This window comes from Aeromicrobium erythreum (assembly GCF_001509405.1).
GTDB lineage: Bacteria > Actinomycetota > Actinomycetes > Propionibacteriales > Nocardioidaceae > Aeromicrobium > Aeromicrobium erythreum.
In genome coordinates this window covers 280474-504897 of record NZ_CP011502.1, presented here as the reverse complement: position 1 = coordinate 504897, position 224424 = coordinate 280474, and the positions used below count along the sequence as shown (strand labels likewise).

221 protein-coding genes, 3 tRNA genes, 1 other RNA gene and 1 riboswitch (1 of these 226 only partly in view) are annotated in these 224424 nt (G+C 71.8%); of the genes, 90 read left to right on the top strand and 135 right to left on the bottom strand.

All coding sequences use genetic code 11. From position 1 onward, the window contains the following. Positions 1-138 carry the 5' end (the start) of a GuaB3 family IMP dehydrogenase-related protein gene (locus Aeryth_RS02450; protein ID WP_067854215.1) on the bottom strand. It extends 969 nt beyond the left edge of the window, so only the first 138 of its 1107 coding nucleotides appear in the window; the start codon lies at positions 136-138; its stop codon lies beyond the left edge, outside the window. 113 nt (positions 139-251) lie between these two features. Between Aeryth_RS02450 and Aeryth_RS02445 the strand changes: the two genes are divergently transcribed. Next, positions 252-536 carry a hypothetical protein gene (locus tag Aeryth_RS02445; RefSeq protein ID WP_067854212.1) on the top strand — a complete coding sequence of 95 codons (285 nt, stop codon included), beginning with the start codon at positions 252-254 and terminating at the stop codon, positions 534-536. Positions 537-551: 15 nt separating this feature from the next. On the opposite strand, the gene Aeryth_RS02440 is transcribed toward Aeryth_RS02445, so the two are convergent. Next, the gene (locus Aeryth_RS02440; RefSeq protein WP_067854209.1) at positions 552-1058 is read right to left on the bottom strand and encodes an SRPBCC family protein; all 507 of its coding nucleotides are present in this window, start codon (positions 1056-1058) and stop codon (positions 552-554) included. 23 nt (positions 1059-1081) lie between these two features. Then, positions 1082-2590 carry an IMP dehydrogenase gene (guaB, locus tag Aeryth_RS02435; protein WP_067854206.1) on the bottom strand — a complete coding sequence of 503 codons (1509 nt, stop codon included), beginning with the start codon at positions 2588-2590 and terminating at the stop codon, positions 1082-1084. 148 nt (positions 2591-2738) lie between these two features. Here guaB and Aeryth_RS02430 point away from each other — a divergent pair, with 148 nt between their 5' ends. The 3 genes from Aeryth_RS02430 to Aeryth_RS02420 all read left to right on the top strand — a co-directional run bounded on the left by Aeryth_RS02430 (position 2739) and on the right by Aeryth_RS02420 (position 4855). Next, a complete protein-coding gene (locus Aeryth_RS02430; protein ID WP_067854203.1) occupies positions 2739-3209 on the top strand; it encodes a nucleotidyltransferase domain-containing protein in 471 nt (156 codons plus the stop codon). Then, positions 3209-3562 (top strand): HepT-like ribonuclease domain-containing protein, encoded by a 354-nt coding sequence (locus Aeryth_RS02425; protein ID WP_067854200.1) that lies wholly within the window; start codon positions 3209-3211, stop codon positions 3560-3562. Before Aeryth_RS02430 ends, Aeryth_RS02425 begins: the two co-directional genes overlap by 1 nt. Positions 3563-3682: 120 nt before the next feature. After that, positions 3683-4855 (top strand): low temperature requirement protein A, encoded by a 1173-nt coding sequence (locus Aeryth_RS02420; RefSeq protein WP_202967700.1) that lies wholly within the window; start codon positions 3683-3685, stop codon positions 4853-4855. A gap of 11 nt (positions 4856-4866) precedes the next feature. Here the strand turns inward: Aeryth_RS02420 and Aeryth_RS02415 are convergent, their stop codons facing one another. From Aeryth_RS02415 to Aeryth_RS02405, 3 genes are read right to left on the bottom strand one after another with little or no spacing between them, the layout of a single operon-like run. After that, positions 4867-5595 (bottom strand): SIP domain-containing protein, encoded by a 729-nt coding sequence (locus tag Aeryth_RS02415; protein ID WP_067854197.1) that lies wholly within the window; start codon positions 5593-5595, stop codon positions 4867-4869. Between the two features lie 3 nt (positions 5596-5598). After that, complete coding sequence (locus Aeryth_RS02410) at positions 5599-6582, bottom strand: ABC transporter substrate-binding protein (protein ID WP_067854195.1); 984 nt, start codon at positions 6580-6582, stop codon at positions 5599-5601. Continuing rightward, complete coding sequence (locus tag Aeryth_RS02405) at positions 6579-7577, bottom strand: ABC transporter substrate-binding protein (protein WP_067854193.1); 999 nt, start codon at positions 7575-7577, stop codon at positions 6579-6581. Before Aeryth_RS02405 ends, Aeryth_RS02410 begins: the two co-directional genes overlap by 4 nt. A gap of 146 nt (positions 7578-7723) precedes the next feature. Here Aeryth_RS02405 and Aeryth_RS02400 point away from each other — a divergent pair, with 146 nt between their 5' ends. Further along, on the top strand, positions 7724-8179 hold the full coding sequence (locus Aeryth_RS02400) for an SRPBCC family protein (RefSeq protein WP_144433640.1): 456 nt from the start codon (positions 7724-7726) through the stop codon (positions 8177-8179). Positions 8180-8209: 30 nt separating this feature from the next. Here the strand turns inward: Aeryth_RS02400 and Aeryth_RS02395 are convergent, their stop codons facing one another. The 5 genes from Aeryth_RS02395 to groES all read right to left on the bottom strand — a co-directional run bounded on the left by Aeryth_RS02395 (position 8210) and on the right by groES (position 13606). Beyond that, the gene (locus tag Aeryth_RS02395) at positions 8210-9823 is read right to left on the bottom strand and encodes an FAD-dependent oxidoreductase (protein WP_067854187.1); all 1614 of its coding nucleotides are present in this window, start codon (positions 9821-9823) and stop codon (positions 8210-8212) included. 7 nt (positions 9824-9830) lie between these two features. After that, positions 9831-10760 (bottom strand): AurF N-oxygenase family protein, encoded by a 930-nt coding sequence (locus tag Aeryth_RS02390; RefSeq protein ID WP_067854184.1) that lies wholly within the window; start codon positions 10758-10760, stop codon positions 9831-9833. A gap of 247 nt (positions 10761-11007) precedes the next feature. Beyond that, on the bottom strand, positions 11008-11400 hold the full coding sequence (locus Aeryth_RS02385; RefSeq protein ID WP_067854181.1) for an MmcQ/YjbR family DNA-binding protein: 393 nt from the start codon (positions 11398-11400) through the stop codon (positions 11008-11010). A 134-nt stretch (positions 11401-11534) separates the two neighbouring features. Beyond that, positions 11535-13139, bottom strand: coding sequence for a chaperonin GroEL (groL, locus tag Aeryth_RS02380; RefSeq protein ID WP_067854178.1), 1605 nt, complete (start codon positions 13137-13139; stop codon positions 11535-11537). A gap of 173 nt (positions 13140-13312) precedes the next feature. Next, positions 13313-13606: a co-chaperone GroES gene (gene groES / locus Aeryth_RS02375; RefSeq protein WP_067854175.1), complete on the bottom strand. Its 294-nt coding sequence runs from the start codon at positions 13604-13606 to the stop codon at positions 13313-13315. 236 nt (positions 13607-13842) lie between these two features. On the opposite strand from groES, the gene Aeryth_RS02370 reads away from it, so the two are divergent. The 5 genes from Aeryth_RS02370 (at position 13843) to Aeryth_RS02350 (ending at position 18256) form a co-directional block, all read left to right on the top strand. Further along, positions 13843-15012 carry a THUMP-like domain-containing protein gene (locus tag Aeryth_RS02370; protein WP_067854172.1) on the top strand — a complete coding sequence of 390 codons (1170 nt, stop codon included), beginning with the start codon at positions 13843-13845 and terminating at the stop codon, positions 15010-15012. Positions 15013-15185: 173 nt separating this feature from the next. After that, positions 15186-15875: a 5-oxoprolinase subunit PxpA gene (locus Aeryth_RS02365; RefSeq protein ID WP_067854170.1), complete on the top strand. Its 690-nt coding sequence runs from the start codon at positions 15186-15188 to the stop codon at positions 15873-15875. After that, positions 15872-16537, top strand: a complete 666-nt coding sequence (locus tag Aeryth_RS02360; protein ID WP_067854167.1) for a 5-oxoprolinase subunit B family protein — start codon at positions 15872-15874, stop codon at positions 16535-16537. The genes Aeryth_RS02365 and Aeryth_RS02360 overlap by 4 nt, the downstream gene beginning before the upstream one ends. Further along, a complete protein-coding gene (locus Aeryth_RS02355; protein ID WP_083516191.1) occupies positions 16534-17394 on the top strand; it encodes a 5-oxoprolinase subunit C family protein in 861 nt (286 codons plus the stop codon). The genes Aeryth_RS02360 and Aeryth_RS02355 overlap by 4 nt, the downstream gene beginning before the upstream one ends. 25 nt (positions 17395-17419) lie before the next feature. Further along, positions 17420-18256, top strand: a complete 837-nt coding sequence (locus Aeryth_RS02350; RefSeq protein ID WP_067854161.1) for a tryptophan 2,3-dioxygenase — start codon at positions 17420-17422, stop codon at positions 18254-18256. A 39-nt stretch (positions 18257-18295) separates the two neighbouring features. Here Aeryth_RS02350 and Aeryth_RS02345 read toward each other — a convergent pair whose 3' ends face one another. The 12 genes from Aeryth_RS02345 to Aeryth_RS02290 form a co-directional block, all read right to left on the bottom strand. Next, positions 18296-18955 (bottom strand): methionine ABC transporter permease, encoded by a 660-nt coding sequence (locus Aeryth_RS02345; RefSeq protein WP_067854158.1) that lies wholly within the window; start codon positions 18953-18955, stop codon positions 18296-18298. Continuing rightward, positions 18955-19983, bottom strand: a complete 1029-nt coding sequence (locus Aeryth_RS02340; RefSeq protein ID WP_067861230.1) for a methionine ABC transporter ATP-binding protein — start codon at positions 19981-19983, stop codon at positions 18955-18957. The genes Aeryth_RS02345 and Aeryth_RS02340 overlap by 1 nt, the downstream gene beginning before the upstream one ends. Positions 19984-20041: 58 nt before the next feature. Further along, positions 20042-20974, bottom strand: coding sequence for a MetQ/NlpA family ABC transporter substrate-binding protein (locus tag Aeryth_RS02335; protein WP_067854156.1), 933 nt, complete (start codon positions 20972-20974; stop codon positions 20042-20044). Between the two features lie 159 nt (positions 20975-21133). After that, positions 21134-21853, bottom strand: coding sequence for an acyltransferase (locus tag Aeryth_RS02330; RefSeq protein WP_067854154.1), 720 nt, complete (start codon positions 21851-21853; stop codon positions 21134-21136). A 28-nt stretch (positions 21854-21881) separates the two neighbouring features. Beyond that, positions 21882-22259, bottom strand: coding sequence for an MmcQ/YjbR family DNA-binding protein (locus Aeryth_RS02325; protein WP_236749801.1), 378 nt, complete (start codon positions 22257-22259; stop codon positions 21882-21884). A gap of 110 nt (positions 22260-22369) precedes the next feature. Beyond that, the gene (gene groL, locus Aeryth_RS02320) at positions 22370-24001 is read right to left on the bottom strand and encodes a chaperonin GroEL (RefSeq protein ID WP_067854150.1); all 1632 of its coding nucleotides are present in this window, start codon (positions 23999-24001) and stop codon (positions 22370-22372) included. Between the two features lie 201 nt (positions 24002-24202). Then, positions 24203-24472 (bottom strand): hypothetical protein, encoded by a 270-nt coding sequence (locus Aeryth_RS02315; protein ID WP_067854147.1) that lies wholly within the window; start codon positions 24470-24472, stop codon positions 24203-24205. A gap of 35 nt (positions 24473-24507) precedes the next feature. Continuing rightward, complete coding sequence (locus Aeryth_RS02310; RefSeq protein ID WP_144433639.1) at positions 24508-25767, bottom strand: hypothetical protein; 1260 nt, start codon at positions 25765-25767, stop codon at positions 24508-24510. A 2-nt stretch (positions 25768-25769) separates the two neighbouring features. Next, entirely contained in the window at positions 25770-26198 is a 429-nt protein-coding gene (locus Aeryth_RS17800) for a cupredoxin domain-containing protein (protein WP_067854141.1), read from the bottom strand. Beyond that, positions 26195-26404: a hypothetical protein gene (locus tag Aeryth_RS02300; protein WP_067854138.1), complete on the bottom strand. Its 210-nt coding sequence runs from the start codon at positions 26402-26404 to the stop codon at positions 26195-26197. The genes Aeryth_RS17800 and Aeryth_RS02300 overlap by 4 nt, the downstream gene beginning before the upstream one ends. Continuing rightward, complete coding sequence (locus tag Aeryth_RS02295) at positions 26401-28281, bottom strand: hypothetical protein (protein WP_067854135.1); 1881 nt, start codon at positions 28279-28281, stop codon at positions 26401-26403. The genes Aeryth_RS02300 and Aeryth_RS02295 overlap by 4 nt, the downstream gene beginning before the upstream one ends. Positions 28282-28383: 102 nt before the next feature. Continuing rightward, positions 28384-28584 carry a cold shock domain-containing protein gene (locus tag Aeryth_RS02290; protein WP_067854132.1) on the bottom strand — a complete coding sequence of 67 codons (201 nt, stop codon included), beginning with the start codon at positions 28582-28584 and terminating at the stop codon, positions 28384-28386. A gap of 235 nt (positions 28585-28819) precedes the next feature. Here Aeryth_RS02290 and Aeryth_RS02285 point away from each other — a divergent pair, with 235 nt between their 5' ends. Next, complete coding sequence (locus Aeryth_RS02285; RefSeq protein WP_067854128.1) at positions 28820-29233, top strand: DUF4870 domain-containing protein; 414 nt, start codon at positions 28820-28822, stop codon at positions 29231-29233. A gap of 421 nt (positions 29234-29654) precedes the next feature. On the opposite strand, the gene Aeryth_RS02280 is transcribed toward Aeryth_RS02285, so the two are convergent. Together Aeryth_RS02280 and thrC are read right to left on the bottom strand one after the other, a co-directional pair. Next, complete coding sequence (locus Aeryth_RS02280) at positions 29655-29933, bottom strand: ubiquitin-like small modifier protein 1 (RefSeq protein ID WP_067854124.1); 279 nt, start codon at positions 29931-29933, stop codon at positions 29655-29657. Between the two features lie 40 nt (positions 29934-29973). Next, positions 29974-31227 carry a threonine synthase gene (gene thrC / locus Aeryth_RS02275; protein ID WP_067861222.1) on the bottom strand — a complete coding sequence of 418 codons (1254 nt, stop codon included), beginning with the start codon at positions 31225-31227 and terminating at the stop codon, positions 29974-29976. Between the two features lie 73 nt (positions 31228-31300). Then, positions 31301-31427: riboswitch (SAM riboswitch) on the bottom strand. 226 nt (positions 31428-31653) lie between these two features. Between thrC and Aeryth_RS02270 the strand changes: the two genes are divergently transcribed. After that, on the top strand, positions 31654-32025 hold the full coding sequence (locus Aeryth_RS02270) for a hypothetical protein (protein WP_067854121.1): 372 nt from the start codon (positions 31654-31656) through the stop codon (positions 32023-32025). 9 nt (positions 32026-32034) lie between these two features. Here Aeryth_RS02270 and Aeryth_RS02265 read toward each other — a convergent pair whose 3' ends face one another. The 4 genes from Aeryth_RS02265 to Aeryth_RS02250 are packed head-to-tail and all read right to left on the bottom strand — an operon-like array spanning position 32035 to position 34270. Then, positions 32035-32523 carry a hypothetical protein gene (locus Aeryth_RS02265; protein ID WP_236749800.1) on the bottom strand — a complete coding sequence of 163 codons (489 nt, stop codon included), beginning with the start codon at positions 32521-32523 and terminating at the stop codon, positions 32035-32037. Further along, positions 32520-33338, bottom strand: a complete 819-nt coding sequence (gene otsB, locus Aeryth_RS02260) for a trehalose-phosphatase (protein ID WP_067854117.1) — start codon at positions 33336-33338, stop codon at positions 32520-32522. Before otsB ends, Aeryth_RS02265 begins: the two co-directional genes overlap by 4 nt. 48 nt (positions 33339-33386) lie before the next feature. Continuing rightward, entirely contained in the window at positions 33387-33959 is a 573-nt protein-coding gene (locus tag Aeryth_RS02255) for a LytR C-terminal domain-containing protein (RefSeq protein WP_067854114.1), read from the bottom strand. A gap of 14 nt (positions 33960-33973) precedes the next feature. Next, positions 33974-34270, bottom strand: coding sequence for a DUF3263 domain-containing protein (locus Aeryth_RS02250; RefSeq protein ID WP_067854109.1), 297 nt, complete (start codon positions 34268-34270; stop codon positions 33974-33976). A gap of 73 nt (positions 34271-34343) precedes the next feature. Here Aeryth_RS02250 and Aeryth_RS02245 point away from each other — a divergent pair, with 73 nt between their 5' ends. Beyond that, positions 34344-35387, top strand: coding sequence for a Gfo/Idh/MocA family protein (locus Aeryth_RS02245; protein WP_067854106.1), 1044 nt, complete (start codon positions 34344-34346; stop codon positions 35385-35387). 74 nt (positions 35388-35461) lie between these two features. Then, entirely contained in the window at positions 35462-36919 is a 1458-nt protein-coding gene (locus Aeryth_RS02240) for an alpha,alpha-trehalose-phosphate synthase (UDP-forming) (protein WP_067854103.1), read from the top strand. Between the two features lie 25 nt (positions 36920-36944). Here the strand turns inward: Aeryth_RS02240 and Aeryth_RS02235 are convergent, their stop codons facing one another. Together Aeryth_RS02235 and Aeryth_RS02230 are read right to left on the bottom strand one after the other, a co-directional pair. Then, complete coding sequence (locus Aeryth_RS02235) at positions 36945-37652, bottom strand: GAP family protein (protein WP_067854100.1); 708 nt, start codon at positions 37650-37652, stop codon at positions 36945-36947. Positions 37653-37729: 77 nt separating this feature from the next. Beyond that, complete coding sequence (locus tag Aeryth_RS02230; protein WP_067854097.1) at positions 37730-38953, bottom strand: MFS transporter; 1224 nt, start codon at positions 38951-38953, stop codon at positions 37730-37732. Positions 38954-39054: 101 nt separating this feature from the next. On the opposite strand from Aeryth_RS02230, the gene Aeryth_RS02225 reads away from it, so the two are divergent. Continuing rightward, a complete protein-coding gene (locus Aeryth_RS02225) occupies positions 39055-39750 on the top strand; it encodes a uracil-DNA glycosylase (RefSeq protein WP_067861218.1) in 696 nt (231 codons plus the stop codon). A 10-nt stretch (positions 39751-39760) separates the two neighbouring features. Beyond that, positions 39761-40912 carry an AI-2E family transporter gene (locus Aeryth_RS02220; protein ID WP_067854094.1) on the top strand — a complete coding sequence of 384 codons (1152 nt, stop codon included), beginning with the start codon at positions 39761-39763 and terminating at the stop codon, positions 40910-40912. 10 nt (positions 40913-40922) lie between these two features. On the opposite strand, the gene Aeryth_RS02215 is transcribed toward Aeryth_RS02220, so the two are convergent. Beyond that, a complete protein-coding gene (locus Aeryth_RS02215; protein WP_067854091.1) occupies positions 40923-41216 on the bottom strand; it encodes a WhiB family transcriptional regulator in 294 nt (97 codons plus the stop codon). Positions 41217-41335: 119 nt separating this feature from the next. On the opposite strand from Aeryth_RS02215, the gene Aeryth_RS02210 reads away from it, so the two are divergent. Genes Aeryth_RS02210 through Aeryth_RS02200 form a run of 3 tightly spaced genes read left to right on the top strand, consistent with a single transcriptional unit; the run spans position 41336 to position 44045 of the window. After that, positions 41336-42232, top strand: a complete 897-nt coding sequence (locus Aeryth_RS02210; protein WP_067854089.1) for a MerR family transcriptional regulator — start codon at positions 41336-41338, stop codon at positions 42230-42232. 54 nt (positions 42233-42286) lie between these two features. Further along, on the top strand, positions 42287-43153 hold the full coding sequence (folP, locus tag Aeryth_RS02205; protein WP_067854086.1) for a dihydropteroate synthase: 867 nt from the start codon (positions 42287-42289) through the stop codon (positions 43151-43153). Continuing rightward, positions 43146-44045 (top strand): glucosyl-3-phosphoglycerate synthase, encoded by a 900-nt coding sequence (locus Aeryth_RS02200; RefSeq protein ID WP_067854083.1) that lies wholly within the window; start codon positions 43146-43148, stop codon positions 44043-44045. The genes folP and Aeryth_RS02200 overlap by 8 nt, the downstream gene beginning before the upstream one ends. Here Aeryth_RS02200 and rpsN read toward each other — a convergent pair whose 3' ends face one another. Genes rpsN through rpmB form a run of 3 tightly spaced genes read right to left on the bottom strand, consistent with a single transcriptional unit; the run spans position 44046 to position 44757 of the window. Continuing rightward, a complete protein-coding gene (rpsN, locus tag Aeryth_RS02195; protein WP_067854080.1) occupies positions 44046-44351 on the bottom strand; it encodes a 30S ribosomal protein S14 in 306 nt (101 codons plus the stop codon). After that, positions 44351-44521 carry a 50S ribosomal protein L33 gene (gene rpmG / locus Aeryth_RS02190; protein WP_067854075.1) on the bottom strand — a complete coding sequence of 57 codons (171 nt, stop codon included), beginning with the start codon at positions 44519-44521 and terminating at the stop codon, positions 44351-44353. Before rpmG ends, rpsN begins: the two co-directional genes overlap by 1 nt. Continuing rightward, the gene (rpmB, locus tag Aeryth_RS02185) at positions 44521-44757 is read right to left on the bottom strand and encodes a 50S ribosomal protein L28 (protein ID WP_067854070.1); all 237 of its coding nucleotides are present in this window, start codon (positions 44755-44757) and stop codon (positions 44521-44523) included. Before rpmB ends, rpmG begins: the two co-directional genes overlap by 1 nt. 55 nt (positions 44758-44812) lie before the next feature. Here rpmB and Aeryth_RS02180 point away from each other — a divergent pair, with 55 nt between their 5' ends. From Aeryth_RS02180 to ykgO, 4 genes are read left to right on the top strand one after another with little or no spacing between them, the layout of a single operon-like run. Then, positions 44813-45076 carry a type B 50S ribosomal protein L31 gene (locus Aeryth_RS02180; protein WP_067854067.1) on the top strand — a complete coding sequence of 88 codons (264 nt, stop codon included), beginning with the start codon at positions 44813-44815 and terminating at the stop codon, positions 45074-45076. Next, complete coding sequence (locus Aeryth_RS02175) at positions 45073-46206, top strand: GTP-binding protein (RefSeq protein WP_067854062.1); 1134 nt, start codon at positions 45073-45075, stop codon at positions 46204-46206. The genes Aeryth_RS02180 and Aeryth_RS02175 overlap by 4 nt, the downstream gene beginning before the upstream one ends. A gap of 9 nt (positions 46207-46215) precedes the next feature. Further along, positions 46216-46380, top strand: coding sequence for a 50S ribosomal protein L32 (rpmF, locus tag Aeryth_RS02170; RefSeq protein WP_067854059.1), 165 nt, complete (start codon positions 46216-46218; stop codon positions 46378-46380). 46 nt (positions 46381-46426) lie between these two features. Continuing rightward, positions 46427-46549 carry a type B 50S ribosomal protein L36 gene (gene ykgO / locus Aeryth_RS02165; protein ID WP_023645249.1) on the top strand — a complete coding sequence of 41 codons (123 nt, stop codon included), beginning with the start codon at positions 46427-46429 and terminating at the stop codon, positions 46547-46549. 303 nt (positions 46550-46852) lie between these two features. On the opposite strand, the gene Aeryth_RS02160 is transcribed toward ykgO, so the two are convergent. Then, entirely contained in the window at positions 46853-47638 is a 786-nt protein-coding gene (locus Aeryth_RS02160; protein ID WP_067854056.1) for a TSUP family transporter, read from the bottom strand. Positions 47639-47743: 105 nt separating this feature from the next. Here Aeryth_RS02160 and Aeryth_RS02155 point away from each other — a divergent pair, with 105 nt between their 5' ends. Further along, a complete protein-coding gene (locus Aeryth_RS02155) occupies positions 47744-49480 on the top strand; it encodes an ATP-dependent nuclease (protein ID WP_067854053.1) in 1737 nt (578 codons plus the stop codon). A 73-nt stretch (positions 49481-49553) separates the two neighbouring features. Here Aeryth_RS02155 and Aeryth_RS02150 read toward each other — a convergent pair whose 3' ends face one another. From Aeryth_RS02150 to Aeryth_RS02105, 10 genes are all read right to left on the bottom strand, one after another. Beyond that, the gene (locus tag Aeryth_RS02150) at positions 49554-50180 is read right to left on the bottom strand and encodes a class I SAM-dependent methyltransferase (RefSeq protein ID WP_236749799.1); all 627 of its coding nucleotides are present in this window, start codon (positions 50178-50180) and stop codon (positions 49554-49556) included. Then, the gene (locus Aeryth_RS02145; protein WP_083516187.1) at positions 50177-51262 is read right to left on the bottom strand and encodes a prenyltransferase/squalene oxidase repeat-containing protein; all 1086 of its coding nucleotides are present in this window, start codon (positions 51260-51262) and stop codon (positions 50177-50179) included. Before Aeryth_RS02145 ends, Aeryth_RS02150 begins: the two co-directional genes overlap by 4 nt. A 1-nt stretch (position 51263) precedes the next feature. After that, positions 51264-51980, bottom strand: coding sequence for a class I SAM-dependent methyltransferase (locus tag Aeryth_RS02140; RefSeq protein WP_067854050.1), 717 nt, complete (start codon positions 51978-51980; stop codon positions 51264-51266). A 1-nt stretch (position 51981) separates the two neighbouring features. Next, positions 51982-53238 (bottom strand): glycosyltransferase family 4 protein, encoded by a 1257-nt coding sequence (locus Aeryth_RS02135; protein ID WP_067854046.1) that lies wholly within the window; start codon positions 53236-53238, stop codon positions 51982-51984. A 76-nt stretch (positions 53239-53314) separates the two neighbouring features. Beyond that, the gene (locus Aeryth_RS02130; protein ID WP_067854043.1) at positions 53315-53860 is read right to left on the bottom strand and encodes a hypothetical protein; all 546 of its coding nucleotides are present in this window, start codon (positions 53858-53860) and stop codon (positions 53315-53317) included. Beyond that, entirely contained in the window at positions 53857-54639 is a 783-nt protein-coding gene (locus Aeryth_RS02125; protein ID WP_067854040.1) for a hypothetical protein, read from the bottom strand. The genes Aeryth_RS02130 and Aeryth_RS02125 overlap by 4 nt, the downstream gene beginning before the upstream one ends. After that, on the bottom strand, positions 54636-55685 hold the full coding sequence (locus Aeryth_RS02120; protein ID WP_067854037.1) for an HTTM domain-containing protein: 1050 nt from the start codon (positions 55683-55685) through the stop codon (positions 54636-54638). The genes Aeryth_RS02125 and Aeryth_RS02120 overlap by 4 nt, the downstream gene beginning before the upstream one ends. Then, positions 55682-56425 carry a DUF5819 family protein gene (locus Aeryth_RS02115; protein WP_067854032.1) on the bottom strand — a complete coding sequence of 248 codons (744 nt, stop codon included), beginning with the start codon at positions 56423-56425 and terminating at the stop codon, positions 55682-55684. The genes Aeryth_RS02120 and Aeryth_RS02115 overlap by 4 nt, the downstream gene beginning before the upstream one ends. Before the next feature lie 103 nt (positions 56426-56528). Continuing rightward, positions 56529-58724, bottom strand: a complete 2196-nt coding sequence (locus Aeryth_RS02110; protein WP_144433638.1) for a beta strand repeat-containing protein — start codon at positions 58722-58724, stop codon at positions 56529-56531. A 139-nt stretch (positions 58725-58863) separates the two neighbouring features. Further along, positions 58864-59892, bottom strand: a complete 1029-nt coding sequence (locus Aeryth_RS02105) for an alpha/beta fold hydrolase (RefSeq protein ID WP_067854026.1) — start codon at positions 59890-59892, stop codon at positions 58864-58866. Between the two features lie 273 nt (positions 59893-60165). Here Aeryth_RS02105 and Aeryth_RS02100 point away from each other — a divergent pair, with 273 nt between their 5' ends. Beyond that, positions 60166-62556: a helix-turn-helix transcriptional regulator gene (locus Aeryth_RS02100; RefSeq protein WP_067854023.1), complete on the top strand. Its 2391-nt coding sequence runs from the start codon at positions 60166-60168 to the stop codon at positions 62554-62556. 16 nt (positions 62557-62572) lie between these two features. Here Aeryth_RS02100 and Aeryth_RS02095 read toward each other — a convergent pair whose 3' ends face one another. From Aeryth_RS02095 to Aeryth_RS02085, 3 genes are all read right to left on the bottom strand, one after another. Beyond that, positions 62573-63928 carry a hemolysin family protein gene (locus Aeryth_RS02095; RefSeq protein WP_067854020.1) on the bottom strand — a complete coding sequence of 452 codons (1356 nt, stop codon included), beginning with the start codon at positions 63926-63928 and terminating at the stop codon, positions 62573-62575. 107 nt (positions 63929-64035) lie between these two features. Continuing rightward, positions 64036-64374 carry a DUF1801 domain-containing protein gene (locus tag Aeryth_RS02090; protein WP_067854017.1) on the bottom strand — a complete coding sequence of 113 codons (339 nt, stop codon included), beginning with the start codon at positions 64372-64374 and terminating at the stop codon, positions 64036-64038. After that, on the bottom strand, positions 64371-65585 hold the full coding sequence (locus tag Aeryth_RS02085; protein WP_083516186.1) for a GGDEF domain-containing protein: 1215 nt from the start codon (positions 65583-65585) through the stop codon (positions 64371-64373). The genes Aeryth_RS02090 and Aeryth_RS02085 overlap by 4 nt, the downstream gene beginning before the upstream one ends. Positions 65586-66040: 455 nt before the next feature. On the opposite strand from Aeryth_RS02085, the gene Aeryth_RS02080 reads away from it, so the two are divergent. Then, positions 66041-66493, top strand: coding sequence for a C40 family peptidase (locus tag Aeryth_RS02080; RefSeq protein ID WP_067854014.1), 453 nt, complete (start codon positions 66041-66043; stop codon positions 66491-66493). Between the two features lie 181 nt (positions 66494-66674). Here the strand turns inward: Aeryth_RS02080 and Aeryth_RS02075 are convergent, their stop codons facing one another. After that, positions 66675-67634, bottom strand: coding sequence for a phosphotriesterase family protein (locus Aeryth_RS02075; RefSeq protein WP_067854011.1), 960 nt, complete (start codon positions 67632-67634; stop codon positions 66675-66677). Positions 67635-67794: 160 nt separating this feature from the next. Here Aeryth_RS02075 and Aeryth_RS02070 point away from each other — a divergent pair, with 160 nt between their 5' ends. Beyond that, positions 67795-68289: a MaoC family dehydratase gene (locus Aeryth_RS02070; protein ID WP_067854008.1), complete on the top strand. Its 495-nt coding sequence runs from the start codon at positions 67795-67797 to the stop codon at positions 68287-68289. Continuing rightward, positions 68286-69287 (top strand): NADP-dependent oxidoreductase, encoded by a 1002-nt coding sequence (locus Aeryth_RS02065; protein ID WP_067854005.1) that lies wholly within the window; start codon positions 68286-68288, stop codon positions 69285-69287. Before Aeryth_RS02070 ends, Aeryth_RS02065 begins: the two co-directional genes overlap by 4 nt. Position 69288: 1 nt before the next feature. Here Aeryth_RS02065 and Aeryth_RS02060 read toward each other — a convergent pair whose 3' ends face one another. The 12 genes from Aeryth_RS02060 to Aeryth_RS02005 all read right to left on the bottom strand — a co-directional run bounded on the left by Aeryth_RS02060 (position 69289) and on the right by Aeryth_RS02005 (position 81983). After that, positions 69289-69960 carry a TetR/AcrR family transcriptional regulator gene (locus Aeryth_RS02060; protein WP_083516185.1) on the bottom strand — a complete coding sequence of 224 codons (672 nt, stop codon included), beginning with the start codon at positions 69958-69960 and terminating at the stop codon, positions 69289-69291. 67 nt (positions 69961-70027) lie between these two features. Beyond that, positions 70028-70336, bottom strand: a complete 309-nt coding sequence (locus Aeryth_RS02055) for a putative quinol monooxygenase (RefSeq protein WP_067854002.1) — start codon at positions 70334-70336, stop codon at positions 70028-70030. Then, on the bottom strand, positions 70333-72420 hold the full coding sequence (locus Aeryth_RS18165; protein ID WP_202967698.1) for a phosphotransferase: 2088 nt from the start codon (positions 72418-72420) through the stop codon (positions 70333-70335). Before Aeryth_RS18165 ends, Aeryth_RS02055 begins: the two co-directional genes overlap by 4 nt. A gap of 1 nt (position 72421) precedes the next feature. Next, the gene (locus tag Aeryth_RS02045) at positions 72422-73201 is read right to left on the bottom strand and encodes an SDR family oxidoreductase (protein WP_067853999.1); all 780 of its coding nucleotides are present in this window, start codon (positions 73199-73201) and stop codon (positions 72422-72424) included. Further along, positions 73198-74433: an acyl-CoA dehydrogenase family protein gene (locus Aeryth_RS02040; RefSeq protein ID WP_067853996.1), complete on the bottom strand. Its 1236-nt coding sequence runs from the start codon at positions 74431-74433 to the stop codon at positions 73198-73200. Before Aeryth_RS02040 ends, Aeryth_RS02045 begins: the two co-directional genes overlap by 4 nt. Beyond that, on the bottom strand, positions 74433-75242 hold the full coding sequence (locus tag Aeryth_RS02035; protein WP_067853993.1) for an enoyl-CoA hydratase-related protein: 810 nt from the start codon (positions 75240-75242) through the stop codon (positions 74433-74435). Before Aeryth_RS02035 ends, Aeryth_RS02040 begins: the two co-directional genes overlap by 1 nt. Before the next feature lie 48 nt (positions 75243-75290). Beyond that, positions 75291-76295 carry an ABC transporter permease gene (locus tag Aeryth_RS02030; protein ID WP_067853988.1) on the bottom strand — a complete coding sequence of 335 codons (1005 nt, stop codon included), beginning with the start codon at positions 76293-76295 and terminating at the stop codon, positions 75291-75293. After that, positions 76292-77938, bottom strand: coding sequence for a sugar ABC transporter ATP-binding protein (locus tag Aeryth_RS02025; RefSeq protein WP_067853985.1), 1647 nt, complete (start codon positions 77936-77938; stop codon positions 76292-76294). Before Aeryth_RS02025 ends, Aeryth_RS02030 begins: the two co-directional genes overlap by 4 nt. 4 nt (positions 77939-77942) lie before the next feature. Beyond that, a complete protein-coding gene (locus tag Aeryth_RS02020) occupies positions 77943-78920 on the bottom strand; it encodes a sugar ABC transporter substrate-binding protein (RefSeq protein ID WP_067853982.1) in 978 nt (325 codons plus the stop codon). A 92-nt stretch (positions 78921-79012) separates the two neighbouring features. Further along, a complete protein-coding gene (locus Aeryth_RS02015; protein ID WP_067853977.1) occupies positions 79013-79675 on the bottom strand; it encodes an HAD family hydrolase in 663 nt (220 codons plus the stop codon). Then, positions 79672-80481, bottom strand: coding sequence for an SDR family oxidoreductase (locus tag Aeryth_RS02010; RefSeq protein ID WP_067853974.1), 810 nt, complete (start codon positions 80479-80481; stop codon positions 79672-79674). The genes Aeryth_RS02015 and Aeryth_RS02010 overlap by 4 nt, the downstream gene beginning before the upstream one ends. After that, entirely contained in the window at positions 80478-81983 is a 1506-nt protein-coding gene (locus tag Aeryth_RS02005) for an AMP-binding protein (protein WP_067853969.1), read from the bottom strand. Before Aeryth_RS02005 ends, Aeryth_RS02010 begins: the two co-directional genes overlap by 4 nt. A 135-nt stretch (positions 81984-82118) precedes the next feature. On the opposite strand from Aeryth_RS02005, the gene Aeryth_RS02000 reads away from it, so the two are divergent. Then, complete coding sequence (locus Aeryth_RS02000) at positions 82119-83321, top strand: acetyl-CoA C-acyltransferase (protein WP_067853965.1); 1203 nt, start codon at positions 82119-82121, stop codon at positions 83319-83321. A gap of 184 nt (positions 83322-83505) precedes the next feature. On the opposite strand, the gene Aeryth_RS01995 is transcribed toward Aeryth_RS02000, so the two are convergent. Genes Aeryth_RS01995 through glnT form a run of 7 tightly spaced genes read right to left on the bottom strand, consistent with a single transcriptional unit; the run spans position 83506 to position 90944 of the window. After that, the gene (locus Aeryth_RS01995; protein WP_067853961.1) at positions 83506-84156 is read right to left on the bottom strand and encodes a helix-turn-helix domain-containing protein; all 651 of its coding nucleotides are present in this window, start codon (positions 84154-84156) and stop codon (positions 83506-83508) included. A 10-nt stretch (positions 84157-84166) separates the two neighbouring features. Next, on the bottom strand, positions 84167-85432 hold the full coding sequence (locus Aeryth_RS01990; RefSeq protein WP_067853957.1) for an allantoate amidohydrolase: 1266 nt from the start codon (positions 85430-85432) through the stop codon (positions 84167-84169). Continuing rightward, positions 85429-86610, bottom strand: coding sequence for an NAD(P)/FAD-dependent oxidoreductase (locus Aeryth_RS01985; protein WP_067861208.1), 1182 nt, complete (start codon positions 86608-86610; stop codon positions 85429-85431). Before Aeryth_RS01985 ends, Aeryth_RS01990 begins: the two co-directional genes overlap by 4 nt. Next, complete coding sequence (locus Aeryth_RS01980) at positions 86607-87938, bottom strand: FMN-binding glutamate synthase family protein (protein ID WP_067853954.1); 1332 nt, start codon at positions 87936-87938, stop codon at positions 86607-86609. Before Aeryth_RS01980 ends, Aeryth_RS01985 begins: the two co-directional genes overlap by 4 nt. A gap of 17 nt (positions 87939-87955) precedes the next feature. Further along, positions 87956-88699, bottom strand: a complete 744-nt coding sequence (locus tag Aeryth_RS01975) for a protein glxC (RefSeq protein ID WP_083516184.1) — start codon at positions 88697-88699, stop codon at positions 87956-87958. Next, positions 88687-89583: a class II glutamine amidotransferase domain-containing protein gene (locus Aeryth_RS01970; protein ID WP_067853951.1), complete on the bottom strand. Its 897-nt coding sequence runs from the start codon at positions 89581-89583 to the stop codon at positions 88687-88689. The genes Aeryth_RS01975 and Aeryth_RS01970 overlap by 13 nt, the downstream gene beginning before the upstream one ends. Positions 89584-89621: 38 nt before the next feature. Continuing rightward, positions 89622-90944 carry a type III glutamate--ammonia ligase gene (glnT, locus tag Aeryth_RS01965; protein ID WP_067853949.1) on the bottom strand — a complete coding sequence of 441 codons (1323 nt, stop codon included), beginning with the start codon at positions 90942-90944 and terminating at the stop codon, positions 89622-89624. 322 nt (positions 90945-91266) lie between these two features. On the opposite strand from glnT, the gene Aeryth_RS01960 reads away from it, so the two are divergent. After that, on the top strand, positions 91267-92511 hold the full coding sequence (locus Aeryth_RS01960) for an ammonium transporter (RefSeq protein WP_067861203.1): 1245 nt from the start codon (positions 91267-91269) through the stop codon (positions 92509-92511). A 432-nt stretch (positions 92512-92943) separates the two neighbouring features. Here Aeryth_RS01960 and Aeryth_RS01955 read toward each other — a convergent pair. After that, positions 92944-93016: transfer RNA gene (locus tag Aeryth_RS01955), tRNA-Thr, on the bottom strand. A gap of 87 nt (positions 93017-93103) precedes the next feature. Between Aeryth_RS01955 and Aeryth_RS01950 the strand changes: the two genes are divergently transcribed. Further along, the gene (locus Aeryth_RS01950; RefSeq protein ID WP_067853947.1) at positions 93104-93574 is read left to right on the top strand and encodes a hypothetical protein; all 471 of its coding nucleotides are present in this window, start codon (positions 93104-93106) and stop codon (positions 93572-93574) included. A 3-nt stretch (positions 93575-93577) separates the two neighbouring features. Here Aeryth_RS01950 and Aeryth_RS01945 read toward each other — a convergent pair whose 3' ends face one another. Then, the gene (locus Aeryth_RS01945; protein ID WP_067853944.1) at positions 93578-94267 is read right to left on the bottom strand and encodes a helix-turn-helix domain-containing protein; all 690 of its coding nucleotides are present in this window, start codon (positions 94265-94267) and stop codon (positions 93578-93580) included. 65 nt (positions 94268-94332) lie between these two features. Here Aeryth_RS01945 and Aeryth_RS01940 point away from each other — a divergent pair, with 65 nt between their 5' ends. The 6 genes from Aeryth_RS01940 to bioD all read left to right on the top strand — a co-directional run bounded on the left by Aeryth_RS01940 (position 94333) and on the right by bioD (position 101365). Beyond that, a complete protein-coding gene (locus tag Aeryth_RS01940; RefSeq protein ID WP_067853941.1) occupies positions 94333-95730 on the top strand; it encodes a CoA transferase in 1398 nt (465 codons plus the stop codon). After that, positions 95727-96995, top strand: coding sequence for an alpha/beta hydrolase (locus tag Aeryth_RS01935; protein WP_083516182.1), 1269 nt, complete (start codon positions 95727-95729; stop codon positions 96993-96995). Before Aeryth_RS01940 ends, Aeryth_RS01935 begins: the two co-directional genes overlap by 4 nt. A gap of 85 nt (positions 96996-97080) precedes the next feature. Continuing rightward, positions 97081-98238 (top strand): biotin synthase BioB, encoded by a 1158-nt coding sequence (gene bioB / locus Aeryth_RS01930; protein ID WP_067853935.1) that lies wholly within the window; start codon positions 97081-97083, stop codon positions 98236-98238. Between the two features lie 14 nt (positions 98239-98252). Then, the gene (locus tag Aeryth_RS01925; RefSeq protein WP_083516554.1) at positions 98253-99533 is read left to right on the top strand and encodes an adenosylmethionine--8-amino-7-oxononanoate transaminase; all 1281 of its coding nucleotides are present in this window, start codon (positions 98253-98255) and stop codon (positions 99531-99533) included. Beyond that, entirely contained in the window at positions 99530-100657 is a 1128-nt protein-coding gene (locus tag Aeryth_RS01920) for an 8-amino-7-oxononanoate synthase (RefSeq protein ID WP_067853932.1), read from the top strand. The genes Aeryth_RS01925 and Aeryth_RS01920 overlap by 4 nt, the downstream gene beginning before the upstream one ends. Before the next feature lie 93 nt (positions 100658-100750). Then, complete coding sequence (bioD, locus tag Aeryth_RS01915) at positions 100751-101365, top strand: ATP-dependent dethiobiotin synthetase BioD (protein WP_236749798.1); 615 nt, start codon at positions 100751-100753, stop codon at positions 101363-101365. Positions 101366-101432: 67 nt separating this feature from the next. Here the strand turns inward: bioD and Aeryth_RS01910 are convergent, their stop codons facing one another. Further along, entirely contained in the window at positions 101433-102953 is a 1521-nt protein-coding gene (locus Aeryth_RS01910) for a carboxypeptidase-like regulatory domain-containing protein (RefSeq protein ID WP_144433636.1), read from the bottom strand. Positions 102954-103043: 90 nt separating this feature from the next. Here Aeryth_RS01910 and Aeryth_RS01905 point away from each other — a divergent pair, with 90 nt between their 5' ends. Together Aeryth_RS01905 and Aeryth_RS01900 are read left to right on the top strand one after the other, a co-directional pair. Continuing rightward, positions 103044-104237: a type III PLP-dependent enzyme domain-containing protein gene (locus Aeryth_RS01905; protein ID WP_067861199.1), complete on the top strand. Its 1194-nt coding sequence runs from the start codon at positions 103044-103046 to the stop codon at positions 104235-104237. Positions 104238-104250: 13 nt separating this feature from the next. Then, the gene (locus tag Aeryth_RS01900; protein ID WP_067853926.1) at positions 104251-105546 is read left to right on the top strand and encodes a D-arabinono-1,4-lactone oxidase; all 1296 of its coding nucleotides are present in this window, start codon (positions 104251-104253) and stop codon (positions 105544-105546) included. Positions 105547-105549: 3 nt separating this feature from the next. Here the strand turns inward: Aeryth_RS01900 and Aeryth_RS01895 are convergent, their stop codons facing one another. Continuing rightward, positions 105550-105804, bottom strand: a complete 255-nt coding sequence (locus Aeryth_RS01895; protein WP_067853923.1) for a metal-sensitive transcriptional regulator — start codon at positions 105802-105804, stop codon at positions 105550-105552. A gap of 75 nt (positions 105805-105879) precedes the next feature. On the opposite strand from Aeryth_RS01895, the gene Aeryth_RS01890 reads away from it, so the two are divergent. After that, positions 105880-106245 carry a carboxymuconolactone decarboxylase family protein gene (locus Aeryth_RS01890; RefSeq protein WP_067853920.1) on the top strand — a complete coding sequence of 122 codons (366 nt, stop codon included), beginning with the start codon at positions 105880-105882 and terminating at the stop codon, positions 106243-106245. Positions 106246-106480: 235 nt separating this feature from the next. Next, positions 106481-107014, top strand: a complete 534-nt coding sequence (locus Aeryth_RS01885) for a DinB family protein (RefSeq protein ID WP_067861197.1) — start codon at positions 106481-106483, stop codon at positions 107012-107014. A gap of 750 nt (positions 107015-107764) precedes the next feature. Here the strand turns inward: Aeryth_RS01885 and Aeryth_RS01880 are convergent. The 3 genes from Aeryth_RS01880 to Aeryth_RS17795 form a co-directional block, all read right to left on the bottom strand. Then, positions 107765-107944: a hypothetical protein gene (locus Aeryth_RS01880; protein ID WP_144433635.1), complete on the bottom strand. Its 180-nt coding sequence runs from the start codon at positions 107942-107944 to the stop codon at positions 107765-107767. Positions 107945-108412: 468 nt separating this feature from the next. Beyond that, entirely contained in the window at positions 108413-108607 is a 195-nt protein-coding gene (locus Aeryth_RS01875) for a hypothetical protein (RefSeq protein ID WP_067853913.1), read from the bottom strand. Between the two features lie 630 nt (positions 108608-109237). Further along, positions 109238-109384, bottom strand: coding sequence for a hypothetical protein (locus Aeryth_RS17795; RefSeq protein WP_158509164.1), 147 nt, complete (start codon positions 109382-109384; stop codon positions 109238-109240). Positions 109385-110245: 861 nt separating this feature from the next. Here Aeryth_RS17795 and Aeryth_RS01870 point away from each other — a divergent pair. After that, on the top strand, positions 110246-111133 hold the full coding sequence (locus tag Aeryth_RS01870) for a phenylalanine 4-monooxygenase (protein WP_067853910.1): 888 nt from the start codon (positions 110246-110248) through the stop codon (positions 111131-111133). On the opposite strand, the gene Aeryth_RS01865 is transcribed toward Aeryth_RS01870, so the two are convergent. From Aeryth_RS01865 to Aeryth_RS01850, 5 genes are all read right to left on the bottom strand, one after another. Further along, positions 111114-111857, bottom strand: coding sequence for an aspartate/glutamate racemase family protein (locus Aeryth_RS01865; protein WP_067853907.1), 744 nt, complete (start codon positions 111855-111857; stop codon positions 111114-111116). The genes Aeryth_RS01870 and Aeryth_RS01865 overlap by 20 nt on opposite strands. 2 nt (positions 111858-111859) lie before the next feature. Then, a complete protein-coding gene (locus tag Aeryth_RS18245) occupies positions 111860-112054 on the bottom strand; it encodes a hypothetical protein (RefSeq protein WP_236749797.1) in 195 nt (64 codons plus the stop codon). A 45-nt stretch (positions 112055-112099) separates the two neighbouring features. After that, entirely contained in the window at positions 112100-113404 is a 1305-nt protein-coding gene (locus Aeryth_RS01860; RefSeq protein WP_236749796.1) for an NCS1 family nucleobase:cation symporter-1, read from the bottom strand. Between the two features lie 113 nt (positions 113405-113517). Continuing rightward, on the bottom strand, positions 113518-114243 hold the full coding sequence (locus Aeryth_RS01855; RefSeq protein WP_067853904.1) for a GntR family transcriptional regulator: 726 nt from the start codon (positions 114241-114243) through the stop codon (positions 113518-113520). 202 nt (positions 114244-114445) lie between these two features. Then, positions 114446-115192: a dienelactone hydrolase family protein gene (locus tag Aeryth_RS01850; RefSeq protein ID WP_067853901.1), complete on the bottom strand. Its 747-nt coding sequence runs from the start codon at positions 115190-115192 to the stop codon at positions 114446-114448. Positions 115193-115360: 168 nt separating this feature from the next. Between Aeryth_RS01850 and Aeryth_RS01845 the strand changes: the two genes are divergently transcribed. The 6 genes from Aeryth_RS01845 to Aeryth_RS01820 all read left to right on the top strand — a co-directional run bounded on the left by Aeryth_RS01845 (position 115361) and on the right by Aeryth_RS01820 (position 121609). After that, positions 115361-115849, top strand: coding sequence for a flavin reductase family protein (locus Aeryth_RS01845; protein ID WP_083516181.1), 489 nt, complete (start codon positions 115361-115363; stop codon positions 115847-115849). Between the two features lie 115 nt (positions 115850-115964). Further along, positions 115965-117101, top strand: a complete 1137-nt coding sequence (gene sfnG, locus Aeryth_RS01840) for a dimethylsulfone monooxygenase SfnG (RefSeq protein ID WP_067853897.1) — start codon at positions 115965-115967, stop codon at positions 117099-117101. Between the two features lie 112 nt (positions 117102-117213). Continuing rightward, on the top strand, positions 117214-118467 hold the full coding sequence (locus Aeryth_RS01835; RefSeq protein ID WP_083516180.1) for an acyl-CoA dehydrogenase family protein: 1254 nt from the start codon (positions 117214-117216) through the stop codon (positions 118465-118467). A gap of 208 nt (positions 118468-118675) precedes the next feature. Further along, on the top strand, positions 118676-119143 hold the full coding sequence (locus Aeryth_RS01830; RefSeq protein WP_067853894.1) for an OsmC family protein: 468 nt from the start codon (positions 118676-118678) through the stop codon (positions 119141-119143). Beyond that, positions 119140-120324: an SfnB family sulfur acquisition oxidoreductase gene (locus Aeryth_RS01825; protein ID WP_202967697.1), complete on the top strand. Its 1185-nt coding sequence runs from the start codon at positions 119140-119142 to the stop codon at positions 120322-120324. The genes Aeryth_RS01830 and Aeryth_RS01825 overlap by 4 nt, the downstream gene beginning before the upstream one ends. 157 nt (positions 120325-120481) lie before the next feature. Then, entirely contained in the window at positions 120482-121609 is a 1128-nt protein-coding gene (locus tag Aeryth_RS01820; RefSeq protein WP_067853889.1) for an LLM class flavin-dependent oxidoreductase, read from the top strand. Between the two features lie 1205 nt (positions 121610-122814). On the opposite strand, the gene Aeryth_RS01815 is transcribed toward Aeryth_RS01820, so the two are convergent. After that, on the bottom strand, positions 122815-123297 hold the full coding sequence (locus tag Aeryth_RS01815; RefSeq protein WP_067853886.1) for a CoxG family protein: 483 nt from the start codon (positions 123295-123297) through the stop codon (positions 122815-122817). Positions 123298-123352: 55 nt separating this feature from the next. On the opposite strand from Aeryth_RS01815, the gene Aeryth_RS01810 reads away from it, so the two are divergent. Beyond that, positions 123353-124021 carry a YoaK family protein gene (locus tag Aeryth_RS01810; RefSeq protein ID WP_236749795.1) on the top strand — a complete coding sequence of 223 codons (669 nt, stop codon included), beginning with the start codon at positions 123353-123355 and terminating at the stop codon, positions 124019-124021. A gap of 10 nt (positions 124022-124031) precedes the next feature. Continuing rightward, positions 124032-125048: a UDP-glucose 4-epimerase GalE gene (galE, locus tag Aeryth_RS01805; protein WP_067861187.1), complete on the top strand. Its 1017-nt coding sequence runs from the start codon at positions 124032-124034 to the stop codon at positions 125046-125048. Between the two features lie 367 nt (positions 125049-125415). On the opposite strand, the gene rlmB is transcribed toward galE, so the two are convergent. Together rlmB and cysS are read right to left on the bottom strand one after the other, a co-directional pair. Beyond that, on the bottom strand, positions 125416-126363 hold the full coding sequence (gene rlmB, locus Aeryth_RS01800; protein ID WP_067853883.1) for a 23S rRNA (guanosine(2251)-2'-O)-methyltransferase RlmB: 948 nt from the start codon (positions 126361-126363) through the stop codon (positions 125416-125418). Between the two features lies 1 nt (position 126364). Then, positions 126365-127783, bottom strand: a complete 1419-nt coding sequence (gene cysS / locus Aeryth_RS01795) for a cysteine--tRNA ligase (RefSeq protein WP_067853880.1) — start codon at positions 127781-127783, stop codon at positions 126365-126367. Positions 127784-127875: 92 nt separating this feature from the next. Here cysS and Aeryth_RS01790 point away from each other — a divergent pair, with 92 nt between their 5' ends. Together Aeryth_RS01790 and ispF are read left to right on the top strand one after the other, a co-directional pair. Then, a complete protein-coding gene (locus tag Aeryth_RS01790; protein WP_067853877.1) occupies positions 127876-129135 on the top strand; it encodes a C39 family peptidase in 1260 nt (419 codons plus the stop codon). 17 nt (positions 129136-129152) lie between these two features. Then, a complete protein-coding gene (gene ispF, locus Aeryth_RS01785; RefSeq protein WP_083516179.1) occupies positions 129153-129635 on the top strand; it encodes a 2-C-methyl-D-erythritol 2,4-cyclodiphosphate synthase in 483 nt (160 codons plus the stop codon). Positions 129636-129732: 97 nt separating this feature from the next. Here ispF and Aeryth_RS01780 read toward each other — a convergent pair whose 3' ends face one another. Further along, entirely contained in the window at positions 129733-130218 is a 486-nt protein-coding gene (locus Aeryth_RS01780; RefSeq protein WP_067853874.1) for a CarD family transcriptional regulator, read from the bottom strand. Positions 130219-130400: 182 nt separating this feature from the next. Here Aeryth_RS01780 and Aeryth_RS01775 point away from each other — a divergent pair, with 182 nt between their 5' ends. Then, positions 130401-130961, top strand: a complete 561-nt coding sequence (locus tag Aeryth_RS01775) for a hypothetical protein (protein WP_067853871.1) — start codon at positions 130401-130403, stop codon at positions 130959-130961. A 109-nt stretch (positions 130962-131070) separates the two neighbouring features. Here the strand turns inward: Aeryth_RS01775 and phoU are convergent, their stop codons facing one another. Next, a complete protein-coding gene (gene phoU, locus Aeryth_RS01770; RefSeq protein WP_067853868.1) occupies positions 131071-131721 on the bottom strand; it encodes a phosphate signaling complex protein PhoU in 651 nt (216 codons plus the stop codon). A gap of 133 nt (positions 131722-131854) precedes the next feature. Here phoU and Aeryth_RS01765 point away from each other — a divergent pair, with 133 nt between their 5' ends. From Aeryth_RS01765 to Aeryth_RS01755, 3 genes are read left to right on the top strand one after another with little or no spacing between them, the layout of a single operon-like run. Further along, positions 131855-132994, top strand: a complete 1140-nt coding sequence (locus Aeryth_RS01765) for a sensor histidine kinase (protein ID WP_067853865.1) — start codon at positions 131855-131857, stop codon at positions 132992-132994. Then, positions 132991-133671: a response regulator transcription factor gene (locus tag Aeryth_RS01760; protein ID WP_067853862.1), complete on the top strand. Its 681-nt coding sequence runs from the start codon at positions 132991-132993 to the stop codon at positions 133669-133671. The genes Aeryth_RS01765 and Aeryth_RS01760 overlap by 4 nt, the downstream gene beginning before the upstream one ends. 37 nt (positions 133672-133708) lie before the next feature. After that, positions 133709-134053: a hypothetical protein gene (locus Aeryth_RS01755; RefSeq protein ID WP_067853859.1), complete on the top strand. Its 345-nt coding sequence runs from the start codon at positions 133709-133711 to the stop codon at positions 134051-134053. Between the two features lie 91 nt (positions 134054-134144). Here the strand turns inward: Aeryth_RS01755 and Aeryth_RS01750 are convergent, their stop codons facing one another. Next, positions 134145-134891, bottom strand: a complete 747-nt coding sequence (locus Aeryth_RS01750; RefSeq protein ID WP_067853856.1) for a phosphoglyceromutase — start codon at positions 134889-134891, stop codon at positions 134145-134147. Between the two features lie 136 nt (positions 134892-135027). After that, positions 135028-135687, bottom strand: coding sequence for a DsbA family oxidoreductase (locus Aeryth_RS01745; RefSeq protein WP_067853853.1), 660 nt, complete (start codon positions 135685-135687; stop codon positions 135028-135030). Between the two features lie 127 nt (positions 135688-135814). Between Aeryth_RS01745 and Aeryth_RS01740 the strand changes: the two genes are divergently transcribed. Genes Aeryth_RS01740 through Aeryth_RS01730 form a run of 3 tightly spaced genes read left to right on the top strand, consistent with a single transcriptional unit; the run spans position 135815 to position 138480 of the window. Then, positions 135815-136633 carry an ABC transporter permease gene (locus Aeryth_RS01740; protein ID WP_236749794.1) on the top strand — a complete coding sequence of 273 codons (819 nt, stop codon included), beginning with the start codon at positions 135815-135817 and terminating at the stop codon, positions 136631-136633. A gap of 1 nt (position 136634) precedes the next feature. After that, entirely contained in the window at positions 136635-137705 is a 1071-nt protein-coding gene (locus Aeryth_RS01735; protein ID WP_067853850.1) for a taurine ABC transporter substrate-binding protein, read from the top strand. Then, positions 137698-138480 carry an ABC transporter ATP-binding protein gene (locus Aeryth_RS01730; protein WP_067853847.1) on the top strand — a complete coding sequence of 261 codons (783 nt, stop codon included), beginning with the start codon at positions 137698-137700 and terminating at the stop codon, positions 138478-138480. Before Aeryth_RS01735 ends, Aeryth_RS01730 begins: the two co-directional genes overlap by 8 nt. 182 nt (positions 138481-138662) lie before the next feature. Here Aeryth_RS01730 and Aeryth_RS01725 read toward each other — a convergent pair whose 3' ends face one another. Both Aeryth_RS01725 and mshA read right to left on the bottom strand, forming a co-directional pair. Then, positions 138663-139172: a type III secretion system chaperone family protein gene (locus Aeryth_RS01725; RefSeq protein WP_202967696.1), complete on the bottom strand. Its 510-nt coding sequence runs from the start codon at positions 139170-139172 to the stop codon at positions 138663-138665. Between the two features lie 6 nt (positions 139173-139178). Further along, complete coding sequence (mshA, locus tag Aeryth_RS01720; protein WP_417864034.1) at positions 139179-140450, bottom strand: D-inositol-3-phosphate glycosyltransferase; 1272 nt, start codon at positions 140448-140450, stop codon at positions 139179-139181. Positions 140451-140545: 95 nt separating this feature from the next. Between mshA and Aeryth_RS01715 the strand changes: the two genes are divergently transcribed. Further along, positions 140546-141310 (top strand): SDR family NAD(P)-dependent oxidoreductase, encoded by a 765-nt coding sequence (locus Aeryth_RS01715; RefSeq protein WP_067853842.1) that lies wholly within the window; start codon positions 140546-140548, stop codon positions 141308-141310. A gap of 73 nt (positions 141311-141383) precedes the next feature. On the opposite strand, the gene Aeryth_RS01710 is transcribed toward Aeryth_RS01715, so the two are convergent. Both Aeryth_RS01710 and Aeryth_RS01705 read right to left on the bottom strand, forming a co-directional pair. Continuing rightward, the gene (locus tag Aeryth_RS01710) at positions 141384-142967 is read right to left on the bottom strand and encodes a DHA2 family efflux MFS transporter permease subunit (RefSeq protein ID WP_067853839.1); all 1584 of its coding nucleotides are present in this window, start codon (positions 142965-142967) and stop codon (positions 141384-141386) included. Further along, on the bottom strand, positions 142960-143427 hold the full coding sequence (locus tag Aeryth_RS01705; protein WP_067853836.1) for a MarR family winged helix-turn-helix transcriptional regulator: 468 nt from the start codon (positions 143425-143427) through the stop codon (positions 142960-142962). The genes Aeryth_RS01710 and Aeryth_RS01705 overlap by 8 nt, the downstream gene beginning before the upstream one ends. Before the next feature lie 195 nt (positions 143428-143622). Between Aeryth_RS01705 and typA the strand changes: the two genes are divergently transcribed. Then, the gene (typA, locus tag Aeryth_RS01700) at positions 143623-145494 is read left to right on the top strand and encodes a translational GTPase TypA (RefSeq protein ID WP_067853833.1); all 1872 of its coding nucleotides are present in this window, start codon (positions 143623-143625) and stop codon (positions 145492-145494) included. A 246-nt stretch (positions 145495-145740) separates the two neighbouring features. On the opposite strand, the gene Aeryth_RS01695 is transcribed toward typA, so the two are convergent. The 5 genes from Aeryth_RS01695 to Aeryth_RS17540 form a co-directional block, all read right to left on the bottom strand. Further along, the gene (locus Aeryth_RS01695; protein WP_067853830.1) at positions 145741-145938 is read right to left on the bottom strand and encodes a hypothetical protein; all 198 of its coding nucleotides are present in this window, start codon (positions 145936-145938) and stop codon (positions 145741-145743) included. 114 nt (positions 145939-146052) lie between these two features. Continuing rightward, a complete protein-coding gene (locus Aeryth_RS01690) occupies positions 146053-146823 on the bottom strand; it encodes an MBL fold metallo-hydrolase (RefSeq protein ID WP_067853827.1) in 771 nt (256 codons plus the stop codon). After that, positions 146816-147631 (bottom strand): NUDIX hydrolase, encoded by an 816-nt coding sequence (locus tag Aeryth_RS01685; protein ID WP_144433634.1) that lies wholly within the window; start codon positions 147629-147631, stop codon positions 146816-146818. Before Aeryth_RS01685 ends, Aeryth_RS01690 begins: the two co-directional genes overlap by 8 nt. 8 nt (positions 147632-147639) lie before the next feature. Then, the gene (locus Aeryth_RS01680; protein WP_067853821.1) at positions 147640-148107 is read right to left on the bottom strand and encodes a RidA family protein; all 468 of its coding nucleotides are present in this window, start codon (positions 148105-148107) and stop codon (positions 147640-147642) included. Further along, the gene (locus Aeryth_RS17540; RefSeq protein WP_144433633.1) at positions 148104-148262 is read right to left on the bottom strand and encodes a DUF4177 domain-containing protein; all 159 of its coding nucleotides are present in this window, start codon (positions 148260-148262) and stop codon (positions 148104-148106) included. Before Aeryth_RS17540 ends, Aeryth_RS01680 begins: the two co-directional genes overlap by 4 nt. Before the next feature lie 103 nt (positions 148263-148365). Between Aeryth_RS17540 and Aeryth_RS01675 the strand changes: the two genes are divergently transcribed. The 3 genes from Aeryth_RS01675 (at position 148366) to bagB (ending at position 151167) form a co-directional block, all read left to right on the top strand. Continuing rightward, positions 148366-148911 carry a hypothetical protein gene (locus Aeryth_RS01675; protein WP_067853816.1) on the top strand — a complete coding sequence of 182 codons (546 nt, stop codon included), beginning with the start codon at positions 148366-148368 and terminating at the stop codon, positions 148909-148911. A 73-nt stretch (positions 148912-148984) separates the two neighbouring features. Further along, the gene (gene bagA, locus Aeryth_RS01670; protein WP_067853812.1) at positions 148985-149965 is read left to right on the top strand and encodes an ATPase BagA; all 981 of its coding nucleotides are present in this window, start codon (positions 148985-148987) and stop codon (positions 149963-149965) included. Next, the gene (gene bagB / locus Aeryth_RS01665; RefSeq protein ID WP_083516177.1) at positions 149962-151167 is read left to right on the top strand and encodes an ArsA family ATPase; all 1206 of its coding nucleotides are present in this window, start codon (positions 149962-149964) and stop codon (positions 151165-151167) included. Before bagA ends, bagB begins: the two co-directional genes overlap by 4 nt. An 18-nt stretch (positions 151168-151185) precedes the next feature. Here bagB and Aeryth_RS01660 read toward each other — a convergent pair whose 3' ends face one another. Further along, positions 151186-151443, bottom strand: coding sequence for a WhiB family transcriptional regulator (locus Aeryth_RS01660; RefSeq protein WP_067853809.1), 258 nt, complete (start codon positions 151441-151443; stop codon positions 151186-151188). A 217-nt stretch (positions 151444-151660) separates the two neighbouring features. Between Aeryth_RS01660 and Aeryth_RS01655 the strand changes: the two genes are divergently transcribed. Continuing rightward, the gene (locus tag Aeryth_RS01655) at positions 151661-153889 is read left to right on the top strand and encodes a transglycosylase domain-containing protein (protein ID WP_067853807.1); all 2229 of its coding nucleotides are present in this window, start codon (positions 151661-151663) and stop codon (positions 153887-153889) included. A 63-nt stretch (positions 153890-153952) separates the two neighbouring features. On the opposite strand, the gene Aeryth_RS01650 is transcribed toward Aeryth_RS01655, so the two are convergent. Continuing rightward, positions 153953-154414: a GatB/YqeY domain-containing protein gene (locus Aeryth_RS01650; protein ID WP_067853804.1), complete on the bottom strand. Its 462-nt coding sequence runs from the start codon at positions 154412-154414 to the stop codon at positions 153953-153955. A gap of 57 nt (positions 154415-154471) precedes the next feature. On the opposite strand from Aeryth_RS01650, the gene Aeryth_RS01645 reads away from it, so the two are divergent. Both Aeryth_RS01645 and Aeryth_RS01640 read left to right on the top strand, forming a co-directional pair. Further along, complete coding sequence (locus tag Aeryth_RS01645) at positions 154472-155413, top strand: metallophosphoesterase (protein WP_067853801.1); 942 nt, start codon at positions 154472-154474, stop codon at positions 155411-155413. A 10-nt stretch (positions 155414-155423) separates the two neighbouring features. After that, positions 155424-155500, top strand: a tRNA-Pro gene (locus tag Aeryth_RS01640). A 155-nt stretch (positions 155501-155655) separates the two neighbouring features. On the opposite strand, the gene Aeryth_RS01635 is transcribed toward Aeryth_RS01640, so the two are convergent. From Aeryth_RS01635 to Aeryth_RS01615, 5 genes are all read right to left on the bottom strand, one after another. Further along, on the bottom strand, positions 155656-156156 hold the full coding sequence (locus tag Aeryth_RS01635) for a hypothetical protein (protein WP_067853798.1): 501 nt from the start codon (positions 156154-156156) through the stop codon (positions 155656-155658). 177 nt (positions 156157-156333) lie between these two features. Then, positions 156334-156585, bottom strand: a complete 252-nt coding sequence (locus Aeryth_RS01630) for a hypothetical protein (RefSeq protein ID WP_067853795.1) — start codon at positions 156583-156585, stop codon at positions 156334-156336. A gap of 167 nt (positions 156586-156752) precedes the next feature. Then, positions 156753-157244 (bottom strand): hypothetical protein, encoded by a 492-nt coding sequence (locus tag Aeryth_RS01625; protein ID WP_158509162.1) that lies wholly within the window; start codon positions 157242-157244, stop codon positions 156753-156755. Positions 157245-157288: 44 nt separating this feature from the next. Next, complete coding sequence (locus Aeryth_RS01620; RefSeq protein WP_083516176.1) at positions 157289-164014, bottom strand: polymorphic toxin-type HINT domain-containing protein; 6726 nt, start codon at positions 164012-164014, stop codon at positions 157289-157291. Positions 164015-164047: 33 nt separating this feature from the next. Further along, positions 164048-166858: a DNRLRE domain-containing protein gene (locus Aeryth_RS01615; protein WP_144433631.1), complete on the bottom strand. Its 2811-nt coding sequence runs from the start codon at positions 166856-166858 to the stop codon at positions 164048-164050. A 281-nt stretch (positions 166859-167139) separates the two neighbouring features. On the opposite strand from Aeryth_RS01615, the gene Aeryth_RS01610 reads away from it, so the two are divergent. Together Aeryth_RS01610 and Aeryth_RS01605 are read left to right on the top strand one after the other, a co-directional pair. Then, positions 167140-167739, top strand: a complete 600-nt coding sequence (locus tag Aeryth_RS01610; RefSeq protein WP_067853783.1) for a hypothetical protein — start codon at positions 167140-167142, stop codon at positions 167737-167739. A 105-nt stretch (positions 167740-167844) separates the two neighbouring features. Beyond that, positions 167845-168444, top strand: coding sequence for a hypothetical protein (locus tag Aeryth_RS01605; RefSeq protein ID WP_067853780.1), 600 nt, complete (start codon positions 167845-167847; stop codon positions 168442-168444). 6 nt (positions 168445-168450) lie between these two features. Here the strand turns inward: Aeryth_RS01605 and Aeryth_RS01600 are convergent, their stop codons facing one another. Genes Aeryth_RS01600 through Aeryth_RS01580 form a run of 5 tightly spaced genes read right to left on the bottom strand, consistent with a single transcriptional unit; the run spans position 168451 to position 173594 of the window. After that, positions 168451-169515, bottom strand: a complete 1065-nt coding sequence (locus tag Aeryth_RS01600) for a D-alanine--D-alanine ligase family protein (protein ID WP_193786275.1) — start codon at positions 169513-169515, stop codon at positions 168451-168453. Next, positions 169508-170848 carry an ATP-grasp domain-containing protein gene (locus Aeryth_RS01595; RefSeq protein WP_067853777.1) on the bottom strand — a complete coding sequence of 447 codons (1341 nt, stop codon included), beginning with the start codon at positions 170846-170848 and terminating at the stop codon, positions 169508-169510. Before Aeryth_RS01595 ends, Aeryth_RS01600 begins: the two co-directional genes overlap by 8 nt. Then, the gene (locus Aeryth_RS01590; RefSeq protein WP_067853775.1) at positions 170841-171695 is read right to left on the bottom strand and encodes an O-methyltransferase; all 855 of its coding nucleotides are present in this window, start codon (positions 171693-171695) and stop codon (positions 170841-170843) included. The genes Aeryth_RS01595 and Aeryth_RS01590 overlap by 8 nt, the downstream gene beginning before the upstream one ends. Further along, entirely contained in the window at positions 171692-172918 is a 1227-nt protein-coding gene (locus tag Aeryth_RS01585) for a sedoheptulose 7-phosphate cyclase (protein WP_067853772.1), read from the bottom strand. Before Aeryth_RS01585 ends, Aeryth_RS01590 begins: the two co-directional genes overlap by 4 nt. A 16-nt stretch (positions 172919-172934) precedes the next feature. Continuing rightward, positions 172935-173594 (bottom strand): HAD family hydrolase, encoded by a 660-nt coding sequence (locus tag Aeryth_RS01580; protein WP_067853769.1) that lies wholly within the window; start codon positions 173592-173594, stop codon positions 172935-172937. A 196-nt stretch (positions 173595-173790) separates the two neighbouring features. Between Aeryth_RS01580 and Aeryth_RS01575 the strand changes: the two genes are divergently transcribed. From Aeryth_RS01575 to Aeryth_RS01560, 4 genes are all read left to right on the top strand, one after another. Beyond that, positions 173791-174600, top strand: a complete 810-nt coding sequence (locus Aeryth_RS01575) for a hypothetical protein (RefSeq protein WP_067853766.1) — start codon at positions 173791-173793, stop codon at positions 174598-174600. Between the two features lie 35 nt (positions 174601-174635). Continuing rightward, positions 174636-176603 (top strand): acetoacetate--CoA ligase, encoded by a 1968-nt coding sequence (locus Aeryth_RS01570; protein ID WP_067853763.1) that lies wholly within the window; start codon positions 174636-174638, stop codon positions 176601-176603. A 4-nt stretch (positions 176604-176607) separates the two neighbouring features. After that, positions 176608-177246, top strand: coding sequence for a hypothetical protein (locus Aeryth_RS01565; protein WP_067853760.1), 639 nt, complete (start codon positions 176608-176610; stop codon positions 177244-177246). A gap of 110 nt (positions 177247-177356) precedes the next feature. After that, positions 177357-178139: a hypothetical protein gene (locus tag Aeryth_RS01560; RefSeq protein WP_067853757.1), complete on the top strand. Its 783-nt coding sequence runs from the start codon at positions 177357-177359 to the stop codon at positions 178137-178139. A gap of 49 nt (positions 178140-178188) precedes the next feature. On the opposite strand, the gene Aeryth_RS01555 is transcribed toward Aeryth_RS01560, so the two are convergent. The 6 genes from Aeryth_RS01555 to Aeryth_RS01530 form a co-directional block, all read right to left on the bottom strand. After that, positions 178189-178662, bottom strand: a complete 474-nt coding sequence (locus tag Aeryth_RS01555; protein WP_067853754.1) for a GNAT family N-acetyltransferase — start codon at positions 178660-178662, stop codon at positions 178189-178191. Between the two features lie 76 nt (positions 178663-178738). Then, positions 178739-179785 (bottom strand): aspartate-semialdehyde dehydrogenase, encoded by a 1047-nt coding sequence (locus tag Aeryth_RS01550; RefSeq protein WP_067853751.1) that lies wholly within the window; start codon positions 179783-179785, stop codon positions 178739-178741. Beyond that, a complete protein-coding gene (locus Aeryth_RS01545) occupies positions 179782-181059 on the bottom strand; it encodes an aspartate kinase (protein WP_067853748.1) in 1278 nt (425 codons plus the stop codon). The genes Aeryth_RS01550 and Aeryth_RS01545 overlap by 4 nt, the downstream gene beginning before the upstream one ends. 212 nt (positions 181060-181271) lie before the next feature. Then, positions 181272-182381 carry a S1 family peptidase gene (locus Aeryth_RS01540; RefSeq protein ID WP_067853744.1) on the bottom strand — a complete coding sequence of 370 codons (1110 nt, stop codon included), beginning with the start codon at positions 182379-182381 and terminating at the stop codon, positions 181272-181274. Between the two features lie 180 nt (positions 182382-182561). Continuing rightward, the gene (locus Aeryth_RS01535) at positions 182562-183551 is read right to left on the bottom strand and encodes a LysR family transcriptional regulator (RefSeq protein WP_067853741.1); all 990 of its coding nucleotides are present in this window, start codon (positions 183549-183551) and stop codon (positions 182562-182564) included. A gap of 40 nt (positions 183552-183591) precedes the next feature. Further along, the gene (locus tag Aeryth_RS01530) at positions 183592-185679 is read right to left on the bottom strand and encodes a bifunctional lysylphosphatidylglycerol flippase/synthetase MprF (RefSeq protein ID WP_144433630.1); all 2088 of its coding nucleotides are present in this window, start codon (positions 185677-185679) and stop codon (positions 183592-183594) included. Positions 185680-185834: 155 nt separating this feature from the next. Between Aeryth_RS01530 and Aeryth_RS01525 the strand changes: the two genes are divergently transcribed. Continuing rightward, positions 185835-186584 (top strand): DUF4328 domain-containing protein, encoded by a 750-nt coding sequence (locus Aeryth_RS01525; protein WP_067853735.1) that lies wholly within the window; start codon positions 185835-185837, stop codon positions 186582-186584. A gap of 7 nt (positions 186585-186591) precedes the next feature. On the opposite strand, the gene recR is transcribed toward Aeryth_RS01525, so the two are convergent. From recR to Aeryth_RS01495, 6 genes are all read right to left on the bottom strand, one after another. Next, positions 186592-187191 (bottom strand): recombination mediator RecR, encoded by a 600-nt coding sequence (gene recR / locus Aeryth_RS01520; RefSeq protein ID WP_067853732.1) that lies wholly within the window; start codon positions 187189-187191, stop codon positions 186592-186594. Between the two features lie 60 nt (positions 187192-187251). Next, positions 187252-188403 (bottom strand): acyl-CoA dehydrogenase family protein, encoded by a 1152-nt coding sequence (locus Aeryth_RS01515; RefSeq protein WP_067853729.1) that lies wholly within the window; start codon positions 188401-188403, stop codon positions 187252-187254. Between the two features lie 162 nt (positions 188404-188565). Next, positions 188566-191331, bottom strand: a complete 2766-nt coding sequence (locus Aeryth_RS01510; protein ID WP_067853727.1) for a chorismate-binding protein — start codon at positions 191329-191331, stop codon at positions 188566-188568. 132 nt (positions 191332-191463) lie between these two features. Next, a complete protein-coding gene (locus tag Aeryth_RS01505) occupies positions 191464-193539 on the bottom strand; it encodes a DNA polymerase III subunit gamma and tau (protein ID WP_067853724.1) in 2076 nt (691 codons plus the stop codon). A gap of 46 nt (positions 193540-193585) precedes the next feature. Then, complete coding sequence (locus Aeryth_RS01500) at positions 193586-194173, bottom strand: LON peptidase substrate-binding domain-containing protein (RefSeq protein WP_236749855.1); 588 nt, start codon at positions 194171-194173, stop codon at positions 193586-193588. A gap of 45 nt (positions 194174-194218) precedes the next feature. After that, complete coding sequence (locus Aeryth_RS01495) at positions 194219-195205, bottom strand: alpha/beta hydrolase (protein ID WP_067853718.1); 987 nt, start codon at positions 195203-195205, stop codon at positions 194219-194221. 264 nt (positions 195206-195469) lie between these two features. On the opposite strand from Aeryth_RS01495, the gene Aeryth_RS01490 reads away from it, so the two are divergent. Then, complete coding sequence (locus tag Aeryth_RS01490) at positions 195470-196402, top strand: iron-containing redox enzyme family protein (RefSeq protein ID WP_067853715.1); 933 nt, start codon at positions 195470-195472, stop codon at positions 196400-196402. Further along, positions 196399-196611: a CDGSH iron-sulfur domain-containing protein gene (locus Aeryth_RS01485; protein WP_067853713.1), complete on the top strand. Its 213-nt coding sequence runs from the start codon at positions 196399-196401 to the stop codon at positions 196609-196611. The genes Aeryth_RS01490 and Aeryth_RS01485 overlap by 4 nt, the downstream gene beginning before the upstream one ends. 72 nt (positions 196612-196683) lie before the next feature. Here Aeryth_RS01485 and Aeryth_RS01480 read toward each other — a convergent pair whose 3' ends face one another. Continuing rightward, positions 196684-197862, bottom strand: a complete 1179-nt coding sequence (locus tag Aeryth_RS01480; protein WP_067853709.1) for a zinc-dependent alcohol dehydrogenase — start codon at positions 197860-197862, stop codon at positions 196684-196686. A gap of 130 nt (positions 197863-197992) precedes the next feature. On the opposite strand from Aeryth_RS01480, the gene Aeryth_RS01475 reads away from it, so the two are divergent. Continuing rightward, entirely contained in the window at positions 197993-198484 is a 492-nt protein-coding gene (locus tag Aeryth_RS01475; protein ID WP_067853705.1) for a hypothetical protein, read from the top strand. Positions 198485-198547: 63 nt separating this feature from the next. Here Aeryth_RS01475 and Aeryth_RS01470 read toward each other — a convergent pair whose 3' ends face one another. The 4 genes from Aeryth_RS01470 to Aeryth_RS01460 form a co-directional block, all read right to left on the bottom strand. Further along, positions 198548-198730, bottom strand: coding sequence for a hypothetical protein (locus Aeryth_RS01470; RefSeq protein ID WP_067853702.1), 183 nt, complete (start codon positions 198728-198730; stop codon positions 198548-198550). Between the two features lie 293 nt (positions 198731-199023). Next, on the bottom strand, positions 199024-199191 hold the full coding sequence (locus Aeryth_RS17790; protein ID WP_158509161.1) for a hypothetical protein: 168 nt from the start codon (positions 199189-199191) through the stop codon (positions 199024-199026). Between the two features lie 37 nt (positions 199192-199228). Then, positions 199229-199984, bottom strand: a complete 756-nt coding sequence (locus tag Aeryth_RS01465; RefSeq protein WP_067853700.1) for a sigma-70 family RNA polymerase sigma factor — start codon at positions 199982-199984, stop codon at positions 199229-199231. 75 nt (positions 199985-200059) lie between these two features. Then, a complete protein-coding gene (locus Aeryth_RS01460) occupies positions 200060-200761 on the bottom strand; it encodes a methyltransferase (RefSeq protein ID WP_083516174.1) in 702 nt (233 codons plus the stop codon). Positions 200762-200885: 124 nt separating this feature from the next. On the opposite strand from Aeryth_RS01460, the gene Aeryth_RS01455 reads away from it, so the two are divergent. Both Aeryth_RS01455 and Aeryth_RS17785 read left to right on the top strand, forming a co-directional pair. Continuing rightward, entirely contained in the window at positions 200886-201524 is a 639-nt protein-coding gene (locus Aeryth_RS01455) for a sigma-70 family RNA polymerase sigma factor (protein WP_067853697.1), read from the top strand. A 147-nt stretch (positions 201525-201671) separates the two neighbouring features. After that, positions 201672-201821 (top strand): hypothetical protein, encoded by a 150-nt coding sequence (locus tag Aeryth_RS17785; RefSeq protein ID WP_158509160.1) that lies wholly within the window; start codon positions 201672-201674, stop codon positions 201819-201821. Here the strand turns inward: Aeryth_RS17785 and Aeryth_RS01450 are convergent. The 4 genes from Aeryth_RS01450 to Aeryth_RS01435 are packed head-to-tail and all read right to left on the bottom strand — an operon-like array spanning position 201799 to position 205134. Beyond that, complete coding sequence (locus Aeryth_RS01450; protein ID WP_067853694.1) at positions 201799-203334, bottom strand: fused MFS/spermidine synthase; 1536 nt, start codon at positions 203332-203334, stop codon at positions 201799-201801. The two genes, Aeryth_RS17785 and Aeryth_RS01450, sit on opposite strands and share 23 nt — an antisense overlap. Before the next feature lie 58 nt (positions 203335-203392). Next, on the bottom strand, positions 203393-203671 hold the full coding sequence (locus Aeryth_RS01445) for a DUF7218 family protein (protein WP_067853691.1): 279 nt from the start codon (positions 203669-203671) through the stop codon (positions 203393-203395). A gap of 24 nt (positions 203672-203695) precedes the next feature. Continuing rightward, positions 203696-204553, bottom strand: a complete 858-nt coding sequence (locus tag Aeryth_RS01440; protein WP_067853690.1) for a glucose 1-dehydrogenase — start codon at positions 204551-204553, stop codon at positions 203696-203698. Further along, positions 204550-205134 carry a hypothetical protein gene (locus Aeryth_RS01435; RefSeq protein ID WP_067853687.1) on the bottom strand — a complete coding sequence of 195 codons (585 nt, stop codon included), beginning with the start codon at positions 205132-205134 and terminating at the stop codon, positions 204550-204552. Before Aeryth_RS01435 ends, Aeryth_RS01440 begins: the two co-directional genes overlap by 4 nt. A 75-nt stretch (positions 205135-205209) precedes the next feature. On the opposite strand from Aeryth_RS01435, the gene Aeryth_RS01430 reads away from it, so the two are divergent. Both Aeryth_RS01430 and Aeryth_RS01425 read left to right on the top strand, forming a co-directional pair. Then, positions 205210-205761 carry a hemerythrin domain-containing protein gene (locus Aeryth_RS01430; protein WP_067861172.1) on the top strand — a complete coding sequence of 184 codons (552 nt, stop codon included), beginning with the start codon at positions 205210-205212 and terminating at the stop codon, positions 205759-205761. Between the two features lie 80 nt (positions 205762-205841). After that, on the top strand, positions 205842-206540 hold the full coding sequence (locus Aeryth_RS01425) for a GAF and ANTAR domain-containing protein (protein ID WP_335338726.1): 699 nt from the start codon (positions 205842-205844) through the stop codon (positions 206538-206540). 20 nt (positions 206541-206560) lie between these two features. Here Aeryth_RS01425 and Aeryth_RS01420 read toward each other — a convergent pair whose 3' ends face one another. Beyond that, complete coding sequence (locus Aeryth_RS01420; RefSeq protein WP_067853680.1) at positions 206561-207256, bottom strand: GAF and ANTAR domain-containing protein; 696 nt, start codon at positions 207254-207256, stop codon at positions 206561-206563. A gap of 95 nt (positions 207257-207351) precedes the next feature. On the opposite strand from Aeryth_RS01420, the gene Aeryth_RS01415 reads away from it, so the two are divergent. The 3 genes from Aeryth_RS01415 (at position 207352) to Aeryth_RS01405 (ending at position 211057) form a co-directional block, all read left to right on the top strand. Continuing rightward, on the top strand, positions 207352-208674 hold the full coding sequence (locus Aeryth_RS01415; protein WP_236749792.1) for a threonine/serine exporter family protein: 1323 nt from the start codon (positions 207352-207354) through the stop codon (positions 208672-208674). 102 nt (positions 208675-208776) lie between these two features. Then, entirely contained in the window at positions 208777-209934 is a 1158-nt protein-coding gene (locus Aeryth_RS01410) for an acyl-CoA dehydrogenase family protein (RefSeq protein ID WP_067853677.1), read from the top strand. Positions 209935-209941: 7 nt separating this feature from the next. Further along, positions 209942-211057: an acyl-CoA dehydrogenase family protein gene (locus Aeryth_RS01405; protein WP_067853675.1), complete on the top strand. Its 1116-nt coding sequence runs from the start codon at positions 209942-209944 to the stop codon at positions 211055-211057. A 652-nt stretch (positions 211058-211709) separates the two neighbouring features. On the opposite strand, the gene ffs is transcribed toward Aeryth_RS01405, so the two are convergent. Beyond that, an RNA gene (gene ffs / locus Aeryth_RS01400) (signal recognition particle sRNA small type) lies at positions 211710-211806 on the bottom strand. A 62-nt stretch (positions 211807-211868) separates the two neighbouring features. On the opposite strand from ffs, the gene Aeryth_RS01395 reads away from it, so the two are divergent. The 4 genes from Aeryth_RS01395 (at position 211869) to Aeryth_RS01380 (ending at position 217643) form a co-directional block, all read left to right on the top strand. Further along, positions 211869-211953: transfer RNA gene (locus Aeryth_RS01395), tRNA-Ser, on the top strand. 927 nt (positions 211954-212880) lie between these two features. After that, a complete protein-coding gene (locus Aeryth_RS01390; RefSeq protein ID WP_144433628.1) occupies positions 212881-213465 on the top strand; it encodes a hypothetical protein in 585 nt (194 codons plus the stop codon). Continuing rightward, on the top strand, positions 213462-215510 hold the full coding sequence (locus Aeryth_RS17530; protein WP_067853668.1) for an ATP-binding protein: 2049 nt from the start codon (positions 213462-213464) through the stop codon (positions 215508-215510). The genes Aeryth_RS01390 and Aeryth_RS17530 overlap by 4 nt, the downstream gene beginning before the upstream one ends. Positions 215511-215579: 69 nt before the next feature. After that, entirely contained in the window at positions 215580-217643 is a 2064-nt protein-coding gene (locus Aeryth_RS01380; RefSeq protein ID WP_067853665.1) for a hypothetical protein, read from the top strand. A gap of 209 nt (positions 217644-217852) precedes the next feature. On the opposite strand, the gene Aeryth_RS17525 is transcribed toward Aeryth_RS01380, so the two are convergent. Next, the gene (locus Aeryth_RS17525; protein WP_144433627.1) at positions 217853-219481 is read right to left on the bottom strand and encodes a hypothetical protein; all 1629 of its coding nucleotides are present in this window, start codon (positions 219479-219481) and stop codon (positions 217853-217855) included. 107 nt (positions 219482-219588) lie between these two features. On the opposite strand from Aeryth_RS17525, the gene Aeryth_RS01365 reads away from it, so the two are divergent. Next, the gene (locus tag Aeryth_RS01365; RefSeq protein ID WP_067853656.1) at positions 219589-220773 is read left to right on the top strand and encodes a hypothetical protein; all 1185 of its coding nucleotides are present in this window, start codon (positions 219589-219591) and stop codon (positions 220771-220773) included. A gap of 621 nt (positions 220774-221394) precedes the next feature. Here the strand turns inward: Aeryth_RS01365 and Aeryth_RS01355 are convergent. After that, positions 221395-222300 (bottom strand): LysR family transcriptional regulator, encoded by a 906-nt coding sequence (locus Aeryth_RS01355; protein WP_067853651.1) that lies wholly within the window; start codon positions 222298-222300, stop codon positions 221395-221397. A 94-nt stretch (positions 222301-222394) separates the two neighbouring features. Between Aeryth_RS01355 and Aeryth_RS01350 the strand changes: the two genes are divergently transcribed. Then, positions 222395-223543 (top strand): TDT family transporter, encoded by a 1149-nt coding sequence (locus tag Aeryth_RS01350; RefSeq protein WP_083516171.1) that lies wholly within the window; start codon positions 222395-222397, stop codon positions 223541-223543. Between the two features lie 455 nt (positions 223544-223998). Here the strand turns inward: Aeryth_RS01350 and Aeryth_RS01345 are convergent, their stop codons facing one another. Next, a complete protein-coding gene (locus Aeryth_RS01345) occupies positions 223999-224349 on the bottom strand; it encodes a histone-like nucleoid-structuring protein Lsr2 (RefSeq protein WP_083516170.1) in 351 nt (116 codons plus the stop codon). Between the last annotated feature and the right edge of the window lie 75 nt (positions 224350-224424).

Below are 224424 nucleotides of genomic sequence, written 5' to 3'. Positions count from 1 at the left end.
GAAGCGGTAGGCGTCGATCTGCCAGGCGGTCGAGACCTCCTCGGGGTCGCGCGTGCGCCGGCTGGGCACGATCGCGATGTCGTCGAAGGAGTACGCGCGCCGACCGCGCTTGGCGGCACCGATGTCGAGCTCAGGCATGGGTCCACCCTAGTGCCGCCGGCGATCGCCACGACCCGCCCGGCTGTGGACGCGCGCCTGGACCGACGTCGGCGGCCCTGGGCAGGATCGCTGACGTCGCCGACGATGGAGGGGTGCCGACCATGACCGACGCGCAGAGCTGGACGCTGATCATCGGGTTCCTGACCACGACCGTCGCGGTCCTGGGTGTCGTCATGACCTCCTTCCACCGCACGCTGCAGTCGGGGCTGACGGCGGTGCGGCACGAGCTGCGCGGTGAGATCGGCACCGTCCGCGTCGAGATCGACGGCCTGCGCACCGAGATGCGCACCGAGTTCCGCCGCGTCGACCAGCGGCTCGACCACCTCGACCGCGACGTGCAGGCACTCACGCGTCACGTGTTCGACCGGCCCGAGTAGGTCTCGACGCAGGCCTCAGCCCGAGCGCGACTCGGCCTCGGCGAGGTCGCGCAGGGTGAGGAGCTGCCGGCGTGCCATCGGCAGGTCGCCGAGGCACAGCAGGTCGGTGAGCGGCCGCGGGCCGCGCGAGACGAGTTTGAGGAGCAGGCGGGTGCGCCCGTCGGGCAGCGACGCGACGCGGTAGCTCATCAGCGACGGGCCGATCCGGGCGGTCAGCTCGCGACCCGGGTCGACGGCGACGACGGTGCCGACGTCGCGGCCCATGGCATGCATGAAACGGTCGCCAGGGGCAGGTTCGGGCAGCGCGGAGCGGACGCGGGGCGAGCGTCGCCCGAGGTTGTCGACCCAGTCGTAGGCGTAGGGCGCGAGCCGCAGCTGGCGCACCCAGACCCAGACGACGTCGGACGGGGCATCGACGGTGACGCCCCTCCAGGCCTGCATCGGCGCACCCGGCAGGACGGCGTCGCAGCCGTGGACGAGCCGCGTCTCGGCGTCGGTGACGCCCCAGCGCTCACCCAGCACGGAGCGTCGCCGACCGGCCGTGGTCAGCGTCCGGCGTAGTTCGGGGCCTCGACCGTCATCTGGATGTCGTGCGGGTGGCTCTCCTTGAGACCCGCCGACGTGATCCGCACGAAGCGTCCCCGGTCCTGAAGCTCGGGGATGGTGCGCGACCCGACGTAGAACATCGACTGGTGCAGGCCACCGACGAGCTGGTGCGCGACGGCGCCGAGCGGGCCCCGGTAGGCCACCTGGCCCTCGATGCCCTCGGGGACAATCTTGTCGTCGCTGACCACGTCGGCCTGGAAGTAACGGTCCTTGGAGTAGGACTTCTTCCCGCGGGAGGCCATGGCACCGATGGAGCCCATGCCGCGGTAGGTCTTGTACTGCTTGCCGTTCATGAAGATGAGGTCGCCGGGGCTCTCCTCGCAGCCGGCGAGCAGCGAGCCGACCATGACGGTGTCGGCACCGGCCACGAGGGCCTTGGCGATGTCGCCGGAGTACTGCAGGCCGCCGTCGGCGATGACGGGGATGCCGGCCGGCTTCGCGGCGAGCGAGGCCTCGTAGACGGCGGAGACCTGCGGGACGCCGACACCGGCGACCACCCGGGTGGTGCAGATGGAGCCGGGCCCGACGCCGACCTTGACCGCGTCGACCCCGGCGTCGACGAGTGCCTGCGACCCGGCGCGGGTGGCGACGTTGCCGCCGACGACCTGGATGTCGGCGAAGTTCTTGTCGGCCTTGATGCGGCGGATCATGTCGAGCAGGAGGCGGGCGTGGCCGTGGGCGGTGTCGACGACGAGCACGTCGACCCCGGCCTCGCGCAGCGCGTTGGCGCGGTCCCAGGAGTCGCCGAAGAAGCCGACGGCGGCACCGACGAGCAGACGGCCCTCGCCGTCCTTGCTGGCGAGCGGGAACTGCTCGGACTTCACGAAGTCCTTGACGGTGATGAGCCCGGCGAGCCGTCCCTCGTCGTCGACGATCGGGAGGCGCTCGCGCTTGTGCTGGCGCAGCAGCGCCGAGGCGTCCTCGCGGCTGATGCCGACCGGACCGGTGACGAGGGGCATGGGCGTCATGACGTCGCCGACGAGCGTGCTGGCCCACTCCGCGACGGGCGTGAAGCGCAGGTCGCGGTTGGTGATGATGCCGATGAGCCGGTCGTCGGGGTCGACGACGGGCAGGCCCGAGACGCGGTACTCGCCGCAGAGCTCGTCGAGCTCCTCGAGGGTGGCCTTCGGACCGATGGTGACCGGGTTGGGGATGATGCCGGTCTGGGTGCGCTTGACCAGGTCGACCTGGTAGCTCTGGTCCTCGATCGAGAGGTTGCGGTGCAGGATGCCGATGCCGCCCTCGCGCGCCATCGCGATGGCCATGCGCGACTCCGTGACGGTATCCATGGCGCTCGACAGCAGCGGGATGCGCAGCGTCAGGTCGCGCGTGAGGCGTGCGGTGGTGTCGACCTCGCTGGGCACGACGTCGGTCTCGCCCGGCAGCAGCAGGACGTCGTCGTACGTGAGACCGAGACTGGCGAACTTGTCGGGGATGCCCTGCTCCATGCACCTATCCTACGACCGCCCGCCAGGGGTCCCGACCGCGTGGAGGGTGACGTCCGGCTCCCTCACCACTCCCCGACGGGCGTCGACGGCAGCGGCCGTCGGCTCTCTGACTGGCACGCCGCCAGCACCGCCGCGATAAGATCGACTTATGACTCTTCTCGCGGAGTATCTCGACGCCCGGCGCGACGAGGACGTCGCGCGCCTGCGCCGCAAGGTCGCGCTCCGCGCACTCGCGTCCACCGGAGCGAGCCAGCGCGACATCGCGGCAGCGCTCGGCATCAGTCAGCCCGCCGTCAGCCAGCAGCTCGCTACCACCCGGTCGACGGACGTCGACCCAGCGACTCTGGTGGAGGCGGCGGCGCCGGTCCTCGTCCGGCTGGCCCACGATCGTGGCTTCTCGCGCCTGGCCGTCTTCGGATCCGTCTCCCGCGGCCAGGCGCGGCCGGACTCCGACATCGACCTCCTCGTCGAGGCGCCCACCGACGCCGGGATCCTCGAGGTGGAGAACCTGCGCAGGCTCTATGAGCAGGTGCTCGGCCGCCCCGTGGACCTCGTCACCTACGGCGGTCTCGATCCACTCCGCGATGCAGACGTCCTCGCCGACGCCACGGAGCTGTGATGGATCGACGCGTCGCCAAGGAGCTGCTGCACCTGCGTGACTGGTTCGTGGGCGTCGACGCGGTGACCGGGGCCGGCCGCGCCGCCTACCTCGTCGACCCGCTGCGACAGGAGGCCGGCGACTCGCTCCTCATGAAGATCGGGGAGACCGCCAACCGACTCCGTCGAGCCGACCTGGCCGCACCGGAGGGCGTGCGCTGGGCCGACGCCGTCGCCACGCGCAACTGGCTCATCCACCAGTACGACACGATCGACCGCTCTCTCACCTGGACGACCCTCGTTCGTGACGTCCCTGCCTGGCGCGACGCTCTCGCCGAGCTCGTCGCCGTGCCGGAGGACGCAGCATCGCCCTGACGCGACCCACCACCGGGCGTCGAGGAGCGCCCCACGCTCGGCCACAGGGGCTGACTCACCCACCCCGACGCTGGCAGGATGGCGTCGCGTCCGGACCGTCCCGGACCGTCGGGAGGACCCATGAGCACCGTCCCTGCGTCGTCGCGCCTACGCCTGCTGCCCATGCGGCCGCGCGACCCAGGCGAGGACGGACGCGTCGCCAGCACGCTGGAGCTGTTCTTCGACCTGGTGTTCGTCGTCGCCGTGAGCGTGGCGTCGGTGCAGCTGCACCACCAGCTCACCGAGGACCACGTGGTCGACGGGCTCGTCTCCTACGCCATGGTGTTCTTCGCCATCTGGTGGGCCTGGATGAACTTCACCTGGTTCGCCACGTCCTTCGCGGTCGACGACTGGCTCTACCGGGTGCTCACGTTCGTGCAGATGGCCGGGGTCCTGGTGCTGGCCGCCGGCATCCAGCCCGTCTTCGAGGACGACGACCTGCGCCTGGTCATCGTCGGGTACGTCATCATGCGCGTGGCGATGGTCGCCCAGTGGCTGCGCGCCGCGCGCGCCGACGAGGCCACGCGCCGCACCTGCCTGACCTACGCCGCGGGCATCTCGCTGGTCCAGGTGCTGTGGATCGCGGTGCTGGCGCTGCCCGACGACGTCGTGCCGGTCGCGTTCGTGGTGCTGCTGCTCGCCGAGCTGGCCGTGCCGGTGGTGGCCGAGCGCCGGGAGACGACACCCTGGCACCCGCACCACGTGACGGAGCGCTACGGACTCTTCACCCTGATCCTGCTGGGCGAGAGCCTGCTCGGGTCGGCCAACGCCGTGCTCGAGGCCCTGCACGACGACACCGCGCTCGTGCCGCTGCTCTCGGTGGCGCTGCTCGCCTTCGTGACCACCGCCGCGCTCTGGTGGATCTACTTCTGGCCGCCGCACCACCGCGCGATCACGTCGCTCGCGACCTCGCTGCGCTACGGCTACGTCCACTACCTCGTGTTCGCTGCGGCAGGCGCGCTCTCGGCGGGCATCGAGGTCGAGATCGACGTGCTCACCGACCACTCGGAGCTGACCGACGTCGCGGCAGCGTCCACGGTGACCGTCCCGGTCGCGCTCTTCGTGCTCGGGATCTGGTGGATCACGCTGCGCGCCAACGCCGACGGCGTCGTCAACACCGTCGTCCCGCTCGGGGCGCTGCTGGTCCTGCTCGACCCCGTGCTGCCGGTCCCGTTCGCCCTCACGTCGGTGGTGCTCGTGCTCGTCGTCGCCGTGCTGGTGGTGCGGCCGCCGACGACCCCGGCGCGCGGCTGACGGGCGCCGACCTACAGCCCGACCTTGCCCTCGGCCCAGTAGGGCTGCGTGCGGACGGCCCTGCGGTCCAGGCCCACGACGTCGCGCAGCAGGGTCCGCTGGCGCTGGATCGCCGGGCCGTTCCCGGCCAGGTAGGCGACGGGGGCCTCGAGCAGGCGCAGCGCCTCGACGTTGGCTCGCAGCCAGGCGTCGACCACGGCGCCCGGCACCTCCAGCGCGGGCAGCACGGTGGCGTCGGGCAGGAGCGCCTGGGTCGCGGCGACGTCGGGTGCGGGCACCTCCAGCACGGTCAGCAGCTCGCGTCCCTCGCGGGCCGCGCGGTCGGCCATGCAGAGTGCCAGGCTGATGACGGTCGCGTCACCGAGCAGCACGACGGGTCGGTCCCCGCCGAGCGCCCAGGTGAACGCCCGCGCCGACGACCAGCGGCACACCTTGACCGGGTCGCCCGGCACCCACCCCTCGACGAGGTCGTGGCCGGGCGTCGGGCCGGGGTGGTCGTGCCGCTGCACGACGATCGTCAGCTCGTCGCCGACGACGCGGGCGGGGGTGTAGTGCCGGAACGCGGTGCGGGCGACCCGGAACGCGGTGACGTCGCACGGCTCGATCGTCGCGCCGAGGAAGTCGGTGCTGGCGAGGACGAGACGCCGCAGCCCGGGAGAGAGCACGTCGTTGTGGCGCACCACCGCGTCCTGGGCCTGCGCCTCGACGTAGCTCGCGAGCAGGGTGGGGGTGCGGGCCACGGCTCAGTCCTTCAGTCCCTCGAGGTCGCCCGCGAACAGCTCGAGCATCGTCGCGTAGCCCTGTGCGCTCGGCGCGATCTCGAACCGCCAGGGCAGGTAGGCCCCGTCCTGTGCCGCCCGGACCTTGTTCCACACCGGCTGCTGCTCGAGGGCCTTGAGGTTCTTGTCGCCCCCACGGGTGTCCCACAGGGCGACATCGGCGTCGTAGGCGTCCGCCTTCTCCCAGCTGACGGAGTCCCAGTAGTCGCCTTCGTCGAGATCCTTCGCGGCCGGACGCACGACGTCGAGGCCGATCTCGTCGGACAGGTAGGTCAGGTCCGCGTACGCGGGCGGGTTCGCGACGTAGAGCAGCTCCGGTGTCGTCGACGTGGCGATGATGGTCGGGTCGCCTGCAGCCCTCGCGGCGTCGCGCACGACGTCGCCGGCCTTCGCCAGGGCCGCGTGGCCCGCCTCGAAGTCGGCCTCGTCGGCGCCCAGGGCGAGCGCGAGGCGCTCGCTGTTCTCGATCACCCCGTCGACGGTCTCCTTCTCGAGGTTGATCGCGGCGAGGTCGTAGGTGCCGCCCAGCCGCTTCGCGACGTCGGGCGAGAGGTACCAGTAGTCGCCGGCGCCGTAGGTGGTGGTCACGATCAGGTCGGGCTCGAGGGCGGCCAGCTCCTCGAGCTCGACCGCACCGTACTCGCCGCCCGTGACGTCGGGCAGCGCGTCGACGTCGAGGTCGGGCGACTGCAGCCCGAGGTCGGGGTCGGGGTTGGCCGGCTCCCCGAACACGCCGACCACCCGGTCGCCGAGCCCCATGTCGGCGAGCGCGGCAGCGACGCCCTTGTAGGCGACGATCCGCTCGGGCACCGCCTCGAGGCTGATCTTCGTGCCCATGTCGTCCGTGAAGGTCCAGTCCTCCTCGGACTCGTCGGTCGAGCCGCCGCTGCAGGCCGTCACCAGCAGCAGCGCGACGACCGCCAGTGCGGCCTGCAGCGGGCGCCTCATCGGGTGTACTTCTCCAGGCCGTCGGCGAACCGGTCGAAGATGTCGGCGTAGGCCTGGGCCGACGGCGGCGCCACGGACGTCCACGGGATGTAGGCGTCGTTCTTGGCGGCCGTGGTCTTGCCCCAGACCGGCTCCTTCTTCAGCGCGGCGAGACCGGCGCTGCCGATGCGGTCGTCCCAGTAGGCGATGTCCGCGTCGTACGTGTCGGCCTTCTCCCAGCTCAGGGACTCGAAGTACCCGCCCTCGTCGGGGTTCTTCGGCGTGATGACGTCGAGGCCGATCTCGTCGCGGTAGTACTTCAGGTCGGGGCTGACGTCGGGGTTGGAGACGTAGAACAGGTCCGGCGAGTAGGACACGGCGAGGATGGACGGCTTCGCCCCGTCGGCGACGTCGCTCAGGCGCTGCTTGGCGGCGTCGAACGCCTCCTGGCCCTTCTCGCCGGCGTCGTCGGACGCGCCGAGCGCCTTGGCGGCCTTCTCGGTCGACTCGATGATCTGCGGAAGCGTCTTGCCGTCGAAGCTGATGACGAGCGTCTGGTACTGCTTGTCGAGCTTGGTCTGCGCGTCCTTGTTGATGTACCAGAGGTCGGGCTCGACGTAGGAGCTGGTGACGATGAGGTCGGGCTTGAGGCCGGCCATCTTCTCGAGGTCGATGTCGCCGTACTCGCCCTCGCCGGTCACGTCCTCGACGGAGTCGACGTCGAGGCCGGCGGCCTGGCTGTCGACGTCGCCGTCGGCGTTCTTCACCGGGCCGAAGACGCCGACGATCTTGTCGCCGAGGCCGAGGTCGGTGAGGGCCGCGGCGACCGACGACTGCGCGACGATCCGCTCGGGCGCCTTGTCGAGCTCGAGCTTGGTGCCGAGGTCGTCGGTGTAGGTCCAGGCCTGGTCGGAGGAGGCGTCGTCGGAGGACGAGCCGCAGGCGGCGAGGGGGAGGGCGAGGGCCACGGCGACGGCTGCGGCGAGGCGTCGGGGCGTGAACGTGCGTCGGATCATGGAGGGGAGCCTAACCTAGGTCAGCCTTACCTGAGCAAGGGATGTCCCAGGCGACCGACGTGAGGTGGACCACCCGTGAGGTCGGGGTGTCGGCCGCCGGACGGTCGATGCTCGACAGCGGTCCCCGTCGGGCGCACGATGGGGACGTGGACCGCACCAGCGTCGTCGTCTCGCGCGAGGTCACCGCCTCGCCCTCGGTGGTGTTCGGCCTGCTCGCCGACCCGCGGCGCCACCCCGAGATCGACGGCTCGGACATGGTGCGCGCCGACGACGGCGCCTCCCCCGTCACCGCCGTCGGACAGGTGTTCCGGATGCACGTCCACCACCCGCGCGCCGGCGACTACCGCACCGACAACCTCGTCACACGTTTCCTGCGCGACGTCGAGGTGGCCTGGCGCACCGGACCGGTCGACGGCACCCCGCCGGGCTGGGAGTGGCGGTGGCGCGTCGACGCGACGGCCGCGGGAAGCCTGGTGTCGCTCACCTACGACTGGTCCGACGTCGACGACCCCGAGATCCACCGCAGGGTCGGGGGCTTCCCCGCCGTCCCCGTGACCGCGCTCGAGCGGACGCTCGAGCGTCTCGAGGCGGTCGTCGCATGACCCTCCACCGGCGCTCCAGGCCCGAAGGGATCAGCGTCGGCCAGCCGCGAGGAGCTCCTCGACCGTCACCAGCTTGACCCGCGGGCGTCCGGACGCGCGGCCGGCGTCGACCTCGTGGCGCTCGATGGCGCGCACCCCCGGGGCCTGGACGAGGTCGGGCTGACGCTTGCGCAGGAGCCGGGCGAACGCGCGTCCCGACCGGGCAGGGCGGGGCAGTCGGTGCTCCGCGGCGTCGGCCAGCAGGGTCGTGACGGTCTCTCCGGCGCAGATGCGGTTCGCGCCGATGCCGCCCGTCGACCCGCGCTTCGCCCAGCCGACCACGTAGGCGCCGGGGACGGCCTCGCCCGTGGCCGGGTCGACGACGCGTCCGTCGGCGTTCGGGATGATGCCGCGCTCGGCGTCGAACGGCAGGCCCGGCACGGGGCGGCCGCGGCGCCCGATGGAGCTGACGAGCAGGCGGGTGGGCGCCTCGACCTCGCCGTCGGGTCCGGACACGGTCACCGACGCGAGGGTCGCGTCGCCGTGCGCGGCGACGACGCGTCGACCGAAGGCGAGCACGAGCCGGCGACCGGGGCCCGGCTCGCTCGACCAGTCACTGCGCACTCGGCGACGGTCGGCGAGCAGCGCCGCCTTCGATCCGGGCGCAGCAGCGTCGAGCGTGGCGACGGTGGCGGCGTCGTCCTCGACGACGAGCTCGATGCCGTCGGGCAGGGTGAGCAGCTCCGGACGCGTGAACGCCGACTCCTCCGGTCCACGGCGGCCGAGGAGGACGACCTCGCGCACGTCGCAGCGCCGGATGGCCTCGAGGGCGTGGTCGGCGATCTCCGTGCCGGCGAGCCGCTCGGGGTCGCTCAGCAGGATGCGGGCGATGTCGAGCGCAACGTTGCCGTTGCCGACGACGAACACGCGCGCGCCGTCGACGCGGATCGCGTCGCCGGGGACCTCGGGGTCGCCGTTGTACCAGGAGACGGTCTCGGTGGAGCCGTGCACGCCGTCGAGGTCCTCGCCCTCGATGCCGAGCCGACGGTCCTCGGGCGCGCCGATCCCGTAGACGACGGCGTCGTGGTGCTCGAGCAGCTCGGCGTGGCTGACGTGGCGGCCGACCTCGACGTTCATGAACAGCGAGGTGCGCGGGTGCTCGTACGTCCAGGAGAACGTGTCGCCGACCCGCTTGGTCTCGCCGTGGTCGGGGGCCACGCCCGCGCGGAGCAGACCGCCGGGCACCGGCAGACGGTCGACGAAGGAGACGTCGGCGTCGGTCGCGGCGAGCAGCTCGCGGGCGGTGTAGGTGGCTGCCGGACCTGTGCCGACGACCGCCACGCGCAGGCCGGTGGGGACGCCGGGGCGCACCCGGGCGTGCGTCTGCTCCTTCGCGACCGCTCGGTCGGGGCGCTCGGCGTAGTAGGCGGCGTTGAGCTCGGCGAAGACCTCCTCGCCTCCGCGGAGGATCTCGATCGGCTTGATGGCCGAGGCGGGGCAGGCGTCGGCGCACGCGCCGCAGTCGATGCAGGCGCGCGCGTCGACGTAGAGGATGTCCGTGTGGCCGAAGTCGGGCTCGCCCGGGGTCGGGTGGATGCAGTCGACGGGGCAGACCTCGACGCAGGACGCGTCGGAGCAGCAGCTCTGGGTGATCGCGAAGGGCATGGGCGGATCAGAGCATGTGGACGCGGCGGTAGAGCCGCTTGGCCGCAGGCGTCAGCAGGCCCGCCTCGGACAGGAAGTCCATGAGGTGGACGCACGACAGGCGCATGAGGGCGTGGTGGTGCTCGTTGTTCTTGGCCGCCGCGACGGCCTCCTTCACGTCGAGACCGGCCTCGGCGTACACGTCGGGCTGCACCAGGCTCTTGACGATGAAGTAGCCGACGCTGGCGATCTGCAGCGCGCTGGCCTTGCGCCGCACCTCGGAGATGCCGCGCATCGCCTCGATGGTCTCGTGACGCGCGAACTTCATGTGGCGCGACTCCTCGACCACGTGGATCTTGCAGATCGTCTTGACCTGCGGGGCGACCGACGCACCGCGCATCCAGTCGCGCTGCATGACATCGAGGACCTCCTCGGCGACGAGGATGGAGGTGTAGGCCACCTCGTTGCGCGCGGTCAGCTTGAGCAGCTTGGCCGCCTGGTGCAGACGCGGGTGCGGCAGGTAGGAGCGGCCGGCGATCAGCTGCGCACCCTTGGCGAACATGATCGAGTGGCGGCACTCGTCGGCGATCTCGGTCAGCGCGAACTGGAACTCGCTGCTCGCGTAGTCCTTGTCGTAGATGTCGACGAGGAGCATCTGCTGGAGCAGCATCTCGAACCAGATGCCGATGCTCGCGACGCTGGCGGCCTCGTGACGCGTGAGGGTCGCGCGCTGCTCCGGGCTCATGCGCTCCCAGATGTCGGTGCCGTACAGCGTGCACCACTCCGGGTTCACGCCGTCGTGCAGCGGGTCGAGCGGGGCGTCCCAGTCGACCTCCTTCTCGGGGTCGTACGAGAGCTGGGCCGACGAGGAGAGCAGACGCTCGAGCACACCGTCGCGCTCGACCTCGGCGCGGAAGGCGGCGGCGTCCTGCTCCGGGCTGGGTGCGGTGATCGTCATGGTGGGACTCCTCGACTCGACAGCGATGATGTGACATCGGGAGTGTCACATCCGTACCCACGGTATGCCCGGGGTGGCGGAAGCGCAAGAGACACACGTCACCCGCCGTTCGTCCCCGCGCCTCGTCGAGGATTCCCAGGTGGACCTGGGAATCCGCGATCAGCACGGAGAGCTTTCCGTGCGCCGCTGAGATGTCCGTGCCTCGCGGGAGATTCCCAGGTCGACCCGGGAATCTGCGGACCGCGGGTCAGCGCTGGGCGTCGAGGAAGGTGCGGGCGAGCGGGGCGGGGGCGCGGGCGAGCCAGGCGTCCTCGACGGCCGCCGCGAGCCGTGCGGGGTCGACGACGTCGAGCTCGACGAGGTAGCCGGGGTGGTGGGCCAGGTGCTCGATGGTGAACAGGCCTGGCACGCCCTCGGAGAGGATGGCGTCGCGCTCGGCGAGGTCCTCGGTGCGCAGTCCGACGATGTCGCCCCGAGGCACGCGAGCGTCGCCGAAACGTCGCAGGTCGGCCTGCGTGAAGGGCCGCACCCAGCAGAACACCGCCTTGTCCACGAACCAGGCGCGGTTGCGGAACGTGGTGCCCTCGCTCACCGACGGCAGGGCGGTGCACAGACGCTCGACGTCGGCGAGGGTGGGCACGGGTCCAGCGTCGTGCGGGGCGGTCGGCCCGTCGACCCTCGCCGAGCCTCGTCGACCCCTCTCCCCCACCCCAGGACGCGACGAGGCCCGCCGTCCCGGGTGGGACGACGGGCCTCGGTCGTGGTGCGGCTGACTCAGTGGCTGTGCCCGGCGTGGGCGTCACCCTCGTCGTCGGCGGGCTTGTCGGCCACGAGCGTCTCGGTCGTGAGCAGCATGGCGGTGATCGACGCGGCGTTGGCCAGCGCGGAGCGCGTGACCTTGACCGGGTCGAGGATGCCCTGCGCGAGCAGGTCGCCGTACTCGCCGGTGGCGGCGTTGTAGCCCTCGCCGCTCTCGCGGACCTTGGACACGACGACCTCGCCGGAGACGCCGCCGTTGCGGGCGATCCACTCCAGCGGGGCGTCGGCGCCGATGCGCACGATGCGCACGCCGACACCCTCGTCGCCGGTGAGGCCGAGGTCGTCGTCGAGCACGGACACGGCGTGGACGAGGGCGGAGCCGCCGCCGGCGACGATGCCCTCCTCGATGGCCGCGCGGGTCGCCGAGACGGCGTCCTCGATGCGGTGCTTCTTCTCCTTCAGCTCCACCTCGGTGGCGGCGCCGACCTGGATGACGCACACGCCGCCGGCCAGCTTCGCGAGCCGCTCCTGCAGCTTCTCGCGGTCCCAGTCGGAGTCGGTGAGCTCGATCTCGGCCTTGATCTGGTTGACGCGGCCCTCGACCTCGGCAGCGTCGCCGCCGCCGTCGATGATCGTCGTGTCGTCCTTGGTGACGACCACGCGTCGGGCGGTGCCGAGCACCTCGAGGCCGACCTGGTCGAGCTTGAGGCCGACGTCGGGGGTGACGACGGTCGCGCCGGTGAGGGTCGCGATGTCCTGGAGCATCGCCTTGCGGCGGTCGCCGAACGCGGGCGCCTTGACGGCGACCGAGGTGAACGTGCCGCGGATCTTGTTGACGACCAGGGTCGAGAGCGCCTCGCCCTCGACGTCCTCGGCGATGATGAACAGGCTCTTGTTGGCCGCGATGACCTTCTCCAGCAGCGGGAGCAGCTCGGCGACCGAGCTGATCTTGCCCTGGTTGACGAGCACGTAGGGGTCGTCGAGGACGGACTCCATGCGCTCGGTGTCGGTGACCATGTAGGGCGACAGGTAGCCCTTGTCGAACTGCATGCCCTCGGTGAAGTCGAGCTGCGTGCCGAGGGAGTTGGACTCCTCGACGGTGATGACGCCGTCCTTGCCGACCTTGTCGAACGCCTCGGCGATGAGCTCGCCGATGTGCGCGTCGCGCGAGGAGACGGTGGCGACGTCGGTCATGTCCTTGATGTCGTCGACGTCGCGGGCGACCTCGTGCAGGCGCTCGGAGACGGCCTTGACGGCGGCCTCGATGCCCTTCTTGAGGCCGACCGGGTTGGCGCCGGCGGCGACGGCGCGCAGGCCCTCGTGGACCATCGCCTGGGCGAGCACGGTGGCCGTGGTGGTGCCGTCACCGGCGACGTCGTTCGTCTTGGTGGCGACCTCCTTGGCGAGCTGGGCGCCGAGGTTCTCGAACGGGTCGTCGAGCTCGACCTCACGGGCGACGGTGACGCCGTCGTTCGTGATGGTGGGGGCGCCCCACTTCTTGTCGAGCACGACGTAGCGGCCCTTGGGGCCGAGGGTGACCTTGACGGTGTTCGCGAGGGCGTCGACGCCGCGCTCGAGCGCGCGGCGTGCGTCCTCGTCGAACTCGAGGATCTTGGGCATGGTGATGCCTTCCTACGAAACGACTGAATGGTGGTGTCCGGCGAGAGCCGGAGGTGGCGCGTCAGCACGGTCCTGACGCGCATGGGACCCGACCGGCAAGGCGCGCGAGCGACGGCGACCCGTTCTTGGTCGCCGAGCGAGCAGCAACGCCGCCGGTCGGGAGCCCAGGTGCGTCAGGAGACGACGGCGAGGACGTCGCGGGCAGAGAGGATGAGGAACTCCTCGCCCGAGTACTTGACCTCGGTTCCGCCGTACTTGCTGAAGATGACCTTGTCGCCGACGTTGACGTCGAGCGGGACGCGGTTGCCGGAGTCGTCGATGCGGCCGGGGCCGACGGCGACGACCTCGCCCTCCTGGGGCTTCTCCTTGGCGGTGTCCGGGATGACGAGCCCGGAGGCGGTAGTCTGCTCGGCCTCGACGGCCTTGATGACGAGACGATCCTCGAGCGGCTTGATGGTGACCGACACTGGTCGACCTCCCCTTCAACGATGTGGTGAGTGACGGATGTACGTGATGGGTGTGCACGCCGTCGCGGGGGCCGTGCACGGGTTGGCAGTCTCAGGGTTCGAGTGCCAGTTCAGAATCTAGCACTCACCCCTCTCGAGTGCTAAGGGGTGTTCGCGGGCGGCGGACACGCGTCGTTGGGCCCGGCGGGGGTGCCGGGCCGTGGGCGGCGGGATGCCCGGCCTGCCACGATGGCGTCGTGGACCTGGTGACGTTCGAGCGGCTGCAGACCGACGAGGGCCGGGCCCTGGTGGCGGAGGTGCACGAGCGCGCGGGCCGGGAGTCCGATCTCGCGCTCGGCACGCGGCTGCGCAAGGTGCACGACGTGGAGCTGGTGGCGGCGGCGGTGACGCAGAACCACCTGCGGGGGCTGGCGCGGGCCAAGCTGGGCGACGACGCGGCGGGCATGTTCTTCACGCACGACGCGCTGCAGCAGGCGACGCGTGGCGCGGTCGCGACGCTGCGCGCCGAGCGTCTGGCTGCGTCGGGGGCGTCCGCGGTGCTCGACCTCGGCTGCGGCATCGGCTCCGACCTCGTCGCGTTCGCGCGAGCTGGGCTGCGGGTGCGCGGTGTCGAGCGCGACCCGGTGCGTGCCGCGATCGCGTCGGCGAACCTGCGCGCGCTCGGGCTCGAGGGTGAGGTGGTGTGCGCCGACGCGGCCGACGTCGTGCCGACCGCGTCGGAGGTGGTGTTCCTCGACCCCGCCCGTCGCGACGACCGTGGTCGGGTGTTCGACCCGGAGGCGATGAGTCCGCCGTGGTCGGTGGTCGAGGAGCACCTGGCGGGGCGCGCCGTGGTGAAGACGCTGCCGGGGATCCCGCACGCGCTCGTCCCCGACGGCGTGGAGGCGCAGTGGGTCAGCGACGGGGGCGACCTCGTCGAGGCGTGCCTGTGGGGCGCGGGGCTCGACCTGACCGACCGCGCGCCGCGGCGGGCGTCGGCGCTGCCGGGTCCGCACGTGCTGAGCGGCGACGGGGCGCCCGGTGACGTCGGGGAGCTCGGCGGCTGGCTGCACGAGCCCGACGACGCGGTGATCCGCTCCGGCCTGGTGGGGGCGCTGGCCGAGGAGGTCGACGGGCAGCTGGTCGACCCGCGGATCGCGTGGGTGACGACCGACGTCGAGGTGCGGCACCCGCTGGCCCGATCGTTCCGCGTCGTGGCGGAGCTGCCGTTCCGCGAGAAGCAGCTGAAGGCCGCCTTGGTCGCGCGCGACGTCGGCACCCTGACCGTGAAGAAGCGCGGCGTCGACGTCGTGCCCGAGGTGCTCGTGCGCCGCCTGCGCCTGAAGGGCTCGCAGCGCGCCACGGTCGTGCTGACGCGCGTGGACGACAAGGCCGTCGCCCTCCTCGTCGACCCCCTCCCCCGCTGACCGTCGTCGCGCAGGGCCCGCGCGGACCCCGCAGCACAGGACCGTTTGCGTGGGGCCCCACGTGAACCGGCTCGCCCCACCGCAAACATGCGCCTGATCCGCACGTTTGCGTGGGGCCCCACGCAAACGTGCTCACGGCGTGGGGGTGGGGCGGGCGGGCCTAGGGTGGGGGCGTGCGCATCGACCTGAACGCCGACGTCGCCGAGTCGCCGGACGACCTCGCCCTCCTCGACGTGGTCACGAGCGCGAACGTCTGCTGCGGGGCCTACGCGGGGGGCGAGGAGCTCATGCTCGACGCGTGCGAGCGTGCCGTCGAGCGGGGGGTCGTCGTGGGCGCACAGGTCGGCTACCCCGACCGCGAGGGGTTCGGCCGACGACCGCAGGAGCCGACCGACGACGAGCTCGTCGCGACCCTGCGCGAGCAGCTCGACCTGCTCGCCGAGGTCGCCGACGCCGTGGGCGCGCGCGTGGCCTACGTCAAGCCGCACGGCGCGCTCTACAACACCGTCGTGCACGACGAGCGGCAGGCGGCGGCGGTCGTCGAGGCGGTGGCGCCGTACGGCCTCCCGCTGCTCGGCCTGCCGGGCGCCGCGAGTCTCCGCCTGGCCGCCGCCGACGGGCTGCAGGTCGTCACCGAGGGCTTCGCCGACCGTGCCTACACGCCCGACGGGCTCCTGATGCCGCGCTCCGAGCCGGGCGCCGTGCTCACCGACGTCGACGCGGTCGCCGCCCAGGCGCTGCGCCTCGCCCCGCAGGTCGACTCGCTCTGCGTGCACGGCGACTCCCCCGGCGCCCTCGACCTCGCGCGTGCGGTGCGTGCCGCGCTGGCCGACGCCGGGCACCACGTCACGCCCTTCGCATGAGGGTGCTGGCGTGCGGGGACGACGCGGTCCTGCTCGACTGCGCCGACCTCGACGACGCCCGCCGACGCCACGCGGCGCTCGTCGACCACCCCTACGTGACGGAGGCGGTGCTCGGCGCGCGCACCGTGCTGCTCCGCGGCCACCCCGCGACCCTGCGCACGCTCGCCAGGAGCACCCCGCCGGCGGACGACGTCGCCCCACCCGACGCCCGCGAGCACGTCGTGCCGGTCCGCTACGACGGCCCCGACCTCGCCGACGTCGCGCAGCGCACCGGTCTCGACGAGGACGCGGTGGTGACCGCGCACACCGGCACGCCCTGGACGGTCGCGTTCGGCGGGTTCGCGCCCGGCTTCGCCTACCTGGTGGGCGGCGACCCCCGCCTCGTCGTGCCACGTCGCGCGACGCCCCGCGCCAGCGTCCCGGCGGGCGCCGTCGGTCTCGCCGGGGAGTTCAGCGGCATCTACCCCCGCGCGTCTCCCGGGGGGTGGCAGCTGCTCGGCACCACCGACGTGACTCTCTTCGACCTCGCACGCACGCCCGCCGCCCTCCTCGCGCCGGGCGACACCGTGCGCTTCACCGTCGCTGACCGTGACGTTCCGGCCCCCGACGACACCGATCCGGGGCCACATCGTCACGGTCAGCGGCGTGGGGAGGCGTCGTGAGCCTGACAGTGATCTCGGCGGGCCCGCTCACGCTCGTCGAGGACGACGGCCGACCCAGCCTGGCGAGCCAAGGCGTGGGGCCCTCCGGCGCCTTCGACCGACGCGCGACGCACCAGGCGCGGGCGCTCGTCGGCGACGCCGGGCGTGGCACCGCCGTCCTCGAGGTGCTCGGTGGCGGGCTCGTCCTGCGCGCCGACGCGGCCCATGTCGTCGCGGTGACCGGCGCGGTCGGCGCGGTGCTCGTCGACGCGACCCCGGTCGACCACGGCCGACCGCTGGTCCTGCGCGCGGGGCAGGTGCTGGAGCTCGGCGGGGTCGAGGTCGGCCTGCGGGCCTACGTGGCCGTGGGCGGCGGCCTCGACGTGCCCCCGACACTCGGCTCGCGCAGCGCCGACGTGCTCGCCCGCCTCGGGCCAGCCGCCCTGGCCGACGGCGACGTCCTGGAGGTCGGGAGCCCGCGGGTGCCGCACGGCGGACCGCCCGTCCCGAGCCTCCTCACGCCCGGCACCACGACGGTCGACGTCGTGCTCGGCCCCCGCGACGACTGGTTCACCCGCGATGCGCTGGCCGGCTTCCTGGGCACCGCCTGGACCGTGTCGCCGCGCTCGGACCGCATCGGTGTCCGCCTGGACGGTGCGCCGCTCGAGCGCAGGGTCGACGGCGAGCTGGCGAGCGAGCCCGTCGTGCGCGGCAGCGTGCAGGTGACGTCGGCCGGGCTGCCCGTGGTGCTCGGCCCCGATCACCCGGTCACGGGCGGCTATCCCGTCCTGGGCGTCGTCACCGCCGACGGCGTGGACCGCTTGGCGCAGGTACGACCCGGTGACGCGGTGCGGTTCCGGCGCGCCCCCAGGCCCTGACCGTCGCCTGCGGCACCATCGGAGCATGAGGCCCACCCACCGCCCCGTCGAGGACGAGGTCGCGACCGACCTGGCCGGCGAGTCGACGTACGGCTCCTACCTGCGGCTCGACCTGCTGCTCGCGGCGCAGCAGCCGGTGACCGACCACCACGACGAGATGCTGTTCGTCGTCCAGCACCAGGTGACCGAGCTGTGGCTCAAGCAGCTGGTGCACGAGCTGCGCTCGGCGATCGCGCTGGTCGACGCCGACCAGCTCGCCCCGGCGCTGAAGCGGCTCGCGCGCGTGAAGGCGGTGCAGCGGCAGATGTTCGAGCAGTGGGGGGTGCTCGAGACGCTCACCCCCGTCGAGTACCTGCAGTTCCGCGACGCCCTCGGGCGGGCGTCGGGGTTCCAGTCGGCGCAGTACCGGACCGTGGAGTTCCTGCTGGGCAACAAGAACCCGGCGATGGTGAAGGTCTTCGACCACGAGCCCGTCACGCGCGACCAGCTCGCGGCCGACCTCGCCGCGCCGAGCCTGTACGACACCTTCCTGGCCTACCTCTCGCGCCACGGACACGCCGTGCCGCACGAGGTGCTGGACCGCGACCTCACGCAGCCGTACGTGCCGCACGCGGACGTGGTGGAGGTCTTCCGCCGCGTGTACGCCGACCCCGAGACGCACTGGGAGGTCTACGAGACCTGCGAGGAGCTGGTCGACGTCGAGGAGGGGTTCCACCTCTGGCGCTTCCGCCACCTCAAGACCGTGCAGCGCATCATCGGCCACAAGCGCGGCACCGGCGGCTCCAGCGGCACCACGTTCCTGCAGCGCGCGCTGGAGCTCACGTTCTTCCCCGAGCTCCAGGACGTCCGCACCGCCCTCTGATCGCCCCCGGCGGTCAGAGGGGGGCGGCCGGCAAGGAGCTCAGCGTCGGAGCACCTTCCGCGCGGCTGCGTTGGCCGCGAACTGCCCGAGCTGCACGAGGACGACGACGACGGCGATCGCCGTCCAGGTCACCCACGGGTCGAACTGGCGGTAGCCGTAGGTCAGCGCGAAGTTGCCCAGCCCGCCGCCGCCCACGGTGCCGACGACGGCCGTCATGTCGACGACCGCGACGAAGGCGAACGCGTACCCGAGGATGAGCGGGCCGAACGCCTCGGGCAGCAGGACGGTGAGCACCACGCGCGTGCGGCTGGCGCCCATCGCCCGGGCGGCCTCGAGCACGCCGGGCGGCACGCTGACGAGGTTCTGCTCGACGATGCGGCCGATGCCGAACGCGGCGCCGAAGACGACGGCGATGATGGCCATCGTGTTGCCGATGCCCGTGCCGACCACGGCGCGCGCGATGGGCTGCAGGCCCACCGCGAGCAGGATGAACGGGATCGGTCGGAAGGTGTTGACGACGACGTTGAGCAGCACGTTGACCACGCGGTTCGGGGCGATCCCCCCGGCGCGGGTGACGTACAGCGTCGTGCCGATGACGAGTCCCAGCAGCCCGCCGATCGTCAGGCCTCCAGCCACGAGGTAGAGGGTCTCCCACAGGGCGGTGAGCAGCTCGGAGCGGAGCTCGAGGACGCGGTCCATCACGCCACCTCTCGCGTCTCGACGAGCGCGGAGACCGCGTCCACCGCCTCGTCGACCCGGGCCGGGTCGCCGCGCAGCTCGAGCGTGAGGTGCCCGAACGCCCGACCGCGCACCTGCTCGACGCCGCCGTGGACGAGCTCGAACTCGACGTCGCGCCGTACGAGCTCGGCGAACACCGCGCTCTGGCTGACGCTCTCGTCGCGGAAGGACACCGTCACGAGACGGCCGTCGTGGCGTCGACGGATGGCCTCGACGGTGCGCTCGTCGGGCACGTCCTCGACGAGGGTGCGCACGAACCGCTGCGTTGCCGGGTGCTGCGGCCGCGAGAACACGCCGAACGCGTCGCCCTGCTCGACGACACGACCGGCCTCCATCACCACCACGCGATCGGCGATGGAGCGCACGACGTCCATCTCGTGGGTGATGACGAGGATCGTGACGCCGAGGTCGGCGTTGACGCGGCGCAGCAGGTTGAGCACGTCGACCGTGGTCTCCGGGTCGAGCGCGCTGGTGGCCTCGTCGGCGAGCAGGATGGCGGGTCGGGTGGCGAGCGCACGGGCGATGCCCACACGCTGCTTCTGCCCGCCCGACAGCTGCTCGACGTGGGTGTGCGCCTTGTCGGCGAGCCCGACGAAGGTCAGCAGCTCGACGATCCGCTGGTGTCGTTCCTCGCGCGGCACCCCTGCGACGACGAGCGGGTACTCGACGTTGCCGTAGACGGTGCGCGACGTGAACAGGTTGAACTGCTGGAAGATCATGCCGATGCCGCGGCGCACCTGCTGCAGCCTCCGTTCGGACAACCCGACGATCTCGGTGCCGTCGACGCGGATGGAGCCGGACGTGGCGGGCTCGAGCGCGTTGACGAGGCGCACGAGGGTCGACTTCCCGGCGCCGGAGTAGCCGACGATGCCGACGATCTCGCCGGCCTCGACGGACAGGTCGACCTCGCGCACGGCATGCACCGGCTCGGCGCCCCTGCGGGCCGGCGGGTACGTCTTCGTGACGTCCCGGATCTCGATGAGAGCCATCATTCCTCCTGCACGACGACGGGCCCCACGACGTCGCGTCGCGGGGCCCGGGCGTGGCTCACTTCTGGTCGGCGGTCTGCTGCTCGGTCTTCTTCAGCGCGGCGACGAGCTGGTCGACGGGCGTCTTCAGCAGCACGGCCGTGTCGCCCGAGACCTCCTGCACGCCGTCGGTCACGGCCTTCGTGTCCTGGTAGACCTCGACGAGCTTCTTGACCGACGGGTCGTCGGCCTCGTCCGCCCGTGCGGCGAAGACGTTGACGTAGGGCAGCGCGTTCGGGTCCGACGGGTCGTCCTGGGCGATCGCGTCGGAGAACGTCAGGCCGGCCTTCTCGACGAAGTCGTTGTTGACGATCGCGGCGGCGACGTCGTCGAGCGACGTGGCGGTCACGTTGGCGTCCAGGGCCGTCACCTTCACGCGCGAGGCGCTGGTGTCGACGTCGGCGAGGTCGGAGAAGATCGTGCCGCCGTCCTTGAGCTCGATGAGTCCGGCGGACTGCAGCACGAGCAGGCCGCGGGCCTGGTTGCTGGCGTCGTTCGGGACGGCCACGGTCGCGTCGTCGGGGATGTCGGCGACGTCGGTGTACTTCTTGGAGTACAGGCCGAGCGGGTAGATGGCCGTGGCGCCGACCGGCACGAGGTCCTGGTCGTTGGAGACGTTGTAGTCGGCGAGGTAGACGATGTGCTGGAACTGGTTGAGGTCCAGGTCGCCCTCGGCGACGGCCGGGTTCGGCTGCGCGTAGTCGGTGAAGTCGACGATGTCGACGTCGAGGCCGGCCTTCTTCGCGGCCTTCTCGTACTCGGCCCAGTAGGGGTCGCTGGCGCCGACGACGCCGATCCGCCAGGTCTTGGAGTCGTCGGCGGACTCGTCGGCACCGCCACGGGTGGCGAGGAAGATGACGACGGCGGCGACGACGACCGCGAGCGCGACGATGATGGCGACGAGACGGCCGCGACGCTTCGGGGCCTCGATGACGGGGGTGGGCTCGGACACGACGAGCTCCTTCCTGCGGGGTGACCGCACGGGGTGGGGGACGTGCCGCCGGGGTGGGGCGACCCGTGCACGCTACGGCGGGGTGCTGCACCGTCCGGACGGGTGACCAGCATGCGAGAACGGCACGGCGTCGGCGTCGCCGACTGGTAGCGGGCGGACTCAGGGGCGGTCGTCGTAGCTCCAGGCGACGTCGTCGCGCACCACCCGGGCGGGCGTGCCGGCAACGACGCTGTGGGCCGGCACCTTCTGTCCCCGGACCACCGCGCGCATGCCCACGACGGCACCGTCGCCGACGTCGGCGTGGCCCGTGACGACCGCGTCCTTGCACAGCCACACGTGGCGGCCGAGCCGGATGCTCGCGCCGAAGGGGTTGAGCCGCTCCCCTGTGGCGCGGTCCTCGAGCCGGTGCATGTCGTCGGTGGCCACGTAGACGTCGGCCGCCCACAGCTGCTCGGGCAGGGCCACCACGCTGCCACCGTTGCGCGCGTCAACGACCGCGCAGCGGGTGGCGACGAGGGGCCCGTGCAGCACGATGCTGGACCCGCCGCCGCAGTAGACCTCCCCGGCGGTGAGCTCGCAGCCCGCGTCGACGAAGACGGTGGCACCGTCGCCGCCGACGAGGAGCGACGCGATGCTGCGCAGCGCGGACCCGACGGCCACGACGACGTCGCGCACGGGGAACAGGGTCAGCTGCTCGAGCACCTTCGGGGGCAGCAGGGCACCGTCGGCCAGGTAGAGCGCGTTGTCGCAGTCGTGCCACCACGTCGGGACGCCGTCGCGCACCCGGGTCCAGGTCTGCGCGTCGACGGCGTCGACGTCGGCCCCGGCGGCGCGCAGGCGTTCGCGGTGCTCGGGGGCCAGACCCACGTTCGGTTCCACCCGAGCATCCTGCCAGGGCCTGGGCCCGTCACGGTGCGGGACGCTCCACCCGCTCGATCAGCTCGTGCGGCGCCTGCACGCAGTACGACTCGACGAGCAGCTCGCGCAGCTCGTCGAGGTCGGGCTCGTGCAGGGCGTCGTCGAGCACCAGGCCGACGACGTCGCCGCTGCGCCCGACCCGGAAGTACGGCGGGCCGAGGTGCTCGAACGCGGCCACCTCGTCCATCGGGGCACGGAACGTGATCCGGAGCAGGCCGTCCTCGCCCCCGAAGAGGTGCGCGACGTTGGCGCCACGCACGACCCAGCGGACGCCGGTCCAGGCGCGCTCGCGCCGCGCCTCGGGCAGCGGGTCGAGCACGCGCCCGACGCGCTCGAGCCAGACGTCGGGGACGGGTGCGCGAGCCACGTGCCCCACCCTGGCACGGGCCGCCGACATCCGGTCGCGGCACGAGACGCGAGAGGGCCCCGACCGGCGAACCGGTCGGGGCCCTCGTCGTCAGCGGCGAGGCGCAGGGCTCAGAAGCCCATGCCGCCCATGTCGCCCATGTCGGGGGCGCCACCACCGGCCGGAGCGGGCTCCGGCTTGTCGGCGACGACGGCCTCCGTCGTGAGGAACAGCGCCGCGATCGAGGCGGCGTTCTGCAGGGCGGAGCGCGTGACCTTGGCGGGGTCGATGATGCCCTCGCCGATGAGGTCGACGTACTCGCCCGTGGCGGCGTTGAGGCCGTGGCCCGGCTCGAGACCGGCGACCTTCTCCGCCACGACGCCGCCCTCGAGGCCGGCGTTGACCGCGATCTGCTTCAGCGGGGCCGACGCGGCGGTGCGCACGATGTTCGCGCCCGTCGCCTCGTCACCCTCGAGCTGCAGCTTCTCGAACACGGCCGCGGTGGCCTGGACGAGCGCCACGCCGCCGCCGGCGACGATGCCCTCCTCGACGGCCGCCTTCGCGTTGCGCACGGCGTCCTCGATGCGGTGCTTGCGCTCCTTGAGCTCGACCTCGGTGGCCGCGCCGACCTTGATGACGGCCACGCCGCCGGCCAGCTTGGCGAGGCGCTCCTGCAGCTTCTCGCGGTCGTAGTCGGAGTCGCTGTTCTCGATCTCCGCACGGATCTGGTTGACCCGGCCAGCGATCTGGTCCTGCGAGCCGCCGCCCTCGACGATGGTCGTCTCGTCCTTGGTCGTGACGACCTTGCGCGCGGTGCCGAGCAGCGAGATGTCGGCGTTCTCGAGCTTGAGGCCGACCTCCTCGCTGATGACCTCGCCGCCGGTGAGGATGGCGATGTCGGCCAGCATGGCCTTGCGGCGGTCACCGAAGCCGGGGGCCTTGATGGCGACCGACTTGAAGGTGCCGCGCATCTTGTTGACGATCAGGGTGGCCAGCGCCTCGCCCTCGACGTCCTCGGCGATGATCGCGAGCGGCTTGCCCGACTGCATGACCTTCTCGAGCACCGGGACGAAGTCCTTGACCGAGCTGATCTTGCTGTTGACGATGAGGATGTAGGGGTCCTCGAGGACCGTCTCCATGCGCTCGGGGTCGGTGACGAAGTAGCCCGACAGGTGACCCTTGTCGAAGCGCATGCCCTCGGTGAGCTCGAGGTCGAGGCCGAACGTGTTCGACTCCTCGACCGTGATGACGCCCTCCTTGCCGACCTTGTCCATGGCCTCGGCGATGATCTCGCCGACCGTGGTGTCGGCGGCCGAGATGGACGCGGTGGAGGCGATCTGCTCCTTGGTCTCGACGTCCTTGGCCATGCCGAGCAGCTGGCTGCTGATGGCCTCGACGGCGGTCTCGATGCCCTTCTTCAGGCCCATCGGGTTGGCGCCGGCGGCCACGTTGCGCAGACCCTCGCGCACGAGCGCCTGGGCCAGGACGGTGGCCGTCGTGGTGCCGTCGCCGGCGACGTCGTCGGTCTTCTTGGCGACCTCCTTGACGAGCTCGGCGCCGATCTTCTCGTAGGGGTCCTCGAGCTCGATCTCCTTGGCGATGGACACACCGTCGTTGGTGATCGTGGGGGCGCCCCACTTCTTCTCCAGCACGACGTTGCGGCCCTTGGGGCCGAGCGTCACCTTGACGGCGTCGGCAAGCTGGTTCATGCCGCGCTCGAGGCCGCGGCGGGCCTCCTCGTTGAACGCAATGGACTTGGCCATGTGGAACTCTCCGGTTCGACGTGGTTCGGGTGTGACCGGTCGGTGCCCGCGACGGACGAGCCAGGACGCGCGGCGATCCCTTCCCGCCGCCGTCCCGACCCTCACCGGGCCGGTCGGATGTCTAGCACTCTCACTATAGGAGTGCTAACCCAGGACTGGCAATCGGGTGGGGAGAGTGCCAGTTGCGGCGACGTCGCGACGCTAGTCGTCGTCGCCGATGACGAGGCGGGGGAGGCGGTCGCGCCAAGGGCGGCGGGGCGACGGCGACGCGTCGACGTCGAGCAGGGGCGGCGCGGCCGACGGGTCGGGGCGGGGGTCGGGGTCGGCCTCCTGCGCCGCGGCCCGGCGGTCCTGGCGGGCGATCCAGAGGACGGTCAGGACGATGCCCACCACGGGGACGAACGCCGGGATGGCGAGGACCGCCACGGGGTGCGCCGACAGCTCCCCGACCGCTGCGGCACCCGTTCCCATCGCACCAGTCTACGAGCGGCGGCCCGAGGACGGGCTCAGACCGAGAGCAGCAGGTAGATGCCCGTGAAGGTGTAGCCGACCATGAGCACGAGCATCGCGAGCTGGCCGGTGAGGCGGTGCGCGCGCGGCAGCACCTCGAGGGCCTTGTCGTGCGCCGCGACCACCGCCACCACGTGCCCGGCGACGACGAATCCGACCTTGTAGACCGCGAGGAGGTCGGGGTGCTCGGACAGGACGTACGACACCGTGAGCCCGTCGCCTGCGCCGAGCAGCTGCAGCAGGCCGATCACCACGCCCTGACCGCGCTCGACGAGGTAGGTCAGGTAGTGCGCGAAGACGTAGCCGACGACGATCGGCACCAGCGAGTGCGCCATCAGCCCCGGCAGTGCACGACGCTGCGCCGGCGTCACACCGCCCGTCGCCACGGAGGCGGCCACGAACGCCACCGCCACCACCACGCAGAACAGCAGCAGCACGAGCGACGTGGTGAGCGTGGAGTGCGCCGCCGACTGCCAGGCCTGCGACGCGGAGAAGCTGTCGAACGCCGTCGACCCGAGGAGCACCGACACCGCCGCGACGATCCCGGGCGCCACGGGCAGCAGCGGGAGCGAGCGCAGCGGGTTGTGCGGCGCGAAGCGCCGGTCGCGCACCAGCGGCGCGAGCCGCGCCACCACGGCGCTGTACACGTCGAACGGGTCGGCACGGTCGAACCAGCGCGGCCCGAACACGACGCCACCCGCCACCGTCACGACGACGTAGACCGCCACCCACGTGCGCACCGCGTCGACGGAGCCGGCGTCGGGAGAGGCGAGCTCGAGCCACACGAACGCGAACAGCCCGGCCGCCGCAGGCCAGTAGCCCCACGCCGGGCGGTAGACCACGAACCCGTCGGGACGACCCGTGAGCCGACCCACCAGCCACTGGACCGAGCGCCACGGCGACAGGTCCTTCCACACGTGCCCCGCCAGCAGCGCGAGCGGCACCAGCCCCACCCACACGAGGACGTAGAACGCCCCGATGCCCGGGTTCGACGCGTCGTCGGGTCCCAGGAAGAGCGCGCCCAGGAACCACGCGGCCAGCAGCAGACCCACGACCGCCAACCACGGTCGACGTCGCGGCTCGTCAGCCCCGCCGGGCTGCTCCGCCGCAGGCTGGAGCCGCGGCTCCTTCCAGGCGAACGCGAGCACGGCGAAGGAGATCGTCAGGGCCCAGCTCGCGCCCACGACGGCGTACAGGAACGGCACGGGCAGGTCGGTCGAGCCGCCCACGCCGTGCTGCGGCAGCAGGTCGAGCACGGTCAGGGCCGGACGACGAGCTGGACGATGGTCGCGTGGGTCTCGTGCGACTCCACCGCCACCTGGCCCGGACGATCGAGGGTGAACGTGCGCGACACCGTCTCACCCGGCTGCACGTCGATGCTCACCTCCGGGTCGGAGTGCACGTGCACCTCGTCAGCCACCTCGGCCGTCACGGTCAGCGTGACCGGCTCGCCGACCTTCACCTTCACCCGCTTGCCGCGGGGCTGCGGTCCGTCGGCGGTGAGCCTCACCTCCACCGTCACGCCCTCGGAGTCCGGCGTCGCGCTCGTCGGGGGTGTGCCGGACGCCGTCGCGGTGGCGGTCGCCGACGGGGTCGACGACGTCGACGCGTCGGGGACGTCCTCCCCCGCGCCGCAGCCGGCGAGCAGCAGGGCCCCGAGCACGCACCCGGCCCACGTGGTCCTCATCGATCTCTCCTGTCGTCGTCGGTCTCGTCGGGGGCATCGTCGTCGGGGCGGAACGCACGCTCGATCAGCTCACGCTCCTCGGCCTCGTCCCGACGGTCCTTGCGGGCGATGTGGAGCACGACGGCCACGACCACGATGGCCGGCACGAAGGCCGGGATCGCGACGAGGGCCGCGTGGTGCGCCCACAGCACCTCCCCGGGCGTCACGCCCGGCCGGCCCCGCTGCCCTCGTCGACGCCGTCGCCGCCACCGGGTCCGGACTCGAGCTCCTCGCGGCGCCGCCGACCCTCGCGGGCGATCGCGCCGGAGACCCGGGCCACGGCCACGCTGATGCCCGCCAGGATGGCCAGGCTGCAGACGAGGACCACGAGGTTCGCAGCACCCCAGAGCCAGGGCGACGTGTCGAGCTCGCGCTCACGCTGCAGGATCGTGATCTCCGGGACGAAGTCGCGCGTCATCTCGGCCTCGGCCGGCACCTCCTCCGCACCCAGCGCCTCGTCGGCGGGCAGGAAGATGGGGGCCGCGGTGAGCATGCGTCCGTCCTGGACGCGCAGGAGCGTCTTCCAGCTGCCGCCGATCGGGACCGGGCTCGTGGTCTCCCACGAGTCGGGCCCGGTGCGACGCAGCTGCTGCGTGACCACGCCCGCGCCGCCGCCCTGCCAGGCGGTGATCTGCACCCAGGTCGGGTGCGCGTCGACGAGACCCTCGGTGGTGGTGGCCTGCACCATGACCTCGGGCTCGTCCTCCGTGCCGACCTGCTGCACCGTGAACCGCACCTGCGCGTCGTCGGGGACCGTGGCGTTCAGGCCGTTGGCGACGGCCAACGACGTGACGAGGATCGACCCGACCACGATCGAGCGGCCCACCCAGCGGTTGACGGGGAGCCGACCGTCGAGACCCACGGCGAACAGCGCACCGCACAGTCCCGCCCCGACGGCGACCGGGACGACGGTGACCAGGCTCTCCAGCCAGATGTCCCGGGGCCACGGGAACTGGAAGACGGCGTCGTTCCAGAACTTCTCGATGACGGACCCGACGGTGCCGATGAGGAGGCCACCGACCGCGCCGAAGACGAGCGGCCGCTCCTTGAGCCTGCTGAGCGCCAGCAGCTCGATGAGCAGGGCGCTGCCCAGGTAGAGCGGGAAGACGTGGTTCGCCTGGCCGAACACGTCGCCGACGATGAAGGAGACCACGCCGCGCACGATGACGAAGAAGAACGCGGCGAACAGGGCAGCGCCGGGTCCGGCGTACAGACGGGCGGCCACCAGCGTGAGCGCGGCCGCCGCGGCGATCATCAGCGGCGCGAACACCATGCGGAACTGCGCGATGCCGAAGTCGAACTCGGCCTGGAACACCGACAGGCCGATGAGCAGACCACCGAACGCCATCGAGAGGGTCAGCTTGTGCAGCGTGCGGGCGCTGTGGTTGTCGGCCGAGCGCTTCCACTCCTCGGAGAACTCCGCCTCGCGGTGCAGCAGGATGATGCCCGCCGTGGACAGACCCGCACCGCCGATGAGCATGAGGTGCGTCGGGCCCCAGAGCGTGACGTCCTGGCCGAAGAGCCGGTGCCAGACGTCGTCGAGCGGGAAGCCGATGAGGGCGTAGAAGCCGCAGGCCGCGATGAAGATGCCGGCCACCGGCGCGTACCAGCGGCGGGTGATCCGCACCGACGCGATGCCGGGCTTCTGGCCGTCGCGCGGGAACACGACCGCGCTCATGCCGGCGACGAAGAGGGCGAACAGCCCGTAGAGGATCAGGTAGTGCGCGGGGTTCGCGAGCGGTCCCTCGTCGCGACCTCGCCCGGCGTGCAGGCTGACGTCCCAGAGGAAGCCGAGGAGGGCCACGACGAGCGAGCTGGCGACGAACAGGGCCGGGATCGACGCCCAGCCGGGCTCACCGGTGCGCGCGTGCAGCGCGTCGCCGAGACGCTGGAACCACTCGATGCGGTGGGTGCGGTGGGCCCAGGCGACGTAGACGAGGACCGCGGTGACGACGGCGGCGCCGACGCTGAGGCCGAGCACCTGGTCGAGGGCGGCCCCGCCGACCGAGGAGGGCTCGGCGGCGCGGAGGGATGCGGGGAACATTCCGGGAGTATGTCAGCGGCCATGTGACACCGCAAGTGTCGGATACAGCCGCCCGCGAGGGCCCCGACGGCGCGCCCCACGGTCACGCCGACGTCGTCCGGATCAGTGCCCGACGACCTCGTGCGCCTCGCGGCCCTTCGGCCCGTCGACGACCTCGAGCTCGACGGACTGGCCGTCGTCGAGCGTCTTGTACCCGTCGGACTTGATGCGCGACCAGTGGACGAACACGTCGCCCTGGCCCTCCACCTCGATGAAGCCGTAGCCCTTCGCGGCGTTGAACCACTTGACGGTGCCCTGCACCATGACGCACTCCCACCTGACGGCGATCGACCACCGGACCGGCCCGGTCCGGCACCGAGCCTATACGCGTCGGACGAACGGCAGAAGGGTGCGGTTCACCCGCCGGACATCCCCCGACGCCCCAGGGTTCGGACCCCCGTGCCCCTGGGGGGACCCGGACTCCACCCCGGGAGACGTCGCGCGACCAGGACGGGCGTGCTTGGCTGGACGCAGACCACCCGTCATGAGAAGAGGACCCATGAGCGCGTACCCCGGCTGGCCCGACGACCAGGATAACCTCTGCACCACGTCCGGCAGCGCCGCGACGCCCGACACGACCGAGCGCAACGTCGGCGTCGTCGTCCACGCCATCCCCGCCGCCGCGCTCGTGGTGAGCGCCGGGACGCTGGGCTTCGTCGCCTCGCTCGTCATCTACCTCATGTACAAGGACAAGGGCGAGTTCGCGCGACGTCAGGCCGCCAACTCCCTGAACATCCAGATCACGACGCTGATCTACCTCGTGATCTCGGCCCTGCTGATGCTGGTCCTCATCGGCTTCGTCCTGTACCCGCTGGTGATCGTCGTCGCCGTCGTGCTGCACGTCCTCGGCGCCGTCCGCTCCAGCAACGGCGTCTGGTGGAACCCGCCGCTGACGCCGCGGTTCGTCCGCTGAGCCCGCCGCCGATCCCGATGGTCGAGTAGCCGTCCCGGCGACGAAGGAGCGCGGGAAGGCGTATCGAGACCACCCGGCAACGGCTGGACGCCGACCACGGAGCCATGACGACAAGCGACCACCGCTGGTCGAGTAGCCGGTCCGGCGACGAAGGAGCGCGGACCGGCGTATCGAGACCACCCGGCAACGGCTCGTGCGCGGCTGGGTCTGCACACCCACCAGGTCTCGATCTCCCGCGCGGCCACGCCCTGGGTGCGCGGGCTCCAGGCGGGGCGCCTTCGGCGCGCACTACTCGTCCGTGCTGTGTCAGCCCTCAGGGCAGACCAGGTCTGGACTCCCACCAGGTCTCGATACAGCCAGGCGCCTCCGGCGCGCACCACTCGACCCGCCTGACCCGCTCGGGCGCGGGGCGCCCTCGGGGTCAGGCGCCCCCAGCGACGGCGGGGATGATGCTGACCTGGCTGCCGTCCTTCACGGGCGTGTCCAGACCCTGCGCGAAGCGGACGTCCTCCTCGGCGACGTAGACGTTGACGAAGCGACGCAGCTTGCCGTCCTCGTCGACGATGCGCGCCTTGATGCCGGGGTGGTTCGACTCGAGGGAGTCGAGCACCTCCGTCAGCGTGGCGCCCTCGGCCGAGACCGAGGAGGAGTCGCCGGTGTAGCTGCGCAGGATGGTGGGGATGCGGACGGACACGGACACAGTGGTCTCCTGGATTCGATGAGGGCTGGGCGGACGGGGCTCAGGCGAGGCCGGAGGCCACGAACGCGTCGTAGGTGGGGGCGATGGTCGCGGCCGGTCCGACCGAGCCCGACACCGCGTCGAGGGTCTTCAGGCCGTGACCGGTGTTGATGAAGACCGTCTCGAGGTCCGGGTCGAGCGCGCCCGTGGCCACGAGCTTCTTGAGCGTGGCGAGCGTGGTGCCGCCGGCCGTCTCCGTGAAGATGCCCTCGGTGCGGGCGAGCAGCACGATCGCCTCGCGGATCTCGTCGTCGCTGACCTGCTCGACGGCGCCGCCGGTCGAGCGCGTCACGTCGAGGACGTAGATGCCGTCGGCGGGGTTGCCGATGGCCAGCGACTTCGCGATCGTGTCGGGCTTGACCGGACGGATCGCGTCGTGGCCCTCGGCGAACGCCGTGGCCACCGGGTTGCAGCCCTCGGCCTGGGCGCCGAAGACCTTGTAGGGCTTGTCCTCGACGAGCCCCAGCGTGATCAGCTCCTGGAACGCCTTGTGCACCTTCGTGAGCTGCGAGCCCGACGCCACGGGGATGACGATCTGGTCGGGCAGGCGCCAGCCCAGCTGCTCGGCGATCTCGTAGCCGAGCGTCTTGGAGCCCTCCGCGTAGAACGGACGCACGTTGACGTTGACGAACGCCCAGCCGTCCTCCTCGCCGGCGATCTCGCTGGCGAGCTTGTTGACGTCGTCGTAGTTGCCCTCGACGGCCACCAGGTTGTCGGTGAAGACGGCCGAGTTGACCTGCTTCGGCGTCTCGAGGTTGCTCGGGATGAAGACCACCGTGCGGATGCCGGCGCGGGCACCCGCCGCGGCCACGGCGTTGGCCAGGTTGCCGGTCGAGGGGCAGGCGAAGACCTTGGCGCCGAGCTCGGTGGCGGCGCTCAGCGCACAGGCGACGACGCGGTCCTTGAAGGAGTTGGTGGGGTTCGTGCTGTCGTCCTTCACCCACAGCCGCGCGATGCCGAGCTCGTCGGCGAGGTTGCGGGCCTCGAGCAGGCGCGTGAAGCCGGGCTCGGTGTTGGGGCTGGACTCGATGTCCTCGGGGACCGGCAGCAGGGCCTTGTAGCGCCAGATGTTGCGCGGGCCGGCCTCGATCTGCTCGCGGGTGACCGTGCCGAAGTCGTAGGCGACCTCGAGCGGGCCGAAGCAGTCGTGGCACGCGTAGTGCGGGCCGAGCTCGCGCGTCGCGCCGCACTCGCGACAGACAAGGCCCGTCGCGGAGCCGAAGGCGCCGTCTCGGAGCGAGCCGCGGACGTCCACCTCGGCGTCGTCGGCGGAGCCGGACGTGCCTGCGGCGGTGGGGGTGGGGGCGATGATGCTCACGAGAACCTCCTGGTCATCTTTCCCGACCACGGTGGTCGGGACGGAATGAGCACCTGGCTCCCGCGTCCGGGGCGGACGTGCGGAGCTGGTTGCTGGGGCGTCGTCGGGCCGTGTCCCTGAACCCCTCTGGATGAGCGAGACCAGCCTAGGCAGGCGTCTCACCATGTGTCCACTCGGTCCGGATGACGAGATCGCGCGTCCGCGGGTCGAGCACCGGAGGGCGGGTGTCCACAGCCCGAGCGTGGCACGCCGGGCCCGCGGGCGCGCGTCCACAGCAGCTGGGTCCGCGGACCGCGGACCGCCGCGAGCGGCCATGTCCTGAGCGGCGTCGGACCGACCGGCGTCGTCGATCCGGAGGTCACCGTGCCCGTTCCCCCCGTCCCCGCCCTGCTCGCCGCCCTCGCGGCTCCCTTCCTGTTCAGCCCCGCCCTGCCCGGCGCCCTGTCCAGCCCGGGTGCGCCGTCGGCCGGCGACGCCGCGCCGCCCTGGCCCGGCAGCACGATCGTCGCCGTGGAGGGCGACGCCCGGTACGGGTTCTCGGTCACGCGGCTCGACGGCAGCGTCGAGCACCCGCCGACGCTCTCGGAGGCGACGGCGGAGTGCGAGGAGCACGACGACCCGACGGACGTCGCCGTGTGCGTGGCGCGGGTCGAGACGCGCTACGCCGGCCTCGACGACGTCCGGCTGAGTCTGGAGTGGGCGCAACGGACCGGAGGGAGTGCCACGGTCGGCTGAGACCCACCGTCAGCAGCCGGGCGACCGTCGACGGCGGGACCACCGCGTGCGCGCGGGTCGGTACCCGCCGTCGACGAGCCCGGCCAGCCGCTCGAACGGGTTCCACGACGCGGTGTCGCCGGTGGCGACCCACGAGACCGCGGCGGCGAGCAGGTACAGCGGCAGGAACGCCGGCCCCAGCAGCCACGCGTACTGGGTGACGTGCCGGTCCTCGTGGCGCATCAGCGCCGGTCGCGCCCGCAACCAGGCGACGTCGCGCGGCGTGAGCACGACCGACCCGACGGTCGTCGCGTCGACACCGGCGCGCCGCCAGCGCCACCCGGTGGCGACCAGCACACCCCGACCGATGGGGTGCAGGCTCGCCCCGCCGGCGCGTGCCGCCAGCAGCCCGACCGGCGTGCTGAGGTTCGCCCAGTTCACGACCGTGCGCACGCGTGTCCAGCGCGTGTGCGTGCCACGACCCACCCACGAGCCGTCGGCGGCGCCGTGGATGCTCACGCGTCGAGCGCGTCCGCCCAGGCGGTCAGCCACGCGGCCACCGCGTCGGGGCCGTCGAGCACGACGTCGGACCGGCCGACGAGCGCGTCCTGCTCCCCCGACGCCGACGCGACGAGCACCCCCTCGCCCCCGTCGGTGCGCAGCTGGTCGACGGCGTCGTAGGCGGGCAGGTCGCCCAGGTCGTCGCCGGCGTAGACGACCCGGCGCAGTCCCGTCTCCGCGAGCAGGCCGCGCAGCGCCACGCCCTTGTCGGTCGCGTGCCCGCGCAGCTCGAGCACCTGACGACCTGGCTCGACCTCGAGGTCGAGCTCGTGGGCCAGGGCGCGCAGAGGGGCGTCGAGCGCGTGGATGAGACCGGCGTCGATGCCGCGCGTGTGGACGGCGACGGCGAGCCCCTTGTCCTCGATCCGCACGTGCGCGGCGTCGTGCGCGGCGAGCCAGGCGGGCAGCACCTCCGCGAGCCGGGCCACCGACGCCGGGCGGTCGGGCCGCAGGTGCGTGCCGGTGGCCGCGTCCCACCGCTCGGCGCCGTACTGCCCGCACACGACGAGGTGCTCGAGGCCGCGCATGCCGGAGAAGCCGCTCAGCGCGAGCGCCTGGTCGACCGGGCGACCGGTGATGATCGCGACCTGGCCCAGCACGTGGCCCAGCCGCGCGACCGCCGACACCGCGTCGGGGTGCGCGAACGCCTGCGTCGGGTCGTCGACGACGTGCGCGAGCGTGCCGTCGAAGTCGAGGCCGAGGAGGATGCGCTCGGGCTCGACGAGCAGGGAGGCCGGGACGTCGGACGTCGTCAGGGGATCTGCCGCAGGCACCCCAGCATCATGACACTGCGACGGGGCCGCACGGGGCGTGACCTGGGGTCAGGTGACGGGCGCCACGACGATGAGCGTGAGGCGCTGCTGGTTGATGCCGGCGGGTGCCGGGGCGACCGCCGAGACGCCCAGGTCGGCGGCGAGCTGCCGCGCCTCGGCCTCGCGTCCGGCCGGGTAGTAGACGGTGCTGGCCGGCACGTAGCCGCGCCAGTTGCCGACACCCGCGAGCGTCCAACCACGCGCGGTGACGGTGGCGCCGGCCGACCGGGCCAGGCCGGGCGTCCGGGTGGCGTTCAGCACCGAGACCGGCACGGCGGAACGGTCGACGGGCGGCGTGGTCCGGGTGGGGGTCGGCGTGGGCGACGGGCTGGGGCTCGGCGTCCTGCTCGGCGTCGGGCTCGGCGTGGGGCTGGGCGACGCGCTCGGCGAGGCCGAGGCGGTGGGGCTGGTCGTGCTCGAGGGGCTCGACGTCGGCGCGGCGACGGCTGCGGTGTCATCGCCTTCGACGACGATCCAGCCGAGCCAGCCGGCACCGAGCAGGACGACGACGGCGGACGTGACGAGCGCCCAGGACGGCAGGACGAACGCCCGGCGCGTCACCGTGCGTCGGTGGTCGGACACCAGCCGCCCGCGTCTCAGAGGTCGATGCCGAGGCGTCGCGCCGACCGGCTGCGCTGGCGCTGGGCCCGCAGCCGACGCAGTCGCTTGACCAGCAGCGGGTCGAAGGCGAGGGCGTCGTCGCGGTCGATCAGCGCGTTGAGCAGCTGGTAGTAGCGGGTGGCGGACATGTCGAACTTCTCGCGGATGGCCTGCTCCTTGGCCCCCGCGAACTGCCACCACAGCCGCTCCATCGCGAGCATCTCCAGATCGCGCTCGGTCAGGGTGTCGCCGGGGCGTGCCGTCTCGTGGGTCGGCTGCTCCGCTGCACTCATGGCCCGATCGTAACCCAGGAATCACACGCCTGTCATTCGCTTCGACGACGGGATCGTCTGGTATGCGTGGGACATGTCGCCGACCCCCGCCGCACCCGTACCTGCCGCGCCCGTCCCCGCCGACCGCCCGCTGCGCTGGGGCGTGCTCGCGACCGGCAAGATCGCCGGCAGCTTCGCCCGCGACCTGGCCCTGCTGGACGACCACGAGGTCGTCGCCGCGGGCTCGCGCGACGTGGAGCGGGCGAGGGCCTTCGTGGCCGAGCACGGCTCCGCCGACGCCCGCGGCTACGGCAGCTACGAGGAGCTCGCGGCCGACCCCGAGGTCGACGTCGTCTACGTGGCCAGCCCGCACGGACGCCACCTGGAGGACGCGACGCTGTGCCTCGACGCGGGCAAGGCGGTGCTGTGCGAGAAGGCGCTGACCCTCGACGCCGCGAGCGGCCGACGGCTGGTCGAGCACGCACGCGAGCGCGGTCTGTTCCTCGCGGAGGCGATGTGGATGCGCACCAACCCCGTGATCCGGGAGGTGCAGCGGCTCGTCGGCGACGGCGCGCTGGGAGAGCTGGGCGAGGTGCGAGCCGAGCTGGGCTTCGTCGCGGACCCCGACGTGGCCCGGCTGTGGGAGCCCGAGCTCGGCGCGAGCGCACTGCTCGACATCGGCATCTACCCGCTCACGTTCGCGCACCTGCTGCTCGGCCAGCCGCACACCGTCGCCGCCGCAGGGGCGCTGCACGAGCGCGGCTTCGACGTGGCCGGCGGGGCCACGCTGGTGCACGACGGGTGCGGAGATCGTGGGGTCGAGCCCGTCTCGAGCCTGGCGTGGACGCAGCTCGCGCAGTCCGACAACACGGCCTCCGTGGCCGGCACCGAGGGACGCATCGAGATCGGGCGGCGCTTCCACCACCCCACGTCGTTCACCCTCGTGCGCGGCGACGACGCCGAGACGATCGACGTCCCGGTGATCGGCCGGGGCTACGCCCACGAGGCGGTCGAGGTCGCCGCGTGCCTGCGCGCGGGACGCACCGAGTCCGACCTGCTGCCGCTGGACGCGACCGTGCAGCTGCAGGAGCTGATGGACACGATCCTCGAGCAGGTCGGCGTCCGCACGCGCGCCTGACCCGACGCCGACGCGCGTGACGTCGAGGTGCGTCGTCGAGGGGCGACGTCGGCGCGACCCCCTAGGGTGGGGGCATGGCGGCAACGGCTGACTTCGTGGTGATCGCCAACCGGCTGCCCGTCGATCGTGTGGTCCAGCCCGACGGCAGCACCACCTGGCGCACCTCCCCCGGTGGTCTCGTGACGGCGCTCGAGCCCGTCATGCGACGCAACGGTGGCGCGTGGATCGGCTGGCACGGCGCACCAGATGAGAAGCTGCGCACGTTCGAGCACGACGGCATCACCCTCGTGCCGGTGCACCTGACCGGCCAGGAGTACGAGGAGTACTACGAGGGCTTCTCCAACGCGACGCTCTGGCCGCTGTACCACGACGTCGTCGCCCCGCCGGAGTTCCACCGCGAGTGGTGGGAGTCCTACGTCGAGGTCAACCGTCGCTTCGCCAAGAAGGCGGCGCGGATCGCGCGGCGCAACGCCGTCGTCTGGGTGCAGGACTACCAGCTGCAGCTCGTCCCCCAGATGCTGCGCGAGCTGCGCCCCGACCTGCGCATCGGCTTCTTCCTGCACATCCCCTTCCCGCCCAACGAGCTCTTCCAGCAGCTGCCGTGGCGCCGCTCCATCCTCGAGGGGCTGCTCGGCGCCGACCTCGTCGGCTTCCAGCTCCCGGGGGCGGCGCAGAACTTCGTCCGCCTGGTGCGTCAGCGGGTCGGGCACAAGACGCACCGCGACACGGTCTACCTCGAGGACGGGCGGACGGTCACGGCCCGCGCCTACCCGATCTCGATCGACGCGGCCGGGTTCGAGGAGATGGCGCGCCGACCCGAGGTGGTCGCCCGCGCCGCCGAGATCCGCGAGAGCCTTGGCAATCCGCGGTGCGTGCTGCTCGGCATCGACCGCCTCGACTACACCAAGGGCCTGCGGCAGCGGCTCCGCGCGTTCGGCGAGCTGGTCACCGAGGGTGCGGTCGACGTCGACGACGCCGTCTTCGTGCAGGTGGCCACGCCGTCGCGCGAGCGCGTCGAGCAGTACCGGCTGCTGCGCGACGACATCGACCGCCTCGTCGGTCGCATCAACGGCGACGTCGGGCGGATCGGCGCGCAGCCCATCACCTACCTGCACGCCTCCTACCCGCGCGAGGAGATGGCGGCGCTGTACCGCGCGGCCGACGTCATGGTCGTGACGCCGCTGCGCGACGGGATGAACCTCGTCGCCAAAGAGTACGTGGCGTGCCGCTACGACGACGACGGCGCCCTGGTGCTGAGCGAGTTCGCCGGGGCGGCCGCCGAGCTGCGCCAGGCGTACCGGGTGAATCCCTACGACATCAACGGTCTCAAGGAGGCGCTGCTCGAGGCGATCCGCGCGCCCGAGAAGGAGCGCACCCGCCGCATGAAGGCGATGCGCAAGCAGGTGGTCGAGAACGACATCGAGCTGTGGGCCACGCGCTTCCTCGACGACCTGCGCACCGTGCGCCACACGCACGACAAGACGCCGCGACCCGCGCGCGACAACCCCGAGACGACCACGCGGCGCCGCTGACGAGGACGGCGACGTCCGGGACGGCTCAGGTCGTCAGGCGCGACAGCGCGTCGGCACCGACCAGGAAGCCCACCAGGCCGACGATCCAGCTCATCGCGACGCCGCTGCGGGCCGTCATCCACGCGTCGATGCGCTCGAGCCACGGCTCCACCCGGCGCGCCGCCACCAGACGCAGGGCGAGCAGCACGAGGGCCGGCAGCACCATGACAGCGACGTACCCGAGCAGCACGAGGAGCTGCCAGGGTCGTTCGAGGCCGGACCGCGACAGCAGGCCCATCGCGGCGAGGTAGGGCAGCATCGTCGCCAGCTCGAGGACGGTCGCCACGAGCGCGACGAGCACCGTCGTGCGCGCCGGCACCCCCTCGCCCTGCAGCGCCGCCCGCCACCGCACGGCGCGCGGGCTCGGACCACCGCGCTCCTTGGCACGTCGCTCGAGGGGCCAGCTCCACCAGAACAGCGCCGCGCCGACCAGCAGCTGCACCACGGCCAGCGGACGGTTGCGGGCGAGGGCGTCTCCGGCGCCTGAGACCGCGTCGAGGACGGCATCGACGCCGAGCAGGAGCACCACGCCGACCGCCGCGTAGAACACCGCCACCGTGGCGAGGAACAGCAGCACCCGATTCGGCCGCACCCGTGGGGCGACCAGCATCCAGAGCGGGAGCAGCAACGTGCCGGCGCTCGTGCTGTCGACGAGGGCGAGCAGCACCAGCCCACCGAGCACGGCCCAGGTCACGACGCCTCCCTCTCCTCGACGTCACGACCGTGCCACATCCGGTGGCGGTCGCGGCAGCCGGGCGCGTGCCGGATCGCTCAGGCCGTACGGACGTCCGGACGCGTGCCGCCGCGGCCGCGACGCGCCCGGAACAGGACCGAGACGACGAGGGCGAGCGCGGTCGCGGACACGGTGACCGCGAAGGCCGGGGTGTGGCCGCCGAGGTCGGCAAGCCGGCCGGCGAGCGTCGAGCCCAGGGCGTAGCCGATCCCGGTGGCCCCGGCGAGCAGCGTCATGGCCGTGCCCACCCGCTCGGGCACGACCACCTCACCCGCCATGGCGAAGTTGCTGATCATGTAGGGCGCCACCGCGAAGCCGAGCAGGGCGATGACGGCGACGAGCTGGCCGATCGTCTGCACGAGCAGCAGCGGCGCCGAGAGGACGAGCAGCGCGGCCGCCGACGCGACCATGCGCGTCGGGTACCCGATCCGCTCCGGCAGCGCCGCGATCGCGAGCCCGGCGATGGCGCTCCCGACGCCCAGCGTCGCGTGGATCAGGCCCGCCTGCCCGGGCTCGCCCTGCGCGGTGGCCAGCACCGTGGAGCCCGTCTGGGTCGCGCCGAAGACCATGCCGATGCAGAGCTGCGCGAGCGCCAGCACGCCGAGCACCGCCGTCAGCACCGGCGCCGTCGACCGCGCCGCGCCGGCCTCGGGCCGCGTGAGCGCCGCGGTCGGGTGCAGCGCGAACCAGGAGCCGAAGGCCACCAGCACCCCGCCCGCCACGAGCAGCGCGTCGCCCGGTGCCACGACGACGGCGAGCAGGCCGACGGTGGCCGGACCGAGCACGAACGAGACCTCGTCGGCGGCGCCCTCGTAGGAGAAGGCCGCGTCGACGAGGCGACGCTGGTCGAGCGCGTCCTTCGTGATCGGCTGCCAGCGGACCCGGGCGAGGGGCCCGATCTGCGGCGTCGCGAGACCGGCCAGCGCGGCGACGGCGACGATGACCGCCGGCGACGCACCCGCCTGCGTGGTCCACACGATCGCGGCGAGCCCCGCGCCGCCCGCCCACGACTGCGCCAGGACCACCGGTCGCTGCCCGACCCGGTCGGCGAGCGAGCCGAAGAACGGGGCGCCGACGGCGTTCGCGACGGCCAGGGCTCCCGCCGCGGCACCGCCGAGCGCGTACCGTCCCGTCGCGGCGCTGACCAGCAGCAGCGTGCCCATCTGGCTCATGGCAAGCGGAACTCGCCCGAGGAAGGCTACGACGACGTAGGCGGGCCCGACGATCCGCAGCAGCGTGCGGTACGCGGTGATGGCTGACACTGCGCCGAGCAGTCTAGACGTCGCCGCGACGTCGGCCCTCGGCGGTGGTCAGGGCAACGGCGGCGGGCGACGACACCCCAGCGTCTGGTGGAATGCGGGACATGCCGCACCCTCTCCGCGACGTCGTCGGGCCCGGCTGGGCCGACGCCCTCGCCCCGGTCGAGGACGAGATCCACCGCCTCGGCGACGTGCTGCGCCGCGAGACGGCCGAGGGCCGTCCCTGGCTCCCGGCCGGCGACGCGATCCTGCGCGCCTTCCGCGAGCCGTTCGCCGACGTCAAGGTGCTCGTCGTCGGTCAGGACCCCTACCCCACGCCCGGACACCCCATGGGGCTCTCGTTCTCGGTGCAGCCCGACGTGCGCCCCGTCCCGCGCAGCCTCGCGAACCTCTTCACCGAGCTGGAGGCCGACCTCGGCGTCCCACGGTCGCCGCACGGCGACCTGAGCGCCTGGGCCGCGCAGGGCGTGCTGCTGCTCAACCGCGTGCTCACCGTCGGCGTCGGCGCCCCGGCCAGCCACCGCGGGATGGGGTGGGAGAAGGTCACCGAGCAGGCCATCCGCGCCCTCGTCGCCCGCGACGCACCGCTCGTCGCCGTCCTCTGGGGACGTCAGGCGCAGGACCTGCAGCCGCTGCTCGGCGACGTGCCGGTGGTCGCGAGCCCGCACCCCAGCCCGTTGTCGGCGTCGCGCGGCTTCTTCGGCTCGCGACCGTTCAGCCGGGTCGACGAGCACCTCAGGACGCTCGGCACCGCGCCGGTCGACTGGCGGCTGCCGCCGGTGGCGGAGCCGTCCGCCTAGGCTGAGCCCCATGAGCACCCCCCGCGTCCGCGACCGGGCCGTCGTCATCGACGAGGCCTTCGCCACCATGCAGCGCTGGGGCCTGCGTCTCGTCGTGGTGGCCGCGGCCCTCTTCGTGCTCGGCTGGGTGGTCGGCAGCCTCTGGATGGTCTTCTTCCCGCTGTCGATCGCGCTGCTCGTGGCGACGGTGCTGTCCCCACCCGTCAGCTGGCTGCGTCGGCACAAGGTGCCCAGCACGCTGGCCGCGCTCATCGTCATGCTGACGTTCCTCGGCATCGTCGTGGCCACCATCGCCATCCTCACGCCGCAGGTGGCCGGTCAGGCGCCCGCCATCGCCAAGCAGGCCTCCGGCGGCCTGCAGGAGGTGCGCAACTGGCTCACCGACGGACCGCTCTCGTTGTCCGACGGGCAGATCACGCGCGCGATCGCCGCCGTCCAGGACCGCCTGCAGGACAGCGCCGCGGCCATCAGCTCGGGCATCTTCTCCACGCTGAGCGCCGCGACGAACGCCGTGCTGAACCTGGTGCTCATCCTGATGCTGACGTTCTTCTTCATCAAGGACGGGCACCGGTTCCTGCCGTGGCTCGCGACGCTGGGCGGCCAGCGCGCCGGCATGCACGTGAGCGAGCTGCTCGCTCGCGTGTGGGGCACCATCGGCGGCTTCATCCGCACCCAGAGCCTCGTCGCGTTCATCGACGCGGTCCTCATCGGCATCGGTCTGGCGATCCTCGGCGTGCCGCTGGCGATCCCGCTGGCCGTCATCACGTTCTTCGGCGGGTTCATCCCGATCATCGGCGCGTTCGCCAGCGGGATCCTGGCCGTGCTCGTGACCCTCGTGACCAACAACTTCAAGGCGGCGGTCATCGCCGCGCTCATCGTCATCGCGGTCCAGCAGCTCGAGGGCAACGTGCTGTCGCCGTGGCTGCAGGGCAAGACGATGAACCTGCACGCCGGGGTCGTGCTGATGTCGGTCACGGCCGGCGGCACGCTGTTCGGCGTGACCGGAGCGTTCCTCGCCGTGCCGGTCGCCGCGGCGTCGGCGGAGCTGTTCCGCTACCTCAACGAGCAGATCGACCGGAACGTCGACCCGCAGGCCCCGGCCGAGGACAAGCACGCCGCGGACCTGTTGGCCGAGGGCCGGACGGCCCTCGACCCCGACTGAGCCCGGTCGCTCAGGAGGCGATGTCGCGCTGCGACTGCGCCAGGATCTCCGTGCGCTCGTGCTCGGTCAGACCGCCCCACACGCCGTAGGGCTCGCGGGCGGCCAGCGCGTGCTCGCGGCACTCGTTGATGACGGGGCAGGTCGCGCAGATCGCCTTGGCCGCGGACTCGCGGTCGCGTCGTCGTGAGCCGCGCTCGGCGTCGGGGGAGAAGAAGCGGGCGGACTCCAGGCCTTGGCACGCGCCCTGGTACTGCCACTCGTAGACCTCCTGCAGCGGGAGCGGGAGGTTCTTGAGGTTTGCCATCGTGCACTCCTTCGGGAAGCTGCCTCGGGGGACTCGTGCCGGTGAGGTCGTTGTTGTTCAGACCATAACGACAACTTGTTCAGGTTGGCAAGTGGGTGAACAAGTTCTATGATGGGGGCATGGCTGCCACCGATCCGACCACCCAGGCGCAGCAGGCGACCCTGCTGTCCGTGGGCGAGGTCGCGGAGAAGCTCGGCATCCCCGCCTCCACGTTGCGCACGTGGGAGCGCCGTTACGAGCTCGGTCCGTCCGCCCGCAGTGCCGGCGGACACCGCCGTTACGACGCCGCCGACGTCGAGCGACTGCAGCGCATGCACCTGCTCGTCGACAGTGGCCTCGGTCCCGCAGCCGCCGCCCGCGCCGCCATCAGCGGCGACCCGATGGAGCGCACCGAGGGCGCCGACGCCTTCGCCGACGCCGTCATCGCCGCCACCCGCGCCTACGACGCCGAGGGCCTGCGGACGCTGTTCGTGCGCAAGCTCGAGGACCTCGGCACCATCCGCGCCTGGACCGACCACATCGCGCCGTCGATGCGTCGGGTGGGCGAGGAGTGGTACCGCGGCAGTGTGGGCGTCGACGGCGAGCATCTCGTGAGCGACGCGCTGCACACTGCGCTGCGCGCGCGACTCGCGTCACGCCGCACGAAGGGACAGGACCACCGGCCCGTCCTGCTGGCCTGTGCGGAGGATGAGCACCACGTCCTTCCCCTGCTCGCGCTGCAGTGCGCGCTCGCCGACCAGGAGATCGGCTGCCACATGCTCGGGCAGCGCACGCCGTTCAGCGCGATCGCCGGCATGACGATCCGGCTCGAGCCGGCCGCCGTCTTCCTCTGGGCGTCGATCGTCCACTTCGACGGCAGCGCCCTGGCCTCCGTCCTCGACGCCGCGACCGACCGCACCGACGTGCTGCTCGGCGGCCCCGGCTGGAGCGTCGAGGGCGGCACGCACGTCGCCGACCTGCAGGCTGCGGTCGACGCCGTGCAGCAGGCGATCGCGCGCCACCCCGTTGGGGCGTGAGCGACGCGTCCTGGTCGGGCAGCGTCGCGTGGGACCGTCTGGGAGCATGACGTCGTGGCCGACCTGACCTTCCGCGGACGCCGCGTCGTCCGCGACCGGGCCCTCGTGATGGCGATCATCAACCGCACGCCCGACTCGTTCTACGACCGCGGGGCCACGTTCGACCCGACCACCGCGCTCGACGCCGTCCGCCGGGCCGTGGCCGACGGGGCCGAGGTCGTCGACATCGGTGGCGTCAAGGCCGGTCCGGGCGACGCGGTGGACTCCGCCGAGGAGGTGCGTCGGACCGTGCCGTTCATCGAGGCGGTCCGCGAGGCCGAGCCCGACGTCGTCATCAGCATCGACACCTGGCGCGCCGACGTCGCGCAGGCGGCCGCGGCGGCGGGAGCCGACCTGCTCAACGACACGTGGGCCGGGCACGACCCCGACGTCGTGCACGTGGCCGCCGAGCACGGTCTCGGGTACGTGTGCTCGCACACCGGCGGCGCCCTCCCCCGCACCCGACCGCACCGCGTGCGCTACGACGACGTCGTGGCCGACGTCGTCGCGACCACGACGCGTGCCGCCGAGGCCGCGGTCGGCGCGGGGGTGCCCCGTGAGGGCGTCCTCGTCGACCCCACCCACGACTTCGGCAAGAACACGTTCCACAGCCTCGAGCTCGCCCGGCGCGCCGACACGCTGGTGGCCACCGGCTGGCCCGTGCTCATGGCGCTGTCGCGCAAGGACTTCATCGGCGAGACGCTGGGCCTGCCGCCCGAGGACCGCCTCGAGGGCACGCTGGCCACCACCGCTCTGACAGCAGCGGCCGGCTGCGCGATGTTCCGGACCCACGATGTCGTGGCCACCCGACGCGTCCTGGAGATGACGGCCACCCTGCGCGGCGAGCGCCCCCCTGCTCGGGCGGTGCGCGGCCTTGTCTGAGGCACGACGCTGGTTCGAGACCCGCACGTTCGACGCGTCGCGCCCGCTCGGCGACCTCGTCGACGCCAAGGCGGGACGTCGGGTCACGGTGATCCTCCCCGCCCGCGACGAGGCCGCGACGATCGGTGCGATCGTGCAGCGCGTGCGCACCGCCCTGTGCGACCTCGTCCCCCTGGTCGACGAGGTGCTCGTGGTCGACTCCCGCTCGGGCGACGCGACCGCCCAGGTCGCGCGTGACGCGGGCGCGAGGGTCATCACGGTCGCCGACCCCGACCCCGCGTTCGACGGCGGCAAGGGTGCGGCCATGCGCACGGGCATCGCCCGGATGCAGGGCGACGTCGGCGTGTTCCTCGACGCCGACGTGACCGGCTTCGACCCGGCGTTCGTGGCCCGCCTGGTCGGCCCGCTGCTCCGCGACCCGTCGCTGGTGCTCGTCAAGGCGTTCTACGACCGCCCCACCCACGACGGCGGCGGCGGACGCGTGACCGAGCTCGCCGCACGCCCGGAGATCGCCCGTCGGGCGCCCGAGCTGGGCGGCTTCGTCCAGCCGCTCGCCGGGGAGTGCGCGTTCGTGCGCGACGCCTTCGTCGACCTTCCTGTCGTGAGCGGCTACGGCGTCGACGTCGGCATGCTGCTGCACGCCGTGCGCAAGCACGGTCTCGACGCCACGGCGCAGGCCGACCTGGGCCGCCGCGAGCACCAGCACCAGGGGCTCACCGCCCTCGGGCGGATGGCTCTGCAGGTGCGGGCGGCGTTCGACCTGGTGCTCGAGGGCCGCGACGTCGTGGTCGACGAGCGCTGGGTGCCGACGCGCCGGGCCGACGGCACGCCCGACCTCGTGCCCGAGCGGGTGGAGACGCGGCTGCTCCCCCCGCCCGGCGCCGACGGCTGACTACCAGCTCGACTTCGTGATGCCGGGGAGCTCGCCGCGGTGCGCACCGTCGCGGAAGCGGATGCGCGAGAGCCCCGCGACCCGCAGGTGGCCCCGGGGCCGACCGTCGACCTGGTCGCGGTTGCGCACGCGCGACGGCGAGGAGTCACGCGGCAGACGGGCGAGGGCGCGCGACGCGTCCATCCGCTCGGCCATCGACAGGGTGGTGTCGCGCGACGCCGCGCGCAGCGCGTCACGTCGGTCGCGGTAGCGCTCCACGGTCTCCTTGCGTCGCTCGTTGGCGACGATCTTGCTGCGCTTGGCCATCAGCGCTCCTCCTTGAACTCGACGTGCTTGCGGATCTTCGGGTCGTACTTGCGCAGGACCAGCCGGTCGGGGTCGTTGCGGCGGTTCTTGCGCGTGACGTAGGTCGTGCCCGTGCCGGCGGTCGAGCGCAGCTTCACGATCGGGCGCAGCTCGTTGCCCCTCTTCGCCATCAGAGCCGCTCCCCTCGGGCGAGGATGTCGGCGACGACGGCGTCGATGCCGCGGACGTCGACCGTCTTGATGCCGCGCGCGCTGAGGGTGAGCGTGACGTGGCGGCCGAGGCTCGGCACCCAGTACCGCTTCTTCTGGACGTTGACGTCGAAGCGCCGCTTGGTGCGACGGTGCGAGTGCGAGACGTGGTGGCCGAAGCCGGGGGTGGCCCCCGTGACCTGGCAGGTGCGCGACACGGCGACCTCCTGTGTAGAATGACAATCGTTCGCAACAGACTACCGGAGATCTTTCGTGAAGAAGAACCAGCACCCCCGCTACGAGGAGGTCGCCTTCCGCGACCGCTCCGGCGACCTCCTGCTCGTCACGCGCTCCACGCTCCCCGAGCGGCTCCCGGCCGACCACGAGACCGTCGAGGTCGACGGCCGCACGCTGCCCGTGGTCGACGTCGACGTGTCGAGCGCCAGCCACCCGTTCTGGACGGGCAAGGGTCGCGTCGTCGACACCGAGGGACGCGTCGAGCGCTTCCGCCGCCGCTACGGGCAGGCCGGACGATGAGCCCCGCCCCCCGTCGCAGCCGCCGTCGGATCCTCGAGCGCAGCGTCCCCGCCGTGCTGGTGACCGGCATCGGCGACGCGGCCATGGAGGCGGTCACCGTCGGCCTGCAGTTCGACCTGCCCTCCGCCGTCGTCGTGCGCCACACCCTCGACGTGGAGAACCAGCAGCTCACCCGCGTCGTCAGCGACCTCACCGGTGTCGTCGAGCGGCACGTGCACGAGCTCGAGCACGCCTGCGTGGCCTGCGCGCTGCGCGAGGACGTCGTGCCGACGCTCGAGCGGCTCGCCGCCAGCGGTCGCTGGGGCACCGTCGTCGCGCACCTGCCCGTGGCCGCCGAGGCGCTGCAGGCGTGCCGGGTCATCGAGTCCTACGCCGACGTCGCGCCGCACGTGCACGTCGCCGCCGTGGTCGCGGCCCTCGACGGCGAGACGGTGCTGGGCGACCTGCTCGGCGACGACCTGCTGCACGAGCGGTCGCTGCACACCAGCGACGACGACACGCGGGGCGTGGCCGAGACCGCCGCCGCCATCGTCGAGTACGCCGACGCCGTCGTGCTGGCAGGGGCGTCGTCGCCCGACGCCCGCGACCTGCTCCGAGCGCTCGCCCGCCCCCAGGTGCCCGTCGTCGACGACCCGTCGGCCCTCGACGCCGGCCCGCTGGTCGACGGGGCGCACCTGCACGCCGTGACCGAGGCCTGGGTCGACGTCGTGCGCCGCGGCGAGCTGCCGCGGTACGCGTCCGAGCACGTGTGGACGCTCGACCTGCGCTCGGACCGCCCCTTCCACCCCGACCGCCTGCTCGAGAGCATCGAGCGCATCGGCGGCGGACCCCGACGCTCGCGCGGATCCTTCTGGCTGCCCAGCCGGCCCGCCGACGTGTGCGTGTGGGACGGAGCCGGCGGCCAGCTGAGCATCGGCACGGCGTCGCCGTGGGGCGCGAGCGCGCCGCTCACCCGCATCGTCGTGCACGGACTGGTGTCCGGGCCGCTCGCGAGCACGCCCGACGACGTGCAGGCCGCCTTCGAGCACTGCCTGCTCACCGACACCGAGATGGCCGAGCGCGGCCCCTACTGGGAGGTCGTCGAGGACGGCCTCGAACCCTGGCTCGGCGACGTCCGCCGCGCCGCCTGAGGAGGAACCATGGCAGTCCCGAAGCGCAAGACCTCACGCAGCAACACCCGCCACCGCCGCTCGCAGTGGAAGGCCACCCGGCCCGACCTCGTGCCGGTGACCGTCGACGGCCGCACCGTCCACGTCCCGCGGCGGCTCGTCAAGGCCGTGCACCGCGGCCTCGTCGACGTCTGAGCACCTCGCCGCCCGACCCCACCCACGCCCGATCCCAGGAGGAACCATGAAGGTCCGCAACTCGCTGCGCTCGTTGAAGAACCAGCCCGGCTCGCAGGTCGTCCGCCGTCGCGGCCGCACCTACGTCATCAACAAGCAGAACCCTCGCCTCAAGGCCCGTCAGGGCTGACGCAGCCGCCTGGCGTGTGGGAGGTAGGTGACGCGCGCTTCCTGGGGCGTGGGCGGTAGGTGACGCGCGCATACGAGCTCGCTTTCCGCGCCTCACCTACCTCCCGGTGTGGGGATACGCGCGCCACCTACCGCCCACCCAGGCCGCACCCCGAGATCCGACCCGACGCCCCGCCCGGCCGGGCCCCCTCGAGGGCCACTTCCAGCGCGAGCCGAGGCAGCGCACCAGCAACCGAAGACCCTCGCAGGCAGCGCAGCAGCAGCTCGCGACCGCACCCACGACGTCACACAACGTCAGGCGATGTCACGCGACGAGCTGCTGCCAGGTGTCCCACCCGATGCGCAGCGTGAAGGCGCACACGACCACCACGAACACCGCCCGCACGAAGCGGCTGCCGCGCGCCACCGCCAGTCGGGCACCCAGGTAGCCGCCGGCCACGTTGCTCACCGCCAGCACCGCGGCCACCTGCCACATCACGACACCCTGCGGCACGAACACGACCAGGGCGGCGAGGTTGGTCGCGAAGTTCGCCAGCTTCGCCTTCCCGCTGGCCTCGAGGAACCCGTAGCCCAGCACCCCCACCAGCGCGAACACGAAGAACGAGCCCGTCCCCGGCCCGAGCGCCCCGTCGTAGAAGCCGACCGCGGCACCGATGCACAGCGCTGCCGCGTAGTGGCGACGCCCGTCGAAGCGCAGCGCGGCCACCTGGCCGAGCTCGGGTCGCAGCACGGTGAACAGGCCGACGGCGACGAGCACCACCAGGATCACCGGGTTGAACGCCGCCCGCGGGATCCACGACGCCACGACCGCGCCCAGCAGCGACCCGACGAACGCCGCCGCGGCCAGCGGTGCGGCCGTGCGCAGGTCGAGCCGCACGCGGCGCAGGTAGGTCAGGCTCGACGTCGTGGTGCCGGCGATCGACCCGACCTTGTTCGTCGCGAGCAGCTGCACCGGCGCCGCCTGGGGGAACGCCACGAGCAGCGCGGGGAGCTGCACCAGCCCTCCACCGCCCACGACCGCGTCGACCCACCCCGCGACGAAGGCCGCGGCGGCGAGGAACAGCAGCACCCCTACGGTCACGTCGTCCACCGCGCCAGGCTACGGAGATCGCGTCGACCTCGCGGACACCCCACCCGCACGGGCCCTCGCCCAGTAACCTGTGTCCCGCCGGCACCACCCAGGGAGGTTCGAGGCATGCGACTGGTCGCTGCGCGCGTCCGCAAGGTCATGTCGGTGCAGGACTCGGGCCGGCTGGCGCTCGACGAGGGCCTCACCACGCTCGTCGGCAAGAACGAGTCGGGCAAGACCGCCATGCTGCAGGCCCTGTACCGCGCCAACCCGCTGCCGAGCGGCCACCCGACAGCGTTCGCGGCGCGCCGCGACTACCCGCGCCGAGACCTCGGGCCCGACCGCGACCGGATCGACGACGTCCGGCCGGTGACGCTGGAGGTCGAGCTCGACTACGCCGACCGTCAGCGTCTGGAGCGCAGCGGCGAGCGTCTGCCGACGACACCGCTGTACGTGAGCCGGCGCTACGGCGACGACGCACTGCACTGGGCGGTCGACGAGGACGGCACGCCCCTCAACGTCTCGCCGCGGACGCTCGCCGACCTCACGTCGATGCTGCCGGGCTTCCAGTACTTCGACGACCACAACGTGCTGCCGGGCAGCGTCTCGATCCGTCGCCTGCAGGAGCTCGACGCGGCGGACCTCTACCCGTCGGAGCGCACGGCCCTAGCCCTGCTGCGGCTCGCGGGCATCGCCGACGCGTCGTTCGGCGCCGACGACCACGAGGAGCACGAGGCGGCGCTCGCGGCCGCTGCGACGCGCCTGACCGACCAGCTGCTCGCCTACTGGAGCCAGAACCGCGACCTGTCCGTCGAGCTCGACCTGGAGACGGTCGGCCTGGCGTCGCCGGAGCCGTGGCTGCACGTCCGGGTACGCGACGAGCGCCGGGGCGTGAGCCTCAACGTCGCCGAGCGCTCGAGCGGGTTCCTCTGGTTCTTCTCCTTCCTCGCCGCCTTCTCGGAGTTCGCGGAGCAGGAGCGCCGGGTCGTGCTGCTCGACGAGCCGGGCATGAACCTGCACGCGAATGCCCAGGGCGACCTGCTGCGCTACCTGAAGGAGCAGCTCGAGCCCCACCACCAGGTCGTGTACTCGACGCACTCGCCGTACCTCGTCGACGCGGGGCGACTCTCCCGGTGCCGGGTGCTGGAGAACGTCGGCGACCGCGGCACCACCGTCAGCTCCGAGCTGTGGAGCGCGGGCTCGGAGACGACGGTGCCGCTGCTGGCCGCGCTCGGCGCCGACCTCGCCCGCACGCTGGTCAGCAGCCCGCACCAGCTGCTCGTGTCGTCGCCCTCCGACGTCACCTACCTGACGGTCATGGGCGACCTGCTGCGGTCCGAGGGCGGCCGCGCGCTCGACCCGCGCTGGACGGTGACCCCGATGGGCGGCGCGTCGGGCCTGCCGACGACGCTCGCGCTGCTCGGCACCACCGCGACGTCGGCGACGGTGCTGATGGACGGTCCGGCCGGGTCGCGCGGCGCGGTCGAGGAGCTCGTGAACCGCGGGGCGATCTCGGCCGACCACCTCGTGCCGCTCACCGACCTCACCGGCACGCTCGACGCCGACCTCGAGGACCTGTTCGACGCCGAGTGGTACCTGCGGCTCCTGGCGGAGTCCGGGGGTCCGGTGGTCTCGCACCGCAGGCTCGTCGGGAAGCGGTTCCTGCGCACCCCGCCACGTCGGCGCATCGTCCACCAGGCCGAGACGGTGCTGGGCCACCGCTTCGACCGCTTCCAGCCCGCCGCCCACCTCCTGCGCGAGCGGTCGCGGGTCCTCGAGAGCGTCGACGCCGACACCAAGCAGCGTTTCCAGCAGCTCATCGACCGCCTCAACGCCCTCCTCGAGCCGCCCCTCCCTCGCTGAGTGTGACGTTTGGGGCCCAGATCGCGGTGATCTGGGCCCCAAACGTCACACTCAGCGGGGGTGGGGGACGGGGTCAGCGGCGGAGGACGCGCAGGGAGCCGGTGTGGCCGACCTCGGCGAAGCCGTCCTCGAGCGCGCGCCGGTAGATCCGGTACGGCGCCTGGCCGCCGTCGGCCGGGTCGGGGAAGACGTCGTGGATCACGAGCGCCCCGCCGGGACGCACCCACCGGGCCCACCCGTCGTAGTCGGCCTGCGCGTGCTCGTCGGTGTGGCCGCCGTCGACGAAGACGAGGTCGAGCTCGCGACCCCACCACGACGCGACGTCGGGCGAGCGCGCGACGACGACGTCGACGACGTCCTCCAGCCCCGCCCGCGCGAGCGTCTCGCGCAGGAACGGCAACGTCTCCATGCGTCCGTCGGTCCCCACCAGCGACGTGTCGTGGTACTCCCACCCCGACTGCTGCTCCTCGGAGCCGCGGTGGTGGTCGATGGTCACCAGCCGCGCGCCCCGGAGCCGGGCGACGTGGCCGAGGTGGACGGCCGACTTGCCGCAGTAGCTCCCGATCTCGACGGCCACGCCCCCGGGCCGCAGGTGCTCGCCGGCCGCCTCGCGCAGGGCGTCGGCCTCGTCGTCGGGCAGGAAGCCGCGGACGTCGTCGGCGACACCGCGTAGATCACTGGGCAGGTCGAGCTCGCTCACGGGCGCTCCTCGTCGGTGGTCAGCAGCGGCAGGCCGTCGCCGCGGAACAGGCCGTTCGCGGGCGTGGTGCGGGTGAGGGCGTCGACCGCGAGCAGCACGGTGCCGGCGGTCCAGGTGGTCTGCTCGACCGGCCAGTACGTCTGGTCCGGGTAGACGTAGCCGGTCCAGTAGGTCGCGTCGTCGCGGCGCAGCACCTGGATCTCGCCGAGGATGCGGCGCGCGTCGTCGTCGCGACCGACGGCGTCGAGCGCGAGCACCAGCTCGCAGGTCTCCCCCCCGGTGACCCACGGGCTGTCGTCGACGCAGCGGGCGCCGAAGCCGGGCACGACGAAGTCGTCCCAGCGGGCGTCCAGGCGCGCCGCCGCGACGGCGTCGGGCAGGGCACCGCCGAGCACGGGGTAGTACCAGTCCATCGAGAAGCGGGCCTTGTCGGCGAAGCGGTGCGGCTCGTGGTCGAGCGCCCGACGCAGCCGCACGGCGGCGTCACGCCAGCCCGGCACGTCCTCGCCGACGACCGCGGCCAGCGCGACCCCGCAGCGCAGGCTCAGGTGGATGCTGGCGTTGCCGGTCACGAGCGCCTCGTCGGCGACGTCGCCCTCGGCTCCCCGCGACCAGCGCACCGGACCGGCCGGCTCCTGCAGCTCGAGCACGACGTCGAGTGCGGCGCGCACCGTCGGCCACATCGCCTCGACGAACGCGACGTCGCCGGTGAGGCGCCAGTGGTGCCAGGCCGCGGTGGCGACGTAGGCGGTGAAGTTCGCGTCGGTGGCGGGCACCGTGACCACACCGTCGACGTACTCGGTGGCGAACGACCCGTCGGGTCGCTGCGCGGTGCGGCTCCACGCGTACGCCGCCTCGGCCTCGTCGCGACGTCCGGCGACGGCCAGGCCCATCGCGGCCTGCAGGTGGTCCCACGGGTCGAGGTGGTGGCCCTCGAACCAGGGGATCGACCCGTCCGGCCGCTGCACGGCGACGATGGTGTCGGCGGTGGCCTGCACCTGCGCGGCGTCGAGCACGCCCGGCAGGGCGAGCGCGGTCCCCGCCGGCGGGAGCGGCCCCCAGCGGGTGGTCGGGAGCGTCACGTCAGGCGAGCGGCTTGGTGTAGTACAGCGCGACGCTCTTGCCGAGCAGCGGGTTGAGCGCCTTCTCGGCCACGCGGGTGGTGCGGGGCGCCTTCATCATGTCCCACACCAGCAGCCGGTGGTAGGCGCGGACGGCGGGGTGCTGGTCGCGCTCGACGCCGACGGCGCACTTGATCCACCAGTACGGCGCGTGCAGGCCGTGCGCGTGGTGGGTGTGCGTGTGCACCAGGCCCTCGGCGCGCAGCTTCGCGTCGAGCTCGCTGGCCTTGTAGATGCGGATGTGGCCGCCCTCGTTGGCGTGGTACTCATCCGACAGCATCCAGCAGACCTTCTCGGGCCAGTGCCGCGGCACGGTGACGGCGAGCGTGCCGCCCGGCGCCAGGATCCGCACGAGCTCGCTGATCGCCTGGACGTCCTCGGGGACGTGCTCGAGGATCTCCGAGGCGAGCACGACGTCGAAGCTGCCGTCGGCGTAGGGCATGTCGAGGATGGTGCCGGCCTGCACGGTCCCGCGGCCCGACTCCGGCACCTGGCCCTCGAGGCGCATCGCCTCGAACATCTCGTCGACGCCCTTCAGCTCGACCTCGTCGAGGTCGAAGGCGGTCACGTCGGCGCCGCGGCGCAGGGCCTCGTAGCTGTGGCGGCCGGCACCGGCACCCACGTCGATGAACCGGGTGCGGGCGCCCACGCGGAGGCGGTCGAAGTCGACGGTCAGCACGTCACTGCTCCTTGCCGGCGAACCTGCGGATCGCCTCGTCGTACACGTCAGCGGTGGCGCGCGCCACCGAGGTCCAGCTGTAGCGCTCGAGGGCGCGGGCCCGGCCGGCAGCGCCGAGGGCGGCGCGTCGGTCGGGGTCGTCGAGGAGGGCCGAGATGGCCGCCGCGAGCTGCTCGGCGTCGCCGGGCTCCACGAGCACGGCGCACGGGTCGCCGTCCTCGCCGTCGCCGACGACCTCGGGGATCGCGCCCGCCCGGCTGGCCACGACGGCGGTGCCGCTGGCGAGCGCCTCGACGGTCGGCAGCGAGAACCCCTCGTACAGCGAGGGGACGCACATGACCTCGGCCGAGCGCATCAGGTCGGCGATGTGCTCGGCCTCCACGCCGCTGTGCGTGGTCACGCAGTCACGCAGGCCGAGCGCGTCGATGCGTCGGTCGGTGGCCCCACCGGGCTCCACGGTCGACACCAGCTGGAGCTCGACGTCGGGGTGCTCGACCCGGACCTTCGCCAGCGCGTCGAGCAGGTGGGCCACGCCCTTCAGCGGCTTGTCGGCCGACGCGACGGCGACGACGCGCCCGGGCACGCGGTCGGCTGCCTCGGCGGGGGTGAAGAGATCGGTGTCGACGCCGAGCGGCACCACGCGGATGCGCTCGGGGTCGATGCCGAAGTCGGTGACGGTGTCGTCGGTGGCCACGGTGGACACGCCGACGACGAACGGCAGCCGTCGGGCCACCCGGGCCTGCATGCCGACGAAGGAGTACCAGCGGGCGACCGAGAGCTTGCGCCAGCCGCGGGCGGCCTCGAGCTCGACCTTGCGGTCGCGGCTGATGGGGTGGTGGATCGTGGCCACGAGCGGCAGCCGGCGACGCAGCGCGAGCAGCCCCCACCCGAGGCTCTGGTTGTCGTGCACGACGTCGAACTCGTCCACGCGCTCGCGCAGGTGCCGGTCGGCACGCAGCGTGAACGTGAGCGGCTCGCCGAACGCGCCGGTGACGCTGAGGACCCACTCGACGACGTCGGGGACGCTGCGCAGGGTCCAGGGCGCGGGCGGCTTGAACGGGTCGGGCTCGTCGTAGATGCCGAGGCTGGGCAGCCGCGTGAGCCGGACCCTGGGGTCGAGGCCCACGGGGTAGGGCTGCCCGGAGATCACCTCGACGTCGTGGCCCGCCTCGACGAGGCCGCGGCTGAGGTGCTCGACGTAGACGCCCTGGCCACCCACGTGCTGCTTGCTGCGGTACGACAACAGGGCGACGCGCACGTGACCACCTTCCGCCTCGGCCGCGTGGGAGGCGGCAGTTGAGAGACCCACGGTATCCGAGACGGGGCACGGGGCGTCATGCGCGGCCGGACCCCGGGGTGGTCGGCGGGTCGAGCGGCGTGCCGGCCAGCTCCTCGGCGGTGATCCCGCAGCGTCGACGCAGGCGCGGGTCGAGGGTCGCGAACGACCGCGCGAGGGTGTCCCGCATCTGCGCGAGCGCGAGCAGCACACCTTCGTTCGAGAGGTCGCCTCCTGCGCTCTCGAGGGCCCCGCGCGCGGCGCCCAGGTCGCGCGTGACGGCACGGTAGGCCGCCTCGCTCGTCCGGTCGGTCTCCAGGCGCGCCAGGTGGTCGTACGTGCGCTCGAGCACCTGGAGTCGCTGGCCGAGGGTGCGGGCCACCTCCCGCGCCGGCGGCGGGTGGGCGTTCGCGGCGCGCAGGCTCTCGAGCGTCCCGCAGTAGTCCGTCAGCGCGATGCTCAAGGTCGCCCGTGCCGTGGGCCGCGGAGCAGGCTCGCGGTCACCGCCGCACCCGGCCAAGAGGACCACGACGGCGAGCACGGCGATGACGAGCACGACGGCACGTGCCGCCCGGCCCGGGGCCCCCGCGTCGTCGCGGCTCACGGTCGCACCACCTCGTCGGGTCGGGGCGTCGCCACCACCACCGGCTCGCGGAGGAGCCGCAGGTCGAAGTCGGCGCGGACCCCCTCACCCCTGAGACGCACGGACCGCAGAACGGGGGTCCCCCGGCGCGTCACGACGAACGTCGTGCGGGCGCCGGAGTCGTCGTCGAGGACCACCTCGTACCGGTCCTCGTCCGCGCGGACCCGGGCGACGTCGGCGGGGCGCAGTGCGGCGGCGCGGCCGAGGACCCGGCCCGGGTCGAGCTGGTCGCGGAGCCGGTCCCCGGCCGACCGCTCCATCAGCACCCAGCCACGGGCGCCGGCGCGAGCGGACGCCGGCGTGTACCCGCTGCGCAACCAGAACGTGCGGTCGGCGTGCACCCACGTGGTGTTGTAGCGGCTGCGCACCTCGAGCCGGGTCCGCGGTGCCCGGACGGTCGCCTCCCAGGCGCCGCTGCGCAGGTCACCCGTGGCCCGCACCGTCCCGCGCTCCCCCGCGGTGCTGCTGCTGCCGGTCATCCTCGTCGCACCGGCCACGTGCGCGGCTCGCGACGCCGCGCGGAGCCGCTCGAGCGCGGCACCCACGTGGGGGTCGGTCATGGCGCTCGCCGACGGTGTCGCTTCCCGTGACGCGGTGGACGCGTCGGCCTTCGGTACAGGGTGGCGCTCCCGCGCCGCGTCGTCGTCGCGACCTGAGCAGCCCGTCAGGCACAGGCCGGCGAGGAGGACCAGGGCCGCGGCGGCCAGCACCGACCGCGCGCGGGAGGCGCGACGGGTCATGCGGTCCTCCGCACCCGGCTCTGGACGGCGATGACGAGGTCGTCCCACCGGTCGACCGCGAACGCCTGCACGCGCAGCAGCGTGCGCTCGCTGACGAAGAGGGTGTCGAAGGCGAGCATCGACAGGGAGAACCAGGGCAGGCCCATGAGCAGGGCGATGCCGAGGTGCATGCCCGCGATGCCGACGAGCGCCACGCGCCGCGCCGGGGCCCACGGCAGCGTCAGCGGGAACAGGACCTGCAGCAGCACGACCGACCAGGTCGCGAGGGCGAGGAGCACCGGCTGGGCGACGAGCAGGTCGTTGAGGAACCCGAACGGCCGGAACTCCGGCAGCGACAACGGGTAGTAGAGCGCCGTGCCGAACTGCCACGGCCCGCCGCGCGCCTTGTACAGGCCGGCGGTCACGTAGACCATCACGATCTGCGCCATGAGCAGCCCGAGCGCCACGTTGCTGACGAACGTGCCGACCGCCCGCGCCGCGTCGCGGTCGAGCACCCGCGCGAGACCGAGACGCGTCCACACCAGGTACTGCAGGGTCGAGTCCATCCCACCCCACCGCAGGCGCGCGTCCCACGACCAGACGACCGAGCAGCGCGTCCACAACAGGTAGAACAGGCCGATCCGCGCGATGTTGTCGCCCTGGTCGCCGAGGAACGGGGCGGACTCGACGAGCTGGATCGAGCCGAGCAGGAGCAGCAGCCCCGCCGTGCGGGTGAGGCGGCCGAGCGTGAAGCAGACCGCCGCCGCCAAGACCGCGAGGTAGAACAGGTCGAACCATCCGCCCGACAGGTGCTGCAGGCCCACGAGCCAGCCGTCGAACCCGTAGCCCTCCCGCAGGGGCGTCATCCAGGACGACCCGGGACCCCAGAGGAGCCGTCGGTCGCGCAGGTTCGACAGCAGCACCCCGACGTACATCGTGCCGAGCAGGATCCGGCACGCCGCGAGGCTGTGCAGGCCGTACGGCTGGGTGCACAGCCGGTCGACGACCTCCGCCACCCTCGACGTCTCGCGGCGCTGGTCGATGCGTCGCTGGCCGACCGCCCTCATGGCCGCACCCCGACCCGCGCCAGGTGGTCCTGCAGCACGCCACGGTCGGGCTGCGGCACGGACACCACGTTGCGCCAGCCGTACCGGACCGGACGGAAGGTGACGGTCCGTCGCCCGTCCTGGGCCGTCCCGTACTCGACGACCTGACGTCGGACCGTGCGCAGCTCGACCTGGGTGGCCTTGCCGTCCCACAACGTCTGGGCCGCGACGGACGCGAGCTGCTCCAGCACCCCGTCGGTGCGCAGGTAGCGGCGGGCCGCGGCCGGCTCCCCGTCGGCGGCGAACAGGGCCTTGCGCAGCGTGCGGGCGGTCTCGTGCTGCGAGACGACGTCGCGCTGGTCGTCTGAGAGGGCGCCGTAGGCGCCGTTGAGCGAGCCCGCGAGGGTCTGGGTGAGCAGGGCGGAGCGACTGGGCGCGAGCGAGTAGCGGATCTGGTCGCGCTCGGGTGCCGTGAGGGAGACCCACGGCGAGGTCCAGCCGTCACCGTCGCGACCGCGCACCTCGAGGTCGATGGTCCCGCGCTTCGGGATCGGCGCGAAGACCGACCAGCTCTGCTCGAAGAAGGGCTCGATGTAGGCGTCGAGCCATCGCCCGGAGACCTGCTCGGTGACGAGGTTGTCCGGGAGGATCCATAAGGCCACGACCATCGTGTGCGCCACGGCTGCGACGGCCACGGCCACCAGGACTCGGCGGACGCCGCGCGGTAGCGGTCGGGCGGGCTGCTGCGGGTCGCTCGTCATCTGCACTCCTCGGTCGGAGGCAGGTCGGGGTCGGTGGCGTCCTCACGGACGGCGGCACCGACCCCGACCCGCCTCGATGGGCGGCGGGAGCTCGGCCCGGCGGCTAGGCCCGGGCTCCTCGTCCGCGGCGACCCGCCACGAGGGTGGCTCCACCGAGGGCGGTCAGCGCCAGGCCCCACAGCAGCAGCGGCACGGAGACCGGGCCACCGGTGTTCGGGAGGTAGCCCCCGCGCGGGCCGCCCACGGCGCCGCTGCTGATGCCGGACGCCGAGGCGCTGAACCCGATCCCGTTGGCACCACCGGCGATCTGGTCCTTGCCGGCCGACTGCCCGGCGCCCGACGTGTCGGCGCCGGAGGTGCCGCCCGTGTCGTCGTCGCCCGACGTGCTGGCACCCGAGCTGTCAGCTCCCGAGCTGTCCCGGCCGGAGTTGTCGGTGCCCGAGTTGTCCCGGCCGGAGTTGTCCGTGCCCGAGTTGTCCCGGCCGGAGTTGTCCGTGCCCGAGTTGTCCCGGCCGGAGTTGTCCGTGCCCGAGTTGTCCCGGCCGGAGTTGTCCGTGCCGGAGTTGTCCGTGCCGGAGTTGTCCGTGCCGGAGTTGTCCGTGCCCGAGTTGTCCGTGCCGGAGTTGTCCGTGCCCGAGTTGTCCGTCCCCGAGTTGTCCGTCCCCGAGTTATCAGTGCCGGAGTTGTCCGTGCCCGAGTTGTCCGTCCCCGAGTTGTCCGTCCCCGAGTTATCAGTGCCGGAGTTGTCGGTGCCCGAGTTGTCCGTCCCCGAGTTGTCCGTACCCGAGTTGTCCGTCCCCGAGTTGTCCGTCCCCGAGTTGTCCGTACCCGAGTTGTCCGTCCCCGAGTTGTCCGTCCCCGAGTTGTCCGTACCCGAGTTGTCCGTCCCCGAGTTATCGGTGCCCGAGTTGTCCGTACCCGAGTTGTCCGTACCCGAGTTATCGGTGCCCGAGTTGTCCGTCCCCGAGTTGTCCGTCCCCGAGTTATCGGTGCCCGAGTTGTCCGTCCCCGAGTTGTCCGTCCCCGAGTTATCGGTGCCCGAGTTGTCCGTGCCCGAGTTGTCCGTGCCCGAGTTATCGGTGCCCGAGTTGTCCGTGCCCGAGTTGTCCGTGCCGCCCGTGCAGTTGATGCCGCCCGACGCGGCCTTGGCGTCGACGTCGACCCGCTCGAACCCGAGCTCCGCGGAGCCCAGGCCGTTCGGTGCGACGCCCGGGATCGGCGCGATCGTGAGGTCGGCCGTGAGACCGTTCATGGAGCCCGCGGCGTGCGTGCCGTCGGACGCCTCCACCACGTTCGTGATGCCGCCGTAGTTGAGCTCGCCGTCGACGAGCCGGCTGAGCGACTCGCCCACCGGCGAGCCGTTGAAGACCTGGCTGAGCTCGATCGACAGACCGGGCTCGAGCTTCAGCGCGGCGTCGCCGATCTTGATCTGCATGTCCGGCAGTTCCGGGACCTCCAGCGTGGCGCCCGCCGGCTTGCCGTTCGCCTTCGCGACGATCCGCGCGATGTCGTCGGGTCCACCCGCGTCACCGCCCCACGACACGGCCACCAGCCCGTCGAACAGCTGCACGTCGGCGAAGTTCCACGTCGCCTCGCTCTGGAGCGCCAACCCGTCGGGGCAGACGGCGCTGTCGGGCACGAGGCTGACCTCGCTCGTGTTCTGCCCGAGGTCCGCCTCGCCGACCGGGAAGATCGAGCCCGGCAGCGGGAACCCCAGGGTCGGGTCGATGAGGGTCAGCTTGCCCGTGTTCGTCTCGGCGTAGGAGAGACGACCACCCTGGGCCACGGTCTGCGCGTTCCAGCGCGCCTCCGCGGCGCCGGTCAAGGCCTCGAGCGACCCGAGGGTCGGGATGGTGAGGTTGCCGAAGTCCTGGTCGTCGCGCTGGCCGTCGACGACGGTGGTCGCCGCCGACTCGGCCTTCACGATCTGCAGGTTCAGCCCGACGGCACCGGCGCCGATGGGCGAGGCCCGGGCGTAGGAGCGCGACTCCGGGTCGTTCGCGATCGTCGACGGGACGGCGTAGGAGCCGACGCCGGTGCCCTGGTACGGGCTCAGGCCCGCGCTGTCGGCCACCGCGACGCCCTCCGCGACGTTGGCGCGCAGGTTGATGCGGTTGTCGAGCAGCGACGCGCCCGCGAACACGCCGTAGTTGCGGACCGCCCCGCTGAAGCCGCCGGGCTCGTCGCCGGCCATCGCGGACTGCGCCGCCATCGTCAGGCCCAGGCCCATGAGGGCGGTGCCGGCGATGGTCGTCCGCCTGCGCCGCTGTCGTCGTTGTCGTCTCAGGTCCTGCGTCATCGGTGTCGTCCTTTCAAGACGTCGTGCTCGTGGGCTGGAGGGCGGCGTCTGTCGCACTCCGAGGGCGTCCGGGATCGGCTCCCGTCGGGCGGGTCGGGGTCCGGCGACCTCGCTCGTCCGCGACCGCGGTGCATGTCGGTCACAGCGCGCCTGCCGCGGCGTTGCGACGCACGCGCAGCGGGTTCAGCGGATGGGTGATGAACGTCGTGTCGCGGGCCAGCCGGTAGTCGGGGCCCTCGAAGAACGTGCTCGCCTCCGCGTCACCGGTGCCGCGGTAGAGCAGGTACGCGGTGGTGATGCCGGCGAACTCGTCATCGGCCAGGTTCGTGCGTACCGGGCTGAAGTGGTCGGCGGTCCGTGCGGTCGCGAACCAGCCCGGCACCGACCGCACGAGTCCGCTCTGGGTGAGCAGCGGCCACGAGCCGGCCGGGACGGTCGCGTCCCGGGCGCCGGCGAGGACGAGGACCGGCGTCCGCACGGTCGAGCCGAGGGCGCCGGGACCCGGCTCGACCGCCAGGGTCCCGCTGACCCGCAGCCGCGGGTCGAGCCGCGTCAGCAGGTCGGCCGGCACGCTCGCGGCCTGCAGCGCGGCGGCACCACCCGCGGAGTGACCCGCGAGCACGACCCGGCCGAGGTCGACCCGGTCGTGCAACGGCGACGTCGGGTCGGCGTCGAGCCGCCGGGCGGTCGCCAGCCCCAGCAGGTGCATCTCCGGGCCGGAGTTCACGAAGTCCGACGAGACGGTCACGACGAACCCGTGGCTGGCCCAGTGCCGCGCGAGCGTGTCGTAGTTGCCGACGTCGGAGAAGATCCCGCCGACGAAGTCGACGACAGGCAGCCGACCGTCACCGGGGACGCCGTGCGGGTAGTAGACGACCGAGCTGATCGGCTGGTCGAAGCCGTAGGGGAACGCGTCGCTGCAGCGAGGGTCCGCGTCGCCGATCGCGAGCTGCAGGATCCAGCGCTGGACGAGACGGCAGTCGCCGAGCGCGGCGGTGGACGCCACCTCGTACGGGCCCGGACCGTCGGCGTAGACGCTCGTGGCGTCTCCCCGCTCCGACGCGACGGCACCCGCGACGTCGGCCGACGCAGGTGGCGTCGCGACCCCGACCGCGAGCGCGGCGACGACGGCAACAGAGACCGCCCTGCGCACGATGCGTGCTGTCATTCCCACGGTGACCTCGTTCCGTCCTGCTCCGCCTGTGGGCACCCGTCGCCGGTCCACGACGCGGGTGCCGGTGACGCGGTGCTGCTCTCCCGGGAGACCCTGGTGCGCCCGCGCCGCGCCGGTCCACAGCGAGGCGCGAAGTTGCGTAGGCCGTCCATCCATTTGCGTAGTCGCGCGCTTGGTCCTGCGTCTGCCGGGGGAGCATGCTTGCCGACGAGTCACAGGAGACAGGGGGACTGCGACGTGGACGTGGCAGGGCGACAACAGCAGAGCATGACGACGGCGCTGGAGGAGGGCCGCAGCATCGAGATCCGCGGTCGACGCCTCAGCGGACGGACCACGCTCCTCGACCGTCTGGGCGAGCTCTCGACGTCGCGCCGCGTCCCCCACCGACGGGTCGAGGGCAGCGAGCCGCTGCGCGACCACCCGTTCGGCGCGCTGCTCATCAGCGGTCTGCTCGAGTCCGCCACGCTGGCGGGGCCCAACCCGTTGCGCGCTGCGGTCGAGGCCGTCCGACGCCGGCTGCCGAGCAGCGGGCCTGCGGCGTTGCTGGTCGACGACGCCGACCACCTCGACGCCCAGTCCGTCGCCGTCCTGCGCCACCTGGAGCGACGTGGTCTCGTGGTGGCGGCGGCGTACCGCACCGACCTCGCGGGCAGGGCGGCCCCCCGGGTCGTCAGCGGGGCCCCGGTGGTGGTCGACGCCCCGAGCCTCGCACCCTCCTCCCTGCTGTCGACGCTGCGCGAGCGGCTCGGCGGGGCGGTCAGCGCGAGGCTGCTGAGCGAGGTGTTCGCCCTGTCCGGTGGCGTCGTCGGCGTCGCCGAGCACCTCGTGGACGACGGTGTGTTCGACGGCTCGATCACGCAGGTGGACGGCGCGTGGGACCTGCGTGGCCCCCTCGTCTCGCGCTCGCTCGACGGTCTGTGGCAGGCCTTCCTGCGCGAGCTGCCGCCCGCTGACTGCCACTGGCTCACCACGCTCGCCACCGCCGGACGCTCGACGCTCGGCACGCTGCCCCCCGCGGCGCTGGACGCCGTCGACCGCCTCGAGAGCCTCGGGCACGTGCGGACGGTCCGACGGGGCGACGGCCGTGCCGTCCTCGTGTCGGCCCTGCTCGCCGAGCACGTCCGCCGGACGTCCGACGCCGTCGCCCGCTCCGCGTCGCCGCCGATGTGGGTGCCACCGGTCGAGGTCGACGGACCGGCGCCGGGCTGCGTGGTCGGTCCCGTTCCGCGCGAGCTCGGGTGGCGTGCCCAGCTCGTCCGCCAGGCAGCAGCGCCCGACCCGCACGACCTCTCGACCCAGCTCGTCTCCGGCGGCACGGCGGAGGCGCCGACCCTCGCCCGGGTCCTCGGCCTCGCGGAGCGGTCGACACGACTCACGTCCGACCTGTCCCTGCTCACGTCGGCGCGCGAGCACCTGGCGCGGCTCGACGACGGGTCCGACGACGTGCGGCTGGCCCTGGCCGCAGCCACCACCGTCCTGGAGGTCGTGGCCGGTGTCGCCCACCGCCACGAGCCCCCGGCCGACGACCCGGGCGCCCATGCCCTGGCCCGGGCGAAGGCCTGCGAGGCGCGTCTCTACGACGCCCTCGCCACCGGTCGGTTCACGGCGACCGACGACGACCTCGCCCTCGCGTCGACACTGGCCGACGAGTCCGGCGACGTCGTGCGCCTCGTCCCGCGCCTGCGCGGCCTGCAGAGCCTGGTGACCGCGTTCCGCGGCGACCTGCGGACGACCCGCGCCCTGGTGACGCAGACCGTGGACGACGCGGTCGCCAGCGGCAGGCTCGACCAGGTGGCCTACGTCGGGTCGAGCGTGGGCGTGCTCATGCTCGTCGGCGGACAGCTCGGTCTCGCCCGGCGGTACGTCGAGACGGCGCTGGCGCTCCCCTGGGAGGGCGCGGCCCAGGACAGCGTCTCCACGCCGCAGCTGGCCGCCGTCCTCTCCCTGTGGGACGACGACCCCGCGCTCGCCTCGGCGCTCCACACCTGGGCGCCCGACGGTCCTGAGCTGGGCCCTGATCCGTACGACACTGCCGCCTGGCGGCACACCGCCGTCCTCCGGTCGTCAGGGCGGCCCGAGGCGGCCTCGGAGACACTCCTCGACCACGCCGAGGACGCCCGCCGTCGAGGGTGGCTGAGCACCGCGGCCATCCTGGCGATCCACGCCAGGGACATCTGCTCGACGCCACGCTCACGAGAGCTTGCCGAGACGTGCTCCGGCACGGTGGACAGCCCGCTCACGGCGCTCTACTTCCGCGCCATCGCCGCCCGGGATGCGTGCGACGTCGAGGCGATGACGAGCCTGCGGCACGACATGCTCGAGCACGGCGCCGTCGTCGGCGCCTATCGCCTGACGCTCGCCGCCTCTCGGCTGGCACCGCCCGGCGCTTCAGCCCGCGCGCTCGCGGCGGAGCTCGGCGAGCTCCGTCGCCTCCATCCCGAGGCGGTGTTCGTGGCGGAGCGGACGACGACCGGGCCGTCGCTGACGGCGCGCGAGCGCGAGGTCGTGATGGCGGTGCTGCAGGGACGGTCGAACGCCGAGGTCGCCCGCGAGCAGTTCGTGAGCGTGCGCACCGTCGAGTCGCACCTGCACCGCGCCATGAAGAAGCTGGGCGTGACCCGGCGCTCGGAGCTGCGCGGCCTGGTCGACCTCCTCTGAGGGCGGCGCGGAGCGGTCAGCGTCGCTCGTCGCCGTCCGGCCGCTCCGCCTCGACGTCGGCACCGTCCGCGGACGGCTCGTCGCTCGGGCGCGTCGTCAGCGTGACGCGGTCGATGCGGCGGCCGTCGACCGCGGTCACCGTCAGGCGGTACGGACCGATGTCGACCGTCTCGCCCACCTGCGGGATGTGCCCGAGCCGCTCGAGCACCAGACCCGCGACCGTCGAGTAGTGGCCGGACTCGTGGAGCAGCTCCAGCCCGGTCAGCTCCTCGAGGTCGTCGAGGTGCATGCCGGCGTCGAGGTCGTCGCCCTCCGGGGAGTGCAGCAGCTCGGCCTTCTCGGCCAGGTCGTACTCGTCGCGGATCTCGCCCACGAGCTCCTCGATGATGTCCTCGAGGGTGACGATCCCGTCGGTGCCGCCGTACTCGTCGACCACGAGCGCGATGTGCACGCCCTCGCTGCGCATCTGCGCCATGGCGGGCAGGATCCGGTTCGTGCTCGGCAGCACCGGGATCTCGCGCACGATGTCGGCGACGACCTTCGCGTCGGAGTCGGTCGGCACGGCCAGCAGGTCGCGCACGTGCACGAAGCCGATGACGTCGTCGCTGGAGCGCCGCCGGGTGACCGGGTAGCGCGAGTGCGGCATGGCGAGGGCGGCACCCGCGGCCTCGGCCAGGCTCATGCCGCCGTCGAGGAAGTCGACGGCGCCCCGCGGTCGCATCACCTCGCGCAGCGTCCGGTCGGTCGCCGTGAACACGTCCTGCAGGATCTGGCGCTCGTCGTCCTCGAGGCTCTCGTGCGCACCCACCAGGTCGCGCAGCTCGTCCTCGGTCATCTCCTCGCTCGTCGCGTGCGGGTTGCCGCCGAGCAGCCGCACGAGGACGTTCGTCGACAACGACAGCAGCCAGATGACCGGGCGCATGAGCGTCGCGAAGCGCGACAGCGGCGGCGCCACGAGCAGGGCGATGGTGCCCGACTTCTGCAGCGCGAACCGCTTGGGCACGAGCTCGCCGAAGACGAGCGACAGGTAGGCGATGAGCAGCGTCATGCCGACGAGGGCGAGGCTCGAGGCCGCGCCCGGGCTCAGCCCCAGCGCCTCCAGCGACGGTGCGACGTCGGGGGCGAGGGTCGAGGCGCCGTAGGCGGCGGACAGGAAGCCCGCGACGGTCACCCCGATCTGGACGGCCGCGAGGAAGGTGTTGGGATCACGGGCGAGCTCCGCGACCTTGCGACCGCGCGAGCCGCTGCGCTCCATCTGGCCGAGCTGGCTCTCGCGCAGCGAGACCAAGGCCAGCTCGGTGGCCGCGAACACGCCGCCCACGAGGACGAAGACCATGACGAGCGCCAGGTTGAGCAGGGTGCCGGTGTCCATCACGACCTCCCGTCGACGGACGGGGGGAGGTCGCGGCTGGTACTCGGAGGATGGTCCACGTCGGCCAGTCTAGGGACGAGCGGCGACGGGGCCAGCCCCCGAGCCGGTCAGGCGCGGTTGTGGGCCACGGCCGCGCTCACCAGGGCGGTGAACGCGTCGGCGTCGAGCGTGTCGTCCTCGCGCAGGTCGACCGCCCGGCGGGTGCCCGCGTCGAGGCTGGCGTTGAACACGTGGGCCGGGTCGTCGAGCGACGCCCCGCGCGCGAACGTCACCTTCACCTTGTCCTTGTAGGTCTCCACGGTGCAGAGCAGCCCGTCGCACGAGAATGTCGGCACCCCGTCGGGGTTCGACGGCTTGCGCCACTTGACCTCCTCGACCGCGTCGGGCGCCGCCGCCCGCACGAGGTCGCGCACCTGCTGCACCCGATCGGCACGCCAGTCGCTCATGGCGCGATCGTAGGCGGTCGCGGGGCCGCGGGGGCCTTCTCGTCGCCGTCGGCCACGGCCACCCGGTCCCGGCCCTCGCTCTTGGCGACGTAGAGCGCGCGGTCGGCGCGACCGATCGCCACGTCGGGGTCGTCGCCGCGGCGCGCGACGGTGAGCCCGTAGCTCACCGTCGGCAGGACGGTGCCGTCGGGCAGCGACCCGTGCTGCAGCATCGAGCTGACCTGCTCGACCGCCTGGCGGGCGTCGTCGAGGTCGGCCCGGTCGAGGTAGAGCACGAACTCCTCGCCCCCGACGCGACCGGCGAGGTCCTCCGGCCCGAGCGCCGAGCGACAGGCGGCGGCGAACATCTGCAGCGCGAAGTCGCCGGCCGCGTGCCCGTGCACGTCGTTGACCCGCTTGAAGTGGTCGAGGTCGGCCATCACGACGACGCCGTGCACCGCGCGTCGCCGGTGCGCGTTCCACCGCTGGGCCAGCTGCTGCATCAGCTCGTCGCGGTTGAGCAGGCCGGTCAGACCGTCGCGGGTCGCGCGGGCGCGCAGGTCGATCGTGTCGTCGGCGTAGCTGAGTGCCGTCATGCTGAACGACACGGTCGCCAGCATGACGGTGGTGACGAGGGTGGTGACCTGGCTGCCGAGGAACACGTCGAACAGGCGGCCGTCCTGGCCGACGGCGAGGAAAGCGACGAAGCGCGCCAGGTAGAAGGCCGCGACGCCGGTGCACATGAGCGTGAGCGAGCGCAGGATCGGTCGGTACACGCGGGCGCGTGGCCCCGGGGCGGGCAGCCGTCTCCAGGCGCGGTGCAGCTCCGTCGCCGCGAGCGCCAGGTAGACGGTCATCAGCCCGAGGAAGAACGGGCCGCCGGACCAGTCGTTGCGGCCCGGGTGGTCGAGGGCCGACGCGACCAGCAGCACGACCAGCGACGCTGCGACCGCCAGCCAGCTGACGCGCAGCCCGCTGACCGCCCGTGCACCGGCCCAGACGGAGGCGGCCCCGGCCACGATGCAGACGTTGCCGAGCGGGTTGCCCCACCACTGCTGCGACGTGCCGTCGAGGAGGTAGGCAGCCGAACCCGCGAGGAACGCGCCGAGGGCCACGCACCACCAGCCCGCGTAGGCGGACCGGGTCGAGCGGTAGGCCACGAAGTAGAACAGCGCGAGCAGCGTGACCGCCACGACGGCGAAGGAGACGCGCAACGAGACGACGTCGAGCATGCTGGCCCCTGGACGGTACGACGAAACTGCGTCGATCCTTTCACGGAAGCGGGTCCGAGGGACGGGTATCGCGTCCCCCCGGCCCGTCGCACGCCGTGACCTTCGCCGCACCGGCGCTGCGGGGGCCAGATCGGGGGGAGGGCGTTCTGGGCTGCAAAGCAAGGCGAGAACGGTGTTCCTGGAGGTTCCTCCAGAGACACCGGAACGGCCATTCGGCCCCCGTCCGGCCCGGCGAGCACCTATGCTCGCCGAGGCCTCAGACAAGGGAGGCCCGCGCACGGGTGCGCTGAGTCCACCCTCTCCCGTGCGATCCGCTGAACACATCCAGGGTGGAGCGGGACCGCCGAGCAGTCCGCGCCTCCCCCGAGGCGCTCGGGGCTTACCACCACGTGTGGCGTGCACCTTCCAGCACGAGCCCGACAGGTCACGTTCCGCAAGCGTCGTGAAGGAACCACATGCGTCACGTCACGCGCGCCCTCGGCGTCGCCATGCTCCTGCTGTCCCTCTCCTTCGGCACCACGCTCGCTGCCGGCAGCGCCTCCGCGCTCACGCCGCAGGAGAACAAGAAGGTCATGAAGATCGCGAAGTCCCTGCGGGGCACGCCCTACAAGTGGGGCGGCACGTCGCGCTCGGGCTTCGACTGCACGGGCTACACCCGCTACGTCTTCCGCAAGGCCCACGTCACCACGCTCGGCCGCACCGCGGGCCAGCAGGCGAAGCAGGGCATCAAGATCTCGAAGTACCGCAAGCGTGTCGGCGACCTGATCGTCTTCTACGGCGGCAACGGCGCCTACCACGTCGGCATCTACGCGGGCGACAACACGATCTGGCACTCGCCGCGCACCGGCCAGTCGGTCAAGCGCGAGCGCATCTGGACGAGCTCGTACAAGGTCCGCCGCATGGGCTGACCCGCCCCGCAGCACCCCCACCGGGCCGGCGAGCGTCCTCGACGCCGCCGGCCCGTGGGGTCCCCGCTCCCCCGTGCGCGTTTGCGTGGGGCCCCACGCAAACGCGCAGATCCGGCGCATGGTTGCGTGGGGGCGAGCCCGTTTGCGTGGGGCCCCACGCAAACGGGCCCGCGCTGGCGATCTACTCGAAGTGCCGGCGGGGGTTGTCGACGAGGATCGTCTCGACGTCGGCCTCCGTCAGACCGCCCTCGAGCAGCGCTGGGATGACGTCCTCACTGATGTGCCGGAAGTGCCAGTTCGGCGCGGCGTGGGCCTTGGCGTCGGCGCTGAAGTAGTCGATGAAGCAGTTGGCGTCGTGGGCGAGGGTCACGTGTTCGACGTAGCCTCGCCGGACGAGCTCGATGATCGTGCCGACGCGCTCCTGCATCGGGTTGAACAGGTCCAGACCGAACCGGTCCATGCCGAGCATCGACCCGGCGTCGGCCAGCCGACACAGGTAGTCGACGTCGTTGGTGTCGCCCGAGTGGCCGATGATCACCTTCGACAGGTCGACGCCCTCCTCCTCGAGCACCCGCTGGGCGACGAGCCCCGACTCGTTGGCCGGGTTGGTGTGCACCGTGATCGGGGCGCCCGTCTGCACGTGGGCCTGACCGACGGCGCGCATGACGCGCTCGACGCCCGGCGTGAGGCCGGCGAGCTCGATGGCGCACTTGAGGATGCCCGCGCGCACGCCGGTGCCGGCGATGCCCTCCTGGACGTCCTTCACGAACATCTCGGTGAGCGGCTCGGGCATGTCGACCAGGAGGCCCGGTCCACGGTGCTCGAACTGGTGGGGTACGTCGTTGTAGGTGTAGAGCCCGGTGGCCACGACGATCTGCAGGTCGACCTGGGCGGCGATGCGCTGGATGCGGGGGATGTAGCGACCGAGCCCGAGCACGGTCGGGTCCATGATCGAGTCGATGCCGAGGGCCTTGAGCTCGGTGAGCTTCTCCACCGCGTCGCGGATCCGCTCCTCCTCGTCCCAGTCGTCCTGGTAGTTCTGGTTGTACTCGGTGTTCAGCACGAACACGTGCTCGTGGACGAGCGTCCGGCCCAGCTCGCTGGAGTCGATCGGGCCGGTCACGGTCTGGACGGTGGTCATCGGGATCCCTTCGGAGTTGAACTCAGGTTCAGGTCCAAGCTGGAGTACAGCGTGTCCCAGGTCACAGGTCACCGTCAAGGAGCGATCCCGACGTCGCGTACTTGAATCCGGATTCAGGTTCATCTAGGCTGCGAGCACCCGACCCGAGGAGCACCCGGTCATGACCACGACCCCCGCCGTCCCCCGTCCCACGTCGATCCAGGAGCTGCAGGACCTCGTCGGCTCCGACCTGGGCCCCACCGCGTGGCACGACATCACGCAGGAGCGCATCGACGCGTTCGCGGAGCTGACCGGCGACCACCAGTGGATCCACGTCGACCCGGCGCGCGCCGCCGACAGCGCGTTCGGCGGCACCATCGCCCACGGGCTGTACAGTCTCTCGCTCGGACCGCGGTTCATGGAGGACCTGATGGCCTTCGACGGGTTCGCCCACAGCCTCAACTACGGGTACGAGAAGGTCCGCTTCCCCGCGCCCCTGCCCGTGGGCTCCCGCATCCGGATGCACGCCACGGTCGTCTCGGTCGACGACGTCGGTGGCGGGTCGGCCCACATCGTCACGCGCCAGACGTTCGAGCGCGAGGGGTCGGACAAGCCGATCTGCGTCGCGCACTCGGTCGGTCGCTTCACCGAGTACCCCGAGGGCAGCGGCCGATGACCGTCGCACGGCAGGTCCGCCTGCGCGCCCGTCCCGTCGGGCTGCCCGACGCCGGCACCTGGGACGTGGTCGACACCGAGCTCCCCGCGCTCGGCGACGGCGAGGTCCTGGTCCGCGTGACGCACCTGTCCCTCGACCCCGCCATGCGCGGCTGGCTGAACGACGTCCGCTCCTACGTGCCGCCCGTCGGCGTCGGCGAGGTCATGCGCGCGTTCGGCGTCGGCACGGTCCTTGCGTCCCGCTCGCCCGAGCACGCGGTCGGCGACGCCGTCAGCGGCATCACCGGGGTGGCCGATCATGCCGTGCTGCGTGGCAGCGACCTCTCCCCCGTCGACCTCGCCGTCGCCTCGGCGCCGACGTGGCTCGGCGCGCTCAGCATGCCCGGCCTCACCGCCTGGTTCGGCCTGTTCGACGTCGCCCGCGCGCGGCCCGGGGAGACCGTGCTCGTCTCCGGGGCAGCCGGGGCCGTCGGCAGCGTGGTCGGCCAGCTCGCCACGGCGCACGGCTGCCGCGTGATCGGCATCGCCGGCGGCCCGGAGAAGACGCGCTGGCTCACCGACGAGCTGGGGTTCGACGCCGCGATCGACTACCGCGAGGGCGCCGTGCACCGCGCCGTGCGCGCGATCGCGCCGGAGGGTGTCGACGTGTACTTCGACAACGTCGGCGGCGAGGTGCTCGACAGCGCCCTGCGCACCTTGCGCCGCGGCGCACGCATCGCGCTCTGCGGCGCGATCTCCACCTACAACGCCACGGAGCCGGCGCCCGGCCCGGCGCACTACATGTCGCTGCTCGTCAACCGCGCCTCGATGACCGGCTTCGTGGTCTTCGACTACGAGGACCGCTACCCCGAGGCGATCGCCGACCTCTCGGCACGGCTGCGCGACGGCTCGCTCGTCGCGCGCGAGACCGTGGTGCGCGGCGGCGTGGACGCCTTCGGGGACACGTTGCTGATGCTGTTCGACGGCGGGAACACCGGCAAGCTGGTGCTCGAGCTCTGACTCAGCGGGGAGTCGTGAGTCCGAGGGCGTTGGCCCACAGCCGGGTCGACGTCTCGACGAGGTCGTCGACGGGCCAGTCCTCGCCCAGCGCGAAGCTCGAGTAGGCCAGCCGGCTCACCATGCCCGAGAGGGCGCGCGAGGTCATCATCGGGTCGAGGGTGGCGTCGACGCGGCCGTCCTGCTGGAGCTTCTCGATGCTCTTCGCGTTGCGCCGCGCGAACGCCTCGCCGCGTTCGAGTCGGCGCCGACGGAAGTCCTCGTCGATCGTCGCCACCTGCTCCTGCAGCCGCATCAGCCGACCGTTGCGCTGGTAGGTCTCGAAGTAGGCGCGGTTGCTGGCCTCGATGACGGCGACCGGGTCGTCGGCGTCGTCGACGCGGGGCATCCCCGGGTGCAGCATGTCGTCCTGGGCCGCCTCGAGCACCGCCGTGAACACCTCCTCCTTGGAGGTGAAGTAGGTGTAGAAGGTGCCGATGGAGCACTTCGCCTCGGCGGTGATGTCGGTCAGCCGCGAGGCCAGGAACCCGTCGCGCTCGAAGACGGTGCGCGCCGCGGCCACCAGGGCGGCGCGCGTGCGCACGCCACGCGCCGTGGTGGGTGGCTCCTTCATGCCCGAGGTGTCCGCGAGCGCCGGCACCTCGTCGAGGCGCTCCGTCGCGGATCTGTCGGTCATGGTGCTGTTCTAACGAACGAGGGTCCGAGGTGCAAGGCGGCCCGGCCGGGCCGGGCCGCCTCCACGCTCATGCGGGGTCCGCGACGTCGACCGCCTCGAGCACACGCACCACCGGCGGCGCAGCGAGCAGGTCGGCGAGCTGGGCCGAGGTCCGCTGGAAGTGCTCGGCGGCGCCGTGCGCCTTCAGCGCGTCGACCGAGGCCCACCGCTCGACCATGACGACCTCGTCGGGCCGGCGCCTGACCCGGTGCAGGTCGTAGCGCAGGCACCCGTCCTCGGCCCGGACCGTCGCGAGCGAGGCCTGCAGCACGGCGACGAGCTCGTCGCCGCGGCCCTCCTGCGCCTCGAGGGTCGCGACGACGTCGAGCGCGCTCATCGCACGACCACCGGGTTCACGGGGGCGCCGGTGCCGCTCACGATCTTGAGCGGCGCGGCGGTGTAGAGGAACGTCCAGCGCTCGTCTGCGGCGCAGGCTGCCGCGAGGTCCTCGAGCCAGGCGATCTCGGTGAACGCCACGCCGAGGTTGCGCATGAGCGCGCTGTGCAGCGGCAGGGTCACGCCCGACGACGGCTCCACCGTCACCTCGTTGGCGATGGTGTCGGTGACGAGGTTCGGGATCTCCATGTCCTGGAACCACTGCACGAGCTCGGGGCTGTAGGTGAGGCCGGGCTCGAGGAAGCCGTCGTAGAACTCCTCGGCGGACTGGCGGTAGAAGGAGCCGATGAAGCCGGTCCGGATGACCAGCACGTCGTGCTTCTCGATCGTGCAGCCCTGCGCCCGGGCGACGTCGAGCAGGTCCTCGTGCGTGAACGTCTCCCCCTTGTCGAGCGCCGCCTTGCCGCGGTGCCGGGCGACGTCGAGCAGCACGCCACGCCCGACGACGCCGCGCTCGGCGATCGGCAGCACCGACGCCTTCTGCATCGCGCCGTCCGTCGTGGCCGCGTCGTAGCCGTTCCAGATCTGCCCGTCGTACCAGACGTGGCCGAGGGAGTCGTACTGCGTCGAGGCCTGCAGGTACATCGTCGCGACGTCGTCGGAGTAGTGCGCGCCGCCGGGCGTCTCGACGCCCTCACCACGCTGGAAGAAGCCCTCGTCCATGACGTTGCTGCGCTGGATGCCCTCGCGACCGGGCCACACGGGATCGCCGGACGGGTCACCTATGCGGACCTGGAGCGTGAAGACCTCGCCGGAGCGGACCTCCGCGACGCCGCGGAGCACCTCGGCACTGGTCAGGTAGTTGAGCGAGCCCACCTCGTCGTCCGGGCCCCACTTGCCCCAGTTCCTCGGCGAGTCCTTCAGGAAGTCGCCCACGTACGGCGTCTCGGTCATGTCTGCTCCTTCGGTACGAACGGGTGGGTGCGGGGGTGTGGTCAGTGGTCGAGGCCGGCGGTCTCGACGACCGCCCAGGCGCGCTCGACGAGCTGCTCGACGGCCTGGGGGGTGGGGGGGTCCGCCGTCGGCGGCGTTGCGCGGGTCGTCGAGCGCACGGCGCAGGACGCCCTCGGCGATGACGGCGATCTTCCAGAGCCCGAGGGCGTGCCAGTAGTCGAGGTCGGCGCGGTCACGGCCCGACGCCTCGAGGTAGGTGGTGGCCAGCTGCTCGCGCGTGGCGAAGCCGGGCAGTGCCGACGCCGCGAACATCAGCGTGGGGCCGTCCCCGGCCTCCGGCCAGTAGGCCAGCAGGCTGCCGATGTCGGCGAGCGGGTCGCCCAACGTGCTCAGCTCCCAGTCGAGCACCGCCGCGACGTCACCGAGGTCCGGGTCGAGGATGACGTTGCGCAGGTGGAAGTCGCCGTGCACGAGCGCCACGGTGCGGCCCTCGTGCGCTGACGGCCCCGGCGCGCGACGTCGCAGCAGGTCGGTCATCGCGTCCAGGCGGGGGAGGTCGCGCGTGCGCGAGGCCTCCCACTGGCGCGACCAGCGCTTCAGCTGGCGCTGCGCGTAGGGCGCACGTGACGCGAGGTCACCCAGGCCCACCTCGTCGACGTCGACCTCGTGCACCGCGGCGAGCGTGCGGGCGAGAGAGGGCCCGATCGCCGCCCGCAGCGACATGCCGAGATCGTGCGCGGTCTCCTCGCGATCGACGACGAGGCCGTCGACGTGCTCCATCACGACCACCGGCGTCTCGGCGAGCGCAGCGTCGACGTAGCGGCCGAGCACCTGCGGCACCGGCACCGACGTGGCGCCCAGCGCCGCGAGGATCCGGTGCTCGCGGAGCACGTCGTGGGCCGACGCGAGCAGCTCGCCGCGGGGCGGGCGACGCACGATCCACCGGTGCCCCGCGTCGTCGGACACGAGGTACGTGAGGTTGGACTGCCCGCGACCGACGCGGACGGCGTCGAGCGTGCCGTCCACCTCGAGTCCGTCGGCCCGGAGCAGGCCTGCCAGCACGGCCAGGTCGAGAGCCGGGGCGTCGGTCACCGGGCCCTGCGTGGCCGCGCCCTGCTCGGTCGTGGTCACCTCAGCCGCCCTGGGTCGCGAGCCGGTCGAGCGCCGCGCCGGCGCCGATCATCTGGCCGCCGTCGATCACCAGCGTCTCGCCGGTGATCCATGACGCGGCCGGTGACGCCAGGAACGCGATGGCCGCACCGACGTCGGTGGGCTCGCCGATGCGCCCGAGCGGGGTGCGGTCGTCGACCGCCGCCTCGTGCTCCTTCCAGAGCGCCTCGGCGAGACGGGTGCGCACGACTCCGGGGGCCACGGCGTTGACCCGGATGCCCGGGCCCAGCTCGATCGCGAGCTGCTTGGTCAGGTGGATCAGCGCCGCCTTCGACACGTGGTAGACGCCGAGGTCGGGGCCCACCGACAGCCCTCCGATGGAGGCGGTGTTGACGATCGACCCGCCGTGCTCGCCCATCCAGGCGTCGACCACGAGCCGCGACCAGAGGATCGGGCCCCAGAGGTTGACGTCGAGCGTCTTGGCGAACCGGCCGTGGTCCTGCTGCAGCACCGGCCCGTAGGCCGGGTTCGTGCCCGCGTTGTTGACGAGCACGTCGACGCTGCCGAACCGCTCCATCGTCCGCTCGACGCAGGCCCGCGCGAGGTCCTCGTCGGTCACGTGCGCACCGACGCCCATCGCCCGCGGGCCGACGGAGGCGGCGGCCTCGGCGGCCGCCTCCTCCGTCCGCGCCGTGAGCACGACGTTCGCGCCCGCGTCGTGCAGGGCCGCGGCGGCCGCGAGGCCGATGCCCCGCGACGCCCCCGTGACGATCGCGGTGCGCCCGTCGAGCGACCCGGTCACTTCTTCTTGTTCCAGTCCGCGTCGATGCGGCGCAGCTCGACCTGCGCGAGCGTGCGCTTGTGCACCTCGTCGGGGCCGTCGGCCAGGCGCAGCGTGCGCTGGTGGGCGTAGAAGCTGGCGAGCGGGAAGTCGTCGGTGATGCCGCCGCCGCCGTGCACCTGGATGGCACGGTCGATGATCTTCAGCGCCACCTGCGGCGCCGCCACCTTGATGGCCGCGATCTCCACGCGGGCCTTCTGGTTGCCGACCGTGTCCATCAGCCAGGCCGTCTTGAGCGTCAGCAGACGGATCATCTCGATCTCGATGCGCGCCTCGGCGATCCAGTCCTGGATGTTGGAGCGGTTCGCGACCGGCTCGCCGAACGTGACGCGGCTCTGCGCGCGCTGGATCATGAGGTCGAGCGCACGCTCGGCCATGCCGATCGAGCGCATGCAGTGGTGGATGCGACCTGGTCCGAGACGGGCCTGGCTGATCATGAAGCCGTCGCCCTCGCCGGCCAGCAGTGCCGTCTTGGGCACCCGCACGTCCTCGAACAGGATCTCGGCGTGGCCCTCGCGGTCCATGTAGCCGAAGACCGGCAGGCCGCGGACGATCGTGATGCCGGGGGTGTCGAGCGGGACGACCATCATCGACTGCTGGCGGTGCGTCGCAGCCTCGACGTTCGTCTTGCCCATGACGATGAGCACCTTGCAGTTGGCGTGCAGCGCGTTCGAGGCGAACCACTTGCGGCCGTTCAGCACGTACTCGTCGCCGTCGGCGTCCATCCGCAGCTGCACGTTCGTGGCGTCGGAGCTGGCGACCTCCGGCTCGGTCATGCAGAAGGCCGAGTTGATCTCGCCGGCGAGCAGCGGCTTGAGCCACTTCTCCTTGTGCTCCTCGGTGCCGAAGAGCTCGAGCACCTCCATGTTGCCGGTGTCGGGAGCGTTGCAGTTGATCGCCTCGGGGGCGATGTACGGGCTGCGGCCGGTGATCTCGGCCAGCGGGGCGTAGTCGAGGTTGCTCAGGCCGGGCGAGCCCCAGTCCTCGCGCTCGTGCGGGTGGAAGAGGTTCCAGAGCCCACGCTTGCGCGCCTCGGTCTTGAGCTCCTCGAGGATCGGCGGGTGGAAGTTCGGGTTGCCCGACTCCGCCATCTGCGCCGCGTAGATCGACTCGGCGGGGTAGATGTAGTCGTCCATGAACTCCAGGAGCTTCTCCTGGTACTCCACGGACCTCTGGCTCGGTGCGAACTCCATCAGATCTCCTTCGTCAGCGGTGCGAACACCGGGGGGCGCCGCTCGGTGAAGCTGGCGACGCCCTCGGCGATGTCGGAGCCCCGGAAGGACTCGCGCATCAGGGCGTCGGCCGACCGCACCGACTCGGCGAAGCTGCGCTCGGCGTCGAGCAGCAGCTGGGACTTGATCGTGGCCATCGACCACGGGGAGCAGGACGTCGCGAGGCCTTGGGCGTACGCCACGGCGCGCTCGACGAGCTCGTCGGCGGGCACGAGGTGCTCGACGAGGCCGATGCGGGCGGCCTCCTCGCCGTCGACCCGACGGCCGGAGAGCAGCAGGTCGCTGGCACGGCCGTGCCCGACGAGCCGCGGCAGCAGCCACGCCATGCCGTACTCGGCCACCAGCCCGCGCTGCGCGAAGGCGGTGAGGAAGACGGCACGGGGCGAGGCGAACCGCACGTCGGCGTAGAGCGCCTCGACCATCCCGAGGCCGGCGGCGGCGCCGTTCACCGCGGCGACCAGCGGGGTGTGCAGCGTGAGCGGGAGGTGCCTCGGGTGCGGGCGGTCGATCTGCTCGTCAGTGGCGTCGCCCACCCCGGCGAGGTCCTCCATGTCCGCGCCGGCGCAGAAGCCGCGGCCGGCACCGGTGACCACGATCGCGCGGACGTCGGGGTCGGCGTCGGCCTCCAGCAGGGCGCCGTAGTAGGCGTCCTCGAGCGCGTTCGTCCAGGCGTTGAGCCGCTCGGGGCGGTGCAGCGTCAGCAGCAGCACCCCGCCGAGGCGCTCCGCGAGCACGAGCTCCTCGTGCTGGGCTGCGGGCCGGTCCGTCATGGTCGTCATCCTAACATGAATCCGAGTTCAGGTTCAGAAACTGTGCAGTCAGTGTGCTGCCGCGGCACGGTGCCGGGCGAGCGAGCCGACCCCGACGCCGAGGATGAGCAGCAGGCCCTGGAACAGGTACTGCCAGTACGTCTCCAGGCCGATCAGGGCGATGGCGTTGAAGCCCACCGAGACCGTGATGACGCCGACGAGCGTGCCGATGATGTGGAACTCGCCGTCGCGCAGCACCGCCGAGCCGAAGAAGGCCGCCGCGAAGGCTGCGAGCAGGTAGGTGTCGCCGCCGGAGACCGCCGCGCTGCCGGTGCGCGAGGCGAGCAGCAGACCCGTCAGGGCGGCGCAGATGCCGCAGATGACGAACGCGACGACGCGGACCCGGTCGACGCGGATGCCCGACAGCTGGGCCGCCACCGGGTTGCCGCCGACGGCCTGCATGGACTGGCCCAGCACGGTGCGGTTGAGCACGAACCACAGCGCCGCCGCGAGGCCGAGCATGATGAACACGGGGTACGGGATGCCCAGGAAGCGCCCGAGCGTGATCTGGATGAACGGCCCGGGATCGGTCAGGCTGACCGGCAGGCCGCCGGCCACCGCGTAGTTGATGCCGACGGCGACCGTGCCGATGCCCAACGTCGCGACGAGCGCGTTGACGTTGAGCAGCGTGACCACGAGACCGTTCGCCAGTCCCACCGCGGCACCGATGGCGACGGCCAGCAGGAACGCGACCGGGATCGAGACGTCGTGGCTGACCATCGCGGTGCACGCCAGCACGCCCGACAGGCTCGCGACGTTGCCGATGCTGAGGTCGAACTCCCCCGTCACGAGGGCGAACGTGAGGCCCATCGCGATGATCGCCGAGAGGGCGCTCTGGTTGAGGATGTTGATGAAGTTGTCCCAGGTGGCGAAGGTCTCGGGCTCCAGCGCGCTCGTGCCGACCACGAGCAGCGCGAGCACGAGGAGCGCGCCGTAGCGGCCGAACCAGCGCCACACGCGCGCGCTGCGCGGCGGTGCCTGGAGGACGGGGACGTCGACGAGTGCAGCGGTCATGACGGGTCCTGTTCTGTCGTGCCGAGGTGCTCGGTGGTCCCGAAGCACAGCGAGGTGAGGTGGTCCTTCGTGGCGCGCGAGGCGGGCACCGAGTGGGTCAGCGCCCCTTCGCGCATGACGACGACGCGGTCGCAGATGGCGAGCTCGTCGAAGTCGCTGGAGATCATGAGGATCGACGTCCCGGACGCGGCGAGGTCGCGGATGATGTCGTAGATCTCTCCACGGGCGCCGACGTCGACACCGACGGTGGGCTCGTCGAGGATCAGCAGCCGCGGTCCGGTCAGCACGCACTTGCTGACCACGACCTTCTGCTGGTTGCCGCCGCTGAGGTGGCCCACGGCGTCGTGCACCGACGACGTCTTCACGCCGAAGCGCGTGACCGCGTCGCGCGCCGTCGCGGCCGCCCGGCGGGGGCTGAAGGTGCCGAGCCGGCGGCGAGGATCCCGCATCGAGGCCATGGTGATGTTCGAGGCGACCGAGCTGCGCAGCACGAGCCCCTGGGAGCGTCGCTCCTCCGGCACCAGCGCGACCCCGGCCTTGATGCCGTCGAACGGCGAGCGAGGCCGGTACGGCGTCCCGTCGAGCGTCATGCTGCCCGACTGCGCGGGGTCGGCGCCGATCAGCAGCCGGGCCAGCTCGGTGCGGCCGGCGCCCACGAGGCCGGCGACGCCGAGGATCTCCCCCTCGTGGATCGTCAGGTCGACGTCGCGCACCCGGGGCTCCCGGGTCAGGCCCGACGTCTGCAGGAGCACGGGCGCGGTCGTCGGGTCGGTGTCGGTGACGCGGTGGGTCAGGTCGTCGACGTCGCGGCCGACGATGTGGCGGGTGAGGCTCGCGACGTCGAGGTCGCGAGCCGCGTAGCTGCCCACGAGGCGACCGTTGCGCAGCACCGTCACGTCGTCGCTGACGTGCAGCACCTCCTCGAGCCGGTGCGAGATGTACAGGATCCCGACGCCGTCGGCGGTGAGCTCGTCGACGATGCCGTAGAGCCGGTCGGCCTCCTCCTGCGTGAAGGAGGCAGTCGGCTCGTCCATCGCGACGATGCGCGCGTCGCGCATCAGCGACCGGGCGAGCGAGACCATCCAGCGGTCGGAGACCGAGAGCTGCTCGACCTTGGCGTCGAGGGGCACGGCGTAGCCGATGCGGTCCATGACGGCGAGGGCCTTGCGACGCAGACCGCGCAGGTCGAGCACGCCGGAACGTCGGGTGTGGTCGGCCCCCATCGCGATGTTCTGCAGCGCGGTGAACTTGGGCACCAGGTTGAGCTCCTGGTGGATGAAGCTGAGGCCGAGCCGGGTCGCGTCGCCCGGGGTGGCGATGCTCTCCTCCTGGCCACGGACGCGGATGGTGCCGCTGTCGGCGCTCTCCACCCCCGCGAGGATGCGCACGAGCGTCGACTTGCCCGCGCCGTTGGCGCCGCACAGGGCCAGCACCTGGCCCGGGTGCAGGGCGATGGACACGTCCTCGAGGGCCTGGTGACCGCCGAACTGCTTGGAGATGCCGGACATCTCCAGGCACGGCGGCTCGGTCACCGTCGGCGCCGTCGGACCGTCGAGCGGGGTCGTCTCGACCATGAGGGACTCCTGGGGGTGCTCGGTCGGGGTCGGGCCGGCGGGCCGGACCCTCGAGGACGTGTCGGTCATCGGACTACTTCGTCGCGTCGGGGTTGTCGGCCAGGAACTGCGTGACCGAGTCGGTCGTGACGAGGATGTTCGGCAGCTCGACCTCCTGCGGCTCCGCGTCGACGCCGCCCTTGATAAACTCCGGCACCATGTCGGCGAACTTCGTGCCGGCCTCGGGCACCTGCAGGAAGACGGTGGCGCGCATGTCGCCCGCCTCGACCGCCTTGATGGCGGCCGGGGTGCCGTTGATGCCGTAGATCTTCACGTCGTCGCGCCCGGCGGACTTCGCCGCGGAGACCGCGCCGAGCGCCGGGTCGTCGAAGCAGCCCCAGATCGCGAGCGGCGTCGACCCCTTCGGGTGCTTGGCCAGCCAGGCCTGCGCGAACTGCGTCCCGCCCTCGACCTGGCCGGGGATCGGCACCTCGTTGCGGGTGACCTTGATGTCGGTGCCCTTCAGCGCGTCGTCGAGCGCCTCCTCGCGACCGATGCACGGCAGACCGCTCTTGTAGCCCATCACCAGGAGCTCGCCCTTGCCGCCCATGTCCTCCACGAGCTGCTTCGCGACGGGCGCGCCGACCGCGACGCCGGAGTCGAGGTTCGCGGTGATGCCGTCCGTGGTGCCGCCGGAGATCGAGACGACGGGGATGCCTGCGGCCTTCGCGGCCTGCGCACCGGCCGTCAGCGTCTTGCTGTCGAAGACGGCGGTGACGATGAGGTCGACCTTCTTCTGCACGAAGTCCTGCATGGCGCCGTTGGCCTTCTCGACCGCGCCCTGAGGGTCGACCGCCGTGGTCTTCCAGCCCTTGGCCTCGGCCTCCTCACGGAACGCCGCGATGGCCGCCTCCGAGGTCTCCTCGCTCGAGGCGAACTTGACGATGCCGATCGTGTAGGTGTCGTCCCCTCCGCCACCACCGCTGCCACCGGTGTCCCCGCTGCCGCAGGCGGCGGTGACGACCAGCGCCGCCGTTGCCACCAGGCCGAGGCCGAAGCGTCGAACGTTCATGTGTCCTCCTGAGAGTGGTCGCCCGGGCGGGCGGACCTGTGCTGGGTGGACCGGCCGGGTGGCCGTTCCGGGGTGGTGCTGTTCCCCCTCGATCACCGCAGTGCGGCGGTCCTCCTCACGTCGACCCCGAGCAGCTGCGAGAGCTGCTCCGCGGTCTCCTCCGCCTCGCGGTGCACGACGCCAGCCATCCCGAGACGCTCGGCAGCGACGATGTTCTGGGCGAGGTCGTCGACCATGACGACCTCGTGCGGCGCGACGCCGAGGCGCTCGCAGCCGATCTCGTAGAGCCGCCGCGACGGCTTGCGGACGCCCTCCTGACCGGAGATGGTCACGGCGTCGAAGAGGGCCGGCAGGTCGTACCCGGCGTAGCAGTCGCGGCCGAGCGAGTTCGAGACGAGCCCGACGGGCACGCCCGCGGCCCGCAGGTCGGCGACGACGTCGAGCATGGCCGTGTCGGGCCGCAGGCCCGACTGCAGCCCCGCGACGAGTCCCTCCGCCTCGACCTCGACGCCGTGGGCGCGCAGCCGCTCGGCGAGCCCGGCCTCGAAGCCGTCGTGGTCGAGACGACCCTCCTCGTGGTCGACGAGGAGCTGCTTGGCCTTCGCGTCACCGCCACCGAACAGGCGCAGCAGCAGCCCGCGGTCGCCGCTGATCCGCTCGCTGTGGTCGCCGAACGCGTCGAGCACGCTCGTCGTGAGCACCCCGCCGAAGTCGAACAGGGCCGCCCGGCAGCGCGGCGTCGTCGCGGCGCTCATGCGAGCGTGTCCTGGTAGCGACGCATGCCGGCCAGCCAGCGGTCGTAGTCGGAGGCCTTGCGGCGGTAGAACTCCAGCACCTCCGGGTGCGGGAGCACGAGGAAGCGCTCGTCGTCGATCGCGTCGAGGACGACGTCGGCCACGTCGAGCGGCTCGAGGACGCCGCCCGCCTCGGTGACCGCTCTCGCACCTTGGCGCGCGGTCGGGTCGTCGGAGTCGGCTCCCCCGTTGAGCATGGCGGTGTTGACCCCCATCGGGCACAGGCAGCTGACGGCGATGCCCCGGGTGCCGTAGGTGACCGACAGCCACTCGGCGAAGGCCACCGCGGCGTGCTTGGTGACCGAGTACGTCGGCGAGCCGATCTGCGTCAGGAGACCGGCGGCCGACGCGGTGCTCAGGAAGTAGCCCCGGCCCCGCTCGAGCCAGCCCGGCACCAGGAGACGGGCCGCTCGCACGTGCGCCATCACGTTGACGTCGAGCGAGGTGCTCCAGTCCTCCTCCGAGGACGCCAGACCCTGCCCGAGGCCGACCCCGGCGTTCGCGACGTAGAGGTCGACGGGCCCGAAGCGCTCGACGGCGAGGTCGAGCACGGCCTGCACGTCGGCCTCGAGCGAGCAGTCGCCCGCCAGCCCGGCGACGCGGTCGGCGCCGTGCGGCTCGAGCGACGCGACCGCCGCGCTGGTGCGCGCGGCGTCGAGGTCGGTGACGACCACGTGGGCCCCGTGCTCCAGCAGCCGCTGCGCGACGGCCAGGCCGATGCCGCCTGCCGCGCCGGTGACGACCGCGACGCTCCCCTCGACCTTCATGCGCCGACCTCCGCCGTGCGGATCGCGTCGCGGTCGATCTCGCGCTTCAGGATCTTGCCCGTCGCGCCCTTCGGCAGCGTGGTGACGAACTGGTAGAGCCGGGGCACCTTGTAGGCCGACAGCTGCACCTTGGCCCAGGAGCGCAGCTCCTCACCGGTCAGCTCCGCGCCCTCGCGCAGGGCGACGACCGCGGCGACCTCCTCGCCGAAGTGGGCGTCGGGCACGCCGACCACGGCCACCTCGACGACGTCGGGGTGCTCGTACAGCACCTCCTCGACCTCGCGGGGGTACACGTTGTAGCCGCCGCGGATGATCAGGTCCTTCGCGCGGTCGACGATGCTGAGGTAGCCCTCGGCGTCGAGCCGGCCGAGGTCGCCGGTCTTGAGCCAGCCGTCCTGCAGGTCGGCGGCCGTGGCGTCGGGACGGTTGCGGTAGCCCTTCATGATCGTCGGGCCCTTGAGGAAGACCTCGCCGACGACGTCGGGACCGACGACCGCGCCGAGCGGGTCGCGGACCTCGATCGCGGTGCCCGGCAGCGCCGGTCCGACCGTGCCCGCCTTCTGGGGCCGGTTGATGTCGTTGAAGGTGGCCGCACCGGTCGACTCGGTGAGGCCGTAGCCCTCCAGGATCGTGCAGCCGAACCGATCGCGGAAGGCGCGCATGACCTCCACCGGCAGCGACGCGCCGCCGGACGTGGCCAGTCGGAGCTGCTCGAAGTCCGACGGCCCGAACGCGTCGGTCGCGGCGTGCAGCATCGCGTTCCACATCGTCGGCACGCCGGCGAGGACCGTCAGGCGGTCGCGGCGGACCATCTCCAGCATCGCGGTCGGCTCGAAGGGCGCGAGCAGCGAGAGCGACGCTCCGGTGACCAGCACCGTGTTCATGACGACCGCCTGGCCGTACACGTGGAAGAGCGGGAGGCCGGTGCCGAAGCGGTCCTCCGCCGTCAGGTTGAGCACGGGCAGGAACGAGTCGGTGGTGTCGATCAGGTTGGCCGCGGTGAGCTCGACGCCCTTGGGCCGGCCGGTGGTGCCGGAGGTGTAGAGGATGATCGCGGTGTCGTCGGGGGCGTGGTCGTGCGCGGCCGGCAGCGGATCGGCGTCGAAGCGCGCGCCGTCCTCGACGCGCCAGAAGGTGGTGCCCCGCTCGGCAGCGGCGGCGGACGCAGCAGCGTCGCACTCGTGCCAGGCCAGCACCAGCGACGCCTCCGCGTCGTCGAGCACGTAGCCGATCTCGGCGGCCGTGGCCATCGTGTTCATCGTGATGACGCTGACGCCGACGGCGTGCAGGCCCAGGTAGAGCACGGGGAACTCCACGATGCTGGGCGCGATCAGGACCACGCGGTCCCCGGGGCGCAGACCCGCTGCGGCCACGGCGCCGCCGACGCGGGCGCTCGCCTCCCGGAGCTCGCCGTAGGTCAGGTCGCCCCGCCCGGAGCGCACCGCCATCCGCTGCGGGTCGCGTTCCGCGTTGGACCAGACCGTCGCTGCCACGTTCACCATGCGTCCTCGTCTCCTCACCTTCGATGTGACCGGTCTCACGTGACCTGGCTCACGTCGAGCAACGTACTTGAACCCGGGTTCAGGTTCAAGTACGTTGCCGAGAAAACTTCCGAGAATCCTTCGACAGGAGTCCCCGTGCCCAGAGCAGCGATCGTCGCCACCGCCCGCACCCCGATCGGCAAGGCGTACCGCGGCGCCTTCAACGACACGCCCGCCGTGGAGCTCGCGGGCCACGCCGTCCGCCACGCGGTGGAGCGCGCCGGCGTCGACCCGGCCGAGGTGGAGGACGTGGTCATGGGCTGCGCGATGCCCGAGGGCGCCTCGGGGTTCAACGTCGCCCGGCAGGCCGCACTGCGCGCCGGGCTGCCGGTGTCGGTACCCGGCTCGACCGTCGATCGTCAGTGCTCGTCGGGACTGATGGCCGTCGCGATCGCGGCCAAGCAGATCCTGGTGGACGGGCAGAGGGTCGCGGTCGGGGGCGGGGTCGAGTCGATCTCGTTGGTGCAGAACGAGCACCTGAACACCCACCGCGCCGGCGACCCCTGGCTGCGCGAGCGGGTGCCGGGTCTGTACCTGCCGATGCTGCACACCGCCGAGAACGTGGCCTCGCGCTACGGCGTCAGCCGCGAGCGCCAGGACGAGATGGGGCTGCAGTCGCAGCTGCGCGCGGCAGCCGCCCAGGAGGCCGGCCACCTCGCCGAGGAGATCGCCCCCATCACGGTGCACACGCTCCGCACCGACAGGACCACCGGTGAGACGTCACGGGTCGAGGTGACCGTCTCGGCCGACGAGGGCGTGCGCGCCGGCACGACGGCGGAGGGTCTGGCCGGGCTCCGCACCGTGCTGGAGCCCGGCGACGTGACCGCGCACCCGACGGTCACCGCCGGCAACGCCTCCCAGCTCAGCGACGGCGCGTCGGCCAACGTCCTGATGGACGCCGACCTCGCGGCCTCCCGGGGCATCGACCCGCTCGGCTACTACGTCGGCATCGCGGTCACCGGGTGCGAGCCCGACGAGATGGGCATCGGTCCGGTCGCGGCGATCCCCCGGCTCCTCGACCAGCACGGCCTGACGGTCGGCGACGTCGGCGTGTGGGAGCTCAACGAGGCGTTCGCCTCCCAGGCGGTGCACTGTCGCGACGTGCTCGGCATCGATCCCGAGCGGATGAACGTCGACGGCGGCGCCATCGCCCTGGGACACCCCTACGGCATGACCGGATCGCGCGCCGTCGGCCACGCGCTGCTCGCGGGGCGCCGGCTGGGTGCCCGCTGGGTCGTGGTGACGATGTGCGTCGGAGGTGGGATGGGCGCCGCAGGACTCTTCGAGGTCGCCCTCTGACCCTGCCCTCCGCGCGTCCGAGCCCGACCGCGAACGCAGATCCTTGCGCCCCCCCGCGGCCCGCTCTCCCGTGCGCGTTTGCGTGGGGCCCCACGCAAACGCCCAGATCCGGCGCACGGTTGCGTGGGGGCGAGCCGGTTTGCGTGGGGCCCCACGCAAACCGGCCCCCTCCCGCGACCTGCGCTCAGACGCTGGCGTCGGGGAAGGCGATCACCGAGAGGAAGCGGATGGGCAGCTCCTTGAGCTCGACCGGGCCGTGGGCGCCCTCGCCGTCGAGCTGCAGGGAGTCGCCGGGGCCGAGCTCGTAGGTCTCGCGACCGTGGCCGTAGACCATGCGGCCCTCGAGGACGTGCAGGAACTCGGTGCCCGGGTGCTGGAACAGCGGGTACGTCTGGCTGTCTTCCGTCAGGGTCACCATGAGCGACTCCAGCCGCTTGTGCTGGCCCCGCAGCGCACCGAGCAGCTCGTACTCGTGCCCTTCCTTGGTGCCGTGCCGGGCGATGCGCGGACCCTGGCCCGCCGGCGTGAACACGGCCTGACGCTCCTCGTCGGCGCCGCGCACGAGCGACGTGACCGGCACGTCGAGCCCGGTCGCCAGACGTTGCAGCGTGGCGAGGCTGCACGACGTCTGCGCGTTCTCGATCTTCGACAGCATCGCCTTCGACAGCCCCAGACGCTGCGCCATGTCGGCGACCGACAGCCCGGCCGCCGTGCGGTGGTGCCGGACGTTGACCGCGATGGCCTGCTCCAGCGCCATCGCCTCGACCGGCTCCGCCGGATCGCGGTCGCGGGCACTGCCGGCGGCGTTGCGCAGCAGCGGCGCGTCGTCGGTCATGCGGGCGATCCTAGCGGGGCTCCCGCGGCACGAGCAGGTCCTGCAGCACGTCGGCGAGGGCGGCCGCACCGGCCTCGGCGTCCGCGTCGTCGACGTGCTCCTCCGGGGAGTGGGAGACCCCGGTGGGGTTGCGCGTGAAGAGCATCGCCGACGGCACGTGCGCCGCCAGGACGCCGGCGTCGTGCCCCGCGCCCGTCGCCAGCACCGGCGCGTCGGGCAGCACGCCACGCAGCCGGTCGCGCAGACCCGCGTCGAAGCGGACCTGCCCGCTGTAGGACTCCTCGACCAGCTCCACGGCGCACCCCTCCGCCGCGCACACGGCGTGCGCCGACTCGAGGACCTGCGCGACGAGCGCGCGCGTGACGTCGTCGTCGGGGTGGCGCACGTCGAGCCAGAGGTCGACGCGCGACGCGATGACGTTGGTGCCTCCCGGCACGGGCTGCAGGCGCCCGACGGTCGCGCGCGCGTCGGGCCGGCTGCTCGCGAGGTCACGGACCGCGACGACCACCTGGGCGGCGGCGACCATCGGGTCGCGCCGGTCGGCCATGAGCGTCGCGCCGGCGTGGTTCCCCTCGCCCGTGACGGTGAGCCGCCAGCGTCCGTGCCCGAGGATCGAGGAGGCGACGGCGACCGGCTGGTCGAGGTCGACGAGACCGCGCCCCTGCTCGACGTGCAGCTCGACGAACACGCCGATGCGGCGCAGTGCCTCCTCGTCGCGGCCGAGGTGCACGGGGTCGAGACCGGCGCCGGTGAGCGCGTCCGCGAGCGACGTGCCGTCGGCGTCCAGCAGGCCGAGCACCCGGTCGGGGTCCTGCTCGCCCGTCATCAGCTGCGAGCCGAGGCAGGCGCGCCCGAAGCGGCCGCCCTCCTCCTCCGGGAACGCGACGATCGCCAGCGGGCGCTCGCCGCCGACGTCGCGGGCGTCGAGGAGGTCCAGCGCCGCGAAGGCGGACGCGACGCCGAGCGGCCCGTCGAACTCGCCGCCACCGGGCACCGAGTCGAGGTGGCTGCCGGTCACGACGGCGTCGTCGAGCGACCCGCCCGGCCCGGGCCGCCACGCCCAGAGGATGCCGTTGCGGTCGGTGACGACGTCGAGCGAGCGCCGCGCCGCCTCTGCCTCGAACCACGTGCGCAGCTCGAGCTCGGCGGGCGCGTACGCGAACCTCGAGTAGCCGCCGCGCCGCGGGTCGCGACCGACGTCGCGGACGTCGGCCAGGAGCGACGCGACGCTGGCGGGCCGGCGGGACCGCGTCGGCGACGGCGCGGCGCCGGTCACCGCATCTCCCCCGCCCCGACGTACGGGTGCAGGCTGGTCAGGAGGTCACCCTCGGCGAAGCGCGACAGGCGGAAGTCCGACGCGGGCACGTCGGGGTCGGTGCTGTCGCCCTCGAGCACGAGGTCGGCCACGAGGTCGCCGACGGCCGGGCTGATCTTGAAGCCGTGCCCGGCGAAGCCCGCGGCGAGCACGAGGCCGTCGACGTCGCCGACGGGTCCGATGACCGGGTTCCAGTCGGGCGGGACGTCGTAGACACCCGCGTAGGTGTGCGTGACGGAGGGGTCGGTGAAGCCGGGGAACCGGTGGAGCAGCTTCTCGGCGTACGCCTCGAGGCTCGCGTCGCTCGCGTGGTTGGAGTAGTGGTCGGGGTCGACGAGCTTGCGGCCGAAGTCGGCGTGGTCGCTGTTGCCCACGAGGAACTGCCCGGACCCCTCGAGACGGCAGTACTGCAGGCTCACGAGGTCCGAGACGACGGGCAGGTCGGGCAGCGGCGCACCGGTGTCGACGACGAGCAGCTCCGAACGGTAGGCCTCGACCGGGAAGTCCACGCCCAGGTCGGCGAGGAGCCGGGCGGACCACCATCCCGCGGCGACCACGACCAGGTCGGCCTCCACCACCTCGCCGTCGGCCAGCTCGACCCCCGTCACCCGGCTGCCCGACGTGACGACCCGCGCGACCGGCGCGTTCTGGCGCACCCGCGCACCGTGGGCACGGGCCCGCTGGCCGTAGTGCAGCGCCAGCTGGGTCGCGTCGGCGAACCCGCCACGCGGCTCGTAGGCGCCGAGCGCCACGTCGTCGACGTTCATCATCGGCCACAGCGCCGCGACCTGGTCGGGGTCGACGAGGTCGACCTCGATGCCGAGGCCCTGGTGCATGGCCGTGTTGTCCTTCAGCGGGCCGGCGTTCTCCTCGCCGACGACCACCGTGTAGCCGACCTGGCGGAACCCGACCTCGGCGCCGAGCGCCTCGAAGACGGGCAGGCTGCGCCAGGCCATCGCGGCGATCGACGGCACGCCGTAGTGGGCCCGCACGATCCCGCTGGACTTGCCGGTTCCGCCGCTCGCGAGGAGCCCGCGCTCCAGCACGAGCACGTCGCCGAGCCCGCGCTCCGTGAGCGCCCGCGCGATCGACAGCCCGATCAGCCCGCCGCCGACGACGACGGCCCGCGAGGCGCTCACCACGACCCGCCCGGGGTCTGGCCGGGAATCCACGACGTGCCCGCGAGCGGCACGCGCGCCATCGCGGCGGCCTCGAGGGTGATCGCGACGAGGTCCTCGGGCTCGAGGTGCTGCAGGTGCGCCTTGCCGCACGCCCGCGCGATGGTCTGCGCCTCCATGGTCAGCACGCGCAGGTAGTTCGCGAGCCGCCGGCCACCCTCGACCGGGTCGAGCCGCTGCTGCAGCTCGGGGTCCTGCGTCGTGATGCCGGCCGGGTCCCTGCCCTCCTGGAAGTCGTCGTAGGCCCCGGCGGTGGTGCCGAGCGCCTCGTAGTCGGCCTGCCACCGTGGGTCGTTGTCGCCGAGCGCGACCAGGGCGGCCGTGCCGATCGCGACCGCGTCGGCCCCGAGGGCCATCGCCTTCGCCACGTCGGCGCCGGTGCGGATGCCGCCGGAGACGATCAGTTGGACCTTGCGGTGGACGCCGAGCTCCTGCAGGGCCTGGACGGCCTGCGGGATCGCCGCGAGCGTGGGGATGCCGACGTGCTCGATGAACACCTCCTGCGTGGCGGCCGTCCCGCCCTGCATGCCGTCGACCACGACGACGTCGGCGCCGGCGTGCACCGCCAGCTTCACGTCGTAGTAGGTGCGCGTGGCGCCGACCTTCACGTAGACGGGCTTCTCCCAGTCGGTGATCTCGCGGAGCTCGCCGATCTTGATCGTCAGGTCGTCCGGGCCCGTCCAGTCGGGGTGGCGCGACGCGCTGCGCTGGTCGACGCCCTGCGGCAGCGTGCGCATCTGGGCGACCCGCTCGGTGATCTTCTGCCCGAGCAGCATGCCGCCGCCGCCCGGCTTGGCGCCCTGGCCCAGCACGACCTCGATCGCGTCGGCCTGGCGCAGGTGGTCGGGGTTCATGCCGTAGCGCGACGGCAGGTACTGGTAGACGAGGTGCTTGCTCTGGCTGCGCTCCTCCGGCGTCATGCCGCCGTCGCCGGTCGTCGTCGACGTGCCCACCTCGCTCGCGCCACGGCCCAGCGCCTCCTTGGCCCGGCCCGACAGCGCGCCGAAGCTCATGCCGGCGATCGTCACGGGCGTCTCGAGGTGCAGTGGGTACTTCGCGTGCCGGTCGCCGAGCACGACGTCGGTGCCGCAGCGCTCCCGGTAGCCCTCGAGCGGGTAGCGCGACATGCTCGCGCCCAGGAACAGCAGGTCGTCGAAGTGCGGCAGGGCACGCTTGGCGCCCCAGCCGCGGATGTCGTAGATGCCGGTGTCGGCGGCGCGCTGGATCTCCGCGATGGTGGCGGGGTCGAAGGTCGCCGACGTGCGCGGCTGCGTGCGGTACTGGGTCATGGTGGCTGCCCTCGGTGTCAGTAGGCCGACGTGTTGTCGACGTGGAAGTGGTAGAGGCTGCGCGCGGAGCCGTAGCGCGTGTAGGCGTGGGTGTCGTCGTCCTCGTAGCCGGCGCTCTTGAGCAGCGTCGCGAGCTCCTCGTGGTGCTCGGGTCGCATCTCCTTGGCCACGCAGTCGGCGCCCAGCGACGCGACCGTGCCGCGCACGTAGATGCGGGCCTCGTAGATGGAGTCGCCGAGCGCGTCGCCCGCGTCGCCACGGACGACGAGCCGGCCGGCCTGCGCCATGAAGGCGCTCATGTGGCCGATGCTGCCGCCGACGACGATGTCGACGCCCTTCATCGAGATGCCGCAGCGGGCGGCCGCGTCGCCCTCGACGACCAGCAGCCCGCCGTGCGCGGTGGCGCCCGCCGACTGCGACGCGCTGCCCTTCACCCACACCGAGCCGCTCATCATGTTCTCGGCCACCCCGACGCCCACGTTGCCCTCGACGACGACGTCGGCCGACTGGTTCATGCCCGCCGCGTAGTAGCCGACGTGGCCCTTGACCGTCACGGTCATCGGACGGTTCAGCCCGACCGCGACGCTGTGCCGACCCGCCGGGTGCGTGACGACGACGTCGTCGGCGCCGAGGTCGGGGTCGTGCAGGCGCGCGTTGACCTCGCGGAGGGTGCTGACGGCGAGGTCGAGCTCGAGCGTGGCGGCCATGGTGGGGTCCTTCCGGTGGGAGGTCGGGGTGGGCGTCGCGGTCAGCGGGTCCATGCGTAGATCCGCTCCGGCTCCGGCTCGAACAGGCGGGCCGACTCGATGCCGGGCAGCCCCACGAGCGCGCGGTACTCCGACGCCATCGCGACCCAGTCGTCGGTCTCGGCGACCACGGCCGGCTTGCAGGCGATGGCGTCGCGCACGACGGCGAAGGAGTCGCGGTTCGAGACGAGCAGCGTGTAGAAGCCGTCGAACGTACGGCACAGCTCCTTGAGCGCGGTCTCCACGTCGAGCCCGTCCTCGAGGCACTGGGCGACGAAGCGGGCGCCGACCTCGGTGTCGTTGCCGCTGTCGAACCGGACGCCGCGCGCCTCCAGCTCGCGGCGGATCGTCGGGTAGTTGTGGAACGAGCCGTTGTGCACCATGCACTGGTCGGGCCCGACGGCGTAGGGGTGGCTGCCCGCGGGGGTCACGGCCGACTCGGTGGCCATGCGCGTGTGCCCGACGCCCTGCCAGCCCTGCGCGGACGGGAGCCCGAAGGTCGCGGCGAGGTCGCGCGGACGTCCGACACCCTTGAGCACGGCGAGGTCCTCGCCGAAGCCGATGACCAGCGCGTCCGGCGCCGTCGCGCGCACCGCGGCGGCGAGCGTCGACGCCTCCACCGGCCCGTGCACGAGCAGCGTCGGGCCGGCGGTCGTGACGTCGACGTCGCTGCCCACCGCCGCCGTCAGCTGCTCGGCGAGCGTCGTGGCGTCGACGCCGTCGGCGAGCACCGACACGGTGGCCACGCCGGGCGGGGCCCAGGTGGGGTCGCCGTAGACGGCGACCCCCGCGGAGTCCGCACCACGGTCCTCCATCTCGCAGAGCATGCCGGTGAGCAGCTCACCGAGTCGGGGATACAGGTCGGGATTGCGGAGGTGGAGTCCGACGATGCCGCACATGGGGTGTCTCCTTCGAGGTGCGTCAGGGGTGGGGCGGCTCAGAAGGCCGTCAGGTAGTGGTCGACCTCCCAGGCGCTCACCTGGCTGTGCCAGGTGAAGAACTCCTCGCGCTTGAGGTCGGCGAAGTAGCGGGCCACGTCGGGGCCGACGCTGTCGAGCACGCCCGACACGGCGGGATCGGCCTCGAGGGCCTCCACGGCGTGCAGGAGGGTGAGCGGCAGGGGCGCGCGGTCGGCGTCGTCGCTGCCGCCGGGCGCGCCGGGGTCGAGGCGACGCTCGACGCCGTCGAGCACCGCGCCGATCGCGCCGGCAGCCGCCAGGTACGGGTTGGCGGAGCCATCGCCGCCGCGCAGCTCGATGCGGTTGCCGTCGGGCACGCGCACCAGGTGGGTGCGGTCGTTGCCGCCGTAGGTGGGCACGCGCGGCGCCCACGACGCACCCGAGGTCGTCGCGACCGCGCCGGTGCGCTTGTAGGAGTTCACCGTCGGCGCGACCAGCGCCTGCAGGGCGCTCGCGTGCTCGAGGACGCCGGCGATCGCCTGGTAGGCCAGCTCCGAGAGGCCGAGGCCGCGCGGGTCGTCGGCCGCGGGGAAGAGCGGCTCGTCGTCCTTCCACAGCGACAGGTGCATGTGCAGCCCGCTGCCGGTGCGGTCGCCGAACGGCTTCGGCATGAACGTCGCGGTCATGCCGCGCTGCTCGGCGAGCATCGAGATCAGGTAGCGCGCGGTGATGACGCGGTCGGCGGTGGTGAGGACGTCGGCGTAGTCGAAGTTCTGCTCGAACTGGCCGTTGCCGTCCTCGTGGTCGTTGGCGTAGTTGCCCCAGCCGAGCTGGTTCATCGCCGTCGAGACCGACGCGAGGTGGTCGAACATGCGGGTCACGCCGCGCGCGTCGTAGCAGGGGCGCGCGGCGGAGTCGGAGGGGTCGGCGGTGACGAGCGCACCGCGCTCGTCCTTGGCCACGAGGAAGTACTCGATCTCGGCGCCGAGGTAGACCGACAGGTCGCGCTCGGCGGCACGCTCGATCATGCGGCGCAGGATGACGCGCGGGGCGAAGCGCCACGGCTCGCCCTCCACGTGGGGGTCGCAGTGCACGAGGGCGAGGCCCTCCTTGACGAACGGCACCGGCGTGAACGACGCCGGGTCGGGGATCGCCATGATGTCGGGGTCCTTGGGCTCCTGACCCATCGCTCCCGCCGCGTAGCCGGCGAAGCCGACGCCCTCGCGGGCGAGCTCCTCCACCGCCTCGACGGGCACGAGCTTGGCGCAGGGCTTGCCGGTGAGGTCGACGAACAGGGCCAGGATGAACGTCGTCTCGCTCTCCTTGGCCAGGGTCGCCAGGGGGGATGCGGTGCTGGTCATGCTGCTCCTCGGGGGTGCCGCGCCGGTGCGAGGCCCTCGTCGCGAGCCTATCCACTGGCGTGAATCTTTGTCTACTTTGAGTAGACAGAACGCAGATGACGGTCGTGTTTCCCGAGCGTGAGAAGTCCGTGACGAGCCGCGGCCTCGAAGCGGCCGCCGGGGCGCGCCGGACGAGGGCGCGTCGAGTCGCCGCGGGACCGGGAAGGCGGTCCAGGTGGTGCGACGCAACGTTGTTACGTCGACGTCATGTCAACGCAAAGTAGACAGAGTCCACTGTGCTGAGACGCCCGCGGGAGTGCGGGCCACAGCAGGAGACATGGACATGGACACAGGCACCACCGCCTTCATCCTGAGCTGCATCATCGGTCTGACGATGATGGTGCCGGGACTGGCGCTCTTCTACGGGGGCATGGTCAGCGTCAAGAGCAGCCTCAACATGATGGTGATGACGTTCGGCGCCGTCGCCGTCGTCGGCATCCTCTGGGTGCTCTTCGGCTACTCGATGGTGTTCGGCGACTCGTACGGGGGCGCCGGGCTGCTCGGCAACGTCACCGAGTACGCCGGGCTCGGCGGGGTGCTCACCGAGAAGGACACCGCGCTGCCGCTCGCGCTCTTCGCCGTCTTCCAGGCGCTGTTCGCGGCGATCACGGTCGCGATCATCTCCGGCGCGGCGGCCGACCGCATGAAGTTCAGCAGCTGGATGGTCTTCGCCGCCGTCTGGGCGGTGCTGGTCTACTTCCCCGTCGCGCACTGGGTGTTCGCCTTCGACGCGACGGACGGCTCGACGGTCGGCGGCTGGATCGCGAACAAGCTGAAGGCGGTCGACTACGCCGGTGGCACGGCCGTGCACATCAACTCCGGCGCGGCAGCGCTCGCGATCGCCATCGTCCTCGGCAAGCGGCGCACATGGGGCACCGCGCCGCGTCCGCACAACCTGCCGCTGACCCTGCTGGGCGCCGGTCTGCTGTGGGCCGGCTGGTACGCGTTCAACGGCGGCTCCGCCCTCGCCGCCGGCCACAACGCGTCGGTCGTCATGCTCACGACCTTCGTCGCCACGTGCGCCGCGATGCTCGCCTGGCTCGGCGTCGAGATCGTCCGCGACGGCCACGCCACGACCATGGGTGCGGCGTCGGGCGCGATCGCGGGCCTCGTCGCCATCACCCCGTCGTGCGGCGCGGTGAGCCCCATGGGCGCGATCCTCGTCGGCGTCGCGGGCGGCATCGTGTGCCCGCTCGCCCTCGGCCTCAAGGAGCGCTTCGGCTACGACGACTCCCTCGACGTCGTCGGCGTGCACCTCGTCGGCGGCGTGGTCGGCACGCTCATGGTCGGCCTGATCGCCACCGCCGACGCCCCCAGCGGCCAAGCCGGCCTGCTCCACGGCGGCGGGCTGCGCCTGCTCGGTGTGCAGGCCACCGCCGCCGGCGCGGTGCTGGCCTACTCCTTCGTGCTGACCCTCGTCATCGCGCTGGCGCTGAAGAAGACGATCGGCCTGCGCGTCGACCCCGACCACGAGGAGGGCGGCCTCGACTCCGCCCTCCCCCGCGAGCGCGCCTACGACCTCGCCTGACCCCCACGCGTCGGCCCCGGACCCCGGTCCGGGGCCGACCTGCGTCCCGCCCCACCCCCGCCGCCCGGGCCTGTTTGCGTGGGGCCCCACGTCAACACGCTCTCCCCCACGCAAACTTGCGCCCCCAGCGCACGTTGACGTGGGGCCCCACGTGAACCGACGCCCGCAGCGCACGTTCGGGTGGGGCCCCACGTGAACACGCGCTCCCCCACGCAACGTGACGCCCCCAACGCGCGTTTGCGTGGGGCCCCACGTAAACGTGCACCTGCGACGGGAGCCGTCACGTCCGGCGGCTGCGCCGCGATGGTCCTCCCGATTCCTGTCGGAGTCTCCTCGCTGGCGCTCGGAGCGCAGGACAGGAGCCGTCACGTCCGGCGGCTGCGCCGCGATGGTCCTCCCGATTCCTGTCGGAGTCTCCTCGCTGGCGCTCGGAGCCTCCGACAGGAATCGAACCCGCGACATCCTTATTACAAGTAAGGCGCTCTACCGACTGAGCTACGGAGGCGTGCGGACCCATCGTAGGGCCGCGGACGTCACCGGCGGGCGGTTGCGTCGTTGTCTACCGTGGAAGGTCGTCCACCCGGGAGGTCCCGTGCGCATCCGCACCCTCAGCACGGCCGCCGCCTGCGCCGTCGTGCTCATGCTCGCCGTCGGCGCGGTCGCGCTCACCTCCCTCGGCGACGGAGGCGACCCGTCGGCGGCCGCCGAGCCCCGGCCCTCGACCAGCAGCCCGACCCCCACCCCGCGCAGCACCGACCCTGGCAGCGAGCGCGACGCGAAGGACGACGACTCCCGCGACGAGCGCGAGCCCGACCCCGACTCCGACTCCGACGGCGACTCCGATCGCGACTCCGCCGCGTCGAGCGGACGCACCCCCGACCGAGGTGCCACCACGCCGACGACGCCCCGGCCCACCACGCCCGGGGCCACCCCCACCGGGCCGACGACGCACAGCCCGCGGCCGACGTCCCCGACCCAGCAACCCAGCCCGTCGCCGTCGCCGTCCTCGAGCCCCTCCCCCGGGATGCTCGACGGACTGCTCGACCCGATCATGGGCCGCTGACGCCTAGGACGCCCGCGCGAGGGTGCGCGCGGCAGCGGTGAGACGCGCCGCGTCGACGACCCTCCGACCGAACAGCACGAGCGCCTCGGGGCGGTCACGGTGCGGGAAGACCGCGACCGCGGCGACCTCGTCCTGCGAGAGCCCGTCGCTCCACGCGGTCCGGCGACGCCGGATGAGAGGCAGCTGCGCCTCGTAGTCCGCCACGAGCCCGGGGTCGGTCTCACGGGTCTCGTCCAGCACGCTGGCGAGCACCTGAGCAGGTGCGGCGCTCAACAGCAGGCGTCCGGCCGCGGTCGTCAGGGGGTCGCGCGGCAGGTGCAGGTCGGCCACGTGCGCGTACCGCTCGTCGACCACCTTCTCTGACCGCGCCGTGTACACGACGTGCCGACCGACGAGCACGGCGGCGGCCGCTGCGAGGTCGAACCGCTCGGCGTAGGCGTCCGCGTCGACCGACGTCCACGACACGTGCCGCGCGGCGAGCAGCTCGAGGACCAGCGGAGCGGGTCCGATCCGAAGACCACGCCCGGCGCGCAGCAGCCAGCCCCGCTGCTCCAGGCCGCTCACGAGGTCGTGGACCGACGACCGGGGGACGTCGAGGCGGCGCGCGAGGTCGCTCACCGTCGGCGGCACGTCGGCGCGCGCGACGACGTCGAGCAGGTCGACGATCCGGCCCACGCTGCGGTGGTCGCTCATGGCACGAGGATGCCGCATATCCGACGATCCTGGTCCCCCGGATCCGTGCGTTCGAGACTCGATCCGTGGACGTCTCACCCCTGCAGGACCTCGCGACGCTGCTCTCCCTCGACCTCGGCCGCACGCACGTGGTCGGGAGCGAGCCCCTGACGACGTCGCCGCACCGCCTCGCCGAGTGCATGGCCGCGGCCATGGCGGCGCACGGAGCCGCCGCGTCGGCGTTCGGCACCTCCCGAGGTGCACCTCCCCGGGAGGTGCGGGTCCGCACCGACGACGCCCTGCTGCAGCTCATGGCCGTCTTCGCGACCCGGGTCGGCGACGTCCCCGCCGCTGCGACCATGGAGGACCCGCACCTGCTGGCCGACAGCGACTTCTACACGTGCCGCGACGGACGGCAGGTCTTCGTGCTCCTCTCCTACCCGCACTTGCGCGACCGTGCGCTCCGCGTGCTCGGGTGCGCGCCGGGGGCCGACCGGATCGCGGCGGCGGCCGCTACCTGGGACGCCCTGGCGCTCGAGGAGGCGATCGTCGCGGCCGGCGGGACCGCCACGATGGTCCGGACCCGGGAGGAGTGGGCGGCCTCAGACGTCGGACGGGCCGTCGCGGGCGAGCCGCTGGTGCGCGTCGAACGCACCGGCGACGCCGACCCCGTCACCCGGGCGACGCTCGCGGCGTCCCAACCGCCGCTCACCGGCGTCCGGGTCGTCGACGTCACCCACGTGATCGCGGGACCCGTCGCGACCCGCCTCCTGGCTGAGCTGGGTGCCGACGTGCTCCACGTGTCACGCCCCGACCGGCCCGACCCCAGCGCGATGATCATCGAGACCGGGGCGGGCAAGCGGAACGCGTACTGCGACCTCCGGACCCCGACCGGGAGAGCCGACCTCCACGACGTGCTGCGCGGCGCCGACGTCGTGGTCCACGGGTACCGACACCTCTCGCAGTTCGGGATCGACGCCGCCCAGCTCGCGCGCGACCACCCCGGCATCGTCGTGGGCGACGTGCACGGATGGGGCGACCGAGGACCGTGGTCGGACCGGGGCGGCTTCGACCAGCTCGCCTGCGCGGCCACGGGATTCGCTCTCGAGGAGGGCGGCGGCGACCGGGCTGCGCTCCCACCCACCTACCTGCTCAACGACTACGTCGCGGCGTTCCTCCTCGCCGCGGGCATCGAGACCGCCCTGCACCGGCAGGCGACCGAGGGCGGCTCGTGGCACGTCCACGTCGACCTCGCGAGAGTCTGCACGTGGGTGCAGTCCTTCGGCGACAACCCCCACCAGCTCTCCGCGGGACCCGACCTGCGCGAGCACCTCGACGCGGTGGCGACGGTGGAGACCGACGGTCCCTTCGGCCGGGTGGCGGCGCTGCCCAGCCTCCTCGACGTCACCCCCACGTGGGACCTGCACCGTGGTGTCCCGTGGCCGCTCGGCTCGGCACCGATGGCTTGGGCGGAGCCACGATGACGTCCGCACCGACGCGCGGCCGGCTGCGCGCGGTCGGGCGCGCCGTGCTGTGGACGGTCGCGGTCGTGACCGTCGTGTTCACGGTGCTCGCGCAGCTGCTGGCCGTCGTCCCGGTGTCGTGGACGATGCCGCTGCTGCAGTGGGAGGTGTCGCAGTACCTGGTGATCCTCCTCGGCGTGCTGCGGGACTCGCTCGGGGTGTGGAACGTCGTGGTCGGCGTCGTCGGCGTGGTGAGTGCCGCGACGATCTGGCGACGGCGACCTCGGCCCCGCCGACGCCTCCCGCTCGTGCTCACGGTGGCCGGGTCGGCCGGCGCGGTGTCCGCCGTCGCGACGAGCGTCGCGCTCGCCGTCGCCGTCGCGTCCACGGGCGCCGGAACGAGCCCGCTGCTGCCGACGCTGCCCTTCACCGGCCTCGCCAGCGGCCCCAGCCGGACCGTGACGGTCGGCACCGCCGGGACCACCACGCTGCGCGCCGACCTGTACCTACCGGCCGGACGTGCACCACGAGCGGGATGGCCGGTCGCGGTCTCCGTCCACGGCGGCGGGTTCTCGACCGGGTCGCGTGCCCCGAACGCGTACACCGGGTACCTGCTCGCCCACGGCTACGCGGTGCTCGACGTCGACTACCGGCTGGCCTCCCCCACCTACCACCCGTGGCGGACGCAGGTGGAGGACGTGGGCTGCTCGCTCGCGTGGGTCGCGCGTGCGGGCGAGGCACACCACCTCGACGCCGACCGGATCGCGATGCTCGGCCTCTCCTCCGGAGGGAACCTGGCCGTCAACGCCGCCTACACGTCCGCCGACCAGACCCTCAGGTCCAGCTGCTCGCCGTCGGGCACGCCGCTCCCGGTCGTGCGCGCGGTGATCGCCGGGTACCCGGCCGTCGACCTGAGCGGGATCGGTGACCGCACGGCGATCGCCCGGAAGGTCGAGCAGTGGTACGTCGGCGGGACGCCCGCGGAGTACCCAGAGCGGTACCGCTCCACCGACTCCGCGACGCACGTCAGCGCCGACTCCCCGCCGACGCTCGTCTACCAGGGAGCACGCGACCACCTCGTCCTCGCGGACCGCACTCGCGCGTTCGTCGACGTGCTCGCGCGGCTCGGCGTGCCGCACCGGTACGTGCAGTACCCCGGGATGGAGCACAGCACGGGCGACTCGACCTCGACGTTGACGCCCGCTGCCGCCGCGAACCGTCGCCTCACGCTCGACTGGCTGCAGCGGTACGACGGCGCCCGGCGCTCCTCGCCGACGACCCCGTGACGCGTCCAGCCTGATCGGCTATCGTCACCTGAACACCGTTCACCTGAACGGTGTTCAGGGGCCGCCACCGAAGTCGAGGACCGTCATGACCGCATCGTTCGACCAGCTCGCCACCCGCATCCTCGACGGGGGCAGCGCCACCGAGGCGGACGCGCTCGCGGTGCTGCGCGCCGACGACGCCGCCCTGCTCGACGTCGTCGCGGCCGCCGGACGTCTGCGCCGCGCGCACTTCGGCGCCACGGTCAAGGTCAACTACCTCGTGAACCTGAAGTCCGGGCTGTGCCCCGAGAACTGCAGCTACTGCTCGCAGGCCGTCGGGTCCGAGGCGCCGATCCTGAAGTACTCGTGGCTCTCCACCGACGAGACGCTGCGCCAGGCGGGCGCCGGACTACGAGGCGGCGCGTCGCGCGTGTGCCTGGTCTCGTCGGGACGCGGCCCCTCGAACCGCGACGTCGAGAAGGTCGCCGAGATGACCGAGGCACTGAAGGACAGCTACCCCGACGTCGAGGTGTGCGCCTGCCTGGGGCTGCTCAAGGACGGCCAGGCCGAGCGGCTCAAGCAGGCCGGCGTCGACGCCTACAACCACAACATCAACACCGCGGCGTCGCACCACGACAAGATCGTCACCACCCACACCTACGACGACCGCGTCGACACGATCTCCAAGGCGCGCACCGCCGGCCTGTCGCCCTGCTCGGGGCTCATCGCCGGGCTCGGCGAGACCGACGAGCAGCTCGTGGAGGCGCTCTTCGCGCTGAAGGAGCTCGGCTCCGACTCGATCCCCGTCAACTTCCTCATGCCGTTCGACGGCACGCCGTTCGAGAACACGTGGGAGCTCTCCCCGGCCCGCTGCGTGAAGATCCTGGCGATGGCGCGCTTCGTCTGCCCCGACCGCGAGGTGCGCATCGCCGGCGGACGCGAGATGCACCTGCGCTCGCTGCAGGGCCTCGCGCTGCACGTGGCCAACTCGATCTTCCTCGGCGACTACCTGACGTCGGAGGGCCAGGACGCCAAGGCCGACGTCGAGCTGATCCGCGATCACGGCTTCACCATCCTCGGCGCGGACGACCTCCACGGGCACGAGCCTGCCGAGCCGACGGCAGCGGCGCCCGCGGCCTCGCCGTGCGGCACCGCGTCGACCGGGTGCGGCACCGCCTGCAGCGGCTGCGCGTCGCACGACGGCACGGCCGGTCTCGCGATCCGGCAGCGCGGCGCGGGCACCGACGTCCCCGCCAACGCCTGACCACCGACCCTCCCGTGACCGCGACCCTCGCCGACCTGCGCGACTTCGACCGCGCGCACGTCTGGCATCCCTACGCGTCGATGACGCAGCCCTCGCCCACCAGGGTCGTCACAGGCGCCGACGGGTGCCGGCTGGAGGTCGACGGCGACTGGGTGGTCGACGGGATGTCGTCGTGGTGGGCCGCGGTGCACGGGTACCGCCACCCCGTCCTCGACCGTGCGGTGGCCGATCAGGTCGCGTCGTTCAGCCACGTGATGTTCGGCGGGCTCACGCACGCACCGGCCGTCGAGCTGGCGCGACGGCTCGTCGACCTGACGCCCGCCCCCCTGGAGCGCGTGTTCCTCGCCGACTCCGGCTCGGTGGCCGTGGAGGTGGCGCTCAAGATGGTGCTGCAGCACCAGCGCGGGACGGGGCACCCCGAGCGCACCCGCATGCTCACGGTGCGCGGTGGCTACCACGGCGACACGTTCGACTGCATGAGCGTGACCGACCCGGTCGGCGGCATGCACACCATGTGGCGCGACCTGCTGCCGCAGCAGGTGTTCGCCGACCGGCCGCCGCGCCACGACGCGTCGGACGCCGAGGTGACGGCGTGGGCCGACGGCGTGCGCGACCTCGCCGCCCGGCACGCCCACGAGCTGGCGGGCGTCGTCGTGGAGCCGCTCCTGCAGGGGGCGGGCGGCATGCACTCGTACCCGGTCGCGTGCCTGCGCGTGCTGCGCGAGGTGGCCGACGAGCACGGTCTGCTGCTCGTGCACGACGAGATCGCCACGGGCTTCGGTCGCACCGGCCACCTCTTCGTCAGCGAGCTGGTCGCGCCCGACGTCCTCTGCGTCGGCAAGGCACTCACCGGGGGCTACGTCTCGCTCGCCGCGGTGCTGTGCACCGACGAGGTTGCGCGGGGCGTGTCGGCCAGCGAGTCCGGCGCGCTCATGCACGGCCCGACGTTCATGGGCAACCCGCTGGCGTGCGCCGTCGCGTCGGCCAGCATCGACCTCCTCCTCGAGCGCGGCTGGCAGGCCGACGTGCGACGCGTCGGGGAGGCGCTGGCCCGCGGTCTCGCGCCGCTGCGCGACGTCGAGGGCGTCGTCGACGTCCGCACGCTCGGCGCGGTCGGCGTGGTGCAGCTCGACCACGCCGTCGACGTCGCGGCGGCCACCGACGCCGCCCTCGCGGCGGGCGTGTGGCTGCGACCGTTCCGCGACCTCGTGTACACGATGCCGCCCTACGTCTGCGACGACGCAGCGCTGGCGCAGCTGGTGGCCGGGGTCGGCGAGGCGGTGCGCGCCGCATGAGCGTCTGGACGGACTGGTGGGCGCAGGAGCACGCGTCCCGCGAGGAGGCGGGGCTGGTGCGCACGCTGCGACCGCGCGGCGCCGACGACCCGACGATCGACCTCGCCGGCAACGACTACCTCGGCCTCGCGCGCGACCCTGCCGTCACCCGCGCCGCCGCCACGGCGGCGCTGCAGTGGGGAGCGGGCGCAGGCGCCTCCCGGCTCGTCACGGGCACGCTCGCCGTGCACGAGGAGCTCGAGCAGACCCTCGCGCGCGACCTCGGCCAGCCCGCGGCGCTCGTGACGTCGACGGGCTACCACGCGAACCTGGCCGTCGTCGCCGCCCTCGCCGACCGGGGCACGCGGGTGGTCTCCGACGCCCACGTGCACGCGTCGCTGGTCGACGGCGTGCGGCTGTCGCGCGCTCGGCTGACGATCGTCCCCCACGGCGACGTCGACGCGGTGGCCTGCGCCCTGCGCGACGCCGAGCACGCCGGGGAGCGGGCGCTGGTGCTCGTCGAGTCGGTGTACTCCGTGCTCGGTGACGCGGCGCCCCTGGTCGAGCTGGCCGGCCTGTGCGAGCGGCACGGCGGGCTGCTCGTCGTCGACGAGGCGCACGGGCTCGGGGTGCACGGGCCTGGCCTGGTGGCGCGGCTCGGGCTCGCCGGTCTCGACCACGTGGTGGTCACGGCCACGCTGTCGAAGGCGCTCGGCAGCCAGGGCGGCGCCGTGCTCGGACCCGCGGCTCTGCGCGAGCACCTGGTGAACCGCGGACGGGCCTTCGTGTTCGACACCGGCCTGGCACCCGCGTCGGCAGCCGGGGCACTCGCCGCCCTGCACGAGGTGCGCCGCCGGCCCGACCTGGCCGCGACGGTGCACCGACGCGTCGGCGAGCTCGCCACCGCTCTCGACGTCGCCGCGCCTGCGGGGGCCGTGCTGTCGGTGCCGATGCCGTCGCCGCACGCGGCGGTCGCCGCCCAGGCCGCCGCGCTCGACGCCGGGGTGCGGGTCGGGTGCTTCCGTCCGCCGTCGGTGCCCGACGGCGTCTCGCGTCTGCGGGTGACGGCGAGCGCAGGTGTCGCCGACGACGACTGGTCGCGTGCCCTGGACGTGCTGGTCGGCGTCGTGGGGACGTTCCGATGAGCCGCGTCGTGGTCGTCACCGGTACCGACACCGGGGTCGGCAAGACGGTGGCTGTCGCCGCCCTGGCGGCGACGCACCGCGCACGGTCGCGTGGTGGTGGTCAAGCCCGTGCAGACCGGCATCGGGGGCGCCGACCCGGAGCCGCGCGATGCGCGCACCGTCGAGCGGCTGACCGGGGTCGAGTGTCGCGAGCTGGTGGCGCTCGACGACCCGCTCGCCCCCGACACCGCCGCGCGTCGTCAGGGGGTGGCGCTCCCGCCGGTGTCGGAGCACGTGGGCGCCGTGCTGGAGCTGGCGGCGGACCACGACGTCGTGCTCGTCGAGGGCGCGGGCGGGCTCCTCGTCCGCCTCGACACCGACGGCGGGACGCTGCTCGACCTCGCGGTCGGGCTGACCGAGGCCGCGCCCCCCGACGTCACCGTCGACGTGGTCGTCGTGGCGAGGGCCGGCCTCGGCACGCTGAACCACACGGCGCTCACCGTCGAGGCACTCCGAGACCGTGGCGTGGAGCCGCTGGGCCTGGTCGTCGGCGCGTGGCCGGAGCGCCCTGGCCTCGCCGAGACGTGCAACCGTGACGACCTCCCCCGAGTGACCGGCGTCCCCGTCGTCGCCGTGCTGCCCGCCGGCTCGGGCTCGCTCGCACGGGAGGAGTTCGTCACGACGGCGCCGTCCTGGTTCGTCGGGCAGGCATCCCAGGACGACCGCTGACCTCGGACCGCGTGGGGTTCGCGGAGGAGGACACCAGGCGACAGGCCGACCCTCTTCTCGTCTCGCACTACCGAGGGACGCGGACGGTCCTCGAGACGATCGTCGCCGCAGGGCGGCCCTCGGCTCGAGCCGTGATCGCGAAGCCGATCCTGTGACCGCGGTCGGCCCGGGTGAGCCGATAGGTCGGCCCGGTGGCCCCGGGGATCCGCCGGCCGTCCCGCTGCCACTCCCGACGCGTGGAGACGTTTGGGACCGACCAGGTGCTGGAAGTGGCGCGAAGCGTGCTGCCCACCCGCGCGCGACCGAGCACGCGGGGCGTCGAGGTGGCTCTGAGACCGGTGAGGACCGTGGTGACGGGCAGGGCCACGTCGCCCCCGACCACCGGGCGGAACGCGGCCGCGCTCGACCGGGAGTCAGCGCCACCGAACCAGCGCGGCACGATGCGCCCCTGGGTGTCGCTCACGCGCAGCTGGTAGTCCGCGGGCGGGAGTCCTACGAGGTCGAACTGCCCTGGCAGACCGTTCGGGTCGCTGCCCGTGAGCACACGGGACACCGGGTGCGGATCGCCGGAGCGGAACACCGTGACCAGGACGCCGTCGAGGGGAACTCCCCGGTCGCTCACCACCGTGCCCGTGACGTCCCCCCGGGCAGGTACGTCGTCGACGATGCGCGTCGTCTCACCAGGACGGACGTCGATCACCGATGCGGTCGCGTGACTGTCGCCGCCGACCCAGAGCCCGTCGGTCAGCTGGATCTTGTAACGTCCCGGAGGCACGTAGCGCAGACGCAGGTTCTTCCCGGCGTCGAAGCCCTGGGGGTCGTAGACCTCGTTGGACGCGATGACGCCGGTCGGGAGGTCCGCCCTGACGAGACGAGACACCACCCTGCTTCGATCCCAGTCAGCCACGGACACGGCTCCGACGATCTCACCGCTCCGTCCGGGGCTGGGATCGTAGGCCGGGGCCGGACCCGAGGCGGGCCGCACGGTGACGCTCGTCAGGTGCTGCGCCGGCACCCGCCGGGTGGCGTAGGTGCCCGACAGGTCGACGACCTCGACGACGAAGGACGACGTCGGCCCTCTCGTGGTCCAGTAGACCCGGCCTGTCGTCATGGTGGTGCTGGACACGATCTGGGCGGGGTCGGCCGCGTCGAGCAGGTTCATCCGCAGGAACGGCACCGGGTCCCCTCGCGTGTCGGTCACGTCGAAGGTGAGGTTGTTGCCGTCCCCGCGCTCGATACGGATCTCGGGCCGATCACCACGCTCGAGCTCGAGGACGCGTGCCGTGGCGTGCGATCGACCGCCCCACCACGTCGTCTTGTCGACCCGGATCTTGTACCGCCCCGGTGGAAGCGACGCTCCGGCGCCGCCCTCGATGCCGAAGGAGGTGCTCGCGACCGTCCGCTCAGGGTCGTCCGCCCGCACGACCGTCAACTTCTGGCGGGTGCTGGGTTCGGGGTGCTCGAGCACGACGACCAGCGGTACGCAGCCTCGTGCGCACTCCTCGTTCGCGACGGACGTCCCGACGGACGTGAGGAGCAGCGTCGCCACCAGCAGAAGGACGACAGCCGGACGGGGAGGAAGGTTCACGACGGGCTCCTGTTCGTGTCCCCCCTGGCACCGTAGGGCGTGGGCCGACGGGCCGCCACGCGAACCGCCCCGCGTGCCATCCTGGTCGACGTGACCGGACCCTTCTCGCGTCTGCTCTCCGCCACGGCGGCTCGGTCCGCGCCACTGGCGGTGCTGGACGAGCCTGCACTGTGGGCGAACGCCGACGACCTCGTCCGCCGGGCGGGCGGGGTGCCCGTGCGGGTGGCGAGCAAGTCGGTGCGCGTGCGGTCGGTGCTGGAGCGCACGCTCGCCCGACCCGGGTTCGCCGGCGTCATGACCTACTCGCTCGCGGAGAGCTGCTGGCTCGTCGACGAGGGCGTCACCGACGACGTCCTCCTCGCCTACCCCACCGTCGACCGCGCCGGGCTGCTCGCCCTCACCGAGCCCGGCGAGGCCGGAGAACGCCGCCGGGCGGCCATCACGCTCATGGTCGACTCCGAGGAGGGGCTCGACGCGATCCAGCGCGTCGTAGGCGGGTCGCACCCGACCCTGCGGATCTGCCTCGACGTCGACGCCTCGCTGCGCCCAGGGGCCCTCGGCATCCACCCCGTGCACCTAGGCGTGCGCCGCTCGCCCGTGCACACCGCGCGTCAGGCGGCGGGCGTCGCCCGACGGCTCGCCGCGCGGTCCGGCTTCCAGCTCGTCGGGGTCATGTTCTACGACGCGCAGGTGGCCGGCCTGCCCGACACCTCCGCCGCCGTGCGCGTCGTCAAGCGACTGTCGACGACGGAGCTCGCCCACCGACGTCGCGCCGTGGTCGAGGCGGTGTCGCAGCACGCGGACCTCCAGCTCGTGAACGCCGGTGGCACCGGCAGCCTCGAGGTGACCGGGGCCGACCCGACCGTCACCGAGCTGACCGCCGGCTCGGGCCTGTTCACGCCGACGCTCTTCGACCGCTACGACGCCTTCGAGGCGCGACCCGCCGCATACATCGTCCTCGACGTCGTGCGTCGACCGGCCAAGGACGTGGCCACCTGCTTCGCCGGCGGGTACACCGCGTCGGGGCCCGCGCAGGCCAACCGCATGCCCACGCCGGTCTGGCCGGAGGGTCTGTCGCTGGTCGGCACCGAGGGCGTGGGCGAGGTGCAGACGCCCGTGCGCGGCAAGGCCGCCCGGCACCTGCGCATCGGCGAGCGCGTCGTGTTCCGGCACGCGAAGGCCGGCGAGATGTGCGAGCGGTTCGACACCGTGACGCTCGTCGACGACGCCGGCCGCGCCGAGACCGTGCCGACCTACCGAGGCGAGGGGAAGAACTTCGGATGACGAGGACGACGCGATGAGCGTGCTCTGGCGCAACTGGGCGGGCAACGTGCGCTCGCACCCGCGGCGGGTGCTGCACCCGACGTCGACGGCCGAGGTGGTCGAGGCCGTGCACGCGGCCCGGGCCGAGGGCCTGCCGGTCAAGGCCTACGGCGCCGGTCACTCGTTCACGCCGATCGCGGCCACCGAGGGCGTGCTGCTGCGCCTCGACCGCATGGACACGCTCGTCTGGCACGACGCGGCGACGAGGCGCGTGCGCGTGCAGGCGGGAATGTCGCTGCACCGGCTGAACCCGCTGCTGCAGTCGCTCGGCCTGGCGCTGCCGAACCTGGGCGACGTCGACCCGCAGTCCGTCGCGGGTGCGGTGTCCACCGGCACGCACGGGACCGGCGCGAGGCTGCAGGGCATCGCGGCGGCCGTCGTCGGCGTGCAGCTGGTGACCGCCGACGGCGACGTCGTCGAGATCGACGAGACGCACCCCTGGTTCGGGGCCGCCCGGGTGGGGCTCGGTGCGCTCGGGGTCGTCACGGAGCTGACGCTGCAGTGCGTGCCGGCCTTCCTGCTGCACGCCCGGGAGGAGCCGATACGGCTGCCGGAGGTGCTGGAGCGGCTGCCCGAGCTGGTCGAGGAGAACGACCACTTCGAGTTCTACTGGTTCCCGCACACGGAGAAGGCGCTGGTCAAGCGCAACAACCGCGTGCCGGAGGGGACGGAGCGCGCGCCGGTCGGCCGGCTGCGGCACCTCGTCGACGACGAGCTGCTGAGCAACGGACTGTTCGAGGTCGTCAACCGGGTGGGCGCTCGCTTCCGGTCGGCGGTGCCGCGCGTGAACCAGGTGAGCGGCTCGGCGCTCTCGGCGCGCGAGTACGTGGACCAGTCCCACGAGGTGTTCGTGTCGCCGCGCCGGGTGCGGTTCTGCGAGTCGGAGTTCGCCGTGCCTCGGGGTGCGCTGCACGACGTGATCGCCGGGCTGCAGCGCTGGTTCGCGGCAGGTCACGAGACGGTCGCGTTCCCGATCGAGGTGCGCTTCACCGCGGCCGACGACGTGTGGATGTCGACCGGTCACGAGCGCGACAACTGCTACGTGGCCGTGCACCAGTACCACCGGCTCGACCCGACCGCGTACTTCCGCGCCGCGCAGGACGTGTTCACGGCCCACGAGGGTCGCCCGCACTGGGGCAAGATGCACACGCTCGACGCCGACTACCTCCGCCAGCGGTACAGCCGGTTCGACGACTTCGTGGCGGTGCGCGACGAGCTCGACCCGCAGCGCGTGTTCAGCAACCCCTACCTCGACCGCGTGCTCGGCTGAGGCTCAGGCAAGCGACAGGAAGACCTTCTCCAGCCGGGCGACATCCACGTCCTCGCCCTCGGTGACGCACTTCTGCATGCCGGTGCTCACGAGAGCGAACCCGCTGCGACTGATGGCCTTGCTGACCGCAGCCAGCTGCGTGACGACGTCCTCGCACTCAGCGCCCTCCTCCAGCATGCGGATGACGCTGGCCAGATGGCCGTGCGCGCGCTTCATGCGCAGAGCGACGGCCTTGGTCTCCTCGGGCTTGAGATGCATGTGGACAGCATAACCCCCCAGGGGGATATGCTACGGTTCCATATCCCCCAGGGGGGATAAGATGAGGAGGTTGACATGTCCCACGGAAAGACCGTGCTCGACGAGCTCTCGCCACTGCACCGCGCCCTGAGGCGCGCCGTTCCCGACATCTACGCGGGCTTCGGTGAGCTGCACCGCGCGGCGTTCACCGAGGGAGCACTCGACGTCCGCACCAAGGAGCTCATCGCTCTCGCGATCGGCGTGGTCGAGGGCTGCGACGGTTGCATCGCCTCCCACGCCCAGGCGGCTGCACGTGCCGGCGCCACTCGCCAGCAAGCCGCCGAGGCCATCGGCGTCACGTTCCTCATGCACGGCGGACCCGCCACGATCCACGGCCCTCGCGCGTATGCCGCGTTCTGCGAGTTCGCGCCCGACGACGCCAGCACCGACCCCGCCGTCTGATCCGAAGGAGAACCCTCGATGTGTCGTCCTGTCACCTGCTCCACTTGCTCGAAGACCACCTGGGCGGGCTGCGGCCAGCACGTGGCGCAGGTGCGCGCCATGGTTCCCGCCGACCGGTGGTGCGCCGGCCACGCTGCCCCCTCGGGGACCGACCGGCCTGCTGGGTTGCTGCGACGTCTTCTCCGACGTTGAGGTCGGGTTTGCCCGTTCGCGTGGCGTCGTGCTGGGGTGGGGCATGACGACGGACGAGCACGGCCGCACCGACCCTCCCCTCGCCGGCGACGAGGCCGCCACGCTGCGCGGGTTCCTCGACTTCCACCGACGCACGTTCGCGCTCAAGACGAGCGGCCTCGACCACGCCCAGCTGCACACCCCGCTCCCCCCGTCGACGATGACGCTCGGCGGCATGACCAAGCATCTGGCCTACGTCGAGGACTGGTGGTTCGGCGTGGTCCTCTCCGGCGCGGAGCCCACCGTCCCGTGGGACGACGCGCCCTGGGCCGACGACCCCGACTGGGACTGGCACTCGGCCGTCGACGACGAACCCGCCGACCTCCGCGACCTGTGGGAGTCGGCGGTCGTCCGCTCCGACGCCCTCCTCGACACCGCGCCGGACGGCCTCGACACCCTCGCCGCCCGCCCCGACCGCCGCACCGGCGAGCCCGTCTCGCTGCGCTGGATCGTCGTCCACATGGTCGAGGAGTACTGCCGCCACAACGGCCACGCCGACCTCCTGCGCCAGGCGCTCGACGGGAGCGTCGGGGAGTAGCGGAACACTCTGGACGCGGGGGCATACCCCCTGCACGCTCAGGCGAGCTCGGCGTCGAAGCAGGACACGAGGCCTGCGACACCGACGCAACACCCATCCAGAAGCGCATCGCGACGACGGCCCGTTGGCACCCGATGGGGGCCGCGCAGACACGTGATACCGGCGAGCACTCTCTAGTACCGGCCGAGAAGCCTCACGAACCGACGCATGGGAAGGAAGCAGACACCCATGAAGACAGCCAGCAGGCCGAGCTGCCAGCTGACTCGGTAGACAGCGGCGAGGGCCAGGACGACTGTCACGAAAGCCGCCGAGTACATCCACAGCGTCACGAGTGCTCTGTTCGCCGGATGCATCACGTGCCCTCAGATCTCGATGACTCGGTCGACGCCGGCCTTGTCGGGTCGTGACGTCAGGTCGCCGCCTGCGACCTACGCTCCCGCAGCAATGCCGCCCGCGCCACCCGCGGCGCCGAGGGTCGCGAACCCGCAGATGCTTCCCACCGGGATCACCAGTCAGCGCTTCTTGGCGCGGCGTTCTGCATACCCGAGAAGAACGGCGAAGACGACGAAAAGGCCGATGACGAGGAGGGCGCCGGCACCACGAGGCATACCAAGGAGTCTCACAAGAAGCGGTCCCCCGACGAATGCGAGGAGAAGGCAGATCGTCACCCATAGCGCTTGATTCCTCATCGATTCACCTCGGCGCAAAGGTGACGCGACTGAGCCCATCCCAGATGCCGCACCTTCCTCGTCATGCGCGAAAGTACAGTCGCGCGACCCACAGCGCGCAGGCGACGGTGATGACGAGCCCGACGACAGCACCGCCCGTCTGCCCCGCACCCGCCTTCATGACGATGCCAGCGAGCATCGCAAGAAGTGCGACGACCGCTACCCCGAGCCGAAACTTCATGTCGGGAGGTCGCTCAGCCATGGAGGCCGAGTCTAGGACGGATGTGAGCACAGCAAGAACTTGATCAGCCGAGGACTCGGCGTCTTGTCGACTGCTACTCCTGCGATTCCCGCGGGACGTCGAAGAGTCGCTGCCGTGAGAATTCGATCGGCGCACGGTCCCGACGAGGACCCGCGTATTGCAGGAACCCAAGCAAGAGCAAGCCCGACAGAAAAATGGAAGCCCGAAGAGGACGGCGCCCAGAAATAGTGTCTGCTTCTGTGCTGCCCCGTGCGGAGTGGACGTCATCACTCGCGTCCTCGGCAGCAGCCAACCATTCAGCGCAAGCCAGACAAAAACCGGAGCGCACCGTTGATGATCAAAGCCCGCATCACAGACCTGCCTTCTTCCGCGGCCACCGCCCGGATACGTGGCAATCTAGCCACCGTCGAGGGATCGAGTAAGCCACGGTCCGCGTGCAAGAATCCGCAACTTCCAGGTCGGTGACCTTCAGCGACCTCTGTGACGCGACACGGTGACAGCCACTTCCTGCAGCAGAACGACGACGGCAGCCGCGATCTGCAGTGCGGGGCGCTCAGCAAGAAGGATCGCGACGAGAGTGAGGAGCACCCCCAGCGCGGTGACGGCGAAGTACACGAACCAGACGTTCCAGCGCGCCACCGCCTGGACGATCATGATCAACATTCGTGCGACCTTCCGGTGTTCTGGTACCTCAGTTCTCCTACCACGCCTTGTCATCGTCGACGGCCCGCTGGGCGAGCCCTCCAACCTGTTCCGCTCGCAGCGAGAGTTGTTGCCGATCTCCCCTGCCGCTGAAGCACTCACCGCCGACGCCAGGTGAAGAACCGCGGTCTCTTGGGGATGTCTCGCCGTGTCCTTCCAGATCAGGACCCCCTCCGAGGAGGTATTCCCTGCCCACGACGCGGATTGGCAGACCGCCTACGTCAGTCGGCTGAAGATCAGAACAACGAGTACCGACCAGACGACGACCAGCGCCAGGGTGACTCGCCTTCTCAGTCGCGACTGGGGAACGGCGGAGTCGAGGCCCAGCGGCTGCTTGATGCCAACGCGCTTCATGACACAACCTTCGCGACGTACCCGCTGACCGTGGTTGCGACGCACCATTGGCCACTCTCGAGATTCACTGACTGCAACCCGCCTTGTCGACGACGCGGCAACCGCTGACCTTTCGCTCCAGCCTCGGCGTTGATGAAGATGCCTCCAGCTGCAGAGATCACACCGGCGACAGCGATCCAGACATGCGTGGCGATCGAACGAAGAAGTAGACCACGGCCGCGACTGCGCCGACTCCATTCATCGCATGGACCACTTCAGCACACTCAGAAGGACGAGCAGAACCAGGAAAACAGCGAGGACCAGTGGAACGCGCCACGGCTTCTTCTCGGCCCAGCTGTTGAACGAGTTGTTCAGCCAGTTGTCGGCAGGATCCTTCTTCGCCATGCTCGCGCCTCTCACGGGTCGGCCTTGCGTAGAACGTATTGCGCTCCCGCGGAGGCCGCATATCCGGCGACCGCACACACCCTCTGGCGCGACGTGCATGGGCGAGGGCCGCCGCACAGGAAGAACGTCGCGCTCGACCCGGAACGCTGCGCGGTCACAGCCAGGCGCGACTCGATTGTTGCGCGCCGGCCCGCGATGTCGACGCAGGTCGTTGCCCTCGCGCGCGGCAGCGAGCGTCATCATCCCTACCACGTGGTCGCCACTCGCCACATCTCTACGACGACGCCGATGCTCACAAGAGTCCGGCGCCCACACCATCACGTCCGTCGAGAGACCAGCTTCCACCCGAGCAGGGCTTCCTCCAGGAGCAGGACGACTGCGACAGCCATGAGAAGCCTGAGATCTACGTTGTGCAGGGCAGCCGCCGCCATCGCGAGGAGAACTGCGCCCACGGTCACGACGAAGTAGGCCAGCGACCACTACGGCGAGCACAGGCAGCGACGAGTGCGATCAGCATCGGACCTCCAGAGGGCCGTGTGCCCCGAGGGCTGATGATCCCACCACGCCCGGTCATCAGCGACGGCTGCTCGACTCTGCGACCGCTACTCCCGCCGGCCAAAAAGCACGGAGCCGCACGACGTCCACACGTCCCGGGACCCTTCGACCTCGCGGTGTCGAAAGGGAGCGATCGTCACCACGCGTCGCCCGCAGCCACGTCCTCGCACTGTCGCGCGCGAAGTCTGCGTGGTTGGATGGATGTGACCGACGACACACCATAGCCCGGTCGACCCCGCGCCCCACCCGGCGCGACCCCACCCACGGCGGGCGACCCCACCCGGTCGGCCGCGGACAGGAGGACCCGTGTTCGAGGAAGGCCAGTCCTACGCCCCCGTCACGACGACGGCCGACGGTGCCGTCACCGTCGAGCTGGGCGCCGACCACCCCGGTCTGCACGACCCCGAGTACCGCGCGCGACGCGACCTGCTCGCCACACTGGCGCACCGGTGGGAGCCGGGCGAGCCCGCACCCGAGGCGCCCTACACCGACGCCGAGCACGAGGTCTGGCGCGTCGTCAGCGAGGACCTGCAGACCAAGCACGAGACCTGCGCCTGCCGCGAGTTCCTCGACGGCAAGGCCGCGCTCGACCTCCCCCTCGACCGCGTCCCGCAGCTGGAGGAGCTGTCGGACCGGCTCGAGCCGCTCACCGGCTTCCGCTACCGGCCCGCCGCCGGCCTCGTCCCGCTGCGCGAGTTCTACGGCGCGCTCGCCGACCACGGCTTCTGGGCCACCCAGTACGTGCGCCACCACTCCGTGCCCCTCTACACGCCCGAGCCCGACGTGCTCCACGAGGTCGTCGGCCACGGCAACACGCTCGCCGACCCGCGCTTCACCCGCCTCTACGAGGCCGCCGGCAGGGCCGCGCGCCGGGTCGAGACCACCGAGGCGCTCGAGTTCGTCAGCCGCGTCTTCTGGTTCACCCTCGAGTTCGGCGTCGTGCACGAGCCCGACGGCCTCAAGGCCTACGGCGCGGGCATCCTGTCGAGCCCCGGCGAGATCGAGGAGTTCCGTGCCATGACCATCGAGCCGCTCGACGTCGTCACCATGGGCACCACCGACTACGACATCACCCACTACCAGGACCGACTCTTCGCCGCCGACTCCTTCGCGCACGTCGAGGACGCCGTCGGCGGGTTCTGGGACACCTGCACCGACGACACCGTCGCCGCGCTCAGGGCGCAGGCAGCCTGAGGTCGACGTCGGCCCACGAGCCGCTCACCCGCTTCGCGCGGGGCGCCGCGAACTCGCCCGCCTTGCTCGTGCCGAGGCCCATCGCCACCAGCCCGACCACGGTGGTCGTGGCGGCGGCGACACCGTCGACGACCGGGACGCCCAGCTCGTCGCCCAGCCACGCCGCGAAGTCGGTCATCCCGGCACAGCCGAGGACCAGCACGTCCGAGCCGTCGGCCGTCAGGGCGACGCGGGCGAGCTCGAGCGTCCGCTCGCGGGCGTGCGGGTCGTGCTCGAGGTCGACCACGCCGATCTCGGTGGCGTGCACCCCGCCGCAGTGGTCGGCGAGGCCGTACGACCTGGTCAGCGCCTCGATGCCCGGCACCGTGCGCTGCAGCGTGGTCACGACGCTGAACCGACGTCCGAGGTAGGTCGCGGCGCGCATCCCGGCCTCGGCGATACCGACCACGGGCCCTCGCGCCAGCTCGCGCGCCGCGTGCACGCCCGGGTCGCCGAAGCAGGCGACGACGTAGCCGTCGACGCCGGCCTCCTCGCCCTCGGCCACGCGGGCCAGCACCCCCGGCACGGCCAACGCCTCGTCCACGTGCGACTCGATCGACTCCGGCCCGAAGACCGGGCTCACGGCCTCCACGACGACGTCGGGGCCTGCGACGGCACTGGCGCAGGCCCCGATCGCCGTGGTCATCGACGCGGTGGTGTTCGGGTTGATGACACGGATGTGCATGCTCAGGCGGCCCCCGCACCGATCGGCGTCGACTCCGCCGCGCTCGTGCTCGACCCGATCCCCTGCCGGCGCGCGAGCACCACGTAGAGCGCCGCGGAGAGGATCGCGCCGACGAAGAACGAGTAGTCGGGCAGCGCGGGCAGCACGCCCGACAGCTTCGGGACCACGACGCTCAGCACGGCGACGACACCGGTCACCACCACCGTCTGCACGGCAGCGGGGTTGTAGCCGCGGACGTAGTGTCACGCGCCGTCCTCCTCCATCGTGAACAGGTCGTCGACCACGATCTTCTGCTGGCGCACCACGTAGTAGTCGGCGATGAGGATGCCGTAGAGCGGGCCGATCAGGGCGCCCAGCATGCCCAGCGTCCAGAAGATCGCCTCGGGGTTGTCGTACCAGTTCCAGGGCGTCAGCAGCACCGAGCCGGCCGCGGCGATCATGCCGCCCATGCGCCAGCTGATCCGCTGCGGCGCGACGTTGGAGAAGTCGAACGCCGGGGAGATGAAGTTCGCGACGATGTTGATGCCGACCGTCGCGATCACGAACGTCAGGCCGCCGAGCAGCACCGCCGTCCAGGTGTCGATGCGCTCGACCGTGTGCACCGGGTCGGTGATCAGCTCGCCGAACACGGGCACCGTCGCGGCCGCCGTCAGCACCACCAGCAGCGCGAAGAACGTGAAGTTCACCGGCAGGCCGAGGAAGTTGCCGCGCTTGACGGCCTCGTAGCTGCTGCCGTAGCGCGAGAAGTCGCCGAAGTTCAGCGTCGGTCCGGAGAAGTAGGACACGACGAGCGCGATCGCCGAGCACATCGCCCCGACGGCGGCCCAGCCGGACACCGCGTGGTCGGCGAGGTTGAGGTCGATGTCGAAGCCTGCGCGCCACAGCATGTAGCCGCACAGCACGACCATGACGACGTAGACGGCGGGACCGCAGAAGTCGATGAACTTCCGGATCGACTCCATGCCCCGCCAGAACACGGCGGCCTGCGCGACCCACAGGATCGCGAAGGAGATGTAGCCGAGGTAGCTCAGGCCGAGGAACGACGTGTCGTCGGTCGCGATGTTCGCGAGCCCGGGCCACACCTTCAGCAGCACGATCGACAGCGACCCGGCAGCCAGGAACGTCTGCACGCCGTACCAGGCCACCGCGATGATTCCGCGGATGATCGCGGGGATGTTCGCGCCCAGCACGCCGAACGACGCGCGGCTGATGACCGGGTAGGGCACGCCGGCGATCTGGCTCGGCTTCGCGACCAGGTTCGCGAGCACCTGCACGATGCAGATGCCGACGATGAGCGCCACGAAGACCTGCCACGTCGTCAGGCCGAGCATGAACAGGCTGCCGGCCGTCACGTACCCGCCGACGCTGTGCACGTCGGACATCCAGAAGGCGAAGATGTTGTACGACGTCCAGGTCTGCTTCTCCAGCGGGGCGAGGTCCTCGTTGGTGAGGCGAGGGTCGTACGCGCGGCGCGGTCGACCGGCTCCGGGTGGGTAGCCGGCGGCTTCCACGACGTCGTTCGGCAGGGCGCCGTGGGGCTGTGGCATGGGGGTGTCTCCTCGTCGGGCTCGGACTGCACCCGACGCTATGAACGCGGTGTTTCGACCCCTCGACTCCGCGGGTGAACCTTGCGTCACGGGAGTCCTATAGGACGCGGCGCTCAGGCCTCGCGGAAGACGTCGTGGTCGTCGCTCAGCACCTCGATGCCGTCGAGGAGGTGGTCGTAGTGCTCCACCGAGAGCGCGACGAGGGCGGTGGCGTCACGGGACTCGAACGCCTCGAGCATCGCGTCGTGGTCGTGCGCGAACGCCGAGCGCTGCGCGGGCCCGACGTGCGTCATGGGTCGCACCGGCTCGGTCAGGTTCCACGCGGACTCGTACATCCGCAGCAGGCGCTGCATGCCCGACGGCGCGATCAGGCTGAGGTGGAAACGGCGCGTCGCCTCGTGGTAGCCGCGGTCGTCGCCGGCGTCGAGGGCCGCGCTCGTCTCCTGCAGCGCCGCCCGGGCCGCCTCGACGTCACCGTGGCCGGCCCGGTCGACGGCGGCGACCAGCGCGGCCTTCTCGAGCGCGAGTCGCACCTCGTACAGCTCGCGGAACTCCCGGTAGCTGAGCTTCGCGACGCTGTAGCCGACGTGCGGCACGTGCTCGACGAGCCCCTCGCCCAGCAGGATCTTGAGCGCCTCGCGCACCGGGATCTGGCTGACGCCGAAGAACGCCGCGACCGCGTCGATGGGGATCAGCGTGCCGGGCGGCTCGACACCGGCCAGGATCGCGGCGCGCATGTCGTCGAGGACGCGCGGCTGCGCCCCCTCGACCGACGTGTTCTCGAGCCGTGCCGTGAACGCCGAGCGACGGCGAGGTCCACCGGTGAACGGGCGTGCCACGTCGAACCTCCTCCGTCGGTGCGCCGGCACCGCCGACGTCGGGGCAGACGCTAGTGCGCGCCGATGTCGCGGACGTTACGTCCGCGACCATCCCTCCCCTCCCCCCGCTGAGCGTGACGTTCGCGGGCTGTTCGGGGCCGGGATGGCCCGCAGACGTCACGCTCAGCGGGGAGGGTGGGCGGAAAGAGTGGGCGGAAGGGGATCAGCGGAGGGTGGAGTCGAGCAGCTCGCGCAGCTCGGTCGCGTGCCGCTCGGCGGCCTGCTCGTCGTACATCGACGTGTCGGCCATCGAGTAGCCGTGCGGTGCGCCCGGGTAGACGCCCTGGTCGAGCGCGACGCCATGCTCGGCGGCCGTCTCCGCGATCACCTGCTGGTGCTCCGGCGGCATCGACGCGTCGCCGTCGGCGTGGCGCAGCAGCACCCGCGCGGTCGCCGTCGTCAGGCCGAGGTGCGGGCTGTCGGGCTGGTCGGTCACGAGGCCGCCCCCGTGGAACCCGCCCACCGCGACCACGCGCCCCGGGTGGTCGCCCGCCGCGCGCAGCGCGACCCGCACGCCCATGCAGTAGCCGACCACGCCCACGGGCCCGTCGGCGACGTCGTCGCGCCCCTGCAGCACGTCGAGGTACAGGGCCGTGTCCTGCCGCGACAGCTCGGGCGTCAGGGCAGCCATCCGCGGACCGACCGACTCGAAGAACGCCTCCCGCGCACCGGGCTCGCGCAGGTCGGTGGTCGGCGACGTCTCGGCAGCGGTCCCCGAGCGGTGGAAGACGTTCGGCGCGAGCACCACGTAGCCCCACGACGCGAACCGGTCGGCCATCGCGCGGATCTGCGGGCGCAGCCCGATCGCGTCCATCACGAGGAGGACGCCCGGGGCGGGTCCCCCGTCCGGGGGCGTCGCCACCCATGCCTCGATGGGGCCGTCGGGACCGTCGATCGTCAGCTCAGCCATGCCGTCACGCTAGCCCGACCCCGCAGGCGGCGCCGGTCGTCGAGCGGTGGTCCGTCCTACCACGGGCAGACTTCCGCGCGCTGGTCGTCCCACGTCGTGAGCAGGCCCCGCAAAGGACGCCCTGGGGTCCACCGTGGACTCATCACCACCACCGATCGGGAGGACCAGATGGCCGTGTCCGTCGACGACACCACCCTCGAGGCCGCGCTGCGCGGCGCCATGGCGAACTTCGCCACCGGACTGACGGTGGTGACCACGTCCGACGGCGGCCGACCGCACGGCACGACCCTGAGCGGTGTCATGTCGCTCTCGATGGACCCGCCGATGGTCGCCATCTCGCTGGCACGCACCTCGAGCCTGCTCGCCCGTCTACAGCGCGGCGGCCGGTTCGGCATCAACGTGCTTGCCGCCCACCAGGACCAGGTGGCGCTGCGCTTCTCCACCAAGCTCCACGACCGCTTCGCCGACCTCGGCTGGAGCGACGACGGCGCACCTCGCCTCGACGACGTGCACGCGTGGGTCCTCGCCGACGTCACCAGCACCGTGCCGGCCGGCGACCACGTCCTCGTGCTGGGCACGGTCGTGCGCGCCGAGACGGGCACCCAGCGCCCGCTCGTCTACTGGCAGCGCAGCTTCGGCACCCACCAGGCGTTCTGATGACCACGTCACGCGTCGCCCGCCGATGTCGCGCCTGACGACCACCTGACACCTCCACCCACACCGTCCACCTCCTGACTCCGTCACTCCCACACCAGGAAGGGGCTGCATCGTCATGCCCATCAGCACCGATCCCCTCACGTTCGCCTACTGGGTCCCCAACGTCTCCGGCGGACTCGTCACCAGCACCATCGAGCAGCGCACCGACTGGAGCTACGACTTCAACGTGAAGGTCGCGCAGCTCGCCGAGCAGGTCGGCTTCGAGTACGCGCTCAGCCAGGTCCGCTACACCGCCTCCTACGGCGCCGACCAGCAGCACGAGTCGACGAGCTTCAGCCTCGGCCTGCTCACCCAGACCGAGAAGCTGAAGGTCATCGCCGCCGTCCACCCCGGCCTCTGGCACCCGGCCGTGCTCGCGAAGTGGATCATTACCGCCGATCACATCTCCGGGGGCCGCGCCGCCGTCAACGTCGTGTCGGGCTGGTTCAAGGACGAGTTCACGGGCCTCGGCGAGCCGTGGCTCGAGCACGACGAGCGCTACCGCCGCAGCGAGGAGTTCATCCGCGTGCTCCGCGGCCTCTGGACCGAGGAGGGCTTCGAGCACCGCGGCGACTTCTACCGCATCCACGACTTCACGCTGAAGCCCGGACCGGTCGACGTGCCCGGCCGCCCGCACCCCGAGATCTTCCAGGGCGGCAACTCCACCGCGGCCCGCCGCAACGGCGGCACCGTCGCCGACTGGTACTTCTCCAACGGCAAGGACCTCGACGGCTTCACCGAGCAGTACCTCGAGGTCAACCAGAACGCGGCGCTCGTGGGCCGCGAGGGCCAGGTGCGCTTCGGCCTCAACGGCTTCGTCGTCGCCCGCGACACCGAGTCCGAGGCGCGCGACGTGCTCGAGGAGATCATCGCCAAGGCCAACCCCGAGGCCGTCGAGGGCTTCCGCCAGGCCGTCCAGCAGGCCGGCAGCAGCACCGGCGACGGCAAGGGCATGTGGGCGGACTCGACCTTCCGCGACCTCGTCCAGTACAACGACGGGTTCCGCACCGGCCTCATCGGCACGCCCGAGCAGGTGGCCACCCGCATCGTCGAGTTCAAGAAGCGCGGCGTCGACCTCTTCCTGCTCGGCTTCCTGCACTACCTCGAGGACATCGCGTACTTCGGCGAGAAGGTGCTGCCGATCGTCCGCGAGCTCGAGACGCAGGCGGTCGAGTCCGGCCAGCTCGGCGAGGACGCCCTGACGACCGCCTGACACCAGATCTCCCCGACAGCGCCCACCCGGGGCGCGCGTCGGGAGTGCCCGCCGGGGTGGCGAGACCCCGGCGGGCGGCATTCCCCACTAGCGCAAGGAACGGAGCAACCCTATGTCCATCACCGACCACCTGACCGTCCGGGACGCCGTCCAGTCGTCCCCCTGGGCCGACGAGCCCCGACCGTCCACCCCCGCCGGTTGGCTCGAGCGCGCCTCCGACGTCGCCGGCATCCTGGCCGCGGACGCCGTCGAGCGCGACCGCGCCCAGGCCGTGCCCACCGTCGAGGTCCAGCTGCTGAAGGACGCCGGCCTCGTCACCCTGCTCGGTCCCGTCGAGCACGGCGGCGCCGGCCAGACCTGGGACCTGGCCTACCAGGTCGTGCGCGAGGTCGCGTCCGGCGACGGCTCGATCGGCCAGCTCCTCGCCTACCACTACCTGTGGGCCTGGGCCGTGCGCCTGGTCGGCACGCCCGAGCAGATCGCCGCCGTCGAGGAGCTGTACACGACCGGCAACCTGTTCTTCGGCGGCGCGGTCAACCCCCGCGACAACGACCTCACCATCCGCGACGAGGGCGACGAGATCGTCTTCACCGGTCGCAAGTCGTTCTCGACCGGCTCGAAGGTCAGCGACCTCACCGTCCTCGAGGGCGTGCTGGAGGGCACCGACAAGCACATCTTCGCCATCGTCCCGAGCCAGCAGCCCGGCATCGTGTTCCACGACGACTGGGACAACCTCGGTCAGCGGCTCACCGAGTCCGGCGGCGTCACCATCACCGACGTGCGCGTGCCGTGGTCGGCCGCGGCCGGCTACGTCGACAAGGAGCAGGTGGAGCTCGTCTACGGCACGCTCAACCTGCCGACGATCCAGCTCGTCTTCAGCAACTTCTACCTCGGCATCGCCCGCGGCGGTCTGAAGGCCGGTACCGCCTACACCCGCTCCACCACGCGACCCTGGCCCTACGGCGGCGACGACAAGGCCAGTGCGTCCGAGGAGTGGTACATCCTCGAGGGGTATGGACGGCTGCAGTCGCAGCTGTGGGCGGCCGAGGCGCTCGCCGACGACGTCGGCCGCGAGATCTCGGCGCTGCTCCACGCCCCCCGCGAGGACCTGACGCCCGAGGCGCGCGGCAAGGTCGCCGTGCGGGTGGCGGCCGTCAAGCAGCTCGCCACCGACATCGCCCTCGAGGTCGGCACGAAGATCTACGAGCTGACGGGCGCGCGGGCGTCGAGCAACAAGGTCGGGCTCGACCTGTACTGGCGCAACGCCCGCACCCACACCCTCCACGACCCCGTCGCCTACAAGCGTCGCGAGGTCGGCGAGTACGCGCTGCTCGGCAAGATCCCCGAGCCCAGCTGGTACACGTGAACCGCCCGACGCAGCACGTCGGCGGCCGATGAGCCGAGGGCGGGTGGCCGGTCACGCACCGGCTGCCCGCCCTCTTCACACCTCCTCGGGAACCGGAGCCGGCTAGCACGACTCGCGGCACCCTGCAGACCTGCCCGACCACCGACACGCCCCCCACGGCGGTCCTCCACGGCGCATCGTGGAGGTCCACCCACCGAGAGGACCTCCCATGAGCACCACCACCCTCGTCCCGTTCGTCGTCGACAGCACCGGCACCGGCGTGGCGCAGAAGGTGACCGTCGGCGGAGAGGACGGCCACGTCTTCCACGCCGACACCTACCCGGCGTTCGGCGGCGCCGACGCCGCGCCGAGCCCGCTGGCGTACACGCTCGGCGCCCTGACGTCGTGCAACCAGATCACCGCCACGCTGGTCGCGAAGGACCTCGACATCGCGCTCGGCACGTTCACGTTCCACGCCCAGGGCGACCTCGACCCGTCGGTGCTCGTCGGCGGCGCCGAGGGCGACGCGAACTTCCGCGCCGTGAGCGTCACCGCGACGGTCGAGACCGACGCCGACGAGGCCACGTTCGACCGCTTCGTGAGCGAGCTGGAGCGTCGCTGCCCCGTCACGCAGCTGTTCCAGCGCAGCGGACTGGACTTCCGCTCCAGCTGGACCCGGAAGCCGCTCGCCGCGTGAGCGCCACCCTGCCGTCCGAGCTCGTCGGGTCGGTCGTCGAGCACCTTCCCGCCATCGCCGCGGGCGCGGCCGAGCGTGACCGCGAGCGCACCCTGCCGCGGGCCGAGCTCGACCTGCTGTCGTCGCTCGGCGTCCTCGCGGTCACGGTGCCGACGTCGCACGGCGGGCCGGGCGGCGGGGCGGCCGAGGCGGTCGAGCTGGTGCGTCTGCTGGCGACGGTCGACCCCAACGTCGCCCAGGTGCCGCAGAGCCACTTCGTGTACCTGCGGCTGGCCGAGCTGGCGGGGTCGACCGGTCTGCGCGACCGACTGTTCGCGGACGTCCTCGGGGGCGCCCGCGTGGCCAACGCGCAGTCCGAGCGGGGCGGCGCGACCGTCACCGACATCAGCACGCGGGTCCGCTTCGACGACCACGGCTGGGCGGTGGTCGACGGTGAGAAGTTCTACGCCACGGGCAGCGTGCTGGCCGACTGGCTCGCCGTGCTCGCGCGCGACCGCGACGGCGAGGACCGGATCGCGTTCCTGCCCGCCGACACCCCGGGCGTCGGCGTGATCGACGACTGGGACGCGCTCGGCCAGCGCACGACCGCCAGCGGCACGGTGCGCCTCGACGCGGTCCGCGTGCCGCTGGACCACGTCGCACCACGGGCCACCGCGATCAGCGGGCCGTACGGCTACGGCGCGTTCGCGCAGCTGCTGCACGCGGCGATCGACGTCGGCATCGCCCGGGGCGCCCTCACCGACGCCGCGGCCTTCACCCGTACGTCGTCGCGGCCGTGGTTCGAGGCCGGGGTCGATCGGCCGGAGGACGACCCGCTGCTCGTGCAGCGCTACGGCGAGCTCGAGGTGGCGGTGCGCGCCGCCGAGGCTGCGCTCGAGGTCGCGGCCCGTGCCGTCGACGCCACCTGGCGCGAGCCGTCGGACGACGCTGCCACCGAGGCGTCGCTGGCCACCGCGGCGGCGAAGGTCCTGGCCGACCGAGCCGCGCTCGACGTCACCTCGGCGGCCTTCGATCTGGGCGGCACCCGCTCCGCCGCCCGCGGCACGGCGACCGGCGCGCACGACCGGCACTGGCGCAACGCCCGCACCCACACGCTGCACGACCCCGTGCGCTGGAAGCTGCAGCACCTCGGCCGCTGGGCGGTCGCGGGCACCCCACCGCCCCGCAGCGCCCAGGTCTGACCCCCTTTCCCTCCCCCTTCCCGCTGACCGTGACGTTTGCGGGGCGGATCCCGACGATCTGTCCCGCAAACGTCACGGTCAGCGGGGGAGGGAGGCAGGCGGTGTCCGGCATGTGGGACCGCCTGCCGGGCGGAGGGGGCCGGGTCATTCTCGAGGCATGAGCCTGTCCTTCCACTGGTTCCTGCCCACCACCGGCGACAGCCGCTCCCTGGTCGGCGGCGGCCACTCCCTTCCCGCCGACGTCGCCCGCGGCGGAGGACCGGAGAACACCGCCGGCCGCTACCGCGAGCCCGACCTCGACTACCTCGTCGACGTCGCGCGCACGGCGGAGCGGCTCGGCTTCGAGGGCGTGCTGACGCCCACGGGCACGCCCTGCGAGGACGCGTGGGTGGTGACGTCGGCCCTCCTCGCGCACACCGAGCGACTCAAGTTCATGGTCGCGCTGCGGCCCGGGCTCATCAGCCCGACGTTGCTCGCCCAGATGTCGTCGACCTTCCAGCGCATCTCCGGCGACCGGCTGCTGCTGAACGTCGTCGTCGGTGGCGACCCGTCGGAGCAGCTGCGCTTCGGCGACCAGGTGACGAAGGACGACCGCTACCACCGCGCCGAGGAGTTCCTCGAGGTCTTCCGGGCGGCGTTCACGGACGCGGGCTCGACGTACTCCGGCGACTACTACGACGTGCAGGACGCGCGCACCCGCAAGCCCGGCACGGTCCCGCCCATCTACCTCGGCGGCTCGTCGGCCGCGGCCGGACCGGTGACCGCCCGCCAGGTCGACACCTACCTGACGTGGGGCGAGGCGCCGGAGGCCGTCGCGGAGAAGATCGCCTGGATCCGCAAGCTCGCCGACGACGAGGGCCGACAGGTGCGGTTCGGCATCCGCCTGCACACCATCAGCCGCGACACCAGCGAGGAGGCGTGGGCGGTCGCCGACCGGATGCTCACCGAGCTCGACCCGGCCGACGTCGCGAAGGCGCAGCAGGCCCTGGCCGGCAGCGAGTCGGAGGGCCAGCGTCGGATGCGCGAGCTGCACGGCGGCGTCGCCCCGACCGACGCGCGCAGCCTCGAGGTGCACCCCGGCCTCTGGGCCGGCGTCGGTCTGGTGCGCAGCGGCGCGGGCACTGCTCTCGTGGGCAGCCACGGCGAGGTCGCCGACCTCATCGGCGAGTACGCCGACCTCGGCATCGAGGAGTTCGTCCTCTCCGGCTACCCCCACGTCGAGGAGGCCTACTGGTTCGCCGAGGGCGTCCGCCCCATCCTCGCCGCCCGAGGCCTCGTCGACTGACCAGCTCACCGCTGGTCGAGTAGCGGTACGCGCGACGAAGGAGCGTCGTGCCGCGTATCGAGACCACCCGGCAACGGCCCAGCGCGAACCGACCCCCAGCGACAGCCCAGAGTGGTCTCGATACGCCCGGAGCACGCTCCTTCGTCGCGGCCCCGCGCTACTCGACCAACGGACCCCTCCGCTGGTCGAGTAGTCAGGACGAGCTTGCGAAGTCCTGACGTATCGAGACCACCCGGCAACGGCCCGGCGCGAACCAACCCCCAGCGACAGCCCAGAGTGGTCTCGATACGTCTCCGCCAGCTCCTCCGTCGCAGCGTCGACTACTCGACCACCGATACCTCCCGCTGGTCGAGTAGCGGCACGCGCGACGAAGGAGCGTCGTGCCGCGTATCGAGACCACCCGGCAACGGCCCAGCGCGAACCAACCCCCAGCGACAGCCCAGAGTGGTCTCGATACGCCCGGAGCACGCTCCTTCGTCGCGGCTCCGCGCTACTCGACCAGCGGAACCCTCCGCTGGTCGAGTAGTCAGGACGAGCTTGCGACGTCCTGACGTATCGAGACCACCCCGCAACGGCCCAGCGCGAACCAACCCCCAGCGACAGCCCAGAGTGGTCTCGATACGTCTCCGCCAGCTCCTCCGTCGCAGCGTCGACTACTCGACCAGCGAAACCTCCCGCTGGTCGAGTAGCGGCACGCGCGACGAAGGAGCGCCGTGCCGCGTATCGAGACCACCCGGCAACGGATCAGCGCGAACCAACCCCCAGCGACCGCGCGGAGTGGTCTCGATACGTCTCCGCCAGCTCCTCCGTCGCAGCGTCGACTACTCGACCACCGATACCTCCCGCTGGTCGAGTAGCGGCACGCGCGACGAAGGAGCGTCGTGCCGCGTATCGAGACCTTCCGCTGGTCGAGTAGCAGGGACGAGCTTGCGAAGTCCTTGCGTATCGAGACCACCCCGCAACGGCCCAGCGCGGACCAACCCCCAGCGACCGCGTGGAGTGGTCTCGATACGTCTCCGCCAGCTCCTCCGTCGCAGCGTCGACTACTCGACCAGCGAAACCTCCCGCTGGTCGAGTAGCGGCACGCGCGACGAAGGAGCGTCGTGCCGCGTATCGAGACCTTCCGCTGGTCGAGTAGTCAGGACGAGCTTGCGAAGTCCTGACGCATCGAGACCCCCCGGCAACGGCCCGGCGCGGGCCGGGTGTCAGCCGACGTCGACCTGGTCGGCGTCGAGGCGGTCGAGGAGGTTGCGACCGAAGCCGCGGCCGATGCTGGCGAGCACGCCGTCCATGGCGGCCTTCACGGCGGGCTTGGCGAGCCTGCTGAGGGGAAGGTCGACGCGGACGGTGATCTCGATGTCGAGCCGCGTGCCCTGCTCGTGCGGGCTGAGGCCGTAGGAACCCTCGACGGCGGCCCGTTCCTTGGTGCCGTCGGGCGGGTCGTGCGTGAACGTGATGCAGCTCGGCTCGTCGGTCTCGATCAGCACGGTGAAGGCCGGCGCGAGGCTGATGCCGAGACCAGGGATCTCCTCCATGATCCAGCGCCAGTGGTCGCCGTCGACCTCGATGCGGCGCACGAGCGGGGTGAGCCGGGCGACCTCGGCAGGGTCGTTGAGGACGTCCCACACCTGTTGCTGCTCGGCCGTCACCACTGCCTCGGACGTGCGGGTGGCGGTGAACCAGGTCATGTCCCGATCCTGCCCGCAGATCGGTCGTGGCGCGCGTTGGTGGGAGGATGCCGCCGTGGACCGTGTGCCCGTCGACCGTCGCCAGCTCGCCGCGCTGATGGCTTTGACGTTCTCGACGGGCGTGGTCGACGCGGTCTCCTACCTCGGGCTCGACCGCGTGTTCACGGGCAACATGACGGGCAACGTCGTCCTGCTGGGCCTGGCGCTCACCGGTGCGGCCGGCCTGTCGGTGGTGGGGGCGTCGGCGGCGCTCGTCGGCTTCCTCGCCGGCACGACGCTGGGAGGCCGGGTCGTGCGAGGCTCGACGCCCGGGTGGAACGGGCGCGTCACCGGTCTGCTGGCGGTGGTCGCCCTCGTCCTGGGGGTGCTCGGCGTGCTGCTGCTCGTCGTCGAGCCGGTCGGCCGGGCTTCGCTGACGACGACCACGACGACGCTCGGCGTCGCGATGGGTCTGCAGGCGGCCGCGGCGCGGCACGTGGCAGTGCCGGACGTGTCCACCGTCGCGGTCACGAACACGCTGATCGGCCTGGGCTCGGACTTCGCCCTCGGCACGGGACGGTCTCAGCGCCGGGCGCTGCAGGCGACGGTCGTCGCCCTGATCGTGCTCGGTGCGGTAGTCGGCGCGCTGCTGCTGCGCTGGCACCTGGTGGCGGGGCTGGGTCTTGCGACGCTGGTCGTGGCGTCGGCGGCCGTGCTGGGTCGGCCCGACCGATCCGCTCGGTAGCGTGGGGCCCATGCGTGTCCTCGTCACCGGCGGCGCCGGCTACATCGGCTCCCACACCGTCCTCACCCTCCTCGAGCAGGGCCACGACGTCGAGGTGGTCGACAACCTCGTCAACGGCAAGGCCGAGGCGGTGCGCCGGGTGGGTGAGCTGGCCGGCCGCGACGTGCCCCTGCACGAGGTCGACCTCACCGACGCCGACGCGACCGACGCGGTGCTGGCGCGCGGGTTCGACGCGGTCATCCACTTCGCGGCGCTGAAGGCGGTCGGCGAGAGCACCCAGAAGCCGCTCGAGTACTACGCGAACAACATGGGCTCGACGTTCACGCTCATGGACGCGATGCGCCGCCACGACTGCCGCACGATCGTGTTCTCCTCCTCCGCCACGGTCTACGGCGCGAAGGCGCCCGTGCCGTACGTCGAGGACTACGAGCCGCTCGACTCCTCGAGCACCTACGGGCAGACGAAGGTCATGACGGAGCGCATCCTCACCGACGTCGCCGCGGCGGACCCGGCGTGGCGGGTGGCGCTGCTGCGCTACTTCAACCCGGTCGGCGCGCACCCGTCGGGCCGGATCGGCGAGGACCCGCAGGGCATCCCGAACAACCTCGTGCCGTTCATCGCGCAGGTCGCGGTGGGCCGTCGCGACCGGCTGTCGGTCTTCGGCGGCGACTACCCGACGGCCGACGGCACCGCGGAGCGCGACTACATCCACGTGCAGGACGTCGCGGAGGGTCACGTGGTCGCGCTCGACGCGATCGTCGGCGGCGACGCCGGCGTGCACGTGTGGAACCTCGGCAGCGGTCAGGGCACGTCGGTGCTGGAGATGATCCACGCGTTCGAGCGCGCCAGCGGTCGCGAGATCCCGTACGAGGTCGTCGACCGTCGCCCGGGCGACCTCCCGGCGTTCTGGGCCGACCCTACGAAGGCTGAGCAGGAGCTCGGCTGGCGCACCTCGCGCACCGTCGACGACATGTGCCGCGACACGTGGACCTGGCAGTCGCAGAACCCGCAGGGATACGACGCCTGAACCTGACCGAGCGCAGCTGGGGGCACCTCCCGCTCGCGGGGGCGGGAACGGTTCAGGCGGGTCGAGTGGTGCACGCCGCAGGCGTCCCGCTGTATCGAGACCCAGCAAGCGTCCAGGCCCAGCCGCAACAGCACCAGCGCCCCACCCGAGCCCCCCCGGACCGCATCCGCAGTTTCGGTCACTTCCGGGTGACTCAGCCGCACAAATCGCCCCGGAACCGTCCAAATCCTTCAGCACCGACGATGCGGAGGCCGGGGTGCTCGGGCGAGGTCCGCGACCCTGCCCGTCGAGGCCTCTCGGAGGCCGCCCCCACGAGAGGCCGCGGCAGCGCAGCCGCAGGCCCACGAGGGCCGCAGCCGCGTACGACTCAGACCCGACGCTGCGCGATCTGGTACAGCGCGATGCCCGCGGCGACGCCGGCGTTGAGCGACTCGAGGCTGGAGGCCATGGGGATGGAGACGATCTGGTCGCAGGTCTCGCCGACGAGGCGGGAGATGCCCTTGCCCTCGCTGCCGATGACGACGACGAGCGGTCCGTCGGCGAGGTCGAGGTCGGGCAGGGCGACGTCGCCGTCGGCGGCCAGGCCGACGACCATGAGGCCCGCCTCCTGGTACGCCTTCAGCTGACGGGTCAGGTTCGTGGTCCGCGCGACCGGCACCCGCGCGGCGGCACCCGCCGACGTCTTCCAGGCCGACGCGGTCATCTGCGCCGACCGACGCTCGGGGATCACCACGCCGTGCGCGCCGAAGCCCGACGCCGAGCGCACGACCGCACCGAGGTTCCGCGGGTCGGTCACGCCGTCGAGCATGACGACGAGCGGCGGCACACCCTCCTCCTCGGCCCGCGCGAGCAGGTCGTCGGGGTGGGCGTAGTCGTAGGCGTCGAGCTTGGCTGCGACACCCTGGTGCACGGCGCCGCCGGTGAGCTTGTCCATCTCGACCCGCCCGATCTCGAGCAGCGACACGTGCTGCTCCGCGGAGAGCCGGAAGATCTCACGGATGCGCTCGTCGCGCTCCGCGCCCTCAGCGATGTACAGGCCGGCGACGGGCACGTTCGCGCGCAGCAGCTCGACGACGCTGTTGCGTCCGGCCACCCACTCGGGTCCGCCGTCGCCGCCCTTGCGCTTCGGCCGCGCGGCCTCGCGCTTGTCGGCGGCGCGCGCCATCTTGTACGCCTTGTGGTTGGGGCGCTCTTCCGCGCGGGGCGTCGGGCCCTTGCCCTCGAGCCCCTTGCGGCGACGTCCGCCGGACCCGGCCGTGGGGTTGCCCTTGCCGGTCTTCTTGATCGCGCCGCGGCGCTGGCTGTTGCCGGCCATGTCAGGTTCCCTTCACGGACCAGCGCGGACCTTGCGCCGTGTCCTCGATGTCGATGCCGGCCGCGGCCAGCTGGTCGCGGACGCGGTCCGCGGTGGCGAAGTCCTTTGCGGCGCGCGCCTCCTGGCGCTGCGCGAGCAGTGCCTCCACGAGCGGCGCGAGCGCCTCGTCGGCGGCCGACGTCGACGTCGCCGCCCAGTGGTCGGAGAGCGGGTCGAGCCCGAGCACGTCGAGCTGTGCGCGGACGGTGGCCAGCACCTCGCGCAGCTCCGCCGAGTCGCCCGAGGCGAGCAGCGTGTTGCCGCGCGTCACGTCGCCCTGCAGCACCGCGACCGCCGCCGGGACGCCGAGGTCGTCGTCCATCGCCGCCGCGAAGGCGTCGCCCACGTCGCCCGGCGCGACGTCACCGCCCGCCGCTCGCACCGTCTCGTCGGCGCGCCGCACGAAGCCCTCGATGCGCTCGAACGCGACCGCGGCCTCCTGCAGCGACTCCTCCGTGAACTCGATGATCGAGCGGTAGTGCGCGGCCACGAGGTAGTACCGCAGCGCGATGGCCGGCACCCGCTTGACGACCTCGCTGACCATCAGCGTGTTGCCGACGCTCTTCGACATCTTCGCGCCGCTCAGGTTGAGCATCGCGTTGTGCATCCAGAGCCGCGCGAACGGCTGGCCGGCAGCGCGCGACTGGGCGATCTCGTTCTCGTGGTGCGGGAAGCGCAGGTCGAGGCCGCCACCGTGGATGTCGAACTCGGTGCCGAGGTACTTCGCGGCCATCGCCGAGCACTCGAGGTGCCACCCGGGGCGACCCCGGCCCCACGGCGTCGGCCACGACGCCGACTCCGGGTCGCCTTCCTTGTGGCCCTTCCACAGGGCGAAGTCGCGCGGGTCGCGCTTGCCGTCGGCCGGCGCGTCGGGCGCGGCCTGCATGTCGTCGACGTGCTGGTTGCTGAGCTCGCCGTACGCGGGCCAGGACCGGACGTCGAAGTAGACGTCGCCCGAGCCGTTCTCCGCCGGGTAGGCGTGACCATGCTCGATGAGCGTCTCCATGAGCTCGATCATCTCGGGCACGACGCCCGTCGCACGCGGCTCGTACGTGGGCGGCCGGCAGCCGAGCACCTCGTACGCGGCATGCAGGGCGCGCTCGTTCTCGTAGGCCACCGCGAACCAGGGCCGACCCTGCTCGCGACCCTTGGCGAGGATCTTGTCGTCGATGTCGGTGACGTTCGCGACGATGGTGACCTCGTAGCCGGCGCGCTCGAGCCAGCGTCGCAGGACGTCGAAGACGACCTCCTTGCGGATGTGCCCGACGTGCGGCGGTCCCTGCACGGTGAGCCCGCAGTGGTAGATGCCGACCTTGCCGGGCACGACCGGGTCGAGGTCGCGCTGCTGCCGGGTGGCGGTGTCGTACAGGCGCAGGCTCACCCCGGAATCCTAACGGTCCGCGACCCCGGCCCCGACCAGACCGATTCGTCCCAACCGCCCCACGAGCCCCTGACGTCACCTACCCTCGAAGAATGCCTCTTCCCCGTCGGCATGCACCGCGCCGCACCGTTCCCGCCGTCGCCGCCGTCCTGCTCGCGTCGCTGCTCGTCCCGACCGCGCCCGCGCAGGCCGCGTCGCAGTCGGCGAGCACCGTCCGCTGGGTCAGCGCGGCCCAGCTCCAGAAGGGCTCGTTCGACGGCGTCCGGGTCTCCGGCTCCGCGCTCGTGCTCGACTCGCCGAAGCGCCGCCAGACCTACCGCGACCCGTACAAGGGCCGCACCGCCACATGGGCGTACGGCACCTGGACGTCGCCGTGGTCGTCGACGGGCTACTCCGCGCGCGCCCTGGTGCCGTCGTGGAGCGCTCGCACGCCCGACGACACGTGGCTGCGGGTCAAGGCCCGCGTGCGCCAGGGGTCGAAGGTCGGCAGCTGGGACACCGTCGCCATCTGGGCCAAGGGCGAGAGCGGCGTCTACCGCACGTCGGGCCCGTCGCAGACCGACGACCTCGCCCGGCTCGACACCGACACGGTGCGCGCCAACGGCTCGAGCACGTTCAGCCAGTGGCAGGTGCAGGTCGAGCTGCTGCGCCGCCCGACGTCGCGTGCGACGCCCCGCGTGGAGTCCGTCGGCGGCGCCGCGTCGTCGTACACGACCCGACGCATCGCCACGAGCCGCACGACGATGACGCGCACGACCACGTTGTCGGTGCCGACCTACTCGCAGATGACGCACCGCGGGCACCACCCCGAGTGGGGAGGCGGGGGCGAGGCCTGGTGCTCGCCGACGTCGGTGTCGATGATCCTGCGCTACTTCGGCTCCGGGCCGACGTCGCGCGAGCTGAGCTGGGCGAGGGGCGCCGACCGCCAGGTCGACCACGCCGCGCGCTACTCCTACGACTACCGCTACCAGGGCACCGGCAACTGGCCCATGAGCGCCGCGTACGCGAGCACCTACGGGCTCGACACGTTCGTGACGCGCCTGTACGACCTGCGCGAGGCCGAGCAGTTCATCAAGGCGGGCATCCCGCTCGTCGCCTCGGTCGCCTTCGGCCGCGGAGAGCTGAGCGGCGCCCCGATCTCCTCGACGCCGGGACACCTGATGGTCATCAGCGGCTTCACGCGCGACGGTCGCGTCATCGCCAACGACCCTGCCGGCGCCACGAACGCCGCCGTGCGTCGTACCTACGACCGCGCGCAGTTCGAGCGCGCGTGGCTCGGCGGCAGCGGCGGCATCGTCTACGTCATCCGGCCGGGCAGCAAGGCCCTGCCGAAGGACAGCCCGCGCTGGTAGTCGGGCAGGATGCAGCCATGACCTGGCCCGACCTGCGCACCGGCATCGGCACCGACGTCCACCGCCTCGTGCGCGGACGGCCGATGTGGCTCGCCGGTCTGGAGTGGCCGGGCGAGGACGCGGGCCTGGAGGGTCACTCCGACGGCGACGCCGCGTGCCACGCGATGGTCGACGCTCTGCTCTCCGCAGCCGGCCTCGGCGACATCGGGTCACGCTTCGGCACCGCCGACCCGCGACTCGCCGGCGCCTCCGGCACGACGTTCCTGACCGAGACGGTGCGCCTGCTCGACGAGGCGGGCTTCGGCGTGCTCAACGTGGCGGTGCAGGTGATCGGCAACGCGCCACGCCTCGGCCCCCGTCGCGACGAGGCACAGGAGCTGCTGACGTCCGTCGTCGGCGCCCCCGTGAGCATCTCCGCGACGACCACGGACGGTCTCGGCCTGACCGGCCGCGGCGAGGGCGTGGCGGCGGTGGCCACCGCGCTCGTCGCACGACGCTGACCTGCTGTCCCGCCAGACGGGCCCCGGGAACGACAGGCCCCCAGGAACGACGAGGGCCCCCGCCCGGAGGGGGCGGGGGCCGTCGGACCGGCTCGGGTCAGGAGGCGAGGACCTCGTCGAGCCGCAGCTCGGCCTTGTCCTCGTTGGTCTTCTCCGCGAGGGCGAGCTCGGAGACCAGGATCTGGCGCGCCTTGGCCAGCATCCGCTTCTCGCCGGCGGACAGGCCACGCTCGTGGTCGCGGCGCCAGAGGTCGCGCACGACCTCGGCCACCTTGAGCACGTCACCGGAGTGCAGCTTCTCGAGGTTCGCCTTGTAGCGACGCGACCAGTTGGTCGGCTCCTCGACGTGCTCGGCGCGCAGGACGCTGAACACACGCTCGAGGCCGTCGGCGTCGACGACGTCACGGACGCCGACCAGGTCGACGTTGCAGGCGGGCACACGGACGACCAGGTCGTTCTGGGCGACGATGCGCAGGACCAGGTAGTCGCGCTCTTCCCCCTTGATCGTCCGCTTCTCGATGTCTTCGATGACTGCGGCCCCGTGGTTCGGGTACACAACCGTCTCGCCGACAGTGAAAGTCATAAACGCGGCACCTTTCGTAGGTGACCAGTTTAACACGCGCCACGGACGGCCTTTTCAGCCGTTCCTCGGGGTCGGACGGTAGGTTCCGCCCCTGCCCAGGGGCCCGGCCCGCACCCCGCCGCCGCGACGCCCTCCGATATGCTCCGCACGACGACCCTCCTCGACGTAGAAGCAGGTGCCCGGTGTCCACCGTTCGCACGCGCCGTCTCACGGCCGCCACCCTGATGCTCACCGCCGCCCTCGGGCTCACCGCCTGCGGCACCGGTGGAAGCACCCAGACGAACCAGCAGTACCAGCCCGGCATCGGCGCGAACGTGCGCACGGGCGACGTGCGCCTGTACAACGCGCTCCTGGTGGCCAACACCGACGACACCTACGCGCTGTCCGTCGGTCTGCTGAACACCACCGACGAGGAGCAGACGCTCGAGTCGGTCACCGTCCGCCCACTGGAGGGCTCCGGCTCGGTCACGGCCGAGCCGGCCCTGCCCGTCGAGCTGCAGCCCCGCCAGCTGTACACGCTGGGTCGCCAGGGCGAGGTTGCCGACATCGACGGCTCGTCGGTCGAGCTGGGCCGCTACGCCCGCCTCACGCTCACCTTCTCCGGTGGCGACGAGGTCGAGATCGAGGCGCCGATCGTCGCCCGCACGTCGACCTACTCCGACGTCGCCGAGAAGCCGGTGAGCCCGGAGTCGTCGGCCACCCCGACGCCGAGCGCGAGCCCCAGCCCCACCGCCGGCAGCTGACCCCCGGCGGACCTGGCGGCGACGTCGCCAGGTCCGACACGGACGCACGAAGGGCCGTCCCGATCCTCACGGATCGTGGACGGCCCTTCGTCGTGCGACGAGGCGTGGCTCAGGCGCCGGGAGCGATCTCGCCGGTCACCAGGTAGACGACGCGACGCGCCATGGAGACCGCGTGGTCGCCGATGCGCTCGTAGTAGCGACCGAGGAGCGCCAGGTCGATCGCCGGCTCGATGCCGTGCTCCCAGGTGCCGCCGAGCAGCGCGCGGAAGAGGTCCTTGCGCAGCCGGTCCATCTCGTCGTCGGTGTCCTCGAGGCGGCTGGCCGCGTCGACGTCGCGGTTGGCGACGATCCGCGACGCCGCGTGGATCATCTGGTCGGCGACGGACGCCATGGCCATGATCGTCGGCTGGATGGAGACCGGGACGGCGACGTCGGGCATGCGCAGCCGGGCGACCTTGGCCACGTGCACGGAGAGGTCGCCCATGCGCTGCAGGTCGGTGAGCATGCGCAGCGTCGCGACCAGCTGGCGCAGGTCGGTGGCGACCGGCTGCTGGGTGGCGAGCAGCAGCAGGGCGCGCTCCTCGATCTCCTCCGTCGTCTCGTCGATCTGCTTGTCGCCGTCGATCACCTGCTCGGCGAGCGGGGCGTCGGCGTTGAGGAGGGCGGCGGTGGAGGCAGCGACGGCCTTGCGGACGGTCCCGGTCAGCTGGACCAGGTCGTCGACGATGGTGTCGAGCTGCTCGTAGTACGCATCACGCATGCCCCAGACCCTAGAAGAAACCGGTGAACGATGAGCGACCCCCGGTGAACGAACCGTGAACAGCCGCGGAAAGCCGCACGTCAGAGGCGGTTCGCGCTCGGACCTGGGTGAACGGTGGGCCTAGCATCGCGGTGTGGACATCGACGCGGCCTACCTGATCGCCGGCGCCGTCGGCGCGGCCGTCGGCGCCACGGTGACGTTCGTCTGGCTGTTCAGTGAACGGCGCCAGAACGCGGTGCCCGAGGAGCCCGCGCCGCTCGTGCCGCCCGGTGCTCAGGCGGTGCTCTCGGTGCTGTCGTCGACCACCGTCCTGCTCGACTCCTCCGACACCGTCCTCGAGGCCTCGGCCCAGGCGGTGGCCCTCGGGATCGTGCGCGACCGCCGGATCGAGCCCGACGAGATCCGCGCGATGGTGCAGCAGGTGCGTCGCGACGGCCAGGTGCGCGAGTCGAACCTGACGCTGCAGCGCCGCCGCGGCCTCCCGGCACACGTGTCGGTGCGCGTCGCCCCGCTGACGTCGCGCCTGGTGATCGTGCTGGCCCTCGACCGGACCGACCAGCAGCGCGTCGAGAACATCCGCCGCGACTTCGTCGCCAACGTCAGCCACGAGCTGAAGACGCCGGTGGGCGCCCTGAACCTGCTCGCGGAGGCCGTCGCCGAGGCGAAGGACGACCCCGAGTCGGTCGTGCGGTTCGCCTCGCGCATGCAGACCGAGAGCGAGCGCCTCACCCGGCTTGTGCAGCAGATCATCGACCTGTCCCGGCTGCAGAACGACGTGGCCAGCGACGACGCCACGACGGTCAAGGTCGACGAGCTCGTCGCTGAGGCCTGCGAGCACTCGGCCACGGAGTCCGAGCGCAAGCGCATCGAGATCTCGCGCACGGTCGAGCCCGACCTGCTCGTGCACGGCGACCGCGCCCAGCTGCACGCGGCCGTGAGCAACCTGGTCGAGAACGCCGTGACGTACAGCCCGGAGGGCTCGCGCGTCGTCGTCACGGCCGCGCTCGCCGGCGACGACGTGCGCATCAGCGTGGCCGACAACGGCATCGGCATCGCCGGCCCCGAGCTCGAGCGGATCTTCGAGCGCTTCTACCGGGTCGACCCCGCCCGCGCCCGCGCCACGGGCGGCACGGGGCTCGGCCTGTCCATCGTCAAGCACGTGGCCGCCAGCAACGGCGGCACCGTCGACGTGTGGAGCGAGCCCGGCGCTGGCTCCACCTTCACGCTGGTGCTCCCCCGCTTCCAGCACGACCTCGATGAGGAGATCCTGTGACACGAGTGTTGGTCGTCGAGGACGAGACCAGCTACAGCGAGGCGCTGTCGTACGTCCTGCGCAAGGAGGGCTTCGACGTCGCGATCGCCGAGACCGGGCCCGACGCCTTGACCGAGTTCGAGCGCGGCGGCGCCGACATCGTGCTGCTCGACCTCATGCTGCCCGGGCTGCCGGGGACCGAGGTGTGCCGTCAGCTGCGCCAGACGTCGAGCGTGCCGATCATCATGGTCAGCGCGAAGGACACCGAGGTCGACAAGGTGGTGGGCCTCGAGCTCGGCGCCGACGACTACGTGACGAAGCCGTACTCGCCGCGCGAGCTGGTGGCCCGCATCCGTGCGGTGCTGCGCCGCGGCGCGGTCGAGGAGGTCGACGAGGACGGCGTCCTCGAGGCCGGCCGCGTGCGCATGGACGTCGAGCGCCACCTGGTGTCGGTCGACGGCGACACGGTCAAGCTGCCGCTGAAGGAGTTCGAGCTGCTCGAGTTCTTCCTGCGCAACCCGGGCCGGGTGCTGACCCGCGGCCAGCTCATCGACCGCGTGTGGGGCGCCGACTACGTGGGCGACACGAAGACGCTCGACGTCCACGTGAAGCGGCTGCGCGCGAAGATCGAGCCCGACCCCGGCAACCCGATCACCCTCACGACCGTGCGCGGGCTGGGGTACAAGCTCGACGCCTGAGGCCGTCCGTCCGTCCGGCGGCCGCTAACCTGCCCGTATGTCCGAGACGCGGGACCAGGCCCGGCTGTTCCGACGGGCGATGCGGACGGGGCAGGCGCCGGCCGGGCTCGACCGTCAGCGCTGGCTGCCCGTGGTGCGGCGACGCGCCACGCTGCTGCGGGCGGGGCGGCCTTTCGTCGTCGGCGCCTGGGTGACGATCGGGGTGCTGCTGCTCGCCGTGGCCGCGGTCGGGGTCGTGACGACTCCGTTCCTCGTGTGGTTCGCCGTCCTGCTGGCCCTCGTCACCGCGCCCGTCGCCTACCTCACCGACCGACTCTGGGTGCGCGCCCGAGGCTCGATCGGCGCGCTGCTCGCCGACCTGGAGGGAGCGGACCAGCGCTGAGCTGCGTCTGCACTCCCCCGCGTCGTGACGACGTCGGGTCGATCTGTCGCCGACAGACCGACCCGAAGTCCTCACAACGCGGGAGGGGGCGTCAGCGACCCTGGTTCGCGACCGCGGCGATGGCGTCGGCGGCGGCGTCGGGGTCCAGGTACTGGCCGCCCTTCGTGACGGGCTTGAGGTCGGCGTCGAGCTCGTAGACGAGCGGGATGCCGGTGGGGATGTTGAGGCCGACGACCTCGTCCTCACCGAGGCCGTCGAGGTGCTTGACGAGCGCGCGCAGGGAGTTGCCGTGGGCGGTCACCAGGACCGTGCGGCCGTCGAGCAGGTCGGGGACGATGCTGTCGTACCAGTAGGGCAGCATCCGGTCGAGCACGTCGGCCAGGCACTCGGTGCGCGGCAGCAGCTCGTCGGGTAGCGACGCGTAGCGCGGGTCGCCGGCCTGCGAGAACTCCGCGTCGTCCGCGAGGGCCGGCGGGGGCGTGCTGTAGGAGCGGCGCCAGGTCATGAACTGCTCCTCGCCGAACTCCTCCAGCGTGGCCTTCTTGTCCTTGCCCTGCAGTGCGCCGTAGTGCCGCTCGTTCAGCCGCCACGACCGCTTCACCGGGATCCAGTGCCGGTCGATGCCGTCGAGCACGATCTGCGACGTGCGGATCGCGCGGCGCAGCAGCGACGTGTGCGACACGTCGGGCGCGATCCCAGCCTCGGCGAGCAGCCTGGCCCCGCGACCCGCCTCCTCGACGCCCTGCTCGTTGAGGTCGACGTCGACCCAGCCGGTGAACAGGTTCTTCGCGTTCCACTCGCTGTGGCCGTGACGCAGGAGGACGAGCGTGTAGGTCATGCCGCCAGCCTAGTGGTCGCTCAGGCCGCGCCCGCCGCCACGCCCACGGTTTACCACGGTCCCGTGGTAAAGATCGTCCTCCCGCGGCAAGCTTCCCTCGGGCGGACGAGGTTTACCACGGGACCGTGGTAAACCGTCAGGACGGCGAGTCGGAGCGCCACTCCTGGTGGATCTGGTGCAGCGCCTGGACGTAGTCGTCCTGCGACTGCGGGCCGGCGAGGGTCCAGCGGTGCTCGACCACGACGTAGGGGAGCTGGGTGATCCCCAACGACCGGGCGGTCTCGTCCTGCGTGCGCACGGCGTCGGCGTACTCCTCGCTGGCGAGCAGGGCGTCGGCCGTCTCGAGTTCGAGCCCGACGAGCGCCGCTCGGCTGGCGAGCACCAGCGGGTCGGCGACGTCGGCGCCCTCGAGGAAATGGGCCCGCCAGAGCTGGTGGATGAGCTCGCGCTGCGCGCCCGGCGCGGCCTCGTCGGCCCACGTCAGCAGGCGCCAGGCGTCGAGGCTGTTCGCCTCCACCGCCTCGACGAGGTTCAGCTCGATGCCACTGATCCGCGCGGCCGCCGTCACCTGGGCGTCGACGAGGTCGACCTTGTCCTCGCCGCCGAGCCGCTCGGCCTGCACCTCACGCAGCGGGCGCCCCGAGCTAGGTGCGTCGGGGTCGAGCAGGCGGGCACGGAACGCGACCTCGACGGGCTCGCCGACGAGGATCGTGAACATGCCGGCCGCACGCTCGAAGCGGGTCGCACCCACGTACGACCACGGATCGGTCACGTCGCAGAACACGGTCGCCTTCACCCGACCCACGCTACGGGACCGTCGCGCGGCCGCTCGCCGCCGCCGCAGGCCGGGACGCCGACCCGCACGCCATCCGCATGCTGGGACCGGCTCCACGAGCATCGCCGCTCCCCTACGGTCACACCTCGTGATCCGTCCCCCCGCCCCGTCGCGCTGGCTCCCGCCCGTCGTGACGCTCGTCGTGGTGCTGGCGGCCTGGAGCGCGGTGTCCGCGTCCGGCGTCGTCCAGCCCGCGTACCTCGCGCCCAGCCCGCTCGAGGTGTGGGACGCGTTCCTGCGCGCGAACACGAACCACGCGGTGGGCGGTGGCGTCGACCGGGTGGTGCGCGGCGAGGAGGGCTACTACCTGTGGGAGCACCTGGTGGTGAGCCTGCAGCGCATCGGCGGCGGGCTCGCGCTGGCGGTCATCGTCGCCGTGCCGCTCGGGCTCGCGATGGGCACGGTCGGCTGGTTCGAGCGCGTCGTCGGCCCCTACGTCGACTTCCTGCGCTCCCTGCCGCCGCTCGCCTACCTCGGCTTCCTCGTGGCGTGGTTCGGCATCGGCGACACGTCGAAGGTCGCGCTCCTCTTCCTGGCGGCGTTCCCGCCCATCGCGCTCGCCACCCTCAACGGGGTGCGCGGGATCCGTGAGGACCAGCTGAACGCCGTCCGCTCCCTCGGGGCGTCGCGTCGCCAGACGATCACCACGGTCGTCCTGCCCGCGACGCTGCCCGACATCCTCAGCGGCCTGCGGGTCGCCGTCGGGTTCGCGTGGACCACCGTCGTGGCCGCCGAGCTCGTCAACGGACTGCCGGGCATCGGGGGCCTGGCGTACCTGTCGGGGACGCAGAACAAGCTCGCGCTCTCGGTGGCCTGCATCATCGTCATCGGCCTGACCGCGATCGTCCTCGACCTGATCATCCGCACCCTCGAGAAGAAGCTCGTCCCCTGGCGAGGAAAGGCCTGACATGACCCTCCCCCACCTGACCCGCGCGCGTGCCCTCGCGGCCGTCGTCGCAGCCACCGCCGCCCTCGGGCTCAGCGCCTGCGGCGTCGGCGGCGACACCGAGCAGGCCTCGGCCGACGCGTGCCCGTTCCAGGCCGACGAGTCCGTCGACACGACGGTGCGCATCGGCTACCAGAAGATCCCCAACGGCGACGTCGTCGTCAAGGACCAGAAGATCCTCGAGAACTGCCTGCCCAACGCCACGATCGAGTGGAGCAACTTCGCGTCCGGCGGCGACGTCGTGCAGGCGTTCGGCGGCAAGAGCCTCGACATCGGGCTCGCGGGCTCCTCGCCCAGCACGAAGGCGCTGTCGGCGCCGCTCGACCTGCCCGTGTCGGTCATCTGGATCCACGACGTCATCGGCTCCGCGGAGTCGCTGGTCGTGCGCGACGGCGAGGCCACCGACATCAAGGGACTCAAGGGCAAGACGATCGCCACCCCGTTCGGCTCGACCGCGCACTTCTCGCTGCTGCAGGCCATCGCCGACGCCGGCGAGGACCCGTCGGACTACACGATCGTCAACACCGAGCCGGAGCAGATCGCGCCGGCGTGGTCGCGCGGCGACATCGACGCCGCCTGGATCTGGGACCCGACGCTGAGCACCCTCGTGAAGGACGGCGGCAAGGTCGTGCTGACCAGCGAGGACACCGCCAAGGCCGGCAAGCCGACGTTCGACCTCGCCATCGCCGACCGCACGTTCGTCAAGGACAACCCGAAGGTGCTGGCCGTCTGGGCGAAGGCGCAGGACTACGCGGTCAAGCAGATCAAGGACGACCCGGCCAAGGCCGCGCAGAGCGCGGCCGTCGAGATCGGCGTGAGTGCCGCCGACGCCGAGAAGCAGTTCGCCGGCTTCACCTTCCTCGACGCAAAGCAGCAGGCGGGCGCCGACTGGCTTGGCGGGAAGCTCGGCCAGGACCTCTTCTCGACGGCGCAGTTCCTGCTGACGCAGGACGGCATCGCCAAGGTCGCGCCCGAGTCGACGTACGCCGACGGCGTCGACCCCGGACCGGCGAAGGCCGCCGCGGGTGAGTGAGCGTCACGACCTCGCGGTCACCGTCGCGGGCCTGGAGCAGGAGTTCCGGGCCCGCGACGGGGTCGTGCGCGCCCTCGACGGCATCGACCTGACGATCGAGCCGGGCGAGCTCGTGACGCTGGCCGGCCCGTCGGGGTGCGGGAAGACGACGCTGCTCCGCATCCTGGCCGGCTTCGTGGAGCCGACGCGGGGCACCGTCGAGGTCGGTGGGAGGCCGGTCCGCGGACCGGGTCGCGAGCGGGGCGTCGTGTTCCAGCAGCCGACGCTGTACCCCTGGCTCGACGTCCGCGACAACGTGGCGCTGGGCCCGAAGGTGCGCGGCGTCGCGAAGGCGGAGCGGTACCGCACGGCGGAGCGCTACCTCGAGCTCGTGGGGCTGGCGGACGTCGCGGGGCTGCGGCCGTACGAGCTGTCCGGTGGCATGCAGCAGCGCGCGCAGATCGCGCGGGTGCTGACGAACGACCCCGAGATCGTGCTGATGGACGAGCCGTTCGGGGCGCTGGACGCGCTCACCCGCGAGCGTCTGCAGGAGGAGCTGCTGACCATCTGGCGCGAGACGGGCAAGACGATCCTGTTCATCACGCACGGTGTCGACGAGGCCGTCTTCCTCGGCTCCCGCGTGCTGGTGATGAGTCCCCGACCGGGCCGGATCGTGCTCGACGAGCCGGCCCGCTTCTCCACCGACGGCCACCAGGTGCCTCCCGCCGACCTGCGCGCCCTCCCGGAGTTCACCGCCCTGACGACGAAGGTCCGCGAGGCGATCTCCCACCCCTGACACCGGGTCGCTGTCTGGCGTGTGGGAGGTAGGTGACGCGCGGAAACAGGGCCGCTTTCCGCGCGCTACCTACCGCCCGGGTGGCTTTTTCGGAGGCCCACCCAGCGCGAGCCGAGGCAGCGCACCAGCAAGCACTTGCCCCCTGCGGCAGCGCACCAGCAAGGCGGCGCACCAGCAGGACGTCAGCCCTTCGGCCGCAGGTGCGCGAACGCGGCGAGGTTCGCCGTCGACTCCCCGCGCGACTCGCGCCACTCCCACTCCTTGCGGATGGAGGAGGCGAAGCCGAGCTCGAGGATGGTGTTGAAGGAGTCGTCGGAGGCGGCGAGCACCGACCCGAGGAGCCGGTCGACCTCGTCGTGGGTGACGGAGACGAGCGGGAGGCGGCCGTCGAGGTAGATGTCGCCGGCGGAGTCGATCGCGAACGCGACGCCGTAGAGCTTGAGGTTGCGTTCGAGCAGCCAGCGGTAGACGCCCTCGTGGTTCTCGTCGGGGTTGCGGGCGACGAACGCGTGCACGCCGAGGGAGTGCCGGTTGACCTCGAGGCGGGTGGTGGTCTTCAGCTTCCGCTCGCCCGGCAGGTCGACCTCGACGACGGTGAGCCCGTGGCGCACGTGGTCGAGCCCGGCCTGGGCGACGGCGTCGAGGATCACCTCGAGCGCGTGCCGCTGGTCGGTCGTCAGGTCGTCACTCACGCGGGTTCACCCGTCCTTCCGTCCGGCGCGGGCCGCGACGGCGCGCGCGTACACCTCGAGCACCCGGTCGACCGTGGCGTCCCAGCCGAAGCCCGACGCGTGGGCGACGGCCTTCGCGCCGAGCTCGTCGCGCAGCGCGCGGTCGGTCAGCAACGGGTGCAGCGCGTCGGCGTAGTCGTGCGGGTCGTGCCCGTCGACGAGGACGCCGCTGACACCGTCGGCGACGGCGGTCGACAGCCCTCCGACGCGGGCGGCGACCACGGGCGTCCCGCAGGCCTGCGCCTCGATGGCGACGAGCCCGAACGACTCGTTGTGCGACGGCACGCACACGACGTCGGCCGCGGCGTACCAGGTGGCGAGCACGTCCTGCGTCACCGCCGGCTCGAGGCGCACGACGTCGGTGATGCCCAGCTCGGCGGCGAGGTCGGCAAGCGACGTCGGCCGGTCGAGGCCGCTGCCTGACGCCCCGCCGACCACGACCACCTGGAGCCGCTCGCGCAGCGCGGGGTCGCGGGCGAGGAGGTCGGCCGCGGCCTTGAGCACCACGTCGGGTGCCTTCAGGGGCTGGATGCGACCGGCGAACAGCAGCACGGCCGCGTCGGGGGGCAGGCCGAGGTCAGCGCGCGCGTCGTCGCGGCTGCCGGGACGGAAGCGTTCGAGGTCGACGCCGGGGTGCACGACGTCGACGCGCGACGGGTCGGCGGCGTAGAGGTCGAGCAGCTCGCGACGCTCCTCCTCGGTGTTCGCGACGAGCCGGTCGGCGATGCGCACGATCTCCTCCTCCCCGACGACGCGACCGATCGGCTCGGCACGGTCGCCCTCGGCGAGGTGGGCGTTCTTGACCTTGGCCATGGTGTGCATGGTGTGCACGAGCGGGACCGACCACCGCTCGGCGGCGACGGTGCCGACCTGCCCGGACAACCAGTAGTGGCTGTGCACGAGGTCGAAGTGGTGCGGCCCCTGCTCGACCTCGGCGCGCAGCACGTCGCGCACGAACCCACAGAGCTGGCTGGGGAGGTCGTCCTTGGTGAGCCCCTCGAACGGCCCGGCGGTCACGTGGCGCACGACGACGCCGGGCGACGCCTCGACCGCCGGCGGCAGGTGCCGCGACGTGGCCCGCGTGAACACCTCGACCTCGACCCCGCGCGCCGCCAGCCGCCGAGACAGCTCGAGCACGTACACGTTCATCCCGCCGGCGTCGCCGCTGCCGGGCTGCTCCAGCGGCGACGTGTGCGCCGAGAGCATGGCCACGCGGCGTGGCAGCGGGAGGGAGGTCACCGCACCATCTTGGCCCGGCCCACCCAGCGGCGCAGCGCTCCCCCTCCGCCGACGGGTGTCGCGCCGGGCGTCCGGGCGGGTGCGACGATGGGCGCATGGTCGAGTCGAACGCGAGCACCGCCCGTCCCGTCGCCGTCGTCACCGGTGCCAGCAGCGGCATCGGCGCCGCGTCGGCCCGTCAGCTGGCCCGCGCCGGCTACCGCGTGGTGTGCGCGGCGCGTCGGGTCGAGCGGATCGAGGCGCTGGCCGCCGAGATCGACGGCCTGGCCGTGCCCTGCGACGTCACCGACGCCGAGCAGGTGGCGGCGCTGGCCGAGGCGGCGGGGCCGGCCGTGAGTCTCCTGGTCAACAACGCCGGAGGCGCGATCGGCCTCGATCCCGTCGAGTCGGCCGACCCGGACGACTGGCGCTCCATGTACGAGACGAACGTCATCGGCACGCTGCAGGTCACGCGCGCCCTGCTGCCCGCGCTCGAGGCGAGCGGCGCCGGCACGGTGCTCAACATCGGCTCGACCGCCGGTCGCATCGCCTACGAGGGCGGCGGCGGGTACACGGCCGCGAAGCACGGCGTGGCCGTCATGACCGAGACGCTGCGCCTCGAGCTCCTCGGCCGCCCGGTGCGCGTGTGCGAGGTCGCGCCCGGCATGGTGCGCACGGAGGAGTTCGCGCTGACCCGTTTCAACGGCGACACCGAGCGCGCCGACGCCGTCTACCGGGGCGTCGACGAGCCGCTCACGGCCGACGACGTCGCCGACGTGGTCGCCTGGGTGGCCACCCGCCCGCAGCACGTCAACGTCGACCTCGTGGTGGTCAAGCCGATCGCGCAGGCCTCGCAGCACAAGGTGCACCGCACCTCCTGACCGAGCTCCCAGGGCACGACGCGAGAGGGCCCCGCACCGGTCGGTGCGGGGCCCTCTGCGTACGGCGCTGTGCTCAGTGCACGACGACGGGCGGACGGCCCTCGTCGTCGAGCAGGTGCGACGCCTCGCGCTTGCGAGGCATGAACGCCACGGGCACGAGGGCGATGACGATCAGCGCGAGCGCCACCAGGTAGGTGTGGTGGAAGGCGTCGGCCGTGTCCTGCAGGACCGTCGGCAGGAAGCTGTCACCGAGGCGCTGCGCGGTCTCGGCGGCGTCGGCCGGCGGCTGCTGACCGGCGGCCTGGGCCGTCCCGATCTCCTGGGCGGCGCTGGCGGCGGCCGAGTTCTTGATGCCGTTGGTGAGCAGCACCGTCATGATCGCGACGCCGATGGAGCTGGCCACCTGCTGCACGACGTTGATCAGCGTCGAGCCGCGGGCCACGTCGTGGGCCTTGAGCGTCTTCAGCGCCGACGTGAAGATCGGCATCATCGTGCCGCCCATGCCGAGGCCCATGATGAACAGCCAGGCCATGATGTGCCAGACCGGCGTGCTCGGGTCGGTGCTGAACGCCAGGCCGGTGACGCCGACGATGATGCCGACGAAGCCGAACGGGACGATGCGGCCGACCGGCATGCGGTCGACGAGCGTGCCGGCGATCGGCATGGTCAGCATGGCGCCGATGCCCTGCGGGGCGACGAGCAGGCCGGCCTTCAGGACGCTCTCGCCACGCACCTGCTGGAAGTAGGTGGGGACGAGCAGCAGGGCACCGAAGAACGCGCCGACGAACAGGAACATCGTGATGGTCGCGACGGCGAGGTTGCGGTCCTTGAACAGGCGCAGGTCGAGCAGCGGGTGCTGGGGCTTGAAGGCCCAGAACACGAAGCCGACGATGAGCAGCGCGCCCACGATCGAGGGCAGCAGCACACGCGTCGACTCGACGGTGCCGGTCTCCGGGATGGAGGAGACACCGAACAGGAACAGCGCGAGGCCGGGCGACATGAGCAGCATGCCGACGACGTCGAAGGACTCGCTGGGCTCGGCGTGGTCCTTCGGCAGGATGACCAGCGCGTAGACGAACGCGGCGATGCCGAGCGGCAGGTTGATGAGGAAGATCCAGTGCCACGAGGCGATCTCGATGAGCCAGCCGCCGAGGATCGGGCCCATGATCGGGCCGAGCAGCATCGGGATGCCGAGGATCGCCATGAGGCGGCCCATGCGGTGCGGGCCCGCGGCCCGGGTCATGATCGTCATGCCGAGCGGCATCAGCATGCCGCCGCCGAGCCCCTGCAGCACGCGGAACGCGACGAGCGACTCGATGCTCCAGGCGGAGGCGCAGAGGACCGAGCCGATCGTGAACAGCGCGATCGCGGTCATGTAGAGCCGCTTGGTGCCGAAGCGGTCGGCGGCCCAGCCGGTCAGCGGGATGACGGCCGCGAGCGCGAGCGTGTAGCCGGTGACCGACCACGCGACCGTGGACAGCTCGGTGACGTCGAAGGCCTTCTGGAACGTCGGCAGCGCGACGTTGACGACGGTGATGTCGAGGATCGACATGATGGCGCCGAGCACGACGACACCGGCGACCTTCAGGATCTCGGGCGTGATGCGGTCGTCGTCCGGGACGGACGTCGAGGCATCGACGGTGGTCTGGTCAGACATGGTCTTCCTTCTCCGGTACTCGCAGAGCATCGCTCTCGAGGATCTGGCCGAGGACCCGGTGCAGGTCCTCGGCGTGGTCGGGCTGGAGCTGCTCGGCGACGACCCGCAGGGCGCGCCGCTTGTGCTCCATCTGCTGGTCGACGGCGTCGAAGCCGCGCTTCGTCAGGGCGACGAGCTTGACGCGACGGTCGTCGGGGCTCTCGTGACGCTCCAGGCAGCCGAGCTTCACCAGCTGGTCGACGGTGCGGCCCGCGGCCGCGACCGACAGGCCGATGGACGTCGCGATCTCGTTGATCGCGAGGGGTCGGTCGGCGAGCGCGACGGTGAACATCGTGCGCGCCTGCGACATGGAGAGGTCGAGCTCGACCAGCTGGTCGAGCCCCTCCGCGTGCACGCAGCTCATGAGGCGCTGGACGAACAGCTCGAGCCGCTCGTACACGTCGTTCCGGTCGGTGGTCACCGGTCGATGCTAACGCACACGCAACCATTGCAGCAACGCGATGATTGTGACCTGCATCTAGTTTCGGAGCTGCAGAGCGTCCAGGTGGCAGGAGCACGGCCACGGCACGACTAGACTTCTCGAGGCCGCACTCCGTGCCAGGCCCGTCGCGCTCGGTCCGAGCGCTCCTGATCATCCAGCGCGAGGAAGTTCCGCATGTCCACCCGCCGTCACGATCTGCGCAACGTCGCGATCGTCGCCCACGTCGACCACGGCAAGACCACGCTCGTCGACGCCATGCTCCAGCAGCAGGGCGCCTACGCCGAGCACCAGGAGGTCACCGACCGAGTCATGGACTCCGGCGACCTCGAGCGCGAGAAGGGCATCACCATCCTCGCGAAGAACACGGCCGTCCGCTACGAGGGCCCCGGCGCCCCCGAGGGCGGTGTCGTCATCAACATCATCGACACCCCCGGCCACGCCGACTTCGGTGGCGAGGTCGAGCGCGGCCTGTCCATGGTCGATGCCGTCGTGCTCCTCGTCGACGCGTCCGAGGGCCCCCTGCCGCAGACCCGCTTCGTGCTCCGCAAGGCGCTCGCCGCGAAGATGCCGGTGATCCTGGTCGTCAACAAGGTCGACCGTCCCGACTCGCGCATCGCCGAGGTCGTCGACGAGACCTACGACCTGTTCCTCGACCTCCTGCCCGACGACGCCGGCGACGACGCCCTCGACTTCCCCGTCGTGTACGCGTCGGCGAAGGCCGGCCGCGCCTCCCTCGAGCAGCCCGCCGACGGCGGCCTGCCCGACAACGACAACCTCGTCCCGCTGTTCCAGACGATCCTCGACGCCGTGCCCGCCCCGGAGTACACCGAGGGCGCGCCGCTGCAGGCGCACGTCACGAACCTCGACTCCTCGCCGTTCCTCGGCCGCCTGGCGCTCGTGCGCGTCAAGGAGGGCACCCTGAAGAAGGGCCAGCAGGTCGCGTGGATGAAGCGTGACGGCTCGACCGACCGGGTCAAGATCACCGAGCTGCTCGTCACCGAGGCGCTCGAGCGCAAGCCCGGCGAGTCCGCCGGCCCCGGCGACATCGTCGCGATCGCGGGCATCGCCGACATCAACATCGGCGAGACGCTGGCCGACCCGGAGAACCCGGTCGCCCTGCCGCTCATCCACGTCGACGAGCCGGCCATCTCGATGACGATCGGCACGAACACGTCGCCGCTCGCCGGCCGGGAGAAGGGCACCAAGGTCACCGCCCGTCTCGTGAAGGACCGTCTCGACTCCGAGCTCATCGGCAACGTGTCGATCCGGGTGCTCCCGACCGACCGCCCCGACGCGTGGGAGGTGCAGGGTCGTGGCGAGCTGGCCCTCGCGATCCTCGTCGAGCAGATGCGTCGTGAGGGCTACGAGCTCACGGTCGGCAAGCCGCAGGTGGTCACGAAGGAGATCGACGGCAAGCTGCACGAGCCGGTCGAGCGCCTGACCATCGACGCGCCCGAGGAGTACCTCGGCACGATCACGCAGCTGCTCGCGGTCCGCAAGGGTCGCATGGAGCAGATGATCAACCACGGCACCGGCTGGGTCCGGATGGAGTTCCTGGTCCCGGCGCGCGGGCTCATCGGCTTCCGCACCGAGTTCCTCACCGACACCCGCGGCACGGGCATCGCCCACCACATCTCCGAGGGCTACGAGCCGTGGTTCGGCGACATCTCGACCCGCCCGTCGGGCTCGCTGGTCGCCGACCGCGCCGGCGCGGTCACGTCGTTCGCGATGACCAACCTGCAGGAGCGCGGCGTGCTGTTCGTCGAGCCTGCGACCGAGGTCTACGAGGGCATGATCGTCGGCGAGAACTCCCGTGACGACGACATGGACGTCAACATCACCAAGGAGAAGAAGCAGACCAACATCCGCTCGGCGACGTCGGACAACTTCGAGAAGGTCATCCCCCCGAAGAAGCTGTCGCTCGAGCAGTGCCTGGAGTTCTGCCGCGAGGACGAGTGCGTCGAGGTGACCCCCTCGCACGTGCGTATCCGCAAGGTCATCCTCAACGTCTCCGAGCGCGCCCGAGCCGCGAAGTCGCGCCGCTGACCCACAACCACCCCCGACGGGGCGTCTCCCACCCGGGAGGCGCCCCGTCGGCATACGTGGGCGGCACGACGACGGGTCAGGGGCGTCGGGGCGGTAGGTGAGCCGCGCTACGGCACGGGTCGACGGTGCGGGCGGTAGGTGACCTGCGTCGTTCCGCCCCTGATCCGCCGCCCTCCTACCGTTCGCGTCCACGAGCCGCGGCTCACCTACCGCCCACTCTTCCTGCGCGCGGCGGGAGGCTGCCGTTCAGTGCTGGTACCGGACGACGTACGCCGGGCCGACCTCTTCCTGCACGCGTCGGGCGAGGTCCTCGCCTACCAGGCGGAGCTCCTCGAACTCACGCCGTCGCTGCCGGGCGGCCCCCGTCCGCAGGTCGGAAAGGACGTACTTCCAGCGCACCCACGTCTGCATGAGGAAGACGCCGGTCCAGCGGTCGTCGTACACCTGGGGCGCGACGTTGGCCTCGCATCCGACGCGCCGCTCCGCCCACGGTTTTTTGGACACTTCCGGGGCACTGGACGAGCCTCGAACGCCCCGGAAGTGTCCGAGACGCAGGGACTAGGACTGCTGCAGGTACTCGAGCTGGGCGCGGACGCTGAGCTCGGCGGCGTCCCAGAGGACCGGGTCGACGTCGGCGTAGACGTGCTCGACGACCTCGCGGGGGGTGTCGTGGCCCGCCGCGACCGCGGCGCGCACCTGGTCGAGACGCTCCTCGCGGTGGTCGAGGTAGTGGTCGAGCACCGCGCCCGGGTCGTCGACGACCGGACCGTGGCCGGGGAGGATGCGGTCGCAGCAGCCCTCCTCCACGAGCTGGCGCAGCTGCGCGAGGGAGTCGAGGTAGGGGCCCAGCTGCCCGTCGGGGTGGGCCACCACCGTCGTGCCGCGACCGAGCACGGTGTCGCCGGTGAGCACGGTGGGCTCGTCGGCCAGGCGCAGGCAGGCCGAGTCGCGCGTGTGGCCCGGCGTCAGCAGCACCACCAGCCGCAGCCCGTCGACCTCGAGCTCCTCGCCGTCGGTCAGCGGCATCGCGTCGGCACAGAACCGGTCGGTCACCGCCCGGGCCGGCGCACCCGTGCGCTCGCGCATCGTGTCGAAGGCGTCGGTGTGGTCGCCGTGGTGGTGCGTGTAGAGCACCAGCCCGACCTCGCCCGCCGCGGCCAGGACCGCGTCGAGGTGGGCGGGGTCGTCGGGGCCGGGATCGACCACGACCGACCGCCGCGCCCCGGGCTCCCGCAGGATCCACGTGTTGGTCCCCTCGAGCGTCATGATGCCCGGGTTGTCCGCGCGCACCACGCTGGCGCGCTCCGTGACCTCGACCGGCTCAGCCATGGGCCTCCTCCTCGATGGGGTTGTCCAGGAACCACTCGCCGTCGACCTTGACGAGCCGCGGCTCGATCGGGCGGACCTCGCGGGCCCGTGCGTCGTCGACGAGCGTGGTCGGATCGGCCTGCGCCAGCTCGCGGCAGGTGATCCAGGTGGGCGGCAGCATGGCGGCCTCGCCCGCCTTGACGGCCTCGAGCACCGATGCGATCGACGCCCACGTCGCACGATCGGCCTCGCCGGGCAGCGTGCCGACGCTCTGCCCCCGCGGCACGGCGGCGACGAAGAAGCGCGTGTCGTAGCGGCGCGGCTCGAACGCTGGGGTGATCCAGTGCGACCACGCGCCGAGGAGGTCCGAGCGCAGCACCAGGTCGCGCGCGCCGAGGAAGTCGCCGAAGCTCAGCTCTCCGGCGTCGAGGTCGAGCCGGGCCTTCTGCAGCTCGGGCGAGGAGGTGTCGGCGACGACCGAGTGCTCGTCGGCGCCCGCGAACAGGATCCCGGACTCCTCGAACGTCTCGCGCACCGCCGCGACGACGAGGGCGCGCGCGGTGTCGGGGTCGCAGCCGAGCCGCTCGCCCCACTGGCTCGACGACGGGCCGACCCAGCCGACCACCTCGCGGTCGGACTCCTGCAGGCCTCCACCGGGGAAGACGTACATGCCGGGCGCGAACGCCATCGTCTGCTGACGACGCAGCAGGTAGGTCTCGGGCCCGCCTACGCCGGGTCGCACGAGGGCGATGGTCGCCGCGGCGCGCGTCGGCGCCGGGGTGCCGTCCCAGGTGGCGACGCGGTCGCGGAAGACGTCCGGGATCGGCACCCGCACGGTCAGTCGACCTCGACGACGAGCTCGACCTCGACGGGCGCGTCGATCGGCAGCACGGGCACGCCGACGGCGCTGCGGGCGTGCCGGCCGGCGTCGCCGAACACGTCGCCGAGCAGCTCGCTGGCCCCGTTCGCCACCACGGGCTGGCCGGTGAAGTCGGGGGTGCTGGCCACGAACACGGTGACCTTGACGACCTGGCGCACGGCGTCGAGCGTGCCGACGACCGACTTGACCGCCGCGAGCGCGTTCAGGGCGCACTGGCGCGCGGCAGCCTGGGCCTCCTCGGCGGACACCTCGCCGCCGACCTTGCCGGTCGCGACGAGCTCGCCGGACGACAGCGGCAGCTGGCCGGCCGTGAACACGTGGGCGCCGGAGCGCACCGCGGGCACGTACGACGCGAGCGGTGCCGCCACCTCCGGCAGCGTCAGGCCGAGGTCGGCCAGGCGCTGCTCGACGGTGCCGTCGCTCACGACTGGACCGGCCGCTTGAAGTAGGCCACGAGGTTCTCGGGGTTCATGCCCGGCACGATCTGCACGAGCTCCCAGCCGTCGCGGCCGAAGTTGTCGAGGATCTGCTTGGTCGCGTGCACCAGCACCGGTGCGGTCAGGTACTCCCACTGCGTCATGGACCGACTGTAGCGGCGCGCGGTCCGTACGGGTGTCGGCGAGGGTGGTCACATCCTCGCGGTTCGCGGGACAGGAGGGGCACGGTCGTGGAAGGCTCGCCCCATGTCGATCTTCCCCCCGACACGGATCGGTCGTGCCCTCGTGGTCTCGGCTGCGCTCGTCGGGGTGACGAAGGTGCTGCCGTTCCTCCTGCAGGTCGTCTCCATGACGGGCGACGAGCGCACCGAGCTTCCTCCGCTGACCCCCACCGGGACGACCCGCGACTTCCTGCTGGGCAACCCGGTCACCTGGTTCCTGGGGGTGGCGGCTGCCGCGTACGTCCTGCTCGTCGTGGTCGACGTCGTGGTGTTCCTGGCGCGACCGCGGCCTGCCCGGTCGAGGCAGACCGGGCGGTCGGGACGGTCCGCGACCCGGAAGCCTGCGGCCCGGGCGCCGCGCCGCACGGCGACCGCCTCCGCCGGCCGTCCGCGGTCGACGGGCACGAAGCGCACCGCGCCCGCTCGACGTCCGGCTCCTGCCCAGCGCAGCACCACCGCACGGCCTCGCCCGGCGGCGACGCGCACGTCGGGAGGCCGCGCGCGGCCCGCGGCGCAGCGCACCCCACCGCCCGCACGCGACTCGTCCGCCACGCGACGCCGCGCCAGCTGATCGGCCGGCGGGGCGTGGGCCTCCTCACCGTCGTTCGGCTCGCACCTGCGCGGCGCGTCGATACCCTCGACGTGTGACCCTCTGGACCCCGCTGCACGTCGTGACCGGCAAGGGAGGCACCGGCAAGACCACGGTGGCCGCCGCGCTGGCCACCTCGCTCGCCGCCCGCGGCCGACGGGTGCTGCTGTGCGAGGTCGAGGGTCGACAGGGCATCGCGCAGCTCTTCGACGTGGCGCCGCTGCCCTACGAGGAGCGCCGCATCGCCACCGGCCTGGACGGCGGTGCCGTGCACGCGCTGGCCATCGACCCCGAGGCCGCGCTGCTGGAGTACCTGCAGATGTTCTACCGACTCGGTCGGGCCGGGAAGGCGCTCGACAAGTTCGGCATCATCGACTTCGCCACGACCATCGCCCCGGGCGTGCGCGACGTGCTGCTCACGGGCAAGGTCTACGAGGTGGCGCGCCGTACGGGCGCCGACCGCTACGACGCCATCGTCATGGACGCACCGCCGACGGGCCGCATCACCCGCTTCCTCAACGTGAACCACGAGGTGGCCGGACTCGCGAAGGTCGGTCCGATCAAGCGGCAGGCCGAGTCGATCATGCAGCTCATGCGCGCCCCCAGCACCCAGGTGCACCTGGTCACCGTGCTCGAGGAGATGCCGGTGCAGGAGACCCTCGACGGCATCGCGGAGCTGGAGGCGGCCGAGCTGCCGGTCGGTCGCGTGCTGCTCAACCTCGTGCGGCCCGAGCTCGTGACGGCCCCGACCCGCGACGCCCTCGACGCGGGCAGGCTCGACGAGACGGCGGTGGCCGCGGCGCTGCGGTCGGTCTCGCTGTCCCCCGACGCTGCCGGCCCCCTGCTCGCCCAGGCCCGTGCGCACGTCGAGCGCCAGGTGCTGCAGGAGCAGCAGCGCGAGGTGATCGGCGACTGCGGCCGTCCGGTCGTCGAGCTCCCGCTGCTGGGCGACGGCGTCGACCAGGGGGCGCTGTTCGAGCTGGCGCGCGTGCTGCGCGACACGATCGGCACCTCGACCCAGGAGACGACGCGATGAGCAAGCGTCCCGCCACCGCGGCCACCGGTCGCCGCTCCCGCACGCCCGCCCGTGGCCTGCCCGGGTCGGAGGCCGGACGCGTCGACGTCGACGCGCTGCTGGCCGACCGCGGCACCCAGATCATCGTCTGCTGCGGCTCGGGCGGCGTCGGCAAGACCACGACGTCCGCCGCGCTCGCGCTGCGCGCCGCCGAGCAGGGGCGACGCGTCTGCGTCCTCACCATCGACCCCGCGCGCCGTCTCGCCCAGTCGATGGGCCTGACCGAGCTCGACAACGTGCCGCGTCCGGTGGCCGACGTCGACACGTCGGCCGGTGGGTCGCTCGACGCGATGATGCTCGACATGAAGCGCACCTTCGACGAGGTCGTCGAGGCGCACGCGACGCCCGAGAAGGCGCAGCAGATCCTGCAGAACCCGTTCTACGTCGCGCTGTCGAGCTCCTTCGCCGGGACGCAGGAGTACATGGCGATGGAGAAGCTCGGGCAGCTGCACGCCGCCGCGAGCGACGACCCCGACGTGCCCGACTGGGACCTGATCGTCGTCGACACGCCGCCCTCGCGGTCGGCGCTCGACTTCCTCGACGCGCCCGAGCGGCTGTCGAGCCTGCTCGACGGCCGCTTCATCAAGCTGCTGCTCGCGCCCGCGAAGGGTCCGGCGCGGCTGCTGAGCGCCGGGTTCGGCATCGTCACCAGCGCCCTCAACAAGGTGCTCGGCGCCCAGGTGCTGTCCGACGTGCAGACCTTCGTGGCCGCCTTCGACACGCTCTTCGGCGGGTTCCGCCAGCGCGCCGAGGCCACCTACTCCCTGCTGCAGGCCGACGGCACCGCGTTCCTGGTGGTCGCCGCGCCGGAGGCCGACGCCATGCGCGAGGCCGCCTACTTCGTCGAACGGCTCGCTGAGGAGGACATGCCCCTCGCCGGGCTCGTCGTCAACCGCGTGCACGAGCGGGCCGCCGGCGGGCTCACCGCCGCCGACGCCGAGAGCGGCGCCACGCGACTGCGCACCGCCGGTCAGGAGCCCGTCGCCGAGCTGCTCGACGTGCACGCCGACCGCGAGCGCGTCGCCGCGCGCGAGGAGAAGGTGCAGCGCCGGTTCACCGGCAGCCACCCGACCGTGCCGACCGTGCCCGTCGCGGCGCTGCCGACCGACGTCCACGACCTTGACGGGCTGCGCCGCATCGGCGACCTCATCGCCGGACGCTGAGCGTCCGGCGCCAGGACGTCAGGCGGTCTGCAGGACGCTGCGCCAGGCAGCCACGTTCGGGCGACGACGCAGCAGGGCGCGACGCTCGCGCTCCGTCATGCCGCCCCAGACGCCCCACTCGATGCGGTTGTCGAGCGCCTCGGCCAGGCACTCGGCCCGGACGTTGCACGAACCGCAGACCTGCTTGGCGCGGTTCTGCTCGGCGCCCTTGACGAACAGCGCGTCGGACTTGCCACGGCAGGCGGCTTGACCCGCCCAGTTCTCGTTCCACCCCATGGTGATCAACCTCCCGAGAGCCGACCCCGAGGCCGACAAGGTTTCTCTAACAAAGAGAACGCTAAGGATCCGGCTCCCCGGGCGGCAGACTCCACAGTGCCCAACTTCACATGGCCCGAAGGGACTATGGTCCTGGGCGCCCTCGGGACGCCGGGCCGCCACGGGCACCCGTCCGCGCCTCCGTCGATCCTCAGGATCGGCCCGTATCCTGGGGCGTATGCCTTGGGACGACCTCACCGACAACGTCCGGCGTATCGCCCAGACACCGCCGCGCACGTCCAGCCGTGCCTCGCTGATCGGCACGATGATCGTGCTGGCCGTGGCCGCCGGCGTGCTCTCCGCCGCCGTGGTCATCCCCGGCACCGCCTTCTTCGCGGCCACGGCCAACGACGTCACGCGCGACGTCGTCGACCTGCCGCTCGAGCTCGACGACGCGCCGAACCCGCAGACCACACGGCTGTACGCGGCCGACGGCAGCCTCCTGGCGTACTTCTACGAGGAGAACCGCCAGGACGTGCCCCTCGACAGCATCGCCAAGACGATGCAGGAGGCGATCGTCTCGATCGAGGACAACCGCTTCTACGAGCACGGGGCACTCGACCTCAAGGGCACGCTGCGCGCCCTCGTCAACAACGCCTCCGACGGCCAGACCCAGGGTGGCTCGACCATCACGCAGCAGCTGGTGAAGCTGTCGCTGGTGCAGCAGGCCACCACGCGCGAGCAGATCAAGGCCGCCACCGAGAAGTCGACGGCCCGCAAGGTGCGTGAGCTCAAGCTCGCCATCAAGTACGAGGAGGAGCACTCCAAGAAGGACATCCTGGAGCGCTACCTCAACATCGCCTACTTCGGCGACAGCGCGTACGGCATCAACGCCGCCGCCTACCACTACTTCTCGGTCCCGCCGGAGAAGCTGTCGGTCAAGCAGGCCGCCACGCTGGCCGGCCTCGTGAAGAACCCCGAGCAGTTCAACCCGCGCATCTACCCCGAGCGGGCGCTCCAGCGCCGCAACACGGTCATCCAGGTCATGGCGACGCAGGGCAAGATCAGCCAGGCCGAGGCTGACAAGCTGATCGCCTCGCCGCTCGACCTCAAGCTCACGCGCTTCCCGAACGGCTGCGTCGAGTCCGTCGCCGCGTTCTCGTGCGACTACATCCGTCAGTACCTCCTCGAGGACGAGGCGCTCGGCAAGACCGTCGACGAGCGCCGCACGCTGCTCGAGAAGGGCGGCCTGACCATCAAGTCGACCATCGACGTGCGCATGCAGAAGGCCATCAACGCGGCCGTCACGAAGCGGGTCGGCGCGCGTGACCGCGCGGTCGGCTCGATGGCGCTGGTCGAGCCCGGCACGGGCAACGTCCGCGGCGTCGCGCAGTCGCGACCGATGGGTCGCGACGAGAAGCGCGGACAGACGTTCCTGAACTTCTCGGTGCCGACGGAGTTCGGCCAGTCCAGCGGCTTCCAGGGCGGGTCGACGTTCAAGATGTTCACGACCGTGGCCGCGCTCAAGAGCGGCATCCCGGTCGGGAAGACCTACAACTCGCCGCAGTCGATGACGATGCCCGCCGGCACCTACTTCGACTGCCAGGGTCGCGGCGTCGGCGCCTGGCCGCTCAAGAACTCGACGGGCCAGGGCACGTTCAACATGTACACGGGCCTGCGTCGGTCGGTGAACACCTACTTCTCCCAGCTCGAGCGTGACGCAGGCCTGTGCAACACGGTGAAGGCCGCCCGCGACATGGGCATCAAGGTGCCCGAGCGCGACGTCGTCGGCCCCTTCACCCTCGGCTCGACCTACGTCAGCACCCTGGAGATGGCCGCCGCCTACGCCACCGCGGCGTCCGGCGGCACCTACTGCACGCCGCGCCCGGTCGATGAGATCCTCAGCGCGAACGGCGAGGTGCTGAAGAAGTACCCCGACAGCTGCAAGCGCGTCATGAGCCGCGAGGTCGCGGCCCAGGTCAACGACATCCTCCGGGGTGTGCAGCAGCCGGGCGGCTTCGGCTTCCAGAACGGCACCGCGCTGAACATCGACTCGGCCGCCAAGACCGGTACGACGAACAGCGCGCAGTCCGTCTGGTACGTCGGCTACACCCCGACGCTCTCGGCCGCGGCGATGATCTCCGGCGTCAACAGCGCCGACAACCCGGCCAGCCTGGTGGGCGTGACGCTGAACGGCGTGCCCGTCAACTTCTCGCAGGCCGGCGGTTCGTCGCTGTCGGGCCCGATGTGGAAGGACGCCATGGGCGTCATCCAGACCTACCTGCCGGCGCGCACGTTCGACGCACCGCCGCAGCGCCAGCCCGCAGCCGCCCCGCCAGCGGCCGCGACGGGCGGCACCCAGCGCGGCGGCGACCAGCCCCGCGATGCCCAGCCGCGCGGCGGCAACCGTGGCGGCGGCGACCAGGCCCGCGGCGGCGGCAATGGGGGCGACCGCCCCGGTCGCTGAGCAGACGCACTTCGTCGTCCGGTCGGGCCACCGGGGCCCGACCGGACGACGTGGCCGGACGACTCAGGCGCCGAGCGCCTTCTTCACCTCGGCCGCCACGACGCCACCGTCGGCGCGACCCTTGACCTGCGGCTGCAGCGCGCCCATGACGCGGCCCATCGCCTTCATGCCGTCGCCGGCCACGCCGAGCTGGTCGATGGTGGCCGTCACGAGCTCGCGGACCTCCTCGGCGGTGAGCTGCTCGGGCAGGTACTCGGCGAGGATCGCGGCCTCGTCGCGCTCCTTCTGCGCCAGCTCCGGACGCTGGCCGGCGTCGAACGCCTCAGCGGCCTCGCGACGCTTCTTGGCCTCGGAGGTGAGCACACCGAGGACGTCGTCGTCGCTCAGCTCGCGCGCCTGCTTCCCGGCCACCTCGGCGTTGGTGACGGCCGTGAGCACCATGCGCAGCGTGCCGGCGCGCAGGGAGTCGCGGGCCTTCATCGCGGCGGTGAGGTCGGTTCGGAGTCGGTCCTTGAGCGCTGCCATGGCGCCATCCTCTCACCGACCTCGCCGGGGCTCCCCGTCCCGACCTAGGCTGGTCGCATGAGGGCGACGGTGGCGGTACCGCTGGGGCTGGTCGGTGCGGGCGCAGCCGGTGTGGGCTACGGCTGGCTGGAGGCGCGCTGGTTCGCGCTGCGGCACGTGTCGGTGCCGGTCCTGGCGCCGGGCGCCGACCCGCTGACGATCCTGCACCTGTCCGACGCGCACCTGACGCCGAGCCAGGGACGCAAGCGCGACTGGCTGCGCGGTCTGGCCGACCTCGAGCCCGACCTGGTCGTCAGCACCGGCGACCACCTGGCCCACCACGACGCGGTGCCGCCGCTGCTGGAGTCCTACGGCGAGCTGCTCGAGCGGCCCGGCGTCTTCGTGTTCGGCTCGAACGACTACTTCGCGCCGGTGCCGAAGAACCCGCTGCGCTACCTCGTCGGCGGCACGGGCACCCAGGCGGGCGGTTCGTGGAACCGGGAGCCGACGCTGCCGTTCGAGGAGCTGCGCTCGGGGCTCGTCGGCTCCGGCTGGCTCGACCTGAACAACACCACGGGCCACCTCGACGTCGGCGGACGCACCCTCGCGTTCGCGGGTGTGGACGACCCACACCTCGAGCTCGACGACCTCGACGCGATCCCGCCGGCGGCCGAGCTCGGCCCCGACGCCGAGCTCGCGGTGGCGGTGGCCCACGCGCCGTACCTGCGCGTGCTCGACCGCGCGTCGAGCCAGGGCTACCCGCTCGTGCTGGCCGGCCACACCCACGGCGGTCAGCTGTGCGTCCCGTTCTACGGTGCGCTCGCGACCAACTGCGACCTCGACCGCCGACGCGCGAAGGGCCTCAGCACGCACCAGGCCGTCGGCTCCGAACCCTCCTGGCTGCACGTGTCCGGCGGGCTCGGCACGTCGCCCTTCGCCCCCGTGCGGTTCGCGTGCCGACCCGAGGCCACCCTGCTCACCCTGACTGGGGTAGACTCGTCGAGGTCGTCCTCCCGCTGAGGATGACGGCCGGGGTGTGGCGCAGCTTGGTAGCGCGCGTCGTTCGGGACGACGAGGCCGCAGGTTCAAATCCTGTCACCCCGACCATCAGTTCGACGTGAGAACCTCGGACCTCCTCGTGAGGTTCGAGGTTCTTCGTCTTTCAAGGTATGAGCCCGCCCGGCTCGACGCGGGCCTCGAGCCGTCGCCCTCCGTCCGCGCCGCTGGGTCCGCGCGTTGAGTCGTCGTCGCACGTGCGCCGGTCATGCGTCGTCGTCCTCCCACGAGTTCAGAGGAACGCCTGGCACGAGCCACAGGCCGTCCTCCTCGGCACCGGCAACCGCTCTCTCGCAAGGGATGTCGGCCCCGACGTACATGTACAGATCCCAACCGAAGGCGATCTGCAGCCGACCGTTGACGTCCTCGAGAGTGCAGTCGAGCTCACCTCGCAGGTTGCCCCGGACGATGGGTCCCACGTCGGACCGGACGACAAGTTGGCCAGCAGACAGCGCGAAGTTGGCATCTTGGCTTCCCATGAAGACGACGCGGAACAGCGAGGCCGACGTCGCCACGGCGAAACGCACGACCGCGGCGATGTAGGTGTTCTCGACGCGGAGATACTCCTCATCGGACAGGACGATCCCGTTGAATCTTTCTCCGACATCGGCCATGTCCGTCCAGGACTCCCAGCCCGGCCCCCTGCGCAGCTGTTCTTCGTACCTCGACACCCGCCAGGAATGCGACAACGGACTGAGTGAGGCCATGATGATCCACCCTGGAGGAGGTCGCAGTCCGGGTCAAGGCCGACCGTCCCTGGGCGATTGACTCTCCACTCCGGGCGTTTGACCCGCACTGCACTCTTCAACGCACCTGATCGGGTGAACCGGTCGAGGTCGCTGGCGATGACGCGTTCCTGCCCAGGCGCGGAGCGGGACCGGGGTTCAGTCCTCGACCTCATCGTCGAGCGGCGGCAGCTCGGCCAGCTCGATCACGGCTGCCGTCCACCGGGCGTACACGGCGGCGGGCATCGGGGCCTGACGCAGAGGAGTGATCGTGCCGTTCGCCACGCGCACTTCCGCGAGCAGACCACCGGTCGCCGACATGTCCGTCAGCTCGACTCCGTAACCGTTCTCGCTAGCAAGGGAGATGATCAACAACTCGTAGAGGATTCCCTCGTGCGTGAAGTACTCCACTACAGGAACCTCATGAACTTCCCCTATTCCCCGCTTCGCTGAGCAGCACGCCGATGCCTGGACCGTGATCTTCAGCGACTTGCCCACAGACCTTGCGGCCCCACGATCGCACTTCTCCTGGGAGCGCGGCTGGTCGGGGACTGGCCGGCAGGGACGAGCGCCAGACGCTACGACTGACTCACACCTTCCTCGCCGAACACCATGGACTCCGTGATGATGTTCGCTGGCAACAGCGGGTCGTACACCTCGAGCCACGGCTCGAGACCGTGAAGCGCCTTGAATGCCTTCTCTAGTCTCATGGGCGACACAGTGGTGATGTTGGGCAGGATCTCGGCTTCGTTAGCAGTAGCCGGACGTCGACGAGTTTCGCAATAGTCCGTCACGTAGACAGTTGGGGGCATGCCGATCGCGACCTTGCTCGCTGGCAGATGAAGCGGATCCGGAACGTCCGCAACTCCAAGAATCGTCCAGTAGCCGTGATAGAGGCGCGCATCCAACGAAGAGCCCGCGATCACGATCGGACTCTGGATCGCCGACTGCCAGTCCGTCTCCACCTCGTCATCGGCCACCATCTGCTCGAAAAGCACGAGGTAGAGGATCTTCTTACTTTTCATGGTGGCAATCTGACCGATCGCAGTCCGGCCGTCACCCAGAGGCACAGAGAAGACCGTGCCCTCGACCAATGTCAGTCGCTTTCGCCCAGTCATTCGAGATCACCCCCTGCTGCCTCGTAGTTCTTTTTGCTCATTTGGTTCCGCTTGTTCGCCAGCCCGCCATTCGGATTAGACCGGTTAGTCGGACCACCACGCTTAGCGATATTGAACTGCTCCATACGACTGAGAGGCACTCCCGGATCGGCACGTCCAAGGATCTCGTACGAGAAGTCTGCGTCGGGGTGCGCGCTCGCGTGCTCACCTTGACGAGCTTCAAACCGGACTTCGCTTTTCGATTGTCCCACGTAATCCGCGCTTCCATTCGCATCTTTGCGGAGGTACACGACGCCGAGATCGTCACCACACGAGTTGTGAACAAGGATATCTTCATCGCCCACGTGGTAGGTGTGGATGTCGGCGACCGTCAGGTTGTATGCGGCGCCTTCACGAGCTGTTGACGGCCGCAATCCTTTCACGGTTTTTGTTTGGCCATCAGCGGTCAGAACCTTCTCGCCTCGGGCGAGTTCATCGGCGCGTTCGAACTTGCGATCGGTGACCGACCAGAATGGATGGTCCTCCGTGGTGGTCAACACTCGACCACCCACCACAAGATCAGTCAGCGTGTCCTGATGTTTCCACACCGCCTCGACGGTTTTCGCCGCTTGTTCACCCGTCTCCGGATCGCTCGCGATGACCTTGTCACCGACCTTGACCTTCTTGATGGGTTTCTTCGAGCCGTCACCCATCAACACGGTCGTGGTACCGGAGAACGAGCACATCTTCGCCCCGGTTTCACCGATGTCCACCAGGTGGTTGAGCTTCTTGTTGGCGGCGATCATGTCGCCGATCGCGTCAACGCCCTCATCACCGAGCTTGACCAAGGTCTTGCCGAGGGCATAGCCCTTCTTCCATTTCCACGGCGCGCCATACTTCGCGATCAGCTTGCCCGCCATGCCGGTAGCGGCCGACATCAAGGCGTTGACCGCAGCTTCACCGCAGGCGCCGAGGTCGCCCTTCGTGAGGCAATCAAGTCCCGCCTTGATGCCGAGCTCTTCCATCACGATCTTGCCGAACTTCTTGACGATCTTGATGACCTTCGCCTTGGCCTTCTGATACTGCTGCGTGGCGGTCTGCACCTGGTTCGCGTACGACGTAGCGGTCGCGCCAGACTGCTGTCCCCCCCGGGCGGCCTTGCCTGAACCTCCGGAAGACCTCGAACCTCCACCCGACGCGAGGTCGCCGAGCTCCTTGCCGAGGGAAGCCAGACCCTCCAGGAACTCACCCGACGGGTCGGAAAAGGTCACCGGCGAGTGGTTGCTGTACGCGTACCCGTTCATCTGCGTCGGGTCCGTGAGATCCACGATCGGGTCGACGCTGATGAATCGACCGTTCTGTGGGTCGTACTCGCGAGCACCCATGTGTTGCAGATTCGTCGCCGAGTCACTCACCGACCCGACGAACCCGCGCTCACCCACGTACCCCGCGTTCGAACCGCGCACGTCGCCGAACGGCGCCTGGCGACGTTTGACGATCGACAGATCCGTGCCGTCGATCTGGACCGTGGTCGTGCCCTGCAGATCCGACGCCAGGAACATGACTCTGCCAGCGACACGCATCGCGACGACTTGGCCGGCATGCTCGTAGTAGCGAGTCGAGGTGGCGGTCGTCGAGTCCTTCGGCAGCCGCACCTCCGCACCATCCACGTACAGGGTGGTTGCGTCCGGCTCACGCTTGATCAGCCGTTCACCGTCCGCGTCATACACGTACGTCGACTTCGCTCCACCGATGCTGGTGAACGACTTCAGCTTGCCCTCGACGTCCCACTCGAACTTCTCTGCCGCCGCTGAACCGTCCTTGCGAGTCAGCAGGTTGCCTGAATCGTCGTAGGTGAAGGTCTGCGACTCATCCGCTCCCGCACTGCTTGTCACCGACTCCAGGGCGTGCGGCTTGTTCGTCGCATACGCGTAGGTACGGGTGGTGTCGGTACCCGATGCAGCATGCTGGACATCGGTCTTGCGGTTGCCGTCAGCGTCGTAGGCATAGCTGCTCCAATAGGCCGAGGGATCCGCGCCCATCAAGCTTGCGGAGGGACTCGTGCACGAGGAGCCCGTCGTCGTCCACGCCTCGGTCAACCGACGCTGCCAGTCGTAGTCGAAGCACTGGCGATCGACTGCACTGCCGCCCGCTACATCGGCTATCGATGTGACATTTCCGGCGTCGTCGTAGGAGTAGTTGGCATCGACATCGTCGGTCGTCTGCGACTGACGTCGTACTGTCTGGCGAGTCACTCGTCGCGTGCCGGTCTCGTACTCAGTCGTGCGCCAGACCGTGCTGTTGAGGACGATCGCGCTCGACATCCTCGACACCTCGCCGTACGGCGTGTAGTCGGTCCCGTTGACGTACGAGCCCTGCCCCGCGAGGGTCTTCTCGTTGCCGAAAGCGTCGTACCCGTATCGGAGCGTCTCGGTCGGCAGCCCCGGCACGTCCGGAAGTGCCAGAGTCTTCGGACTTCCATCGATGTTGAACGTCGCGGCGGTCGAGTACGACCCGGCCAAGGCACCTTCCGACGCCGGGATCGTCGTCTTGGTCCCGGTGGGCCGGCCGGCCACGTCGTAACCCGTGATCTCCTGGACGTAGGCGTTGCCGTTGTCGTAACGGGTGGCGGACGTCAGCTGGCCCTTCTGGACCGTGTCGTAGACCCACTTGGCTCGCAGCGCGCCACTCGCATTGGTGTCGCGCAGTTCTGTCTGGCGGCCGAGCACGTCGTAGGCCGAGAAGGTCACCTTGCCGTTGGCGTCGGTCTCGGTCACGGGGTGGCCGAGCTTGTCGTAGGTCGTCTGGCTCGTCCCGGCGTCTGGGTCGATGCTCTTTACCTTGTTCCCCGCCAGGTCGTACTGATAGCTCCAGGTACGGTTGGCCGGGTCGGTTGCGGAGCTCATGTTGCCGCGGCTGTCGTAGCCGTACTTCATCGACTCGAACGCACCCGTCGGTGTCGCGCCCTTGTAGCGGCGCAGCTCGACAACCCGGCCCTTGGCGTCACTGATCTGCGTGGTCGGAATGGCACCCTCGACTGGCGTCACGCTGACCTGTCCAGCTCCGTCGTAGCTCGTCAGCACGGACCATCTCGTGACGTCCTCGACCACGAAGTCAGACCTGGTCTCTCGACCGGCACCGTCGAACGTCGACTTCGTGAGGCCCGGAAGCTCTGTCTCGAGCGGCGTGAACAAGGTTCCGGATACCGCACTGCTGTTGAAGTACGGATCGATCGAGATGGTCGCCAAGCCACGGGAGTCGTACTTGGTCTCGGTGATGACCCGTCCACCGTCGGCTCCCGCGGCGGGGACCTGCGTCTGACGAGGCCGGAGCAGGCCGTCGTAGATCTGGTAGCTGGACAGATAGCTTCCCGTTGCCATCAGCCGCTGTGTTCTTGCGTACGAGGGCTCCGTCTGGGAGACGCTGTAGCTGAACTTCGCGTTGGCACTCTTGCCATCGGCCTTGCTCCGGCCAGGGAACCACGCCTCGCTCAGTCGACCCAACGCGTCGTACGTCAGGTCTGTGCGTCCGCCGGCCGGGTCGACCTCGGCTGTGGCTGTTCCCCAGTACCGATTCAGCGTCGACGTGCTGGCTTGGTCCAGCTGGTTGGTGACAGTGACACTGGTCGGCAGGCCTGTCGTGGGGCTGTAGGCCGTGGTCGAGCTGTGCCCTTCAGCATCGGTGACCTTCGTGACTCGACCGTAGCCGTCGTACGCGTTCTGCTGGGACGCGACGTAACTGATCCCCGTACCGTCAGCGGATTCGACGGCCCGATCGACCTTCGTCAGCGCGCCCTTCGTCGGTGCCGTCGTCGTCGATGTCGCGCCGTCGTAGTACATCCGAGCACCGCTGACGAGATCGGTCGGCAACGTGGCGGACGTGCCACACGGCACCGACACGGTTTGTTCGTCCTTGACAGGATCGAGGATCCACGAGCCTGTGTTCCTGATGTAGCTGGTCGTGGTGCACTCGTCGTCGGCGGTGGTGGACAGATCGGCCCGGTCCCACTCCTGCTCTGGCATCCCGTAGCCGTCGAAGCTCGTACGCACCTCGGTGACGCGATTCCCGCCGCCCGCCTTGGGCTCCGTGGTGGTCGCAACGGCCGTGTTGTGGATCCGCGCTTCGTCGGGTCCCTCGGTGGCCGTCACCGGGCTGAGCCAAGGCGTGTTGAGGGTCTTGCTGATCAGAGCACCATCGACGCCGTTGCGCGTGATCACTTCTCGGGCGTAGCCGTTGAAGGGGTCTCGATCGACGATCGTCCCGCCGCTGGAGTCGGCTACCTCGACGCTTCGCGTCCCGCCATTGGCGAGCTTGTCTCCGTCCATGCCACGGAGGAACAAGGTCTCCTGGTAGGTGCGCGTCGAACCTGACTTGCCGCGGATTACAGCCACTCGACCAAAGCCTCGGAAGTCACTCCACGTCTTTTCCTTGGGCGGAGTGATCTCGTCGTCGTCGTAGTGCCAGGCCGGCGCGTCCAGGTACTGGTAGCTCGTCTCGACTGTGTCGGAGTTCCCGATGTTGTCGCTCTCGACGATGCCGGTCACGCGATACTTGTGGAACCAATTGATCGTCGGTGAGTCTGCGCCGTCCTTCGTGTAGTAGACCGGGAAACACATGCGGGTGTTGTTGTCCTTGGACGCAGGCAGGCTGCTCGGCGAGCAGTCTTTTCCTGAGTAATTGACCGCGAGCGTTCCACCGGACTCCGACTTGATCGAGCTGACGCGATACTTCACCATCGCGGGCGCACCGTCGCCGAGCGCGTCGACACGGTTCGGCATGTCGATCCCGTTGAACTCGACCTTCGGCATCGAGATCGAACCGCCCACCTTGCCCGTGTGCTGGATCGATTTGAGCCAGAGGTCGCGGTTGTTCGTGTCGGATTCAGGGAACGTCTGCTCGAACGCCCAACCGTCCACCGCGGTGTAGGCATCGGCTTCGAGCACCTGCGTCGTCACGCCTACGAGTCGCTTGCGCGTGAAGAACGCCGGACTCTGGTTGTCCGGGCAGCTCGTTGTGCTCGAGCACAGGAGGTCGGACGGTGTGTCCGGCCAGTAGGTCGCATTAGCGCTCGTGAGCTTGCTCGCTGCGCAGTCGAAGCTGGACGTCGGGATGCATCGTTCTGCGACCTGGAACGTCACCTGGGCTGGAGCCTTGGTGGTGGCCTCGCTCCCAGCACGCTGTCCGTAGTCGATCCGACTCAGATATCCCGCGCGGTCGTAGGACGAGACGGCAGTGTTCAAGTTGCGGCCGTAGTTGTTGCTCTCCTTGGTGTAGTAGTACGTCATCGTGTTGCCACGCGGGTCGACCACGTAGTCGAGGTTCCAGCGCCACGCCTGTTTGCACGATGCGTTCGCGAAGGTGCTGTTGTAGCACGGTTCGCCGCTCTGGTTACCGAACACCGGCACCGTCAACGTCGAGCTCGGCGCGGCAGTGTCGTCGGCGTAGCGCTTCCCGCGGCCGAAGAAGTACTGCGTTCCGTCAGGGGTGGTCAGCTTCCAGTACTCACCGTCGTTGTCGCCGTTCGTGGCTCCGGTGAGGTGTTCGAGACGTGAGCCGTCGTCGGTCTTCAGCCGCCAGATCCCCTTGGCCGTGTCGTGGACGACCTCGCCGGAGTGTCCACCGAAGGACATCGATGCGTTGTCGGATCGCCAACACAGGTCACCCGTCTTGCGGGTGCTGTTGGTGCCGTTCGTCCGGTCATCGCTACAAGACACGTAGCGTCGCTCGATGAAACCAGTCGTCAGGTCCTGACCCTCACCGAGCCAGGACGTCTGGTTGTTGCTGCCCGCCGTACGTCCGTCGACCGAACCCGATGAGTAGTTGACGCCGAGTTCAGGCTTCGGCCCGGCAACCGACGGCGGGACGCGCAATGGGTAGGCCCAGCTGAACGCGCCCGTCTGCTCGCCGACATCCCACGAGGACGACGGCGAGAGCGGGCTGGCGGCGTAGTTCCCCGTCGAGCCCGAGGCGCCAGCGCTGACGGCGTAGACGGTCGTGCCACTCGCGCTCGCTGCTGACTTCGACCGCGGGGAAGCCGTCGACGAGGGTGCAGACTTTCGTGACGAGCCGACGAGCTCACTTCTATCGTCGCGAGCGGCGATCTGCTTGGAGTCGAGTGAGGCCGTCACCGTTCCTCGCTCGAGGTTCACGACGGAACCGAGCGGTGCTCCTTCGGAGCACTTGGGCTTCTTTGGTGTCGTCAAGACACAGTCCGGCAGCTGGACGACTCGCAGTCGACCGGCCCAGTGACCGCCGTAGGCCTCGGCGAAGGCCCTCACGTCTACGACGACGTCAGCGTTGCCCGACCATCCCTGGACAGAGCCGTCGGGAGTCGCAGGGGAGGTGAGCGTGAACATGAAGCCGTCGATAGCTGCGCCGGTAGCCGCCGAGCGATCGAGCACTCTGACGTCCACCATGCCCTTGGCGCGACCCTTGCCCATGACTTTCACAGCCTGGGCGATCTTGTCGGACGAGACACCCGGGCGTAGCGCTACACGCCCTGACGCCGGACGCGGCCAGCTCGGACGAGCAGGCCCTGACGACGCACCCGCAGTTGCATCCTCGAGCTTCGTCTTCCTGATCTTCGCCTTCTGCTCGCCCACCGAGTGCTCGGCTTCAACCCTCGGCGCAGAAAGCGTGGCGCCCAGCGCTGGCAAGTCCATCGCCGGGAGAAGCGAAACGACAAGAGCAAGCGACACTGCGCGACTGACGAAGGCCGCACTGCGGCCGAAAGGTCTGGACATGGTTTTCGTTTCTCGAGAAGGTGGTGGGCGGCGTCAGTCGACGTTGCCGAGATAGTTCGTGTCGCCGGCGTCGTCGACCAGCGTGTGCACCGCCGTGGAAGCGTCGTCTAGCGAGTAGTCGCCGACCGAGGTGATGACGTCGTCAACCGTGCCGACGAAGTTCGATCCCGATTGCGGGCCGCCGAGCCGGAGGCTGCCGTTGTTCGCGGCGGGGTCGTCGTTCGTTCCTGGCGCGAATCCCCCGGCCCTGACCGCCACCTCGCCGTTGATCCACAGGATGAGCTCGTGGGAGTCGTACGAGTAGCTCAGCGAAACTGGTGCCTCTCCGATCTCAGAGGCCGCCGAGTTCGAGGTCAGGACGACATACCCCCTGTCGCATCGAACAGCAAAGGTGGGCTCCGCACAGAAGCCTGGCGCCGCACCCACGTAGCGCATACGGCCTACGTAGAACGGCGCTGTATTTCCTTCCTCGTCCGTATCGCGAAGGACCTGCAGCTTGGCGATCGAGTCCGAAGCATTGGGATCGTCGACACTGACTGCCGTCATGTCCGTCGTCACAGCGCCTACCTCAAGCCAGGCGCTCATCAAGAACGACTTCTGAGTATCCAGGAGACCCACCGCGCTGGACTTCGCGGCGGCCGTGCCGTCGAACCTCAGCTTCCAGTCGCCCATGACCTTCGACCAGGTGATGCCCGAACCGGTCCACGCAATGTCGGACTGAGAACCGGTCACGCTGCTGGTCTTCTTGGCTTCGCCCTCCCGAATGCGGAATCGGCTCGCGATGTAGAGATCTTGACATGTGATCGTGAAGGGCACCCGCACCACTGTCGCGGAGACATTCCCGGCCGCGTCGATGGACTGGACCAGGAGCATGCGCGGACCACACCCACCGAGCGTGAGCGTGATGGGCGTCGAGAGTGATCGGGCGGTTCCGTAGCCGCCCCCGTCGATCGCCATCCGATACGACGCGATGTCGCTGTCCGGAGGTTTGCTCACGGTGAACGTCCGTGTCTCACCAGCGGGCCACGGGTCTGTGCTGCTCGTCGCAGTCACGATGGGCGGCAGCGGCTTGGTCGTATCGACGACGAACCGGCAGAAGCCACTCCATGCTCCGGCTGCACCCGACGACCCGTTGATGTTGTCCTCGGCCCGAATCCGCCACGCGATGTCGCGGCCGTTGCCGACGTCTCCGGAGGGGAAGTCCACATCGAACACGCTGCCGGAGGCTCTGTACGACGTGGTGATCGTCCGGAACGGAGCCTCGCCGGAGCCGATCGGGTAGTTGTACAGCTCGACCCGCGCTCGGATGTTCTGGCCGTCTCTGTCGCTGAACTTCGCGCGGGCCTTGACACCACTCGTGCCAGGAGAGATCCGGTCCGGGGCATTCGTCGGACTGCACCCCTGGTTCGCGCCGTTGGCCATGGTGGCGACGGCGCTCGGCGAGTAAGGCTTGTAGTTGTAACGCCCCGTGAAGACGGCGTTGTTCTTGAACCGCTTCCACGTCAGCGAATCGGACTCGTTCGTCACCTGCAACGCGAGGCCCATCGCGTTCAAGTTGTGATCTGCGGCGGTCTGCGCAGCCGTCGTCGCGTCCCACTCGACCCAGGCACCACCCGGAGAGCAACCGTCGCGACCGTATGCCACGTTCCGCTCGGAGATGTACTGCTTACCCGTCGGCTGATTGTTCCAGTTCACGTTGGAACCGACAGTTCCGCTCCGATAGAGACGGATGGCCCGAGGCGTACACGAAGCTGCATAGACCTCGTAGGCCTTGAACTGCGCGTCGATGATGTCGGCACCTTTGATGCCGCTCGTGGGAAAGTTCCAGAACAAACGCTTCGTGCTCGTCGGTTCGTACTCCTGATACCCCACGCCCTGGCCGTTGCTGTCGGTCCACTTCCAGAACGATGTGTTCGGGTTCTGCTTGAAGACCATCGCCCAACCTGTCTCGTTCGGGCCGAAGGTCGGATCGACGTAGAGCGGATACTCCGTCTTCGAGCCCGTCAGCAGGCCCGCGTCGGGCGTCAACGTCACTCCGCTGGTGTCGACCTCCGAGTCGACATGCGCAACGGTGTCACCCTCCTGAGGACCGAGAACACGGTCGTCAGCCTCCACCTGCGTACCCGTGCCCGACGAATCCCACATCAACGGCGCCGCAGACTCGAACATCACCCCGCCATCTGCGTTCGAGACGACCACGCCGTCACCGGATGACTCCACGGACACATTCGGGGCTGACACCGGGAAGGTCAGTTCCTTCAACGCCGGATTGTGTGCAGCATCCGCGGTCTTGACGACGAAGACTTGTCGAACCTGAGTGTTTTCGACTGTCATCACAAGGTCGACATCGGGCAGGACATCCGAGTACGTGGCCTGGTTCCCCTTGATCGTGGGGCTTGGGAGCTTCATCGGGGCCTTGACCGCGAAGGACCCGTCAAGAGCGTCCAGATTCAGCAGCGGCTGTCCGGTGCCGCCGCCGGACAGCTCGACGTCCATCGTGCTGGCCTCCGGGACGAGCGTACCGTCAGCCTGCTGACGCAGCGTGGTGTCGATGGCGGCCCACTCGTCGTCCTTGCGAACCCGAATGGGGTCGGGGTGGATCTCGAAGGTCTGCGTGCCGTCGGGGTTTGCGTAGAACGTAGCCCTTTCCTGGCGCTCCGACTCGATCTCTACCCGCCTGCCGGACTTCTCCGCCTCGACCTGCGCCTGGATCGCATTGGTCGGGACGTCGTCTGGTGTCTGCACGGCTGCGTCGGCGGGCACATCGACAGGTGCAAGAAGGGCGATGAGCAGAGCGCAGGCGATCAAGGACGCGCGCGAGGACAGGGAAAGAGCAGCAGACATGAACACATCCGGGTACGGATCGCCGGTGACGATCGAAGAGCAAGGACCGGCGAGGTTGGTTCACATGTGCTGTCGCCACGCGAAACCTAAGACTCACCTGAGAAACTGTCAAGCGCCGATCCGCCCGACTCGTGCGGACTCACCACGAGGGCGGTGTTGTCTTCCCTCCGGCGGTCCCACTGGCTTCGAACCCGAGGCCGCGCGTCGATGAGCGCGAACGAGCACCTCGCACCGGGGGCCTCGGGCAGACTGGCCGCGTCGTCGTGTCCGCGGGAGGTCGCATGGTCGGGTCGCTGTGGCGCGACCAGCGCGCCGCGCTCGTGCTGACCGGTCTCGCGGCCGTCGCCGCGCTGGCCTGGATCGTCGTCGGCGTGGTCACGCCGACGCGGGGCGTGGTGTTGATCGGTCCGGTCGACTCGGGACGGCTGAGGATCTTCCTCGTCGGGGCGGCCGCGACCGCCGCTGCAGCAGCCGTCGTGCTGGTGCTGCTGCGCCAGGCTCGGCGTCGGGGCACCGCGGCTGCGGTCGCCTGCGGACTCGGGGTCGTCGCAGTCGCCACCGGCTGGTTCGCGACCTGCGCGATGTGCCTGGCCGTCAGCGTGTTCGAGCCGAGCTATGAGCGGGCGGCCGTCCCCGGCGGGTGTCCCGCCGTCGTCGTCCAGCTCGCCGAGGGCCCGTTGATCGCGAACGACGTCACCCACGTCGCTGTCCTCTCGGGCGTCTGCTCGACGTTCCGCCCCGTCCCCCACGCTGCGCCACCGGCCGACACGGTCGCCCTGCGCCGAGAGGGCCTCACCGTCGCGCAGACCCAGGCCGGCCCCGTCCTGCGCTACCCGGCTTTCGGCGGCGGCGAGGCGGAGGTCGCGCTGCCGACCCAGTGAGGGGACGACGACCGTCCTGTCGTCCCGGGAGACGGGCCATGCTGTGAGCTGGTCGCGGCTTACCTGCGACACTCGCGACACGAACGATGACGTGAGGGGACGGGCGTGAGGTCGAGGGCGTGGTGGCCGCGGCTCCCCGAGCTCCTGCTCGGCGGGCTGGCCGTGCTGGCGGGCGCGCTCTGGGCGGTTCTCGGTGTCGTCGTTCCCGAGGGCGGCGTCCTGATGATCGGGTCTCTCGACTCCGGACGCGCACGGATCATGCTGGTTGCCGCTGCCGTCGCGCTCGCCCTGTGGACCGCGATCGTTGCGCTGATACGGCTCGCCGACCGGAGCGGGGACGTGGTGGCACTCCTGTGCTGGTCGGCGACAGGTCTGTGCGTACTCGGGTGGCTCGGGACCTGGGCGGTATGCGGCCTGGACAGCGCGTTCGAACCTCGGTACCAACGACTCGACGTGCCGAGCGGCGGTCCCGCCGTGGTGCTGCGACTGTACGAGCTGCAGGCCGCCGACGACGGATTCGTCGGCGTGACCGTCCTCGTCGGGGACGGTCCGGTGCTGGCCCCTCTTGACGTCCAAGCACCCGACGCGGACGCTGCGCAAGGTGTAGCGCCGGAGTGGATGGTCGAACGCACGCCGGCGGGCCTCATCCTGCGGTACCCCGCGGTCGGGGGCAGGACGGTAGCCGTGCCGATCACGGGAGGCTGAACAACCTCACCCGCGGGTGAGGGTCCGCTCGACCGCGGACACGAACAGCTCGGGCAGCGGCGTGCCCCCGGCGGCCGCCATCATCACCACGACGCTCGACGGGGCGAACGAGCAGTAGAGGCCGGCCTCCAGGAACCACGGGCGGCCCTCGGGGTCCACGCGGAAGTCGAAGAGGCCGTAGTCGCGGCAGCCGAGGGCCCGGAACGCGAGGGCTGCGGCCTCCTGCACCCCGGGGACGACGGAGTCGTCGTCGGCCACCATCCAGGCGTGGTCGTGGGTCTTGGCGACGAGCGCGAGGTCGTCGCCCGACCCGGCGAGCTTATCGGCGCGGTCGCGGATCGGCTTGTGCTGCGGGTCGACCGCGTACTCCTCCAACGGGAGCGCGCGCAGCCCGTCGGCCGTCTCAAGCACGGCGCACCGCACCTCCCGGCCCAGCGGCACGAAGCGCTCCACCAGCACGTCGCCGGCAGAGGTCTCCCGCGCAGCCTCCCCGACGGCGGACCGCAGGTCGGCGCGGTTCCGGACGAGGGCGACGCCGGTGGAGTTGTCGGCGTCGACCGGCTTGACCACCACGGGCAGACCGACCGCCTCCACCGCGTCGTCGAGCAGACGCTCGTCGACGTCCGGGTGGCCGCGCAGGACCCGACCGGGCGGCACGTCGACACCGGCGGCCGCCACCACCGCCCTCGTGCGCTCCTTGTGCGCGGCGAGCGCCATCACGTCGGCGGGGTTCCCGACGAACGGCACCCCCAGCACGTCGAGCAGCGCGCGGTAGGTCGTCATGCCGGCGATGCAGAACAGCTGCGGCAGCGCCACGTCGGGGGCGATCCCCCGGACCAGGCCCACGGCCTCCGCAAGCTCCACCGGCTCCGCCGCCCCGATCGCCTCACCGCCGAGGTCGGCGGGGAAGCGCCACCGACCGTCGGGCCCGACCCACACCACCACGTGGTCGTAGCCGGGGACGTCGGCGAGCGCCTCGAGACAACCGCGGGCGTACAGCCGTGAGAGGTCGGCGAAGAAGTCGGCGGTGGGCGACCCGACGAGGTGCAGCACCGTGCGTTGCTCAGTCACCGGCGGCCTCCACGAGCTTGCCGATGTTGAAGTCGATGCGGATCCAGTCGCGACCCCGCACCAGGCTGCGCGCCAGCAGCACCGGGACCTGGCGGTGGTGCTCGAGCAGGAACGGCCACGGGTCGCGCACCGACCAGATCGCGTCGCGCCCCTCGAGCACGACGCGCAGCGTGCTCCGTCGCGGACGCTCGCGCACCAGGAGCCGCCAGAGCTCGTGGTACAGCCAGTACGTGGGCCGGCTGCCGGGGAGCGGCTGCAACGGCTCGCCCTCGTGGTCCGGCGCGAGGTACGCGTCGGCGAGGCCGGGGTGGCCGTCGAGCATCGTGATCGCCGAGTGGGTCCGCGGGTTGCACTCGATGGCGTAGGGCGTGCCGTCGGCGGCCTCGATGAAGTCGAAGGAGACCTGGCCGGTCAGGCCGAGCTCACCGACGAACCGTTCCACCCACTCCCGCACCTGCGGTCGCTCCACCATCGCGTAGTTCACCTGGAACGCCGACGACGGGCAGCACAGGTGCACCCGCAGCTGCCCGTCGACGACGGTGCCGTGCGTGCACAGCTCCTGGCCCTCGACGAGCTCCTGCAGGATCCACGGGTTCGACGGCGAGATCGGCAGTGCGGCCACGTGCCGGCGCATCGCCTCGCGGTCCTGCTCGGTGGGGCCGAACGGGAACGGCGTCAGGTCGAGCCGGTGCACCGGGTCGTAGGCGATGCTCTTGAGGATGAACGGCCGCGACCGGCTCGCGAAGTCGAAGCCCATAACGTCGTCGACGTCGTGCACCTCGTGCGTCTCCGGCACGCTCAGGCCCAGGGCGGCCGCGCGGCGCGCGAACGCCGCCTTGTCGTCGAGCATCGCGACCTCGTCGGGCTCGAGGTGCAGGACGCGGCAACGGGTCTCGAGCACGGCCTTCGCGCGGGCGTCCGCGATGGCCGTGGCAGGTGCGCAGACGGGCACGTAGACGTCGACGCCCTCCTCCTGCACCACCCGCAGGAGCGCCTGCGCGTAGTCGGGATCGTCCGGCCCCGGGATGGTGCGGAACACGTCGACGCTGCGCGACGCGCGGTGTCCCGTCCAGCGGTACTTCTCGGCCTCCACCAGCACCACGCGGTGCCCCGCGGCGTGGAAGGCGCGGCACAGCGTGAGGGCCTTCGTCATCTTGCCGCCGCTGACCATCACGGTCAGGGCAGGTCCGCGCCGGTCGGCCGGTCGCGCCTCGCGCCGTCGCACGCGCCCGAGGACCGCTGCCACGGTCGTGGCCGCGGCGGCCGCGGGCGCCGCCAGCGACAGCAGGCCGAGGGCGCCGAGCGACTTCGCCGTCGCCCGCACCTCAGCCATCGGCCCTCCGTTGCAGGAGGGTGAGCCCGTCGCGCACGGGCAGGACGACCTGCACGAGCGACGGGTCGGACGCCACCCGCTCGTTGAACGCGGCGATGACCCGCCCCTGCTCCGCCTCCCGCTCCGACCGGGGCGGAGCCCCGTACGCGACCCCCTGCATGAGGGTGTTGTCGACGGCCACCAGCGCCCCGTCGGCCAGCAGGCCGCGCTCGAGGAGCAGGTCGAGGTAGGCGCTGTACCCCTCCTTGTCGGCGTCGACGAACACGAGGTCGAACGGCTCGCCGAACTGCTCCAGCGACGCCAGGGCCGGGCCCTCGAGCAGCTCGATCCGGTCGCCGTCGTCGGACCGGGCGAACGCGTCACGCGCCACGGCCGCGGCGCGCGGGTCGGCCTCGCACGTGACCACCACACCGTCGGCCGGGAGCGCCTCGGCCACCGCGAGCGCCGCGTAGCCGGTGAACGTGCCGATCTCCAGCACGCGACGCGCGCCGCTGAGCCGCACCAGCAGCTGCATCAGCGCCGCCTCGACGTGCCCGCTGACCATCTCCGGCTCCAGCTGGGCAGCACCCGGCGGGTGCTCGCCCCACCGGTGCCCAGCCGTCGTCCGCGCGAGCTCGGCGAGCTGCGCCGACTCCGGCGAGGTGCTCGCCGCGACGTACGGGTCCAGCCCGGCGAGCAGCGCATGGGCGCGGCGCAGCCGGGCTAGCACGTCGTCATCGACCGGGAGGCCCGCGTCGAGCCCGTCGAGGACGAGCCCGACCTCCTGCGCGGCAATGCCGACGGGGGTGACGGGCCGCAGCACCTGCGACCCGTCGTCCCCCGCCGGCCGGTGGACCGTCGAGGTCATGCCGGCACGGGCACGGCCGCGGCCGAGACGTGCGCGTCGACGCCCCGACCCTCGCGCGGGTACGCCGCGACGAGCATCTTGTGCGTGGCCAGCAGTGCGTCCACCTCGTCGTCGGCGAGGTCGTTGAGGAAGGCGCACGTGCCGATCGGTGACGGGACGGCGGCCCGGAGCAGTCCGTCGCGCGTCTGCAGGATCGACGCGGTCGCCCGGCGCACCAGGTCGGGCGTCAGGTCGTCGCTGTCGAGCGACAGGCCCAGGGCGCTGAACAGCCCGTGCACCCGGTCACGGTCGGCCGCGCTGACGTGCCCGCGCGCCTCCGCGACCGTGGCCGAGAACGCCATGTCGATCGCGATGGCGTGACCGTGGTAGTACGGGTCGGCCGGGGCGAGCTCGAGCGTCGGGCTCCAGGTGTGCCCGAACGCGATGACGCGGTCGAGGTCGAGCTCGAGCAGGTTCGGCGTCTCGAGCTCCAGCATGACCTTGATCGACTCGTAGGTGATCCGGTCGGCCACCTGACGCAGCTCCGGCGTGCCCCCGAGGTGCCCGAAGCGGGTCTCCAGGAGCTCCTCGGCGTGCTGCTCGAGCAGGTCGAAGGTGGCGGCGTCGGCGACCGTCGTGATCTTCACGAGCTCGGCCATGCCGTTGCGCACCTCCGCCTCCGGCAGCGTGCGCAGGAAGGAGAAGTCGAGCAGCACGTCGCTCGACGCGTGGTAGGCCCCGAGCCGGTTCTTGTGCTTGCCGTGGTTCACGGCGACCTTGATCGACACGCTCGCGTCGATCAGCCCGATCAGCGTCGTGGGGATGCGGATGTAGGGCGTGGAGCGGCGGAACGCGGCGCACGCGAATCCCGCCACATCGGTCGTCAGACCACCGCCGACGACGAGGACCGGCTCCTTGCGGAGCAGCCCGAAGTCGGCGAACGCGTCGACGATGCCCTCGACGGTCGACCACTTCTTGTTCTTCTCGCCGATCGCGATGGGGTGGACGGTCAGCTCGATGTCGTGGTGGGCGAAGTAGGCCGCGGCGTCGTCGCCGTACAGGGCGTGGACCTCGGCGTCGACGACCATGAGGACGCGTCCCCACTCGCGGTAGTGGTCGGCCAGCTCGGTCCGGGCGGGGTCGAAGACCCCGTCGACGTAGGTCAGCGTGTAGTCGATCCGCTGGGTGGCGTGCACCTCGAAGGAGGTGGGCGTGGCGTCCAGGGTCGCGGGCTCGGTGCTCATCGTGTCGTCCCCGTCCTCAACGTCCGACGTTCCGCAGCAGGTCGTCGAGCTCGAGCGCCTCGACGCGCTCGGTCGCCTCGGACCAGTCGTGGTCGGCGGTGTTCGTGTTCGGGAACGCGACGACCGGCAGGCCCGCAGCGCGCGCCGACGTCACCCCTCCGGTGTTGTCCTCGACGGCGACCGCGTCCGACGCGTGCTCGCCGAGGGCGGCCAGCGCGTGCCGGTACGCCTCGGCGGCGGGCTTGGGCTCGTCGACGTCGTCGGCGTCGACGACCACGTCGAAGTCGGCGGCTGAGAGTCCGGGGACCTTCAGGACCGCGGCGACGTTGTCGGCCGAGGTGGTGGTGACGAAGCCCAGACGGTGCCCGGCCTCCTTCGCCGCGCGGATCGTCTCGACGACGCCGGCGCGGGGCTCCGGCGCCTCCTCTGCGAGCAGGGTCCGGAAGATCTCGGACTTGGTGGCGTGCACGGCGGCGGCGTCGACGTCGTCGCCCCGCTGCTCGGCGTAGGCGGCCACACGGTCCTGCCCGCCGTTGCCGGTGAGGAGCGCGGCGTACTCCTCCTGGTCCCACGACCAGTCGAGGCCGTGCTGGGAGAAGGCGGTGTTGAAGGCCCGGCGCTGCAGCTCGGAGCTGTCGACGAGCGTGCTGATGGAACCGAAGAGGATCGCAGACATACCTGTCCTAAGGAGGGTGGGAGTACGGACGTGCGCGGGGCAGCGCACCACGGTCGGCATCTGGGGCTACCGGGGGCCGTGAGGCATGGAATGGTTCGACCTTGGCACAGGTCGGGCGAATGTGCGCGTCGGCGCCGGACGTCCTCGACCGCGGACGCCGGACCTCTGTGGAGGTGTCCTGTGACACACTGGCGCCATGGTCGAGGAGGGCACGACCCCGGCGGACGAGGCGCGCAGCAGCAGCCAGCCGCGCGTGGTCAAGAAGGTCGTCAAGAAGGTCGTCAAGAAGACGGTCGTGCGGCCCGTGGCGCCGTCCGCGCCCGCACCGCGGGAGACCCGCCCCGCCCCACCGCGCGCGACCGCTGTCTCGCGCCTCAAGGGCAAGGACGCGAAGGCGGCCGCCCCGGCCGACGCCCCCGCTCCCCCGACCCCGGCGGCACCGCGCGGCCCTCGCACCACCATCGACGTCGGCGCGGGGCTCGCCCGCGCCCGCGACCGGGTGGGCGACGCCGTCCACAGCACCGACGAGCTCGCCCGACGGCTCGGCTTCGCCGTCCGCGACCGCGGCGAGGACGCCGTCTGGGCCGTCCGCGACTACCGCGTCCCCACCGTCCCGCCGCTCGGGGCGTCCGTCGTCACCGGGCTGGTGGCTGGCCTGCTGGTGACCGCCGGCGGCTGGCTGTGCCTCGAGCTGTTCAGTGCCGTCCGCGGCACGTCGGCGGGCGGGGCGTTCTGGGGCCTGCTCGCCGTCCTGGTCGTCGTCGGCGTCGCCGGCGAGCTGGGCGCCCGCCTGCTGCGGGCGTTCGGCGTGCAGCAGGCGCGCCCCGTGCTGGCGCTGTCAGTGCTGCTCGTGGCGATCGTGGTCATGCTGGCGTTCCTCGAGCCCGTCGACGGGCCCTGGGCGTGGCTGATCGTCCCGGGCCTGATGGTCGTCACCGTGCCGCTCGTGCAGCGGCTGCTCGTCTGGGCGGCCACCGACGTGCCGCCCGACGACGCCCACCGCTGACCCGACCCGTCCGCCGTCCAGGAGGCCGCGCCGTCATGCCCGAGACCCCCGAGGTGCTCTGGAGCCCCGATCCCACCGCCACCCCGCGCATCGCGTCGTTCGCCACGTCGGTGGGGATCGATCCACGCGACTACGACGCCCTCTGGCGCTGGTCGGTCGACGAGCCCGACGCGTTCTGGCAGGCCGTCTGGCGGTTCTTCGACGTCCCGGGCGACGGGTCGCCGTCACGGGCCCTCGCCGACGCGTCGATGCCCGGAGCCGTGTGGTTCCCCGACGTCCGCCTCAACTACGCCGAGGCGGCGCTGCGGCTGCCCGGGCGCGCCCACGACGACGTGGTCGTCGTCGGGCGGTCGCAGTCGCGGGACGACGTCCGGCTGACCGCCGCCCAGCTGCGCGACCAGGTCGCGCGGGCGCGGGCCGGGCTCGTCCGGGCCGGCGTCGGTCGGGGCGACCGGGTCGCGGCCTACGCGCCCAACGTGCCCGAGACGCTGGTGCTGCTCCTCGCCGCGGCCAGCCTGGGCGCGGTCTTCAGCTCCTGCGCGCCGGAGTTCGGCGTGCAGAGCGTCGTCGACCGCTGGCAGCAGGCGGAGCCCGTGCTCGTGCTCGCCGTCGACGGCTACCGCTACGGCGCCAAGACCGTCGAGCGCCGGGCCGAGGTCGAGCGGATCGTCGAGGCGCTGCCCAGCGTGCGCACGCTCGTCTGGCTGCCCTACCTCGACCCTGACGCGCCCGCGCCCGCCGGCGCGACCACCTGGGACGCGCTCCTGGCCGAGCCCGGCGAGCTCGCCTTCGAGCGACTGCCCTTCGACGCGCCGCTCTACGTGCTCTACTCCTCGGGCACGACCGGCCTGCCGAAGCCGATCGTCCACGGCCACGGCGGCATCACCGTGGAGCACCTCAAGGCGCTCGGCCTGCAGCACGACCTCGGCCCCGACGACGTCTTCCTCTGGTTCTCCACGACCGGCTGGATGATGTGGAACCTCCTGGTGTCGGGGCTGCTGACGGGCTCCACCGTCCTGCTCTGGGACGGCAACCCCGCGCACCCGGGCCTCGACCGTCTCTGGCGCGACGCGGCGGAGCTCGGGGTGACCTACTTCGGCACCTCCGCGCCCTACCTCCTGCAGTGCCGGAAGCAAAGACTGCGCCCCCGCGATATTGTCGACACGTCGACACTTCGAGCGGTCGGCTCGACCGGCGCACCGCTCCCCGCCGAGGGCTTCCGGTGGGTCTACGACGCCGTCGGCGAGCACGTGCACCTGCAGTCCGTCTCGGGCGGGACCGACGTCTGCTCGGCGTTCGTCGGCGCCTCCCCCACCGTCCCGGTGTACACCGGCGAGATCTCGTGCCGCAGCCTCGGCGCCGCCGTCGAGGCGTACGACGAGCACGCACGACCGGTCGTGGGCTCCCTGGGCGAGCTGGTCATCACCGCTCCCCTGCCGTCGATGCCCGTCGGATTCTGGGGCGACGCCGACGGCTCGCGGTACGGGGCCGCCTACTTCGAGGACATCCCCGGCGTCTGGCGCCACGGCGACTGGATCACGATCACCGAGCGCGGCACGTGCACCATCACGGGACGCAGCGACGCGACCCTCAACCGCGGCGGCGTGCGCCTCGGCACGAGCGAGTTCTACACCGTCGTCGAGAGCCTGCCCGAGGTGGCTGACAGCCTCGTGGTGCACCTCGAGGACACCGCCGACGACGACCGTGGCGACGGCGCAGGCACGCTGCTCCTCTTCGTCACGCTCACCGACCCCGACGGCACCGACGTCGACGAGCTGCGACGCACCGTCGCTCGCGAGCTGCGCGAGCGGCTCTCGCCGCGACACGTGCCCGATGAGCTCCACGTGGTGCGTGCCCTGCCACGCACGCTGTCGGGCAAGAAGCTCGAGGTGCCGGTGAAGAAGATCCTGCGGGGCGTGCCGGTCGACGAGGCCGCCACCCGCGGCGCCCTGGAGGACCCCGCGGCGCTGGACGACGTGGCAGCGATCGCCCGGGAGCGGTGAGCCCATGACCCGTGGCCTCGTCTCCTGCGTACTGCTCGCGGGCTTCCTCGTGCCCGTGGGCGCGGCCATGGCGCTCAGCGACCCCGACCCCGGCGTCCGGCTGCTCGGCGCCACCCTCCTCCTCGGCGGCCTGCTCGCCCTGCTCCCCCTCCCGCTCCTGCGGCCGGCGACGCGGCCACCGGAGGTGTCCCGCGACGGCGGCACGACGACGGTCCACGGCAGCCCGTTGGTCCAGTGGCTCGCCGTCGCTGCGGCAGTGCTGCTCACCCTCGCGGCGACGACCATGACGGGGGCGCTGTCGAGCCCCGCCGTGCTCGACGGCGGCACGAGCCGTCGTCCGACACCCCTGCTCTTCCTCGTGCTGTGGGCCGGTGCGGCGTGGGCATGGTTCGTCGTCGTCCGTGGCCGCAACCGGCAGACCCTGCAGGTCGACGACGACGTCGTCACGCTGCACCGCGGACGGCAGCGCCTCGCCTGCCCGACGACGCGGGCGCAGGTCCACGTGGGTCAGGGCACCCCGGGCGCCCGGAACACGGTCCGCGTCGAGTCCGACGCCGACCCGGGCTTCACGGTCGGCGCCCGGCACTTCGGCACGTCCGCCGCGCAGCTGGCCGAGGCGGTCCGCGCCGCACTGCGACGCTGACGTCCATCGAACCGACAATCTTTTCCGAAATGTGTCTCGAGTTGCGGATCCACCCCTAGGCTGTAGCGGCCTGCGGTCACTCCCGACCGCACTCGTGAACGGACATCCCCTTGCGCAAGCTCACCCCGCTCCTGCTGGCCGCCGCCGTCGGCGTCGGCTCGACCCTCAGCCTCGTCGCCCCGGCCCAGGCCGCGACCGTCGTCTCCGTCAAGAAGATCGCCAACCCCGCCCCCGGCGAGATCGGCACCACCGTCACCATCAAGCCGTCGGTGTCGGTGTCGAAGAACGTGCGCGTCTCCTCCTCGCTCCTGAACGTCAGCCTCGACGGCAAGGCCGTCGTCCGCAACCAGAAGTCCGCCACGCTCAAGCGCACCGCGCTCTCCGTGACCTACAACGTGTCCACCGTGGTCAAGTACCGCGTGCGCGACAGCAAGGGCAAGCTCGGCCCGACGCGCCAGAAGAGCCTGCGCCAGACGCTGACCGTCAAGCCCGTCTACACCACGAAGTGCGCCACCCCGGCCGGCTTCGAGTCGGTCGTCCTCGGCGACACGCCCAGCACCGGCGACACCATCGGCACCGTCGCGAAGAAGCTCGGCGAGCCTCTCGGTGGCGAGAGCATCACGCTCAAGCAGCTGCGCGCCGACGCGGTGAAGGAGAACAACCAGGAGACGGTCGCCGCCATCGACAGCCTCTACGAGCGCGGCTACGTCCCGGCGACGGAGTACTCGGTCTACGCCTTCCAGGGCTGCGAGGAGAACCAGGCCTACGGCGTGTTCTTCCTGACCACGAAGGGCACGGCCCGCGCGTTCGACAAGGCCGACCTCAGCAACACCGAGCAGCCCGCGAGCGACAACCCGGAGCGCTCGCGCTTCAGCGTCCAGTCGTTGCGCTGACCGACCGGCCTCGAGACCCCCGCACCTTCGGGTGCGGGGGTCTCGTGCGTCAGGACGCGGGCCGGCAGTAGTCGTGGGCGAGCGGCCACGGACCGGCGCCGCCGAGCCAGGCGGCCGGTTCGCTGCCGACGTGCTGCCAGCCACGCTGCTCGTAGAGCCGCCGGGCGGCGGCGTCCTGGTCGAGCACGACGAGCCTGAGCGCGAGCCCGCGCTCGTCGGCCCACGCGTCGACCGCGTCGAGGAGGGTCGAACCGATCCCGGTCCCGCGCGCGTCCGGGTTCACGAACAGCCGCGACAGGACCGGCCCGTCGGGGCCGGCAAGGACGCACACGTGGCCCTCGACCCGGCCGTCCACCTCCGCCACCCACGCACGCTCGACGTCGCCGGCGAGGAACGCCCAGCCGACCAGCGACCCGCGCACGGGGTAGGCGTCTCGGGCATGGGTCCGCGCCAGGAGCTCGACGAGCCGGTCGGCGTCGTCGTCGCGCCGCGGCCGGACCGTGACGCCAGCCTTCGCGCCCACCTCAGCCGAGGAGGCGCTCGGCGATGTGCCCCCGAGCTCTCCTCCGCCGGACCCAGCCGAGTCGCACGGACCCACCTCAGCCGAGGAGGAGCTCGGCGATCTGGACCGTGTTGAGCGCGGCGCCCTTGCGCAGGTTGTCGCCGCTGACGAAGAGCACAAGGCCCTTGCCCTCGGGCGCCGACTGGTCGGCGCGGATGCGTCCGACGAGGCTCGGGTCGGTGCCGGCGGCGTGGAGCGGCGTGGGCACGTCGACGAGCTGCACGCCGGGCGCACTGGCGAGGATCTCGGTGGCGCGCTCGGGCGTGAGGTCGCGGTCGAACTCGGCGTGGATGCTGAGCGAGTGGCCGGTGAAGACGGGCACACGCACGCAGGTGCCGGCGACGCGCAGGTCGGGGACCTCGAGGATCTTGCGCGACTCGTTGCGCAGCTTCTGCTCCTCGTCGGTCTCGTTGCTGCCGTCGTCGACGACGCTGCCCGCCATGGGCAGCACGTTGAACGCGATGGGAGCGACGTAGACGTCGGGGTCCGGGAAGGGCACAGCGCGGCCGTCGTAGGCGAGCGCGTCGGCCTTCTCGACCACGGCCTGCGCCTGGCCGTGCAGCTCGCGGACGCCGGCGACGCCGGAGCCGGAGACGGCCTGGTAGCTGCTGACGACGAGCCGGACGAGCCCGGCCTCGTCATGCAGCGGCTTGAGCACCGGCATGGCGGCCATGGTGGTGCAGTTGGGGTTGGCGATGATGCCGCGACCCCCGGGCCCGTCGCCGGCGGGGATGGCGTGCGGGTTCACCTCGCTGACGACGAGCGGGATGGCAGGGTCCTTGCGGAACGCGGAGCTGTTGTCGACGACGGTCACGCCGGCGTCGGCGAAGCGCTGCGCGTGCGCGCGCGAGGTGGTCGCGCCGGCGGAGAAGAGCGCGATGTCGAGCCCGGTGGGGTCGGCCGTGGCCGCGTCCTCGACGGTGATCTCGCGGCCCGCGAACGGCAGGACGGTGCCCGCGGAGCGTGCCGAGGCGAAGAAGCGCACCTGGTCGGCGGGGAAGCTGCGCTCCTCGAGGATCTGGCGCATCGCGACGCCCACCTGGCCGGTGGCACCCACGATGCCGATACTGGCGGTGCGGCTCATCGTCCGGTCCCCCCGTACACGACTGCCTCGACCTCGTCGGTGCCGAGGTCGAAGGCCGAGTGGGCGGCGCGGACCGCGTTCTCGACCTGGCTCTCGGCGACGACGACGGAGATGCGGATCTCGGAGGTGGAGATCATGGCGATGTTGACGTTCGCGTCGGCCAGCGCCTGGAAGAAGCGGGCGGTGATGCCGGGGGCCGAGCGCATGCCGGCGCCGATGATCGACACCTTGCCGACACTGTCGTCGTACTGGAGCCGCTCGAACCCGACCTGGTCCTTGAGCCGCGCGAGCGCGGTCATGGCCGTCTGGCCGTCGGCGCGCGGCAGCGTGAAGGAGATGTCGGTGAGCGCGGTCGCGGCAGCCGACACGTTCTGCACGATCATGTCGATGTTGATCTGCGCGTCGCCGAGCGCCTTGAGGATCGCCGCCGCGTAGCCCACCTGGTCGGGGACGCCGACGACGGTGATCTTGGCCTCGGAGCGGTCGTGGGCGACGCCGGAGATGATGGCTTGTTCCATGGTGGGGTCCTTCGTGACGTCCTCGGCCTTGAGGACCCACGTGCCGGGCTTGTCGGAGAACGACGAGCGGACGTGGATGGGCATGTCGTTGCGGCGCGCGTACTCGACGCAGCGCAGGTGCAGGATCTTGGCGCCGTTCGCCGCCATCTCGAGCGTCTCCTCGTAGGAGATCTGCGGGATCTGGCGCGCGTCGGGGACGATCCGCGGGTCGGCGGTGAAGATGCCGTCGACGTCGGAGTAGATCTCGCACACGTCGGCGTGCAGCGCGGCGGCCAGCGCGACCGCCGTCGTGTCGGAACCGCCGCGACCGAGCGTCGTGATGTCCTTCGTCGTCTGCGAGACGCCCTGGAAGCCGGCGACGATCGCGATCGCACCCTCGGCGATCGCCTTCTCGATCCGTCCGGGCGTGACGTCGATGATCTTGGCCTTGCCGTGCTCGGCGTCGGTGATGACACCGGCCTGGGAGCCGGTGAACGAGCGGGCCTCCTGGCCGAGGTTGCCGATGGCCATGGCGAGGACCGCCATGGAGATGCGCTCGCCGGCGGTCAGCAGCATGTCGAGCTCGCGCGCGGGAGGCAGCGGTGAGACCTCGTTGGCGAGGTCGATCAGCTCGTCGGTCGTGTCGCCCATGGCCGAGACGACCACGACGACGTCGTGGCCGGCCTTCTTGGTGGCGACGATGCGCTGGGCGACTCTCTTGACGCTGGTGGCGTCGGCGACGGAGGAGCCACCGTACTTCTGGACGACAATGCCCACGACGGATGTCCTTGCGGTGCGGGGGTTTGTGGGACCGTGCCAGGGCGACGCTGACCGGGCAACGTCGTCATCCTATAGGTCGGCCGGCACGGCCCTCCACCGTCGTTCCTGTCCTGGGACCGCGAGATCCTGCCGCGCACGCCGACGCGGCACGGACCCGGCACCGTCCCGAGAGACCGGTACCGGGCCCGCGCCGCGCGCGGTGTCCTCGATCAGGAGGTCTTGAGCGTCAGGCCGTAGGCGCTGAGGATCTCGTTGACCGGCTGGAAGTAGGTCGTGCCGCCCGAGGAGCAGTTGCCGGAGCCACCGGAGGTGACGCCCTGCGCCTGGTTGCCGGTGATCGCCGATCCGCCCGAGTCGCCCGGCTCCGCGCACACGCTGGTGCGGATGAGGCCGTAGACCGAGCCCTGCGAGTAGTTCACCGTGGAGTTGCGGGCCTGGATGGTGCCGCAGTGCCAGCCGGTGGTCGAGCCGGACCGGCAGATCGACGAGCCGACGGCCGCGTCCTGCGAGCCGCGGACGGCGACGCTGCCGCCGCTGTAGTTGTTCACCGTGCCGGTGATGGTGGCCGAGGAGCGCACCCACGCGTAGTCGTTGCCGGGGAAGCTGGACCCGGCGAACGTGCCGCTGGGGTTCTGGGTCGCGGCGCCCTGCGAGCCGCAGTGACCGGCCGTCACGAAGCCGCCGTTGACCGCGAAGCCGATCGAGCAGCGCGCGTTGGTGATGTAGTAGGCGTCGCCACCCTGGTAGAGCGGCTTCGGCTGCTCGGCCGAGCGCTCGACCTCGATCGCGGACGTCGGGACGCCGGCCTTCTTGGCGAACGACGCGGCAGCGGCGGTGTCGCCCGCGGGGATGACGACCTTGTTCGCGGCGGGGTCGACGTACCAGCCGGCGACGGTGCTCGGCGCGGAGGCCTGCTTCGCGTTGAGGTCCTTCATGTAGCCGTCGAGCTCGGCGGCCGAGCGCTCGACGGTGCGCACCTGGGCGCCCTGCGCCTTCACGGTGCCGGCCTGGGAGGCGTCGGTGACGGCGACGACGAGCGTGCCGGCCTTCGCGTCGTACCAGGAGCCGGCGTAGTCGGCACCGAGGCTCTTCTCGAGCGTCTTGTCGACCTTGGCGGCCTTGGCCTCGGAGGCGAGGCGGTCGGTGGCCTGGGTCTTCGTGAGGCCGAGGTCGCGCTGCATCGCGCCGAGCATGCCCACCTTCGAGCTGGCGGCGCCGTCGTCCTGCGACGGGGCGGCGATGGCCTGCGGGCCGAAGGCCGTGGCGAGCACGGCGGCAGCGGCCAGCGAGCCGAAGAGGGTTCGCTTGGGAGTGTTCACGGTCTGATCTCCTGTGTCGTGGCGGACCGGGGATCACCCGGGCCGCCGTTCCTGCGGAACGGACGGCTCGCCGCCACGCCCCACGCTGTCGTCCGGAGGCGGTCCTGCCTCCGCAGCCCCCCCGAGGGGTTGTGCAGAAACCTACTGGCGGATCAGGCCTGGAGGGTCATACCGGAAGAGTCATACCGCGGGCGTGATGCCTGGGTCGTGCTGCTCGCCGAAGCCCGGGTTCTGCTCCAGCCAGGCGGCGTAGACGGGGCTGCGCGACACCAGGTCGTTGTGCGCCATGCGCACCGTCAGGAGCAGCTCGTCGGCGAAGTCGGCGCCCACGGAGTCGGTCCGCCAGCCCACGAGGTGGCGCCAGCGCAGCGGCGCGTCGGCGACCGGCTTCGTGACGAGACCGGGCAGCACCCGCGTGGGCTGGCAGAGCGCCACGGCCGTGCCCGAGGAGACCAGCTCGATGCAGCTCGCCGCGTCGGCCACGTAGAGGCTGCGTGGCGCGAAGCCCTCGCGGGCGCAGGCCGCGGCGAAGCACTCCTGGAAGCAGCCGTCGCCCGGGGTGGCCGCCCACGCCTCGCCGGCGAGGGCACCGAGGGGCACCTCGGCGGCGTCGGCGGCGCCGTGGTCCTCGGGCAACATCACGAAGACGGGGTCGACGGAGAACGTGCGCCACGTGATGGCGCGGTCGTCGGGCGCGACGTCGCCGCCGCAGATGCCGATGACGGCGTAGTCGAGGCGGCCGTCGGCCAGGGCCCGCGCGAGCTCGTCGGCCGACCAGGAGGCCGTCGTCGAGACCCGCAGGTCGGGGTGACGCTGCTCGAGACGCTGGATCAGCGGGGCCAGGACGGCCGGCGACGACGACCCGATGGACAGGTGGTCGGGGATGCTCGCACCTCGGGCCGGGTCGGCGAGCCGGGTTGCGTCGTCGAGCAGGCCGGTCATGGCGGGCAGCAGCATGCGGGCCCGGGCGATGACCAGCTCGCCGAGCGACGTGGGCCGCACGCCCCGGTGGTCGCGGTCGAACAACGGGCCACCGAGAGCACGCTCGATCCGGCTCAGCTGCGCGGTCAGCGCCGGCTGGGCGACGCCCAGCTCGGCAGCGGCCTTCGTGACGCTCCCGGCGTCAGCGATGGCACACACGACCCGAAGGTGCCGCAGCTCCAGCTCCACTCGGTGAGTCTACCGGCGTTCACCCGCAGGCACGTGCCGCTCAGTGCCCGCGGGTGAGCGCCAGCAGCTGTCCGAGCGTCGCGTCCGCCAGGTAGGCCCGCCCGACCGCGATCCCCACCCGCGGCAGCGCGGCCTCGTCGGCGACGACCAGGAACAGCGGCTCGTACCGCGGCTGGAACTTCGCCTTGAAGGCCTGCAGCGACTGGAACCCGTAGTACGGCTCGAGCACGTCGCCGGCCCGCGTGAGCACGTCGTCGATGACGGAGCGGTCGACGACGCTGTCGCCCGCGCCGGCGTGCGCGAGCGGAGCGCCGGAGAGCGAGACCACCTCGTAGCCCTGCTCCTTGAACTCGCGGCAGGCCGACGCGATGAGCAGCTCCATCGTGTAGCGGAAGCCGCCGGGGAGACGTCGCATGAGGTCGAGCGTCCAGCCCCGGACCTGCCCGTCGGGACCGGGGATCGGCATCCAGCTCGTGACGCCGTGCACCGTCATGTCGGCGTCGACCGCGACGTTGATCCACACGTCGGGGTCCTCGGCCTCCTCCAGCCCGCCGAGCGTGAAGCCCATCTCCGGCAGGCCCTTGTCACGCACCCACTCGTCGGAGATCGCCCGCAGCTGGGTGCGGATGCCGCGCGGGGCGTCGGCGAGGCGCATCATCCGGGTCTCGACGTCGTGCTTGCCCGCCTGGTTGAACGCCGAGCGGACGTCCTGCCACTTCTTGCCGACGAACTCGAGCTCGGGAAGGTCGACGATCGCCTCCTCGGCGACCTGGACGGCGATCCAGCCCTGCTCCTGGGCCCAGCGCGCCACGGTGCTGCTGCAGCTGAACAGGCACGGGAGCGTGCCCGCGTCGCGCGCGGCGCCGATGAACCGCTCGGCGACGTGCAGCGGGTCGGGACCCACCGGGTCGCACAGGCCGATGGTGACCCCCATCGACTGCTGGTAGGCGACCACCGCGTCGTCGGTGAACCACCAGCGGTTCTCCGGCCAGGTGGTCATCCAGGCCAGACGGTTCGACGAGCCGTGCCGCTGGAGCAGCTCGCGGGCCCGCTCGCGGTCGGCGTCGGTGGGCAGCGCGCCGACCCGGTCGGCCCCCACGCGACGCAGGCCGCGCCGGCCGGGGTTGCGGAACGCGCTGCGGCCGAGCACGAGGGCCGCCAGCTGGGCGGTGTCGAACAGGACCGAGATCCAGACGAGGCCGGAGTTCGACGTGCCGCCGGAGACGATGACGGCAGCGGTCGCGGCACCGAGCAGCCAGCTGATCGACGTCAGGACGAGGGCCAGCGTCCACCACGTGCGACGACCGCGGACGAGGCCCCACGCGATGAGCAGGTCGACCGCGACCACCGCGAGGACCCACCACCACGACTCGGGGTCGCCACCGATCGGGCCGAAGGGTCCGTCGCGGTCGGCGACCTGGCCGATGACGGCGATGATCGCGCCCCAGAGGAACGAGCCGCCGGTGAGCATCCGCAGGTCGCGCCGCGTGAAGCCCGGGCGCAGCCACTCCGCGACCGTCCGCGACGGACGGCGGCCGACGATCCAGGGGCCCACCCAGAGGCCGAGCAGCACGGCCACCAGGTGCTCGACGTCGTAGAGGTAGCCGAGGAAGGTCAGCGACGTGAGCACGTAGCCGAGGACGCCGAGCCGGACCCGACCGCGCCAGGGTCGGCGCAGGTCGGCCGAGACGACCATGGCCGCCGCGAGGGCGCCCGCGCTGAAGCCGACGTCGAGGTCCTGCGCGGTGCGCTGCGCCCAGCCCCAGTCGGTCCAGGACGACAGCGCCACCATGAGGTAGCCGCCCCCGATCACGCCGATCGCCTGGAAGACGACGACCACGGCCGCCGTCCGTCGCGTGCCGAGCCGCCACTCGCAGAGGCTGACCGGGAGGACGAAGAACGTGAGGATGGCGACGTACTGCAGCGGCTTGAGCGCGTAGAGCGAGCCGGTGACGACCGTCCACCAGCGCCCGTCGAGCAGCGCCGGCGGGCCGAACGCGACGTCGGGGTACCAGCTCTTGTCCTCCAGCGGCGACCACAGGGTCCCCGTGGCGACGCCGAGCACCAGGATCAGCACGACGACGGAGGCCGTGAAGGGCACCCGCCGCACCACCGTCTGCACGTTCACGACCGACACGCTAGGGCACCGCGACGACGGCAGAAAGAACCGGGAGCGGTTCTCAGGAACACGTCAGTCGTCCGTCAGTGGTTCGTCAGGTTCTCGTTCCCTGGACACGCCGGGTGCACTAGCGTCGGGGCCTCCAGACGACCGCCAGGAGACCGATGTCCGACCCGACGCCCTACCCCCGCTTCCCGTCCGAGGACGACGTCCCCGAGGGCTGGGGACGCGCGCCCGAGCCGGTGCCGGGCGCGACGTCCGCGACACCGGTGCCTGCGGCCGCGAGCGGGGCACCCGGCACGCCCGAGCCGCTGGGCGTCCTGACGACCCTGACGGCGGGCTTCGCCGTGCTCTACACGCTGCTCCAGCTGCCCCGGTACTGGCTCGCGCGCGACGCCGCAGACCGGTGGACGACGGGCGCCGTGGACGGCCGGTCGCCCGCGGAGTTCTTCACGCCGTACGAGGTCGTCGACATGGTCGGGCTCCTCGTGCTGGTCGGCGGCTTCGTCGTGACCTGCCTGTGGCTGTGGCGGGCGCGCGTGAACGTCGACGTGCTCTCGCCGACGTCGCCGCAGGCGCGCAGCCGCGGCTGGGTCTGGGGCGGCTGGCTCGTGCCGGTGGTGAACCTCTGGTTCCCCTTCCAGGTGGTGCGCGACGTCCTCCGGGTCCGGTCGCACCACCCGTCGTCCGGGTCCCGCGTCGGCTGGTGGTGGGGCGCGTTCATCGTCGCGAACGTCGCGAGCGGAGTGGAGTCCCTCCTCGTGCCGACGGATCTCGAGTCGACCGGGGTGGGCGACCTCCCGGCCTTCGCCGCCGTCTCGACCGTCGCCTGGGTGGTGGCCGGCGTGCTCTGGATCCGCGTCGTGCGCGCCGTGGCGGCCGACCAGGAGGAGCTGCTGGCCGGTCGAGCCTGACCCCGCGTCAGCCGGCGATGGCGGTGCGGCCCTCGAACGCGCGGCCGAGCGTCAGCTCGTCGGCGTACTCGAGGTCGCCGCCGACGGGCAGGCCGCTCGCCAGCTTGCTGACCCGCAGGCCCAGCGTGCTGAGCATCCGGATGAGGTAGGTGGCGGTCGCCTCGCCCTCGAGGTTCGGGTCGGTGGCGATGATCACCTCGGTGACCGTGCCGTCCTGCAGGCGCCCGAGCAGCTCGCGGATGCGCAGCTGGTCGGGCCCGACGCCGGCGATCGGGCTGATCGCCCCGCCGAGCACGTGGTAGCGGCCGCGGAACTCGCGGGTCCGCTCGATCGCGACGACGTCCTTGCTCTCCTCCACCACGCACAGCACGGTGGCGTCGCGGCGCGGGTCGGAGCAGATGCGGCACTCGACGTCGACCGTGACGTTCCCGCACACGGCGCAGAAGTGCACCTTGTCCTTGACCTCCACGAGGACCTGCGCCAGACGACGGACGTCGGCGGGGTCGGCGTCGAGCAGGTGGAAGGCGATCCGCTGGGCGCTCTTCGGACCGACCCCGGGCAGCTGCCCGAGCTCGTCGATGAGGTCCTGGATCACTCCGTCGTACACAAGGAGCAAGTCTAGGCCCGACGGCGCGACGACGGCGTCCGGCGCGCGGTCGCGACCGCGTCAGACGAACGCGTTGATACCCGTCTCGGCCCGCCCGACCAGCAGCTTCTGCACCTGGCTGGTGCCCTCGTAGAGCGTCATCACGCGGGCGTCGCGCAGGTACTTCTGCACCGGGTACTCGTCGATGAAGCCGTACCCGCCGAACGCCTGCACGGCGAGGTTCGCCGCCCGCACCGCCGCCTCCGACGCGAACAGCTTGGCCTTCGACGCCGCCGTCCCGTATGGCTCGCCGCGCTGCATGAGGTCGGCAGCCCGCCAGGTGAGCAGCCGCGCCGCGTCGGCGTCGACGCTCATGTCGGCGATCATCTCCTGCACGAGCTGGTACGACGCGATCGGCTGGCCGAACTGCTCCCGCTGGCCCGTGTACGCGACGGTCTCCTCGAGGCAGCCCTGGACGATGCCGACGCAGCTCGCCGCGATCGTGACGCGGCCCTTGTCGAGCGTCTGCATCGCGATCTTGAAGCCCTGGCCCACCTCGCCGAGCAGCGCGTCGGCGGGCACGCGGACACCGTCGAACGACAGCGCCGCGGTGGCCTGGCCGCGCAGGCCGAGCTTGCCCTTGATCTCCGTGGCCTCGAAGCCAGGCGTGTCGGTCGGCACGAGGAACGCCGAGACGCCGCGCGGGCCGTCGTCGCTGGTGCGGGCGAAGACGAGGGCGACGTCGGCCCAGGTGCCGTTGGTGATGAACACCTTGGAACCGTCGATCACCCAGTCGTCGCCGTCGCGCCGGGCGCGGGTGCGCAAGTTGCCGGCGTCGGAGCCGTGGCCGGGCTCGGTGAGGCCGAAGCAGCCGAGGATCCGGCCGGCGGCGATGTCGGGCAGCCAGCGCTGCTTCTGCTCCTCGGTGCCGTGCCGCAGGACCGACGTGCCGAACAGTCCGGAGGAGACCGAGACGATGCCGCGGATCGCGGAGTCGGCGCGGCCCAGCTCCTCCGCCGCGAGGACGTAGGTGAGGTAGTCGCCGCCGACGCCGCCGTACTCCTCGGGGATGGTCAGGCCGAAGAACCCGATCTCGCCCAGCTTCGGGATGATCGCGAGGTCGACGGACTCCGCGCGGTCCCACGCGGCACGGTGCGGCACGACCTCCCGGTCGAGGAAGTCGCGGGCCAGGGCGCGGAATCCGGCCTGCTCGTCGGTGAGGGTCAGGTCCATGGCTCCGATGCTGCCACGGGCGGGTGCGGCATACCGACCGGCTCGGACCCTCGGGCTGGGAGGTAGGTGGCGCGCGCTTCGCCGGTGGGCGGTAGGAGGCGCGCGGATATGACCGCGCTTCCCGCGCGCCTCCTACCGCCGAAGCAGGGATACGCGCGCCACCTACCGCCCAGGGGGCTGAGGGCGGGCCGGGCCGGCCAGGAAGGTGGCGAGCAGGTCGTGCCCGTGGCTGGTCAGGATCGACTCGGGGTGCCACTGCACGCCCTCGACCGGATGGGTCGCGTGCCGCAGGCCCATGACGACGCCCGACGCGGTGCGGCTCGTGACGACGAGCTCCGTCGGCAGGCTGGCCTCCTCGGCCACCAGCGAGTGGTAGCGGGCGACGACGAGGGGCGTGGGCAGCCCGGCGTGCAGGCCGAGCCCGTCGTGGTGGACCAGCGACGGCTTGCCGTGCACCACCTGAGGCGCGCGGACCACGCGCGCCCCGTAGGCCTCAGCGATCGCCTGGTGGCCGAGGCACACGCCGAGCAGCGGCGTGGTGGGGCCGAGCCGGCGGACGACGTCGACGCTGATGCCCGCGTCGGCCGGTGCGCCGGGACCCGGCGACAGCACCACGTGGGTCAGGTCGCCCGCGGCCCGCGCGGCGAGGAGCTGCTCGACGTCGACCTCGTCGTTGCGGACGACGTCGGCGTCGGCGCCGAGCTCGCGCACGTACTGCACGAGGTTGAACACGAACGAGTCGTAGTTGTCGACGAACAGCACCCTCGCCCTCCGCCCCCTCCCCCGCTGACCGTGACGTTCTGGCCCCGGATCGGGCTCTCCGGGGGCCAGAACGTCACAGTCAGCGGGGTGGGGGGAGGCGAGAGAGGAGGCGAGAGAGGTGGCGAGGAGGGTGGCGAGGGGGCCGGGGGCGGGCCAGGTGCCGACGCCCTCGACCTCGTGCACCGGCACGACGCCGCGCAGCGCGTTCGTGACGAAGACCTCCGACGCCGCCGCGAGGTCGGAGCGCGTCAGCCGACGCTGGCGCAGCGGCACGCCGGCGCCCAGGAGGGCGTCGACCACCCGTGCGCGCTGGGTGCCGGGCAGCACCCGGCCGTCGAGCGGCGGGGTGTGCACGCCGTCGTCGAGCACGCAGAACACGGAGGTGCGGCCGCCCTCCAGCACCGAGCCGTCGACGTCGACCAGCAGCAGCTCGTCGACCCCGGCCGGCGGGTCGAGCGGGCCGCGGTCGACCCACTTGTGGCTGCCCCAGCCGCCCGGGACCTCGCATGGCACGAGCCGCCACGACGCCGGCGCGGGCGCCAGAGGGGCGTCGACGAGCCGGACCCGCACCGGCACGGCGTGGTCGTCAGCGGCGCCCGACGGCTCGAGAGGCACCGCCTCGACCCGCAGGCGGTGCCGGCCGGGCGGCAGGCTCGCCGCGCGCCGCACCACCGCGTCGTCGAGCCCCTCCCGGACGCTGCTGCCGTAGACGGCGCGGACGCTGGCGTCGAGGCGGGCCAGGTGCGACGCGACGTCGACGGCGCGCCCGTCGTCGACGAGCAGGGTGGTGAACACTCCGCGGCCCGCGTCGGCCGACCAGTCGCGAGCCGCCCGGGGTGACGACGGGGCCGCCGGCGCGGGACGCGGCACGTCGTCGACGAGGCTGCCCCCGACGGCCTCGACCACCGGACGCGCCTTCACGAACACCTCGGCCAGCTCGGCCTGCGGGTCGGAGTCGGCGACGATGCCGCCACCCACGCCGAGCCACACCCGCCCCTGCGCCATCTCCAGGGTGCGGATGACGACGTTCGCCTCGAGACCGGCGAGCGGGCTCACGTGGCCGATCGCGCCCGTGTACGCCTCCCGCCCGGTCGCCTCGAGCTCCGCCGCCACCTCCATCGCGCGCACCTTCGGCGCACCCGTGACCGACCCCGGGGGGAACGTGGCCCGCCACAGGTCGGCGTCGTCGACGTCGGGCGCGAGGCGGCCCACGACGTCGGAGACCAGCTGCCACACGGCGTGCCGCTCCGGCCGGACGAGGGCGGGCACCCGCACGCTGCCCGGCGCGCACACCCGGCCGAGGTCGTTGCGCATCAGGTCGACGATCATGACGTTCTCGGCACGGTCCTTCGCCGAGGCCGCGAGCGTCTCGGCCGCCGCGGCGTCGTCCTGCGGCCCGACGCCGCGCGGCGCGGTGCCCTTGATCGGCGACGTCAGCACCTCGTGGCCCGTGCGGCGCAGGAAGAGCTCCGGCGAGAACGACGCGACGCCCTCGCCGCTGCCGGCCGGGCCACCCACGAACGCGCCGTAGGCCGGGCGGAGGAGCTGTGCCCCTGCACAGAAGACGTCGACCGGGTGACCCTGCACGTCGCCCTCCAGACGCGCGCAGAGGTTCACCTGGAAGAGGTCGCCCGCGTGCACGTGCTCGACGGCCCGCGCGACCGCCGCCACGTGCTCCTCGGGCGACGGCACCAGCCGCAGCGGGCCGACGTCGTGCGCGACGGGCCCCGGCGCGGGACCCTCGAGCGCCGCCAGCACCGGCGCGACGTCGACGTCGCCCAGCCACTCCAGCCACCACGTGCCGCGGCTGCGTCGCAGCACCCACGCGTAGAACGCCAGCCGCGCGTCGGGCTGCTCGACGGGGCGGGCACGAGCCGGTGGCACCCGCTCCAGCCGCCCGCCGAGGCGGTACCCCCACAGCCCGATCCAGCCACCCCCGAAGCCGGCCGCCCCGTCGGACGACGCCCCGAGCGCGACCTCGGGCAGCGACAGGTCGAACGGGTCGTCGACCTCGGGGTCGAGCACCCGCACGGGGTCGCAGGCCACCAGCGCGTCGCCCTGGTGCCACGCACCGACCAGCGCCACCGGACGGTCGCGGCCGCGGAAGCGTCGCAGCACCTCCAGCGGACCCTCGTCGAGCCCGAGGCGCCGCCGGTGCACCGTCACGGCCGCACCGGCACCCCGGCTGCGCCGTCCGCCGCCCGGGGCCCGGCACCCCCGGCTGCGCCGTCCGCCGCCCGGGGCCCGGCACCCCCGGCTGCGCCGTCCGCCGCCCGGGGCCCGGCACCCCCGCCGGGATCAGCCGTGGTCGATCTCATCGATCACCCGCGCACCCAGCTCCCGCGAGAGGAGCTGCTCGGGGTCGGCGCCCTGGTCGACGACCGGGTCGTCGGGGTGCGCCGCGAGGTCGGGATCCTCCGGCGGTGCCACCGAGCCCGGCTCGCGCATGGCCTGCCGGACCGCCTCGGGTGCGCCCACGCCACGACCCTGCCCCGACGGCGCCGGGGCGGCCTGCTGGGCCGCGGGCGCCGAGGGCTGCGGCGTGCTGGCCGCGCGCGGGTCGACCGACGGGTCGACGATCGCCTCGATCCGCCACTGCACGCCGATGACCTGCTGCAGCGCCTGCTGCACGTACTCGGCCGACCCGCTCGCGACGAACGAGTCGCGCGCACCAGCGTTGACCAGCGCGATCGTCAACGTCTGGCCGTCGAGCGCCTGCACCTGCGCGTTCTGGCTCAGCATGATCCAGGTGAAGCGGCGCAGCCCCTTGATGACCTCGAGCACCTCGGGCCAGAGCCGGCGCACGTCGGCCACCCCCATGCCACCCGCCGCAGGCGCCGCCGGGGCCGGCTGCTGGGCCGGGGGCTCAGGACGGTGCCGAGGCTGCTGCGTCTGGGGCTGTGGGGACGGCGGCTGGTGGGGCTGCGGCTGCTGGGGCTGGGGCTGCGTCGGAGGCTCGGGCGCCGACGGGGCCGGCGCGGCGTCCTCGGGAGGCGCAGACCGCCCGACCTGCTCCTCGACGTCCCACGGCGGCAGGTCCGGCGGCTCGGGGACGTCGTCGGGCTCCGCGACAGGTGCCGACGCCGCTGCGCCGGCCTGGCGCAGCGCCGCCTCGCGCGGGCTGGACGGCTGGGGCGCGGGGGCCGCTGCCGCGACGCTGGGCGCCGGCGCGGGACGGGTGTCGACCGGCACCTGGTCGGCCGGTACGCCACCCATGGAGAGCCGCTTCTCGAGCCGGTCGACCCGGGCGACCACGCCCGACGCGTCGGAGGCCGGCACCAGGATGCGCGCGCACATGAGCTCGAGCAGCAGACGCGGCGCCGTGGCACCGCGGAACTCGGTGAGCGCCGCGTTGACGATGTCGGCCATACGCGTCAGGTCGGCCGGGCCGAACGACGTGGCCTGCCCCTGCAGCCGCTCGGCCCGGTCGCCCGGCACGTCGAGCAGACCGGTGACGAGCGCGTCGGGCACGGCCCGCAGCACGACGAGGTCGCGCAGCCGCTGCAGCAGGTCCTCGGCGAAGCGCCGCGGGTCCTGCCCTGACTCGATGATCTTGTCGACGACGCCGAACACCGTGGCGCCGTCGGACGCACCGAACGCCCCGACGGCCTCGTCGAGCAGCGAGTCGGGGGTGTACCCCAGCAGCTGCACGGCGAGGTCGTAGGTGACGCCCTCCGGCCCGGCCCCGCCCAGCAGCTGGTCGAGGACGCTGAGGGTGTCGCGCACCGAGCCGGCACCAGCGCGGACCACGAGCGGGAGCGCGGCCGGCTCGAGGCGCACGCCCTCGGCCTCGCACAGCTGGTTCAGGTAGTCGCCGAGCGCCTTCGGCGGGACCAGCCGGAACGGGTAGTGGTGCGTACGGGACCGGATGGTGCCGATCACCTTGTCGGGCTCGGTGGTGGCGAAGATGAACTTCAGGTGCGGCGGCGGCTCCTCGACGAGCTTGAGCAGCGCGTTGAAGCCCTGCGGGCTCACCATGTGCGCCTCGTCGATGATGTAGACCTTGTACCGGCTGCTGATCGGCGCGAAGAACGCGCGCTCGCGCAGGTCGCGGGCGTCGTCGACGCCACCGTGGCTCGCGGCGTCGATCTCGATGACGTCGACGCTGCCCGGGCCGCCGCGCGCGAGGTCGCGGCAGCTCTGGCACTCCCCGCACGGGTCGGAGACCGGCGCCTGCTCGCAGTTCAGCGCGCGGGCCAGGATGCGCGCGCTGGTGGTCTTGCCGCAGCCGCGCGGGCCGGAGAACAGGTAGGCGTGGTTGACCCGGTTGGCGGCCAGCGCGTGGCGGAGCGGGTCGGTGACGTGCTCCTGCCCGATCACCTCGGCGAACGTCTCGGGACGGTACCGGCGGTAGAGGGCGAGAGGGGCATCCACGGCCCCGAGCCTAGCCGCGCCGCCCGACACGGGTCACGGCGTGCGGTCAGCCGCCGGAGCCGAAGGCCTCGTGCAGCGCGACGGCCTGCTCGTAGGCGTCGTCGACCGCTGCCAGCAGGGCGCTCGCCGACGTCGCCCGCAGCAGGCCGAGCCGGTCGTAGGGGCCCATCGGGCAGCCGTCCGCAAGGTGCCAGCAGGCCGCCTCGAGGTCGTGCGGCGGCGGCTCGGGCGGCATCGCGCCGAGCCGCACCGCCGCGGTCGTGGCGCGCTCGTGCACCTCGGCGACCGCGACCAGGTCGACGTCGAGCTCCAGCGGCGGCAGCTCACGCACCTTGGCCCGCGGGTACGGGTCCTCGGGCAGCCAGCCCTCGACCTCGACCCGCCGTCCGCCCACGGCCACCAGGCCCATCTCCTGCTGGCGCGGCTCGACCTGCACCACGCGGCCCACCGTCGCGGTCGAGAACCGGGAGTCCCCGCCGCCCGTCTCGACCCCGCGCTCGATCAGCACGAACCCGATCTCGGGCTCGTCGTCGGCGAGGACGTCGGCGAGCAGCGCCAGGTAGCGCGGCTCGAACAGCCGCAGGGGCAGCAGGCCTCCCGGGAGCAGGACGGTCCCGAGCGGGAACATGGGCATGGCGGTCACGGTCCAGGTGTACCCCACCGCGCCGGGGCGCGCCGGTCAGATCAGCGAGCTCGTGCGCAACCAGGTGTCGACCGCCTCGTAGGCGGCCTCGCGCGGCTCCTTCAACGACAGGAACACGTCGTGCCGGGCGTCCGGGACCGGCAGCGACGTGACCGCGTCGCCGAGGCAGCCGGCCCAGCGGGCGATCTGCTTGACGTCGAGCACGGCGTCGGCGCGGTCGACCTCCTCCGACCACGACCGCGCGAAGCGGCTCTTGTCCGAGCGCAGCACGAGCGACGGGACGCCGACGTCGAGCCCGCGGTGCAGACGCGCCTGGCCGGCCCGCACGGCGCCGAGCCAGCCGAAGGTGACCTCGAACCCGTTGAGCGGCTTCAGCGCGACGTCGTAGTCCCACTCCCCGTGGGCGCCGACGTGCAGGCTGCTGCCGTACGCGTCGGTGAACGGCAGCTTCATGACGTCGAACGGCTTGACCCGGCCGATCCCGCGGATCACGACCGTGCCGACCTCGCGCATCCAGGGCTTGCCCTGCAGGTCGAACCACGGGCTGTTCAGCACGAGACCGCTGATGCCCGCGCCCTTCGAGCCGCCCGGACGCCGGTTCAGGCGGTCGAGCCACAGCGGGAGCACCAGGCCACCGGTGGAGTGCGCCGACAGCAGCACGGGGCCGTCCGGCACCTCCGCGCGCACCGTGGCGAGGGCGCGGTCGAGCTCGACGTCGTAGTGCGCGAGGTCGGTCACGTGGTGGGCCGTCTGGCCCTCGCGCCGCGACCGGCCGCACTTGCGCAGGTCGAGCGCGTAGAAGGCGAAGCCGCGCTCGGCGAAGAAGTCGGCCATCGCGGTCTGGAAGAAGTAGTCGCTGAAGCCGTGCACGTACAGGACGGCTCGGCGCGCGGGCTCCGCCTCGGTCCAGGTGCGTCGCACGAGCGTGGCGAAGACCTCGCCCTGCCCGTCCGGGTCGTCGCCCAGCGCGTACGTGAGCTGCTCGTAGCCGTCGCCCAGGACGTCGGGCCGCCAGTCGGTCATCGTGCCTCCTCGTGCTCCCCCGGCATCTCGCCGAGGAGAGCCTAGGACACGCGGCCGCGTCGTGCGGGCCGACGGCGTCCGATCCGTCTGGCCGCCGCCCGCGCGTCGGGGGTGGCGTCCGGGGCGGCGCGGCCCGGCACCCGCACTGCGTGAGGCGGGCACCGGGACCGCGTCACCCACTGGAGTCGTACCCGTTCCCTGTGGTCCGAACCGCCTCGGCCGCGCGGACGTGTCGCGGGCCCGTACCCGGGGTACGTGCGGTGCATGAGGATCCCCACGCCGTGCGGCCCGGTGAGCCGGGCCGTGCACGACCACCTGGACTCCGGCACGCCCCTGCCCGAGCTGCCCGCGACGCCCGACCCGACGTCGCGCGACCACGCCCTCGCGCTGTGGACGCTGCACGAGCTGGCCTACCGCGGGTTCGACGGCGTCGACCCCGACCTGGAGTGGTCGCCCGACGTCCTGCGGCTGCGGAACCGGTTGTCGCGCGACCTCGAGGCATGGCTGCGGCGACGGTTCGCGGAGGCGACCGTCCCGGACACGGTCGAGGAGCTCGTCTCGGCCGACACGCAGGCACCCGGCGTCGCCCGGTTCGTGCGGGAGCGGGCCACCGTCGAGGACGTGGAGCGGATCCTGGTGCAGCGCAGCGTGTACCACCTGAAGGAGGCGGACCCGCAGTGCTTCCTGCTGCCGCGGTTGCGCCCCGCCGCGAAGGCCGCCCTGACGGAGCTCCAGTACGACGAGCTCGGCGACGGCGAACCGGACCTGGTCCACCAGCACCTGTTCGCCCAGGCCCTCGAGGCGGCCGGGCTCGACCCGACCTACGGCGCGTACGTGGACGACGCCGACGAGGAGACGCTCACGCTCAACAACGCCATCTCGCTGCTGTGCCTGAACCGTCGTCTCGTGGCCGCCGCGCTCGGCCACCTGGCGGCGTTCGAGGCGACCAGCGCGCTGCCCAGCGCCGACATGGTGCGCGGTCTGCAGAGGCTCGGGTTCTCCGAGCCGGTGTGGCGCTACTACGACGAGCACGTCGAGGCCGACGCGGTGCACGAGCACCTGGCCCGCCGGATCTGCGACCTTGCGACCGAGGGCGACCCCGCGCTCGAGCGCGAGGTGCTCTTCGGGGCGTTCGTGTGCGTGGACCTGGAGGACCGTTGCGCCGAGCGCCTCGTGCCGGCGGCGGTGCCGGCATGAGTGCGGACGAGCCGTCGCGCAAGGAGGCTCGGCGCGAGGCGCTCCGACGGGCAGCGGCCCAGGGCCCGGCGCTGGTGCGTGGCGTGGACGTCGTGGTCGACCCCGAGGGCGTCGCGAGCGTGGCGCGCCGACCTGTCGTGGCCCTCTGCCGCTGCGAGGCGTCGACCCGCCTGCCGTGGTGCGACGGCACCCACAAGCGCCTGGTCTGACACCTTCTGGACGGTTGCGGGGCGCTCCGGCGCCCCGCAACCCCCCGGAAGTGTCCAGAAGTCGGGACGGGGTCAGGGCTTGAAGACGACCTTGACGGTGCCGTCCTGCTTCTTCTGGAAGGCGCTGTAGGCCTCGGGGGCGTCCTCGAGCGACGGACGGTGCGTCGCGAAGTCCTCCAGGCCGAGCGGGTCGTCCGAGCGCTCAGCGAGGGGCAGCAGGTCGTCGACCCAGCGCTTCACGTTCGCCTGTCCCATGCGCAGGGTCACCTGCCGGTCGAAGAGCTGCTGCATCGGCATCGGGTCGTGCGTGCCGGTGTAGACGCCCGAGAGCGACACCGTGCCGCCGCGCCGCACGAGCTGGGTCGCGAGGTGCAGCGCCGCGAGCCGGTCGACGCTCGCCGACGTCATGACCTGCTTCGCGAGCCCGTCGGGCAGCAGCCCCGCCGCCTTCTGCAGCGCCGAGGGACCGGGCGAGCCGTGCGCCTCCATGCCCACCGCGTCGACGACGCCGTCCGCACCACGTCCCGACGTCGCCTCGAGCACGGCCGCGGCGACGTCGTCGTGCTCCACATGCAGCACCTCGACGCCGCGGGCGCGGGCCCGCTCGAGACGCTCGGGGACGAGGTCGACGCCGATCACGCGCACGCCGTGGTGCAGCGCCAGCCGCGCGGCCATGTCGCCGATCGGGCCGAGCCCCACGACGACGAGCGTGTCGCCCTCGTGGACGTCGGCGTACTGCACCCCCTGCCAGGCCGTCGGTAGGACGTCGGAGAGGTAGACGTAGCGCTCGTCGGGCAGGTCGGGCCCGACGGTGATCGCGCCGTAGTCGGCGTGCGGGACGCGCAGGTACTCCGCCTGACCCCCCGGCACGCGGCCGTAGAGCTCGCTGTAGCCGAACAGGGCCGCGCCCATGCCGGAGGAGCGGACCTGCGTCGTCTCGCACTGGGTCTGCAGGCCGCGACGACACATGAAGCAGTCGCCGCAGGAGATCTGGAACGGCACGACGACGCGGTCGCCGACCGAGAGCCGGGAGACCCCCGGCCCGACCTCGACGACCTCGCCCATCGTCTCGTGGCCGAGCACGTCGCCCGCGTGCATGAACGGGCCCATCACCTCATAGAGGTGCAGGTCGGAGCCGCACAGTCCCGTGCTGCTGACCTTCAGCACCACGTCGGTCGGGTCCTCGATGCGGGGGTCGGGCACGTCCGTCACCTGGACGTCACGGCGTCCTTGCCACGTCACTGCTCTCATGGGTCCTCCTCGGGTCGGGGTGGGTCACGCGGGACGTACCCGACCGCGGACGTCCGACGCCCCTCGCCGACGCGACGCAGGGCACGGCCCGACCCTGCGTCGAGCCGGGACGACGGGGTACCACGGAGGCATGCTCGTACCTGGAGGATCACCGATCGCCCACCACGTCCACACGCACCTGGCGGGGTCGGCCGCCGGCATCGACCTGTTCGGCCGCAGCGCGGCCGGGCTGCTCGACCCGGACGCGGCCACCCTCGTCCGCGACATCCAGGAGGAGCTGCTCGACGAGCGGCGGCGGCTGCGCCGGATGGCCGACGACCTCGGCGTCGGCGAGGCCTACCTGATGACCCTGGCGGCACGCGCCGGCGAGCGCGCGGCGCGGCTCAAGCCGAACGGCTCGTGGACGGAGCGCACCCCGCTGACGGACCTCGTCGAGCTGGAGGCGATGCGGGTGGCCGTCAACGGCAAGCGCGCAGGCTGGCAGGCGCTGCTCGCGGTGGTCGACGTGCACGCAGCACTCGACCGCGAGGAGCTGGAGATGCTGGCCGAGCAGGCCGCCGAGCAGGACCGCAGGCTCGCCGAGGCGCACCACCGGGCCGCCGCGCGGGCGCTGGTGCACTGAGCCTGAGCCTGCTGGAGGCGCGCCCCGGGTCGTGACCCGCGGCGCGGGCGCGTGGCGGGGGCGTCAGGACTGCGACGACGTCCCGTCGCCGTCCTGCTCGTCGCCGTCCAGCTCGGACGCGTCGAGCGACGGCTCCGCCTGGGTGGCGTCCGCCTCCGGCTCGGTGCCGGGGTAGGTGCGGGGGTCGACCTGGCGCGTCTCACTGGCGCCGGGACCGGACTGCGGGGTGCCGCCGAAGGTGCTCATGACCCGGTTCTACCGGCGAACGGGCAGGTCCACACCTCGACGGGGCCCACGGCACGCCCGTCAGGGCGCGTCGTGGGCCCTCGCCGCGGGCCCTTGCCGCCTCAGTCCTCGTCGTCCTCGAGCTCGGAGGCGTCGAGCGACGGCTCGGTGGGGGGGCTCGTCGGTGTCGGGCTCGGTCTCAGGGGACGTAGCGGGGTCGACGGGCGCGTTCCCGTGGGTGCCGGGACCGGAGTGGGGCGTGCTGCCGAAGGTGCTCATGCCCCCCACGTACCCGACCCTGGCACGGTGACGCGTCAGGACCCGCCGCTGGCGGCGTCGTCGCCCTGGCGTTCCTGCGCGTCGTCGCCGAAGGGCTTCTCGTCGGGACGTCGCTCGTCCCTGTCGTCGCTCCCGTCGTCGCCCGGCGCGCCGGTGCGGTCGTCGGGGTCGTTCCGGGCGGGGTCGTGCTGCGATGCGCTCATGCCCGCAGCGTTCCCCGACCGGGGCGCGACATGCACCTCACCCGTCGAGGTCGCCCATGCGGTCGCGGACCTCGGCCAGCGCACGCGAGAGCCGCCGCGACACCTGCATCTGGGAGATGCCGAGCCGTTCGCCGATCTCGCGCTGCGTCAGGTCGTCGACGAACCGCAGCTCCAGCAGCCGCCGGTCCTCCTCCGACAGCGACCGCACGGCCGGCACGACGCTCTGCAGCCGGTCGACAGCGTCGAGGTGAGGGTCCTCGGCGCCCAGGTGCTCGTGTCCCGGCAGGCCGTCGACGGCCGACGGGCGGTCGAGCGACTGCGGGGCGAACGCGTCGTGCGCGGCGTCGGCCTCGCGCACGTCGGCGCGGCTGACGTGCAGCCGCTCGGCCACCTCGTCGTCCGTCGGCGTGTGCTGCTCCTCCGTGCGCAGGGCGTCGCGTGCCGCGGTGACGGCGCTCTGCAGCTCCTGCGTGGAGCGGGTGGGGCGGACGGCCCAGGCCTTGTCGCGGAAGTGGCGCCGCAGCTCGCCCAGGACGGTGGGCACGGCGTACGCCGCGAAGGAACGGCGGGTCGGGTCGAAGCGGCGCACCGCCTTCACGAGCCCGAGCCGGGCCACCTGCTCGAGGTCGTCGGTCTCCACGCCACGGTCGCGGTAGCGCCGGGCGAGTCGTCGTGCCATGGGTGCGTACTCGGTGACGACGCCGTTCTGGAGCCTCAGCCGCTCCAGCGGCGAGGCGTGGGCCGCCTCGTCGAGCGTCTCGCAGGTCCGTGCGTCAGGGTCGGACGGTTCCATCGTGCTGCCTCTCGTCGAGCGAGTGCGGCTGCTGTCTCAACCTCCTCTCCACGGCACCACGGGAACGGCCGTACGTCAACCCTCGTGCGGCCGCGGACCCGTCCAGGCCTCCGGCCCCAGCAGCGCGAGGACGCCTCGCGAGTCGCCCTCGCCGGCCTCGCGGACGGCCAGGACCTCCAGGCCGGACGTCTCGCACGTGTGGTCGAGCACCTCGACCTGCTCGACGCTGCCCAGCTGCAGCAGCACGCGGCCGTCGGCCGCCAGGTGCCGCGACGCCGTCCGCACGCAGCGTCGCGCGACCTCGAGGCCGTCGATGCCGCCGTCGATGGCCCACACGGGGTCGTCGGGGAACTCCGCGACCCGTTGGCTGGGGACCCACGGCGGGTCCGCCACGACGAGCGCGAACCGCTCGGCCGGGTCGAGCACGGCGTCGAAGCGGCCCTCGCGGACCTCGACGTCCTCCTCGACCTGCGCGGCGTTGAGCCGGGCGAGCGCGCAGGCCCGGGGCTCGGCGTCGACCATGACCAGCCGCCGTCCGGTGCCGTGCACGGCACCCAGGCCGATCTGGCCCGCTCCGGCGCACAGCTCGAGCACGTCGCCGGGCGGCAGGCTCTCGAGGAGCTCGGCGGCCCACGTCGACTGGGCGTACGTCCACGGCCGGGGCTCGAGGACGGTTCCGTCGACCTGGATCTGCAGCGGTCCGAACGAGACGGTCCTGGTGCTCGGTCCGGCTGCCGCGGGGGCGGGGTGGTCGGGGGTCGGGGCTGTGGTGTCCACGTCCTCCGCGTACCCCACGCACCACCGGGCGAACCACGCCGACTTGCGGCGCGCGCGGCACGGGGTGACAGTGGGACCGGTTCAGCAGCAGCCATCTCGCCACCCGTCCTCTGGGGGGACCGACATGGCTGACTGCACCCCGCTCGTCACCGAGCACCTCGACCTCGCCGCACGACTGGCCCGCGGCTACCGCGGCCGCGGCGTGGAGGACGACGACCTGCTCCAGGTCGCTCGTCTCGCCCTCGTGAAGGCCGCCGAACGTTTCGACGCCGGCGTCGGCGCCTTCGCACCGTTCGCCGCGAGCACCATCCGCGGCGAGATCAAGCGCTACTTCCGCGACTTCGCGTGGAGCGTGCGCCCACCACGCCGGCTGCAGGACCTGCAGGCCCAGATCGCGCGGGAGACGAGCAACGGGCCGGTCGCGCCGGAGACGCTCGCCGCACGCCTCGGCGTGCCCCTGGACGACGTCCGCGAGGCCATGGCAGCCGGCAGCTGCTTCACCAGCGACCGGATCGACGACGAGCTGGGGGCGGGCGCCCTCGACGACGTCGGCTACGCCCGGGTCGAGGCCTGGCTGACCGTCCGCTCCCTCCGGGGCGGGCTGAGCGAGGACGACCGACGCCTGCTCGCGTGGCGGTTCGTCGACGAGCTGCCCCAGCGCGAGATCGCCGCCCGGCTCGGCATCAGCCAGATGCAGGTGTCGCGACGGCTCTCGAACCTCCTGGCGCGACTGCGTCGCGAGGTGGGCGACGCCGCGGCCTGACGTCGAGAAGCCCACTCGGCCTGCAGGACCGGCCCGCGGGGTACAGCCTGGCTGCAGGACGTCCCCGGGTTGAGCCGACAGCCCGGGGGCGTCCGCATGCCGCAGGCACCACCGGGTACGCGTCGAAGGAGACCTCAGGAGGCCCCGATGAGCGACCACCGTCGATCCCACCGACCGCAGGACCCCGTCCGACGTGGCGACGCGTTCCGCCCCGGGGCGCTGCGCGCCGCGATCATCGGCACGTGGTCCCGCGCCCGACGGCGCGGACGTCGGATCAGGCGCCCGCGCGCGTCGTGAGCAGCTGGTCGACCGGCGCGTAGTCGTCGGTCAGCACCGGCGCCTCACCCGCCCAGCGGTCGAGCGTCGAGCCGGAGAGCACCGTCCAGCCCACCTGATGCCGGTCGAGCTGGGCGCGCAGCGCGTCGACGTCGAGCGGACGCTCCGACGCGACCATCACGAGGTTGCCGCCCTCGACCTCGTTGGCCGAGGTGGGGCTGCTCGTCGAGGTGGGCGCCGGCGCACCGAGCACGGCCACGTGCGGCCACCTCTCCTGCAGCGTCCGCGCCTCGGCCCGGGCGAGCCGCAGCCGGCCGTGGTCGATGAGGTTGAGCACGTACACGCCGTCGCCGTCCAGGGCCCGGTGCACCTCGTCGAGCATCTCGAGCGTCGTCAGGTGCCACGGCACGCTGACCCCGCCGAACGCGTCGCCGACGACGAGGTCGAGGCTGCCCGCGTCGACGTCGCGCATGCCGAGTCGACCGTCCTCGACCCGCACCTGCAGGGCCGGACCGGTCCGGAGGCCGAGGTCGTCGCGGTCGAGCTGCACCACGCCGCCGTCGATCTCGGAGACGACGCTCGTGCTGCCGGGCCGGGTGGCGGCGAGCCAGCGCGGCATGGTGACCCCGCCCGCGCCGAGGTGGTGGGCCCGCAGGGCACCGTCGCCCGGGAACATCGCGTCGATGGCCGAGGCGTAGGCGCGCGTGTAGGAGAACTCGAGGTACGTGGGGTCGTCGAGGTCGACGAAGGAGTGCCGCAGGCCGTCGAGCACGAGGAGACGGCCCCCGGTGGAGCTGCCCGCGGCCTCGACGGTCGCGCAGTGGTAGGTGGTCTCGACCTCGCAGCCGCTCGGCACGAGGCCGGCGGTGCCGCCGGCCAGCAGGGCGCCACCCACGGCGAGCAGCCCGACCGCCGGCCCGCGGCGGCGCAGCTCGAACGCGGCGGCGGCGACGCCCAGGAGCACGCCGAGGCCGACGAGGATGGCGCTCACCCGCACGTGGGAGATCAGCACGAACCCGGTGAGCACGGTGCCGACGATCGCGCCGACGGTGCCGATGCCGGAGAGACGGCCGACGACGGTGCCGGTCTCGTCGAGGTCGTGCAGGAGCAGCTTCGTGACCATCGGCGTGACCGCCGACAGCAGCGCACCGGGCACGACGATCGTGGCGGCCGCGACCAGGAACAGCAGCGCGGACGACTCGGGCTCGGCGGCGGCACGCACCGCGAACGGCGTCAGGGCCACCACGACGCCCGACACGGCGAGCAGCGGGGCTACGGCACGACGGGGGTCGATGCGGTCCGCGGCGCGCCCGCCGGCCCAGGAACCTGCGGCGATGGCCGCCAGCGCCAGGCCGATGACGGTCGTCGAGGTCTCCAGCGTGAGACCCAGGTAGGGCGCGAGGAGCCTCAGCGCGACGATCTCGACCACCAGCACCGCCGCGGAGGAGCCGAAGACCAACGCCGCGGCCGTCAGGTCGCCGATGCCCGGCGGCGCCGGCTCGGGCGCGGACGGGTCCGAGGCGGCGTCGCTCATGACGCCATCCTCCCAGCCCCCACCCCTTTCCGGGCGGTAGGTGCGGGGAGGACGGCCGTCAGTGGTTCCGCAGCTTCTCGACGAGCTCGTCCTTGCGCAGGTCGGAGTAGCCCTCGAGCCCGAGCTCCTTGGCCCGCTCCTTCAGCTCCTCGACCGTCCAGTCCTCGTAGGAGCCGGACTCCCCACCGCGCTTCCCGACGGTCTTCTTGCCGTCGCGCGCGGCGGCGTTGGAGATCCGCGCCGCCTTCTCCTTCGAGGCACCGTCGTCGCGCAGCGCCTCGTACATCTCGGGGTTCTTCAGCGACGGCTCGTCGCGTGCGTCCTTGCCTGCGGGCATGGTGTCCTCCTCGATGGTGGCGGCTCAGAAGACCGGCTTGCCGCCGGTCACCCCGAGCACGGTGCCAGAGACGTAGCTCGCGTCGCGCTCGGAGGCCAGGAACACGAAGGCCGGCGCGACCTCGGCGGGCTGGCCGGCGCGACCCAGCGGGGTGTCGGAGCCGAACTGCTCGAGCTTCTCCGGCGGCTGGGTGGCGGGCTGCAGCGGGGTCCAGATGGGGCCGGGTGCGACGGCGTTCACGCGGATGCCGTCGCCACCCAGCTCGGCGGCGAGGTTGACCGTGAGGTTGTTGAGCGCGGCCTTCGTCGACGCGTAGTCGAGCAGCGACGTCGACGGCTCGTACGCCTGGATCGACGTGTTGTTCACGACGCTCCCGCGGCGCTCGCGCAGGTGCGGCACGGCCGCCCGCGTGAGCCAGAACGTGGCGTACAGGTTGGTCTTCAGGACCCGGTCGAGGTTCTCGTCGGTGATCGCCTCGATGCCCTCCTCCCGCGCCATCTGGTAGCCGGCGTTGTTCACCAGGACGTCGAGGCCGCCGAGCTCGTCGACCGTGCGGGCCACGACGTCGTCGCACGCCGCGCGGTCGCGCAGGTCGACCTCGACGGCGAGCGCGCGACGTCCGGCGTCCTCGACCCACCGCGTGGTCTCGGCGGCGTCGTCGGCCTCCTCGGGCTGGTAGGTGAAGGCGACGTCGGCGCCCTCGCGGGCGTAGGCGATCGCCACGGCGCGGCCGATGCCGGAGTCGCCGCCGGTCACCAGGGCGACCTTGCCCTCGAGCCGCCCGTGACCGACGTAGGACTCCTCGCCGTGGTCGGGCCGGGGGTCCATCGCTGCGGTGCTGCCGGGCGGGTCCTGCTGCTGGGCGGGGAAGCCGTCGCTCATCGGATGCCTGTCTCGTCGGGGGCCGGGGTCGGCTCGAGGGGGACCTCGGGCACGTCGTCGGGGTCGGTCGGCTCGACCGGCTCGACGTCGGGGTCGGGCAGGGGTGCGTCAGGCGCGAGGGTCATGCGAACTCCTTCGGTCACGGTGGTCACCTCGACGTTCCCCCGGATCCGGAAGCCATGCATCTCGGACCAGCCGAGGACGTCGGGGGCGTGCTGGCCGGCGCTAGGGTCGTCAGGGATGGGCTCGAGCAGCATGAGCCGCAGACCGGGCTCGGCGCGGCGGGCGACCCAGCGGGCCACCGTCGAGACCGCCCCCAGGCCGTCGGGGACGTCGTGGCGGCGGGCCCGGCACCACACGCCGTCGTGGCGCAGGACCAGCACGAACCGGCGTCGGGCCAGGCGGTGCCACGCGGCCTGGACCTCGGCGGGCGGGTCGACGTCGGCGGACACCAGGCAGAGCACCGCGTCGCGGTCGGGCGCGTCCTCCAGCGCGAACAGATGGGCACGGTCCCGGCCGTCGTCGACACTGAGCACGACGACGCCGGGACGGTCGCGTGCGGTCTCGAGCAGGCGGGTCATGTGCACGCCGTACCCGCACAGACGTCGACCATGCGCCGACGTGCGCAGGGTCTCCCCCGTGCCTACGCTCGCGGCATGAGCATCGACACCACCATCGACCTGGGTCGGCCCGTCTCGGGCGACGTCGTCGACCTGATCCTCGACGACCACCGTCGCTTCGAGGACCTGCTGCGCCAGCTGCGCAGCACCGCGTCGGACCGCGATGCCGTCCGTCGGGCCTTCGCCGCCCTGCACGTCGCGCACGCCGAGGCGGAGGAGCGGCACGTGTACCCGCAGCTGAAGAAGCGGCGCGCGGTGGACGCCCACGAGGCCGACCACGGCGAGCACGAGCACGCCGAGGGCAACGAGGCGCTGCTGGCGGTCCTCGAGTGCGCCTCGACCGACACCCAGAAGTTCGACGACGCCGTCGAGGAGCTGACCCGCCTGATCAGCCACCACCTCACCGAGGAGGAGCTGACGATCCTCAACCCGGCCCGCGAGGAGCTCGGCTCGGAGGTCCTCGCGCGCCTGGGCGAGGCGTTCGCGACGGAGCGCAACCAGCAGATCGACGCCGACTGCGGCCGCACCGAGAACGTGCGCCGCCTGGTGGAGGAGGCCCGCGAGGAGGGTCTGATCGACGAGGAGTGACCCGGTCGAGGGACGCGCCGCACCCATGTGGTTCGCTGTCCCTCGGTTGAGCAGCAGCCGACGACCTCGCACGCCTGGAGGTGGTCGCTCTGACCCACTCCCCCGTTCCGCCGGACCCCCTCCGTGACGGACCCCCCACGACTCCCGAGCTGGCACGTCATGTCGTGACGCTCGCGACGGCCGCCGCCGGGACACCGCACGGCGGCCTTGCCATGGCGACGCCGCACGACACCGACGACCTGCTCGTCGCCTCGACGACGCTGGCGTCGGTCGCGCTCGGCCTGCCACCGGGGCCCGGTCCCGACGACCTGGCCGACGGGCTCGTCGTCGTGCGTGACACGTCGCTCGACGGCCGCTGGCCCACGTGGTCGACGACCATGGTCGGGCTCGGCGTCCGGTCGGTGCTGCTCGCGCCGGTGCGCACGACGCACCGGCCGCCGGGCACGCTGGCGGTGCACGCCGAGCGCACCGACGCGTTCTCCGAGACGGAGGTGGCGGCGTTCGGCGAGGTCGCCGCCCTGGCGTCGTCGGCGGTCGCGGTCGCGCTCGACCGCGACGGCCTGCATCGTGCCGTGGCCGCGCGACGTCTCATCGGCATCGGGATCGGGATGCTGGTCGAGCGCTATGACCTGTCGGTCGAGCGGGCGTTCGGGGTGCTGGTGCGGCACTCGCAGCACCTGAACCTGAAGCTGCGCGACGTCGCCCGGCACCTCGTCGAGAGCGGCGAGCTGCCGGAGCATCCACCGGACCTGGGCGACGGGCCGGCAGCGCTGACGTGACCGCGTGGGTCGGCCGCAGGTCAGGCGTCGTCGGGGAGGGTGCGCGTGCGCACGACCTCTTGCGCGACGACCGCCAGCTTCTCGTTGCGGTGCTGGGAGTAGCGCACGAGCACGCCGAAGGCCTGGTCGGCGTCGACACCGAAGCGCTCCATGAGGATCCCCTCGGCCTGCCCGATCACGGTGCGGGTGGCAAGCGCCTCCCGCAGGGTGCTGCGCTCGCGTGCCGACGCGATGGCGATGGCGGCGTGGCTCGCCAGGTGCCGGGCGGCGATCCGGTCGGCCTCGTCGAACGCCTCGGGCTCGGTGGCGTACAGGTTGAGCGCGCCGAGCTCGCGGTCGGCGAGCGCCAGCTGCACGCAGAACATCGAGCGCACGCCCTTGCCGACGACGTTCGGGCGCCACGACGGCCAGCGCGCGTCGGCGGCCAGGTCGGGCACGTCGACCTCGTCGGCGTGCAGGGCGTCGACGCAGGGACCTTCGGACAGCTCGTGCTGCAGGTCGTCGGCCCAGGCGACGAGGTCGCTCGTGGGCGCCACGGTCTCCACGCGGCCCCGGCCCCGCACGAGCGAGACGCCCGCTTCGCTGGCACCGCGCACCAGCTCCAGCGAGAGGGTGGTGAGCCGCTCGGCGGTGCTCTCCGGCGTGTCCTCGGCCGCGAGCTGCTGGGCGATCGCCGCGAGCCGCGCGTCGAGTCCGTCGTCGACGATGTCCGACATGGTGTGACCTCCTGGCGTCCGAGAATACCGACACCCGGGCGGTCCGGCAGCGTTCGCCGTGGCCGCCACGACGTCGCCGCGCCGCACCCGTCACCATGGTGCCCGTGAGCGACACCAAGGACGTGCAGCGCACGCTCGACCTCGCCCTGCGGATCGGCGAGCTGCTGCTGTCGAACGGGGCTGGCGCGGCCGACGTGACCGCGACCATGGCATCGGTCACCCACCACCTCGGGCTGCGGCACACGCTGGTCGACGTCACGTTCACGTCGCTGATGCTCAGCCACCAGGAGAGCGTCGACGACACGCCCATCGTCATGCGTCGGCACGTGACGCACCGCGAGGTCGACTACGCGGACCTCACGGCGGTCGACCTGCTGGTCCGGGCGCTGCTCGCGGGCGAGATCGACCGGGACGAGGCCGCCTCGCGGGTCCTGCGGATCGCCTCGACCGGCCACCCCCGGCCACGGTGGGCGATCACCGCCAGCTGGGGCGTCACCGGCGCCGGCATCGCCCTGCTCCTCGGCGGCAGCTGGATCGTGCTGGCCGTGGCGGCGGTGGCAGGGTCGGTCATCGAGGTCGTGCAGCGTCGGATCGAGCGGCTGCGGCTGCCGTTCTTCTACTCCCAGGTCGCCGGCGCGCTCGTCGGCACGCTCATCGCCGTGGCGGTCGCGGCGTCGCCGGCTCCCGTGGACCCCTCGGTCGTCGTCACCGCCGCCATCGTCATGCTGCTCGCCGGCCTGGGCTTCATCGGCGCGATCCAGGACGCCCTGACCGGGTTCACGATCACGGCCAACGCGCGCCTGATGGAGGTGATGATCGCGACGGTCGGGATCATCGTCGGTGTCTCCGCGGGCCTGCACGTGGGCGGGTGGCTCGGGCTCGACCTGAGCATCGACCCGGGCGCCTCCGGCCTGGGGCAGCTGCCGGGCGTGATGCTGGGGGCGGGCGTCACCGCCGGAGCCTTCGCGGTCTCGGCCTACTCCCCGAAGCGCATCGTGACGCCGATCGCCCTGCTGGCGGCGCTGACGTCCGGGGCCTTCCTGCTGGTGACCCAGTCCGACGTCGGCCGGCCGGGCGCCGCGGGCGTCGCAGCGTTCACGATCGGCTTCCTCGGCTACTACATGGCGCGCAACTTCCGCGTGCCGCCGCTCGTGGTCGTGGTCTCGTGCATCGTGCCGCTGCTGCCCGGCCTGTCGATCTACCGGGCGCTCTCGCTCCTCGCGGGCGAGGACATCAGCGGGCTGCTGCCGATGATCACGGCAGCGGGCATCGCCATCGCCCTCGCGTCCGGCGTGCTGCTCGGGCAGTACGTCGCGCAGCCGCTCGGCCACGAGGCCCGCCGGCTGGAGCGTCGCCTGGCCGGTCCGCGCCTGGTCGGGCCCCTCCGCGCCCGCGCCGGACGCGGTCGTCGCGGCTGACCCCGACCCGTTCACCGGGCCGACGTCGTGGGCCCCTGGCAGGCTGACGGGGCAGGGCGTATCGTGCTGGCTAAGCAAGCGCTTACTGACCGGAGAGTTGCCATGAAGCTTCGCCTGTCCGAGGAGGACGCCGCGTTCCGCGAGGAGATGCGCACGTTCTTCACCACCCAGGTCCCGCAGTCCATCCGCGACACCGTCGCGGCCCGCCGTGAGCTGACGAAGGACCAGATCGTCGAGACGCAGCAGATCCTGAACGCTGCCGGGCTCGCCGTGCCGAACTGGCCCGTCGAGTGGGGCGGCAAGGACTGGACGCCGCTGCAGCGCCACATCTGGCACGAGGAGATGCAGCTCGCCAGCGTGCCCGCGCCGCTCGCGTTCAACGCGTCCATGGTCGGCCCGGTCATCGCCGCGTTCGGCTCGCAGGAGGTCAAGGAGCGCTTCCTCCCCGCCACCGCGAACCTCGACATCTGGTGGTCGCAGGGCTTCTCCGAGCCCGACGCCGGCTCCGACCTCGCGTCGCTGCGCACGGTCGCCCGTCGCGAGGGCGACGAGTACGTCGTCAACGGCCAGAAGACGTGGACCACGCTCGGCCAGTACGGCGACTGGATCTTCACCCTGGTGCGCACCGATCCCGACGCGCCCAAGAAGCAGCAGGGCATCTCCTTCCTGCTGATCGACATGACGTCGCCCGGCCTCACCGTCCGCCCCATCGAGCTGATCGACGGCGGCCACGAGGTCAACGAGGTCTTCTTCGAGGACGTCCGCGTCCCGGCCGAGAACCTCGTCGGCGAGGAGAACCGCGGCTGGGACTACGCCAAGTTCCTGCTCGGCAACGAGCGCGTCGGCGTGGCCCCCGTCGGGTCGACGAAGCGCTGGCTCGCCGCCGCGAAGGAGCTCGCCGGCGACCGCATCGCCGGCGACCCCGTCCTCGCCACGCGCGTCGCCGGGCTCGAGAACGAGCTGCTCGCGCTCGAGCTGACGGCGCTGCGCGTCGTCGCGCACTCGGCCGACGGCAAGCCGCACCCGGCCTCGTCGGTGCTCAAGCTGCGCGGCACCGAGCTGCAGCAGGCCGTCACCGAGCTGTACGTCGACCTCGCCGGTCCGCTGTCGCTCGCGTCGGGCGCCGGCGACGGCTCCGGCGTGCCGGACTGGGCGCGCGTCAGCACCCCGCAGTACCTCAACTTCCGGAAGGCGTCGATCTACGGCGGCTCCAACGAGGTGCAGCGTCAGATCATCGCCAAGACCATCCTGGGACTGTGAGGCAGCCATGGACTTCACCCTCGACTCCGAGCAGACCGCACTGCGCGACGCCGTCCGCGGCCTGCTGAGCAAGAGCTACGACTCGACGGAGACCCGTCGCGAGATCACCAAGACCGACCCCGGCTTCTCGGAGAAGACCTGGACCCAGCTCGCCGAACTGGGCGCCCTGGGCCTGCCGTTCGCCGAGGAGGACGGCGGCTTCGGTGCCGGACCGGTGGAGGTCTCGATCGTCGCCGAGGAGATCGGGCGCGTGCTCGCGCCCGAGCCGTACCTCGAGACGATCCTGGCCGGCGGCCTCGTCGCGGACCTGGGTTCCGCCGAGCAGCGGGCCGACGTGATCGGCAGGGTCGCCGAGGGCGCCCTGGTGCTCTCGCTCGCCCACCACGACATCGGCGACGCGGTCGTCGCGACGGCGTCGGGCGACACCTGGACGCTGTCGGGCGTCAAGGAGCCGGTGCTGCACGGAGCCCGCGCGGACCTGCTGGTCGTCACGGCCCGCACCGATGCCGGTGTCGGCGTGTTCCTCGTCGACCCGTCCGCGGACGGCGTGGAGCGCACCGGCTACCGCACCCACGACGGCGGCCGTGCCGCCCGGGTGGCGTTCGACGGCGCCGCCGCCACGCCGCTCGGTGACCCGACGGCCGACGCGTCGGACGCGGTGGCGCTGGCGAAGGCGCGGGGCCAGATCGCCCTGGGCCATGAGGCGGTCGGCGCGATGGACGTCGCGCTGCGCACCACCACGGAGTACCTGAAGACGCGCAAGCAGTTCGGCGTCCCGCTGAACACGTTCCAGGCGCTGACGTTCCGCGCGGCCGACCTGTACGTGTCGGCGGAGCTGGCGCGCAGCACAGTCACGTGGGCCACGCTGGTGCTGCAGGACGAGCCCGAGCGGGCCGTCGAGGCGGCGTCGCGCGCGAAGATGCAGGTCTCGCGCGCCGGCCGGCACATCGGCCAGGAGGCGATCCAGCTGCACGGCGGCATCGGCATGACGGCCGAGTACTCGGTGGGCCACTACACCAGCCGCCTGACCGCGATCGACCACACGCTCGGGGACGGCTCGGAGCACCTGGCGCGCCTCGCGTCGACGGTGACCGACCACGGCGTCGTCGACCCGATCGGCTGACCTGCACCCGCTCCCGACGCCCCCGGCCGCTGCGCGGTCGGGGGCGTCGTCGTCTCGGCGTGCGGCGCCGCCCGCGGGCTCCTAGCCTCCTCTGAGGAGGGGGAGAGCGGAGCGACCTGTGATCGGCTTCCTGGAGGACCGTCCTCTCCTGTACCTGGGCGTGATCGCCGTCCTGCTGCTGGTCGGACTGGGCGAGCGGTGGGAGAAGCGTCGGCGTGGCACCTGGGTCCCGTTGCGCAAGCGTCCGATGAAGCAGTCGCGACCCGCACGCCTGGCCCTCGCCAGCGTGATGACGCTGGTGTTCGTCGGGCTCGGCGCAGCGATCCTCGTGGGCGCGCTGGAGCGAGGTCGTCCGGGGGAGGCGATCACCGGAGCGTTCCTGCTGGGCATGGCGGGCTGGCTCGTCTGGGTGTCCATGAACGCCGGTCGCGACGTGACACAGGAGGAGCAGGCATCCACGCGGTGGAAGCGCCCGTGGATCGCCTGGTACGTGGCGATCCAGGGCGGGCTGGCTGGAGTGGCGGGCGTCCTGGCCGTGGTCGCGGCGTACGCGGCGGGGTACCGGGCGTGGTGGTTGCCGCTGGTGGCGGTGGGGGCCGTGTCGTTCGGCGTGGTGTTCGTCCGCCTTGGTCTGCGGATGCGGGTGGCGGACGTGAAGGACCCCTCGCGTACCCGCTAGAGCCCACTGACCCTTGCTGCCTTCCGGCCCTGGGGGAGTTGGGTGAGATAGCGCCACGCGAGGGGCTGCGCCCAGCATACGGGGGCTGCCCCAGTGCGTTCCACGCGGGATGCGACCGGTACGCTCGTCCGCGGAGGATTCGCATAGTGGCCTAGTGCGCTCGCTTGGAAAGCGGGTTGAGTGAAAGCTCTCAGGGGTTCGAATCCCCTATCCTCCGCAGAGGTCAAGAACCCCTCGGCATCACGATGTCGGGGGGTTCTTCCGTTCGCGTGCCATGCCGAGGGGTTCTTGACCTCTGGTCTGGGCTAGCGGATTCGGGGAGGAGGGAGCGCCAGCGACCGACGGAGTCCCCTATCCTCCGCAGAGATCGTGGGCCCCTCGGCATGTCAGTGCCGAGGGGCCCAGTCGTTCTCAGAGCGGCCGAGGGGCCCACGGTCTCTGCATCAGGCTGGCGATTCGAGGAGGAGCTGGGGGCACCTCCCGCTTGCGGGGGCGGGACGAGCGACGGAGTCCCCTATCCTCCGCGTCGATCGAAGCCCCTCGGCTCACCAGAGCCTGGGGGCTTCGTCATACTCGGCGGCGCCGAGGGGCTTCGATCGGCATCAAGGGTTGCGGATTCGAGGAGGAGCGAGCGCCAGCGAGGGACGGAGTCCCCTATCCTCCGCCAGGAGGTCCCCCTGTGGCTCTGATTTCAACCACAGGGGTGAACGAATCCGGCCCAGCGACCCTTCGGCTGGGGTGAGGGGATTCAGACGAAGTCCTGCAGATCAGTTACCCGCGAGGCGGCACCAGAGACGGGTCAAGAGGTCCTCGGATGCAGTGCAGCCGCGCGGTGATTTTCGACGGAGCGTTGATCGGACGCTTGAACCCGCGCGGCCTTGGCCGTGCTCAGTTTTGACATTTCATGATCGGTGGTGTCTGTCGATGAGGGTGCGCTGGCCCAGGAGGTCGTGGGGCCACGAGGGGGCTGCGGAGCAGCTAGTTCGGCCCCAGGTGCGCTGCTGTGACGGTACGTTCCTCTTGTCGAGACCAAGACGGGAAGTGAGAAGTGGTGGAGAACGAGGCGGACCTGGCGCGCCCCACCGCTACCAAGACTCAGCACGCCATCCGCCTGATGGCGTTGCTCGACCGCTGCGGCTCGCCCGTGACTGAGTCCGACCCCGACGGCATGATCACGGTCGTTCGAAGCGAGAAGGCCATCCAGGCGATGGACTTCTGGCTCCGCAACCCCGACTACCTCGCCGACGAGATCCTCACCATGGTCGACGACGGCCGCCTTGGTGCCGAGTACATCGAGCACGCACGGAACCTGCTGGACACTCCCGAGCCGGACCTGCGGTGGTACCCGATGCCGCGGTGGCTCTACGGCGCCTACGAGCCGCTCGACGACGCGTTCGCGTTCCTCGAGCTGTACGGACTCGCGAAGGTCGGCCGGGTCGGCACGCCGGGCAACAAGCCCCAGCGCAGTCAGTTCTTCCTCACCGCCAAGGGCGCGGCCGGTGTCGCCGAGATGGGGTCCGACCCCCTGCTCGGCTGGTACGTCAGTCACGCCGAGTTGGTCGAGGCGGTCGTCGACGGAGACAACGGCAAGGTGCTCAAGGAGCGTCAGTACGCCCAGCGTACCTACGCCGAGACCGAGCTCGGGTCCACAATTGCGCCCATCACGAGTCGGGTGCGCGCACGCCTCGACCAGCACACCGAGCAGGCAACGGAACAGGAGGCACCATGAGCGCGTTGGCCGACGACATCGTCAAGAAGCTGGCGGCGAAGCGTCCCGCGATCGAGACCACCGCCGATGACGTTGACGACGTGCTGACGCGCCACCACGTCCCGACGACCGCGTCAGCGTCGACACCGGTGCCTCTGCGCGTCGCGCGCCTGACGTTCACCGGCACCAAGGTCCTCGACCCGGCCGTCCACCCGGAGGTCGCCGCCGAGGAGCCCGACCCGGCCACCGGGCAGGTTCACAAGCCCTTCACGTTCTCGTGGACCCCACCAGCTGGCGTCTTGGGCATAGGTAGCGGCAGCAACCTGCGCGGCAAGACCACAGTCTTGAACGTGCTCACCTGGGCGTTGACAGGACGACGTCCTGACATGGGACCCGACGTTCTCGCCTGGATCCAGAATGTCGAGGTCGACTGGACCGTCGGCACGGACACTGTTCGCGTCCGCTTCGACTCCGAGGCCGGCGAGCCCGTCAACGGCCACGTCGAGCTCGTAAGCCCGGGCGACGACGGTTTGGTGCGGGGGCTGGCCAAGTTCACCGGACCGGACGAGTTCGAGGGAGTGATGGGCTCAGTCATGATGGGGCGGCTCCGCCTGGCCGAGATTCCCGTGTGGACAGACGACCGCGAGGTCAAGCACACGTGGCCGGCGTTCTCGAGTGCGATGGCCGTCCGTCACAACCAGCTCGACCCCATCGTCGGCAACGTCACCACGCTTGGCATCCGGATGATGCAGGCGTTCATCGGTACGGACTGGGTCATGGCCAACGCTGCCGCGACTACGGCCTTTCGTCGGCTTGAGAAGAAGTCGAAGGACGACGCTGACAAGGCGACGAGCGCCTCAGAGGTTGCGGTCGAGGCGCTCACGGCCGCCGAAGCGGAAGTGACTGCGCTCGAGGCCAAACTGGCGACCTTCAGCGACAACGTCCCAGACGTCGCCGCGACCATGGCACTCGCGACCCAGGCGACTGACCTGGCCCGCCAGGCGCACGCGCTCGAAGTCGACCTGATGAACGAGGGCGCTACCGCCAGCACTCTGCGCCTGCAGATCCGTGCTTCGAAGGCCCGAGACCACGCGGCCCTCGAGGACGCGCACGCTGTGAGGTTCTTCCACCAGATGACCCCGACCGCGTGTCCACGGTGCACCGCGCCTGTAGAGCCGGATCAGGTCGCCGCTGAACGTGGCCATGGGCCGTGCTCGCTCTGCTCCAAGCCGCCCGAGTCGGCCGCACCGACCACCGGCGGAGCCCTCGGAGACCTGCCCAACGGGCATGAGCATCCCGATGGCGATGAAGATGATGAACACGACGTTGATGGCGATGATGCTCTCGACCGGGCCCTCGCCGAGTCCGAGGTTCGGATGGGTGAGTTGCGTAGTCGCATCACCCAGCTGACCTCTGACGCTGACGCGGCGCGGGCGCGCCACGACGCTGACCAGGCACGCATCGCTGGGTCCGCTGACCGGACCCGTGTTCAACTGGAGCTGGCCACTGCGACCGGGGTGGTCAAAGCGCTCACCAGTCAGCGCGACGCGTCCGTGGACGACGTTGAGGTGTCGTTCGACCAGGTTGTGCTCGGGGCAGTCGTCGACGTCCTAGCGAAGCGGATCTCCGACGCTCAAGAGACACACCTGGCGAACATCTCGGCCGACATCGGCCAGCTCGTCGCAAGTTTCGGAGCCCCACACCTGACCGAGTTCGCCTTAACCGGTGGCGCGACGATGAACCTCGAGACGAACGGTGAAGCCACGACCTACGGCAGGCTCACGAACGGTGAGAAGCTCCGGGTTAAGATCGCGACCGCCATTGCGCTCATCCGCCATGGGCACGCGGCGGGGCTGGGGCGCCATCCCGGGTTCCTCGTCTTGGACTCGCCCGCGGCCGAGGAGATGCCCGACGAGGACCTCGCGACGATGGTCGGAGCACTCTTGGATGTGGCCGGGAACGACCAGATGCAGATCCTGGTTGCCACCCGCGCCACGGGCCCGCTCCTGGAGCTTCTGTCTGAGGACCACCGCCGGGTCGTTGAGGGAGATGAGTACCTGTGGTGACGTTCAGTTCGTTGCCGCGTCTCACCCGACCGGCGCAGTGACCACACCCCCGACCACGCAGGAGACCTCGTGACTGAGAGCGCGTTCGCTGATGAAGTTCGCGCTCTCCTAGCGGCCGTTGCTGGAGTCGAACCGCCTGACGACGTCATCGAGACCCTCGGAGGCTGGGACCGTGTAGCTGCGCATGTGAGCGAGTTGGTTGCCGACCCGGTTCTCGTCCCCGTGGTGCGGTTGGTCTGCCGATACGCGTACGCCGCGCCTGCCGAGGCGATCATTGCAGCCGTCGACGCCGTCTTCAGCGAGTCCAGCGCGACTGGGTTCTCTGAGTGTCTTGCGGTCCTGGTCGAGACCCCCGAGGTGGTGGCCGTCGAGGGTTCACGCATCCACGACCTCGCGCTCGACATCGTGGAGTCCACCCGCCGCGACCACCCTCACGACCCGGGCCCAGCCCTTCGCGCTGCCGAGGCGCTCGAAGCCGCAACCCGTCTCGCGTTGGGTGACTACGCGCGCGAGCACGCGCTCCTGGCCCAGTTGAGCAAGTTCGACGCCCCGGTCGACGCACGACTCGGCGCTGCTGTGATTCGCTGCGCCAGCGCCGCGGTCGACTCGTGGCCTCATGCGCAGCACCTGGACGAGAACGTGCGCTTGGTCGGCGGCATCGACGGAGCTCACGCGGGTGACACCGGTCCGATGCAGTCGGACGCTGCGTGGGCGCTCACCACCATCGCGTGGGTTGGAGCGTTGCGCGCCGACACCCCTGAGGACATGAGGGACCAGCTTGCGGCGGCGCAGACGTTCGCCGAGGTAGCTGCCGAAGCGTACGAACGCGATGATGCCGCAGCCCTGGTGCCAGTTCTAACCGCGGTTCAGGCGCTGCTCGCTGGTGATGGGCCGTCGGTCGCTGCCCTGTCGTCGCCTGCGCTATCTGACACGGCAGTCGATGCTGCGGTCCGGGCCGCCGCAGAGTTCGCGATGACGTCGGCTGGCTTGGGTCATTGGGCGTCCGACGCGAAGGTAGCTTCCCTGCAGGCTTGGGCGCTTCTGCTCGCAGACCTGAGGGCAGCCGGCGACTCGTTCGACCGCGACTCGTTCTACGATCCGGCGACCGTCGTGGGTGACCTGCTGGACCTGTACACGCTGTCGAGGTCCGTCCAGGTCGTCCGTCGCCTCAGTGACCGCAACGCGGTACTCGAGCTGGTGCAACCGGTCGTCGAGACCGGGTTCGCGTCGAAGGCAGCGTTCGTGGCGCACTTGGCTGACCACGTCGCTGACCTCGACCGACGCGTCGCTGACGGCGAGGACGCTGAACTGCAGGCGCTGCGCGACGTCGCTGAGACCGTGTTGACCGCGGCCCGGGCCGTCGTCGAGCACACTGAGCCGCCGGGAAAAGTTTCCGGCGGTGGTGGCCCGGTCCAGCTGCCTCCACCGCTTGACCGCATCTTCGCGAACTCCGCCCACGCTGCCGAGGTTGCCGTGCTGAGTCCCGAGGCCCTCGAGCTGCTCGCCGAGTCGGTCGACCGAATCCCGGCCACCCGCCGCACCTCAATGGTCGAGACGGCCGTCCAGACCAGGATCGTGAACGACCTGGGCGAGAGCCCGGACTTCACCGGACCCGTGGCGGCGGCCGTTGACACCATGCTGCTCCTCCTCATCAGGTTCGTAGGCGACCGGTCGAATGCCCAGCCCGGACGCAAGCCGTACCTGTTCGACCCCGAGGCGAAGGAGAGCGACCTCCAGGAGGATCTGTACGACTTCCTCGTTGGGAGCGACCAGATCGGGTCAACCGCCGAGCTCGAGGTGCAGAACCTCGGCCACGGCCGAGTTGACATCCGCATCCCGTTCAACGGGTTTGCCCTCGTCCTAGAGCTCAAGCTTGACGGAACGAGGGCCCGCATGTCGGACCGTACGGCGTACATCAAGCAAGCTGCGACCTATCAGGCGACCGACGTCCGCATCGGGTTCGTCGTCGCGCTACGCACGGCAGCGTTTGACCCGACCGGTCCGACACCGCACCTCAGCACCCTGTTCGAGCACACGACGTTCGAAGTCGAGGGTGAGGACACGCCACGGCACATCGTCCTGGTACAGGTGCCCGGCAACCAGACCCGTCCGTCTGACATGCCGGCGAGCTGACACAACGGTGGCACCGAACGGGTACTACCACCAACGGTCCAGGACATGCTTGAACGCCTGGGCGACGAGAGCGATGACGAGCGCCCAGAGGCCGTTAGCAGGTCCGCGACGGCGGCGCGGTTCGGGTTCAGAAGGACCAAAACGGCTGGAATGAGTGATCATGGGACCATGGTGAGCCACGGCAACTCTTCCATGCCTAACGGTGGATGTCACAGATCGTCAGATTCGTCGGTGGCGAGGAGATCGAAGACGGTCCGTAGCTGCGGCTCGTCCTCGTCGTAGTACTCGTGAACGAGGGGTCTGGTGTAGCCCGCGAGGGCCCGCTTTCCAGCCCACTCCATGGATCTCTCGAGGCGGTACCGGTGGAAGTTCGAGAAGGCTTTCGAGAGAGCGGCGACACGGGCTGGGTCGTCGGCCTCGGCGTCCAGGGTGGGATGGAAGTGGTGAACATCCCACCGCCACCATGGGCGCTTGATGTGGAACGCGAGACCTGGAACCTTGGCGGCGCGTTCGAATGCCACCGGGTCGTGCTGAAGGCGGACGAGCTCGTCGTACTCATCCGGGTCATAGAGGTGCTTGCTGTCGTTGAGGCGTGAACGAATGCGTTGCTCGGTGATCAAGGCTGCGTCGCTGATGAGGTGGTCTCGCTGGTCGGCGGAGATGAAACCGAGGTGGTGCGCCTCGGGTGCGAGCAAGTAGATGCCTCCGAGGTCGTACTCGACGAGGCCGAGTAGCTCCGCGACAGCCGCGGGCTCGAGCCCGTTCCAAGTGCTCAGGACGGTGTCTAGTCCGGGAGTTGGGGTGCCATCGTTGCGGTACCCGATGAGGACGGCGTTGTTCCCGCGCTCGAGTGCGAGTACGCGGCCAGCGGCCACGTCTGCTTGTTGCGCGGGCGTAAGTGGTCGGTTGGTGACGACAGGCTGCCAGCCGGGCGGTGTGCTCAAGGACCAGCCAGGGGTGTCAGGGGTGAACTTGGCAGGGCGGTTGGGGTCGAAGTACCAGTCGACGACTTCGACCAGTGCCGCAGCCCGTGCTCGGCGCCACAGTGATGACCCGCCTCGTCCAGCTGTGGACCCAGCCCACATCTCGGGGGCGTCGCCGGGGAGCCAGTGCATACCGCGTTCTAGCTTGTCGCGTGTCTCTTCGTAGAGGGCGTCCTGGGTGAGGAGCATCCGACCGTGACGGGCCGCGTACGGCCCAGTGAGAAGTTCGCGGGCGAAGTGGACTGCAAGAGCGGTTCGCGACGGGTGGTGCCAGGCGAACTCGCCCGCGCGCAGGTCGACGACGGCCGCGAGTACTTCGGGCGATCTCCCACCGTCACTGCCCGGACTCCGGCCCATGGCCTGAGTTTCTGATGGGGTGAACGTGGCAGAGAAGACGAGTCGCCAAAGGGCGAAGGCCATCCGATGGCTCATGACTTGTGGCAGTTCGGCCAGTTCGTCGATGACGAACCGATTGTGTCGGTACACGGCAGTAGTGATGGCGTCGGTCAGCGGTCGCGAAACGTAGTCTCGATGGGCACGTTTCGAGGTCTGGCCGGGCAGCAGGAGTTGCGTCGCGTCGGCCAGTTCGAGGAGTTCTGGCTCGACTCGAACGCGAAGGTGAACTCGCCCATCCGTTCCCCGCTTCCCCGGTGATTTGGGCGGGTACCGCAGAACTGTCGTGATGTGGCTGAGCCGCGAACCAGGGTCGTCGATGGCCGCCTGGGCCTCGACGTGCTGGCGAAGGGCCAAGCGGACCGTCGCGTCGCGGGACAGGGACAGCTTGGACGCAAGGGCATCTAGTGACTCCAGCACTACCGGCAGGACCCGCACGCTGGTCTGTCGCGCGACGCTCACCTCATCAGTTTGAAGGGCTGCGACAGACGCGTCTACTGTTCGAGCCTGACGGGCTGGAACGTCGTGTCGGGCGGCGCGAGCGGCCGTTTCACCGGTTCTATGGGCACATGGCGGGCGATCAGTTCAAATACTACGTGACCGATGGTGTTCTTCGCCTGAATGGCTTCGATATCGAGAACCAAGATGGGTACTGCTGGAAGGCACCCCTGGAGGTGGTCGCGAACGGGTCGCTGGCATCGCTAGCGCGTGCCTTACGTGCGGAGTCACACGACTGGAAGAGGGACACGCACGTCGACGAGTGGGGCATGACGTACGTACTTGGGGACTTCCGCGTCGCGGATGTCCCCGCCGACGACTTCGACGTCGAATACTCGAACCCCGAACCGCTCAGCATCGGGTGGGACCCCGACGACGGTGTCGTCCTCGACATCCAGGTTGCGCTCGACGGGCTCGAGCTCGGAGACGACGAGTACAAGCCTCTTCTCGACGGCTCTCTCGCACGACTCGGGAGCAACGTCGTCACCGCCGTCGCCACCGGGACCGGCACCCAGGGTCTCGTCACCATCCGAGTCACCACCCCACGCAGAGGTGCCACCGTCGGCGACGCCGTCACCATCTGCGACACCGTCTGCCGGCTCGTCGGGCAGCTCACCGACGGCGACTTCGACGCCGACGTCGCCCTGGACCTCATCGTCGCCGGACGAGCCGACCTGCTCATCGGGCTTGCCGAGTCCAATTGGCTGGAGGCCAAGAGCGAACTCCACTCCATCGGCGACCCGGCCGGCGAGATCGAGCTCGCCCAAGACGTAGCCCGGTTTTGCAATGGCGAGCGTGCCAGCCTCCTCGTCATCGGCATGACCACCAAGCGAGTCATGGGCGTGGACACCATCACCGGGCTACGCCTCCTCGATGAGCCCGCTCAGACCTCCACCATCCACAAGGTCATCGACCGACGGGTGTTCCCACCCGTCGACGGCCTTGAAGTACACAACGCGGTGGCCAAGACAACCAAGGGGCGTACCGGCTACGTCACGGTCCTGCGCATCCCCGCGCAGCCCGGGGAGAGCAAGCCGTTCCTCGTCCACGGGGCCATCGTGGAAGGGAAGGTTGAGGGGGCCTTCATCAGCATCGTTCGCCGACGCGGCGAACACAGCGTTCCGGTGCGTGCCGAGTCCATTCACGCCGCGCTCGCCGCGGGCAACGCCCTCCTGCGACACGGCTGCGGCCGGACCCGCCAAACTGACGGGCCGCCAACCAATCTTCAATCGGCATCGGCCAGCGACCAAGAGTGATGAGTGTGGTCAACATCGAGTTTCGGTGCAGCCGTGCTAAGTCAGCCGTCTTAAGGGTGTCCACGCGCGACGAAGTGGCGTGTTATGTGGCCTATGCACATCGCTCGCTATGCGTTTCGCCGCTGCTCACGCCTCAGCCGCGGCGACACCGTCGAGCGATTCGCCCCGAACTGATCAGCGATCCTTTGGTGACTCCATCCCGACTGACGAAGTCGACTGACCTCGATCATGTCCTCAGAGGTCAGCTTCTCCCCTGTGCGCATCCGCACCCCTGACGCCTTCAGGTGCTTGATCACGGTGCTATCGACCAGTCCGTACTTCCGAGCCAGCAGCACTGACCCCTTGCCAGACAGATAGTCCGCCACCATGGCGTCGCGCTGCTCTTCCAACCCGCGACGGATACGCACTTCACGGCTGAACTCCGGCTCAATTCATGGCTCAGTTCGCTGTTCAGAGGTCGCGCGATCTCTAGCCGCACCGAGCGCCACCCCTGTTTCAGCAAGATTGAAATACCGTCCCATAACCTCCGCAGAGATCGTGGGGTTCTGCCGTGCTCGACGAGCGCCTCGAGAGGCGTCAGGTGCGGGACGCGGCAACGCCGACACTGGGCCGGACATCGGCTCACCGCGTACGGGTCTTCGTGGCGATCGCCAGCAGATCGCGGACCGGGCCGGCGGGCGGCCGGCCGCTGCCGACCCACAGCGCGGCGAGGTCGCGCGAAAGGTCCAATCCCTCGATCGGCACCTCGACGAGCCGGCCCGCCTCGACGTCGCTGCGCACCGAGAGTCGGCTCATGAAGGCCGGCGGGCTGCCGGCGCTGACCGTCGATCGGATGCCGGACGTGGTGGTCAGCTCGACGGCGGGCACCGCAGCGGTCAAGCCAAGTCTTGCGAGCGCGTCATCGACGACGCGCCGGGTCCCCGACCCCCGCTCCCGCCAGGTCAGACGTCGTGTGACGAGCTGATCTGGAGTCAGCGGCGAGCCCTGCTCGGCCCATGGGTCGCGCGGTGCCGAGTACAGGCCCAGCTCGTCGCGAGCGACGACCAGCGATGCCAGGCCACCGGAGTCGGCACCGTCCTCGACGAAGCCCATGTCGACCGACCCGTCTGCCACGGCCGTCCGCACGTTCTCGCTGTTGGTGGCGACCAGGCTGACGACCGTGTCGTGCTGCTGGCGAAGCCGGACCAGCCACAGGGGCAGCAGGTGCTCGGCGACGGTCATGCTCGCCGCGACGCTCAGCTGATGTGCCCGGTCGTCGCGCAGGGTCGCGATCGACTCGTCGATCTCCTGAGCGAGATCGATCAGACGTGCGGCCCAGCCGACCATCAGGACACCGGACTCGGTGAGCGTCGATCCTCCAGCAGCACGGCGCAGGAGGGTCAGTCCCGTCTGGGCTTCAACGGCTCTGAGCCGTTCGGATGCGGACTGCTGCGTGATGCCGTTTGCTCGGCCCGCAGCGCCGATGCTGCCATGGGTAGCCACGTCGACCAGCAGCTGAAGAGCAGCCAGATCGGGGATGTTGCGCATCTCCGCAGGCTACTCGCTGTCCACAGGACTGCCCTGTGGAGCCACAGGAAGACGGGTTCTACCGGCGACTCCCCACCGAGACGACAGTGGAGTCATGACCATCGCACACCTGACGACGACCAGCGAGCACCGCGCCCGCAGCACCCACGACCGAACGGGGTGGCTTCGTGAGCTCGAGGGCGCTCCGGCTCTGGGCTTCATCGGGCCGAACTGGTTCGCCTCGGTCATGGGGACCGGCATCGTCGCGGTGGCCGCGGCCTCCCTGCCCTTCACGGTGTCAGGGATCACGGCCTTCGCCACCGCCGTCTGGGTCCTCGCGCTCCTGCTGCTCGTCGTGGTGGTCGTGGCGACTGCCGGCCACTGGACGTTGCACGGCGAGGTGGCTCGCGGTCACCTGGACGACCCGGTGATGTCTCACTTCTACGGTGCCCCCGCGATGGGACTCATGACCGTCGGCGCCGGCGCGGTGCTCGTGGGACATCATTTGATCGGCATGACCGCCGCGCTGACGCTGGACTGGGTGCTGTGGACTGGTGGGACCCTGCTCGGTCTGACCACGGCCGTGCTGGTGCCGATCCGCGCCTTCACCTCGCACGAGGTCCGCGAGGACTCCGCCTTCGGCGGCTGGCTCATGCCCGTGGTCCCGCCCATGGTCAGCGCCGCCACCGGCGCAGCCCTCATCCCGCACCTGCCGGCCGGCCAGGCCCAGCAGACGATGCTGCTGGCCTGCTACATGATGTTCGGCCTCACCCTGATGTGCAGCATCGTGGTGATTGCTCTCATCTGGAACCGGCTGCTGCGCCACGGCATCGGCGCGGCCGGTGCCGTGCCTACCCTCTGGATCGTCCTCGGTCCCCTCGGGCAGTCGATCACCGCGGCCCACCACCTCGGCAACGTGACCCCCGGCGTGCTCGACAGCCCCTACGGCACCGCATTCCACGCCTTCGCCCTCGTCTACGGCATTCCCATGTGGGGATTCGCGATGCTGTGGTCGTCGATCGCCATCACCCTCACCGCCCGCACCGCCAAGGAAGGACTCCCATTCAGCCTGACCTGGTGGTCCTTCACCTTCCCGGTCGGCACCGTGGTCACCGGCACCTCCGGACTCGCCCAGCTGACCGGCAACCACGTGCTCCAGGTCGCGGCCGGGGCTCTGTTCATCCTTCTTCTCAGCGCATGGGCCGTCGTCGCCGCCCGCACCCTTCGCGGCGTACACACCGGGAAGCTGCTGAAGAAGCCCTGAGCTCGCAGCGACCCCCAACGCGTGAGAGGAAGCCCGTGATGAAGACGCCCAGTGAGACCACGATCGAATGGTCCATCGGCGTCGTCGTCGCCGCCACGTTCATCTCCGGGACTCGTGCTGCTGGTCCTGGCCGGCTTGAGCGCCGTCGTCAGGATGGCTCCAGTCATCGCCGACGCCGAGATCGCCTCCGGCGGTACCAGCGAGGAGTCGGACTGAGCGTCACCCTGCTACCTCCTCACGTCAGCCTGAACTGCCGAGATCAGAGATCGACGAGCAGCAGGATGAGGAGCGTGACGGCGTCGTCGTCCGTGACGGCGGGAGCGCTCGGCTCCGCAACGACCCGCGCTGCGTCAACCAGCCGACGGATTGAGAACCCCAGCGACGTCGCCCCGACGCGACGCGGCCGGGTCGGGCTCCTCGTGGAGCCCGGCCCGGCCGCGTGGTCGTGGCGACGGTCAGTGCGCGGCCTGGTAGGCCTCGATGAGCGAGGAGGGGACGCGGCCGCGGGCCGGGACGTCGAGACCCTGCTCCTGCGCCCACTCGCGCACGGCCTTCGCGTCGACCGACGACGAGGACGACGAGGACGACGAACGGCGCGAGGAGCTGCTGCGGCCGGAGGCGCGGCCTGCGCGGCGGCCGACGGCGACGTAGGGCGCGACGGCGTCGGCGAAGGTCTGCCGCTCGGCCTCGGTGAGGTCGACCTCGTAGCCGACCCCGTCGAAGGTGAAGGCCACGGTGGGCGACGGGGTGTCGATCTCGTCACCGCTCAGGTCGGAGTAGAACTTTTCCACGGTCTTTTTTGCCATAGCCGCAGATTATCGCGTCCATGACGAAAGTCGTGACACCGGGCGGAGCCTTTATGGACGAAAGTCAGGAATAGC

Excerpts from the sequence above, each read along its gene's own strand:
- guaB (WP_067854206.1), bottom strand. The coding sequence starts at position 2,590 with ATGGAGCAGGGCATCCCCGACAAGTTCGCCAGTCTCGGTCTCACGTAC.
- Aeryth_RS02430 (WP_067854203.1), top strand. The coding sequence starts at position 2,739 with ATGACTCTTCTCGCGGAGTATCTCGACGCCCGGCGCGACGAGGACGTC.
- Aeryth_RS02425 (WP_067854200.1), top strand. The coding sequence starts at position 3,209 with ATGGATCGACGCGTCGCCAAGGAGCTGCTGCACCTGCGTGACTGGTTC.
- Aeryth_RS02420 (WP_202967700.1), top strand. The coding sequence starts at position 3,683 with ATGAGCACCGTCCCTGCGTCGTCGCGCCTACGCCTGCTGCCCATGCGG.
- Aeryth_RS02410 (WP_067854195.1), bottom strand. The coding sequence starts at position 6,582 with ATGAGGCGCCCGCTGCAGGCCGCACTGGCGGTCGTCGCGCTGCTGCTG.
- Aeryth_RS02405 (WP_067854193.1), bottom strand. The coding sequence starts at position 7,577 with ATGATCCGACGCACGTTCACGCCCCGACGCCTCGCCGCAGCCGTCGCC.
- Aeryth_RS02395 (WP_067854187.1), bottom strand. The coding sequence starts at position 9,823 with ATGCCCTTCGCGATCACCCAGAGCTGCTGCTCCGACGCGTCCTGCGTC.
- Aeryth_RS02390 (WP_067854184.1), bottom strand. The coding sequence starts at position 10,760 with ATGACGATCACCGCACCCAGCCCGGAGCAGGACGCCGCCGCCTTCCGC.
- groL (WP_067854178.1), bottom strand. The coding sequence starts at position 13,139 with ATGCCCAAGATCCTCGAGTTCGACGAGGACGCACGCCGCGCGCTCGAG.
- Aeryth_RS02360 (WP_067854167.1), top strand. The coding sequence starts at position 15,872 with ATGAGGGTGCTGGCGTGCGGGGACGACGCGGTCCTGCTCGACTGCGCC.
- Aeryth_RS02350 (WP_067854161.1), top strand. The coding sequence starts at position 17,420 with ATGAGGCCCACCCACCGCCCCGTCGAGGACGAGGTCGCGACCGACCTG.
- Aeryth_RS02345 (WP_067854158.1), bottom strand. The coding sequence starts at position 18,955 with ATGGACCGCGTCCTCGAGCTCCGCTCCGAGCTGCTCACCGCCCTGTGG.
- Aeryth_RS02340 (WP_067861230.1), bottom strand. The coding sequence starts at position 19,983 with ATGGCTCTCATCGAGATCCGGGACGTCACGAAGACGTACCCGCCGGCC.
- groL (WP_067854150.1), bottom strand. The coding sequence starts at position 24,001 with ATGGCCAAGTCCATTGCGTTCAACGAGGAGGCCCGCCGCGGCCTCGAG.
- Aeryth_RS02315 (WP_067854147.1), bottom strand. The coding sequence starts at position 24,472 with ATGGGAACGGGTGCCGCAGCGGTCGGGGAGCTGTCGGCGCACCCCGTG.
- Aeryth_RS17800 (WP_067854141.1), bottom strand. The coding sequence starts at position 26,198 with ATGAGGACCACGTGGGCCGGGTGCGTGCTCGGGGCCCTGCTGCTCGCC.
- Aeryth_RS02295 (WP_067854135.1), bottom strand. The coding sequence starts at position 28,281 with ATGTTCCCCGCATCCCTCCGCGCCGCCGAGCCCTCCTCGGTCGGCGGG.
- Aeryth_RS02290 (WP_067854132.1), bottom strand. The coding sequence starts at position 28,584 with ATGGTGCAGGGCACCGTCAAGTGGTTCAACGCCGCGAAGGGCTACGGC.
- Aeryth_RS02285 (WP_067854128.1), top strand. The coding sequence starts at position 28,820 with ATGAGCGCGTACCCCGGCTGGCCCGACGACCAGGATAACCTCTGCACC.
- Aeryth_RS02250 (WP_067854109.1), bottom strand. The coding sequence starts at position 34,270 with ATGAGTGCAGCGGAGCAGCCGACCCACGAGACGGCACGCCCCGGCGAC.
- Aeryth_RS02245 (WP_067854106.1), top strand. The coding sequence starts at position 34,344 with ATGTCGCCGACCCCCGCCGCACCCGTACCTGCCGCGCCCGTCCCCGCC.
- Aeryth_RS02240 (WP_067854103.1), top strand. The coding sequence starts at position 35,462 with ATGGCGGCAACGGCTGACTTCGTGGTGATCGCCAACCGGCTGCCCGTC.
- Aeryth_RS02225 (WP_067861218.1), top strand. The coding sequence starts at position 39,055 with ATGCCGCACCCTCTCCGCGACGTCGTCGGGCCCGGCTGGGCCGACGCC.
- Aeryth_RS02220 (WP_067854094.1), top strand. The coding sequence starts at position 39,761 with ATGAGCACCCCCCGCGTCCGCGACCGGGCCGTCGTCATCGACGAGGCC.
- Aeryth_RS02215 (WP_067854091.1), bottom strand. The coding sequence starts at position 41,216 with ATGGCAAACCTCAAGAACCTCCCGCTCCCGCTGCAGGAGGTCTACGAG.
- Aeryth_RS02210 (WP_067854089.1), top strand. The coding sequence starts at position 41,336 with ATGGCTGCCACCGATCCGACCACCCAGGCGCAGCAGGCGACCCTGCTG.
- rpsN (WP_067854080.1), bottom strand. The coding sequence starts at position 44,351 with ATGGCCAAGCGCAGCAAGATCGTCGCCAACGAGCGACGCAAGGAGACC.
- rpmG (WP_067854075.1), bottom strand. The coding sequence starts at position 44,521 with ATGGCGAAGAGGGGCAACGAGCTGCGCCCGATCGTGAAGCTGCGCTCG.
- Aeryth_RS02175 (WP_067854062.1), top strand. The coding sequence starts at position 45,073 with ATGAGCCCCGCCCCCCGTCGCAGCCGCCGTCGGATCCTCGAGCGCAGC.
- rpmF (WP_067854059.1), top strand. The coding sequence starts at position 46,216 with ATGGCAGTCCCGAAGCGCAAGACCTCACGCAGCAACACCCGCCACCGC.
- ykgO (WP_023645249.1), top strand. The coding sequence starts at position 46,427 with ATGAAGGTCCGCAACTCGCTGCGCTCGTTGAAGAACCAGCCCGGCTCG.
- Aeryth_RS02155 (WP_067854053.1), top strand. The coding sequence starts at position 47,744 with ATGCGACTGGTCGCTGCGCGCGTCCGCAAGGTCATGTCGGTGCAGGAC.
- Aeryth_RS02125 (WP_067854040.1), bottom strand. The coding sequence starts at position 54,639 with ATGACCCGTCGCGCCTCCCGCGCGCGGTCGGTGCTGGCCGCCGCGGCC.
- Aeryth_RS02120 (WP_067854037.1), bottom strand. The coding sequence starts at position 55,685 with ATGAGGGCGGTCGGCCAGCGACGCATCGACCAGCGCCGCGAGACGTCG.
- Aeryth_RS02115 (WP_067854032.1), bottom strand. The coding sequence starts at position 56,425 with ATGACGAGCGACCCGCAGCAGCCCGCCCGACCGCTACCGCGCGGCGTC.
- Aeryth_RS02110 (WP_144433638.1), bottom strand. The coding sequence starts at position 58,724 with ATGACGCAGGACCTGAGACGACAACGACGACAGCGGCGCAGGCGGACG.
- Aeryth_RS02105 (WP_067854026.1), bottom strand. The coding sequence starts at position 59,892 with ATGACAGCACGCATCGTGCGCAGGGCGGTCTCTGTTGCCGTCGTCGCC.
- Aeryth_RS02100 (WP_067854023.1), top strand. The coding sequence starts at position 60,166 with ATGACGACGGCGCTGGAGGAGGGCCGCAGCATCGAGATCCGCGGTCGA.
- Aeryth_RS02095 (WP_067854020.1), bottom strand. The coding sequence starts at position 63,928 with ATGGACACCGGCACCCTGCTCAACCTGGCGCTCGTCATGGTCTTCGTC.
- Aeryth_RS02090 (WP_067854017.1), bottom strand. The coding sequence starts at position 64,374 with ATGAGCGACTGGCGTGCCGATCGGGTGCAGCAGGTGCGCGACCTCGTG.
- Aeryth_RS02085 (WP_083516186.1), bottom strand. The coding sequence starts at position 65,585 with ATGCTCGACGTCGTCTCGTTGCGCGTCTCCTTCGCCGTCGTGGCGGTC.
- Aeryth_RS02080 (WP_067854014.1), top strand. The coding sequence starts at position 66,041 with ATGCGTCACGTCACGCGCGCCCTCGGCGTCGCCATGCTCCTGCTGTCC.
- Aeryth_RS02075 (WP_067854011.1), bottom strand. The coding sequence starts at position 67,634 with ATGACCACCGTCCAGACCGTGACCGGCCCGATCGACTCCAGCGAGCTG.
- Aeryth_RS02070 (WP_067854008.1), top strand. The coding sequence starts at position 67,795 with ATGACCACGACCCCCGCCGTCCCCCGTCCCACGTCGATCCAGGAGCTG.
- Aeryth_RS02065 (WP_067854005.1), top strand. The coding sequence starts at position 68,286 with ATGACCGTCGCACGGCAGGTCCGCCTGCGCGCCCGTCCCGTCGGGCTG.
- Aeryth_RS02060 (WP_083516185.1), bottom strand. The coding sequence starts at position 69,960 with ATGACCGACAGATCCGCGACGGAGCGCCTCGACGAGGTGCCGGCGCTC.
- Aeryth_RS02055 (WP_067854002.1), bottom strand. The coding sequence starts at position 70,336 with ATGAGCGCGCTCGACGTCGTCGCGACCCTCGAGGCGCAGGAGGGCCGC.
- Aeryth_RS02040 (WP_067853996.1), bottom strand. The coding sequence starts at position 74,433 with ATGGAGTTCGCACCGAGCCAGAGGTCCGTGGAGTACCAGGAGAAGCTC.
- Aeryth_RS02035 (WP_067853993.1), bottom strand. The coding sequence starts at position 75,242 with ATGACGGACCGGCCCGCAGCCCAGCACGAGGAGCTCGTGCTCGCGGAG.
- Aeryth_RS02030 (WP_067853988.1), bottom strand. The coding sequence starts at position 76,295 with ATGACCGCTGCACTCGTCGACGTCCCCGTCCTCCAGGCACCGCCGCGC.
- Aeryth_RS02025 (WP_067853985.1), bottom strand. The coding sequence starts at position 77,938 with ATGACCGACACGTCCTCGAGGGTCCGGCCCGCCGGCCCGACCCCGACC.
- Aeryth_RS02020 (WP_067853982.1), bottom strand. The coding sequence starts at position 78,920 with ATGAACGTTCGACGCTTCGGCCTCGGCCTGGTGGCAACGGCGGCGCTG.
- Aeryth_RS02015 (WP_067853977.1), bottom strand. The coding sequence starts at position 79,675 with ATGAGCGCCGCGACGACGCCGCGCTGCCGGGCGGCCCTGTTCGACTTC.
- Aeryth_RS02010 (WP_067853974.1), bottom strand. The coding sequence starts at position 80,481 with ATGAAGGTCGAGGGGAGCGTCGCGGTCGTCACCGGCGCGGCAGGCGGC.
- Aeryth_RS02005 (WP_067853969.1), bottom strand. The coding sequence starts at position 81,983 with ATGGTGAACGTGGCAGCGACGGTCTGGTCCAACGCGGAACGCGACCCG.
- Aeryth_RS01995 (WP_067853961.1), bottom strand. The coding sequence starts at position 84,156 with ATGACCGACGACGCGCCGCTGCTGCGCAACGCCGCCGGCAGTGCCCGC.
- Aeryth_RS01980 (WP_067853954.1), bottom strand. The coding sequence starts at position 87,938 with ATGACCCAGTACCGCACGCAGCCGCGCACGTCGGCGACCTTCGACCCC.
- Aeryth_RS01975 (WP_083516184.1), bottom strand. The coding sequence starts at position 88,699 with ATGGACCCGCTGACCGCGACGCCCACCCCGACCTCCCACCGGAAGGAC.
- Aeryth_RS01970 (WP_067853951.1), bottom strand. The coding sequence starts at position 89,583 with ATGTGCGGCATCGTCGGACTCCACCTCCGCAATCCCGACCTGTATCCC.
- glnT (WP_067853949.1), bottom strand. The coding sequence starts at position 90,944 with ATGACCAGCACCGCATCCCCCCTGGCGACCCTGGCCAAGGAGAGCGAG.
- Aeryth_RS01960 (WP_067861203.1), top strand. The coding sequence starts at position 91,267 with ATGGACACAGGCACCACCGCCTTCATCCTGAGCTGCATCATCGGTCTG.
- Aeryth_RS01945 (WP_067853944.1), bottom strand. The coding sequence starts at position 94,267 with ATGAGCGACCACCGCAGCGTGGGCCGGATCGTCGACCTGCTCGACGTC.
- Aeryth_RS01935 (WP_083516182.1), top strand. The coding sequence starts at position 95,727 with ATGACGTCCGCACCGACGCGCGGCCGGCTGCGCGCGGTCGGGCGCGCC.
- bioB (WP_067853935.1), top strand. The coding sequence starts at position 97,081 with ATGACCGCATCGTTCGACCAGCTCGCCACCCGCATCCTCGACGGGGGC.
- Aeryth_RS01920 (WP_067853932.1), top strand. The coding sequence starts at position 99,530 with ATGAGCGTCTGGACGGACTGGTGGGCGCAGGAGCACGCGTCCCGCGAG.
- Aeryth_RS01900 (WP_067853926.1), top strand. The coding sequence starts at position 104,251 with ATGAGCGTGCTCTGGCGCAACTGGGCGGGCAACGTGCGCTCGCACCCG.
- Aeryth_RS01895 (WP_067853923.1), bottom strand. The coding sequence starts at position 105,804 with ATGCATCTCAAGCCCGAGGAGACCAAGGCCGTCGCTCTGCGCATGAAG.
- Aeryth_RS01890 (WP_067853920.1), top strand. The coding sequence starts at position 105,880 with ATGTCCCACGGAAAGACCGTGCTCGACGAGCTCTCGCCACTGCACCGC.
- Aeryth_RS01885 (WP_067861197.1), top strand. The coding sequence starts at position 106,481 with ATGACGACGGACGAGCACGGCCGCACCGACCCTCCCCTCGCCGGCGAC.
- Aeryth_RS01880 (WP_144433635.1), bottom strand. The coding sequence starts at position 107,944 with ATGGCTGAGCGACCTCCCGACATGAAGTTTCGGCTCGGGGTAGCGGTC.
- Aeryth_RS01875 (WP_067853913.1), bottom strand. The coding sequence starts at position 108,607 with ATGTTGATCATGATCGTCCAGGCGGTGGCGCGCTGGAACGTCTGGTTC.
- Aeryth_RS17795 (WP_158509164.1), bottom strand. The coding sequence starts at position 109,384 with ATGGCGAAGAAGGATCCTGCCGACAACTGGCTGAACAACTCGTTCAAC.
- Aeryth_RS01865 (WP_067853907.1), bottom strand. The coding sequence starts at position 111,857 with ATGCACATCCGTGTCATCAACCCGAACACCACCGCGTCGATGACCACG.
- Aeryth_RS01860 (WP_236749796.1), bottom strand. The coding sequence starts at position 113,404 with ATGCCACAGCCCCACGGCGCCCTGCCGAACGACGTCGTGGAAGCCGCC.
- Aeryth_RS01850 (WP_067853901.1), bottom strand. The coding sequence starts at position 115,192 with ATGGCTGAGCTGACGATCGACGGTCCCGACGGCCCCATCGAGGCATGG.
- Aeryth_RS01845 (WP_083516181.1), top strand. The coding sequence starts at position 115,361 with ATGGCCGTGTCCGTCGACGACACCACCCTCGAGGCCGCGCTGCGCGGC.
- sfnG (WP_067853897.1), top strand. The coding sequence starts at position 115,965 with ATGCCCATCAGCACCGATCCCCTCACGTTCGCCTACTGGGTCCCCAAC.
- Aeryth_RS01835 (WP_083516180.1), top strand. The coding sequence starts at position 117,214 with ATGTCCATCACCGACCACCTGACCGTCCGGGACGCCGTCCAGTCGTCC.
- Aeryth_RS01830 (WP_067853894.1), top strand. The coding sequence starts at position 118,676 with ATGAGCACCACCACCCTCGTCCCGTTCGTCGTCGACAGCACCGGCACC.
- Aeryth_RS01820 (WP_067853889.1), top strand. The coding sequence starts at position 120,482 with ATGAGCCTGTCCTTCCACTGGTTCCTGCCCACCACCGGCGACAGCCGC.
- Aeryth_RS01815 (WP_067853886.1), bottom strand. The coding sequence starts at position 123,297 with ATGACCTGGTTCACCGCCACCCGCACGTCCGAGGCAGTGGTGACGGCC.
- galE (WP_067861187.1), top strand. The coding sequence starts at position 124,032 with ATGCGTGTCCTCGTCACCGGCGGCGCCGGCTACATCGGCTCCCACACC.
- rlmB (WP_067853883.1), bottom strand. The coding sequence starts at position 126,363 with ATGGCCGGCAACAGCCAGCGCCGCGGCGCGATCAAGAAGACCGGCAAG.
- Aeryth_RS01790 (WP_067853877.1), top strand. The coding sequence starts at position 127,876 with ATGCCTCTTCCCCGTCGGCATGCACCGCGCCGCACCGTTCCCGCCGTC.
- ispF (WP_083516179.1), top strand. The coding sequence starts at position 129,153 with ATGACCTGGCCCGACCTGCGCACCGGCATCGGCACCGACGTCCACCGC.
- Aeryth_RS01780 (WP_067853874.1), bottom strand. The coding sequence starts at position 130,218 with ATGACTTTCACTGTCGGCGAGACGGTTGTGTACCCGAACCACGGGGCC.
- phoU (WP_067853868.1), bottom strand. The coding sequence starts at position 131,721 with ATGCGTGATGCGTACTACGAGCAGCTCGACACCATCGTCGACGACCTG.
- Aeryth_RS01755 (WP_067853859.1), top strand. The coding sequence starts at position 133,709 with ATGTCCGAGACGCGGGACCAGGCCCGGCTGTTCCGACGGGCGATGCGG.
- Aeryth_RS01750 (WP_067853856.1), bottom strand. The coding sequence starts at position 134,891 with ATGACCTACACGCTCGTCCTCCTGCGTCACGGCCACAGCGAGTGGAAC.
- Aeryth_RS01735 (WP_067853850.1), top strand. The coding sequence starts at position 136,635 with ATGACCCTCCCCCACCTGACCCGCGCGCGTGCCCTCGCGGCCGTCGTC.
- Aeryth_RS01715 (WP_067853842.1), top strand. The coding sequence starts at position 140,546 with ATGGTCGAGTCGAACGCGAGCACCGCCCGTCCCGTCGCCGTCGTCACC.
- Aeryth_RS01710 (WP_067853839.1), bottom strand. The coding sequence starts at position 142,967 with ATGTCTGACCAGACCACCGTCGATGCCTCGACGTCCGTCCCGGACGAC.
- typA (WP_067853833.1), top strand. The coding sequence starts at position 143,623 with ATGTCCACCCGCCGTCACGATCTGCGCAACGTCGCGATCGTCGCCCAC.
- Aeryth_RS01690 (WP_067853827.1), bottom strand. The coding sequence starts at position 146,823 with ATGGCTGAGCCGGTCGAGGTCACGGAGCGCGCCAGCGTGGTGCGCGCG.
- Aeryth_RS17540 (WP_144433633.1), bottom strand. The coding sequence starts at position 148,262 with ATGACGCAGTGGGAGTACCTGACCGCACCGGTGCTGGTGCACGCGACC.
- Aeryth_RS01675 (WP_067853816.1), top strand. The coding sequence starts at position 148,366 with ATGTCGATCTTCCCCCCGACACGGATCGGTCGTGCCCTCGTGGTCTCG.
- bagB (WP_083516177.1), top strand. The coding sequence starts at position 149,962 with ATGAGCAAGCGTCCCGCCACCGCGGCCACCGGTCGCCGCTCCCGCACG.
- Aeryth_RS01660 (WP_067853809.1), bottom strand. The coding sequence starts at position 151,443 with ATGGGGTGGAACGAGAACTGGGCGGGTCAAGCCGCCTGCCGTGGCAAG.
- Aeryth_RS01655 (WP_067853807.1), top strand. The coding sequence starts at position 151,661 with ATGCCTTGGGACGACCTCACCGACAACGTCCGGCGTATCGCCCAGACA.
- Aeryth_RS01650 (WP_067853804.1), bottom strand. The coding sequence starts at position 154,414 with ATGGCAGCGCTCAAGGACCGACTCCGAACCGACCTCACCGCCGCGATG.
- Aeryth_RS01645 (WP_067853801.1), top strand. The coding sequence starts at position 154,472 with ATGAGGGCGACGGTGGCGGTACCGCTGGGGCTGGTCGGTGCGGGCGCA.
- Aeryth_RS01635 (WP_067853798.1), bottom strand. The coding sequence starts at position 156,156 with ATGGCCTCACTCAGTCCGTTGTCGCATTCCTGGCGGGTGTCGAGGTAC.
- Aeryth_RS01620 (WP_083516176.1), bottom strand. The coding sequence starts at position 164,014 with ATGTCCAGACCTTTCGGCCGCAGTGCGGCCTTCGTCAGTCGCGCAGTG.
- Aeryth_RS01615 (WP_144433631.1), bottom strand. The coding sequence starts at position 166,858 with ATGTCTGCTGCTCTTTCCCTGTCCTCGCGCGCGTCCTTGATCGCCTGC.
- Aeryth_RS01610 (WP_067853783.1), top strand. The coding sequence starts at position 167,140 with ATGGTCGGGTCGCTGTGGCGCGACCAGCGCGCCGCGCTCGTGCTGACC.
- Aeryth_RS01595 (WP_067853777.1), bottom strand. The coding sequence starts at position 170,848 with ATGGCTGAGGTGCGGGCGACGGCGAAGTCGCTCGGCGCCCTCGGCCTG.
- Aeryth_RS01590 (WP_067853775.1), bottom strand. The coding sequence starts at position 171,695 with ATGACCTCGACGGTCCACCGGCCGGCGGGGGACGACGGGTCGCAGGTG.
- Aeryth_RS01585 (WP_067853772.1), bottom strand. The coding sequence starts at position 172,918 with ATGAGCACCGAGCCCGCGACCCTGGACGCCACGCCCACCTCCTTCGAG.
- Aeryth_RS01580 (WP_067853769.1), bottom strand. The coding sequence starts at position 173,594 with ATGTCTGCGATCCTCTTCGGTTCCATCAGCACGCTCGTCGACAGCTCC.
- Aeryth_RS01575 (WP_067853766.1), top strand. The coding sequence starts at position 173,791 with ATGGTCGAGGAGGGCACGACCCCGGCGGACGAGGCGCGCAGCAGCAGC.
- Aeryth_RS01570 (WP_067853763.1), top strand. The coding sequence starts at position 174,636 with ATGCCCGAGACCCCCGAGGTGCTCTGGAGCCCCGATCCCACCGCCACC.
- Aeryth_RS01565 (WP_067853760.1), top strand. The coding sequence starts at position 176,608 with ATGACCCGTGGCCTCGTCTCCTGCGTACTGCTCGCGGGCTTCCTCGTG.
- Aeryth_RS01550 (WP_067853751.1), bottom strand. The coding sequence starts at position 179,785 with ATGAGCCGCACCGCCAGTATCGGCATCGTGGGTGCCACCGGCCAGGTG.
- Aeryth_RS01525 (WP_067853735.1), top strand. The coding sequence starts at position 185,835 with ATGTCCGACCCGACGCCCTACCCCCGCTTCCCGTCCGAGGACGACGTC.
- Aeryth_RS01515 (WP_067853729.1), bottom strand. The coding sequence starts at position 188,403 with ATGGACCTGACCCTCACCGACGAGCAGGCCGGATTCCGCGCCCTGGCC.
- Aeryth_RS01500 (WP_236749855.1), bottom strand. The coding sequence starts at position 194,173 with ATGCCCATGTTCCCGCTCGGGACCGTCCTGCTCCCGGGAGGCCTGCTG.
- Aeryth_RS01495 (WP_067853718.1), bottom strand. The coding sequence starts at position 195,205 with ATGACCGACTGGCGGCCCGACGTCCTGGGCGACGGCTACGAGCAGCTC.
- Aeryth_RS01490 (WP_067853715.1), top strand. The coding sequence starts at position 195,470 with ATGAGGATCCCCACGCCGTGCGGCCCGGTGAGCCGGGCCGTGCACGAC.
- Aeryth_RS01485 (WP_067853713.1), top strand. The coding sequence starts at position 196,399 with ATGAGTGCGGACGAGCCGTCGCGCAAGGAGGCTCGGCGCGAGGCGCTC.
- Aeryth_RS01480 (WP_067853709.1), bottom strand. The coding sequence starts at position 197,862 with ATGAGAGCAGTGACGTGGCAAGGACGCCGTGACGTCCAGGTGACGGAC.
- Aeryth_RS01475 (WP_067853705.1), top strand. The coding sequence starts at position 197,993 with ATGCTCGTACCTGGAGGATCACCGATCGCCCACCACGTCCACACGCAC.
- Aeryth_RS01470 (WP_067853702.1), bottom strand. The coding sequence starts at position 198,730 with ATGAGCACCTTCGGCGGCACCCCGCAGTCCGGTCCCGGCGCCAGTGAG.
- Aeryth_RS17790 (WP_158509161.1), bottom strand. The coding sequence starts at position 199,191 with ATGAGCGCATCGCAGCACGACCCCGCCCGGAACGACCCCGACGACCGC.
- Aeryth_RS01465 (WP_067853700.1), bottom strand. The coding sequence starts at position 199,984 with ATGGAACCGTCCGACCCTGACGCACGGACCTGCGAGACGCTCGACGAG.
- Aeryth_RS01455 (WP_067853697.1), top strand. The coding sequence starts at position 200,886 with ATGGCTGACTGCACCCCGCTCGTCACCGAGCACCTCGACCTCGCCGCA.
- Aeryth_RS17785 (WP_158509160.1), top strand. The coding sequence starts at position 201,672 with ATGAGCGACCACCGTCGATCCCACCGACCGCAGGACCCCGTCCGACGT.
- Aeryth_RS01450 (WP_067853694.1), bottom strand. The coding sequence starts at position 203,334 with ATGAGCGACGCCGCCTCGGACCCGTCCGCGCCCGAGCCGGCGCCGCCG.
- Aeryth_RS01445 (WP_067853691.1), bottom strand. The coding sequence starts at position 203,671 with ATGCCCGCAGGCAAGGACGCACGCGACGAGCCGTCGCTGAAGAACCCC.
- Aeryth_RS01440 (WP_067853690.1), bottom strand. The coding sequence starts at position 204,553 with ATGAGCGACGGCTTCCCCGCCCAGCAGCAGGACCCGCCCGGCAGCACC.
- Aeryth_RS01435 (WP_067853687.1), bottom strand. The coding sequence starts at position 205,134 with ATGACCCGCCTGCTCGAGACCGCACGCGACCGTCCCGGCGTCGTCGTG.
- Aeryth_RS01430 (WP_067861172.1), top strand. The coding sequence starts at position 205,210 with ATGAGCATCGACACCACCATCGACCTGGGTCGGCCCGTCTCGGGCGAC.
- Aeryth_RS01420 (WP_067853680.1), bottom strand. The coding sequence starts at position 207,256 with ATGTCGGACATCGTCGACGACGGACTCGACGCGCGGCTCGCGGCGATC.
- Aeryth_RS01415 (WP_236749792.1), top strand. The coding sequence starts at position 207,352 with ATGGTGCCCGTGAGCGACACCAAGGACGTGCAGCGCACGCTCGACCTC.
- Aeryth_RS01410 (WP_067853677.1), top strand. The coding sequence starts at position 208,777 with ATGAAGCTTCGCCTGTCCGAGGAGGACGCCGCGTTCCGCGAGGAGATG.
- Aeryth_RS01405 (WP_067853675.1), top strand. The coding sequence starts at position 209,942 with ATGGACTTCACCCTCGACTCCGAGCAGACCGCACTGCGCGACGCCGTC.
- Aeryth_RS17530 (WP_067853668.1), top strand. The coding sequence starts at position 213,462 with ATGAGCGCGTTGGCCGACGACATCGTCAAGAAGCTGGCGGCGAAGCGT.
- Aeryth_RS01365 (WP_067853656.1), top strand. The coding sequence starts at position 219,589 with ATGGCGGGCGATCAGTTCAAATACTACGTGACCGATGGTGTTCTTCGC.
- Aeryth_RS01355 (WP_067853651.1), bottom strand. The coding sequence starts at position 222,300 with ATGCGCAACATCCCCGATCTGGCTGCTCTTCAGCTGCTGGTCGACGTG.
- Aeryth_RS01350 (WP_083516171.1), top strand. The coding sequence starts at position 222,395 with ATGACCATCGCACACCTGACGACGACCAGCGAGCACCGCGCCCGCAGC.
- Aeryth_RS01345 (WP_083516170.1), bottom strand. The coding sequence starts at position 224,349 with ATGGCAAAAAAGACCGTGGAAAAGTTCTACTCCGACCTGAGCGGTGAC.